This is a genomic window from Methanobrevibacter sp. YE315 (genome assembly GCF_001548675.1).
Lineage (GTDB): Archaea > Methanobacteriota > Methanobacteria > Methanobacteriales > Methanobacteriaceae > Methanocatella.
This window is the reverse complement of the sequence record NZ_CP010834.1, coordinates 500,001-710,000: the sequence shown is the minus strand read 5'-3', so window position 1 is coordinate 710,000 and position 210,000 is coordinate 500,001. Positions and strand designations below refer to the sequence as shown.

General features: G+C 33.7%; 212 protein-coding genes and 1 tRNA gene (2 of these 213 running past the window's edge). 87 read left to right on the top strand and 126 right to left on the bottom strand.

The genetic code is table 11. The features are described from left to right. The 4 genes from TL18_RS03230 to TL18_RS03215 all read right to left on the bottom strand — a co-directional run. Nucleotides 1-726 carry the 5' portion of a TIGR01177 family methyltransferase gene (locus tag TL18_RS03230; RefSeq protein WP_067041248.1) on the bottom strand. It extends 312 nt beyond the left edge of the window, so 726 of the gene's 1,038 nt are visible here — the first part of the coding sequence; the start codon lies at nt 724-726; its stop codon lies beyond the left edge, outside the window. Between the two features lie 8 nt (nt 727-734). Beyond that, on the bottom strand, nt 735-1,925 hold the full coding sequence (locus TL18_RS03225; protein WP_067041245.1) for an NAD(P)/FAD-dependent oxidoreductase: 1,191 nt from the start codon (nt 1,923-1,925) through the stop codon (nt 735-737). A gap of 6 nt (nt 1,926-1,931) precedes the next feature. Then, nucleotides 1,932-2,900 carry a PH domain-containing protein gene (locus TL18_RS03220; RefSeq protein ID WP_067041242.1) on the bottom strand — a complete coding sequence of 323 codons (969 nt, stop codon included), beginning with the start codon at nt 2,898-2,900 and terminating at the stop codon, nt 1,932-1,934. Between the two features lie 132 nt (nt 2,901-3,032). Beyond that, nucleotides 3,033-4,298 (bottom strand): proteasome-activating nucleotidase, encoded by a 1,266-nt coding sequence (locus tag TL18_RS03215; RefSeq protein ID WP_082706348.1) that lies wholly within the window; start codon nt 4,296-4,298, stop codon nt 3,033-3,035. 153 nt (nt 4,299-4,451) lie between these two features. On the opposite strand from TL18_RS03215, the gene TL18_RS03210 reads away from it, so the two are divergent. After that, a complete protein-coding gene (locus tag TL18_RS03210) occupies nt 4,452-4,943 on the top strand; it encodes a multiprotein bridging factor aMBF1 (protein ID WP_067041239.1) in 492 nt (163 codons plus the stop codon). On the opposite strand, the gene TL18_RS03205 is transcribed toward TL18_RS03210, so the two are convergent. From TL18_RS03205 to TL18_RS03155, 11 genes are all read right to left on the bottom strand, one after another. Next, nucleotides 4,944-5,375 (bottom strand): DUF356 domain-containing protein, encoded by a 432-nt coding sequence (locus tag TL18_RS03205; RefSeq protein WP_067041236.1) that lies wholly within the window; start codon nt 5,373-5,375, stop codon nt 4,944-4,946. It lies immediately after the preceding gene. Nucleotides 5,376-5,409: 34 nt separating this feature from the next. Next, on the bottom strand, nt 5,410-6,672 hold the full coding sequence (locus tag TL18_RS03200; protein WP_067041233.1) for a hypothetical protein: 1,263 nt from the start codon (nt 6,670-6,672) through the stop codon (nt 5,410-5,412). Beyond that, complete coding sequence (locus tag TL18_RS03195; protein ID WP_067041229.1) at nt 6,662-7,117, bottom strand: hypothetical protein; 456 nt, start codon at nt 7,115-7,117, stop codon at nt 6,662-6,664. Before TL18_RS03195 ends, TL18_RS03200 begins: the two co-directional genes overlap by 11 nt. Nucleotides 7,118-7,198: 81 nt before the next feature. After that, the gene (locus tag TL18_RS03190) at nt 7,199-8,629 is read right to left on the bottom strand and encodes a Mur ligase family protein (protein WP_067041226.1); all 1,431 of its coding nucleotides are present in this window, start codon (nt 8,627-8,629) and stop codon (nt 7,199-7,201) included. Between the two features lie 18 nt (nt 8,630-8,647). After that, nucleotides 8,648-9,718, bottom strand: a complete 1,071-nt coding sequence (locus tag TL18_RS03185) for a glycosyltransferase family 4 protein (protein WP_067041224.1) — start codon at nt 9,716-9,718, stop codon at nt 8,648-8,650. 84 nt (nt 9,719-9,802) lie between these two features. Beyond that, complete coding sequence (locus TL18_RS03180) at nt 9,803-10,897, bottom strand: acetyl-CoA carboxylase biotin carboxylase subunit family protein (protein WP_067041221.1); 1,095 nt, start codon at nt 10,895-10,897, stop codon at nt 9,803-9,805. After that, nucleotides 10,894-11,376 carry a hydrogenase maturation peptidase HycI gene (gene hycI, locus TL18_RS03175; protein WP_231483655.1) on the bottom strand — a complete coding sequence of 161 codons (483 nt, stop codon included), beginning with the start codon at nt 11,374-11,376 and terminating at the stop codon, nt 10,894-10,896. Before hycI ends, TL18_RS03180 begins: the two co-directional genes overlap by 4 nt. Nucleotides 11,377-11,385: 9 nt before the next feature. Further along, nucleotides 11,386-12,153, bottom strand: coding sequence for a methyltransferase domain-containing protein (locus tag TL18_RS03170; protein ID WP_067041218.1), 768 nt, complete (start codon nt 12,151-12,153; stop codon nt 11,386-11,388). A 23-nt stretch (nt 12,154-12,176) separates the two neighbouring features. Next, on the bottom strand, nt 12,177-12,629 hold the full coding sequence (gene nikR, locus TL18_RS03165; RefSeq protein ID WP_082706346.1) for a nickel-responsive transcriptional regulator NikR: 453 nt from the start codon (nt 12,627-12,629) through the stop codon (nt 12,177-12,179). Between the two features lie 117 nt (nt 12,630-12,746). Further along, complete coding sequence (locus tag TL18_RS03160; RefSeq protein WP_231483653.1) at nt 12,747-13,232, bottom strand: hypothetical protein; 486 nt, start codon at nt 13,230-13,232, stop codon at nt 12,747-12,749. 38 nt (nt 13,233-13,270) lie between these two features. Next, nucleotides 13,271-13,915 carry a hypothetical protein gene (locus TL18_RS03155; RefSeq protein WP_067041212.1) on the bottom strand — a complete coding sequence of 215 codons (645 nt, stop codon included), beginning with the start codon at nt 13,913-13,915 and terminating at the stop codon, nt 13,271-13,273. A 79-nt stretch (nt 13,916-13,994) separates the two neighbouring features. Here TL18_RS03155 and TL18_RS03150 point away from each other — a divergent pair, with 79 nt between their 5' ends. From TL18_RS03150 to TL18_RS03135, 4 genes are all read left to right on the top strand, one after another. After that, nucleotides 13,995-14,546, top strand: a complete 552-nt coding sequence (locus TL18_RS03150; protein WP_067041211.1) for a DUF2115 domain-containing protein — start codon at nt 13,995-13,997, stop codon at nt 14,544-14,546. Between the two features lie 10 nt (nt 14,547-14,556). Further along, nucleotides 14,557-15,087 (top strand): TIGR00730 family Rossman fold protein, encoded by a 531-nt coding sequence (locus TL18_RS03145; RefSeq protein ID WP_067041209.1) that lies wholly within the window; start codon nt 14,557-14,559, stop codon nt 15,085-15,087. Nucleotide 15,088: 1 nt separating this feature from the next. Next, on the top strand, nt 15,089-15,739 hold the full coding sequence (locus tag TL18_RS03140; protein ID WP_156064535.1) for a hypothetical protein: 651 nt from the start codon (nt 15,089-15,091) through the stop codon (nt 15,737-15,739). 131 nt (nt 15,740-15,870) lie between these two features. Further along, the gene (locus TL18_RS03135) at nt 15,871-17,325 is read left to right on the top strand and encodes a sodium-dependent transporter (protein WP_067041207.1); all 1,455 of its coding nucleotides are present in this window, start codon (nt 15,871-15,873) and stop codon (nt 17,323-17,325) included. A gap of 2 nt (nt 17,326-17,327) precedes the next feature. Here the strand turns inward: TL18_RS03135 and TL18_RS03130 are convergent, their stop codons facing one another. After that, nucleotides 17,328-17,969, bottom strand: coding sequence for a YitT family protein (locus TL18_RS03130; protein ID WP_067041204.1), 642 nt, complete (start codon nt 17,967-17,969; stop codon nt 17,328-17,330). A gap of 63 nt (nt 17,970-18,032) precedes the next feature. Then, nucleotides 18,033-18,497: a HEAT repeat domain-containing protein gene (locus TL18_RS03125; protein ID WP_067041201.1), complete on the bottom strand. Its 465-nt coding sequence runs from the start codon at nt 18,495-18,497 to the stop codon at nt 18,033-18,035. A gap of 182 nt (nt 18,498-18,679) precedes the next feature. Here TL18_RS03125 and aksF point away from each other — a divergent pair, with 182 nt between their 5' ends. Beyond that, nucleotides 18,680-19,669 carry a homoisocitrate dehydrogenase gene (aksF, locus tag TL18_RS03120; protein ID WP_067041197.1) on the top strand — a complete coding sequence of 330 codons (990 nt, stop codon included), beginning with the start codon at nt 18,680-18,682 and terminating at the stop codon, nt 19,667-19,669. Beyond that, nucleotides 19,669-21,138 carry a class I adenylate-forming enzyme family protein gene (locus TL18_RS03115; RefSeq protein ID WP_067041194.1) on the top strand — a complete coding sequence of 490 codons (1,470 nt, stop codon included), beginning with the start codon at nt 19,669-19,671 and terminating at the stop codon, nt 21,136-21,138. The genes aksF and TL18_RS03115 overlap by 1 nt, the downstream gene beginning before the upstream one ends. Nucleotides 21,139-21,185: 47 nt before the next feature. Here TL18_RS03115 and argB read toward each other — a convergent pair whose 3' ends face one another. The 3 genes from argB to TL18_RS03100 form a co-directional block, all read right to left on the bottom strand. After that, nucleotides 21,186-22,049: an acetylglutamate kinase gene (gene argB / locus TL18_RS03110; RefSeq protein WP_067041191.1), complete on the bottom strand. Its 864-nt coding sequence runs from the start codon at nt 22,047-22,049 to the stop codon at nt 21,186-21,188. A 70-nt stretch (nt 22,050-22,119) separates the two neighbouring features. Then, nucleotides 22,120-23,214, bottom strand: a complete 1,095-nt coding sequence (locus tag TL18_RS03105) for a radical SAM protein (protein ID WP_067041188.1) — start codon at nt 23,212-23,214, stop codon at nt 22,120-22,122. Then, complete coding sequence (locus TL18_RS03100; protein ID WP_067041185.1) at nt 23,215-23,841, bottom strand: TetR/AcrR family transcriptional regulator; 627 nt, start codon at nt 23,839-23,841, stop codon at nt 23,215-23,217. It abuts the gene before it with no gap. Nucleotides 23,842-23,971: 130 nt separating this feature from the next. Between TL18_RS03100 and TL18_RS03095 the strand changes: the two genes are divergently transcribed. Together TL18_RS03095 and TL18_RS03090 are read left to right on the top strand one after the other, a co-directional pair. Continuing rightward, a complete protein-coding gene (locus TL18_RS03095) occupies nt 23,972-24,649 on the top strand; it encodes a reductive dehalogenase domain-containing protein (RefSeq protein WP_156064532.1) in 678 nt (225 codons plus the stop codon). Nucleotides 24,650-24,653: 4 nt separating this feature from the next. Further along, nucleotides 24,654-25,181, top strand: a complete 528-nt coding sequence (locus TL18_RS03090; protein ID WP_067041177.1) for a GNAT family N-acetyltransferase — start codon at nt 24,654-24,656, stop codon at nt 25,179-25,181. Between the two features lie 11 nt (nt 25,182-25,192). On the opposite strand, the gene TL18_RS03085 is transcribed toward TL18_RS03090, so the two are convergent. From TL18_RS03085 to TL18_RS03070, 4 genes are all read right to left on the bottom strand, one after another. Next, a complete protein-coding gene (locus tag TL18_RS03085; RefSeq protein WP_067041174.1) occupies nt 25,193-25,441 on the bottom strand; it encodes a hypothetical protein in 249 nt (82 codons plus the stop codon). Between the two features lie 170 nt (nt 25,442-25,611). Continuing rightward, nucleotides 25,612-26,199 carry a DUF998 domain-containing protein gene (locus TL18_RS03080; RefSeq protein ID WP_067041171.1) on the bottom strand — a complete coding sequence of 196 codons (588 nt, stop codon included), beginning with the start codon at nt 26,197-26,199 and terminating at the stop codon, nt 25,612-25,614. A gap of 3 nt (nt 26,200-26,202) precedes the next feature. After that, complete coding sequence (locus tag TL18_RS03075; protein ID WP_067041167.1) at nt 26,203-27,135, bottom strand: SAP domain-containing protein; 933 nt, start codon at nt 27,133-27,135, stop codon at nt 26,203-26,205. 276 nt (nt 27,136-27,411) lie between these two features. Next, the gene (locus tag TL18_RS03070; RefSeq protein WP_067041164.1) at nt 27,412-27,669 is read right to left on the bottom strand and encodes a hypothetical protein; all 258 of its coding nucleotides are present in this window, start codon (nt 27,667-27,669) and stop codon (nt 27,412-27,414) included. Nucleotides 27,670-27,720: 51 nt separating this feature from the next. On the opposite strand from TL18_RS03070, the gene TL18_RS10930 reads away from it, so the two are divergent. After that, on the top strand, nt 27,721-27,885 hold the full coding sequence (locus tag TL18_RS10930) for a hypothetical protein (RefSeq protein ID WP_156064529.1): 165 nt from the start codon (nt 27,721-27,723) through the stop codon (nt 27,883-27,885). Here the strand turns inward: TL18_RS10930 and TL18_RS03065 are convergent. Then, nucleotides 27,880-28,206: a hypothetical protein gene (locus TL18_RS03065; RefSeq protein ID WP_067041162.1), complete on the bottom strand. Its 327-nt coding sequence runs from the start codon at nt 28,204-28,206 to the stop codon at nt 27,880-27,882. The two genes, TL18_RS10930 and TL18_RS03065, sit on opposite strands and share 6 nt — an antisense overlap. 139 nt (nt 28,207-28,345) lie before the next feature. Between TL18_RS03065 and TL18_RS03060 the strand changes: the two genes are divergently transcribed. The 3 genes from TL18_RS03060 to TL18_RS03050 all read left to right on the top strand — a co-directional run bounded on the left by TL18_RS03060 (nt 28,346) and on the right by TL18_RS03050 (nt 30,854). Beyond that, nucleotides 28,346-28,789, top strand: coding sequence for a MarR family winged helix-turn-helix transcriptional regulator (locus tag TL18_RS03060; protein WP_197031844.1), 444 nt, complete (start codon nt 28,346-28,348; stop codon nt 28,787-28,789). A gap of 18 nt (nt 28,790-28,807) precedes the next feature. After that, nucleotides 28,808-30,172 carry an MATE family efflux transporter gene (locus tag TL18_RS03055; protein WP_067041158.1) on the top strand — a complete coding sequence of 455 codons (1,365 nt, stop codon included), beginning with the start codon at nt 28,808-28,810 and terminating at the stop codon, nt 30,170-30,172. Between the two features lie 157 nt (nt 30,173-30,329). Beyond that, nucleotides 30,330-30,854, top strand: a complete 525-nt coding sequence (locus TL18_RS03050) for a hypothetical protein (RefSeq protein ID WP_067041155.1) — start codon at nt 30,330-30,332, stop codon at nt 30,852-30,854. Here TL18_RS03050 and TL18_RS03045 read toward each other — a convergent pair whose 3' ends face one another. The 12 genes from TL18_RS03045 to TL18_RS02990 all read right to left on the bottom strand — a co-directional run bounded on the left by TL18_RS03045 (nt 30,855) and on the right by TL18_RS02990 (nt 41,594). After that, nucleotides 30,855-31,871, bottom strand: coding sequence for an alcohol dehydrogenase catalytic domain-containing protein (locus TL18_RS03045; RefSeq protein WP_067041152.1), 1,017 nt, complete (start codon nt 31,869-31,871; stop codon nt 30,855-30,857). Beyond that, a complete protein-coding gene (locus TL18_RS03040) occupies nt 31,864-32,574 on the bottom strand; it encodes a 2-C-methyl-D-erythritol 4-phosphate cytidylyltransferase (RefSeq protein ID WP_067041149.1) in 711 nt (236 codons plus the stop codon). The genes TL18_RS03045 and TL18_RS03040 overlap by 8 nt, the downstream gene beginning before the upstream one ends. A 7-nt stretch (nt 32,575-32,581) precedes the next feature. Next, the gene (locus TL18_RS03035; RefSeq protein ID WP_067041146.1) at nt 32,582-33,169 is read right to left on the bottom strand and encodes a class I SAM-dependent methyltransferase; all 588 of its coding nucleotides are present in this window, start codon (nt 33,167-33,169) and stop codon (nt 32,582-32,584) included. A gap of 102 nt (nt 33,170-33,271) precedes the next feature. Further along, a complete protein-coding gene (locus TL18_RS03030; RefSeq protein ID WP_067041143.1) occupies nt 33,272-33,862 on the bottom strand; it encodes a class I SAM-dependent methyltransferase in 591 nt (196 codons plus the stop codon). 309 nt (nt 33,863-34,171) lie between these two features. After that, nucleotides 34,172-35,395, bottom strand: coding sequence for a bifunctional ornithine acetyltransferase/N-acetylglutamate synthase (argJ, locus tag TL18_RS03025; RefSeq protein WP_082706344.1), 1,224 nt, complete (start codon nt 35,393-35,395; stop codon nt 34,172-34,174). A gap of 8 nt (nt 35,396-35,403) precedes the next feature. Continuing rightward, nucleotides 35,404-35,748, bottom strand: coding sequence for a hypothetical protein (locus TL18_RS03020; protein WP_067041140.1), 345 nt, complete (start codon nt 35,746-35,748; stop codon nt 35,404-35,406). 25 nt (nt 35,749-35,773) lie between these two features. Then, the gene (locus tag TL18_RS03015) at nt 35,774-36,976 is read right to left on the bottom strand and encodes a hypothetical protein (RefSeq protein WP_067041137.1); all 1,203 of its coding nucleotides are present in this window, start codon (nt 36,974-36,976) and stop codon (nt 35,774-35,776) included. Continuing rightward, complete coding sequence (locus TL18_RS03010) at nt 36,969-37,994, bottom strand: Zc3h12a-like ribonuclease (RefSeq protein ID WP_067041135.1); 1,026 nt, start codon at nt 37,992-37,994, stop codon at nt 36,969-36,971. Before TL18_RS03010 ends, TL18_RS03015 begins: the two co-directional genes overlap by 8 nt. Before the next feature lie 79 nt (nt 37,995-38,073). Continuing rightward, nucleotides 38,074-38,817 (bottom strand): metallophosphoesterase, encoded by a 744-nt coding sequence (locus TL18_RS03005; RefSeq protein ID WP_067041133.1) that lies wholly within the window; start codon nt 38,815-38,817, stop codon nt 38,074-38,076. A gap of 5 nt (nt 38,818-38,822) precedes the next feature. Then, complete coding sequence (locus TL18_RS03000) at nt 38,823-39,173, bottom strand: nascent polypeptide-associated complex protein (RefSeq protein WP_067041131.1); 351 nt, start codon at nt 39,171-39,173, stop codon at nt 38,823-38,825. An 89-nt stretch (nt 39,174-39,262) separates the two neighbouring features. Beyond that, on the bottom strand, nt 39,263-40,405 hold the full coding sequence (locus TL18_RS02995; RefSeq protein WP_067041128.1) for an aldo/keto reductase: 1,143 nt from the start codon (nt 40,403-40,405) through the stop codon (nt 39,263-39,265). 124 nt (nt 40,406-40,529) lie between these two features. Continuing rightward, nucleotides 40,530-41,594 (bottom strand): acyltransferase, encoded by a 1,065-nt coding sequence (locus TL18_RS02990; RefSeq protein WP_067041125.1) that lies wholly within the window; start codon nt 41,592-41,594, stop codon nt 40,530-40,532. A gap of 40 nt (nt 41,595-41,634) precedes the next feature. Here TL18_RS02990 and TL18_RS02985 point away from each other — a divergent pair, with 40 nt between their 5' ends. Further along, nucleotides 41,635-42,186, top strand: coding sequence for a DNA-3-methyladenine glycosylase I (locus TL18_RS02985; protein WP_067041122.1), 552 nt, complete (start codon nt 41,635-41,637; stop codon nt 42,184-42,186). 35 nt (nt 42,187-42,221) lie between these two features. Here the strand turns inward: TL18_RS02985 and TL18_RS02980 are convergent, their stop codons facing one another. The 5 genes from TL18_RS02980 to modA form a co-directional block, all read right to left on the bottom strand. After that, the gene (locus TL18_RS02980) at nt 42,222-42,863 is read right to left on the bottom strand and encodes an acyltransferase family protein (protein ID WP_067041119.1); all 642 of its coding nucleotides are present in this window, start codon (nt 42,861-42,863) and stop codon (nt 42,222-42,224) included. Between the two features lie 16 nt (nt 42,864-42,879). Next, nucleotides 42,880-43,299, bottom strand: a complete 420-nt coding sequence (locus tag TL18_RS02975) for a heparan-alpha-glucosaminide N-acetyltransferase domain-containing protein (protein ID WP_067041116.1) — start codon at nt 43,297-43,299, stop codon at nt 42,880-42,882. 51 nt (nt 43,300-43,350) lie between these two features. Then, nucleotides 43,351-44,388, bottom strand: coding sequence for a sulfate/molybdate ABC transporter ATP-binding protein (locus TL18_RS02970; RefSeq protein WP_067041114.1), 1,038 nt, complete (start codon nt 44,386-44,388; stop codon nt 43,351-43,353). Nucleotides 44,389-44,412: 24 nt separating this feature from the next. Continuing rightward, the gene (gene modB, locus TL18_RS02965; RefSeq protein WP_197031842.1) at nt 44,413-45,087 is read right to left on the bottom strand and encodes a molybdate ABC transporter permease subunit; all 675 of its coding nucleotides are present in this window, start codon (nt 45,085-45,087) and stop codon (nt 44,413-44,415) included. Between the two features lie 321 nt (nt 45,088-45,408). Continuing rightward, nucleotides 45,409-46,236 (bottom strand): molybdate ABC transporter substrate-binding protein, encoded by an 828-nt coding sequence (gene modA / locus TL18_RS02960; protein ID WP_231483651.1) that lies wholly within the window; start codon nt 46,234-46,236, stop codon nt 45,409-45,411. A gap of 475 nt (nt 46,237-46,711) precedes the next feature. Here modA and TL18_RS02955 point away from each other — a divergent pair, with 475 nt between their 5' ends. Then, entirely contained in the window at nt 46,712-47,119 is a 408-nt protein-coding gene (locus tag TL18_RS02955; RefSeq protein ID WP_067041110.1) for a pyridoxamine 5'-phosphate oxidase family protein, read from the top strand. Nucleotides 47,120-47,135: 16 nt separating this feature from the next. Here TL18_RS02955 and TL18_RS02950 read toward each other — a convergent pair whose 3' ends face one another. From TL18_RS02950 to TL18_RS02945, 3 genes are all read right to left on the bottom strand, one after another. Then, a complete protein-coding gene (locus tag TL18_RS02950) occupies nt 47,136-47,855 on the bottom strand; it encodes a carboxymuconolactone decarboxylase family protein (protein ID WP_067041103.1) in 720 nt (239 codons plus the stop codon). 65 nt (nt 47,856-47,920) lie between these two features. Further along, nucleotides 47,921-48,034, bottom strand: coding sequence for a symporter small accessory protein (locus TL18_RS11290; protein WP_369814535.1), 114 nt, complete (start codon nt 48,032-48,034; stop codon nt 47,921-47,923). After that, nucleotides 48,034-49,644, bottom strand: coding sequence for a sodium:solute symporter (locus TL18_RS02945; RefSeq protein ID WP_067041100.1), 1,611 nt, complete (start codon nt 49,642-49,644; stop codon nt 48,034-48,036). The genes TL18_RS11290 and TL18_RS02945 overlap by 1 nt, the downstream gene beginning before the upstream one ends. 242 nt (nt 49,645-49,886) lie before the next feature. Here TL18_RS02945 and TL18_RS02940 point away from each other — a divergent pair, with 242 nt between their 5' ends. Both TL18_RS02940 and TL18_RS02935 read left to right on the top strand, forming a co-directional pair. Then, a complete protein-coding gene (locus TL18_RS02940; protein ID WP_067041097.1) occupies nt 49,887-51,188 on the top strand; it encodes a phenylacetate--CoA ligase family protein in 1,302 nt (433 codons plus the stop codon). A gap of 9 nt (nt 51,189-51,197) precedes the next feature. After that, nucleotides 51,198-51,629, top strand: coding sequence for an amino acid-binding protein (locus TL18_RS02935; RefSeq protein ID WP_067041094.1), 432 nt, complete (start codon nt 51,198-51,200; stop codon nt 51,627-51,629). A gap of 18 nt (nt 51,630-51,647) precedes the next feature. Here the strand turns inward: TL18_RS02935 and TL18_RS02930 are convergent, their stop codons facing one another. From TL18_RS02930 to iorA, 5 genes are all read right to left on the bottom strand, one after another. Then, nucleotides 51,648-51,893, bottom strand: a complete 246-nt coding sequence (locus tag TL18_RS02930) for a hypothetical protein (protein WP_156064524.1) — start codon at nt 51,891-51,893, stop codon at nt 51,648-51,650. 58 nt (nt 51,894-51,951) lie between these two features. Beyond that, entirely contained in the window at nt 51,952-52,554 is a 603-nt protein-coding gene (locus TL18_RS02925) for a hypothetical protein (RefSeq protein ID WP_067041091.1), read from the bottom strand. A gap of 244 nt (nt 52,555-52,798) precedes the next feature. After that, entirely contained in the window at nt 52,799-53,077 is a 279-nt protein-coding gene (locus tag TL18_RS02920; RefSeq protein ID WP_067041088.1) for a hypothetical protein, read from the bottom strand. Between the two features lie 55 nt (nt 53,078-53,132). Further along, nucleotides 53,133-53,717, bottom strand: a complete 585-nt coding sequence (locus TL18_RS02915; RefSeq protein WP_067041087.1) for an indolepyruvate oxidoreductase subunit beta — start codon at nt 53,715-53,717, stop codon at nt 53,133-53,135. A gap of 4 nt (nt 53,718-53,721) precedes the next feature. Continuing rightward, nucleotides 53,722-55,614 (bottom strand): indolepyruvate ferredoxin oxidoreductase subunit alpha, encoded by a 1,893-nt coding sequence (iorA, locus tag TL18_RS02910; RefSeq protein WP_067041086.1) that lies wholly within the window; start codon nt 55,612-55,614, stop codon nt 53,722-53,724. A gap of 106 nt (nt 55,615-55,720) precedes the next feature. Between iorA and tfrB the strand changes: the two genes are divergently transcribed. From tfrB to glyS, 5 genes are read left to right on the top strand one after another with little or no spacing between them, the layout of a single operon-like run. Continuing rightward, nucleotides 55,721-57,196, top strand: coding sequence for a fumarate reductase (CoM/CoB) subunit TfrB (gene tfrB, locus TL18_RS02905; protein ID WP_067041085.1), 1,476 nt, complete (start codon nt 55,721-55,723; stop codon nt 57,194-57,196). A gap of 12 nt (nt 57,197-57,208) precedes the next feature. Beyond that, nucleotides 57,209-58,117 carry a TrmJ/YjtD family RNA methyltransferase gene (locus TL18_RS02900; RefSeq protein WP_067041084.1) on the top strand — a complete coding sequence of 303 codons (909 nt, stop codon included), beginning with the start codon at nt 57,209-57,211 and terminating at the stop codon, nt 58,115-58,117. Further along, nucleotides 58,114-58,938, top strand: coding sequence for a DUF362 domain-containing protein (locus TL18_RS02895; protein WP_067041082.1), 825 nt, complete (start codon nt 58,114-58,116; stop codon nt 58,936-58,938). The genes TL18_RS02900 and TL18_RS02895 overlap by 4 nt, the downstream gene beginning before the upstream one ends. Before the next feature lie 24 nt (nt 58,939-58,962). Then, complete coding sequence (dcd, locus tag TL18_RS02890) at nt 58,963-59,547, top strand: dCTP deaminase (RefSeq protein WP_067041079.1); 585 nt, start codon at nt 58,963-58,965, stop codon at nt 59,545-59,547. 16 nt (nt 59,548-59,563) lie between these two features. Next, entirely contained in the window at nt 59,564-61,258 is a 1,695-nt protein-coding gene (gene glyS, locus TL18_RS02885) for a glycine--tRNA ligase (protein WP_067041077.1), read from the top strand. Between the two features lie 2 nt (nt 61,259-61,260). Here the strand turns inward: glyS and TL18_RS02880 are convergent, their stop codons facing one another. Beyond that, nucleotides 61,261-62,046 carry a winged helix-turn-helix domain-containing protein gene (locus TL18_RS02880; protein WP_067041075.1) on the bottom strand — a complete coding sequence of 262 codons (786 nt, stop codon included), beginning with the start codon at nt 62,044-62,046 and terminating at the stop codon, nt 61,261-61,263. A 180-nt stretch (nt 62,047-62,226) separates the two neighbouring features. Between TL18_RS02880 and TL18_RS02875 the strand changes: the two genes are divergently transcribed. Further along, nucleotides 62,227-62,982, top strand: coding sequence for a TatD family hydrolase (locus TL18_RS02875; protein ID WP_067041073.1), 756 nt, complete (start codon nt 62,227-62,229; stop codon nt 62,980-62,982). 5 nt (nt 62,983-62,987) lie between these two features. Then, on the top strand, nt 62,988-63,905 hold the full coding sequence (locus tag TL18_RS02870) for a TDT family transporter (protein ID WP_067041072.1): 918 nt from the start codon (nt 62,988-62,990) through the stop codon (nt 63,903-63,905). 5 nt (nt 63,906-63,910) lie between these two features. On the opposite strand, the gene TL18_RS02865 is transcribed toward TL18_RS02870, so the two are convergent. After that, the gene (locus TL18_RS02865) at nt 63,911-64,426 is read right to left on the bottom strand and encodes a cell division protein SepF (protein WP_067041071.1); all 516 of its coding nucleotides are present in this window, start codon (nt 64,424-64,426) and stop codon (nt 63,911-63,913) included. Between the two features lie 5 nt (nt 64,427-64,431). Further along, on the bottom strand, nt 64,432-65,484 hold the full coding sequence (locus tag TL18_RS02860; protein WP_067041070.1) for a DUF1611 domain-containing protein: 1,053 nt from the start codon (nt 65,482-65,484) through the stop codon (nt 64,432-64,434). A 418-nt stretch (nt 65,485-65,902) separates the two neighbouring features. Here TL18_RS02860 and TL18_RS02855 point away from each other — a divergent pair, with 418 nt between their 5' ends. Next, nucleotides 65,903-66,847, top strand: a complete 945-nt coding sequence (locus TL18_RS02855) for a 3H domain-containing protein (RefSeq protein WP_067041068.1) — start codon at nt 65,903-65,905, stop codon at nt 66,845-66,847. Next, the gene (locus TL18_RS02850; protein ID WP_067041067.1) at nt 66,840-67,421 is read left to right on the top strand and encodes a ZPR1 zinc finger domain-containing protein; all 582 of its coding nucleotides are present in this window, start codon (nt 66,840-66,842) and stop codon (nt 67,419-67,421) included. Before TL18_RS02855 ends, TL18_RS02850 begins: the two co-directional genes overlap by 8 nt. 8 nt (nt 67,422-67,429) lie before the next feature. On the opposite strand, the gene TL18_RS02845 is transcribed toward TL18_RS02850, so the two are convergent. The 3 genes from TL18_RS02845 to TL18_RS02835 all read right to left on the bottom strand — a co-directional run bounded on the left by TL18_RS02845 (nt 67,430) and on the right by TL18_RS02835 (nt 74,928). Next, the gene (locus TL18_RS02845; RefSeq protein ID WP_067041066.1) at nt 67,430-67,831 is read right to left on the bottom strand and encodes a hypothetical protein; all 402 of its coding nucleotides are present in this window, start codon (nt 67,829-67,831) and stop codon (nt 67,430-67,432) included. A 418-nt stretch (nt 67,832-68,249) separates the two neighbouring features. Beyond that, nucleotides 68,250-68,687: a hypothetical protein gene (locus TL18_RS02840; RefSeq protein ID WP_067041065.1), complete on the bottom strand. Its 438-nt coding sequence runs from the start codon at nt 68,685-68,687 to the stop codon at nt 68,250-68,252. A 268-nt stretch (nt 68,688-68,955) separates the two neighbouring features. Further along, nucleotides 68,956-74,928, bottom strand: coding sequence for a DUF11 domain-containing protein (locus tag TL18_RS02835; RefSeq protein ID WP_067041063.1), 5,973 nt, complete (start codon nt 74,926-74,928; stop codon nt 68,956-68,958). Between the two features lie 464 nt (nt 74,929-75,392). Here TL18_RS02835 and TL18_RS02830 point away from each other — a divergent pair, with 464 nt between their 5' ends. Next, the gene (locus TL18_RS02830) at nt 75,393-76,529 is read left to right on the top strand and encodes an adhesin (RefSeq protein WP_067041061.1); all 1,137 of its coding nucleotides are present in this window, start codon (nt 75,393-75,395) and stop codon (nt 76,527-76,529) included. Between the two features lie 19 nt (nt 76,530-76,548). Then, nucleotides 76,549-77,232 carry an aquaporin gene (locus TL18_RS02825; RefSeq protein WP_067041059.1) on the top strand — a complete coding sequence of 228 codons (684 nt, stop codon included), beginning with the start codon at nt 76,549-76,551 and terminating at the stop codon, nt 77,230-77,232. A 21-nt stretch (nt 77,233-77,253) separates the two neighbouring features. Here TL18_RS02825 and TL18_RS02820 read toward each other — a convergent pair whose 3' ends face one another. Continuing rightward, entirely contained in the window at nt 77,254-77,943 is a 690-nt protein-coding gene (locus tag TL18_RS02820) for a nitroreductase family protein (RefSeq protein WP_082706340.1), read from the bottom strand. A gap of 76 nt (nt 77,944-78,019) precedes the next feature. On the opposite strand from TL18_RS02820, the gene pyrH reads away from it, so the two are divergent. The 7 genes from pyrH (at nt 78,020) to TL18_RS02785 (ending at nt 81,411) form a co-directional block, all read left to right on the top strand. Beyond that, the gene (gene pyrH / locus TL18_RS02815; protein WP_067041055.1) at nt 78,020-78,697 is read left to right on the top strand and encodes a UMP kinase; all 678 of its coding nucleotides are present in this window, start codon (nt 78,020-78,022) and stop codon (nt 78,695-78,697) included. Nucleotides 78,698-78,705: 8 nt separating this feature from the next. After that, nucleotides 78,706-79,494, top strand: coding sequence for a TatD family hydrolase (locus TL18_RS02810; protein ID WP_067041053.1), 789 nt, complete (start codon nt 78,706-78,708; stop codon nt 79,492-79,494). 11 nt (nt 79,495-79,505) lie between these two features. Beyond that, the gene (locus tag TL18_RS02805) at nt 79,506-79,697 is read left to right on the top strand and encodes a DUF2116 family Zn-ribbon domain-containing protein (RefSeq protein ID WP_067041052.1); all 192 of its coding nucleotides are present in this window, start codon (nt 79,506-79,508) and stop codon (nt 79,695-79,697) included. 7 nt (nt 79,698-79,704) lie between these two features. After that, a complete protein-coding gene (locus tag TL18_RS02800; protein ID WP_067041050.1) occupies nt 79,705-80,028 on the top strand; it encodes a YbjQ family protein in 324 nt (107 codons plus the stop codon). A 1-nt stretch (nt 80,029) separates the two neighbouring features. Then, on the top strand, nt 80,030-80,869 hold the full coding sequence (locus TL18_RS02795; RefSeq protein ID WP_067041049.1) for a hypothetical protein: 840 nt from the start codon (nt 80,030-80,032) through the stop codon (nt 80,867-80,869). After that, nucleotides 80,862-81,110, top strand: a complete 249-nt coding sequence (locus tag TL18_RS02790; RefSeq protein WP_067041047.1) for a hypothetical protein — start codon at nt 80,862-80,864, stop codon at nt 81,108-81,110. Before TL18_RS02795 ends, TL18_RS02790 begins: the two co-directional genes overlap by 8 nt. An 88-nt stretch (nt 81,111-81,198) precedes the next feature. After that, nucleotides 81,199-81,411 carry a hypothetical protein gene (locus tag TL18_RS02785; RefSeq protein ID WP_067041044.1) on the top strand — a complete coding sequence of 71 codons (213 nt, stop codon included), beginning with the start codon at nt 81,199-81,201 and terminating at the stop codon, nt 81,409-81,411. Nucleotides 81,412-81,427: 16 nt separating this feature from the next. Here TL18_RS02785 and TL18_RS02780 read toward each other — a convergent pair whose 3' ends face one another. The 3 genes from TL18_RS02780 to TL18_RS02770 form a co-directional block, all read right to left on the bottom strand. Next, on the bottom strand, nt 81,428-81,790 hold the full coding sequence (locus TL18_RS02780) for a M48 family metallopeptidase (RefSeq protein ID WP_067041042.1): 363 nt from the start codon (nt 81,788-81,790) through the stop codon (nt 81,428-81,430). Between the two features lie 9 nt (nt 81,791-81,799). After that, nucleotides 81,800-82,609, bottom strand: a complete 810-nt coding sequence (locus TL18_RS02775) for a sulfite exporter TauE/SafE family protein (RefSeq protein ID WP_067041040.1) — start codon at nt 82,607-82,609, stop codon at nt 81,800-81,802. A gap of 102 nt (nt 82,610-82,711) precedes the next feature. Then, a complete protein-coding gene (locus TL18_RS02770; protein WP_067041039.1) occupies nt 82,712-83,215 on the bottom strand; it encodes a hypothetical protein in 504 nt (167 codons plus the stop codon). A gap of 346 nt (nt 83,216-83,561) precedes the next feature. Here TL18_RS02770 and TL18_RS02765 point away from each other — a divergent pair, with 346 nt between their 5' ends. The 3 genes from TL18_RS02765 to TL18_RS02755 all read left to right on the top strand — a co-directional run bounded on the left by TL18_RS02765 (nt 83,562) and on the right by TL18_RS02755 (nt 87,881). After that, a complete protein-coding gene (locus TL18_RS02765; protein ID WP_231483649.1) occupies nt 83,562-84,623 on the top strand; it encodes a hypothetical protein in 1,062 nt (353 codons plus the stop codon). A gap of 4 nt (nt 84,624-84,627) precedes the next feature. Then, nucleotides 84,628-85,518 carry a DMT family transporter gene (locus TL18_RS02760; protein WP_067041038.1) on the top strand — a complete coding sequence of 297 codons (891 nt, stop codon included), beginning with the start codon at nt 84,628-84,630 and terminating at the stop codon, nt 85,516-85,518. A 467-nt stretch (nt 85,519-85,985) separates the two neighbouring features. After that, the gene (locus TL18_RS02755) at nt 85,986-87,881 is read left to right on the top strand and encodes an MJ1255/VC2487 family glycosyltransferase (protein WP_067041037.1); all 1,896 of its coding nucleotides are present in this window, start codon (nt 85,986-85,988) and stop codon (nt 87,879-87,881) included. Between the two features lie 81 nt (nt 87,882-87,962). On the opposite strand, the gene TL18_RS02750 is transcribed toward TL18_RS02755, so the two are convergent. The 4 genes from TL18_RS02750 to TL18_RS02735 all read right to left on the bottom strand — a co-directional run bounded on the left by TL18_RS02750 (nt 87,963) and on the right by TL18_RS02735 (nt 90,495). Then, nucleotides 87,963-88,301 (bottom strand): hypothetical protein, encoded by a 339-nt coding sequence (locus tag TL18_RS02750; protein WP_067041036.1) that lies wholly within the window; start codon nt 88,299-88,301, stop codon nt 87,963-87,965. Nucleotides 88,302-88,376: 75 nt separating this feature from the next. Further along, nucleotides 88,377-89,348: a transcription initiation factor IIB gene (locus tag TL18_RS02745; protein ID WP_067041035.1), complete on the bottom strand. Its 972-nt coding sequence runs from the start codon at nt 89,346-89,348 to the stop codon at nt 88,377-88,379. Nucleotides 89,349-89,353: 5 nt separating this feature from the next. Next, nucleotides 89,354-89,641, bottom strand: coding sequence for a Gar1/Naf1 family protein (locus TL18_RS02740; RefSeq protein WP_067041032.1), 288 nt, complete (start codon nt 89,639-89,641; stop codon nt 89,354-89,356). A 116-nt stretch (nt 89,642-89,757) separates the two neighbouring features. After that, nucleotides 89,758-90,495, bottom strand: a complete 738-nt coding sequence (locus TL18_RS02735; protein ID WP_067041030.1) for an RraA family protein — start codon at nt 90,493-90,495, stop codon at nt 89,758-89,760. Between the two features lie 462 nt (nt 90,496-90,957). On the opposite strand from TL18_RS02735, the gene dnaG reads away from it, so the two are divergent. The 5 genes from dnaG (at nt 90,958) to TL18_RS02710 (ending at nt 94,715) form a co-directional block, all read left to right on the top strand. Further along, nucleotides 90,958-92,202, top strand: a complete 1,245-nt coding sequence (gene dnaG / locus TL18_RS02730) for a DNA primase DnaG (protein WP_067041028.1) — start codon at nt 90,958-90,960, stop codon at nt 92,200-92,202. A gap of 122 nt (nt 92,203-92,324) precedes the next feature. Further along, nucleotides 92,325-92,930 (top strand): biotin transporter BioY, encoded by a 606-nt coding sequence (locus TL18_RS02725; protein WP_067045358.1) that lies wholly within the window; start codon nt 92,325-92,327, stop codon nt 92,928-92,930. 44 nt (nt 92,931-92,974) lie between these two features. After that, entirely contained in the window at nt 92,975-93,373 is a 399-nt protein-coding gene (locus TL18_RS02720; protein ID WP_067041027.1) for a DUF1284 domain-containing protein, read from the top strand. Nucleotides 93,374-93,429: 56 nt separating this feature from the next. After that, nucleotides 93,430-93,501: transfer RNA gene (locus TL18_RS02715), tRNA-Gln, on the top strand. A gap of 29 nt (nt 93,502-93,530) precedes the next feature. Continuing rightward, nucleotides 93,531-94,715 carry an ATP-grasp domain-containing protein gene (locus TL18_RS02710; RefSeq protein ID WP_067041024.1) on the top strand — a complete coding sequence of 395 codons (1,185 nt, stop codon included), beginning with the start codon at nt 93,531-93,533 and terminating at the stop codon, nt 94,713-94,715. A 268-nt stretch (nt 94,716-94,983) separates the two neighbouring features. Here TL18_RS02710 and TL18_RS02705 read toward each other — a convergent pair whose 3' ends face one another. The 10 genes from TL18_RS02705 to TL18_RS02660 all read right to left on the bottom strand — a co-directional run bounded on the left by TL18_RS02705 (nt 94,984) and on the right by TL18_RS02660 (nt 104,289). Beyond that, nucleotides 94,984-95,670, bottom strand: a complete 687-nt coding sequence (locus TL18_RS02705; protein WP_067041021.1) for a V-type ATP synthase subunit D — start codon at nt 95,668-95,670, stop codon at nt 94,984-94,986. A 27-nt stretch (nt 95,671-95,697) separates the two neighbouring features. Then, the gene (locus TL18_RS02700; protein WP_067041018.1) at nt 95,698-97,089 is read right to left on the bottom strand and encodes a V-type ATP synthase subunit B; all 1,392 of its coding nucleotides are present in this window, start codon (nt 97,087-97,089) and stop codon (nt 95,698-95,700) included. Nucleotides 97,090-97,091: 2 nt separating this feature from the next. Beyond that, complete coding sequence (locus tag TL18_RS02695; RefSeq protein WP_067041015.1) at nt 97,092-98,834, bottom strand: ATP synthase subunit A; 1,743 nt, start codon at nt 98,832-98,834, stop codon at nt 97,092-97,094. After that, nucleotides 98,831-99,148: a V-type ATP synthase subunit F gene (locus tag TL18_RS02690; RefSeq protein ID WP_067041012.1), complete on the bottom strand. Its 318-nt coding sequence runs from the start codon at nt 99,146-99,148 to the stop codon at nt 98,831-98,833. The genes TL18_RS02695 and TL18_RS02690 overlap by 4 nt, the downstream gene beginning before the upstream one ends. Beyond that, on the bottom strand, nt 99,145-100,299 hold the full coding sequence (locus TL18_RS02685; RefSeq protein ID WP_067041010.1) for a V-type ATP synthase subunit C: 1,155 nt from the start codon (nt 100,297-100,299) through the stop codon (nt 99,145-99,147). Before TL18_RS02685 ends, TL18_RS02690 begins: the two co-directional genes overlap by 4 nt. A gap of 16 nt (nt 100,300-100,315) precedes the next feature. Next, on the bottom strand, nt 100,316-100,927 hold the full coding sequence (locus TL18_RS02680; RefSeq protein WP_067041007.1) for a V-type ATP synthase subunit E: 612 nt from the start codon (nt 100,925-100,927) through the stop codon (nt 100,316-100,318). Nucleotides 100,928-100,940: 13 nt separating this feature from the next. Further along, nucleotides 100,941-101,426, bottom strand: coding sequence for an ATP synthase subunit K (locus tag TL18_RS02675; RefSeq protein WP_067041004.1), 486 nt, complete (start codon nt 101,424-101,426; stop codon nt 100,941-100,943). Nucleotides 101,427-101,495: 69 nt separating this feature from the next. Then, nucleotides 101,496-103,496, bottom strand: a complete 2,001-nt coding sequence (locus TL18_RS02670) for a V-type ATP synthase subunit I (protein ID WP_067041002.1) — start codon at nt 103,494-103,496, stop codon at nt 101,496-101,498. An 11-nt stretch (nt 103,497-103,507) separates the two neighbouring features. Next, nucleotides 103,508-103,822, bottom strand: a complete 315-nt coding sequence (gene ahaH / locus TL18_RS02665; protein ID WP_067040999.1) for an ATP synthase archaeal subunit H — start codon at nt 103,820-103,822, stop codon at nt 103,508-103,510. Nucleotides 103,823-103,986: 164 nt separating this feature from the next. Continuing rightward, nucleotides 103,987-104,289: a hypothetical protein gene (locus TL18_RS02660; protein WP_231483645.1), complete on the bottom strand. Its 303-nt coding sequence runs from the start codon at nt 104,287-104,289 to the stop codon at nt 103,987-103,989. 110 nt (nt 104,290-104,399) lie between these two features. Here TL18_RS02660 and TL18_RS02655 point away from each other — a divergent pair, with 110 nt between their 5' ends. Then, a complete protein-coding gene (locus TL18_RS02655) occupies nt 104,400-104,729 on the top strand; it encodes a hypothetical protein (protein ID WP_067040996.1) in 330 nt (109 codons plus the stop codon). Here TL18_RS02655 and TL18_RS02650 read toward each other — a convergent pair. The 9 genes from TL18_RS02650 to TL18_RS02610 all read right to left on the bottom strand — a co-directional run bounded on the left by TL18_RS02650 (nt 104,719) and on the right by TL18_RS02610 (nt 112,576). Further along, nucleotides 104,719-105,057, bottom strand: a complete 339-nt coding sequence (locus TL18_RS02650) for a hypothetical protein (RefSeq protein ID WP_067045352.1) — start codon at nt 105,055-105,057, stop codon at nt 104,719-104,721. The two genes, TL18_RS02655 and TL18_RS02650, sit on opposite strands and share 11 nt — an antisense overlap. A gap of 1 nt (nt 105,058) precedes the next feature. After that, nucleotides 105,059-105,568 (bottom strand): nitroreductase family protein, encoded by a 510-nt coding sequence (locus TL18_RS02645; protein WP_067040992.1) that lies wholly within the window; start codon nt 105,566-105,568, stop codon nt 105,059-105,061. Between the two features lies 1 nt (nt 105,569). Further along, nucleotides 105,570-106,370, bottom strand: coding sequence for a citryl-CoA lyase (locus TL18_RS02640; RefSeq protein WP_067040990.1), 801 nt, complete (start codon nt 106,368-106,370; stop codon nt 105,570-105,572). A 55-nt stretch (nt 106,371-106,425) separates the two neighbouring features. Continuing rightward, a complete protein-coding gene (locus TL18_RS02635) occupies nt 106,426-107,298 on the bottom strand; it encodes a fumarate hydratase (RefSeq protein WP_067040987.1) in 873 nt (290 codons plus the stop codon). Nucleotides 107,299-107,302: 4 nt separating this feature from the next. Beyond that, nucleotides 107,303-108,205 (bottom strand): peptidase, encoded by a 903-nt coding sequence (locus tag TL18_RS02630; RefSeq protein ID WP_067040984.1) that lies wholly within the window; start codon nt 108,203-108,205, stop codon nt 107,303-107,305. A gap of 5 nt (nt 108,206-108,210) precedes the next feature. Next, nucleotides 108,211-109,620, bottom strand: a complete 1,410-nt coding sequence (locus tag TL18_RS02625; protein ID WP_067040979.1) for an MmgE/PrpD family protein — start codon at nt 109,618-109,620, stop codon at nt 108,211-108,213. An 87-nt stretch (nt 109,621-109,707) separates the two neighbouring features. After that, entirely contained in the window at nt 109,708-110,199 is a 492-nt protein-coding gene (locus TL18_RS02620) for a hypothetical protein (RefSeq protein WP_067040976.1), read from the bottom strand. Continuing rightward, on the bottom strand, nt 110,199-111,086 hold the full coding sequence (locus tag TL18_RS02615) for a DUF3100 domain-containing protein (protein WP_067040972.1): 888 nt from the start codon (nt 111,084-111,086) through the stop codon (nt 110,199-110,201). The genes TL18_RS02620 and TL18_RS02615 overlap by 1 nt, the downstream gene beginning before the upstream one ends. A gap of 215 nt (nt 111,087-111,301) precedes the next feature. Next, on the bottom strand, nt 111,302-112,576 hold the full coding sequence (locus TL18_RS02610; RefSeq protein ID WP_067040970.1) for a tRNA(Ile)(2)-agmatinylcytidine synthase: 1,275 nt from the start codon (nt 112,574-112,576) through the stop codon (nt 111,302-111,304). A gap of 55 nt (nt 112,577-112,631) precedes the next feature. Here TL18_RS02610 and TL18_RS02605 point away from each other — a divergent pair, with 55 nt between their 5' ends. Both TL18_RS02605 and TL18_RS02600 read left to right on the top strand, forming a co-directional pair. Next, the gene (locus TL18_RS02605) at nt 112,632-113,564 is read left to right on the top strand and encodes a transcriptional regulator (RefSeq protein WP_067040968.1); all 933 of its coding nucleotides are present in this window, start codon (nt 112,632-112,634) and stop codon (nt 113,562-113,564) included. A gap of 9 nt (nt 113,565-113,573) precedes the next feature. Next, nucleotides 113,574-113,960 (top strand): hypothetical protein, encoded by a 387-nt coding sequence (locus TL18_RS02600; protein WP_067040965.1) that lies wholly within the window; start codon nt 113,574-113,576, stop codon nt 113,958-113,960. Here the strand turns inward: TL18_RS02600 and TL18_RS02595 are convergent. Together TL18_RS02595 and TL18_RS02590 are read right to left on the bottom strand one after the other, a co-directional pair. Beyond that, complete coding sequence (locus TL18_RS02595) at nt 113,957-114,751, bottom strand: hypothetical protein (protein ID WP_231483641.1); 795 nt, start codon at nt 114,749-114,751, stop codon at nt 113,957-113,959. The two genes, TL18_RS02600 and TL18_RS02595, sit on opposite strands and share 4 nt — an antisense overlap. A 7-nt stretch (nt 114,752-114,758) precedes the next feature. After that, on the bottom strand, nt 114,759-115,097 hold the full coding sequence (locus TL18_RS02590; RefSeq protein ID WP_067040963.1) for a heavy metal-binding domain-containing protein: 339 nt from the start codon (nt 115,095-115,097) through the stop codon (nt 114,759-114,761). A gap of 189 nt (nt 115,098-115,286) precedes the next feature. Between TL18_RS02590 and serA the strand changes: the two genes are divergently transcribed. Further along, a complete protein-coding gene (gene serA, locus TL18_RS02585) occupies nt 115,287-116,861 on the top strand; it encodes a phosphoglycerate dehydrogenase (RefSeq protein WP_067040961.1) in 1,575 nt (524 codons plus the stop codon). Between the two features lie 71 nt (nt 116,862-116,932). Here serA and TL18_RS02580 read toward each other — a convergent pair whose 3' ends face one another. The 4 genes from TL18_RS02580 to TL18_RS02565 are packed head-to-tail and all read right to left on the bottom strand — an operon-like array spanning nt 116,933 to nt 119,540. Beyond that, nucleotides 116,933-117,604, bottom strand: coding sequence for a Mov34/MPN/PAD-1 family protein (locus TL18_RS02580; protein ID WP_067040938.1), 672 nt, complete (start codon nt 117,602-117,604; stop codon nt 116,933-116,935). Further along, nucleotides 117,601-118,323, bottom strand: a complete 723-nt coding sequence (locus TL18_RS02575) for a tRNA(His) guanylyltransferase Thg1 family protein (protein WP_067040935.1) — start codon at nt 118,321-118,323, stop codon at nt 117,601-117,603. Before TL18_RS02575 ends, TL18_RS02580 begins: the two co-directional genes overlap by 4 nt. Continuing rightward, complete coding sequence (locus tag TL18_RS02570; RefSeq protein ID WP_067040931.1) at nt 118,323-119,087, bottom strand: aspartate dehydrogenase; 765 nt, start codon at nt 119,085-119,087, stop codon at nt 118,323-118,325. Before TL18_RS02570 ends, TL18_RS02575 begins: the two co-directional genes overlap by 1 nt. A gap of 51 nt (nt 119,088-119,138) precedes the next feature. Beyond that, entirely contained in the window at nt 119,139-119,540 is a 402-nt protein-coding gene (locus TL18_RS02565; RefSeq protein WP_067040922.1) for a PRC-barrel domain-containing protein, read from the bottom strand. Between the two features lie 174 nt (nt 119,541-119,714). Between TL18_RS02565 and TL18_RS02560 the strand changes: the two genes are divergently transcribed. Then, complete coding sequence (locus TL18_RS02560) at nt 119,715-120,437, top strand: tRNA-binding protein (protein ID WP_067040919.1); 723 nt, start codon at nt 119,715-119,717, stop codon at nt 120,435-120,437. 36 nt (nt 120,438-120,473) lie between these two features. On the opposite strand, the gene TL18_RS02555 is transcribed toward TL18_RS02560, so the two are convergent. Further along, complete coding sequence (locus tag TL18_RS02555; RefSeq protein WP_067040918.1) at nt 120,474-121,886, bottom strand: lactaldehyde dehydrogenase; 1,413 nt, start codon at nt 121,884-121,886, stop codon at nt 120,474-120,476. A 49-nt stretch (nt 121,887-121,935) separates the two neighbouring features. Between TL18_RS02555 and TL18_RS10635 the strand changes: the two genes are divergently transcribed. Beyond that, on the top strand, nt 121,936-122,517 hold the full coding sequence (locus TL18_RS10635; protein ID WP_082706321.1) for a TMEM175 family protein: 582 nt from the start codon (nt 121,936-121,938) through the stop codon (nt 122,515-122,517). After that, entirely contained in the window at nt 122,507-123,079 is a 573-nt protein-coding gene (locus TL18_RS02550) for a TMEM175 family protein (protein ID WP_067040916.1), read from the top strand. The genes TL18_RS10635 and TL18_RS02550 overlap by 11 nt, the downstream gene beginning before the upstream one ends. A 548-nt stretch (nt 123,080-123,627) precedes the next feature. Here TL18_RS02550 and TL18_RS02545 read toward each other — a convergent pair. Genes TL18_RS02545 through TL18_RS11185 form a run of 3 tightly spaced genes read right to left on the bottom strand, consistent with a single transcriptional unit; the run spans nt 123,628 to nt 125,129 of the window. Beyond that, on the bottom strand, nt 123,628-124,341 hold the full coding sequence (locus TL18_RS02545) for a DUF4013 domain-containing protein (RefSeq protein ID WP_067040914.1): 714 nt from the start codon (nt 124,339-124,341) through the stop codon (nt 123,628-123,630). Nucleotides 124,342-124,377: 36 nt separating this feature from the next. Further along, entirely contained in the window at nt 124,378-124,560 is a 183-nt protein-coding gene (locus tag TL18_RS02540) for a class III signal peptide-containing protein (protein WP_067040913.1), read from the bottom strand. Beyond that, the gene (locus TL18_RS11185) at nt 124,560-125,129 is read right to left on the bottom strand and encodes a type II secretion system F family protein (RefSeq protein ID WP_231483688.1); all 570 of its coding nucleotides are present in this window, start codon (nt 125,127-125,129) and stop codon (nt 124,560-124,562) included. The genes TL18_RS02540 and TL18_RS11185 overlap by 1 nt, the downstream gene beginning before the upstream one ends. Here TL18_RS11185 and TL18_RS11180 point away from each other — a divergent pair. Beyond that, complete coding sequence (locus TL18_RS11180) at nt 125,119-125,493, top strand: hypothetical protein (protein WP_231483717.1); 375 nt, start codon at nt 125,119-125,121, stop codon at nt 125,491-125,493. The two genes, TL18_RS11185 and TL18_RS11180, sit on opposite strands and share 11 nt — an antisense overlap. Nucleotides 125,494-125,726: 233 nt before the next feature. Here the strand turns inward: TL18_RS11180 and TL18_RS02530 are convergent, their stop codons facing one another. The 6 genes from TL18_RS02530 to TL18_RS11090 all read right to left on the bottom strand — a co-directional run bounded on the left by TL18_RS02530 (nt 125,727) and on the right by TL18_RS11090 (nt 137,941). Next, the gene (locus TL18_RS02530; RefSeq protein ID WP_067040908.1) at nt 125,727-129,557 is read right to left on the bottom strand and encodes a hypothetical protein; all 3,831 of its coding nucleotides are present in this window, start codon (nt 129,555-129,557) and stop codon (nt 125,727-125,729) included. A 1,047-nt stretch (nt 129,558-130,604) separates the two neighbouring features. Continuing rightward, on the bottom strand, nt 130,605-131,081 hold the full coding sequence (locus tag TL18_RS02525; RefSeq protein ID WP_067040907.1) for a hypothetical protein: 477 nt from the start codon (nt 131,079-131,081) through the stop codon (nt 130,605-130,607). Nucleotides 131,082-131,493: 412 nt separating this feature from the next. Continuing rightward, nucleotides 131,494-134,874, bottom strand: a complete 3,381-nt coding sequence (locus TL18_RS02520) for an Ig-like domain-containing protein (protein WP_067040905.1) — start codon at nt 134,872-134,874, stop codon at nt 131,494-131,496. A 417-nt stretch (nt 134,875-135,291) separates the two neighbouring features. Continuing rightward, a complete protein-coding gene (locus tag TL18_RS02515) occupies nt 135,292-137,013 on the bottom strand; it encodes an MATE family efflux transporter (protein WP_067040903.1) in 1,722 nt (573 codons plus the stop codon). Between the two features lie 417 nt (nt 137,014-137,430). Next, nucleotides 137,431-137,799, bottom strand: coding sequence for an Ig-like domain-containing protein (locus TL18_RS02510; protein ID WP_231483639.1), 369 nt, complete (start codon nt 137,797-137,799; stop codon nt 137,431-137,433). Further along, nucleotides 137,774-137,941 (bottom strand): hypothetical protein, encoded by a 168-nt coding sequence (locus tag TL18_RS11090; RefSeq protein WP_197031840.1) that lies wholly within the window; start codon nt 137,939-137,941, stop codon nt 137,774-137,776. The genes TL18_RS02510 and TL18_RS11090 overlap by 26 nt, the downstream gene beginning before the upstream one ends. A gap of 376 nt (nt 137,942-138,317) precedes the next feature. Between TL18_RS11090 and TL18_RS02505 the strand changes: the two genes are divergently transcribed. Further along, nucleotides 138,318-138,818 (top strand): DUF308 domain-containing protein, encoded by a 501-nt coding sequence (locus tag TL18_RS02505; RefSeq protein ID WP_067040897.1) that lies wholly within the window; start codon nt 138,318-138,320, stop codon nt 138,816-138,818. Between the two features lie 15 nt (nt 138,819-138,833). After that, nucleotides 138,834-140,429 carry an AarF/ABC1/UbiB kinase family protein gene (locus tag TL18_RS02500; protein WP_067040890.1) on the top strand — a complete coding sequence of 532 codons (1,596 nt, stop codon included), beginning with the start codon at nt 138,834-138,836 and terminating at the stop codon, nt 140,427-140,429. A gap of 71 nt (nt 140,430-140,500) precedes the next feature. Here the strand turns inward: TL18_RS02500 and TL18_RS02495 are convergent, their stop codons facing one another. Continuing rightward, nucleotides 140,501-141,250 (bottom strand): DUF4013 domain-containing protein, encoded by a 750-nt coding sequence (locus tag TL18_RS02495; RefSeq protein WP_067040888.1) that lies wholly within the window; start codon nt 141,248-141,250, stop codon nt 140,501-140,503. 176 nt (nt 141,251-141,426) lie between these two features. Here TL18_RS02495 and TL18_RS02490 point away from each other — a divergent pair, with 176 nt between their 5' ends. After that, nucleotides 141,427-142,242, top strand: coding sequence for a hypothetical protein (locus tag TL18_RS02490; RefSeq protein WP_156064705.1), 816 nt, complete (start codon nt 141,427-141,429; stop codon nt 142,240-142,242). A gap of 27 nt (nt 142,243-142,269) precedes the next feature. Here the strand turns inward: TL18_RS02490 and TL18_RS02485 are convergent, their stop codons facing one another. Next, nucleotides 142,270-143,172, bottom strand: a complete 903-nt coding sequence (locus TL18_RS02485; RefSeq protein ID WP_231483638.1) for a bile acid:sodium symporter family protein — start codon at nt 143,170-143,172, stop codon at nt 142,270-142,272. A gap of 179 nt (nt 143,173-143,351) precedes the next feature. On the opposite strand from TL18_RS02485, the gene TL18_RS02480 reads away from it, so the two are divergent. After that, nucleotides 143,352-144,395, top strand: coding sequence for an acyltransferase (locus TL18_RS02480; RefSeq protein ID WP_067040881.1), 1,044 nt, complete (start codon nt 143,352-143,354; stop codon nt 144,393-144,395). A 1-nt stretch (nt 144,396) separates the two neighbouring features. Here the strand turns inward: TL18_RS02480 and TL18_RS02475 are convergent, their stop codons facing one another. The 4 genes from TL18_RS02475 to TL18_RS02460 all read right to left on the bottom strand — a co-directional run bounded on the left by TL18_RS02475 (nt 144,397) and on the right by TL18_RS02460 (nt 153,884). Further along, entirely contained in the window at nt 144,397-145,251 is an 855-nt protein-coding gene (locus tag TL18_RS02475) for an alpha/beta hydrolase fold domain-containing protein (RefSeq protein ID WP_067040879.1), read from the bottom strand. Between the two features lies 1 nt (nt 145,252). Beyond that, a complete protein-coding gene (locus tag TL18_RS02470; protein ID WP_067040876.1) occupies nt 145,253-145,468 on the bottom strand; it encodes a hypothetical protein in 216 nt (71 codons plus the stop codon). 108 nt (nt 145,469-145,576) lie between these two features. Beyond that, nucleotides 145,577-147,319: an MATE family efflux transporter gene (locus TL18_RS02465; RefSeq protein ID WP_082706319.1), complete on the bottom strand. Its 1,743-nt coding sequence runs from the start codon at nt 147,317-147,319 to the stop codon at nt 145,577-145,579. After that, nucleotides 147,306-153,884 (bottom strand): non-ribosomal peptide synthetase, encoded by a 6,579-nt coding sequence (locus TL18_RS02460; RefSeq protein WP_197031838.1) that lies wholly within the window; start codon nt 153,882-153,884, stop codon nt 147,306-147,308. Before TL18_RS02460 ends, TL18_RS02465 begins: the two co-directional genes overlap by 14 nt. A gap of 71 nt (nt 153,885-153,955) precedes the next feature. Between TL18_RS02460 and TL18_RS02455 the strand changes: the two genes are divergently transcribed. From TL18_RS02455 to TL18_RS02445, 3 genes are all read left to right on the top strand, one after another. Then, nucleotides 153,956-154,255 (top strand): STAS domain-containing protein, encoded by a 300-nt coding sequence (locus TL18_RS02455; protein ID WP_067040870.1) that lies wholly within the window; start codon nt 153,956-153,958, stop codon nt 154,253-154,255. Continuing rightward, nucleotides 154,252-154,629: an ATP-binding protein gene (locus TL18_RS02450; protein ID WP_067040868.1), complete on the top strand. Its 378-nt coding sequence runs from the start codon at nt 154,252-154,254 to the stop codon at nt 154,627-154,629. Before TL18_RS02455 ends, TL18_RS02450 begins: the two co-directional genes overlap by 4 nt. A 136-nt stretch (nt 154,630-154,765) precedes the next feature. Beyond that, nucleotides 154,766-155,404 (top strand): 4'-phosphopantetheinyl transferase superfamily protein, encoded by a 639-nt coding sequence (locus TL18_RS02445; protein ID WP_067040867.1) that lies wholly within the window; start codon nt 154,766-154,768, stop codon nt 155,402-155,404. Nucleotides 155,405-155,409: 5 nt separating this feature from the next. Here the strand turns inward: TL18_RS02445 and TL18_RS02440 are convergent, their stop codons facing one another. Then, nucleotides 155,410-156,423, bottom strand: coding sequence for a M24 family metallopeptidase (locus TL18_RS02440; protein ID WP_369814530.1), 1,014 nt, complete (start codon nt 156,421-156,423; stop codon nt 155,410-155,412). 49 nt (nt 156,424-156,472) lie between these two features. Here TL18_RS02440 and TL18_RS02435 point away from each other — a divergent pair, with 49 nt between their 5' ends. From TL18_RS02435 to TL18_RS02420, 4 genes are read left to right on the top strand one after another with little or no spacing between them, the layout of a single operon-like run. Then, on the top strand, nt 156,473-157,114 hold the full coding sequence (locus TL18_RS02435) for a site-2 protease family protein (protein ID WP_067040865.1): 642 nt from the start codon (nt 156,473-156,475) through the stop codon (nt 157,112-157,114). Nucleotide 157,115: 1 nt separating this feature from the next. After that, entirely contained in the window at nt 157,116-158,318 is a 1,203-nt protein-coding gene (locus TL18_RS02430; RefSeq protein WP_067040863.1) for a YcaO-related McrA-glycine thioamidation protein, read from the top strand. Between the two features lie 4 nt (nt 158,319-158,322). Then, nucleotides 158,323-158,976, top strand: a complete 654-nt coding sequence (locus tag TL18_RS02425) for a TfuA-related McrA-glycine thioamidation protein (RefSeq protein WP_067040860.1) — start codon at nt 158,323-158,325, stop codon at nt 158,974-158,976. Next, nucleotides 158,973-159,983 carry a 7-cyano-7-deazaguanine synthase gene (locus TL18_RS02420; protein WP_067040857.1) on the top strand — a complete coding sequence of 337 codons (1,011 nt, stop codon included), beginning with the start codon at nt 158,973-158,975 and terminating at the stop codon, nt 159,981-159,983. Before TL18_RS02425 ends, TL18_RS02420 begins: the two co-directional genes overlap by 4 nt. Here TL18_RS02420 and TL18_RS02415 read toward each other — a convergent pair. From TL18_RS02415 to TL18_RS02400, 4 genes are read right to left on the bottom strand one after another with little or no spacing between them, the layout of a single operon-like run. Beyond that, on the bottom strand, nt 159,980-160,444 hold the full coding sequence (locus TL18_RS02415; protein WP_067040854.1) for a hypothetical protein: 465 nt from the start codon (nt 160,442-160,444) through the stop codon (nt 159,980-159,982). The genes TL18_RS02420 and TL18_RS02415 overlap by 4 nt on opposite strands. A gap of 7 nt (nt 160,445-160,451) precedes the next feature. Continuing rightward, a complete protein-coding gene (locus tag TL18_RS02410) occupies nt 160,452-161,297 on the bottom strand; it encodes a CBS domain-containing protein (protein WP_067040851.1) in 846 nt (281 codons plus the stop codon). A gap of 43 nt (nt 161,298-161,340) precedes the next feature. Next, a complete protein-coding gene (locus TL18_RS02405) occupies nt 161,341-161,763 on the bottom strand; it encodes a universal stress protein (RefSeq protein WP_067040849.1) in 423 nt (140 codons plus the stop codon). A 41-nt stretch (nt 161,764-161,804) separates the two neighbouring features. Further along, complete coding sequence (locus TL18_RS02400; RefSeq protein WP_067040838.1) at nt 161,805-162,959, bottom strand: amidohydrolase family protein; 1,155 nt, start codon at nt 162,957-162,959, stop codon at nt 161,805-161,807. A 171-nt stretch (nt 162,960-163,130) separates the two neighbouring features. On the opposite strand from TL18_RS02400, the gene TL18_RS02395 reads away from it, so the two are divergent. Beyond that, nucleotides 163,131-163,724 carry a zinc ribbon domain-containing protein gene (locus tag TL18_RS02395; RefSeq protein ID WP_067040835.1) on the top strand — a complete coding sequence of 198 codons (594 nt, stop codon included), beginning with the start codon at nt 163,131-163,133 and terminating at the stop codon, nt 163,722-163,724. An 18-nt stretch (nt 163,725-163,742) separates the two neighbouring features. Here TL18_RS02395 and carB read toward each other — a convergent pair whose 3' ends face one another. After that, nucleotides 163,743-166,919 carry a carbamoyl-phosphate synthase large subunit gene (gene carB, locus TL18_RS02390; protein ID WP_067040834.1) on the bottom strand — a complete coding sequence of 1,059 codons (3,177 nt, stop codon included), beginning with the start codon at nt 166,917-166,919 and terminating at the stop codon, nt 163,743-163,745. A gap of 21 nt (nt 166,920-166,940) precedes the next feature. Continuing rightward, complete coding sequence (gene carA, locus TL18_RS02385) at nt 166,941-168,023, bottom strand: glutamine-hydrolyzing carbamoyl-phosphate synthase small subunit (RefSeq protein ID WP_067040832.1); 1,083 nt, start codon at nt 168,021-168,023, stop codon at nt 166,941-166,943. Nucleotides 168,024-168,415: 392 nt separating this feature from the next. Here carA and TL18_RS02380 point away from each other — a divergent pair, with 392 nt between their 5' ends. Then, nucleotides 168,416-169,864 carry a sodium-dependent transporter gene (locus TL18_RS02380; RefSeq protein WP_067040829.1) on the top strand — a complete coding sequence of 483 codons (1,449 nt, stop codon included), beginning with the start codon at nt 168,416-168,418 and terminating at the stop codon, nt 169,862-169,864. 38 nt (nt 169,865-169,902) lie between these two features. Here TL18_RS02380 and nadC read toward each other — a convergent pair whose 3' ends face one another. Continuing rightward, on the bottom strand, nt 169,903-170,727 hold the full coding sequence (nadC, locus tag TL18_RS02375; RefSeq protein ID WP_067040826.1) for a carboxylating nicotinate-nucleotide diphosphorylase: 825 nt from the start codon (nt 170,725-170,727) through the stop codon (nt 169,903-169,905). A gap of 68 nt (nt 170,728-170,795) precedes the next feature. Between nadC and rnz the strand changes: the two genes are divergently transcribed. From rnz to nadA, 3 genes are read left to right on the top strand one after another with little or no spacing between them, the layout of a single operon-like run. Then, on the top strand, nt 170,796-171,698 hold the full coding sequence (rnz, locus tag TL18_RS02370; protein WP_067040819.1) for a ribonuclease Z: 903 nt from the start codon (nt 170,796-170,798) through the stop codon (nt 171,696-171,698). Between the two features lie 4 nt (nt 171,699-171,702). After that, complete coding sequence (locus tag TL18_RS02365) at nt 171,703-172,521, top strand: mechanosensitive ion channel family protein (RefSeq protein ID WP_067045343.1); 819 nt, start codon at nt 171,703-171,705, stop codon at nt 172,519-172,521. Then, nucleotides 172,478-173,395, top strand: a complete 918-nt coding sequence (nadA, locus tag TL18_RS02360; protein WP_067040817.1) for a quinolinate synthase NadA — start codon at nt 172,478-172,480, stop codon at nt 173,393-173,395. Before TL18_RS02365 ends, nadA begins: the two co-directional genes overlap by 44 nt. A gap of 26 nt (nt 173,396-173,421) precedes the next feature. On the opposite strand, the gene TL18_RS02355 is transcribed toward nadA, so the two are convergent. From TL18_RS02355 to TL18_RS02345, 3 genes are all read right to left on the bottom strand, one after another. After that, nucleotides 173,422-174,372, bottom strand: a complete 951-nt coding sequence (locus tag TL18_RS02355; protein ID WP_067040812.1) for an alpha/beta fold hydrolase — start codon at nt 174,370-174,372, stop codon at nt 173,422-173,424. 126 nt (nt 174,373-174,498) lie between these two features. After that, nucleotides 174,499-174,774, bottom strand: coding sequence for a DUF5750 family protein (locus TL18_RS02350; protein ID WP_067040810.1), 276 nt, complete (start codon nt 174,772-174,774; stop codon nt 174,499-174,501). Next, nucleotides 174,771-175,715 (bottom strand): alpha/beta fold hydrolase, encoded by a 945-nt coding sequence (locus tag TL18_RS02345; protein ID WP_231483636.1) that lies wholly within the window; start codon nt 175,713-175,715, stop codon nt 174,771-174,773. Before TL18_RS02345 ends, TL18_RS02350 begins: the two co-directional genes overlap by 4 nt. Before the next feature lie 128 nt (nt 175,716-175,843). On the opposite strand from TL18_RS02345, the gene nucS reads away from it, so the two are divergent. After that, complete coding sequence (gene nucS, locus TL18_RS02340; protein ID WP_067040801.1) at nt 175,844-176,626, top strand: endonuclease NucS; 783 nt, start codon at nt 175,844-175,846, stop codon at nt 176,624-176,626. Here the strand turns inward: nucS and TL18_RS02335 are convergent. Further along, complete coding sequence (locus TL18_RS02335) at nt 176,623-177,102, bottom strand: hypothetical protein (RefSeq protein WP_067040798.1); 480 nt, start codon at nt 177,100-177,102, stop codon at nt 176,623-176,625. The two genes, nucS and TL18_RS02335, sit on opposite strands and share 4 nt — an antisense overlap. Nucleotides 177,103-177,194: 92 nt before the next feature. Between TL18_RS02335 and TL18_RS02330 the strand changes: the two genes are divergently transcribed. Together TL18_RS02330 and TL18_RS02325 are read left to right on the top strand one after the other, a co-directional pair. After that, a complete protein-coding gene (locus tag TL18_RS02330; protein ID WP_067040795.1) occupies nt 177,195-177,893 on the top strand; it encodes a hypothetical protein in 699 nt (232 codons plus the stop codon). Between the two features lie 43 nt (nt 177,894-177,936). Beyond that, entirely contained in the window at nt 177,937-178,764 is an 828-nt protein-coding gene (locus TL18_RS02325) for a carbon-nitrogen hydrolase family protein (protein ID WP_067040792.1), read from the top strand. On the opposite strand, the gene TL18_RS02320 is transcribed toward TL18_RS02325, so the two are convergent. Next, nucleotides 178,765-179,613, bottom strand: a complete 849-nt coding sequence (locus TL18_RS02320; protein WP_067040789.1) for a HEAT repeat domain-containing protein — start codon at nt 179,611-179,613, stop codon at nt 178,765-178,767. It abuts the gene before it with no gap. Between the two features lie 74 nt (nt 179,614-179,687). After that, complete coding sequence (locus tag TL18_RS02315; protein ID WP_067040786.1) at nt 179,688-180,458, bottom strand: SDR family NAD(P)-dependent oxidoreductase; 771 nt, start codon at nt 180,456-180,458, stop codon at nt 179,688-179,690. Between the two features lie 294 nt (nt 180,459-180,752). Between TL18_RS02315 and TL18_RS02310 the strand changes: the two genes are divergently transcribed. The 3 genes from TL18_RS02310 (at nt 180,753) to TL18_RS02300 (ending at nt 184,233) form a co-directional block, all read left to right on the top strand. Next, on the top strand, nt 180,753-183,350 hold the full coding sequence (locus TL18_RS02310) for an ATP-dependent helicase (RefSeq protein ID WP_067040783.1): 2,598 nt from the start codon (nt 180,753-180,755) through the stop codon (nt 183,348-183,350). Between the two features lie 77 nt (nt 183,351-183,427). After that, nucleotides 183,428-183,796: a DUF5518 domain-containing protein gene (locus TL18_RS02305; protein WP_067040780.1), complete on the top strand. Its 369-nt coding sequence runs from the start codon at nt 183,428-183,430 to the stop codon at nt 183,794-183,796. A 17-nt stretch (nt 183,797-183,813) separates the two neighbouring features. Further along, the gene (locus tag TL18_RS02300) at nt 183,814-184,233 is read left to right on the top strand and encodes a hypothetical protein (protein WP_067040777.1); all 420 of its coding nucleotides are present in this window, start codon (nt 183,814-183,816) and stop codon (nt 184,231-184,233) included. Between the two features lie 60 nt (nt 184,234-184,293). On the opposite strand, the gene TL18_RS02295 is transcribed toward TL18_RS02300, so the two are convergent. Further along, a complete protein-coding gene (locus TL18_RS02295; protein WP_067040774.1) occupies nt 184,294-185,385 on the bottom strand; it encodes a formate--phosphoribosylaminoimidazolecarboxamide ligase in 1,092 nt (363 codons plus the stop codon). 126 nt (nt 185,386-185,511) lie between these two features. On the opposite strand from TL18_RS02295, the gene TL18_RS02290 reads away from it, so the two are divergent. Further along, on the top strand, nt 185,512-186,051 hold the full coding sequence (locus tag TL18_RS02290; RefSeq protein WP_067040771.1) for a metallophosphoesterase: 540 nt from the start codon (nt 185,512-185,514) through the stop codon (nt 186,049-186,051). 1 nt (nt 186,052) lies between these two features. Then, a complete protein-coding gene (locus TL18_RS02285) occupies nt 186,053-186,685 on the top strand; it encodes an RlmE family RNA methyltransferase (protein WP_067040768.1) in 633 nt (210 codons plus the stop codon). 2 nt (nt 186,686-186,687) lie between these two features. Here TL18_RS02285 and TL18_RS02280 read toward each other — a convergent pair whose 3' ends face one another. Next, nucleotides 186,688-187,107 (bottom strand): hypothetical protein, encoded by a 420-nt coding sequence (locus TL18_RS02280; RefSeq protein WP_067040765.1) that lies wholly within the window; start codon nt 187,105-187,107, stop codon nt 186,688-186,690. 126 nt (nt 187,108-187,233) lie between these two features. Between TL18_RS02280 and mcm the strand changes: the two genes are divergently transcribed. The 5 genes from mcm (at nt 187,234) to TL18_RS02255 (ending at nt 192,023) form a co-directional block, all read left to right on the top strand. Next, a complete protein-coding gene (gene mcm / locus TL18_RS02275) occupies nt 187,234-189,240 on the top strand; it encodes a minichromosome maintenance protein MCM (protein ID WP_067040762.1) in 2,007 nt (668 codons plus the stop codon). Nucleotides 189,241-189,354: 114 nt separating this feature from the next. Beyond that, on the top strand, nt 189,355-189,762 hold the full coding sequence (locus tag TL18_RS02270) for a translation initiation factor IF-2 subunit beta (protein WP_067040760.1): 408 nt from the start codon (nt 189,355-189,357) through the stop codon (nt 189,760-189,762). 33 nt (nt 189,763-189,795) lie between these two features. Then, nucleotides 189,796-190,839, top strand: a complete 1,044-nt coding sequence (locus tag TL18_RS02265) for a 60S ribosomal export protein NMD3 (protein ID WP_067040756.1) — start codon at nt 189,796-189,798, stop codon at nt 190,837-190,839. 8 nt (nt 190,840-190,847) lie between these two features. Beyond that, complete coding sequence (locus TL18_RS02260) at nt 190,848-191,810, top strand: tyrosine--tRNA ligase (RefSeq protein ID WP_067040753.1); 963 nt, start codon at nt 190,848-190,850, stop codon at nt 191,808-191,810. Beyond that, nucleotides 191,811-192,023 (top strand): hypothetical protein, encoded by a 213-nt coding sequence (locus TL18_RS02255; RefSeq protein ID WP_067040750.1) that lies wholly within the window; start codon nt 191,811-191,813, stop codon nt 192,021-192,023. Between the two features lie 18 nt (nt 192,024-192,041). Here TL18_RS02255 and tmk read toward each other — a convergent pair whose 3' ends face one another. After that, nucleotides 192,042-192,620 carry a dTMP kinase gene (gene tmk, locus TL18_RS02250; RefSeq protein ID WP_067040748.1) on the bottom strand — a complete coding sequence of 193 codons (579 nt, stop codon included), beginning with the start codon at nt 192,618-192,620 and terminating at the stop codon, nt 192,042-192,044. A 233-nt stretch (nt 192,621-192,853) separates the two neighbouring features. Then, nucleotides 192,854-193,453, bottom strand: a complete 600-nt coding sequence (locus TL18_RS02245) for a DUF3800 domain-containing protein (RefSeq protein ID WP_067040746.1) — start codon at nt 193,451-193,453, stop codon at nt 192,854-192,856. Between the two features lie 192 nt (nt 193,454-193,645). Here TL18_RS02245 and TL18_RS02240 point away from each other — a divergent pair, with 192 nt between their 5' ends. The 4 genes from TL18_RS02240 to TL18_RS02225 all read left to right on the top strand — a co-directional run bounded on the left by TL18_RS02240 (nt 193,646) and on the right by TL18_RS02225 (nt 202,264). Beyond that, nucleotides 193,646-196,147 (top strand): U32 family peptidase, encoded by a 2,502-nt coding sequence (locus TL18_RS02240; RefSeq protein WP_067040738.1) that lies wholly within the window; start codon nt 193,646-193,648, stop codon nt 196,145-196,147. Next, nucleotides 196,147-198,564 carry a U32 family peptidase gene (locus TL18_RS02235; protein WP_082706318.1) on the top strand — a complete coding sequence of 806 codons (2,418 nt, stop codon included), beginning with the start codon at nt 196,147-196,149 and terminating at the stop codon, nt 198,562-198,564. The genes TL18_RS02240 and TL18_RS02235 overlap by 1 nt, the downstream gene beginning before the upstream one ends. Nucleotides 198,565-198,643: 79 nt before the next feature. Continuing rightward, nucleotides 198,644-200,569: a DNA mismatch repair protein MutS gene (locus TL18_RS02230; RefSeq protein WP_067040735.1), complete on the top strand. Its 1,926-nt coding sequence runs from the start codon at nt 198,644-198,646 to the stop codon at nt 200,567-200,569. Between the two features lie 33 nt (nt 200,570-200,602). After that, complete coding sequence (locus tag TL18_RS02225) at nt 200,603-202,264, top strand: AarF/ABC1/UbiB kinase family protein (protein WP_067040731.1); 1,662 nt, start codon at nt 200,603-200,605, stop codon at nt 202,262-202,264. A 100-nt stretch (nt 202,265-202,364) separates the two neighbouring features. On the opposite strand, the gene TL18_RS02220 is transcribed toward TL18_RS02225, so the two are convergent. Both TL18_RS02220 and TL18_RS02215 read right to left on the bottom strand, forming a co-directional pair. Then, entirely contained in the window at nt 202,365-203,192 is an 828-nt protein-coding gene (locus TL18_RS02220; protein ID WP_067040728.1) for a hypothetical protein, read from the bottom strand. Nucleotides 203,193-203,271: 79 nt separating this feature from the next. Beyond that, nucleotides 203,272-204,858 (bottom strand): AarF/ABC1/UbiB kinase family protein, encoded by a 1,587-nt coding sequence (locus tag TL18_RS02215; protein WP_067040725.1) that lies wholly within the window; start codon nt 204,856-204,858, stop codon nt 203,272-203,274. A 790-nt stretch (nt 204,859-205,648) separates the two neighbouring features. Here TL18_RS02215 and TL18_RS02210 point away from each other — a divergent pair. The 3 genes from TL18_RS02210 to TL18_RS02200 all read left to right on the top strand — a co-directional run bounded on the left by TL18_RS02210 (nt 205,649) and on the right by TL18_RS02200 (nt 209,906). Continuing rightward, a complete protein-coding gene (locus TL18_RS02210) occupies nt 205,649-207,259 on the top strand; it encodes an ABC transporter ATP-binding protein (protein WP_082706317.1) in 1,611 nt (536 codons plus the stop codon). After that, the gene (locus TL18_RS02205; RefSeq protein ID WP_067040719.1) at nt 207,249-208,853 is read left to right on the top strand and encodes an ABC transporter ATP-binding protein; all 1,605 of its coding nucleotides are present in this window, start codon (nt 207,249-207,251) and stop codon (nt 208,851-208,853) included. Before TL18_RS02210 ends, TL18_RS02205 begins: the two co-directional genes overlap by 11 nt. A 411-nt stretch (nt 208,854-209,264) precedes the next feature. Continuing rightward, nucleotides 209,265-209,906 carry a DUF447 domain-containing protein gene (locus TL18_RS02200; protein WP_067040716.1) on the top strand — a complete coding sequence of 214 codons (642 nt, stop codon included), beginning with the start codon at nt 209,265-209,267 and terminating at the stop codon, nt 209,904-209,906. Nucleotides 209,907-209,998: 92 nt separating this feature from the next. On the opposite strand, the gene TL18_RS10925 is transcribed toward TL18_RS02200, so the two are convergent. Further along, a protein-coding gene (locus TL18_RS10925; protein ID WP_156064517.1) for a hypothetical protein crosses the window boundary here: on the bottom strand, nt 209,999-210,000 show a 2-nt sliver of it. The gene runs 148 nt beyond the window's last position; only 2 of the gene's 150 nt are visible here; its start codon lies beyond the right edge, outside the window; only part of the stop codon is in view: it crosses the right edge, with 2 bases visible at nt 209,999-210,000.

Below are 210,000 nucleotides of genomic sequence, written 5' to 3'. Positions count from 1 at the left end.
GTCTGTGATTCCATAATAATCCAAATTGATGGAAGTTCCATTTTTCATTTTCCAATAGATATCGGAACCGACAACCTTACAGCCAATCAATCCCGCTTCAATTAGAATACCACCGGTTCCACAGAATGGATCCAATAATAATTCGCCTTCCTTCACTCTTGATAAGTTAACCATGCATCTTGCTAATTTCGGATTCATTGACCCTGGATAGAAGAATGGTCTTTTATGAGGTTTGCTGTCTTCAAAATGCTTTTTGTTTAACTTGATTCTTTCAATAGCCACATAAATATCATTTTCAAATGCGACAACACGGACTAATGATTTCGGTTTTGTTAAATTAACCTTAATATTATCACAATTAGCAAGAATTAATGAACCCATCTTTCTTTCTGTCCCTACAGTATCTATTTCGGAATGGAATCTCTTTACGCGAACCGCAAAAGTCTCATCTATATAATCACACCATTCAATGGCTGAAACATCCCTTTCCAAGTCCTCAACATTGGATTTTTTTATGAGTTCATGGACCTCATGAGTATAGCCCAACCTTTTTGTTAAAGTTTCATAATAATGGCAAATATCCTCTTTGGAAATATTTTTTAAAATAAGCAATCCTTCAGTTATTATTTCAATGTCTGCTTCAATGTTTTCGCATTCCATAACTGCCTTCAACTCAGCTATAGGTAACTGAGGATGTTCTTGAGATTGTATACATAATAATTCCATCATACCACCTAAAATCCGAATATTTTTCCGACTTTCTTAAAAAGAAATGTTGGGACAATCTTAAATATTAAACCTCTTTTTATAAATTCTTTTACAAGAATTGACTGTTCATCCATATCCCCAAACTCGGATATTATCCTTTCACAATCATTATCCTTAAGTTTTATGAACAAATAATCAAAATCCTCTTTTGTAAACAAGTTAAATGATTTTTGAACTTTAATCTGATAATTGAACTCCTTGGAATATTTCTTGAAGAAATTCCTTTCATATTCCTTTAAAATTTCAGGAAAATCCTTTTCAATAGCTTCCAAAATACATTCGCATGCCATTTTACAGGCATCAAATCCAATCAGCAACCCTCCGCCGGAGGTGGGTTTCACTTGGCTTGCCGCATCTCCAATCAAAATTGCCTTATCTTTCACCAGCCTATTTTTGTCATTGAATATTGGTATGAAACCTTTGAATTTTTCCTTAATTTCAAATTCAAAATGCTCATTCAGATAATCCTGCAGAATCAACTCCTGACTCTTATGTGAATCCTTTGAGAACAAACCTATTCTATATGAATCCTCATTTGTGGGAATCACCCATAAAAATCCGGGCAATATTTCTTCCAGAATGCATGTATCCACATAATTCGAAATCAATTTATCCGAATTTCTAAAGGACATTATACTTTCATCACTTATTTCAACGAGAAACTGTGTTGCATTGAAGCTATCCACTGCATTGCCCATCTGTTTGGACAATATGGAATTATGCCCATCGCAGCCTACAATCACTTTGGATTTGATTTTTTGATTATCCGAAAGATGAACAATGGCATTTTCAATGTCAAAATCAACAGCCTTCTGATTAATTAGTGATGCTCCGTTTTGAACGGCCCTATTGAACAGGAATTTGTCATATCCTATCCTATCAATGACATACGCTTCATCGGCATCCTTTTCAACGTTTAATATATGATTCTGACTGTGGATAAAAGCGCCTTTTACCTTATTGATTATCACTTCATCAGGCAATTCATTTAAATCGAAAATCTTTTTGCTCAATATTCCTGCACATTGCAAAGGGTATCCTATTTCCTTTTTCTTTTCTATTATGCAAACGGACAAACCCCTTTTTGAAAGATAATATGCTATTGTGGAGCCTATAGGCCCTCCTCCAATAATAGAAACATCAAAATCAAAGCTCATTATACCTTATTTCCTAAATTTATCAAAATGCCTTCTGATAGCTGTTTCGCTTGAGTCGTTTGGTTCCCCTTGATCATCCTGATGGTTATTAATATGATTATCAGAATAGTCTTCTAAATCATGATAATCCTGACCATATGAATATTCTTCTTGCCTATCATAATAATTGTCTTGAGGATAGTCATTTTGAGGTTCCAAATCTTCCATAATATAATTTACGTTATTTTCAAAATCGTCATATGGCTCATACTCATATTTCGGATTCTGGGAAGGCTCCTGGAAATTCAGATTTTCAGGATAGTATTCATATTCCCTTCTTTGAAGATCCTTTTCTCTATTGATTGGAGTGATTGGCTCAAATTCATCGTAATACTCCTCATTTTGAGGGTATTCCAGAGAATAATCTCGAAAATCACGCTGAGGAATACTTCTGGATTGCGGTTGGAAGTTTCTAGGACCCATAATCCTTGAAAATATGATTTCTTCAGCTTCTGAAGGATTGGAAATGCTTTTCAACTCTAACAGATTATTATCATAGGCGCTGAATATTGAAACTGATCCTATATTAAACAACTTTTCAATTATATTTTGAGAAGTGTTTACATCTTGAATAGTGGCATAAGGCATATAAATCTTTTTAGTGGACAATACCCCTGATTTAACAATAATTCTGGATTCTGTTAATGTATATTCCATAGAATACCATCCAACAAGTTGCCAAATAATATATATTACTATAATAAGAATGATAACAAAAAATGCAATAGCTATATATCTTGTTAGCGGAAGCTTAATTTGTGATATTAAATAAACTTGCATTTCACCAATGAATTGAATAGCCATAGGTGAGATTATCAAAACAACACCTAATAAAACCAAACCGTAAACTGCTTTTTTGCAACCGAAAAGCATGTTCGGCTTAGTTTGATAAAGAATTCTATCATTAACGTGAGTATCATTTTTATTAAATAACATAATTATAGTATTAGATTTTACTTTTAAATAAAGTTTTACAAAAAAAGATTAATAAATAAGCCTCAGCTCGCCCATCATTCATCACGTATCAGAGCTCATAGGGTTCATCATTGGCTTATTTTTATATTAACATTAACCGAACATTACGCCCGCTTCTGTCTTGAACAATTCGTCTTCTTTGGTTTTGCTCATGACTTTTTCAATAGCATCCATAAAGTCTGCCACTGTAATCTTATCACGTTTTTCACGAATTGCAAACATACCTGCTTCTGTACATACCGCCTTCAAGTCTGCACCGGACAGTTCATCAGTCAAATCAGCAAGCAAATCAATGTCCGCCTCATCATCCAATGACATGTTTTTGGTGTGGATTTTGAGGATTTCACGTCTGCCGTCAACATTCGGGAGCGGAACTTCAATGAATCTGTCAAAACGTCCCGGACGCAATAATGCAGGATCCAAGATATCAGGTCTATTGGTTGCACCAATAATTCCAATATCTCCTCTTGATTCGAATCCGTCTAACTCTGCGAGTAATTGCATTAAAGTCCTTTGAACTTCCCTGTCCCCACTGGTGGAACTTTTAAGTCTTTTTGCGGCGACTGCATCAAGTTCGTCAATGAATATGATGGATGGAGCTTTTTCCTTGGCGAGCTCAAACACTTCACGAACAAGCCTTGCCCCTTCACCTATGTATTTCTTGACAAATTCGGATGCTACAATCTTTATGAATGTGGCATTGGTTTCATTTGCTACAGCCTTTGCAAGCAAAGTCTTACCTGTTCCCGGCGGACCATATAACAATATTCCCTTAGGCGGTTCAATACCTACTTTTTCAAACAGTTCAGGTTCAGTCAAAGGCAATTCGACAGTTTCCTTAACTTCTAGGATTTGCTCTTCCAAACCACCGATTTGGTCATATGTAATGTCTGGTTTTGTTTCAATTTCCATTCCTGAAACATTCGCATCTTTTTCTGACGGCAACACTTCAACAATACCGAAGGTCTGTTGATTTAATGCAACCCTTGAACCAGGCACTAATAATTTTTCATCTAAGAATTTTGAGTAATTAACAAGAAAACTAGGTCCTGTACTACTTTTAACAGTCATTCTATTATCATCTAAAACTTCAGTAATAGTAGCTAACACTAAAGGTGGAGACCTAAATCTGTCTACTTCAGAACGTAAAGATTTGGTTTCTCTTTCAAGTCTGATTTTTTCATTTTCAATTAAGACTTTATCCTTTTCTAATTTCCTAACTTTCCACATTAAGTTACTTTTAGCTTTGGATTTTTCTTCTCTCAATATATCAATCTCATCTTGTAATGATTCTACTTTTTCGATTAATTGTTCTTTAGAAGAATTTTCCAAATCATTAAAATCATCCATGTGAATCATCTCCAGTTAGCATAAATTTATAAAACTATGTTAGTTTAATAACAATTTGTAACTTTAAAGTATTTAAAGGTATTCATTTTAAATCTTACTAACAAATATTAATAAGTGAATCGACATATAATTAAATAGAAATAATTGGGGAAACTGATAAAAATGGAATGTGAAATTTGTGGTAAACCAGTACCCGAAAATAATCCAATAAGAGCTAAAATCGAAGGATCTGTCATGGTTGTTTGTAAAGAGTGCTCTAAACTTGGAACAATCCAAAAAGCACCTCCTAAACCAAAATTCAGACAGCAATCCAAATCAAAAAGACCTTCAACAACAAGAAACAGAAATTATTCAAGAAATGATGAACCAACAGAAGAGCTGATTGAGGATTTCGAACATGAAGTCAGAAAGGCAAGGGAATCCAAAAATTGGTCTCGTGAAGATTTGGGCAGAAAGATCAACGAAAGGGTTTCAGTCATTACAAGAATTGAAACCGGAAAAATGACACCAGATACAAAACTTACAAAAAAATTAGAAAAAGCTTTGAACATAAAACTTCTAGAAAAAACAGATAACATTGATTTGAATCAGTTTATCAGCAATTCATCTGGTGAACGCACATTAGGAAATGTAATGAAAATTAAAAGGAAATAGCTATTTACGATAGCTATTCAACTTATCATTTTTAACGTTCCTAACCTTAACATTGATTTTATAGTCAATCATGCCCTCATTTTTTGCTTTAATTGAATTATATCCTTGAAACATAGGAGCAGAGTCTAATAACTCTTCTAATTTTGAATATCCTTCATATTCATCACTGACAACAACAACATGTGCCGGAGGATGAATCTTTTTAATCTGCATAATGCTTAATGTAGTATCTTCTTTTACAAAAAACGCTGTGGCAACAGCGGATTTTGTTCTAAGTTTTGAATTTAAGATGCCTTCAACCAGTGAATCAGCAAAATCAGGGTCAATCTCACGAGGTTTTGAAACCAAATTTAAATTAGCGTGTTTTTCCATATCGGAAATTGCATTGAGCAATTTAGAATTGTTTTCACCCCTAACTAATATTAATGCCATAATAACCTCCTAAAAAAAGATAAAAGGTGGAAAATCACCTTTCTTGGAAGGATTTTAATAATCTGCTTCTAAATACTACTAATAAAAGTAAAATAATACCTACAACTGTCTGTATACTTCCTAAGATAGTTAAGATATTTCCATTAATAGGTAAATCCCATGAAGGAGAAGACCTATCACCAGGAAGTGCATTGTAATAAACACCAACAGCTTTAGAACCTTGTTTTACATTAATATCCTTAGGTTCGACGTGATCGACACCCATTAAAAGCCCATTATTAATACCTCTATTAATTGAACCTGCAATTGCAGATGCATCATATCCGTTCTTTGCAACAGATGCTTCAACAATTTCTTTTGTAGTAGCTTCCAGACCTGGCCTGTCACTTCCATAGACTGAAACACTAACTGCATTTGAACTGACAGTCAAAGCATTGCCTAAAGCCTCATATGCATAGACTGTTTTGATATCTCCGCCGCAAACAGGACATTTATCGTAAACCTCTGCGGCAGGATAACCTAACGCCCATCCGCACTCCTCACAGTTTTTAGAATATTCTTCATCCATCGGATAACCTGATGAATTCATTTCCTTAGGAGTAAACATATCTGTGGTAGATATGCCGGATACGAGGTTTACACCACCCCCACCATATTTTTCACCGGCGTCTTTAGCTACTTCGCCCATAGCTTCTGAAACAATAGTGGTTGCAGGATAACCATCCCTAATCATTTTTCCAATATTCATTGCGGTTTCTTTTCTCACAGAGTCTGCAGTACCATACAAAGGATTTCCGTTAGTATTCCTCAAGTGAATAATAGCTCCTTTTTGTCCAGGCTCTAAAGTAGCGACACCGCTGTTGTATGGAGTAACCTTAATCTCATTACTTGCATCATCAACAGTGATTACATAAGCATTAAATGATCCACCTACTGCTGCACCGATGGTAGGTCCTCCGACCATAATACGAGCACCTTTATAATTAGCAGCCAATGAAGCGGCAGATGCTGCGGATTGATTGTTTTCAAGGCTGGCAACAGCATCAACAATAGAATCCAGCCGGGTATCTGAACTACCGGTACCCCCTGAAAGAACGGTGAAATGATTATTCCTTGAAAGCAAGAAAGTTGACTGGAACATATTGTCTGCAAAGGACATACTTCCGGCAGCAGCACCATTTGGGTCATTTCCAGATGGGTCTGTAATAACAACAATGTTACAAGTAGCTGCCACGCTGCTCATTGTCAATAATAAGATTACAAAAAAGATCAGTGGAATTTTAAAATTAATCTTCATAACTTCCACTTCCCCGTGTATTATTCTCCAATTCGACTGAAGAAAAGTCTTCAATAACGGTTACAGTAACCACACCTGTGTTCTTATCTACTTGAACATCGGCTGCGGTAATCGGTTCAACAGATGTACCTGGCACCGTTGACCGTGTTGCAAATTCTTGAGCCGTCTGAATTGCATCCATCAGCGAAACTTCTCGTTTAGAAGTTTTTAAAATATCTCCATAAATTACACTACCATCCCTAAAACCTGCTTGCATAACATTTGCTCTGATTGTTTCAACAGGGACAATATCATTACCTTTAACAATAATTCCTGAAATAGGAATACCATCATTTACATCATCAGTTGCTGCAAATGCAACATAGGTAATTAAACGGCCACAAAGAATCAAAATAAACGCTAATAATAAAATTATTAATGTGTCTCTTCTAATCTTTATAAACATGTTTTAATCCTCTTGTATCAATATTCTCAAAAAAAGAATAAATTATACATTTATTATATTAAATTAATATTATATTTAAATTTATATTATGTCTTTTAAAAGTGACTCTGCAGGGTCCATTCCTTGAGCACCAATTAACAGGATAATGTCTCCATTTTGTGATTTTTTATAGACCTCACTTAAACAGTCTTTCAGATTGTCATAATGAGTATATTCAATATTGTTTTCATTCAAAACATCGAAAAACACTTTCCTTTCTTCATCTTCAACATAATTCAAATCATTGACCACATCATTACTTGAGGATAAGCTTAACTCGATATTATCATTCATTGACTCAACAATCGCTTCAACGTTTAGCTTATTGATTTCCACTCCCCTTGAACCTCTGATGGCACATACCAAATGCAATTTCTGATTTGGCTTTAGTAATTTGATTGTTTCGGAAATTGTTGATTTGATTCCATCAGGATTATGGGCAAAATCATCGAAAATCAGAGGTTCGTCATTTAACTTGGCGAAACGTCTATTCAAAGGTTTATATGATTTGACTCCTTCAACAATGTCATCCATATCTATTCCCAATGATATGCAAGCCGCTACAGCGGAAAGTATATTTTGAATAAAATGATTTCCTTTAAACGGCAAATCATCGATTGTTAAAATGATTTCATTTCCATAAATAACCTTGTCTTCATTAAAGTAAACGGCATTATCCTCGCTTAATTCATTCATTGAAATGTAAAACGGGTTTTTTGCACTTAACTTCATTACAAGTTCATCATCATGATTTAAAACGCAAATTCCATCACCAATAGCATCCGGAACGGCTTTTATTTCATCGAACACTTCATCAATAGAGTTTACAAGACCGATATGATCCATAGCTATGTTTGTTATAACACCCACTTTTGGATTTACGGCTTCGCTCATTAATGCGGCATGATTTTCCATTAAATTTCCAAGCCATCCTTGAACTTCAGACACCTCAATAACAAGATAATCCAAATCCCCATTTTCGGTAACTTCATCAGAAATCAGCTTGGACACCATAGGATCAATTAAGGTATTGAATTCTGACTCGCTGTCCGTATTGGTAAGAACACGATGACCAGCATTATTTAAAATATGATAAATTAAATGTGAAGTTGTTGATTTTCCGTTAGTTCCTGTAACTACAACATTGGTGGAATCTGGAGAGAACTTCTTTATTGTATGTGATAATGCATATGCATTAGCAAGCTCTATATTATCTGTAATGATTAATGGAAAACTCAGCTTTTTAGCCATCTCAATTGCACCATCCTTTGGTGTTTGGGTAATTAGGCATGCAATATTTTTATTGAAAGCAATTTCCACTCCATCAGCATTAATCCAATGTCTTATAACAATATCTCCCGTGTGGGAATCATTTAAAAAAGTAAATTTACCTGTAAATCCATCAATGGAAAAGAAATCTACATTACCAATAAGTTCTCCATTGATAGCATCAACCAAATCATAAATATCCATTGTATCACCTAAAAGAAATTAAAATATGTACATTTTTGCAATAATACCTATAACGCATAATAATATAGTAATGCCCCAATAGCTAAATACTATTTTTGTTTCAGACATGCCGTAATGATTTAAAGTGTGGTGTAAAGGTTCAACTGGCAATTTGATAATATGTGCTCTGTGAAGTAAACTGACGATGACTGAAACAATAGGTACACCCAATGCAAGAACACCGAAGTATGGAATGTCACATACCAAAACCGCTGCTGCAAAACCTGTACCTAATACAAATGATCCTGTATCCCCCATAAATATTGAAGCGGGATAGGAATTAAATACTAAAAATCCAAAACAGATTCCTGCAAGGATTAAAAATGGTGGAATAATAGTCATTGGGCCAAATAAATAACCATAAACACAGCATGCAACAGATGCCAATCCTACAATTCCTGCTGCAAGACCGTCCATACCATCAATAAGATTGACTGAATTAATACAACCTAAAATAGCTATTATCACAACAGGTATTGCAAAAATGCCTAATTGGAAACCTCCAATTGAAGTGACAACACCTGTCAATGCAAAGAATAATCCTAAAATAATTTGACAAATAATCTTTTCAAGCTCTTCTGGTTCTGTTTTAATTGGCACTTCACCAATCACTTCAACTTTGCCTGCCTTGAGCAAATCATCGACTTCGGCTTTTGCTTTTGGTGTAGCAACACGTACCTCTTCACCAGGTTGGACATCCAATCTTCCAAGCACAATTACTTCATCAGAAACATTAACAACAATCTTTTGGACTTCCTTAACTTTCAAACCAATTAAATCATCGACTAAACCTACAATTCCTCCTGCAAGCATTATGTATAATACCATTAGGATAGGAGTATTTTGATAATACAATGCAATCAATAAGGAAATTGTAAAAAGAAATGCAATTCCCCCCATTGTAGGAGTGCCGCTTTTATGTCTATGTTCACTAACAATTGGATTATCAGCAATCCTTGCTTTAATCAATATTCTCTTAACATACCATGTAAAAAATATAGTAGCACATAATGTTATTGAAAAAAGAATTAACAAATCTGTATTATTCATTTTACCACACTAAATAAATATTTTATACTAATAAAGTATCTATTTGTAATACTATATAATTCTAATTATAAGTTATAACACAGATTATACTAATTTTTCAATTAAATTTTCAAGTTCATTTTTAGAGTTTGCCCTTGCAGTAATCCTTTGATAACCTTCAGGACCATGGACCACAAAATCATTGGCCTCAAATGACTTGACCGGTTGTTTTGGAGCTGGACCTTCATAATTGCCAATTGGAATTTCAGTAGAATAATGATATTCCAATCTATCGGCAATGCTAGGTAAGCTGAATTCTCCGATTGCCATATTAACCAGTTCACATAATGAATTGATGCCGCAAGTAGCAGTAGTCAGATATCGGGTGCCGTTAGGGCGGGTGTTAACCTCAATAGCATATAACTGGTCATTCTTTGCAGAATACATGAAATCCATTTCAAAAATACCGTCTGAATCCAAATTTTTCGCAACCTTATATGCAGTATGCTGAACCAGATTATTGTCCAATCCTTCAACGATACAAGGACCTGTTTTCACCTTATTCAAAGGATGTGTTCCTTCCAAAGTAGTTTCACCCTTATAAATTGGAGGCAGGGCGACATATTCGCCATTGAATCCAAGAACTTCTATGGAAATTTCAGATCCTTCAATGAATTCTTCGCATAATGCCTGATTAAATTCTTCAAAATAATCCTTCACGTCATCCATATCTTCAGCTATTTTGATGTCTTTTCCTCCTTGACCCTCACCTTGCTTTAAAACAACAGGGAAATCCAAGGACAGCTCATCAGGGCTGTTCAATATTTGATAATCAGGAGTGACAACACCAATTTCTTGATAAAACTCTTTTGTTCTTATTTTGTTAGAAGTCAATTCGACTGCACGCACTCCCGCAGCCACAACAGGAATATCGTATTCTTTTTCAACTTCTTCCTTCATGTGAGCAACATCAATCAATGGAGGGTCGATTCCAATCAATGGGACAATAGCATCAACATTCTGCATTAACGCCACCTGTTTTGGACCGTCCATTCCACGAGGAACAATAAAAACTTGGTCTGGCAAATCCAAATTAATGGCTTCCTCATTAGATTCTGTTAAAACACTTTCTATGTTTTTACTTTTAACATACCAATCAATATCATCGTATAATCTTGACCCAATAAATAAAATTTTCATAGTATAATTTCCTTTAAAATTTCTATAAATTCATAAGCTGTTTTTTCAACCTTGCGTGTTGGTTTTTCTCCCCAATCCATTGTCTCCGGTTCGATTCCAATGAAAATCACTTTGAAATCAGTGCCCTTTTCCAGATATTTAACAAAATATGATAAAGACATTGAATGAGTTGAAATACCAATGTTTACAAAATCATCTTTATTTACGATCTTTATTTCACCCGGCATTAACCCCATCAGGCATGCATCAACAATGATTACATGGGTCGGATTTTCCTTTCTGATTTTGCCTGTGAAATTTTCAGGGACCGTTTCAGCATTAATGAACAGCAGATTGTCGTTTTTAATGTTTTCATCAATTAATTTTTTAATTATAAATGGTCCAACGCCATCATCGCTTTTGAGCTCATTTCCTACGCCTAAAACAATTAATTTTTCAAAATCATTTAAAAAATCTTTTAATTGGACTTCAAAAGACAATCTACCACCTTAATAATATTGGGTTTGAATACTTTCAATCCCATTTCCCATAATATATTTTAGGTTAACATTTATTAAATCATTTACTTTTATTTCCTTTTCATCTAATGGGATTAATAAGGGAGGGTTTAGCATAGGCAATGGGCCTACTATTAAGTTGTCATTGAGTTTAGTAAAAGAGGTGATTTTCAACCCGTTGATTAAACCTTCTTTAGTGGCCTTCAAAGACATGTCCACTTCGACTTCGGGATTGATTTCATCTAAAAAATCTAATTCACAAAAAACCAGCGGTTTTGAAAAAACTTCATAATTCACACCTTCATCCCAGTGGATATTGTGCCTTTCGAGGTTTACAAGTTCTGCGGTGTTAATGATGCCTTGAGGTATGATTTTACCATTCTTCTTTAAGAATTTTCGAACATGATTTAAAATAGGAACTTCTTCTTCATCAATCAGTGCAGTGTCCAACATTTCGCAAACAATCAAATCGGCTTTTTTGGTGAATTCATATTCCAGAACATCACTGTTGACGACTTCGATATTGTCAAAAACGGCCAGGTTATCCTTTGCGCAGTCATATGTCTTTTTATTTATTTCAATGGAAATTATTTCATCAAACTTATCCTTTAAAAAATAAGACAAAACACCGCTGCCACAACCCAAATCATAGGCCAAATCAGTGTTCCCGTCATATTCACTGATAGCTTCAAAAAAAGCGGATAGTCTATCTTCATCTTTAAGCAAATCAAGATGGTATGGTGTTGTTTTGAATTTCATAATAAAAAAAATAAAAGAAGAATTTAATGATAGTGGTTGCCATGGTCATGGGAATGACCCGGTTCTTTAAAATCTTCTCCATTTGCAGTACTGGTGAGTTTTACGTGTTCAACACCTTTTAATCTCATGATTTTTTCAGTCAAATCACGAATTTCGGCAATATCCCCATTGACAACAACGATTTCCATACAATATTTATCAGTCATGTGAATATGCATGCTTGTATTAATTTCATTTCTGAAACTGTGTTGGATTTCTGCAAGGCTTTCCATAACACCAGTATAATGGTGGTCATAGATAATAGTTATAATACCAATCCTTTGCCCCTCCATGGAATTCATCCATTGATATCTTACAATATAATCTTGAAGAGCATCACGAATTCCTTTTGAACGGGATTGATATCCCCTTTCTTTTAACACTTCATCAAAATCAGATAATAATTTTTTAGGTAACGACATACTTATTCTCATCATAATAAAACACATCAAAAGCTTAATTAATGTTAATAGGTATAATTTTTAAATTATATAAATATTATGATGAAATAGTAAAATAATAATACTGCAATATTAAAAAAAATGTAAAAAATATTATCCAACGAGGAGGTAATATTCGCCGTCGTCCCTTTCAATGGATTTTAAAAGGCCTTTATTTTGAAGAGACAATATGATATGGTACATTCTAAAATTAGTAAGTTTTAAGTCTCCGTAAAGCAAATGACCTTCCAATGTATATTTGGAGACCAAGTTCTTGTCATCAACCAGTTCCTGAATTAATTCATATGATTCCTTTTCTTTCATGTTCAATTCTAGTTTTTCAACATCCTTTTTAGAATTTACTGTATTGATTTCCTTTTCTATGTTGGATAAACTTACTTTATTGTCTTTGAAAACAACCAATTCCTTTTCTTGAAGTTCTTCGAGAATATGCACTACATCATATTCATGAAACCCCAGTTCCTTTCTTAAAACACCGATTGGAATTCCATCAGGGTATTCAACATCAAATATCTTAATCTGATCCAGAACAACTTCTTCATTTTTAGTAATGGCAATCATATAATCAATTAAATCCAATTTATAATATTAATTTTAACATTAATATTACTTAATACTTATGATAATTGGAGTTCTTTTTCCAGTGCTTTTTCCTCTTGCCTGTTCTTTTCGGCATTTTCTTCGGGAGTCAAATCATAAGGCCTTGTGAAAAATAAGTCAATATCATTTACGACCTGGCAAATTGACATATGGAGCAATTCCTTTAAAGCCAAGCTTTTTTGAACTCTGTTTAAAGATTCATCAGAATAAACTCTGTCATAGTCATTCTGATAATCCTGACGGATTTTTGATGGATCCAAGTCTATCTTCAACTGTTCTTCATCATATTCTTCAGTCAAAACAAGGAAATTAATCAATTCCTCTTTTTCATCCTCAAAATCATAGTCCTTATTTTCAATGACATCATGGAAATATTTATAAACGGACTGGAAAACATCCCTTGAAACATTACCATTTATGATATTGTCCATAAATAAGTCAAAAGTTTCTGAAATGTAATATTTGCCGTTTTCCTCCTTTGTCTGGAAAACCAATTCGTTTTCCACATTTGCAACATATTGGATTAGAATAATATCTTGAGATTTTTTAAATGTATTAACATTGAATTTTGGGTTTTTTAATTTATAATCGGAATTTGTTTTTAATGCATTTTCCACATTTTCAATATCTTCTTTTGAAATCTCGATAAACTTTTCAGCCATAACAATCAACCAATTAACTATTAGTAATGCCAAGTAATTAATAGTTTTTATTAACAATGAAGACTATATTAAAAAATACATGAAAGCTGAAGACATATTAGATGAACTTAAAGAACTATCTCCACAAGAAAAGATTACTCGAAAGGAATTGATGGAGATACTAAAAAAATATGCTCGTATAATTTCAGTATACGATTTAATGATGGCTACAGCATATATGAGGAAAGATGGAGAATATGTTCACGAAAATTATCGTGAAAAATACCTCGAAATTTATATAAAATATTTCATCATGCGCATGAAAGAAGTATTGGAAAACGACAGCTATGAGGATGGAGTGATTGATAAAAACGCTTATGACGAATCATTCCCCATGCTTGAGAGAACCTTTGAAAAAGAAAGATTATCCAATAACGATGATGATAAATTCCCATTGATTTATGTGATTACAGCATTGTATACTACTTTTATTTTAGAAGAGCCAATTCATCCAGTTGGAAGTGAATTTCCAGGACATTTGAAAGTGGAAGAGAGAAATGGCACATTTTTATGTCCTGTTAAAGATAACCAAAAAGATAATGTTAATGCGATTTGCCATTTATGCCTGGCTGAGCAAACACCGGATATTTAGGAGCTGAATGATGAATATTTGTATTTATGGGTCTGGAAGCAGGAAAATCGATGAAATCTACACAGATGCCGCCTATGAATTAGGTTGCATGATGGCTCAAAAAGGCCACACCCTTGTTTTTGGAGGCGGAGATACCGGAGTGATGGGCGCCTGCGCACATGGAGTGCATGACAGCAACGGCAATTCTATCGGAATAGCTCCAGAGTGGATCGGAAATTTTGAACCTCTCTGTGAAGAGTGCAGTGAATTTATATATGTTGACTCCATGGATAAAAGAAAAAACGGATTTTTAGGAAAATCCGATGCATTCATAGTGCTTCCAGGAGGAATTGGGACTTTGGATGAATTTTTTGAAATAGTCACCCTAAAAAAACTTAAAAAGCACGATAAAGAAATCATCGTTTTCAATATAGACGGATTTTACAATAAGATGTTTGAAATGATTGATGAAATGGATGAAAAAGGATTTCTCTATAAACAAGAAGAACTTTTCAAAATAGCAAACGATATCGATGAGATATTTACACATTTAGATGATTAAAATGATTAGCGATGAAGAAACTCTTAAGATTGCTCTAAATCTAGAACATGCAGACAACATTGACATTAAAAATACTATTGAAAAAGCAGCAACTGCCGGCTATTTAGGTGAAAAACATTTTTATTGCACTGCAATTGAAGAAGGCGGACTTACCCATACCGTTCCTGAAATTTTAGGAGACCGCTATAAATCAATCCCTCTTGATAATTTATATTATGACATAATTTCAAAATCACTGGACTTTGATGGAATCTACATCTCATTGGCTTACTGTACACCTCATTTAAAAATCAGAGATGAAGACTGTGATGAGATAATTGAATATGACGAATATGACCTTGATGAGGACGAATATGAATGCCTATTGGAGTATGTCCTAATTACCGCTGACAGCATCAAGAAATTTAAAATATATGCTGAAGAGGGAATTTCAGGCCATGACCGGACAGAGGATATCGGATTACTGGTCAATATTATTGATAATGAATACAAGGCTTATTTTGGACTTAGAACAACAGATTTATGCATGTCAAGCTTTAAGGTAATGCCATTCAACATAAACTATCCGAAGGAACACCCCTTATCATTTAAAAATCCTATCAATAAACTATTGATTGAAATGATTAATGAAACAATTGTTTTTAAAAAATAATCATTAGAATTTAATTTTATTGCTTTTAATTAACTATTCCGTTTAAGAACTCTGTAAAAAAAATCAAAATGTAATTCATATTATGCATTCAAAAAAACAATTTAAATAATTTTATTTACAAAGTTATTGTTATGTCACAGAGATCACAATGGGATTCAAGAATTTCATTTTTATTTGCTATGATTGGTGTTGCAGTCGGATTAGGTAACATCTGGCGTTTCAGTTATGTTGTATACACCAATGGAGGTGGAACATTTTTCATCCCATATCTTGTAGCAATAGGCTTATTGGGAATTCCATTTCTGATTCTGGAATATGGTCTAGGATTTTCCTTTAAAAAATCTTTTACGGAGATAATGAAATCGATTAATCCAAAATTTGAGATAATCGCTTGGGTTTTAGTTATCTTGACGTTCATCGTGACAATTTATTATATGGTAATATTAAGCTGGGATTTGGTATACCTCATAAGCAGTTTCACATTCAGTTGGGGAACTGATACTGCAGCTTATTTCGTCAATACCATTGGAGGAACCACCAATTTAAGTGATGCCGCTACTTTTTTACTTCCAGCTACCGTTGGCGTTCTGATTACCTGGTTTATGATGTGGTTCATAACAAATAAAGACATAGACAAAGGAATTGGAATGGCATCAAAAATCCTTATTCCTTTATTGTTCATAATAATGGCAATTATAATTGTTTATGCATTAACATTGCCTGGAGCTCATATCGGTATTGATGCGTTGCTAAACCCTAAATGGGATATGCTTTTAGATGTGAATATATGGTTGGCGGCATTTGGACAAATCATTTTCTCATTGAGTGTGGGAGAAACCCTGGCGCTTACATATGCAAGTTACCTGCCTGAAAATTCCAGATTAACTGATAATGTATTATTGGTAATAGCATCAAACTCTATTTTTGAAATATGCACTGCATTTGGAGTATTTTCAATCTTAGGATATATGACATATACCGGCGGAACACCACTTGTAGAACTAATTACGGAAGGTACTGGATTGATGTTTATCGTATTTCCAATGATTTTCAATATCATGGGCCCGATGGGACATATTTTAGCACCATTACTGTTCCTGGCAATCCTATTTGCAGGAATTACATCAGCACTTGGTCTATTTGAACCAATGGTAAGTTCAACATTCGATAAATTCGGCTGGTCCCGTAGAAAAACCACCACAGTACTATGCATAATCGGATGTGTGTTCTCATTAATCCTAACAATTGGAATAAGCGGCTATTTGGTTAGAATTATCGACCTGTTTGTAAACCACTTCGGAGTCATACTGCTGATACCGATACAGGCAATAATCTTCGGATGGATTTATGGTCTTGATAATGTGATACCTGTCTTAAACGAGCATTCAACAATTAAGGTAGGCAGGCTTTGGAAGCTAATTATTAAATTCATTGCTCCTGTCGTTTTATTTACACTCTGGATTTTTGGTGTTGTCGAATTATTTTCGAATGCAAACAGCTTTGAAATTATACTATACACAGCAATTACAATTATCGTTTTAGTATCTGCAGTTTTGCTTAGCAGAAAAAAATCTGCGGAAAATTAGATTTATTCTATTAATTTCAAAATGTATGAATCCAAATATTTTTTAAGAATCTTTACAATCGGCCCGATGATAATTGCGGATATTATTGTACCTTCACGAACTCCAGCAAGATAACCTAAAAATACAACAGATAAAACAGCTGCCAAAACAACCATTGAAGTGTCAACAAATGGTTTTACATTTGAAAACTCCTTTTTTAATACTTTTGAAATAGCTACAATAATACCATCGGCAGGAAGATAAACGATTTCCGTTTGGATTTCAAGCAATACTCCAAAAGCAACCACAACACAGCTGATTAACAATAACAACATCTGATTGAGATAACCCACGGGATTTAAAAAACCGACTAACATCAACGAAAAATCAATGAATGCGGAAAAAACTGTCCCTATAACAAGTTGCAGATATTGCCTTTTTTCAAAATCGCCGCGAAGAAGAATGACCTGAATGAAAACATAAATAAGGTTGAATACGAATATTACTTCCCCAACACTCAATTTTGAAATTAGACTACAGACATAGGGAAGACAAATTAAAGGGGAAGTTCCCAAATTGGCTTTGATGGATAATGCAGCCCCTAATGAAATGATAAATAAAGAAAGAAAATAGATTATATATCTATTGAATTTTTTTAATCCCATAAATATTATATTGATTTTTATAATTTAAAAATATATTAAAAAAAAAGAAATAAGAAATAAGATTTATTTCTTAATGGAAGCTATTGCACTTTGTGCGCCTGATTTTACAAAACCGCTTTCATCATCAAGCAATTTTTCAAGTTCAGGAATAGCTTTTTCATCACCTAAGTTTCCTAGAGCCCAAGCAGCTGCACCCCTTACTCTCCAATCTTCATCTCCTAAAGTTTCAATTAACGGGTCAACGGCTGGTTCTCCCATACGGGATAAAGCGGTAGATGCTTCTCTTCTAACTAATTTGTTATTGTCTTTTAAAGTATCAATTAAAGCAGGGATTGCTTTTGGATCACCTATTGCACCAAGTAAGGTAGCTGCATGTAATCTGACACCTTTTTTCCTATGAGACAATGCGTCAATTAAAGGATCTAAAGATTCATCCTTTCTTAATTCCAATTCTCCCATAACATCTTCAACAACGAAGTCATCTTTGTCGTTTAATAATTCAATCAATTCATCGATACTTCTTTCCATTTTAATCCCTCACAAATTCAATAAGGAAATCTGATTTTATTTATGTAATTAATATATAATTATAACTTTGGTTATATAAAAGTATTTCGATAGTATACGAACAAATTTAGGAAAAATAAACTAACATTAAATATCATTAAATCAATAGTATAATAATATAAAAAAATTGCTAAGTGAAAATAATGTATAATATTGCGATAATAAGTGGAGATGGAATAGGAAACGAAGTGATGTCTGCTTGCGAATATTTGCTTGATAAGCTAGATTTGAAATTTAGCTTTAAGTATGGTGAGGCAGGATTTGACTGTTTTAACAAAAACGGAACAACATTACCTGAAGAAACAATAAAAATAGCAAATGATAGTGATGCCGTGCTTTTTGGAGCATCAACTTCAACACCAGGCCAGCCTAGCCCAATTATTAACCTGAGAAAAGAGCTTAATGTTTATGCAAATATAAGACCTATCAAATCATACAAAGGTGTAAATTCAATCCATGACGACATTGACTTTGTAATCGTAAGGGAAAACACCGAAGGATTATATTCTCAGATAGAATACGGTGATGAAAATAAGATGATTGCCGAAAGAGTCATCACCCGAAAAGCGTCTGAAAGGATTTCCAAAGCCGCATTCAATTTATGCATTAAAAGAGGGGAAAGCAAAGTAACCTGCGTTCACAAAAGCAATGTATTGAAAAAGACCGATGGGGTATTTAAAGAAAGCTTTTACAAAGTTGCACAGGAATATCCTCAAATCAAAACTGAAGATTATTATGTAGATGCAATGGCGATGTATCTACTCACAAAACCCCAAGATTTTGACGTAATCGTTTCAAGCAATCTTTTCGGAGACATACTGTCTGATGAAAGTGCAGGACTTGTAGGAGGACTTGGTCTTGCACCATCAGGAAACATTGGAGATCACAACGGCCTGTTTGAACCAGTGCACGGATCAGCACCAGACATTGCAGGAAAACATATAGCCAACCCCTGTTCTATGATACTTTCTGCTTCAATGATGCTTGATTATCTTGGAGAATGGGAAATCTCAAATGATATTAAAAGAGCTGTAGAAAAAGTAATTGCCGACTGCAAAATCATGACTCCTGATTTGGGAGGGAATTCATGCACAATGGATGTTACAAAAGCAATTGTTAAGGAGTTAATTTAATGTTAAATATTACTACTTTTTTAGATGCAAATTCAAAACGATTAGACAAAGATGTTTTATACAATCCAACAACCAACGACAAATACAACTCCGGTGAAATCTTATCGATAGTTTCTGAAATTGGAAGAAAACTAAAGGATTTAGGAATCAAAAAGGGTGACAGAGTATTGATTTATTTAAAAAATTCAGAAGAATACTTATTTTCACTTTTTGCCATATGGAGAATAGGCGCAATAGCCATTCCAACAAACAGAGTATTTACCGCTAGCGAACTTGAATACATTGTAGATGATTCAGGCGCTAAACTGATGATTACAGATGAAGAAGCAAAAGACATTGTTGACATTGAAATGTTCATCCCAAAAAATGTCTCTGAATTTAAAAATTGTGAAGTATTGGAAGCGGAAAATACCGATTGGGATGACTTATGCCAATTGCAATATACTTCAGGAACTACAGGTAAACCTAAAGGAGCAATGCTTACCCATGGAAATTACTTTACAGCAATACATAATGAATGTGATGTTTTAACACTAAAACAGGACGATGTATTCTTAGGAATATACCCTATGGCGCATGTTGGCCTTTCCTGGGGAATTTCCGCCCTAAGAGCTGCTGCTTTTTATATTATGATGGAACAGTTCGATATGGACAAATATTTGGAACTGTGTGAAAAGGAAAAAGTTACCGTTTTAAGTGGAATGCCTCCTGTAATTCATTCACTGACAACAATGGATGCTAGAAAACACTTGAAAACTGTCCGCGAAATTATTTCAGGCGGTGGGCCATTGCATAAAAAGATTTGGAAGGATTTCCATCAAACCTACCAAATACCAATCATCAACGCATATGGATTATCCGAAACAATCGTAATCGGAACCGGAACTGTCATCAGACCTGAAGACTACTGGGAAGCTGACAGGTTTGAAAGTGTGGGCCATCCGGTTTGCTTTTCAGAAGTCAAAATTGTGGATGAATATGACCCGTCAATTATCATGCCAAAATTCAAACAAGGGGAAATTGCTCTTAGAGGCCCTGCAATAGCTAAGGGATATTGGGGAAATGATGAAAAAACCAAAGAAGCCTTTTTAGACGACGGATGGTTTTTAACAGGAGATGTCGGATATCTTGATGATGATAATCGTTTATTCATCACAGACCGTAAAAAAGACATGATTGTAATGAGCGGATGGAAAATCTATCCAACAGAAGTTGAAGAAGTCTTAATCAAATATCCTGCCCTTAAGGAAATAGCCATTTTCAGTATTGATGATTGTCACAGAGGAGAAATCCCCGTTGCGGCTGTTGTTTGGGAAAACGATGCAGACGATGAAGGATTAATCGCTTATGCCCGTGAAAACTTATCACGATATAAAGTTCCTAAAAAAATATTTGCCCTTGATGAACTTCCAAGAGTGAATGGCTGGAAATTGCTTAGAAGAGAACTCCGGGAAATGTTTAAGGTTTAAAAAAAAGTTTATAATCAATATTAAAAAAAAGAAAAAAATGACTATGATTATTTATAAATCATAGTTCCAATACCTTCAGTGGTAAAGATTTCCAAAAGCAAGGAATGTTTTTTACGTCCATCAATAATATGGCAGGATTTAACACCATTTTCAATAGCTTTAACGCAAGTTTCGATTTTTGGAATCATTCCGCCAGAAATGATGCCTTCTTCTATCAAATCTGGTACTTCATCCACTCTGATTTTTTGAATTAAAGAAGATGGATCGTCAGGATCTCTTAAAACACCTGGAACATCAGTCAATATGATTAATTTTTCAGCACCAACTGCACTTGCCACTTCACCTGCTGCAGTGTCCGCATTCAAGTTAAGGCTTGTTCCATCTTTTGCAATACCTATTGGAGATATAACTGGAATGTAATCATTATCTAAAAAGAGGTCAAGTAAATCAGTGTTTACACAGTCAACTTCACCAACGAGACCTAAATCTACAAACTCTTCATCAATTTTACTTGCTCCCTTTTTGTGAGCGAATATTAAACTTGAATCTTTACCTGATAAACTAATTGCATGACCATCATGATTAATGAGTTCAGATACTATTTCTGTTGAAATTTTACCAACTAAAACCATTTCGATAATTTCCATGGTTTCTTCATCGGTAACCCTTAAACCTTTAATGAATTTAGGTTCCTTACCTAACTTATCCATTGATCTGGAAATTTCCGGACCTCCACCATGCACAATTAATGGTTTCATCCCAACATATTTAAGTAAAACAGTATCGCGAGCTGTGGAAGACATCGCTTCATCGTCAATCATTGCATGTCCGCCATATTTAATTAAAATTTTTTTACCGTGAAACTTTTTGATATATGGCAAAGCTTCAATTAAAACATCAATATCTTTCATTTTATCACTAAACTAAATATTTTATTTACTAGTTTATAAACCCTATTGTTGGAAATATCAAATTAAAGTTTCAATTATTGTCCAATAACTTTTCAACTTTTTCCTTATTTTCAAATAAAACGCAACCTCCTTCATGGTCGTCCATAAGAATTCCACCATCTCTAAGTGACATGAATAAATTGGAATTCAATGCTTCAATGAGCGATGTATCCCGTACATTTATATCTGAATATGGTGAAGCAGGACATGGTTCGGCACCGCCATGAGAGTTTATATGGAAAAAGCCTCTTCCGGCAGCCAAGCAGCCTCCGGAAGTCTTTTCATCTCCAGGAAATGACAGGAACAGCATGTCACGGTATTTGTTTCGTAAACGGTCAAGTTCATTTAACAGCAATTCCCTTTCATCGTCACTAGGCGCAAGGTCTATTGTCTGCTCATTGACCGGAACATACTCAATGAAAAATACGACTTTGCATCCGAAATCATGCAATCTGTCAATGAAATCATCTGAAAGAAGTGAAGGCAGGTTTCCTTTTGTAAAAGTAAGAGAAGTACCAAAGATTATATTGTTGTTTCTCATCAAATCCATCGAATTAACCAATTGGCTATAGACGCCTGTTCCCCTTCTGGAATCTGTGATTTTTTCATCTCCTTCAATAGATAAAACCGGGACAAGATTTCTGTTCTCATCAAATAGCTTCAGATAATCCTCATTTATCATTGTTCCGTTTGTGAATATTGGGAATAAAATTTCGTGGAAATTACTGGCCTTAACTATAACATCATTCCTCATAAGGGGCTCTCCGCCTGCAAGAACTATAAAGCTTATTCCCATGTCCCTTGCCTGATTGAATATATCCCCCCATTCATCATCATTAAGCTGATTTGAAGGAGCATCATCGCTGCATGAATTATTGGCCCGTGAGTAACATCCAGTACAATGAAGGTTGCAGCTGCTTGTAATGCTTGCTATTAAGAAAACAGGAATATTCTGACCATTTTCACTATACTTTTGCCTGATTTTGGTAGCCTTTTTTGCATGCTTTGAAAATTTAACCAGAAACAAGCTTTCTTTAGGATTCTTTAATGAAGCGCGAAAAGCATCTTTTAAAATGATTTCAACACCTTCGGCAAGGTATTCCTGAATATCAAAATTATCTTCCATCTATTTCACCTTCACACAATCGAGCAGGAATTCAGCATGGTCTTCTGCTTGCCTAAAGAAGTCATCCAATGAGCTTTCGGGAATATCATCATATTTGGCTGAAAGTTCCAAAAGGAGATATATTGGAAAACTGTAATATTCCTTTGCCAGCAATTCAGGATTGCAGTCTGCACGTATGATTCCGTTTTCTTTTAAAATAGTGAAAAAACCCTTCCAGAATATCAATGGCTTGACAAGCATCTCATTTTGGAAAAATAATCTTATAGACTCATTATAATGCATCTGTATGAAAATCAGCTTCCAGATTTTAAGGTTTCTTTCCTCCGATACCATTCTCTTTATAGCTTCAGACCCTCTATGATAGAACATTTCGGGGTTTTCAAGCAATAGTTCATTGTCTGCAGATAAAGTATAATCTTTGCTGTTAAGCAATTCATCCTGTTCGAAAAGGTCTGTGAAATATTCGAATATGTCCATTAATATTGCTTCTTTAGAAGAATAATGGCTATATATTGAGCTTTTTTTAATTCCTACTTCTTCTGCAATTTCCCTAAGTGAAACTGAGTCATATCCTTTTTTTGAAAATAGATCCAATGCCACATCAAAAATCTTTTCCTTAGTATTCATATTCCTACCTACCGTTCGTTAGGTATATTATTTCATTCAAGATATATAAAATTAACTAGTTCACACAAAATTTGAAATCAAATGAGAAAAATCATCTAACTATTTATATGACAGAATTATATTTAATATCATGTCTGAGATGAATGACCTTAAGGATTACCTTAAAAGGCGGGGCGTCAGCAAAGTTGGTTTTGCCGATGTCGACGGTTTGGCAAACGAATTTGTAGATTTGCCCAACGGAATAAGTCTTGTTTTAAAGCTTCCTAAAAAGGCAATGTATTATATAGACCAGGAAGATTACAAATCCTATTGGAATTGTTTTCACTCAAAGATTGCTGAATTGACTGAAATTTCCCTTAAAGGTGAAGAATACATTAAAAACCTTGGATATGATGCATTTGCTCTAACCATGCAGAGAAATGAATGCGATATGAAAAAGCTATTGAGCATTTTGCCTTACAAGACAATAGCCACCAAATCAGGAATGGGATGGATTGGACGATCTGCACTTTTTGTTACACCAGAATATGGATCAATGGTTGCTTTAGGCGGCATATTGACCGATATGCCTCTTGAGTTCGGAACACCAATAACAGATTCCCAATGTGATGACTGTGAAAACTGTCAGAAAGCTTGTCCCGTTGGGGCAATCAATCCTCAAAAATGGAATGACCGTTTGAATAGAGAAGACATCATTGACATTGATGCCTGTTTCGAATATATAATGGACCAATACAAAAACGGATTGGGCTGTACAAAATGCATGTGCGAATGCAAGCTCACTCAAGCATATTTAAAAGGCAAATGATAACATGACCAATCTAAGGAAAGCAAAACCCAGCGAAGCCGAAGAAATACTAAGATTCTATCGCAATATCATCAATTCGATTAAAGAGACTGATTTTAAACCTAAATGGAATGAACACTACCCTAACCTAGAATACATTAAAACAAGCATCAAAAAAGAGGAGTTATATACTTACACAAAAGACGATACTATAATATCCTGCGTAATTATAAACAATCTGTTTAACCCGGAATATGGAAATATTAACTGGGCCATTGATGCAGAATCAGATGAAGTCACAATAATCCATACCTTTGCAGTCAATTCCAATTTTTCAAGAAAAGGAATAGGAAAAGAAATATTTGAACAAATAAAAATCAATGCCCTCAATAACAATCAAAAGACCATTAGAACTGATGTTATTAACGGAAATGTCGGTGCTCAAAAATTTTTTAAAAAAATAGGGTTTCAATATGTGGACAGCATTGAATTGTTCCATGAAGCTGTCGGATTGGAAAAATTTCATCTTTATGAATACTTGCTAAAAAAATAAAAAATGAGTAATTAAATACCCATTTTAAATTTGAATCTGTACTCTTGGTTTACAATTTCCATTCCTTCAAATGAACCGTCTAAAATATCTGCAACTTTTTGCAAATCTTCAGCGGTTATAGCATTACCGTTTGCCAATGGTGAGAAAAATGTAATCTCATCATCAGTAATGAGGTAATTCAAAAGTTTTGTATTTTCTTTTTGGTATTTTTCGACAATTGCTAAAATTTCTTCTTCTGTAGCTTTATCAAGGTTTGCCATAATATCACCTTTAATTATAATTAATCTAAGAAATATTTAAATTTTTATACTTAGATGCAGATAAACAGACCAGGATATGCGAAATATAATCATATATTGAAGTAAATTAAAATAAACTATAATAAAACACTGAAAATAAATTTAACAATTTATAATAATTGCTCATAAAATTAATTTAAAAGAAGGTAAACACCGGTTGAAAAACTCCAGACAATCATAGTATAAACAGAAAGCCTCTCGAATACCGGCATGTAGATGCTTGTGATATTGAAAAACATTATCCAAAACACAATTAAGCCAAAAATACCCAAAACCAAGGTCAACTTCTGATAGTTTCCAAAGTCTTTCATTGATCTTGAAACGATAATTAAAAGGATGTTCCCTCCAAGAATTGCCATCACAGCGCCCAAAGTGTGATAGCCGGATGTCAACGGGTTTCCTCCATGAATCAAACCAACGATAATAACACCCAAACCGGTTATCAATGTGAATATATAAAAAATAGCTTTATTTTTGACTATATAATCCTTGAACTCATAGAAAGAACCGAATATCAATGCCAGACCTATTAAAATAAAGGCTGTGTTCATTAACCAGAATAACGGTGAGTTCGGATGTGGGATTCCAAGCTCTGAAATGGTGTGGAAAATATAAGTTTCCGGTAGTGAAGCATTGAAAAAAGCTGCTGAAATAGCTTCAGCTATAACATAGTACAAACTACCTATTATGAATACAATTCCGGCAACCTTGCTTCTCATACTCTAAATCCCAAATTTCTTATCAAAATATTTTTGTCTTAAGTCAAAATTAAGCTCTTCGATGTCTGCACCAGAAATGGCCTTCTGCAAAATCTTATAACAGGACTTTTTAGGTACAGTGATATTATGAATATTGGAAATATTCCAGATTCTGTCAAATCTTTTCTTTAAGCTGCCCATTTCCAATTTTTCTAAAACATTTCTTAAATTGAGAATATTGGCTTCGTTTATAACATTATATGTAGCGTAAGTCTGAGGGTCCATTACAATCGGATTCAATCCCAGGATATATCTTTGCAAATCATAATCCAAGAATGAATCATAATCTCCATCATATGCATAGACATGTGCTTTTGCAGATAACGCATCTATAAATACTAAAAACTGATTGACCATTAATGCCCTTGAAATAATCTCATCACAGAAGTTTAAACCGGTTTCAATTTTACCCGCTGATGAGGAATTGACATAAGTCTCATAATCTTCAAATCTGAATGCTACAAGAGCAAACATGTATAAATCAATCCAATCATTTTCTTTTAAAAATTCATAAGCCTTATCGGTTAATTTCAAATCATATGATTTTTCTTCATTAACATCAACATCGATATTACGTGCATTCTTAGCTTCTTTCAATACAGGCAAAACCCTTTCTACCAATTCCTGTTTTTTACCTGAAACTTTAAGTCCGTTTTCCCTTAAAATATCCTTTAGCTCGGAAACTATGTACTTTTTGGATATTGCTTCAGCAGTTATTTCCACATCAACATCAATTGAGACATCTCCTTCAAGATATCCTTCATCAACCAGATAGTTGATGCAGTCTTCAGCTGACGGAAATGTTCCAAAATTGCCTTCTTTCAAGATATCTTCAAGTTTATAGCCACTATTTAAAAAATTCAAAACATTAAAAATCTCTAATTTTTGTTCACTCACTTAAACACCCTTTATACTTCATTAGCAATCTTTTAAATTGCCAAATGTAATAATTAAACTCCCCGTTAAGAAAGAATATAAATTTGATATTAATATTTTAGATTTTAGTTAATTTAATGTTTTGCCTAAAAAAATATAGTTAACTTAACACCATAAACCCTATAGTCAACAAAGTGGGATTGGTAAAAAAAAGTATTTAGAATAAGCAGTTATAAATAAAACAATTTTATGAGCCTAAAACAACATTTCAAAATGAATGAAAAAAAATAAAAAGAATTAAGGATTGCACGCTTCGTCAGCCGCACCCATTACAACACTGATTTCATCGGATATATTGATTTCAGATATTCTCTTTTCAGATTGGTATTTAGCATTATAATAGGCTTGAGCAAAATTCATAGTAATGAATGAAACATCCTTAAAATCAATGATAAAGTCATCTTTAGGTATCTTATTTAGAATATCAATAAGTTCCACTGCAACTTCGCTGGTTTCCAAATGTGTGCCGAATTCAGCCCCTATATTAATAAGCATAATTTACACCTACACTAATATTTAAAATTCATCATTAATATAATTGATAATATGAAAACCTGTCCGAAATGCATGCGAGAATTGAAAAAAGTTTTTCATGATTCAACAGATGAACTGGCTGTTGAATCTCTAAAAGGAGAAATAATAATTGGAAATTGCTGCACTAGTGAGTACAACTATTATTGCGAATATTGTGACGAATTTTTCCAGCTATAAACCTAAAACATCACGGTCGGGATTTGAATTCTTAAACAGATTAATTTTTGTATCGCTTTTCCATGTGAATTTCAGAAGGCCCGCATGAACAATTTTTAAATCCTCATCTGAAAATCCTTCCAAATAATAAATCTTACCCCTTTCACCTACATTCATCAAGAATCTGATCATATGACGGTAAACCATTACTGAGTGAGGCTTATATACTACAATATCATCTGTAATGTATTCGACCAGCTGATCTATTTCAAATACATCCGGCTTTATCACTTCAACGTTACATGTTGGGAACTTTTCACAAATGATTGCCTCATAATCCACAATATCACCTAATTAATAGATATTAAATTGATGAGTATTAAAGTGTTTCAACATTATAGTTTATCGATAAACAGTTTCCTAGGAAACATTTATATATTGTGGCCGACAAAGTAAATCTAAAAACATATCAGATGAAAACATGACTACAGAAAAGACAGATAAATTTGATTCAATGCCTTTTTTTGCATTGATTCATCACATATCTAAAAATAAACTAATATACTCTAGGAAGAATCCAAATCGTATAGATATGGTCCATGAAGGTCGTTATTTAATGGAAATTCATAAAAGGAACAATTTGTCCCAGGATGACCTTGCAAACATATTTGGCCAAAGCAAAGGAACAATAGCCAAAGCTTTAAGGAAATTGGAAGATAATGGATATGTTGAAAGAACAGTTGATGAAAACAATAGGAGAAAATACATATTAAAAACAACAAAAGAAGGAGAAGAACTAGCTATTTTATTGAAAAAAGATTTAGACGAATGGGAAGAAAAAGTCGGAATCAATGAACTAGACGATGAAACAAAAAATCAATTAAGAAAAATAGCTAGAAAAAGTGAAGAGATACTTAAAGAATGATTATAAAAGAGGATTACTATGGCTAACAAAAATGTGGAATTGATGAGAGGAGAACCTGAAAAAGCTGTAAAGAAATTAGCTATCCCAATCATGATATCAATGATTTTAACCGCACTATACAATATCGTTGATGGAATTTGGGTAGCGGGACTCGGACCAACAGCTATTGCAGGAATCGGATTTGTAACACCAATTTTCATGGTGTTAAACGGAGCAAGCGTAGGACTTGGAAACGGTGCAACAAGCAGCATTTCAAGATTTATTGGAGCGAAGAATCATGAAATGGCAGATAAATCTGCAGTACAGGCGATGTTTATTTTCCTGATAGCCTCAATTGTGTTGACACTTATCTTCCTGATAATACAAAAGCCTTTACTTGAAAGCTATGGTGCTACAGGCCAGACATTGAATGAAGCTATAGCTTATGCAACACCATTGTTTTTAGGTTTAATTGCATTAATGTTTGGAAACGGCTGCAGCGGAATCCTTCGTGGAGAAGGGGATATGAAACGTGCAATGTATGTTGTAGTTGTTTCTGTTGTTTTAAATGCATCACTCGACCCGATATTTATTTACGTTTTAGGCCTGGGATCTGCCGGAGCATCACTTGCTACAATAGTAAGCGCAGCAATTTCTGCAATCGTCATATTATACTGGATCTTAATTAAAAAAGACACTTATATTGATGTTAGCCTTAAAAACTTCAAATTTGACTCAAAATTAGCAAAAGACATTTTAAAAGTTGGAATTCCATCTGCACTTGATATGCTGATTATGGCAATAGCAATGTCCATTTATCTAATAGTGATTTCCATGGTTGGAGGAGACTATGGAATAGCCACATTCACATCCGGTCAAAGGTTATACTTATTTGCAATAATGCCGCTTACAGCTATCGGTTCAGCAGTTATTGCAGTATCCGGAAGTGCATTCGGTGCCAGAAATGGAGATTATCTGTCCAGAACACATACTTATGGTGTAAAATTCGGTTTAGCTTTAGGAACCGTGATTACTTTAATTTTAGTAATATTCGCCACACCTTTGGCTACAATTTTTGCATATACTCCTGAAACCGCCAATCTGGTTCCTGGAATTGCACAGTATCTCCAGATTGCCTGCCCATGTCTAATCTTAACCGGTATTGGAATACCTTCAAGCTTTTTCTATCAAGGAATCGGAAAGGGAGTCTACAGTTTGATGTTTACAATTTTAAGGGAAATCCTTTTTGTAGTTCCTTTAATCTATTTATTCGTATTTATTTTCAATTGGAATCTTGTCGGTGTTTGGTTAGGCTTATGTATTGGAAGAGCGATTGCCAGTGTCATAAACTACGTATTCGCCAGATCAGAAATTAAACGGATAAGAGAAAAATTTGGAAATTAAGAGTTTTTTTAACTCTTAATCTTTTTTTTTAAAATATTGTTTCAACCTTATAAAATTCATTTAAAGCTCTAAAATTGATTTAATAAATAACTTACTAATTTATTAATCTTAAAATCAGATATAACCAATACAAATCAAAATTTGTAAAGGTTAAACTATGAACAAACAAGATTTTAATATTAAAACAAAAATAATACGAGAAACATTTAATGACACAAGAACCATCAAATGTCCTGCACATGAAAACGATATGGAGTTTGATGAAAGCACTTATGAACTGGGAGACATTTTTACAACTACAAATGGCGAAGTTATAGACCTGGAATTTCAAATAGATGATTTTACTGTTGATGAATTGGTAAAATATGTTGAAATCGCAGAAAAGTTATATGAGATAAACAGAAAACACGTTTCAATATATATCATCTGTCCTGATACCGTAGAAATACGTGTTAAGGAATGTGAAATAAAATCTGAAGCCGACTTCACAATTAAATTGGCTTCAATCAATGAAAATCCTGCGCAGATAGCACTGAAATTGATAAAAGAAAAGTTAAATAATGGTGAAATTCTGAATGAAGACGATTTGCATGCATTGACATTGATTCCGTTAATGTGCAAGAAAGAAGATAGGAATTATTTTAGAAAGGAGTGTTTCGAAATAATAAACCAAATCTTTTGATTATTTATTCCATTTCAAAATTGTTTTGCCAAAGCGATAAATGTAGTCTTTGTCAAATGCCTCTTTTAAATCATCTAAAGAGTTTATTTCGCAAACGTTGGTAACCAGTTTTCCCAAATATTCAAATAATTTTGGGTTTTGTTTGAGAGTTTCAATGACTCCAACAAAATCTTCTCTTTCGGAACGGCTATTTCCCTGAACGGTCAATCCCTTTTCTAGAATCATACGAGTATTTACTGGAATCGGATATTCGCTTACTCCAAATAAATTAATTGTTCCTTGAGGGTTAATCAAATCGATTATCTGTTCAATAGCTGCTTGTGATGCACTGGAACCAACACATTCAAAAGCATGGTCAATTACAAGGTCGTCAGGAACATTATGAATCTGATAAACCTTATCTGCAAAAGTGAATAGGCTTAGATTATCCTGATGTTTTCCAAATACATATACCTTTGAATCCGGAAACATTTCCTTTAAAAGAAGTGAGGTTATGAAACCTAAATTCCCATCACCCCAAACTCCCAATTTGTCTTTTGGAGTAATGGCTATATCATTAAATTTTGTGATTCCCTGATAGGCTACTGAAATCAGTTCAATGAATGATGAAACATGAAGATTGAAATCATCCGGAATCCTTATGACCCTATCTTCATCAAGTTTAATTAAATCGGAAGTGAATCCGTCAAAACCACTTCCCCTGAATTTTGAATTATAAGAATAATTTAATCTGCAGACATCTTCACCTGAAGGGGTATTCGGTATCATTACAACCTTATCACCAGGTTTAAAGTTATTATTGCAGTCAAATACCACCTCTCCAACTCCTTCATGGATTAATGCCATAGGCAATTTTTTTTCCAAGACTTCAACCGGCCTTGACCCCTGATAGTACCTTTGGTCAGCTTGACAGATTGAAAGATAAAGCGGCCTTACTACAATGCCGTCCAATTCAATTTCATCTATTGCCTCTTCAAAGAACTTTGGAGATTTTAATCTGTAAACAATGTTAATCATGAATATCCTCAAGTATAGTATTTGCTAATTTTAAGTCATAAGGGTATGTAATTTTAATATTTGTCACTTCACCCTCAACTAGATGTACATCTTCGTCCTTAAGTGTGAATATCTTACATGCATCTGTAAGTATATTGGATTCTTCTTCCGTTAAACTAGTAATCAAGTTATAAAGTTTCTTTATATTGAAGCTCTGTGGTGTTTGACCTTGGTAATAATAATCCCTTACGGGAATGCTTTCAATGGTCGCGCCGTTGATGCTTTCAACAATCGTATCTGTAGCTGGAATTACAGTATCGCAAGCCCCATATTTTTTTGCAGCTTCAATATTGTCTTCAATGATTCTATGGGTTACAAATGGACGCACAGAGTCATGAGTAATGATTATTGAGTCTTCATCAATGCCAAATTCATCATTAATGTAACTGATACTGTTCATTATGGTGTCGTTTCTTGTTTTTCCACCTTCAATAACAATAATCTCATCATCAAATCCAATATACTCATTAATCAAATGATTAGTATGGTCAATGAAGTTTTTTGGAGTTAAAACAATAATCTTATCTATTTTTTTATTAATAACGAACTTTTCAATTGTATGAATTATGACCGGCTTATTTCCCAAATCCAAAAATTGTTTTGGAGTGTCAGTGCCACCCATCCTAGATCCTATTCCACCTGCCAAGATTGCTGCAAAAATCATTGAAACCTTACTCCTTTTTAAACATTATCAAATAGTGAGATTTGCCTTCTGGAATATCCTCACCAATATCTTCATTCAAATATATTTTTTTAAGATTATGGTTATTAAATATTTCTTCCAACTCTTGTGGTGAGCTTCTAATTTCGATTGGAGGTCCTCTTTGCATATCTAATGGTTTAAAATCCATAATTGCTATTTTACCATCATCATTTATTATTCTAGCCAACTCATCGATTACTTTATCCATTTCCCCAGATGCTTTAAACCCATGGAAAACATTAAGCATTAAAACAGCATCGATTGAAGAGTCATAAACACCTGGAATCCCCTTAGCAATGTCCGCTTCGATATTAATTAAATTATCAACATTATTTTCCTTCTTATAATTTTCTAAATCTTTTATGGATTGATCATAGGCATCCACTGCATAGACAGTGCCGTCGGGAAGATAATTATCAATTGCATTTTTAGCAATATATCCATCTCCACAACCTGCATCCATAAAAGTCTCATTTCCATTAAAATCAAATTCTTTTAAAATTTCATCACCATCTAAATACCCTGAACTTGATTTTCCATGATGTTTATGTTCCATTATGAATCCCCCGTTTATAGATAATAATATTTAGAAAATTAGTATTTAATAATTTTTAATTAAAAAAAAGAAAAAAAAGTAGATTTTATTTCCCGTTAAAATCTATTCTTTTTGAAATACGATGAAAAAGTGAGATTTGCCTTGAGGGATATCTTCACCAATCTCTTCGTTTAAATATGTCATTTTTAGATTATGCTTATTGAAAATTTCTTCCAGTTCTTCAGGAGAACTTCTAAATGCAGTTGGAGGTCCTTTTGGAACATCCCATGCTTTATAGTCCATTATTGCTATTTTTCCGTCTTTTTTAATAATCCTTGAAAATTCTTCAATGGCTTCATCCATAGTTCTTGATGCTTTAAATCCGTGGAATACATTAACCATTAAAACAACATCAATAGATTCATCATCTACACCAGGAATTCCCTTTGTAATGTCGGCTTCAATGTTAATTAAATTTTCAATGTTGTTTTCATTTTTATATGTCTCCATATCTTCAATTGATGCATCATAAACATCCACAGCATAAACAGTACCGTCAGGAAGATATTCTTCAACTACTTTTATTGCAATATGGCCGTCACCACATCCCGCATCCATAAAAGTTTCATCACCTTTTAGATTCAACTCTCCTAAAATTTCATCGGAATCTAAAAACAGTGCACTAGAAAATCCATGAGCTCTATGACCATGCATATAATCACCATATAATGATATCTAAAAAATAGTATTTATTTATTGTCAATGTGATGGAATGTACATAACACTTTAAAAATAGTTAAAATAATAAAAAAAAGATATAAGAGGATTATTTTTTCCAGGTTTGTTTTACTCCTCTTCCTCTTTTACTACCAGGTTTAGTATAACTTCTTTTTTGTCTGGTTCTTCTGTTAGTTCCTTTAACTTTTGCCATATCTTACCCTCCTTAAAAATCAATCATAAAAATAATTAGAATTATATCTATAACAAAAAAATATTTGTTTTCAAGATATTTAAAGCTTTTCTTTAAGTGGTATATTCTGCATTAATTTTAACATAATCATAAGTTAAATCGCATCCCCATGCAGTTGCTTGGCCATCCCCTAAATCAAGGTCAATGTTAACAATGACGTTTTTAGACTGCATTATTTTTTCAGCTCTTTCAAGGAAAGGAGTATCTTCAAATGCTAAAATTTCCCCTTTTCTAACCAAATCCACTTCATCCAAATCATCAGCAATAGCTATTGTTACAATATCCGGATCTAAATCACATCCTGAGTATCCAATTGCTGAGACAATTCTTCCCCAATTAGGATCCCCACCGAATACAGCAGATTTAAAAAGACTGGAAGAAATAATGGATTTTGCAGCCAATTTAGCGTCTTCAAAATCTTTTGCACCAACCACATTTGCTTCGATAAATTTAGTGGCCCCTTCACCATCACGAGCCATTTTTTTAGCCAAATCAATGCACAAATAATTTAAGGCATCCTGGAAATTTGAATCCAATTTTCCATCGTTAACAACATTAATTCCAGATGCGCCATTTGCCATCATCAAACAGGTATCATTAGTGCTTTCATCACCATCCACAACTATCATGTTGAAACTGACATCAGCAGCTTTTTTTAATGCATTATTAATTTCATCTGCAGGAATAACTGCATCAGTTACAATAAACGAAAGCATTGTGCCCATATTTGGAGCAATCATTCCACTTCCTTTTGTAATGCCTGCAATTTTGACTTTATCTCCAGTGGTTAAGGTCACTTCAACAGCACATTCCTTAGGAAATGTATCTGTTGTCATAATTGCCTTTGCAGCGGCAAGGGAATTTTCAGGCTTATTTCCCAATTTTGAAATTGACTCATAAGCCACTTTGGAAATGATATCAATAGGCATTTCACGACCTATAACACCTGTTGAAGAAATAGCAATTTCATCTGAAGGCAATCCCAAATCTTTTGATAATAGCTCAACTAAAGTTTCACAATCTTTGATACCTTGTTGACCTGTAAAACAATTGGCATTACCACTATTTACAAAAACAGCAGAAATAATTCCTTTTTTAAGTACGTTTTTTGTGTATTTAACAGGAGCTGCAACGACTTTGTTTGATGTAAACACGGCAGATGCTGTGCTGTTTGGGGATAAAATTATACTAACACCATATTTGCCTTCACGTGCTCCTGATACCTTAAGATTTTCAATTACTGAAAATCCTCCATCCAAATCTCTAATAAAATCCATAAAAATCACTAATATGACGGTTCAGTTGTAAGATTTAATTTTGCTATAGTTTCATTATCGTTATAATCAACGCGATCCAATTCCACATCATAATCTATGGAATCTGTATTATTTGACAAATTAGTCATTTCTTCTGTGACATTCTCCCAATGAGCTCCCTCAGAAGAATCATCCAAAGTAAAGGAAATTCCAATTCCTGCACCAATTACGAATGCAACCAAAGCAAGAATCATAAGGAACAAAAGTTTACCACTGCCTTTCTTTTTCTTTTTCCTTGCATTCCTCTGATTTTGATGAGCATTCATTTGATTTCTAGGGATTAAAACCCTTTTATTATCTTTCTTCCGCCTCATACTATTTCTCTTTTTTTAAATTTCATTAAGCAACAAATGCATAAATTAAAGCCAAAATTATGCCTATAAAACTATATACTCCCAAACCTAAAACTGACATTAAATATGTGAAAATAAACACAAATGCAAATATTCCAATTAATTTTGCTTTTTCATTTTCAATTAAGTTAATCAAAGTTCTTGTGAATTCTGAAGGAATGTTATATGCATATAATCCATTAGCTAATTCAAATACAACTAAAGATAATGGAGATGTTGATTGAAGACTATCAACAAGTTGAGCCCTCTCTCCAGCTTCTCTTCTACTTCTGCCTATTCCTGCCCTGATTTTTGCACCGTTATCTAATGCAAACCATGCGGCATCAAGACCTGCACGAATAGCCAAATCTTTTGATGGGAATCTTGCTATAAAATCATCCCCACCTTCACGATAACCTTCCAATTCCCCGTCACATTCCGTTTCAATGAAATTTTTAATACCTGTCATTAATTCCACAAGCTGATTTCTACCGTTCTTATCTATGAATTTTGTAGAATTAATTAAGTCAATGAACAGATAATTTTCTAAATCAATTGGTTTTGATTGTTGAAGCAGGAATGGGGAATCGAAAACAAGCGCATACTCTCCGCCTAATTTTGTAAATGCAATACCTGGAAAAGTACCTACATTTTGAGTGTAATGAATAGCACGTTCAATAGAAGCCGCACCAGTCATGCCCACTGCGGAAATGACTTGAACTCCCTCGGACAATCCTATTCCAATAAGTTCAATAGCTACACGGATTGCATCATTTTTACTTAACATTTTTGCAACAAGTTCAGTTGCTGTTTTTTCAACAACTTCCCCCTTTTCAGTTTCAATAATCTTAACAAAAATATTAATTAGGTTTGAAGGATTAGGTAATTCAATATAGAAATAACGATCACTACCCATGATGATATTACTTACCAAGGCATACTCTTCAATCTTATTCTCAGCAGGCTTCAATTCATAAAAACTATAATCTGAAGGAATATTTTCTGCACCGACATCCCTTATAAGATTTTGCAAAATGGTGTCTGAATTGATTTCCGCCTTTTCAAGTTCGAAAAGAATGGTTTGAGTATAATTAAACAACTCTACATATTCAGTTTCAAGAGAATTTGTTGGAAAAAATTTTGTTCCAACAGCAATCGGTTCTAATTTAGTAGTAAGTTTAATAATAGCCTTGGTTAAAGGATTAACCATCTAAGCCCCCTCCCTTCTCAAGTTCAATTTCAAACTCGCCAGGTTTTTCTAAAAACATGTCTGGTTTGACAGAAACAAAAGGGAATTTCCAAGATCCAAGTCTTCCAGCTATTGTACTAGCAATATTTCTAGAGTTTCTTTTGATGAATACTTCATCATGAGTGCTTACACGAATTAAAATATTATATGGAGCGTATTCAGTTACTTCATCTGCCAAAAGAATATTCAATTCAAAAGTACCCGGTTTAGTGAATAAGTCATTACGAACAGCAATCAAAGGTTTCTTTTCAAGACCTAATCTATCTGCAACGGTGACTGATATATTTCCAGCATTTTTTACTGCAACCTTATAATCCTTAGGGTGAACTAATACAAATATCACATATGGAGCAGCCACTTCAACATCGTCAACCATCTCTACAATCTTATTAAACATTGGGATTTTTGAGAAGATATTTTCCAGTTTAGAGTCTGCATTACTCTCATTGTCAATACGAATAATAGCTTGTTTAGCAATATTCAATGGGGATATCTCCAAACCTTCCTTACCAGTATATATTTCCCATTTTTTAAATTCCAATTCCTTAATTATTTCATTACAGATATGTTGAAGAATATTTTTATCTTTTTTAGGCTTTTTAGGTTTTCCAAATGTGAGTCTGCCGTTTTCAATGATAAATGGAATCCTCATAGAAGAAATGTTTTTAAATTCAGCAGCATAATCTCTGAATTTATCATTAGACAATATTTTAGCTTTTTCATCATAGGCTATTTCTAAAATAAAATGGTCTGCATCATTACCTGCTGGAACTTCCTCTACATTTTCGCTTTCCAACAATTTCAAATATTTTTCCTTATCATCAATGTCATGACGAAGTGATGCGTCGGCAATAATTACAAATTCATCTTCACTTTCTTCCAATGCTTTAACAGCAGAAAGAATATTAGAGATTTTAGGTTGCCCATTTTCATTTTTTACATGATAAGCTACATTAGAAGCATCAACGACTACTTTCATAATATCACCTAACAATATATTATTAATCTTAATTCAATTCAGTATAATATATTTTTGTATTCTATTATTTAAATTTAATTTATAGTTTATTCCTTGGATATTTTCCAAATAAAAATTTTTCTCCACCAACATTATGGAGAAAAATCTCTATTTCTTCCTTATTTATGTTATAAACATTATAGGAGTTATTTATTTTTCCTCTAAGCTTTGTTGAACATAATGAACCTGCATTAACAACGATTGTATTATTTATTTTCCAAATATTTGGAACATGCTTGTGACCTGATAAAACTAAATCAACTTCATGAGTGGTTAAAGTCTTTAAAATATCCCCTGCATCTGATAAAACATTACGTTCACGGCCTGTTTGAGGAATTGAAATCACATGATGGTGCAAAGCGATAATTGAAAAATTTTCATTAATGACACATTCATCTAATTGATGTTCCAACCACATGTGCTGAGGACTTCCAATATGGCCCCTATTTTCATCAGGAGAACTGCTATCCAATCCTATTACGGTTAATTCATCACCCATTGTTAGTTTCCAACTTTTTTCACCGATTAACTCTTCAAAAGTGAGATAACCCAAATTACGGGCATCATGGTTTCCAGGAACGGCAAATAATGGTGCTTCAAACAATTCTAAATATTTTGTTGCTTGTTCGAACTGCTTATAATAACCATCGCTGGTTATATCTCCAGTCAGTATAATCATATCCGGTTGCAAGTCATTGATTTCGCTTACAGCCTGCATGAAAACATCTTCATCGAAATGGAATCTGCTAACATGCAAATCTGAAATATGTGCAATAACAGTCATATTATCTATTGGTTTAATTTCATGATAGCTTCAGCAAGGTCTCCTTTGCATTCTTCCAAAGCTGCTTTTGCTTCATCTTTAGAAACACCTGCACTATTGGCTACCATTTCAACATCCTCATCTGGAATTTCGATTTCATATTCAAGTTCGACTTCACGGGCTTTACCATCTATCTGGTAAGTTTCTTGACCCATCACATTCATTAAACTTACACTAGGATCATCAATAATTAATTCTTTATCATCAAAACGGATAATAACTTCACGGACACCTTCTAAATCTTCCATTTTCATGCCCATTTTTTTCATTTGTCTTTCCATTTGTTTCATTTGTTTTTTATTCATTCCAGGTATCATAATAAAACCTTCAATAAATTAACTATTTATAAATATATTATTAATTGTTATTAAAATTAACTTAACACATTGAAAAAATAAAAAAGGATTTAATTTTTAAATCCGTAAATTTCCGTTTCAAAAGTTTCTGCAACATCTTTTAAGACTTCAGGAATATTGATTTGCTGTGGACATTCCTCTATGCAATTTTCACATTCTATGCAGTCTGAAGCAATCCCTACATCTGGAAGCTTGGAATAGTTCAGATATGCATTTCCAAATTGGGTCCATTCATCAATCTTAAGCATCTTATGCTTATTGTACAAATCGAATAATTTTGCAATGTCTATTTCTTCAGAACATGTATCGACACAGTATCTGCATTTTGTACAGTCCACAGTAATATTGCTGTTGATGATTTCGGAAACCCTCTCAAGGATTTCGAATTCTTCATCATTTAAAGGATCTGCATTTTCGAATTCCTGAATATTGCTTTGAAGTTGTTCTAAACTACTTGCACCTGTCAGAACCACACAGACGTCATCAAGATTGGCTACAAATCTCATGGCCCAGGAGACAACTGATCTATCCGGATTATATTCTTTCATGAGTTTTTCTGCCTCTTCAGGAACATCCGCTAAAAATCCTCCCTTATATGGCTCCATAATCATTACTTTCTTATTATATTTTTTTGCAACCTCAAAACATTTCCTTGATTCGATTCCTTCATCTTCCCAGTCGAGATAATTAATCTGAAGCAGTACAAACTCCAGTTCAGGATGTTCAAACAGAATCTCTTCTAAAAATTCGGAATTTCCATGAGTGGACAAACCGATATGTTTAATGAATCCTTCTTCTTTTTTCTTTTGTATAAATGAATATAGATCAACGTTTTTCCAAGCGGTTTCAGTGAATCCGCTTACATTATGCAACATATAATAATCAAAATATTCAACGCCACAATTTTCAAGCTGTTCAGCGAAAATCGGTTCCAATTGTGATTCTTCAGTAATGACAAATAATGGTAATTTAGTTGCTATTTTAAATGAATCACGAGGATATCTTTCAACAACGCATTTTTTAAATGTCTTTTCCCCTAAACCTTCATGATAGACGTATGCAGTATCAAAATGATTAAATCCGCTTTCTATGTATGCGTCAACCATCTGATTTACATGTTCATAATCAATGCTTGTAAAGTCATTTTCATCCAAGATTGGTAATCTCATCATTCCCATGCCTAATTGCATCATATAACCAGCCTCATATTAACTAAATTTAATATTATATATTTGATTAATCTAAATTAATTCTTTCTCTTTATCAGATAGCTTTACATTAATATTCAGCTTTTAAAGTAATATATTCCATACATCACTATTTTACTCCGCTTCCAACTTTCAATATCGGAATTTTGCTCATAATATAAATTAAAGCCCAGCAGATGCTAATGATTATCACAGCGGACAATGGGAAATAAATAAACAGGTTCTTATTACCCCAACCCTGCATAAATCCGAATTTAAACAGGTATAACATCAAAATATAATGTGAAAAGTAAATGCCGAAACTGCATAGGCTGAATTGTACAATGATTTTGCCGAGAGTCTGTTCTTTTAATGGTTTGATTTTATCTGAAATCATTTTAACGTCAGCATATTTGAATGCGATAAACAAGCCAACTGTTTCCATGACAACGCAGATGTCAAAAAAGTCTATTGGAGCTAATGAAAATCCACCTAGACCTTTGTAATAAATCTTTATAAAATGGCCAAGGATTCCAACTAAAAACATCAGAATTCCAATGAAAAACATTCTTCGATTGGAAAATTTGAATTTGGTATTATGAACATAGGAACCAATAATAAAATACCCTAAAACAGGGAAGAAGTTAAATATAATCCTAAAATCGTATTTGATTTGTTGAACATCAAAAAATCCTATCGTATAAAGTATTGATAGAATTATTGTTATTAAAATTAAGTATTCTGAACCGAAAGGACCATACTCACGAATGAAACTACTCAAAACAGGAATTAACAGATAAACTCCAATTAAAGACCATATAAACCAAAACAATGAGGATAGCTCATGGGATCCGAATATCACTCCATAAAAATAATCCAATGTAGGCTCATAATGCCAAATAAGAATGCCTGCAATCAAATAAACAACAATCCAAAACGCGAATGGCAAAACAACTCTTTTAAATCTTTTTTCTAAAAATTGCTTAATATCATGCTTTCTTGTTAAAAGCAAAGCACCGCTGACTGTGAAAAATAGAGGAACACCTATTCTGGTTAATGAAAAAACACCAGAACAAATTTGCCAAGTAAAAAAATCTTTTGAAAATAAACGAATCAAATGCCCTAAAACAACCAAAATAATTGCAAGAGACCTCACTTCATCTAAATATAAAATTCGCTTCGGACTGATTTTCATTGAGAATATATTTAAATAATATACATTATAAGTATTTCTTATGGAAAAGAAAAACCGTTGCTCATGGGTGAATTTGAACGAAGAAACATACATAAAATACCATGATAATGAATGGGGAATTCCAACCCATGACGATAAGGAATTATTTGAAATGCTTGTTTTAGAATCGTTTCAGGCAGGCCTTTCCTGGATCACCATCCTTAAAAAAAGAGAAAATTTTAGAGATGCCTTTGACGGCTTTGATGTTGAAAAAGTAGCAAACTATGATGATGTTAAAGTTGAGGAATTGCGTTCAAATGAAGGAATTATCCGACATAAAGGAAAAATTACCTCCGCAATTAACAATGCAAATGTATTTATTGAAATACAAAAGGAATTTGGAAGCTTTGACAAGTATATCTGGGGATTTACAGATGGTGAAATTATCAAAGGAGAATTTAAAACTGAATCTGAATTATCCAAAGATATATCTAAAGATTTAAAAAAGCGCGGAATGAGGTTTGTAGGTCCGACAATAATATATTCCTATCTAGAATCAATCGGAATAATCAACAATCATGAGCCTAATTGCTTTAAATTTAACTTTGAATAGACAATGCCCCAATTATCAGATATTTTAAATTTTTTTCATTTAAAAACTAGATTCTTAACCTTAACATAAGCTTCAGTTAAAATAAGAGTGGCAATCAGGACAAATAATAAAGTCAATATGGCTATCGGCAATGTGGCTTTAATCTGTAAGAATTGATTTATATATGTTAAAGAAAGAATTAAAGCCCATTGGATAATATAAATGATTGTGACGTTTTTACTGGTTTTAACTATGAAATCTGTAATTTTAGGAGATAACCTTTTAGTTATAAAATACAGTAATGAAACAATGAACAATATTACTGCAATCAAAATAATAATGTCCGGAATTGAAGGATGAAGATATTCTAATTTTTCAGGTACAGTACCTCCCACTGTAGAAAACATGCCTTCACGTGTAATTAAACCTACTATCAAAAAGATAAGTGATATGATCGCTGTTGGCCTCAATATTAATTTGTATAACTGATCTTTATCATTGCATCTGATTAGGTTTTCACCGAATAGCATTCCAAAAGCTGGAACGATAAACCAGTTCAAAATAGGAAAACAGCTAACTGTATTCTGTCCGAAGGTTTCTATTAAATTACCTAACAATTGATTCAAATAAATATTACTAAAGGAAAAATCTGAAAAATAACTTGCAATTAATGAAAATACAATACTTATTAAAGCCATTCGAAATGTGCTTACGTCAAATTTTAAGAATACCAACAAGAATAAATGTTAATCCCGCGAATTGAAGTATGTCATTTGCTAAAAAAGACAACAGTGAATATTCCAATGGAACGCCTGCAGAATAATTTGAAAGGAAATACATTGTGTTGACAATCAAACCCAATAAAAGTAGCTTAATTCCCCTAATAACAAATTCCCTTGGGGAATCATGTCTTGTATAAATCATCCCAATTCCCATGGCAAACATGAATATTGGAGCGGAACATTGAAACAATATAAACATATATTCAGTAATAATACCATAATCCAAGTTACCGAAAGTGCAAAAAGCAAAATAATGAACCAGAATCATGAGAAATATTGCAGATACTTTTGCAAGGTCCCATTCAACCTGCCTAGATGAATTAACTTTTTCTTTACAAAACAATTGGGTCATGTTATAAATGTTTATTCAACATGATATTTAAAAATAAAGTGATAAGTCAAACTACTCTTCCAACAAGATTATATCTTTAGGGTCAATTTTAATATAGTGAGGAATCTCAAATTCGTGATCATAAATCAATTTATCATATTTCCACCATAAACCGTTTGTCAAGGTTATTTCCCATTCAAAAGGCATTTCTATCACTGTAGAATTTGTGGTGTCTATCACATTAACATCATCTTTTTCAGCAAAGGAAAAATCGTGCGCCCTTATTCCAATATGAGTGATATTTGGTGAAATCTTTTCAGATACTTCAAATATTAGTCCCCAGTCTAAAGATTTGAGATGATAATCATCAATAACCTCTATTTTGGAAATGTTTTTACAACCAGTTAGTCTTGCAACCTGAACTTTTCTGGGATTTTCAAATATTTCATAGGTATCCCCTTTTGCTATAATTTTACCTTGATCCAATATTATAAGTTCATCACAAAACTGAAACGCTTCATCACGGTCATGAGTAACCATAATGGAAAATCCATCAAAATCTTTTAGTGAATTAACAAGTTCAATACGCAATTGTTCTTTTAAAAATGTATCCATAGCACTGAATGGCTCATCCAATAATATAACATCAGGACCATAAGCCAATATTCTGGCTAAAGCTACTCTTTGCTGCTGACCTCCAGACAATTGTCTAGGATATCTTTTTTCCAATCCTTCTAAATGAAAACGCTTAATTAATCTATCCACAAGGTTCTTATCATAATCTTTAGGTAACCCTGCAGCAACATTTTCTTCAACAGTCATATTTGGAAATAACGCATAATTCTGAAATAAGTAACCTACATTTCTTTTTTGAGGTTTTAAATTAATTTTTTTACTGGAATCAAAATAAGTGGTTTCTTCATTAGTTTTTAAACTTACAACCCCTTCATCCGGAGTCACAATACCCGCAATGGATTTCAATGTCATACTTTTACCACAGCCAGAAGGACCAAGAATACCCAAACGCCTTTTTTTCAATTCAAAATCGACATCCAAGTCAAATTCTTTAAGCTGCATTTGAATATCTACTTTTAACAATTTATTATCCATATTTGATCCCCTATAAAATGTAAACTATTTCCATTGTTTTTCCTTTCGTAAAGAAATGTAATCCATGATGAAAATAGCAAAAAATGCTATGATGATAATGACTATTACATAATCAAAAGCCTCACCCATATTACCTGCAGCTACTTCGGAATAAACCGCCATAGGGAGAGTTCTGGTCTGTCCTGCAATATTACCCGCAAGCATAGCTGTAGCACCAAATTCGCCTAAACCACGAGCATAAGCAAGAATTCCTCCACTAATAATTCCTGGTAATGCATTTGCAAATAAAACTTTCCAGAAAATTTTCCACTCAGACATCCCCAATGTACGTCCCGCATCCAGTAAGTTAGAATCCACTTGTTCAAATGCTCCTCGGGCAGATCGATACATTAAAGGAAAAGACATGACAACAGCAGCAATAACTGTTGCAGACCATGAAAACGCTATTTTTACAGCAAAAAAGTCTATAAAAAACTTACCTATAGGCCCTCTAACACCAAAAATCCACAGTAAAAAGAACCCTACCACAGTAGGGGGTAATACAAGAGGGAGTGTAAAGATACCGTCAAGTATAATCTTTGTTGTATCATTTTTTACCTTAACAATACCCCAAGCAACAATCAAACCTAAGAAAAAGGTTATAAAAATTGACAAACTTGCAGTCTTCATTGAAATTGCAATTGGTGACCAATCCATCATGTTGCTATCCTCTTTAACAATATTTATTTAAACTACCTCAACTTCATAGAAGCCAGGGATTTTACTTCACACAAGACTATTAGAAAGTAATATATCACAGCATTCTCGCGTGAAAATTTAACAATTTATATAATAATTCTTATTTAAAACTTGGTTATCGTTTTAAAAAAAGTTATTAAAACTATTACAGTAATCAATTTTATTTATATGATTTAAATAATTTCTAAGAGTGTTCGAAAAATAGAATTTTTCCACACTCAAAGAAATTTACTCCAACTTAAAAAAGTTTGAGAATTCTTACATTACAATACAATGCTGAATCTATTCATGGATAGTAAATCCATATTCTACAAATATGTCTTTAGCTTCTTGGGTTTGCAAGAAGTCCATGAATGCTTTTGCAGAATCTGTATTATTTGAATCTTTAATCATAGCTATAGGATAAATTACCGGAGTTTTTAAAGCATTATCAGGAGCTTCACAAACTACTGTAACATTTTCATTAGATTTAGCATCGGTAGCGTATACAATACCACAATCTGCAGATCCTTGAGCTACTTGGTTCAATACAGCAGTTACATCAGTACCTAAAGATAATTTAGGTTCGACAGAACTCCAAAGACCAGTGTTGTTTAAAGCTTCTTGAGCATATTGTCCTGCAGGTACAGATTCAGGGTCCCCAATAGCAATGGTACCATTCACATTTTTCAAGTCATCGAATGAAGTAATGTTTAAAGTTGAGTCTTTTGGTACAATTAAAACAACTTTATTTTCTAAAAATTGAACATTAGTATCATTGTCAATTAAACCTTTTTTAGCTAATGCATTCATTTGTTTATTAGCAGCGGACATGAATATGTCTGCTTTTAAACCATTTTCAATTTGAGTTTGTAAATCTCCACTTGAAGCATAAGTAGGAGTAACTTTTATACCAGGATATTTTTCATTGAACAAAGGAATTAAATCCTTATCAAAAGCATTTTTTAAACTAGCAGCAGCAGCCAAATTAACTTCACCAGTAGCGTTAGCATCAACAGAGGATGAGTCCCCTCCTAAGAAATCAAGGAAACCAGCGGAACATGCTCCTACACTAACAATAACTACTAAAGCTAAAATTGCAACAAATAACAATTTTTTCATAGATTTCATGGTTATTTCCTCTTTATCTTTAATTTATAAAAAACACCATCAGACATCAAATACTATAATTCAAAGATTAGAAAAAAAGATTATTACACATCTGCATTACATAACATGAAACTGCAGACGAATAATATCACAGTAATTAAAAATACTATTCAAAATAACACTAAATTAATAATATTATTACCCTCTTCATTACCCAATCTTAAATTATTATTTAATTATCATGATTAGTAATTATAAATCTAATTACTATGATATATAAATATTTTCATAACGAACTGAACATATATCTTCACATTGATACAATTTCGAAAAAAAAGCATTAATTTAAAATAGTCAAAAGCGGAAAAAATAAGTTTTTTTACACAAATGGCGAAAGTAAAACCCTTATAATTTAATTAAGAAATCGAATAGAAATAATATTAACATGGAACTTTTAAATACTAATTAAACAATATATAGAACTAGAGGTGTCAAAATGTCAAACATTCAAAAAGTAGATGAATTATTAACAAAAGCACAAGTGTTTTACCTTGCAACAGTAGACGGAGACAAACCAAAAGTCAGACCACTTGGTTTCCATTTATTATTTGAAGACAAAATATACTTTGGAGTCGGGGACCATAAGGATGTATACAAACAAATGCAAGCAAATCCGAGTGTTGAAATAGCAGCGTGGGATGGAGAACACTTTTTAAGATATTATGGAACCGTTGACTTATCTGGAAATGATGAAGTTGTTGAAAAAGCATTTGAATTAATGCCGGAAATAGCTGAAGCATACAAAGCAAACAATTGGAAAATGGGCGTATTCTACCTCAATGACGCTACAGCAGAATTTAGAAATATGTTTGCTATTGAAGAATCCTACGAATTTAAATATTAAGGGAATTAAATTTCCCTTATCCACATATTTCATTGACAATCGCCAATGCGTTCAATGTCCTTGGAAAACCAATATACGGCATTATGACTGTTATTGCAGATACTAATTTTTCTTTATCATTGCCAACATTTAGATTACCTTGAGCATGACCTCTCAACTGATTTTCACATCCTCCTAAAGATGCAAGGAATGCAAATGTTATCAATTCCCTTTGCTTGTCATCCAAACCATCTCTTGTGTAGAAATCACCGAAACAGAATCCTTCCAAAAATCTGTTGAAATGCTTCTGGCCATCAGGCGTATTCTCATTTATCATTTGAATCATTTCAGCTCCAAAATACTTTTCTTGAAGTTCACGGCCTTTTTTATGGCGGTTTTCAACAGAGGTGTTAGATCCTGGAGGCAAAGGCATATCGATTCCTTTTTTCTCAAAAACTTTAATCACAACCCCGAAAAAGTTATGTGCACGGCCAAAACCCACATAAGGAACTGACTGGTACAATAGCTCTTTAACCTCTTGCGGAGTTATATCGCAATCCAATGCAGACAATAAAGTCTTTTTAAATGCTTTTGGTGATTGGCATGCGATTAATGAAGCCAATATAACTAAAATAGATTCCTTTTCACTTAAAGTAGAGTATTCAAACACTTCATCGTATGCAAAATTCTTAAAGATTTCATGAAATTCAGGGTCATTTTTTTGAATTCTTCCAAAATTGTCAAATAGTTTATTCATGAAAATAAATTTGAAAAATAGATTATAAAAAATTTTTTAAAAAAATAAATAAAATAAAAGAGAGTCTAATCTCCTTTATTCCAGTTTATAATACCATAAACAACACATAAAAGTGTAGACAAGATAATTCCAAGATAAACTCCCCAAATCCAAGGATCTTCAATTCCTAAAATCATCATCATGCATCACTTCCTTCTGTGTCAATTTGTTCAAACGCTTTATCAATTACCTCTTGAGCCGGAGGTTTAGTGAGCAGGCTTACAACAATTGTAAATATTGCGGAAACAGGAACTGCTATTAACATAACATCAATGAATGGCCATGGTGCAGCAGGTATCAATGTTTCAACACCACAGATAAATTTACAGATTCCAAGTCCGACAGCAGTCTTTTTAAATACGAATACCATCCAAAACAAACTAACAAGGGTTCCTGATGCGATTCCTGCAATAGCTCCAAGTCTTGTAATTCCTTTCCAGTAAAGTGCTCCCAAAAATACTGGCAAGAATGCTGCTGCACAAATTTCAAAGAACAAGCTTGTTCCAAGTGCAACCACACTTCCTGGAAGTGAATATGCCATAATTAAAGCAAGGAGGATAGCTATTAAAATACCTACTCTTGAAATGCTTATCTGATCTAATTTCTGTTTGGATTTATCTCTTATTGTACCGTAAATATCTACACCGAATGCGGTTCCCTGAGTGTGCAATTGTGAAGAGATTGTTGACATTGCAGCTGCAATCAATGATAACAGGAAAATGTATACGAACCATTCAGGCAAGGCCATTGTAATGAATGTCGGAATAACCTTATCAATGTTTCCTCCAACTACATCCACAGCAATTTTGCCTAGCTTATCATAGAAATATACGTTTGAAAGGGATCCTACGATGTATGCGGTTGTTGGCATGATTGCAATGAAGATACCTCCAATCAAAACAGACCTGTTCAATTCCTTATCTGATTTAACTGTCATGAATCTTACGATTAATGAAGGTTGAGCAAGCACCCCAATACCTACACCGATAAGAGTTGATGAAACAAGTGACCACCAGAATGGTGTTCCAAACTCTGGGAAGGCCGTCCAGCCCGTACCTCCTGTAGCCAAAGCATCGGCAGGATAGAGATTAACCATGTTTGTTAATGCAGTGTTTGCAGTGTGTACTCCTCCGAGCAACCAGTATACAAATACAAGTAAGAAAATCATAGCAACAACCATGATTGTTCCCTGCAGTGCGTCTGTATACATTACACCACGAATTCCACCGAACAACACATAAAATGTAATAATAATTGATAAAATAAGTAAAGCAATACTGAAATCAATTAATAATGATGATTCTAAAAATCTTGCAGCCCCGATTAATACTACAGCTGCATAAAGAGGCATTGCACAGAAGATTATTAATCCTGAGAAATAATGAATGAATTTTGAGTCGAAACGTTTACCTAAAAACTCAGGAAAAGTTAAAGAATCCAAAGCATGCCCCATTCTACGAGTTCTTTTTCCTAAAAATACAAAGGCTATGAATACACCAATAATAATATTTAAGAATGCTAGCCATAAAACACTCATACCATATTCACTTGCAACTCCACCAAAACCAACAATAGCTGCTGTCGAAATAAAGGTTGCTCCATAACTCATTGCCATAATGAATGGGTGCGTATCTTTACCAGCAATCATAAAGTCTTCAGAGGAATTAGTTTTTTTGTATGCATAATAACCTACAAAAACAAGCGCGAATATGTAAATTATAAATACAATTGCCAAAATCATTACGTTCATAAATAATTACCTCTAAATATTAAAAATTATTAATATTACTATTATAATATTATAGATTATGAATATATAAATATTTTCACATAAAGATACATTGATGTACTTTTTAGTACATTATATTTAGTTTAATCTTTATCTCAAATAATATTATATAATTAAAAAATTAACATGAAAAAATAATAAAGTTTTATAAACATAAAATGAAATAATTAAACATTGCAATAAATTTGTTAAATAGGGATACTATGTTTTGGAATGAAAAGGCAGAATGTATGGGAAAAGAAGAAAAAGAAGAACTGCAACTAAAAAGACTACAAGAAACAGTAAAACTAGCATACGAAAATGTCGAATTTTACAAAAAAAGATTTGATGAAGCTGGAATAAAACCAGAGGATATCAAAACTTTAAAGGATATTGAAAAAATACCGTTTACAACAAAAAGCGATTTAAGAGAAGCTTACCCATTAGGATTACTTGCGGTTCCCCGTGAAGAAATTGTCGAAGTGCACGCTTCATCAGGAACAACAGGGAAACCAACAGTGACCGCATACACACAAAATGATTTGGATATATGGGGAGAATGCATTGCACGCGGACTTAAAATGGCCGGTGCCGAAAAAGAATACATTATCCAAAATGCTTACGGATATGGTTTATTCACTGGAGGTTTTGGAATCCACCATGGTGGAAATAAGATGGGCGCTATCACAATCCCTATATCAGCAGGAAACACACAAAGACAACTCGATACAATGATCGACTTCCAAAGTGATATTTTAACCTGCACTCCTTCTTATGCAATGTATTTAGGAGAATCAAGAGAAAAAGCCGGAATTTCCCTTGAAGACATTAACCTAAAAGCAGGAATCCACGGAGCAGAAATGTGGACCGATGAGATGAGAAAAAGAATTGAAGCATCTTTAGGAATTAAAACCTATAACATTTATGGTTTAACCGAAGTTATGGGGCCGGGAGTAGCTCAAGAATGCGAATACCAAAATGGAATGCACATCCAAGATGACCAGTTCTATCCAGAAATTATCAATCCGGAAAACGGCGAAACCTTAGATTACGGTGAAAAAGGAGAACTCGTTTTAACTTCCCTAACCAAAACTGGAATGCCTATTATAAGATTTAGAACAAAAGATTTGACTTCACTTATTGGTGAAAAATGTGAATGTGGAAGAACAACCGTTAGAATGACCAGAATCACCGGTAGAAGCGACGATATGCTAAAAATCAAAGGTGTTATGGTGTTCCCATCCCAAATTGAAAAAGCATTGCTTAAAATTAAGGGAATTAGTCCTAATTACATGATTCACGTTACCAGACCAGACATTTTGGATGAAGTTGAAGTTAAAGTTGAAGCGTCTAAAGAATTATTCTTCGATGAAATGAAGGAAATGGAAAAAGTAGAAAAACAAATCCAAGCATCAATAAGATCAGAAACAGGCCTTAGAGTAGATGTGACAATCTGTGAACCAGAATCACTTCCAAGAAGTGAAGGAAAAGCCGTTCGTGTAATTGATGAGAGGAATTTTGAATAGGGTGATAAGATGGCAGTTAAACAAATATCAATTTTCATAGAAAACAAAGAAGGAAGGCTTAAAAAAGCCATAAATACATTAGCACAAGAAAATATTAATATTCGTGCTCTTTCAATAGCTGACACTACAAAATACGGAATTTTAAGATTGATTGTTTCCGATAATGAAAAGGCAATAGAAGCACTTGAAAAAGATGGTTTTATTGTTAAAGAAAATGATGTCATTATTTTAGCAATCCCAGACAAACCTAATGGATTAAATTCAACATTAGAAGTCTTTGATGAAAAAGGCATTAATTTAGAATACTTATATGCATTTGTAAGTAATAAAACTGATGAAGCCATTGTTGTCATGAGATTGGAAGATATGGAAAAAGCTATCGAAGCTCTCAAAGATAGTGATGTTAAAATTTTAGATGATAAAGACATAAAAGAACTATAGAAAAGATTAATTTCTTTTCTACAACTTATTTTTAATTTTTATTTCAATTACTTTTTCTAAAGGAATTTCCGTTTTATTAGCAATATCTTCAGCATTATCACCTGATTTTAAGAGATTAACGATAATTCTTTCAATACCCTGTCCAATGCCTTGTTCTATACCTTGCTCTATTCCTTGCTCTATTCCTTGCTCTATTCCTTGCTCAATACCGTCATCTTTGCCCTGATTATATTTATTTTCCCCGTATTCATGAATCAAACTCATTCTACCACCTAACATATCACAAATTATATTTCTTTCCAACGTATCCTCAACGAATTTGTCAGTTGTTAACCACATTATCCCATATGATAGATCTTTTTGAGATGCTGTCAAATCTTTTAATTTGAATAGAATTCTTATTAACCCTGTAAATGTATTCAACAATGTTTTTACCTTTTTTACTTAATGGAACTAAAGACAACAATATAACATATCTACCATGAAGCTTTTCTTTATTTTTAAGTTTAGTTTTAACATTATTTATAATTTCTTCACTATATAAATTATTTAACCCCTCTATTTCATATTTAAATACATTTAATTTGTTGTATTTATACTCAATAATCTTAGAATCTTCAGCAGTGCTTAAAACAGATAAATTTACTTCTTTATTGTTCTTTTTATTTTGGTCAGTTATTGCAACATAAGAATGGGCTCTTTTTGAAAATTCTTCATTTACATTAGTACTCTGAAATTCAATGATTAAATTTTCATTATCCAACTCCAAAATTAGGTCTGGTTTAAAATTTGTTGGGTCAATATGCCTTAACTCTTTAGTCCACACTTTTGTTCTTTCAGATTTTTTGCCCATAATCTCTAAAAGAATACCTGCATCCTCATCTAAAACGTTTTTAAATAACATGCCCTCTTGAAACTCAGCCATATTAATATACCTCCCCAGTGGATAAATATAATTATGACACGGTAATTTAAAAAGATTTATATTGGAATCAAAGAGTATTAATTTAAATAAAATGGTTTTACGGAGTAAATATTACAAAACCGGAGCAATAGAACAAAATAAAAACAATTTTCTATAAGAATATCAATTAAATTATAAAATTATCTAAAAAAAGAGTGTCAAAGAATATTTTCAAAAAGCATTATAAAAAAGTAAAGAAAAATAGCTAAAATTCTTTTAATAAATTAGCCATATCTTCTCTAGAATAGCCTAAACGAACAAAAAGGCTTTTAAGTGGTTCAGTATCAGGAATAGGACCTAATTCCTTCCAAGTTTTAAAATCATTTTTCAAGATACCATTGATTAAAAGCTGGATAGTAATTAAGTCATCACTTTTAATCGCAATAAATGCATCTTCATCACCAAAAACATTTTCAGGATCAATCAAGGTTAATTTTCCATTCCTGTCTTTTTTTATAATAGCATTGTCAATTTTGTAAGCCATAATACCACACTTTTATTATCTATTTAAATTATTAGTTTAAATAGTATTTAAATTTTTAACCTTTAATAGATTTGTACCCACTTTCGATAGCTTTTAAATTCATCTCGTGGAATTTAGGTTTTAGATTATTTTTCATTGCATCGATGACTGATTCTTTTGTCAATGGGAATTTCTCATCAGCGGTAACTGCACCCAAAAGAACCATATTCAAGGCCAATACGCTTCCAGCATCCATAGCTAATTCAGTACCGTCAATCGGAAGCACATGTTTAAAATTCTCTTTTAAAGTTTTAGTTATGCTGTCCACGTTAGGATAAGCCTTATTAGATGAGGATGGTATTATCGGATGAGTGTTATAAACAATTTTGGTTTCACTATTTACCTTATCCAAACCTCTGATTGTTTCTATCGGTTCAAAGGAAAGTAGCATATCTGCACCTTGTTTTGGAATGATTGAAGAATTGTATCCTCCAATTTTAAGTTCTGTGGAAACAGATCCTCCTCTTTGAGACATTCCATGAATTTCACTCATAACAACATCAAGTCCCTGATTCATTGCGGCTTCACCAATTATTGTTGAGGTCTTAATGATTCCTTGACCTCCAACACCGCATATGTAAATACAATAACGATTATCCATATTATCACCTACCTGCCTCTAAAGCGCCATATTTGCAAACTTGAATACAAACATTACATCCGTCACATTGTGATTTGTCAATGGTGATTTTTCCATCGATTTTTGAAATGGCCGGACAAGCAAGTTCGCTTACACATTTATCACACTTATTACAATTTCCTTCAATGAAGTTGACCGGAGGCTTTTTGGTTAAGCCTTTAATAAGGGTACATGGTGCCTTTGAAATAATGACTGCAGTGTCATTTCTTTCAAATGCCTCTTTATAAGTTTTAACGACCTGATCCAGATTGAATGGATTGATTACACGCACATAATCACATCCGCAGGCCAGAGCCAATTTACGGATTGAAACCTCTGGAGCCTCGTCTCCCATTCCATCAACAGGAATTCCAGGGTTTGGCTGACCGCCGGTCATGGCAGTAATCCTATTGTCAAGCACTGTTAGAACAAAGTTATGCTTATTGTGCACTGCATTGATTAACGGTGAAATTCCGCTGTGGAAAAATGTGGAGTCTCCAATGAAACTGGCTACCTTCTGGTCTGTTGAAACGGAAAATCCGCATCCATCTCCTACGCTTGAACCCATAGACAGCAGGTAATCAGCAGCATTGTATGGTGGGTTGATTCCTAATGTATAACATCCTATATCTGAAGCGAATATTACATCGGAAGCTTTCATGCCTAATTCTTCGATTGCAATGTTGATTCCGTAATACATTGCCCTGTGAGGGCATCCTGCACATAAAACAGGTGCTCTTGATGGGATATCTTCACTTAATTTTTCCAGATTGGAAGAGTAATCAATACCAGTTTCTTCTTTAAAGTTCAAGATTTTGTTAAGTCCATCGCCAACAACATCGGAATTGAATTCATGATAAAGAGGGAAAGTCCCATCCAGTTTACCGTGGACTTGAACATTGAGCCCGTTTGCTCCAATGCAGGCCAGTGTATCCCTTTCGATGATTGGATCAACTTCCTCAACTATGAATACTTCATCTATGTCACTTAGGAATTCGGCGACCTTATTTTGTGGGAAAGGATATGAAAATCCTAATTTTAAAATATTGACATCCAATTCATTGAATTTTATTACGTCATGAGCATAATTATAGGCGCTGCTTGAAGCGATTACACCGTATTTTTTATTTTCTGTTAGTTTAATTTCTGTGTTCAATTCACTTTTATTGGTAATCTCTTCAATTTTATGGATTTTATCCCAAAGTCTTACGTGCATGCTTCCCGCAAATGCCGGAACTGGAACATATTTTGATGGGTCTTTGTTGAAATGACCTCTTTTCCAGTGATTATCGCCATTTGATGAGTTATCCTTTACTTCTCCAAATTCGACAACCCCTCTCATGTGAGATACGCGAGTAGTAGTTCTGACAATGACTGGTATATTGAATTGTTCTGATAAGTCAAATGCGTATTTAACCATGTCTTTGACTTCTTGACAGTTAGATGGTTCTAAAATAGGCACATTTGCCAATTTTGCAAAATTACGGGTGTCTTGCTCATTTTGGGATGAGAAAAGTGACGGGTCATCAGCTGACAAAATAACCATTCCGCCATTAACGCCGGTATATGCTGTTGTCATGAAAGAGTCGCTAGCTACATTCATACCAACATGCTTCATGAATGTAAATGACCTAAGACCTGAAGCTGCTGCACAAGCTGCAACCTCCATTGCGACTTTTTCATTAGTAGAAAATTCAAAATAAATATTAGCATCTTTAGCCAATACGGATAATACGTTTCCAATTTCTGATGAAGGAGTTCCCGGATATGTAGCTGCAATAGAAACGCCTGCTTCTATAACTCCTCTTACGGCAGCTTCATTACCCAGCAAAAATTGTTTTTCACCAGGCACTCCTGTGACTAACTCTTTTAAATTCATTATATTTTCCTCAAAATTATCATTAATACAATATATTATATAATAGTTTAAGATATAAATATTATATTATAATATTTTATAAACTTTTATAAAATGGGGAGAAATGATGATTAAAGTTTATGTTTCAAGATTTAATAGTGAACTGGACACAGAACCTCACTTAGAGTGTTATGAAATCGAACAGACACCTCATATGAAAGTTCTTGACGCCCTGCAAGCTATTAATGAAAAATATGATGCTGACATTAGTTTTAGAAGCTCATGTAGGGCAGGTCAATGCGGATCCTGCGGTGTTTTATTTAATGGAAACGGAGCTCTTGCCTGTCAAAAAGAGATTAAGGACGGAGCCATAATAGAGCCCCTTAAATTCCCGGTCATAAAAGATTTAATTGTTGATAAGTCAAGTATTGAGGCAAAAGTAAAAGATTTGCAGTTGTCCCTTCAATGCGACCATAAACGTGACGCTTTGGACACAAGCATGACCAAGGAAGACACCAAAGAAACTAAAAAAGTGAGAAGCTGTATCGAATGTTATTCCTGCCTTTCATCATGCCCTGTTGTCAATATCGCAACAGAGGAATTCGGCGGCCCATATCTGATGAGATACATCGACAAATTCGAAACCGATCCAAGAGACAAATTTGACAGACTTAAAGAGGCGTTGGATGAAGGATTATACAACTGTACCAGCTGCGGCAAATGTCTGGCTGTTTGTCCTAAAAACATCAATACTTTCGGCGATGCAATAGAAAAAATGAGAGCGATTGCCGTTGCAAACGGTTCCGGACCGCTTCCACAACATGTTGCATTCAAGGAAAACATTTTAGAAACCGGAAGGTCTGTAAAAACCGACAAGCCAACATTTATCGAAGAGGCTGAAAACAATACCGGTTCAAAAATAGCTTTCTTTACAGGATGCATGGTAGATTATAAATTCCCTGAGACAGGTCATAAATTAGTTAAAATCCTAAAGGAAAATGGAATTGACATTGATGTTCCTGAAGGACAGGTATGCTGCGGATCTCCACTATTGAGAACCGGTCAAACCGACATCGTTCAGGACCTTGTTGATAAAAACAAAGAAGTCTTTAAAGATTATGATACTGTAATTACAATCTGTTCCGGCTGCGGAGCCACATTGAAAAATAATCATCCGCAATTTGGTTCACAACTAAATGTAATGGACATCAGTGAGTTTTTAGTAGATAAGCTTGATGAAGAAAAACTCAATGAAGTTAAAATGACTGTTACATACCATGACCCATGCCATTTGGGCAGAGGACAAGGCATCAAGGATGCGCCAAGAGAGATTATTGAAAAGATACCTGGCATTGAATTTAAAGAGATGCTTTATCCTTGCCAATGCTGCGGTGCTGGTGGTGGAATAAAATCCGGAAAACCTGAAATTGCGATGGATTTATCTAAATCAAAAGCGGAAATGATTAAAGATACTGGCGCTGACGCTGTGATTACAATATGCCCATTCTGTCAACTGAATATACAGGATGGTTTAAATGAAATAGGATGTGATGATGTAAAATGCATGCACATTCTGGAATTATTAGACAAAGCTTACGAATAATTGAGTTAGGAGTTGATTAAAATAGGAGATGCTGCTGTAAGTGAACAACAAGTGGTTGAAACCACTTCAATGAGTTCACCTGAAAAAAAGGAAGAAAGTGACTCTGAGAAAAAATCAACTTCCACAAAAAAAGCGGCATCCACAAAACAATCCAGAGGAACTGCAAGATCAAAGATTGTAAGAGAACAGGAAGAAAAAGAGGTCAGCCTTTTTAAGGAAAACATCTACATTGTTTTTGTTGAATGTGAAACTCCTGGAAACATCGGTTTTCTTGCAAGAACCATGGCAAACTTCGGATTGAAAAATTTAGTATTAATCAATCCCCCTACATTAACAAATGAAGCATATTATCAGGCTACACATGGAAAGTACATTGTTGAAGAGGCAAAAATATTTCCGACATTGGATGATTTCTACCAGGCCCAAAGAATTGATTTTAAGGTTGCTTCAACCGGAATGGCTGGAGGAAGCTATAACCTTTCAAGAATCCCCCTTAGACCTGAGGAACTTGGTGAATCAATGAACGTTTCAAATAAAATAGCTATTCTGTTTGGAAGAGAGGGTGATGGACTTACAAATAAGGAAATCGAAGACTGCGACATTTGCGTTTCAATTCCAACAGACCCAACATATCCGATTATGAACATCTCACATGCAGCCGCGATAATATTTTATGAATTATTTAAAAACAAGCACGATTATGGAGTTCAAGGACTTGAAGAAAGCAGCGAATTAGAAAAAGATTATCTGATAAGAGATATGCGTGATTTGATTAACAGTTTAGACATTCCAGACCATAAAAAAAGAAATGGTCTTAAAACTTTCAACAATATTATTTCAAGAGCTTTCATAACAGCAAGAGAAGCACATACCTTTAAAGGTATATTAAGACGATTAAAAAACAAGATTGGTGAACAATGAAAAGGCCTAGAATAGTGGATTTCAGTAGATTTATCCTAAAATACATCTTCAATTGGAGATTCAGAATAGCTGAATTTACTAAGAAGTCAAAAATATATAAAGGAATAATTGATTTTACATTATTTAAAGATGATGAAATAGTTGTTATACCAAATACAATAAATATAAATAAAAAAATCGAATCCGAAGGCTCCGAATTCCTGCCTACAGAAATAATCAAGGAAGTAATAAAACGTAGTGATGATATTGTGATTATGAATTCCTGTCTTTGCAGGACTTCAAATAACTGCCAGGATTATCCTCAAGACCTTGGATGCATTTTCCTTGGACCAACAGCCAAAAAAATCCCAAAACATATCGGTAACAAGGCAACTGTAGAAGAAGCTTTAGCCCAAGTCGACAAAGCCGATGAAGCCGGTTTGAGCCACATCATTGGAAGAAATAAGATTGATACCGTCTGGATGAATGTGCACCCCGGAAAAGGGCTTTTAACCATCTGTCACTGCTGTCCATGTTGTTGTTTGTGGAAAGTCTATCCGAACCTAGATACTGACATTAGCGACAAACTAGAAAAGCTTGAAGGCGTTGAAGTAAAACTCCATGAAGACAAATGCAGATTGTGTAAAAAATGTTTAGATGAAGTTTGTATGTTTGACGCTATTCATTTAGAAGATAATAAAATCAGAATCAATTACGATAATTGTAAAGGCTGCGGCCTTTGCGTTAATACATGTAACTTTGATGCTATTTCAATTGACTACAGTGATGAAGCTATTGATAATGTAGTCAATAGAATAGATAATTTAATTGAAATTAAATAATTATAAACTTATTTGTGTGAAAAAATGGCAATTTTAAGTGATAAGACTATAAGAGAATATTTGGAAGAAGGTAAACTTGGTATTGAACCTCTTTTAGATGAAAAACAGATTCAACCATCTTCAGTTGATATGAGATTAGGAGATGAGTTTAAAGTTTTTAAAGTTATTAGAAAACCTTTTATTGATCCTAAAGATGAAGAGGAAATCGCATCTTATATGGAAGCAACTACCGTTGAAAAAGGTGAAGCATTTATAATCCATCCGAATGAATTTGCATTGGCAACCACCTTGGAGTATGTTAAAATACCTGATGATCTGGTTGCAAGAGTGGAAGGACGTTCAAGTATGGGCAGATTAGGTGTTACAATGCACGTTACAGCAGGTTTCATCGACCCGGGTTTTGAAGGAAAAATCACATTGGAGATATCAAATATCGGTGCGATGCCGGTAGCTTTATATCCTGGTCAAAGAGTATGCCAGATTGTATTCGAAACAATGACAACACCATCAGAAATACCATACGGACACCCCGATAGAAATAGTAAATATATGGGTCAAACTCGCCCAGAAAGCAGTAGAGTTAAGTTAGATTATGAATTAAATAAATAAATGGGAGATAATACTTATGAATCATGATAAAATGACAAATATTAGTGCAAAAAGAGGTTTTTTATGGCCATCCTTTGAAATTTACTCAGGAGTATCCGGTTTTACAGATTACGGCCCTCTTGGAGCTAGCCTAAAAAACAACATCATGCAAAAATGGAGAAAACAATATGTCTCCGGTGAAGGATTTTATGAAATCGAAGGCCCGACAGTAATGCCAAAAGAAGTATTAAAGGCATCAGGACATGTTGATAACTTTACAGACCCAATGTGTAAATGTGAAAACTGTGGAGAAGTGTTTAGGGCAGACCACATTATTGAAGATGCTATTGGTGAAGATGTGGAAAGCCTTGAAAATGAAGAGCTTGACCAAATTGTTATTGACAACAATATCAAATGTCCTGAGTGTGAAGGCACATTATCAAAAATCTGGAACTACAACCTAATGTTTAAAACAGAAATCGGTGCAAAAGGAGATAAAGTAGGGTACATGAGACCTGAAACCGCACAGGGGATCTTCATTTTATTCAAACGTTTGGAAAGATTTTTCAGAGGAAAATTGCCATTTGGTGCAGTTCAGCTTGGAAAAGCTTACAGAAATGAAATATCACCAAGACAAGGAGTTATCAGACTCAGGGAATTCACACAAGCGGAAGCTGAAATCTTCTTAAACCCTAAAGACAAAACCCATCCTAAATTTGCACAGATTGAAAATGAAGTATTGCGCTTGAATTCACAGGAAGTTCAGGAAAACAATCTAGAGCCTTTGGAAATCACTGCACGCGAAGCGCTTGACAAAGGAATCGTGGCTAATGAAATGTTAATTTATCAGTTATATTTAGCCCGAAAGTTTTTAACTGAAATTGGAATCCCTGAAGAGGTTTTAAGATTCAGACAACACTTGGCAGGTGAAATGGCTCACTATGCACTCGACTGCTGGGACGTTGAAGTCAAAACCGACAAATACGGTTGGGTTGAAATCATCGGAATCGCTGACAGAGGAGATTACGATTTGACATCACATTCCAAATTCAGTAACGAAGAGTTAAACGTGTTCGTGGAATATGATGAACCTAAAAAAGTTCAAAAGACTATAGTTAAACCTAACTTGTCAAAATTCGGACCAATATTTAAAGGGGATTCTCCTAAAGTAAAACAAGCAATCGAAAATGCAGATATTGACGATATCAAAGCGGCACTTGAAAGTGATGGAAAATTCACCGTCGAACTGGATAAGACCTACGAAGTGAGCGAAGATTTGCTTATATTTGAGGATGTTGAAGAGGAAATCACAGGTGAAAAAATAGTTCCTCATGTTATTGAACCTTCTTTCGGTATTGACCGTATCACCTACTCCGTATTACTCCATTCATTTGCCGAAACCGAAGAAAAGGACTACTTCAAATTCGACAAGTCAATTGCACCTGTTCAGCTTGGAATCTTCCCTCTTGTCAACAAGGAAGGCCCTCGTGAAATCGCCATAGACTTGACAGAAGAGTTAAGGATGGCCGGTTTTACCGTTGAATATGATGCAACCGGAACAATCGGAAAAAGATATGCTAGAGCTGATGAGATAGGTGTGCCATTAGCGATAACCGTTGACTTTGACACTTTAGAAGACAATCAGGTAACCGTCAGAGACAGAGACACCGAAGCTCAGGAAAGAATTCCAATAGCTGAATTAAAGGATTATCTTGAAAATTATTATAAATGAGTTTAAAACTCATTTATCTTCTCATTTTTAAAATTTTCATATAGGTTATTTGCCCAATTGATTGAATCCTGATTTTTGGATGTCAATAACCTATTCTGATCAAAGAAACCATCCTCCTTGAATAAACCCAATATCATCATTTGATTTGTGACAATCAGCAAAAAATTATTTTCTCCCTTAAAGGACAATAAGCTATTGACTTTAGACTTTTCTTTAAATATATCAACCAGCAAATCGGATATGATTATCTCAACTTCTTTCTTTTTACATACCAAATCATTCAACTTTTCATTTAAAACTTCATGATAAAATGGCAGTACGCATTTTGCTGAGTCTGCCGCATTTAAAACATCTGCGATATATTTATATATCCTGTATACGTCCACACCATCCGATTCTATTAAATTCGCTTTTCCAAGAAGATAGAACTCCGCAATTGACTGGTTCGGAATCATGTCAACCAGATGCTTATCGAGAATATTGAAAAATTCATTTAACAACATGATGACATAATTCAGCTCGAGAACATTGTCAATCTGCAATTTTGCGGAATTTGATAAGAAATATTTGTTTGCATGCCTGTATACGTAGCCGTCCAATTCCAAATCGTGCATGTTGCTTGAAATGGAACTGTAGCTAAGGCCGGTGGTGCTGTTTATATCCTTCATGTTTAAAGGCTGCTCATAAAGTGTTGCCAATAGCTTCAACCTTACCAACGAATTTGTCAGGTACTTTACTTCTTTCGAAACTGATTCGTAGCTTTCTAAATAGTTTTTATTTTCTTCCACATTTATCACCGATGTAGTATTACTTAAATTAGTATTAGTATTACTAAAAATATAAAATCTCTTGAAGTGAACAAATATGAAAAATAACACTTAAGAAAACTTTAAAAGTGGAAAATAAAATGGTTATTTTTTTAAAATAAAAAAAACAAAATAACATCAACTAAACTAAAACGTGATAATATGATTGATACACACATCCATGCCGATGCAAGAAGTGGTGAAGATTTCAAAGCAATGTACTTATCCGGAATCGATAAAGCAATAACATGCAGTTACTACCCATACAAAATAGATAATGAACTGATTCTATTAAATCATTTAAATAGGATTAGAGAATACGACACAAAAAGAGCACAGGAACACGGACTTGACTTGAAAGTAGCACTAGGAATACATCCCACCAATCCAATCGGCAATCCTGAACCGATTTATGAAAATCTATACAAATGGATTGAAAACAAGGAGATTGTGGCTATTGGAGAAATTGGCCTTGAGGATTTGACTGAAACCGAAATCAGCATATTCAAAAAGCAGCTGGACATTGCAGATGAAACCAACTCAAAGGTTATCATCCACACCCCCAGAAAAAACAAGCTGGAAGTGTTGAAAGAAATTTTGGATATTGTTCCTCAGCATCTGGATGAAAAACAGGCTGTTATCGACCATATTAACCAGGACGTCATTCATGAGGTTATCGATAAGGATTACATGTTGGGATTGACCGTACAGCCCCATAAGCTTGATGTTGCAGGTGCCATCGGGATTTTAGATGAATTCGGTTTTGATGGATTCCTTTTAAACAGTGATATGAGCAACAAACCATCCGATCCCCTTTCAGTTCCCAAAACCGTTCGTGAACTGACCAGATTGGATTATAAAAAAAGCGAAATCGCAAAGGTTTCCCATAAGAATGCCGAAAACTATTTTGAAATATAGATAAAATGAATCTGATTAGAAAACTCCCTATTCCAATAGCAGGACTGATACTTGCGTTATTGTCATTAGGCAATCTTTTGCAGGACATTCATCCGTATTTAAGATATTTATTTGGAACTATTGGAGTTTTACTTATTATTTTAATTATCCTAAAAGTGATTCTGTATCCTCAAGACATTAAGGAAGACTTCAAAAATCCTGTTATAGTAAGCAGTTCCGGTACTTTTTCGATGAGTTTGATGCTTTTATCTACATACCTTATAGAATTTATGCCAAGTATTGCATATACCATATGGATAATTGGAGTAAGCTTGCATATTATGCTAATGATTTACTTTACCTATCATTTCATCATACATGATTTTGATATTTCGATGGTTTATCCAAGCTACTGGATAGTCTTTGTTGGAATCACCATGGCCGCAATTACTGCACAGGTTCATGGACTCAAAGAAATCGGATTCATATTCTTCATGATTGGATTTATGGCAATGCTTATAACCCTGCCATTAGTAATCTATAGATACCTCAGATATCCAGACGTTCCGGACATGAACAAACCATTAATCTGTATTTTTACCGCATTGATAAGCATATTGATAGTCGGATATTTGAATTCAACACCACAGATATCAACTGAATTTTTAACAGTTTTATATTCAATCGCCTGCGTGTTCTACATATTTGCATTCTATAAGTTCATCGATTATAGGAATCTGGACTTTTATCCAAGCTTTTCAGCATTTACATTTCCATTTGTAATAAGCGCTCTTGCAACAAAGGGCATTTTAAAAACAGTCGGTTCAAATAGCTTAATAGGAAATGTTTTGAGCTTAGAAACAGCAATTGCTACGCTAATTGTGATTTATGTCTTAGTCAGATATGCAAATTTCTTAAAAAATAGTGAAAAAAGTAGAGATTAATCTACTTATCCTTTATTGACTAATTTTACTTTCTTAGGAGAAAGAATAATTAATTCCTTATCTTCAGAGCGTGCAAGCAATAATGCCTGAGCACCATATCTTGCTCTCATTTGTTTAATCTTGTCACCAGCCAATTTGAAATTGGCAGGACTTTCCTTTTCCAAAAATGATAAATCCAATATTACAGGATTTTTTTCTTCGATTATCTGATCGACCACATAATTGATATCATCAATGGTTTTTGGTCTGATAAGAATGACTTCATAGAAAGACTGTTCGGGAGTAATCACATAATCTTCAAAATCATCATAAAACGGAGCAGAACCTGCTTGAGAAGCTTCCTGTGAATTAGACCAGGAATTTTGTTCTTGACCATCATTTTGCTGTTGGGAACCATTATTGAAAGATTTTGTGAAATTGTTAATGAATTCATTTAAATTAAAACCTTCATTATTATTTTTTTCACCATCTTCAGTTCCTTCAAAGCCTAAGCTTCTTTTTAATGTATCAGTAAAGCTCATTTTAATTACTCCTCTAAATAATTAAGGATAGCATCTAACAATTTAGAAGCTCCATTATTGTAAACATCCTCTGCAGGCAAGTGATACTTGGATTCAAAGAATTCAGGACATAAGTCTAATTCAGCGTTTTTGAGGTTGATTGATAAACCGACAACTTTGGTAGGTTCAACAGCTTCAATAGCTTTGATTTCTTCAGTAATTCCTCTTGGTTCTCTATATGGGTGATTTGGTCTGTGTCCTACAATTACTGCATCAGGAGCAGCACCGATTAAAATAGCTGCAGACAAACCTCTAGGGTGTGGGTTTCCTTTTTCAGTCAGGCTGGATTGTCCTTCAATAAAAATAATGTCTGGTTGTTTTGTATCTTCAATGTATTTGATTGCTGAAAGCACTGCTGCAGGTACATCCATAGCAGACAAGCTTCCTGCTCTAAAGTTAAAATCAGTAGGTTCTTCAAGTCCCATCTCATCAGTGGATATGATTGCCGGTTTCATGCCTCTTTCTGCACTTGCCAAACCGAGCATTTTTGTTGTAGTCCTTTTACCGCATTCTTGAGAGGTTCCTCCAACGAAAATTACAGGTGCTTTAGGTTTGTATGAAATTTTCGGCAAAACTTCACATGACTTTTCAGGTGCGACGCCTGCAATCTTTTCAACGACATCTAATCTAGGACCGATTTCCTTAATAACTACATTTCTTGCATCAGCAAATTTCTGCAAAGACAGGTTTTCACTGACAGATAATGACCTGAATGAGGTAATTACATTCAATCCTGCATCAATAGCCTGAACCGCATATTTTAGAGCTGCGCCTTCTGCACCTATAGGCAACATTATGACCAATGACTTTGCATCAGTTGCCATTTTCAAACAGTTTTCTAGGCTATCTGATACCATTTTGCCGCAAAACTCTTTACCCTGTTTTCTTTCATCATCATCTATGAATCCTACTGTCTCAATACCTTCAAGATTGGAGAATTTTTCTCCTCCGCCCCCACAACCTACTACGATGAACGGATTTAATTCTTGAATCTCTTTAACTGAATTTACTGAATACAACAATTTCACCCCTATAAGTTATAATTTATAACAACCATGTAAATTTATTATCCTAAGTTTTTTAAAAATAATTTTAAAAAAAATGTTATTATTATTAATTATAAATTTTCACATTAATAAATGTAAATGTTTTTTGGGATTTCATTTTGAAAAAATCAAGTATACTATACTTATTGAAAAGGCTTTTTTATTTGTGTTTTTTTACTTTTAATTGTCAATTAATATAAACGCTCACAATACCATAGCAATTGATAATTTTTTGATAGATGATTGAGTTAAACTATAAAATACCTTTTTTAATTTTAAAATGAACATATTTTCTAAAATATTCATCTTATACCATTAAAATTCGCCAAAAATATATTTTATAACATAGAAAAAATAAACTAAATGAATATAAAAAAGAGGGGAAATTAACATGAGAAAACCTTATGTTATACTTATCGGAAGTGCATCAGGAATAGGAAAATCAACAATATCTGCAGAAATTGCAAAAAAACTGAATATAAAACATTTAATTGAAAGTGACTTTATCAGAGCAGTTGTTCGTGGAATTATTGGTAAAGAGTATGCTCCCGCACTCCACAGCTCATCTTATGATGCCTATAAGCATATAAGAAACAAGGACAGATATGAAAGCTATGACGAACTTGTTTCAGCAGGATTTGATGATCATGCATCCTATGTAATCCCGGCATTGGAAAAGATTATCCAAAGGGCAATCACTGATTTTGACGATATTGTTATTGAAGGAGTCCATTTGGTGCCAGGGTTAATAGATACCGAGCAGTTTGAAGATGAAGCAAACATTTACTTTTTCGTTTTAAGTTCTGATGAGGAATCACACAAGGAAAGATTCGTAAAAAGAGCAGTTGAAATCCATAGGGGTGGTAAACAGCTGGATTTCTTTAAAGAAAACAGAATCATCCATGATCATCTATTGGAAAGAGCCAAAGCCCATAACGTGAATGTCATCAAAACCACATCAATTGAATCAACTTTAGATAAGATTTTGGCAGTGATCAATAAATCATGCACTACCGTTAAACTGACTAACTCAATTGATGAACTGGAGGATGTCATCGACATCATAATCAGCAAAAACAACGCTACACTTGAAAGAATCACCTATAACATCAAAGGGTTTAAAGAACCTTTAATCAGAAATATCAGCATATCAGACATTGACTCCGCCAATAAGTTTATAAAAGACCTTAATGAAAATAAGGATAAAAAAGAATACTTAACGCAATTATATGAACTGTCAGAGTATAGAAAAACAACAATCTGTGCTTCAAACCAGGAAAAGTTAGATAAAATAATTAGTGAATTACAAGAAAAAGGATATGTTTTAAATGAATGAAGAGAATCTCGCTGAAATGATTATCAAATGTCCCGCATGCGGAATAGAAGGTGTTGCCAAATCAATAATGAAGGAACTTGACATTCCACATTTTGGAAAAGTCTTAGAAACTACAATACAATGTCCATCATGCGGATTCAGACATAGTGACGTAATAACCTTAGAACAGAACGATCCTGCAAAATATGTTATTGAAATCAACAAAAACAACTTATCTGTGAGGGTTGTAAGGTCACAGTCTGCAACCATAGAAATACCTGAACTTGGCGTTAAGGTGGAGCCAGGACCAAAATCCGAAGGTTATGTGACAAACGTAGAAGGCGTCCTTACCCGTTTTGAAGATGCAGTAAAAAAGGCTTTGAACCTATTTGAAGATGCCCAATCACAGGAAAATGCAAAAGTCACTCTTAATAATATTCAGGAGCTTAAAAAAGGAAATGGGACCGCCACTTTGATAATGCTTGATCCTTTCGGACAGAGCAATATCGTGAGCGAAAACGTCGAAGTTTCAGAAATTCCCGAAGAGGAATTGCGTGAACTGAAAACAGGTTTTGCTCATATTGAAGATAATTAAGAAGAAGATTATTCTTCTTCCGCTTTATCATCCTCTTTTGCTGCTTTGAATGTGAAACCATCATCCTCTACAACATCTTTTAATTTTAATGTTTTTTCAACATCCATAGACAATGCATCGCAATCCGCTTTGATAGCTTCCAAATGCAACAAAATTCTTTCTTTTTCTTGGTTTATCCTTTCAATGTTGGTGTATGGGTAAGTGCATTCCTTAAACATTTCATACTCAATAGTGGTGTATGGATAATCGTTTAATTGTTTACATACATTCTGTAAAATAGAATAAAGAAACTTGTTCATCTCTACTTTTACCCTATCCCTAATCATTTTGTCATCATCGAGATTCTTCTTCATCAAACGTACAACTTCCGCTTTTGCAAAAGGCAATTTTTGATTAACTTCTTCAGACATAATTGCACCTCAATTTTTTGATTATCGACAATAGTGATGGTTTTGGTTTTTGGAAAAATATCATTCTACTGTCTAATTAAATATTTGTCTTAAGTCCTATATAAAGGTTTTGTTTAAATTAAAGAAATGATTAATTATTTTATAGTTTTTAGATATAAGTTATAAAATAATTAAGCATTAAATTAATAATTTTGATACTTTATGAATTTTCAGTCATGAATATTGAAATTAATCTAGATAGTGCATTTTAAAAATAACGGTTATTAAAATAGAATTAAAACATATGCAGAAAAAAGATTGATTTTGGTAATATTTACAATTTAAAAATTCCATTAATCAAAAAAAAAAACGTTAAAAACAGAGAATTTATAAAAAGTTTAAAAAAAAAAGTCAGTAAAAAAAAATAATATAAGAAGAATTATTCTTCATCTAATTCTTCATCTTCAACAGGTGCTGAGAAAGAGAAAGTGTCATCTTCTACAACATCTTTTAATTTTAAGGTTTTTTGTACATCCATAGCTAATGCGTTACAATCTGCTTTGATAGCTTCTAAATGTAATAAAATCCTTTCTTTTTCTTGGTTGATTCTTTCGATGTTAGTGTAAGGGTATGTACATTCTTTAAACATTTCATACTCGATGGTAGTGTATGGATAATCGTTTAATTGTTTACATACGTTTTTTAAGACAGAATAAAGGAAATTGTTCATTTCTACTTTTACTCTTTCCCTAATCATTTTGTCATCATCGAGATTTTCTTTCATTAAACGTACAACTTCTGCTTTAGCGAAAGGTAATTTTTCTTCATCTTCTTCGACGAATTCTTCTGAAGTTTCTTCAATCATTTCATCAGCCATAATTACACCTCATTTATGTTTATTAAAAATATTGATTCACTCTACGTTTCTTTTAAAAAATTATCATTTAATCAATATCAATTAACATATATATGGCAAGTATTATTTAAATGTTTCGTTTAAATTGAAAAATTGAAGCAGTATTTGATGGTTTTTACATGCAAGTTATAAAATAATCAACCGTAAAACTAATAATCCTTATACTTTGAAAATTTTGAAAAACCGTTTTAAAAAAATAAAAAGAAGTAGCTAAAAAGCTACTTTAAATTCATCTTTTTTTAAAAATATTGCCACCAACAAACATCATTGAAATCAATAATGAACCAACCAATAACAATATTGGATTAGAAGTTGGGTGTTTTTGAAGATTTGAAAGTGGCGAATCAATATTTCTTGATTTCAATAAATCATCCTCTATTGATAGTGTTTTATCAGTTCCATTGGTAATGTTTTCAACTATTTTGACAAAAGCACCATCTTCGTTGTTGTTCCTGTCAAAGTCAAAGGTATCGCTTATTACAGAAGCGATGTTTTCAAATTCACCTTCTTTTATAGCTTCAAATACTATCAATAAGTTTTCTTCGCTGCCTGATTCCAACTCATCAATATTCCACTCGCTACTCATCTTATCAAATGATCCTTTGCTTGCCTTGAATGATTTTAAATGGAGGAAATCGTCAAATATCTCTTTAACTTTAACATTCAAAGCGCGGTCAGGTCCGTTGTTAATAAGTCTGATTGAAAATTCAATCAAATCACCGACATTATATTCTGATTTAGAGACAGTCTTTGAAATTGATAAATCGGCTGCAGGAGGAATATAAATGCTTTCTTCAGCTTCGTTATTGGACAAGTCAGGGTCTTTTTGATTGCCGTAAACAATAGCTGAATTGACAATGCTTCCTGTTTTGATGATTTTTGATACAATATTCAATTTTTTAGACTCGCCAACTTCAACATCTCCAATATACCAGACTCCGTCGCCATATTCCCCATCACCATATGCTTCCACATATTCTAAAGAATTCGGCAATATATCTTCAACGAAAACCCCTGTTGCATCATTAAATCCTTCATTTGAAACTATTAATGTCCATCTTACAAAGTCACCATAATTTGCATCTGACACATTTGCGATTTTTTGAATGGACAAATCTGAAACCGGAAATGCGTCAATGAATGCGTCATCATGATTGTTTGACATGTCGGTATCATATTCATTGGCTGTTGCAGTTGCATCATTTATAATAACACCTAATTCATTGACACGGCAGCTGATATTTAGATATTCTGAGTTTCCTGTATTTAAATGATCAATATTCCAAATTCCATTCCTGTAAACTCCATTGGTGGATTGATAATCCATAAAAATCAAGCTTTCAGGCAATTCATCGAAAATTTGGATGTTTGTTGCTGTATCTGGACCCTTATTTTCAACTTTTATCATCCAAACGACAACATCGCCAAAGAATGGAGATTTGTTATCTACTTGTTTAATGACTTGAATATCGGCTGCAAATGGTATTTCCACAGTTTCATTGTCCACATTGTTTGTCAAATTGCTATCATATTCCTTGCCCGAAATTTTAGCAATGTTTGTGATATTTCCGGTGATATTTACTCTGCAGATAATCTCCAAGGTTTGGATTTCACCTTTTTCAAGACAGCATAGGTTCCATAAACCCTCATCATAAAATCCTTTTGATGCATCATAATCGACCAATACCAACCCTTCAGGCAATACATCCTCAACAATAATGTCAGTTACCTTATCCGGACCTTTATTTGAAACAGTCAATATCCATCTGATTAAATCATCATAGTTAGCTCCACTGGCATTTACGTTTTTAACAATAGACAGATCTCCTGATTTGTTGACTCGGATGATGTTTGAATCATTGTTATTTTCAGGATTGTAATCATATTCCTTTGAGGTTACTGAAACGATGTTTGTGATATTGCCTGTGCAATTGACAAATGAAATAAGGTTTAGCCTTACGGATTCACCTCTGTTTAATGAATGAATATTCCAAATCCCATTATTCGGATTATATTTTCCGAGTGAATCATCACTAATCCATATCAAGGATTCAGGAAGCAATTCAACAACTTCAATATCATGAGCTATGTCGGGACCTGAATTTGAAACTTCAATAGTCCAGGTAACCAAATCATGGTAGTTCGGATTGGAATCGTTGACCATTTTGACTATCGCCAAATCGCAGGCTGGAGCTACATCAATAGTTTTCTCATCAAAATTATCAGATTCATTATAATCGCGTTCACGGCTTGTGACATTGACACCGTTTATGATTTCACCGGTTGCATTTACTCTACAAACAATATACAATTTAATTGTTTCATTCACTCCTAATGATTTGATATTCCAAATTCCAGTTTCTTTATCATAATTTGAACTTGCATCAACAAATGTTAATGAATCAGGAAGCTCATCGATGACTTTGATATCATGAGCTGCATCGGGACCGAAATTTGAAACTTCAATTGTCCAATTTACCAAATCAAGGTAATTCGGATTTGTGACATTAGCTTTTTTAATGACATTCAAATCAACGGTTCTTGGAACCTTAATCTGATTTTTATCATGGTTATTTGTCATGTCAGGATCAAATTCTTTGGCTGTTGCATTTACCATGTTTGTTATTTCACCAGTTTTATTGACCCTACAGACAAGAGTCAACCTAACTGATTTGCCGACACCTAAAGATTTAATTATCCAACTACTGCTTTTAACATTATAATGCCCGCTGGCATTGACGAATATTAATGATTTTGGAAGCATGTCAATTACTTGGATATCATGTGCAATATCCGGACCATTATTCAAGACAACAACACTCCAAGTAACCAAATCACCGAAATTCGGATTGGAATCATTAACCAGCTTAGTGACTCTCAAATCAGATGCCGGAGCAACATCAATAACCTCGTCATCAAAGTTATTTGACAAATCCCAATCATACTCATTAGCGGAAACATTAACGGCATTCCTTATCTCACCAGTCCTATTGATCCTACAGACAAGAGTCAACCTAACTGATTTGCCGACACCTAATGAATTGATTAACCAGCTACTGGTTTTAACATCATAATGTCCAGTAGCATTGACAAATATTAGTGATTCCGGAAGCATATCTTGCACGTGGATATCATGTGCGACATCTGGACCATTATTCAAGACAACAACACCCCAAGTAACCAAATCGCCGAAATTCGGATTAGACTTATTAATTGATTTGACTACTTCTAAATCAGATGCTGGTGCAACATCAATAACTTCATCATCAAAGTTATTTGACAAATCCCAATCATACTCATTAGCGGAAACATTAACGGCATTCCTTATCTCTCCTGTCTTATTGACTCTGCAAAGAAGAGTTAATTTAGCTGATTTTCCAACGCCTAAAGAGTAGATTAGCCAGCTGTTTGTTTTAACATTATAATATCCACTGGCATTGACAAAAACCAATGATTCAGGAAGGATATCTGCCACTTTAATATTGTGGGCAACATCAGGACCATTATTCAAGACAACAACACTCCAAGTAACCAGATCGCCGAAATTCGGATTGGAATCATTAACCAACTTAGTGACTCTCAAATCACTGGCAGGAGCAACATTAATAGCTTTTTCATCAAAATTGTTAGAAAGATTCCAATCGTACTCATTTGCGGAAACATTGGCGCTATTCTTTATCACCCCTGTTTTGTTTACCCTGCAAACAAGAGTCATCTTGACGGATTTTCCAACTCCCAATGACTTGATTAACCAGGTTCCGGTTTTGACATCATAGTTTCCAGTAGCATTGACAAAAATCAAGGATTTTGCAAGCATGTCTCTAACTTCGACATCGTGGGCAATATCCGGACCATTATTCAAAACAACAATGCTCCAAGTAACCAGATCGCCGAAATTCGGATTTGATTTATTTGCTTTTTTAACTACTTCCAAATCGATCGCATTAGGGACGTTGATTTGATATTGGTCATAGTTGTTTTCAATGTTAGTATCGAATTCGTTTCCAGAAACATTTACCTTATTGTTGATTTTCCCGGTTTTATTGACAAGAGTTGTTATTTTAAATGCAACCATTTCTCCCGCATTCAATGAACCTATGTCTAAAACACCAGTCTCAGGATTGTATTTTCCGTTTGTATTATCTTTTTGCCAAACCAATCCTTCAGGCAACACATCGTAAACTTTAACACCAGTTGCATTGTTCGGCCCATCATTAGTCACCTCAAGTGTCCATATGACCACATCACCATAGGTTATTCTGTCCTTATTGCACAGTTTTATGATTCTGAGGTCTGTTTTTGGAATGACATTGAATGTTGTGGCATTGGTTATTCCCTTATAGTAATTGTCTTCATTGTGCTTTGCAGTGACATAATATTTTCCCGGCTTTAAATTGTCCAGATTTAGTGAAACCTGACCCAAATAGCTGGAGTTTAAAGCTTTATTATATACCACAGTTCCATCTTCATGTTTAACAGTCATTATAATTTCTATATTGTATTCACGATCATCCTGGTAAAGTTTACCGCTGTTGGTAGCTCCGGATACAGGATGTTCACCATCAATTTCTATTTTATCATGATCTGCAGCGTTGTAAATTGCATTTGAAACTGCCAGATTGTCATAATCCGCAATGTTGTTTCCACCGTAGATTACTGATTTTATCCTTTCACTATCCCCATAATAAATGTCTTGAGCCTGAATCGGCAATGCATAAACCCATGCCTGATTCTGATACAATGTATTGTTGATCAGTTTGAATTCAACGCCATGCTTATCAAAATAAAGGGCACTGCCATTTCTTGCAGTATTCAGTTTAAAAACATTATTTTGGGCTAACGCCTTTGTACTGTTTATGTAGATTGCACCACCCAATCCATCATTTAACTTTTTAACGTCTGGTATCGCTTCATTAGATACAAATAAGGAATTTTTGACGGTTGTGTCATTTCCTTTAATGTAGACTGCACCACCATCGACATTTGCGATATTTTTCCTGAAAGTTGAATTTAATATTTTAACGTCATACGCTTCAATATTTACGGCACCACCATACTTGGATGCAAAATTATCCTCAAAAGTTGAATTTACAATTTTTATATTGAATCCATCGAGTTTGACCGCACCTCCCAATGGGGCTTTATTTCCAATGAATCTGGAGTTTGTAATGTTTAAATCCATATAATCATGATTCAACCAGATTGCAACCGCACCACCATAGTCCCTTGCTGTGTTATTGATTAAAGTACAGTTATTCAGATTTCCTGATGCATGATATGTCAATGCACCTCCAAAATCTGCACTGTTATTGATGAATATACAATTGTAGTATGATGATCCATTTCTTACGCATCCTGCCCCTCCATGTGAAATGCTTTTTGATGATTGAGCCTTATTATTGATGAATGTTGAATTAACGACAATACCATAAGAAACATTTGTATCCAAACCTATCTGTATTGCTCCACCATAACATGCCAGGTCATTGTAAACGCTGTTTGAATCAAATACACAGTTTATGATTTTGAAATGCTGTCCAAACGCTCCCAGAGCACCTGCTGAAGTGCCTGCAGTATTTTTTGTGAAATTGCAGTTTTTTACCGTCAAGCCTTCAGCGACTTGGGGAAGGTAGGAAGTGTATACTGCACCAGATCCTCCTTCAGCATGGTTATTTTCAAAAACGCAATTGTTTAGCGTGATGTTTTTTGCATTTATCCTAATAGCACCTCCTTTATCGTCCGTATATCCGTTTATAAATTTTAGATTAATAAATTCTGATTGTGCACCTCCTGCATAAATCTTAAAAATGTTTGTCAAATTTTTCGCATCCAATGTCGCTTTATCGGCAGATGTGAATATTAACTTCTTATTGATTATTACACTGTCATTTTCATCACTAGCGACATACTTTCCACTTAATTCTATTGTATCTCCATTGCTTGCACTGTTGACCACATCCTGAATATCTCTAAAAGTACCTCCATTCAATGAATATGTATTTTCCTGTAACGTTTCGATTTCGTGAGAATTTTCCAATTTATCTCCAATATTTAATTCCAAACCAGTTTCAACATCATCATTCAAATCAAAAGCATAAGCTTCTCCCATATTTACTCCTAAAGAAGTAAACATGATTGAAATGATAATTATTGAAATTAGGAAAGGTTTGCTAATAACTATCTTTTGAATATTTTCCAACATATTATTACCTCTGGCGAGGACAATACTACTAATATTAATTAACAAAAGCTATCAATTAGCAATTAAACTTTTTATTTCGAGTTTAGATTTAAAAAGAATAATTCTAAGATTAAATTTTAAAAAAATAACCTAAATTAGAAAGTTTACTATATTTTTAGAAACTTTACACATTGAATTTCAGCTTGAATCCAATGCCCAAATTTAAAGTTATTTTCCAATTTGACAAATGAAATATACTTTTTTAAATCAACACCAAATTTAACTTAAAATAAAAGATAATCTCTTTAAATCCTCAAAAAATCTATTAAACAGTAATTTATTTAAATTTTTTGTTATAAACCACCATAATTTCTTAAAATCAAAAAATATTGATTTAAAAGATAAATTCAATATGTCCGTATGAAAAAAATATTTTATCTAGAAAATTAATAATTAAATATGATAAACATCAAGGGATAATAAATATGAAAAAACAAATTGCAATACTACTAATAGCCTTATTAATAGTTACTCCAGCAATACAGGGAGTAACTGCGTCAAAAACTGTATTTTTGACATCGGATCTTATTAACAATAAAGATGCTGATTTAGAAATGTTAACATCCATCAAAGGTTATATTGAAGACATAAGCGGAGGAGAACTTCAAGTAATCGTTGATAATGAGGCGCCTGCAGCCGGTGAAGGTTGGCGGGCGATAGCAGTGACAAGTGATGTTAGCGTGTGCTTTTCAGCAGCTGATGCTGGAAACTACCTGCAATTGGCATCGGCGGTAACCAATTCAAGCAAACAAATTATAATGGTGAATACTGGGGATTATGATTTAGACAATCATTCCAATTTCCTTAGAAGAGCTTGGGACGACAATTATTCAAACGAATCACTTGCAGGAATGCATGACCCTGGAACATTTCTAAAAACAGCAGGAATATTTTACATTCAGCCTGCAAAAGAATTCCCTGATAATTATAGGGATGGTAATTTAGACCACACCAATGATGAGATGAACAAGAAGATAGCACAGCAAATCGTGGATATCGCTACCGGAACCAGCGATTTTAATGGGACCTTGAGTGATGATTTACTTACTACAAATAAGATATCTCCTGCAGGAATGGCCAGTGCAAGCAAAGAACTTGTAAACAGTGGAGATAAAGAATTGAAAGGACCATACGGTGCTTATTCCACACCCCAACTGTTATACCAAACCAGTTGCTATCTGAACGGAAATGGAATAGACATTCCTAGGGAATACGGTGAACCGGAAGATCCTCAAGGAATTTCAATTCTGACAAGAGATACATATTCAGTTTATGATTACTTTAAGATGGGTGGAATCGTTAAAAACTATATGGATGAGAACGGAAGAGCCCCTGACTCAATCGAATATGAAGGAGCACATATAAGCTATTATGATTTAGTCTACAACTTTGCAAAAATAACCCAAAATCATACTGACGCGGAACATATGGGCTTTGAAAATGAATATCACTTCGATAAGGTTAACGATTCAATACTCTTGCACATATTCCCAATCGTTTTAATACTATTGGTATTATTTGCAGCATACAAATTATACGGTAAACTTAGAAGATTCAGATAAGAATTAAGAGGATAGAAAAATGAAAAGATATATTGCAGAATTAATAGGAACAATGTTTCTTGTCCTGTTAGGCTGTGGAAGCGCAGCCATTGCAGGTTCTGTATTGGGCACTATTGGAATTGCTCTAGCATTCGGCTTGTCTGTTGTAGCCATGACATGCGCTGTAGGAGGCATCTCCGGATGTCACATCAACCCTGCTGTCTCAATCGGCATGTGGATTGATGGAAGGATTGACTCTGATGACTTGATGATGTATATTGCATTCCAGTGCATCGGCGCGATAATCGGCATTGCCCTTTTAGTAGCGATTATCAATTCAGCCCCCAATCTTGGAGGAATTGCCGCAACAGGATTAGGTCAAAACGGATTTGGTTCAGCATCAAGCGTTGGCTTGGATGCTATCGGAGCCATTATTGTTGAGATAATTCTAACCTTTGCATTTGTATTCACATTCCTTGGTGTTACTAAAAAAGCAGAAAATAGTGCCGTTGCAGGCATTGCAATCGGTTTGGCATTTACATTAGTATATCTCATCGGCATTCCATTAACTGGCGGTTCTGCAAACCCCGCACGTAGTTTTGCACCTGCATTATTCCTTGGCGGCCAGGCTTTCAAACAAGTTTGGGTGTTTATTCTAGCGCCTGTCGTCGGTGCAGTCCTTGCAGGCACAATATTCAAAGAGTTAACTTCAGAGGATATTTAAATCCTCTAATATTTTCTTTTTTTAAATTTTAATACTTGCAACGTAAATGTAGCCACGAATATCTTCAAAATCAGTTTTTATTTCATATTCAAAGGAGTCTTCATTGGTTACATACAGATGTGACAAAGCTATACCTATGTCAATAAGATTCCATTTTTTTATAAATCTACGCTTTATGATATTATGTTTTGCCCTGTAAACATCAAAGCCATCGGAAGTATGCTTGAAATACCATGGCTGAGAGTTAATGGATGATGGAGCAAGTTGTGCCGGAACCAATCTCTTATCTTCAAAATCGGAGATTTTGGATAATGTCTTTCTCTTGAATTTGGACTTTTCTCTTGTCATGTCATCGGATTTGCCGAAAGCTATTGAAATTACAAAATCGGAATTCTTCTTTTTAGGAGAAGCAAGGCCCACCCAACAAGTACCGATGCCTATGCTTTGAAGATAAAGACACAATTGCTGGAAAATAAAACCCATATCCACATAATTTTCCCTATTGTCTGTAAATAACGCCAAATAATAGGGAGCAGAAAAACGGGCATGGTTTTTAACTTCATCAAGTGTTAAGATTTCATAACTATAATTGATTTGGCTGTTTAACGGCTTTACGGTTTTCATGAAATCATGGATTTGATTCATGTCGATTTCCCCATCCAGATATTTGCGGCAGGATTTTCTAATGTAAATTTGTTCTTTTAAAGTCATTGAACATAATTATCTATTTCATAGTTATTAAAATTTAAATAATATCTAAAAGATATATAATATTTAAGGTGAATATATGAAAATTGTAATCGCAATTGGAGGATCAATTTTACTTAAAGAATATGATTGTAAAAAATTCCAGGAATACAGTGCTATATTAAAAGATTTGACCGAAGAACACGAATTATTCATTGTTGTTGGAGGAGGAAAACCGGCAAGAGAATATATCAGCGTAGTTCGTGACTTGGGTGCTGGTGAAGCGCAATGTGATGACATTGGAATTGAAGTTACAAGAATAAATGCTAAATTAATGTTGGCCGCACTTGGTGATGCAGCATATCAAAGAGTACCTCACAATTTCCAGGAAGCATTGGAATTTTCAGCAACTGGAAAAATAGTCGTTATGGGTGGAACAGAGCCTGCGCACAGTACTGATGCAGTATCTGCAATCTTGGCAGAATTCGTTCAAGCAGACAAACTCATCAACTTGACTTCAGTTGACGGAATGTATACAAAAGACCCTAACAAATTTGATGATGCTGAACTTGTTCCGGAAATTACAGCAACTGATTTGCTTGAATTTTTAAGCGGCAAGGACGTTAAAGCAGGAACCTATGAATTCTTCGACACAACTGCAGTCCAGATGATTAAAAGATCTGATTTGGAAACTATCATTACCAACGGCTTTGAACCTGAAAACCTAATCAAGGCCGTCAATGGAGAAAACATAGGAACAAGAATTATTAATGAATAGGTGATTTAGTGGATAATCTTGTCGATATTGGCTTAAACCTGATGCATTCCTCATTCAAAAAGGACAGGGTTGAAATTATTGAAGAAGCCAAAAAAGTTGGTGTTAATCAGTTTATCATTACAGGAACCAACGTGCATTCAAGCCAGATGGCTGCCGAATATGCTTCAAAATATCCTGGAACCTTGTTTTCAACTTCAGGTGTTCATCCCCACGATGCAAAAACATGCAATGGGCACACCATGTTTGAACTTGAAAAGATATCTAAAAATGATTGTGTTGTTGCAATCGGAGAATGCGGTCTTGACTATAACAGAAACTTTTCACCGCAAGACCTTCAAAGAAAATGGTTTGAAGCCCAGATAGAAGTGGCCGAAAGAACCGATTTGCCTTTATTTCTACATGAAAGAGAAGCGCACAAAGACTTATACACCATTCTAAAAAGACATGACAGTGTTATTGAACGCTCTGTAGTTCATTGCTTTACAGGAACAAAACAGGAAGCACAAAATTACATTGATTTAGGTTGTTTTATTGGTGTTACAGGTTGGATTTGTGATATGAAAAGAGGAAGAGACCTGCAGGAAGCTGTAAGTGTAATTCCTCCTGAAAAATTGATGATTGAAACAGATGCACCGTTTTTAATACCTAAAAACTTTGACAAGAAACCTAAAAAAAATAGAAATGAACCAAAATATTTACCCCACATCCTCAAAACAATTGCACTCTGCATGGGAATGGATGCAGAGGAACTTGCAGTTCAAGTTAATAAAAATACTAAAGAATTCTTTAAAATATAGGAGATGAAAAAATGGCAGTAGAACCTCATAAACATTGTCCAATATGTGGAACCCCAATTCCATTGAACGAACTAGTATGCTCACCAGATTGTCAGAAAGTCTGGGATGCAAGATTAAACCAAAGAAAAAGATCACAAATAATCTTATATATAGTCATTGCAATTTTCCTGATTATATGGGCCATAATGACATTCATGAAATAGTGGTAATATGATTTTAACTTCAGCAAATACATTAGAAAACAAGCAAATTATAGATTATAAGGGTCTTGTTACCGGAGAGTCTTTAATCGGTTCCAATATTTATAAAGACTTATTTTCAGGCGTTCGTGATGTTGTAGGCGGTAGAACTTCACAATATGAAGAAGAATTGGAGAAAGCCCGTAACATTGCCTTTGAAAGTATGGAAGAAAAAGCTAAAAGCTTAGGTGCTAATGCAATAATCGGACTTAAGATTTCTTATGATAACCTCGGAGGTACCATGGGAAATACCATCCTTGTAACAGCATATGGCACCGCCGTGAAATACGAATAGCATGAAAATTAAAGGCGAAGAAGTAGTTTGGAAAGACTTATTTTTGGCACTGTTATGTATTGCCGCAGGTACAGCATCAGGTCTTATATTATATTGGTTTTTTTATGTGCATCACATAGCCATATTCGGATGGAATCTAGCACTTATATTTGCACCGCTTCTTGCTGGAGCTGTTGAAACTATAATGGCCAAAAAGCTTATAGGTAGAGATTTAGGTGCCATAAGCGCATTAATTCTTTTTGTTGACACTACAGTGCATAGTTTTATCTTGAAAAATCCTACATTAGGAATGAATGCTATTACAGCAGGGTCAATCGTTGTAATACTTCAAGCAGCATTTCCAACACTGATCAACTATATTCTCATGATTGTTATCGGATTGATAGCATCCGCATTAAAATGGAATTTTAACACCATTAAAAAAATATTTGGACGCGGACAACCTGAAAAAAATGATGAACTAATTGATTATGATGAAAAAGAGAGCGATGAAATTCTAAACAGTTTAGACTTCTATTTTGTTACAACCCCAGATATGGGATATGCACATTATGAAAAATTAGAATTTTTCGAAAGTCATGTAATAATTAAAAATGAAGATGAAATAGATATTAAAGAACATGACCAAATTGAAGAAATTCGTTTATTATTGGTTAAAAAAGGAATAAATGAATGTTTAATTAACCTAGCCAATCAAATAAAAGAAAATGGAGGAAACGGTGTTCTAGATTTAACTATAATACCCGGATTGGTTGGATTGGGTGGCGACCATATCCACATAACCGCAACCGGAATGGGAATAAATTTAAATCAAGAACAACAAACAGAAAAGCATGAATAGCGAAGACTTTATAAGCCAATTGATTTCTGAAACAGGTTTGACACAAGAGCAAGGAGTTGCAGCAAATGGTATTTTCGAAAGTACCTTTTTGGCAGGCAACAAAAACAAGGATTTCATCATTGCTCAAATAGTTGAAAAATTGGGTGTTGATGAGTCACAGGCAAACATGATCTACAATGTTGCCATTGGATTGCTCACAACAGGTGTCTTATCTAAAATCAAAGGAATTTTCAAAAAATAAGGAGAATAACTCTTCTTATTTTTTATTTTTTAAAGATAATCTTTTTTTAAAAATCATTTTCTAAAAAGCATTACTAAGAGGTTAAAACATGGAAGGCGAAGGAAATATAATCATACCCATCATTGGATACATAGTTGCACTAGTATCTCCAATTTTAGGTTTGGTTTATGGAACAATAATGTTCTTTTACAAAAAGGACGTGGAATTATACCGCAAACACGGAAGGTATCTAATCTACTTTTCAATAGTCATATTTGTCATTAACCTAATATTGGTTTATGGGCTAGGATGGTTTAGATAGTTAAATGAACTAATATTCATTTAACCAATTCATTTAATCTTTTTTTAAACTCATCATTCTTTTTACAATTACTGATAGCTTCCTTTAAAATGTCTTTTTCCTCATCAGTTTTTCCCTGTTTTTGGTAAATGTTTATAAGGGCTTCATAAGCCTTTTGAGAATCCGGCAAAACAAAAATGACCTGCCTGTACAATTCACAGGCTTCATCCAATTTACCTGATTTTTCCAGATATTGCGCTTCATTCATCAAATCCTTAATATTATCGAATTTCCCTTCCCTTTTAGGTTTTATTTTCCCTTCAACATTTTTTAATTTATCGAAAATGCTGTCTGCTTTTTCAGCATCAAAGTTTTCTCCGATTTTTCTGTCTCCACTCATTCTATCACCTCACGGTAAAATACCCAACATTTTTAATGCCATATATAAGACCAATACTGAAAATATTATTTTTAGCTTTTTTTGAGGAACCTTATGTGCCATTTTAGCTCCAAGTGATGCCATTGGCACTGAAAAACAAGCAATCAAAATAAAATTAATAATGCTCACATAACCTATTGAATATGGAAATGTGCTAACTCCCCAGCCTGAAATCATATAAGACAAAAATCCTCCAACAGCTGTCAAGCTAATGAATATTGAAGATGTTCCAATAGCTTCTATCATTGAAAATCCGAGCAGTGCTGTTAGGATGGCTATTAAAAATACTCCTCCGCCAACACCCAAAAGTCCTGATGAAAAACCAACAAGCAATCCTATTATTCCAATTGAAATCCAATTAAATGGGATTTTGGCTTCTTCCCTTTCCTTATTGATATTGACGATATTGTTAACTGTAATGAACAACAGTAAAAGGCCAAAAATTATCTCCAGAACTCTTGAAGGCAGGACTGAAGCAACAAAACCGCCCAGTGCACCACCAATAATTCCAAAAATACCTAAACGAATTCCTGGCTTTAAGATATTGTCCATTGTTCTGGTATGCCTATAAGCACCGCTAATAGATGTTGGAATAATGATTGCCAAACTTGTTCCAAAAGAGATTAAGATTGCAAGATCTGGCGATACTCCAATGTACTTTAACAGGAAATATTGCAGAGGAACAATTAAAAATCCTCCACCAACACCTAAAAGCCCTGATGCAAAACCGGCACAGATACCAATTAAAATCAGTCCTATGAAATATTCTATTGGAAACATATCAATTAAAATATTGTATGCTTTTGATAAATATTACTTATCATTTGTCTTTGGAATATTTTAAAAAAAAATAAGAAAAAATAGAATTAAATTTTTATAATTCTATTTGAATAATGAAATGAGGGTTTCTTTATTTGGAGCAAATAATTCAACTAATTTTCCATCTTTGATGTAGTTAAATGATACTCCATCGTCATATTCTTTAAAGTATCCATCAATGTCATTGATTTTTTCGGCTACAGTATCATTAGCTGGTGTGTATGATGATGCGTTAAGTTCATCGTCACCGTAGACCACTTTGATAATTATTGAATCATTATCTTTGTCAAATTGTACTGCAGATATTTTAAAACCAGGGAATGCATCTTGATCAGTATCATTTCCAACTAATCTAGCACTTTCATTTTCCACATATCCTTCAGGGATGGTGAATTCTAAACCTTGTATTTTAACATGGTTATTTTCTACACTAACGTCTCCACCGTCACTGTTACTTTCTGAACTGGAACTAAAATTAAAGCTCCAACCATCATCTGCACTTACTGCACTGATGGTTACACAAATTGCGAGTAAAACAACTCCCATCATTAAAAATTTTCTTTTCATATTTTCACCATTGCTTTTTAAATTGTATGTAAGAATCTCTTCTGTATGTAATAATATTTTGTCATTAATATATTAAACTTACTATAATCCCAAGAATTCATTTATATAGATGTAAAAATGCACGGAATAATAATCCAAAATATTTTTTTTGTCGAAACATGAATCTAATTTAGTAAGACGCTTTCATGCTCAAATCAAATAATTTAAACACAATCATTTTAAGTGGAATATTTTAAAAAAATTTAGATGGAAGATTTCCTTCAAAAGCGGATAGATATCCGACACCTCCCTGCTGCGGAAACACAAACATCATTTATTTAAAGTATTAATAATTAAAGTATTGTTAATGAAACTTAACAAAACCATATTACTTGGATTTATATTCATACTCCTTGCCGGAGTAATCTTTGTAACCGATATCTTAAATCCAATCATAAGGCCAATAACTTATTTATTCCTAATGGGATCCTCAAAAGGAAAAGACATTATGTTTTTCGGCCTTTTAGGTTTATTTATGATTTTATCCCAAGCAATTGACAGAGAAATCGACGTTACAAAATATTTGAAGATGTCAATCATAATCGGCAGTATTTTATTAGTTTCAGGCATCATTTTAGAAATTGTATTCAGAATGCAAATGGGCATTAAACTCAACACAGTATTTTGCTCAATGTCCAACACAATGAGTTCTACAAGCATTCTGCATACTCACTTGTTGAAGTCCATTTTAGGCAAAGTCCTAACTCAAATAATGGGACCGTTTATTCAGGGAGGCATTAATACTGGCGTCGGCCTATATTCATATGTTCCAAGTGCCGGTTTTTTAGTGATTTTGTTAATACCTATACTATTTGCAACACTCGTTTTAGCATGCCAAAAACGCCCATGGTTTACAACATCCCTAATAGCTTTCTTTTCAAGTTGCCTAATCATTGGAGCAATCGATGGTGGAATGTGGGGAACACCCGCACTTGTAGGGATTTTAGGATTATATCTAGTCTACAGAAACGGATATTACTTGAATTACATTGTAGGCAGCATACTTAACGATGAGGAATTACTCAGGGAAAACGAATCAATACAGCCGACATACAGAAATATCGGTTTAAGTAAAACCAGATACTTATTTAACCGCTTCCTTCCTTACATCATAGTCATTTTCATCATAGCTTTGAGGTTCACAATTGCTTTGGCCGGAGCGGAACCTGACTACTATACTGTAGAAATTGCAAATATCTCAGACAACGTTGATTTTGGAGCCATTCCGATTGAAAAGATAAGCAATGAAAGATATCATGTAGATTCATCATACAATGAGATGGAATTAATCAACGATTTGAAGATTCCTCTAAAAGATAAATGCGAATACTACACGGTTTCATGGAATGCCTATTCTTATTTAGAGTGATTTTATGAGAAAAATCTATTTAATTTTGCCCATTCTTGCAGGAATAATGTTTGGATCAAGCGGCGTTTTTGTTCGAACATTGACTCAAAACGGAATCGATTCTACCACCCTCCTATTTTTAAGGTTTTCAATAGCCATCATTCCCATATTGATTGCCATTCTGGCAACTGATAAAAGTCTGTTTAAGATAGATTTGAAGGATATTCCCTTATTTTTAGTTTGCGCAATCTGCATTGTAGGGCTTAATCTGTGCTATAATGAATCAATGAATACTGTGCCATTGTCTTTGGCTGCAGTTTTATTGTCCACTGCACCGATTTTTGTATTGATATTTGCATATGTGCTGTTTAAAGAAAAGATTACATCTAGAAAAGTGATTTGCATGATGATGGCTATTGCAGGATGTGTGCTAATGACAGGGGTCTTTGAAAGCAATATTTTAAACATTCCTCCATTTGGAATATTATTGGGTTTTGGCGCTGCAATATTTTGGGCGATATATCTTATGGCTTCCAAAAAATCAATTGAAGATGGAAAACATACCTTTACAATCCTTTTCTATTCAATTATCCTTATTTCAATAGGATTAATACCGTTTTCCAATTTCAATCAGATATCAAGTTTCATTTCAATCAATCCTGTTTTGACCATAATATTTCTAATTCTACACTCTACTTTTTCATTTGCCTTGCCGTATATCCTGTCAACATTGAGCCTGAATTATATTGACTCCGGCGTTTCATCCATACTGCTGTCAGGTGCCGAACCTTTTGCGGCATTGATTTTCGGATTGATATTTTATAGAGAGATTCCAACAATTCTGATGTTTACCGGATTCATATTAACTATAGTGGCCATGATGCTTTTAGGTAAAAATGAAAGTACTGAAAATTAATTTTTGTTATTGCAGAGAGAGGTGCATTTCAAGTGTAATTTCTTTAAAATTTAACATTTAGAAAATAAAGAAGAAACAAACATATTTTAAGGTTTTTAACACTGATATTGACCGAATTGAAAAAACGAATATACAAATCATGATAAATTGGAAACATGGCAAAAATTTTGACTTACTCGGAAAGAAATCCCATACAGTAAATTATAATAAACGTTTAAAATTCAAAAATAAGAAATATTTAACAGTAATTATTAAAATCAAAAATTATCAGCAATATCTGAATGAAACGAAGTTGAATTAAATCTCAAATAGCTAAAACAAAAAAATCATAAAAAACCCGATTTCATGCAAAAATATCCCAATTCTAGAAAAAAAATTCATTCCAGACAATCCAAAAAACAAAGTCAAATCACACAAAAAGGCCTTTTTTACAAATATTTATTAATTTAAAAAATAAATCTTAACATATGATTTTCAGCATTGTTATACCTACTTATAATGAAGAAGAATACCTCCCAATTCTCCTAGACAGTATCAAAGAGCAAGATTTTGATGATTATGAAGTCATTGTAGCTGATGCGAACTCAACCGATAAAACAAAAGAAATTGCGGAAAGCTACGGTTGCATAGTCGTAGAGGGAGGCATGCCGGCAGTAGGTAGGAACAATGGTGCAAAAGCGGCTAAAGGAGATATTTTAATATTCCTGGATTCTGATTTAAAGCTTACAGAAGATTATTTAAGAGATGTCCTATACGAATTTCAAATGGAAAGACTTGGAATAGCCATTACTCAAATGAAACCATTGTCAAATAAGGTAGAGGACAAGCTGTTCCATGAATTTGCAAATTATTTCATGATAAGCGTTGAAAACATCAAACCTCACGGTGCGGGATGCTATGGAATCATCGCAAAAAGATCATTGCATGAAAAATGCAATGGATTCGATGAATCACTTACCTTTGGTGAAGATACAGATTACATTGAACGATTGGCAAAAATAGAACGCTTTAAAGTATTAAGAAATGCTAAGATTGGTGTTTCAACAAGAAGGCTTGAAGAAGAGGGCATTGTTACCTTAATCCAGCAATACGGTAAAAGTACAGTAAATGACTTTTTAGGAAAAAGAACCGATGCCAGTGAACTGAACTATAACTTCGGCCACAGCACAGAAACTCTTTCAAAATCAAAATTGAGTAGGCTGGAAAGGGGCACTGAAAGAATAAACGAACTTAAAGGAACTTACGATGAATCCCTTCAAAAGATTAACAGAACCCGGCAAAGAATAAACACTAACAAGAAAAAAAGAGACAAGAAAGTGGTATTCTATTGCGCATGCGGAGAAGGAATGGGTCATGCAATAAGAACCGGAGTAATCGTTGACAAAATTAAAGAAAAATATGACGTTTACATATTCTCAAGCGACAGGGCATACGAATACCTGAATTCTAAATTCGATAATGTTTATGAAATTGGCGGATTTAACACCGTATACATCAACAATAAGGTAAACAACTTAAGGACACTTTCAAATGCAATAAAAAGAAATCCAACCAACATGAAGGTAGGATATGAAAAACTATATAAAAAAGCAAGGGAATTAAAGCCTGATGTTATAGTGACCGACTTTGAGATATATGCCACAATGGTTTCAAAATTGCTCAGCATTCCATTAATAAGCCTAGACAATATCCATATGATAACACAGACAAAAATCGATTATCCCAAAAAACATTATGCCGAAATGATAAAGGCAAAAGGTGTAATCAAAACATATGTCGTCAAGCCAAAAGTGCATATTTTAACCAGTTTCTTTTATCCGAAAGTCAGACCAAGAAAAAATGCGGTAATATACCCACCTATTATACGTGAAGATATCCTAAAACTCGAACCTAGTGAAGACGACCACATTATCGTTTATCAAACCAGTAAGGAAAGTGTGAAGCTTGTAAATAAGTTAAAATCTCTTAAAAACGAAAAGTTCATCGTTTATGGTTTCAACAAAAACGAAGTGGATGAAAATTTAACCTATAAGGAATTTAACGAAGATGTATTTTATGATGATTTGGCTTCATCAAAGGCAGTAATCTGCAATGGAGGATTTACATTCATTTCAGAAGCAATATGCCTTAAAAAACCAATTTATTCTGTTCCTGCAATCGGAAACTTCGAGCAAACTCTAAACGGATTCTACGTGCGAAAGCTAGGATACGGGGAATACCATGAAGTAATGAGCCCTCAAAAAGTTAAGGCTTTCTTAAACAGACTTCCAACATATAAGGAAAAGCTATCCAGAGTTAAAAAGACAAATAATGAAGGAATTGTCCAGGAACTAATTTACAGAATCGAAAAATACTCCAGATAAAAAAATAGAGTTTTAACTATTGCATGTATTTCTAGAGTGCTTTATTGTTTTAATCACGTTTCCAAAATTTAACATCCTGTTCTAAACAGTTACTTTTTCCATATCGATAATATATTCCTCAGTAGCCGAATGATTGCTCCATTCATGGAATTTTGAATCCCACTGGGTTGCAAAAACCAAATCATCACCAATATCTTCAAAATTAGACTTTATGGCAGACAATAACTCTTCAAATAGTTTATAATCTTTACTTCCCTCATTATAGGGATTTGAAGGAAGAGATTTTTTCAATTGATTACCCTCATAAAATTCAATAATCTTGTCATATTCGTCAATGGGCACAGTTATATCTGCAATCCCTCGAATATAAATCCTTTTAGCTTCAGGATGGGTAATGGTGAATAAACAATAATCGGTCATGGAAAAATACTCCTAGAATAATCAATGAAATAAAAAATGGTTTAATATTAAAAAAAAGAAATAAAAAAAGAGTGTCTATAAAGTTACACCCATTTCTAATTGTTCAGTTAATTCTTTGTATCTGTTTCTTATGGTTACTTCAGTAACGCCAGCAATATCTGCTACATCCCTTTGTGTTTTTCTCTCACCGAGTAAAACTGATGCGATGTACAATGCAGCCGCTGCTACACCAGTAGGTCCTCTTCCAGAGGTTAATCCTTTTTCCATTGCCTTTTCAATGATTTCAATAGCTTTGGATTGTGCTTCACCGGATAATCCCAGTTCTGAAGCAAATCTAGGAACATAGTCCACCGGAGAAGTTGGTGGCAATTTAATGTTTAACTCACGGGTCAGGAATCTGTATGTACGGCCCACTTCTTTTTTAGTAACTCTTGATACTTCCGCAATTTCGTCTAAAGTACGTGGTACATTACAACGTCTGCATGCAGCGTATAATGATGCTGCAACTACTCCTTCAATACTTCTTCCTCTAATCAATTTGTTATCTACTGCACTTCTATACACTACGGATGCAGCTTCCCTTACGCTTCTTGGAAGACCTAACCTTGAGGAGTCACGGTCAAGTTCACTTAATGCAAACGCCAAGTTTCTTTCGGTTGCACCGGAAATTCTGATTTTTCTTTGCCATTTTCTTAATCTGTACCATTGAGCTCTGTTTCTTGCAGGAATATCACGACCGTAAATATCCTTGTTTCTCCAATCGATCATGGTACTTAAACCTTTATCGTGAATAGTGTATGTGATTGGAGCACCTACTCTTGTACGCTTATCTCTTTGTTCGTGGTCGAAAGCTCTCCATTCAGGACCCATATCAACAAGATTTTCATCAATGACTAATCCACAACGAGCACATACTACTTCTGCTCTTTCATAGTCACCAATTAATTCAGTAGAACCACATTCTGGACATACGGTTTGTTTGTCTTGGTTGTAAACATCATCTTGAGTGCCAGATTTTTCTGCAGTTTTGCGTCCTCTCTTTGGAATTTCTTCTACTTTTTGTGTCGTGGTCTCATCCTCCCTTTTCTAGACTTTTTGGATTTTTGTTTTGATACAAATAGTTTTTCACCACAGTTTTTCGCAATTTCATCTCTATTAGCTGATTTAAACAATCTAATTGAGATATAGGGCTGCTTAGTTGGCCCAAATACATAACCGACCTTACCAATTTTATTTTTACGACTATCGAAAACAATTGCACCTGGTGAAGGTGTTTTGGTAGATCTAGCTATTAATTTTCCAGAGTTTGCAATATGCAAACTATTACCTAAAAATTTCATAAAATCAAACTTAAAATCAAATCTGTATCATTTATATAATTAAATGGAACTAGTATATAAACTTATCGATATATTTATATATAAATATTATTTTATATTTAAAAGCTTTTCTATTTTTATCTGAGCCCAACTATCTCAGCTAAGGTTATGCCATCGGCAATATCATTAATGATTTTTGACTCTTTCAATTTGACGCCTAATGTGGCAATCATTGTTTTGGCAAATAACTCCTTCGGAATAACAACAATACCACTCTCATCAGCTATGAAAAAATCACCAGGATTGATCTTGACATCCTCGACTTCAATAGGCTCATTTAAACTGCCCAGGCCTAAAGGCAAACCTGCATTTGGACAGAAATTACTTGCAAAAACCGGATAGTCCATGTATAAAAGAGCATCCAAATCACGTGCTGAACCGTAAATTACGGTTGCCTTGATTCCATTGTCGCGTGCACAAGTGGAAGCCAGTTCGCCCCATATTGCCTTATCATCACCATTTACCTTAAAAAATAAAATATCTCCTGGATTGGCCTCATCAATAGCTATTGCAGAGGTTCCCCAATCATCGCTGTCTGTTTCGACTGTGAAAATGGATCCCCAAACCTTTTGGTTGTTGATTGGCTTAATAGATTGGATTGTGCCTGACCTTTTTGAAATTGAGTTGTATGCATCTGAAACCTGACAGGCTGAAACATTGTCTAATAAAGATTGTAAATGAATGTAAGCATCATAGTTTTTTCCATTGAATTTCAAATCGTCAATAGTGACATTTTTAAGATTAATTTTTTCAATATCAACACGTTTGTTTAGATTTTTATTTTTGTTTAATACATCTTTTGGACTGATTGACATGAACTCACCAAATTTTCTCCTTGTATAATATATTATCCGATAAACTTAAAATATATTTCACTCCTATAACACACTTTATATATTAGTTTAACCAAAAATATTAAACATAGTATTTAGAAAAAATACTTAATTATTATATACTCAATTAGAGTTTATTTACATTTAATCATTCTTATAATTATTATTAATTAATTCAAAGACAGGAGAAAACATTATTAAGGAAAATAAAAGTTAAAAAATTTATAAGTTTCAAATCACGATTAGAGATATGAGAAAATAGCAACCCCTTAATAGTAAGACTTCCTGAATGTATTAACTCTTTTTTTAGTGTATAATAGGTCTCAAAAAGACAAAAATTAAACATGTTTATCGTATAATTTATGCAAGTTTACCTTCTAAAAATCATTTACAATTTTTAGATTTACATAAATTATCCCGATTAATAAGCTCGGAGGCTTAAAAATGGGAAAAGGTGAAGAATTAACTACAACAAAATACTTAATACATGCTCAAATTAACGCTAACGGTATTGTAGAAAAACCAGATGTTGTTGGTGCTGTATTTGGGCAAACTGAAGGTTTACTTAGTAATGATTTAGATTTAAGAGAACTCCAAAGAACTGGAAGAATCGGAAGGATCCAAGTTAACATCCACTCCAACAGTGGAAGGGCAAAAGGTGAAATAGTAATTCCTTCCAGTCTTGATAGAGTCGAAACCGCCATCCTTGCGGCATCTCTTGAAACTATTAACCGTGTAGGTCCTTGTGAAGCTGAAATTCAAACTACAAAAGTTGAAGATGTAAGGGCTGTCAAAAGGGAGCAAGTTGTCAACCGTGCAAAAGAAATCTATAAAAACATGGTTGAAAGCGTTGGTCCAACCAGTATGAGAATGATTGAAGAAGTAAGGGAAGCCATGAGAGTTCATGAAATCTCTGAATATGGTGAAGATCGTTTGCCTGCTGGTCCTAGCATCCACACATCCGATGCAATCATTGTAGTGGAAGGACGTAGTGACGTTTTAAACTTACTCAAATATGGTATTAAAAACACCGTAGCTGTTGAAGGTGTCAGCGTACCACGTTCAATCGGCGAACTCAGTAAAAAAAGAACAACAACCGCATTTGTTGATGGTGACAGAGGCGGAGAACTTATCTTAAAAGAACTCCTTCAAATTGGAGACGTTGACTACATTACCCGTGCTCCAAAAGGAAAAGAAGTTGAAGACTTGGAAAAAGATGAAGTGTTAGTCGCTTTAAGAGATAAAGTCCCAACTGCACAGTTCTTAGCTACCTCAAACATCTTGAATGACAATAACGGTAAAAAAGAAAACAACAGACACAACGGCAGAAACAACAATAAAAAACAAAGATACAATAATAACCGCCGTGAAGAAGCTGCTCCTGAACCTGAAATTATCGAAGACGATGAAGTCAGCTTAATGAAAGACATGCTAAAAGAATTCGAAGGCACAGGAAGCGGAGCCATTTTGGATGAAGCATTGAATATGACCAAAGAAGTTGAAGTGGAAAACATCTATGAAGAGATTAAAAACATTGATGGAACTGCTGATACTGTAATATTTGATGGAGTAATCTCCCAAAGACTTGTTGATGTGGCATCACAAAAAGGAATCAACAAGTTAGTTGCTTTCAAAACCGTAAATATAGTTAAAAAACCGCAAGATGTGAAAATCATAACTATAGATTAAATATGAGAATAACCTAATTCTCATCTTATTTTTTTTATTAAATCCCTTAAGATTCGAAATAATAATATAATATAAAGAACAAAAACTAAATAGTATTCGGAAATTGGAGGTAAAAAATGAATATCAATTTGGATAATTATTATAGTACCAGAAAAAATGTTTTTGAAAGAATTCAAGATGCCAGTACTGCAACCAAGTTACTCATGTCCTTAATGATGGCATGTTTTACTGGTATAATGGCACAAATCATTATCCCGCTCCCATGGACTCCAGTTCCTATAACTGCACAGACTTTTGCAGTATTATGTTCTGGTTTATTCTTAGGTAAAAAATACGGATGCCTAAGCCAAATTCTATATATTGTTTTAGGTGTTGCATTCATCCCTTGGTTTGGAGGAATGACCGGCGGGCTTGACATATTCTTAGGTTCAACTCTCGGATTCTTCATTGGATTTGTCATTGCATCATACTTTATTGGGGCAATAACTGAAAAATATGCAAAAGCACGTAACTTTACAAGAATGGCAATCGTGATTGGAATTGCAAATTTCGCTTTGATTTACATTCCAGGTCTTGCAGGTCTTGCATTATGGTATAGCTTAACTCAAGGCGCAACCATTGGCGTTGTTGATCTTTTAATGATGGGTCTTGTACCATTCATTGTAGGAGATATTGTAAAGATTTTAGGTGCAGCATCTGTTTCTAAAGTATTCTTACCAAAAGACTAAAAAGGTTTTTTAACCTTTCTTTTTTTATTATTTTTTTGATTAATATGAAACTATTCTTAAGAGGACATCACTTATTATGCCTTAAGGGTTTTCAGGGCTACGGATACGATGAAAACTTTACTGAAAACATGATTGAGGTCAATGAAAAAAGAAAATTACCTCAGACAAATGTTTATCTGACAAACGCCCCTGACGACATTTGCAAAGCATGCCCCAATCTGAAAAATAATATTTGCGGCGATGAATTGCAAAATGAAAGAATCATAAATATGGACAATGAAGTGTTAAATAAATTAGATATTTCAAAAGAGCATAATTCTGTTGATTTATTTGAAAAAATTGATAATATTTTTAATACAAAAGAAAGCGTTTCTAAAATTTGTTTTGAATGTATGTGGCATGATAAATGCTTATTTTACCAAAAATTATCAAATAACCGATAGATATAAATACTACATGATAAATATATATTAAATGTTGTAATAATACAGCACATTATAGTCCCGTAGGGTAGTGGTAATCCTTCTAGGCTTTGGACCCGGAGACGGCGGTTCGACTCCGCTCGGGACTATTTCTAAAAACTATTTTTATTGATATTTTATGAAAAAGCTATTACTTATTGGAATTGATACAAGAAGTATGCTTAACAGTGCATTGCAGCTAGACTATGAAATATACTCCACTAGTTACTTTTCCACATCAGATACTCCAACCATCAAAAATCAGAAAATTATTCTAAATGAAAGTGTGGATGAAAGTTGCGGTGTTTTTGAAAATGAGTTCAATCCTCAAAACCTTTTGGATATCTCAAGAGATTACATTGATGAGGTTGACCATATAATTCCAATCTCAGGTGTTTCGCCAAGCGACTTTTCAAAAAAAGATCGAAAGAAAATTTTGGGAACCTCTGATGTTGGAAACATTGAGGATAAATTCAAATTCTTTAAAAGAATTGAAAATAAATTTTTAACACCTATGACTTTTAGGTTAAGTGATATAGGTGAAGCATTTGAAATAAGTGAAAATTACAATGACATTCAATTTATTTTAAAACCCGTTAAAGGAAGTGGAGGGTATGACATAACTCTTTTAGATAATGTGGAAGAGTTGCAATTTAGTGACAATGAATTCATTTTGCAGGAATATGTGGAGGGCATCAACCTAAGTTCATCATTATTGGCCAGCCAGAATGATTCAAAAACAATAATCAATTCAAGACTGCTTACCGAGAATGACTTTGAAAAAAATAACAGCTTCATATATGTTGGAAATATTTTGCCTCTGACAGACGAGTCAATAATGGCGAAAGTGAATGACATCGATGGGATAGTTCACCAAATGAAAACAACATCCGAAAAACTAGCTAAGGAATTTAAGTTGCTGGGTTCAAATGGCGTTGACTATGTTCTTAATGAAAATGGATTATATGTTATCGAAATCAATCCTCGACTTCAGGGGACATTCGAATGTGTTGAAAAGTCATTAGGCATAAACATGCTAGATGCCCACATCAAGGCATGCCAAGGTGAAATAGTAAATATTCCAAAACCGAAATGTTACTCCTACAAAAAAATTATCTATTCTCCAACAAGGATGAAATACGAAAAAATAGATTTGGACAACATCTATGACCTTCCCCACATCGGATCAATAACTGAAAAATCACAGCCGTTGCTAACAATAATTGATACTGATGAAGATTTTAAAGAATTATTTGAAAAAGTAGAATCAGCAAGCAAAAAAGTAAATGAAGTTGCTAAAAAAGCCCAACTAGATGGCAAATGAATAATATTACACCAAGAGTTATCATAAAAGTGGTAATAATCATTGCACGAGTCATCCAGATAAATAACTTCGCTTTATTATCAGGGTCTTTCATAAATTGGTCAATTGGATTTCTTTTCATTTTTACACCGTTTTCTGGAATTTCCAGTAAGAAAAATTTTTACAGTAACTAAATTAAAATAACTATTTTTAAAAACTAATTAAAATTTGAGCTTTAAATAATAAAATAAATAAAAATAAAAGAAAATGAGAAGTAAAAGAGAAAAATTTAAGCTTCTGCATTTTGAGCTGCTTCAGCTGCAGCAGCTGCTTTTTCATTTTTCTCCATTGTTGATCTAATCATTTTCAATCTTACGAAGTTTTCTCTTTCCATTTCTTGGAGTCTCATATCAATATACTTTTCAGTATTTTGGAATCTTGGAATCATAATGTGTTCTAAAGCATTTACTCTACGTTTTGTAGCTTCAATTTCTTCAGCGAGTAAGAAAATAGTTTTTTCTACTTCACCAAGTTCAATTAAATACTTAAGAGATTCCTCGAATTTCTTTGCAGCTTCGTCTAATTGTATTGTGGTGTCTGAAAAACCGTAACCCCTGTCAATAAGAGATCTTTCTTCCATTTTAACATTGGTTACAGGTACTGCAACACCCATTACACTTCTTGATGTAATTTCTACATCAATGGATTCTTTAACAGATAATGCTGCTTTCTTAACAGCCAAATCACCCATTGCAATTTGAGCTTCAAGTAAAGCATCATTAGCTTCCTGTAGACTTAATTCTGCATTTTCACGAATACCTTTGACACGATCCAAGATATCAAAAAACTCTTTAATTAAAGCATCCCTTTTCTCTTTGAGTAAACCATGCCCTTTAACAGCAAGTTTAGTTCTGTTTTTAAGAGATAATAACTCCATACGAGTTGGATTAATTCCATCTATAATATCTTGTGCCATTTAATCACCTACATTACTGTAATGAGATTAGTCATCTTTTGGAAGGTATTGTTCAATAAATTCTTCTTTAACCCTTTTGAGTTCTGTTTTAGGTAAGATTTTGAGTAAACTCCAACCAAGGTCTAAAGTTTCAAAGATGGTTCTGTCTTCATCTTTACTTTGGGTAATGAATTGGTCTTCAAATGCTTGTGCAAATTCTAAGAATTTTTGATCCCTTTCAGTAAGTGCTTCTTCCCCTACAACCGCAACTAAGTCTCTTAACTCACGACCTTCTGCATATGCAGAATAGAGTTGGTCAGATACACCACTGTGGTCATCCCTAGTTTTGTCTCCACCAATACCACCACTCATCAAACGAGAAAGTGAAGGAAGTACGTCTACAGGAGGGTAAATACCTTTCCTTGAGATTTCCCTACTTAATACGATTTGTCCTTCGGTAATATAACCGGTTAAGTCAGGAATTGGGTGAGTAATATCGTCTTGAGGCATAACTAAGATAGGCATTTGAGTAATAGAACCTTCTTTTCCATCAATACGTCCTGCTCTTTCATAGATACCTGCAAGGTCAGTATACATGTAACCAGGATAACCTCTTCTTCCAGGTACTTCTTCCCTTGCTGCGGAAATTTCCCTTAAAGCTTCGCAGTAGTTGGTCATATCTGTTAAGATAACCAATACTTGCATACCTAAGGTAAATGCATAATATTCAGCAGTAGTTAAAGCCATTTTTGGAGTTAAGATCCTTTCAATAGCAGGGTCGTCTGCTAAGTTCATGAATACTGTTAATTTTTCTAAAGCTCCAGTACGTTCGAAGTCTCTCATAAAGAAGTTTGCTTCTTCGTTTGTAATACCCATTGCTGCGAAAATTACTGCAAATTCGTCGTCAGCACCTAATACTTTAGCTTGTCTTGCAATCTGTACAGCTAAATCGTTGTGAGGTAAACCAGATCCTGAAAAGATAGGAAGTTTTTGTCCTCTTACTAATGTGTTCATTCCGTCAATGGTAGAGATACCAGTTTGAATAAATTCTTCAGGGAATTCACGAGAAGCAGGGTTCATAGGAGCCCCGTTAATATCCAATTCTTCGTCTGGAATAATTTCTGGTCCACCGTCAATAGGTTTACCAATACCGTTAAAGATACGTCCCATCATGTCTCTGGATACACCAATTTTAGCTGTTTGACCAGTGAATCTTGTTTTAGTATCTTTTGTGTTTAAGTCATTAGTTCCTTCGAATACTTGGATAACAGCAACATCTTTAGTTACTTCAAGAACTTGTCCACTTCTTTTTTCACCAGTAGGTGTTTCAATATCTACAATTTCATTGTAACCAACGCCTTCTACTCCTTCAACAACCATTAAAGGACCTGAGACTTCAGATACAGTAGTATATTCTCTAGTTTTAATATTTGTATTCATTTTTAAGCCTCACTGCATTGTTTAGTAATTGCGGATTGAATTTCAGCAATTTTTTCATCAAATTCATCTTGGTGTATGTATTTCATTTTACCGATTTCTTCTTTAACAGGTAAAGCTACAATATTTGCAATTGGTGCTCCTCTGTTAACAGCTGCAAGAGATTCTTTGTAGAATAATAAAATGGTTTTTAACATTTTGTACTGTTTATCAGGTGCACAGTATGTATCTACATCATCAAATGCGTTTTGTTGTAAGAAATCTTCTCTTAACATACGGGTAGTTTCTAAAGTAGCTTGGTCAGTTTCAGGTAATGCATCAGGACCAACTAACTGTACAATTTCTTGTAACTCGGATTCTTTTTGCAATAAGCTCATAGCTTCGTCACGAGTTGCTCTCCAGTCTGCAGCTACATTTTCAGAATACCATCCTTCAATACTGTCGATATACAATGAATAACTTTGCAACCAGTCGATTGAAGGGAAGTGACGTTTATCCGCAAGAGATGCATCTAACGCCCAGAACACTTTACAGATACGTAATGTGTTTTGTGTAACAGGTTCGGATAAGTCCCCACCAGGAGGGGATACTGCACCTACTACAGAAATGGATGCTACTTTTGATTCTGTACCGATAGTTTCTACTCTTCCAGCTCTTTCGTAGAATTGAGCTAATCTGGATGCTAAGTATGCAGGGTAACCTTCTTCCCCAGGCATTTCTTCTAATCTTCCTGAAATCTCCCTCATAGCTTCTGCCCATCTTGAAGTTGAGTCAGCCATAAGCGCTACATCATAACCTTGGTCACGGTAGTATTCAGCAATTGTCATACCAGTATATACACATGCTTCACGAGCTGCTACCGGCATGTTAGAAGTGTTTGCAATAAGAACAGTTCTGTCCATCAATGGGTTTCCAGTTTTAGGGTCGTCAAGGAATGGGAATTCGGTAAGTACGTCAGTCATTTCGTTACCACGTTCACCACATCCAATATATACAACAATGTCTGCATCTGCCCATTTAGCTAATTGTTGTTGTGTAACAGTTTTACCTGATCCGAATGGTCCAGGAATAGCTGCTGCCCCACCTTTAGCTACAGAGAAGAAAGTGTCTTGTGCTCTTTGACCAGTTACTAAAGGAACATCAGGGTCTAATTTTCTTACATAAGGACGGCTTCTTTTTACAGGCCATTTTTGGAGCATTTGTATTTTTTCACCGCCGACTTCAGCGATGTCATCTAATACAGTGTATTCGCCTTCAGCTGCGATTTCGGTTACTTCACCTTCAACGGTTGGAGGAACCATGATTTTGTGCAATACTGCGGAGGTTTCTTGTACTTCACCAAGTACGTCTCCAGCTTGTAAAACATCTCCAACTTTTGCTACAGGTTTGAAAGCCCATTTTTTCTCTTTGTTAATGGAATCTACATCAATACCCCTTGCAATGAAATCACCAGATACTTCTCTGATGATTCTTAAAGGTCTTTGAATACCATCGTAAATAGAACTCATAATTCCAGGACCAAGTTCTACAGACAATGCTCCACCAGTACATTCAACTACTTCACCCGGTTGGATACCGGCTGTTTCTTCATATACTTGGATAGTTGCGGTGTCACCTTCAAGCTCAATGATTTCCCCGATAAGCTTTTCGTCACCTACCCTAACCATCTCAAGCATCTGAGCCCCTTTCATACCATCTGCGACAATAACAGGCCCAGCAATCTTAATAATATTTCCTTCAATAATCATTTAACCATCTCTACCCCGATAACTCTTTTAATAAGGTCATTTATTTGATCAGATGATCCTCCTGAGGACCCATCTTTATCAGGTATTTCAATTATCATTGGTAATACATCAGAACCAATTTTCCTATTAATATGTTCTCTTATTTCGTTTGCCATTAACTGAGTAATGATAATAATTGAAATTTCGTCTTCGAAAAATTTATCAAAAGCTGCAATAGCTTCTTCAGAAGTATTGACTACTTCTGCTTTTTTGACACCACCAAGTCTAAATCCTGAAACAGTGTCAATATCACCAATAATTGCTACTGAACTCATATTAACATCTCCATGATTTTAGAATTAGGGAAGTCTGCTTCTCTTTTTGCTCTTGCAATAATTTTCAAATTTTTAATTTCGTTTTCTTTTTGACTTAAATAACCAATAATTGGACCAATACCTAATGGTTTTTTAGATGCTAAAGATTTTGAATAATCGGAAGCATAAACATCTAATGCTTTTTCGAATACTGCAACTGAACCGGTTTCATTGTAAACAGGCATCACATCAGTCAATGCATCAGAGTATTTTGTTCCTTCTAATCCGGATATTACGTTTGTAACATCAGGAGATTCCATTAAATCTTTAAGTTTCCATTCACGTAATTGGTATCCTTCTTCTAATATATAAGGAGAGATTGCATCATAATCAAGGCCATCTTCTTTAGCCCTTATAATTAGTTTAAGATTAGCAACATCAACTTGAGTTCCAACATAGGAATATAAAATTTGTTTATTTTCATCAGATGGAACATCAGTAGAACGTAATAATTTGCCTAAATAATATTTATCTAAAGCAGATTCTAATGGAAGAACCATATTAGTATCTTCATATTGTGGAAGAGCATCTTCTAAAGCTTGTGCATATTCAGTGCCATCCAAACTTGTGACAATATCAGTTACATTTTCAGCATCGGCTAAAGATTCTAACTCGCTGTATAAAGATCCGGAAGGAATTAATAATTCTTTGGTTTCTTCAGCGGAAAGACCTACTTCTTTTGCGGTTAAAAGACTTTTGATATTATCAATATCAGCCTTTTTAGACATTACAACAAAAGGATCTTTGATATCTTTAGGAGCTAATCTTGCAACAAAGTTGTAAGTATTAGCACGTTCAACATCTAATGCTTTATCAAGTGGATATTCATCTAAAACATCCGCATACTCAGGAATACCTTTGAGATAGTTTTCGACTTCTTCAACGTTGTTTGTTTCAACAATTTCAGAAATTTGTTTTTCATCAAATAATCTTCCTTTTCTAGCTCTTACTCTTGCACTTGGGTTAAGATAAGGATAAATGTCCAAAATTGGTCTAGATGTAATGATTACAACTACTGCACCAACAATAAGTAATGCGATAACACAAAATACCAGGAAAGTGTCTTGTGTAAGTCCAACAGAACTTATTAATGTAGCAATTTCATCTGCCATAATTTATCCTCCTAATTTATTTAAATAAAACGTTAGCAACTTCACTACGTAAGATACTTTTATATCTTTCTAATCTTGCTTCAATAGTGTTATTTACTTCAATATCTCCATTACTTGTTTTTAAGATAGCTCCACCAATAGTCTTGATAGGTTCACCTAATTTGAATTTGACACCATCTAATTCAAAAGTATTGTCTGAAGATATTTCTTCTTTCAATTTGTTTGTGTCAGCTTCATTTAATTGAATAATTAAATCATTACCGCCAATTTCATCAGCAGCTTCTTTAATCATTTTACTTAATGAATCTTTATAATCTTCATTACCTTCAGCAGCTTTTTGTTTTAGCTCACCAGTAGCTTGACTAAAAGCCGCTTCGATAACATCTTCTTTAGCGTCTAATTTTGCTCTACGAGCATTCATCTTAGCTTCAGAGATAATTTGCTGATATCTCATCTCAGATTGTTTTTTACCGTTATCTTTAATTTTTGCAGCTTCTACTTCAGCAGTTTTTTCAGCTTTTGCTTGAATTGCTGAAATTTCCGCATTAGCATCTTGAATGATTACATCAGCTTTCCCTTGGGCTTCAGACATAATGCTTGAAACAATTTTATCTGTGCCTGAGCTCATATAAATTGCCTCCTTAACCTAAGATTCCACCGAATACCATAAGTAAAATAGCAATCAAGAAACCGTAAATAGCTTGTGTCTCTGGTAATGCAGAGAAAATAATACCACGAGCAAACATATCATTGTCTTCTACAATAGCGCCAACAGAGGATGCTGCTGCCATACCTTGTCCCATACCGGAACCTAAACCAGCGAAACCAATGGATGCACCTACACCAATAGCTACAATACCTGCTTCAGTAGGTAATCCTTGTCCTCCACCTAATAATCCTGAGAATACTAATAATAAGATTGCAACCAAGAACCCATAAATAGCCTGAGTTTCTGGTAATGCAGAGAAAATAATACCTCTTGCAAACATGTCATTGTCTTCTGCAACTGCACCTACGGAACCAGCAGCTGCCATACCTTGCCCTAAACCGGAACCTAATCCAGCAAAACCAATTGCTACTCCAGCACCAATAGCTGCTAAAGCAGTACCTAAAGCAATTTCTGCCATATTTTATCACCTTTGAAATAATATTGATTTTTTTAATTTAATTTAAGATATAAATGAAAAATTTTTAATTTATTTAATTTTTGTAAATGTTCTTTTTGCTTTGAAAGCATCGAATTTACCTTTACCTTCTTCAAAGAATTGTGCAAAGAACTCTACATAGTTAAGACGTAAAGCGTTAATAAATGCACCTAATACTTGGAAAGCGAAGTTTGCAATATGACCAAATACGAATACGATAACTGCAAGTACAATTCCTGCAAATGGAACCATTTGATCAAGCATTTGCGCTAAGATGTTTACGGTCATTGCGATACCGCCTGTAGCTAAACATAATGCTAAAAGACGAGCAAAGGATAAAACATCTCCTAAGAATCCGAAGATATCCATCAATCCAAATGCACCATTAGCCCAAATTAATATTCCAATAGCCGCAATTATTAAAACTGCACCTAATGCCATACCAATCATGCCGATTGCAGGCATCATAAATCCTAAAACAAGGAAAACTAATCCTGCTTCAAATACAAACCAACAAATTTGAGATCCTAAAGCTTCTTTAGTCCTTCCGTATCTTAAGTTGTTAATAGCACCTAAAATAAATCCGATATTTACATATATTAAACCAACAGCAATAGCTATTATCAAAATGGTTTCAGGATGTTTAAATGCTTCAACTGGAGCAAATACGGTTGGTAAACGGAAACCAGCTATTCTTTCTGGGAAGTCCCCAATAAATCCATTGGTTATCAGACCCAGTATAACGGCCCATAGACCGGACCAAATCAAAATCCAACCAAATGAATGCATGGATTCTTTGACTTTACCAAGACCTTTCAATAATACTACACCAATTGCCGCTACAACTAAACCATAAACTGCATCGGTTAAACAGAATCCGAAGAAGAATGGGAAAGTGATTGCAACGAATATAGTTGGATCAATCGCATTGTAACGCACTGGGGCGTACATATCGACGAGGTATTCGAAAGGTTTTGCATACCATCCATTTTGTTGTAGAATAGGAACATTTTCATCATCAGTACCTTCAACTTCAATTGTTTCAAAGGCACAATGTCCGTCAGAACTTTTTTCAACAATTTGCTCAACTTTTTCGGTATCTTTAACAGGCACCCATGCTTCAAGTACATAAGCATCATTAGTTTGAACAAAGGAAGAAAGGATTTCGTTCTTTTCTTTTTCATTTTCTAATTGTTCTTTGAGAGCCAATATCTCATCGTCCCATTGTTCAGCCACAGCTTTTAAATCTTTTTTAACAGCGTCACGTTCTGATTCAATGGTTAATAATCTGGAATCAGCTTTTGAAATAATATGTTGAGGAGTACCTTCAACGTCACCTACTTCAATTTTCTCAAAGTCGTATTTACGAAGTGTTGAATAAACATCATCACTAAATTCTTTTAAAGTCACTACAGTAATGATTTCTCCGTCATCATCATCCATAGGGACAGTAAATACTTCTAATTCATCAGTCAAGTTACTTAATTCATTTTTGATTTCTGAAGCAGATTCAGCGTTAATCCTACCAACAGTAGTAGAAGTGTACTTTGAATCTTTTAAAAGAGCTAAATCCATGTCAAAATTAGATAAACGATTAGCCAAACTTTTATTAGACTGTAGTTCACTTGTTTCAGTGTCGAGTGCGGATAACTTCTCTTCAATTACACTTGTTTTACTTTCAACTTGTGCTAAAGTATCTTCAGCTTGTTTAATGAATGTTGGAGTATCTACTTTCTCAATTTCTTTTTGTACGGGCATGTCTGGACTAATAAAAGACATTAAAGTATCTTTTAACCCATGGCCTTCAGATAAAGAATTTCCTAGTAGTTCAGATATACCATTTGTTTTCATGAGAAGTGAAGATAACTTACCAGTATAAGGAGTAGCTTTTGAAGGAGTTACTAATTCCGCTAATTCAGGATCTTGCTGAATGCTTTCAGAAATATCACTGACTTGTATGAGCCCGGATTCGTGGAGAGCGTCCACTGTAGGAGCTACATACTTTTCCAGTGTAACAATTCTAATTTTACGCATTCTAGCTGTCTTGAACATATAAACTCACACTACAATATATTTTTGACAATAATAGAAGCAGCATCATCAACATTTACCATAGCTTTGTCCTTTAAGGTTTGAACCTCAGTTTTAGACTTTTCTGCAATGGTTTGCGCTTCTTTTTTAGCCTTATCTTCTGCATCAAAAACAGTTTTTTGAGCTTCTTCTTCTGCTGCAATCTTGGCTTCGGAAATAATTTCCTCGGCTTTTAATCTTGATTCAGCAATCAAATCTTTTGATTGACCTTCTGAATCAATGATAAGTTGTTCAGCATCAGCTTCAGCTTTTTTTATCATTGCGATTGCGTCTGATATCTCTGCCATAATTAATCACCATGGTGTATTTATTTTTATTGTGCAATATATATATCTTTTACTATTTATTATTGTAAAAATAGCTGAAATTTAAATTTAAATAAAAAAATGTATTTAAAAGATAAAATTTAGAATGAAAAAACTAATAAAAAAAAGAATAAAAGAAAAATAGACTATCTGTAAAACCATTTCAATATATTAGGTGGCAGTTTCTGTAAATAAGCAAGAATTGCTATTGCAATGATTATAAGACCCACAATTGCGAATTCTAGGTTGTATGGAAAATCCAATAACATATACCCTGCAACCGCTATAACAATACCTTCAAAAAAGAAAACTGCCTTGGTCCAGCTAGGGTTATATAAAATTATCAGATAAGCAACACCTATTAAAATTAATATAATTGAAGTAGCTATGACATCATTTGTTAAAGCCTGATGTCTGAATATTGGTGTTAATCCCCAAACTATCAACATTAAAGCCAACACTACACCTAATAATTTAAACATTTTAATATTTGCCATAATAACACTAATTTTAATATTGATTTCATAATATTTATACCATTTCATACATATCAGTTAATATGGAAAGAGCTGTTTGGATAATATTAAATGAAAATTTTTCGCTGACATTGGATAGTGAGATTGAGAATGGCAAAATCGTTGACAAAAAATTCTCACCAGGTGAAGACATTTGGACACATGAGCTTCCGCGTTTAGGATTTAGCGATGAAAACATTCAAAAAGACTATGATGAGTTCATTAGTGACATTTTATCATTATTTACAGAACCTGAAGTGGATAAAGTATTTATTGATGCTAAAATAGGTGAAGAATCAGAATATGTCAATGCAAAAAGGCCATTATTGATAAGAAAAATAGAAGAGTATAGTGTAGATGAAATTATAGAATAGCATATGCCTTGTTCAATACTTCATCAATATCACTAAATTCCAAAGGATTGCCCTCATCATCAACCTTTTCTGTTGTGATTAATGCATGAGGAGATGCCCAAAGGTATGAATAAGTAAAATAAGCCACATTTACAAATATGAACGGGCTGAAAAAAGCCAATGCAATGATTAAACTAATGACATGGATTACGGGATTTCCATATCTTCTTTTTCTCATTAATATGTATGCATCATCCTCTTCCATAATTTTGAATTTTTTTTGAGATAATTCATCAGATATCCTTTCCATATCCTTTGAATTATCTGCTTCAAGTAAATAAAGTTTCATTTTAATCCATATATACAACAAATTCATCCAATTCTTTTCTTGGAGTTTCACGAGGTTCGGCATTTCCATAACCTAATGGAGTAAATAAAACTGGTTCTTCGTTTTCATCCAAGTTTAAGAATTTATGAGCCTTATATTTCTTGAATGCACCAATGTAACATGTTCCAAGACCAACATCAGTTGCCGCTAAAATAATATGGTCCATTACAATTGTCGCATCAATATCTGCAATGTTTTTGCCGTCCCATGGTCTTGTCCATGCCTTGTCCCTTAGTGCAACAACACATAATACGTAAGGCGCTTCAACAAACCAGTTGGCACCATAAATTTCTGATAGCTCTTCCTTATGCTTTTTGGTGTCGATTACATAAACCTTAAACGGCTGGAAATTAACGCCTGTCGGAGCTAATGTGGCTGCTTTTAAAACATATTCAAGTTTTTCCGGCTCCACTTCCTTATTCAAATATCCTCTTACACTGTATCTTTCGCTGATCACATCTATAAATTCCATTTTATCTACCACTTTGATAAATTATATCGTCCAAATCGCAAAATCTTCTGAATTCCTCTTCATCCATTTTTTCTTCATGAATATGTGCAATAATACCCGGAACTCTTCCGATTATGAAAACTCCCAATCCCAAATCTGGAGTGAATCCCAAATCTGATAGAATTGCTGCATTTGCACCATCCACATTAAGCCTAATCCGTTTCTTTTCATAAGCCAAATCCTCAACAGCCAATGCAAGTTTAATATGTGGGCCGACAAACCCTTCTTTAATAGCCAGTTCCATTAATTTATCGGCACGAGGATCAACATTATGGTATCTATGGCCAAAACCTGGAATCTTTTTATCGCCCACGATATACTCATTATAAATGTCAATAGCCAAACTTGCAATCTGCTTATTATCAATATCCGAATCTTCAGTTATGTACAATGAACTAATTTTAGATTGATACAAATCCATTGCTTTTTCAATGGCGCCTGCATGCTTATGTCCAAATGACAATAATGCCCCTGCAACTGCAGAGTTCATCGGTGAACCCGAAGATGCAACAAGACGCGCTGTTTGTGTACTAGGTGGAGTTACACCATGGTCACAAAATGAAACAAGCACATGATTAAAGATTCTTCCCTCTTCAATAGAAGGCAATCTTCCCTTTAAAAGTAAAAAGACCATGTCACTGTATCTGATTTTTTCAATTAAGTCTCTTTGATTATATCCCCTAGTTACAACCTTATCCGTTTCAACACGAGTGATGGCTGTTCTTAAAGAATGAGGGTTAACTCTAAAATTATTCTCTTGCATTTTTCATACCTTTTTGTTCAATTAATTAAAAATAATATAAAATTATATATAAACTTTACAATTTTAATGTCGCAACCCTTGGCTCAACAAAACAGGATGGTCTGACGGAAACTATTCTGACTCCACTCGCCCTTTGATTTCCAATGTTCAAATAAGTCCCTAAAACTGTGGTTTTTCCACCAAGGCCAAGTGGTCCGATTCCGCTTTGATTTAATCTATCGGTAATGTATCGTTCATACTCACTCTGATTATCCAAATTTCCATATGCTATTGACTTTAGAAGAAGGGATGTTGCTTCAAAATGTGTTCTGCCTATGCCGATTGAGGGAATTGAAGGAGTACATCCCAACATCTTTAAAGATTCCTCAAGCCAATCGCAGGCGGTATTGATGACATTTTCAAAAGACCTTTTGTGGTAAACCCTATAGGTTTTTGCCCTTATTTCAGGGCCTCCCCCTTCAAGTAAAAAATGAATGTTTAAAGTATCGGATGAAATATCCCTTTTATAACTAGATTCATCGCGGACATTATCAATCAGGATGGATGCGGGGTGAAGCATTCCCGGCTTGTCATACAAACCTTGGCTTTGTTCAATCCTTTCAATTTCATCACCTTTTACAGCCATGGGTCTTGCAGGAAGGTTATTCAAACCTAATTCGATGCCTTCATGAATCTGATTTAACAATTGGCCTGAAATTTCTCTGTCTTGACCAATTTCAATAATAACGTGAGGTATTCCAGTATCATCGCATAATGGGAACCTGGTGTTTTGAGCTACCTGATAATTTTCGAAAATCTGTGTTAAAGCCCATTTTGCATTTTCATTATCTTCAATTTCAATAGCTCTTTTCAATGCTTTTTGTTTGTCCTGAGAAAGAGAAGTGGATGCATTTATAATGGTTCTGGAAATTTCCTCTAATATATCCATAAAATCACTCTGGAATTGATAAATCACTAGATTGTTTTGGAGAAGCAATTACATCAGGGCAATATTCATCAATGACCCTTTTTACTAATGAAACCTGTTTTATACGGGCAATGGCTTCTTTTTCAGTTGTATCCCAGTTGTGATTTGCAGCAACAGATCCGCCAGTCTTCAGATAAACAGGAGATGCAACTTTAATAAATTCAGGAACTTCGTAATGTCTGATAAATCCTCCGGTGGACTTTGGGTTTTCAGTGTGCAGATCAATTGACATGTCACATGCATCCCTTATGGCGGCAATCATTGGAATCTGCAAATCCCTTACTGGATTAAATGAATTGAGCCCCTGGCTTTCAAGTAGTTTTGCAGATGCCGGATTTGAATGGCCTGCATGAGCGGATAACTTGAAATGAGTGTTTTTAGGGATTTCACCTTCTGACCTCATCTTATTTAATACCCAAAGCAGCCCTTCATCATAAAGCAATATTCCACGAACTCCGAGTCTGCAGGCTCTTTTCACATCTTCTATTGCATAAACCAGATTGTCATATCCCCTAAGGCGATACCCTATTCTAGCCCCTTCTTTAGTTTGAACGCTAGCGGAAGTGTCATAAGTCGCTCTAGGTCCGATAGCCAAGAACAATTCACATCCATATCCAATAGCTAAATCAACCATTTCTTTGATTTCATCATCGGTTAAAAGCATTATTCCCTTGGTTTGAGTAACCCTATGGATAAAGATATCCTGTTTAGCTGATTCGTTCAAAAGAGCCTCCATTGTTTTTGGGGATTGGATTCCCGGAACTTCAAAACGGTACTGCCCGCCATCACTGAAACATTTGGCTGATGCATAATCTTTTGAAACTTCATTTATCCCGATTTTTTTAAGAAATTTTTTGGTATTTTCCATAGTATCTACTCGTTTAGTTTACTTACGACATATTTCATGGAATACTCTTCAAGAGAATCCAAAACTGTGAGATTTTTCACATCATAGTGCGGATTGAGATTCTTGAACTTGTCGATTAGTTCCCTCAATTCGAACGGGTTTTCAAAATCGCCTTTCGGCAGCAATGTGAGATTTTGGAATATTCCATTTCTAAAGCTCTCATCTAGCTTAATGACCACATTTGATGGTCTTTTGGCCGGATACAATTCATTCAACTTATCATCAGCAAGGATAATCATTCCATTTGCAAGATTCTTTATGCTGTTTACCTTATCAACGCTTGAATAGTTATCCAGAAGACCATACTCGATTAACTGGTTAATAGAATCAACGCTGACCTCGCCGACTACCAATGAGATGGCCACAGCGTAAGGCAGGCTTTGTTTTAGCTCTTCTATATTTTTAGGGTGAAAATTATTGTGTTCTGCAGCCACTGAATATGTTTTAACGGCAATATTTTGAATATGATCATATTCATCTCCAATGCTTGCTTTAAGTTTTAATGCTGTATCTATTGAAGAGTGAAGGTGTCTGCAGAACGGATATTTCTTAAAGTAAATATCGCGAACCCTCACTTTGCCAATGTCTTTTAAAACATTTTCTAATGAGAAATTTTCAATATCATAATCAGTATTTTCAAGAACCATCGCTTTTAAAAATCCTTCATTACCTTCAAATATGGTTCCGCTTCCAGTAAAACCGTTTCTAGCTAATAGTGCAGATAAAATTCCATTATATGCTGCCTTTCCAACATGTAAAACTTTGCCCATAGATCCGCTATGGTCTGATTCCAAAAGACCCGCTGCCTGAGTGCCACATAGACCTAAAGCATTCAAGGTTTGCTTTTCATCGAGCTTCAGTAATTTGGAAGCAACGGCTCCTGCGATGAAAGTCCCTATTGTTCCTGTGGTATGGAACCCTTTATTCCTATGCTCCGGATTTACTATCTGGCCAAGAAGAATTCCAACTTCATAACCTACAATAACACCTTCAAGGAATTCCTTTCCACTTAAGTCATAAGCCTCTGAGATTGCAAGGGCTGTCGGAAATATCACTGCGCCTAAATGAATTTGTGCGCCCCTATGACCATCGTCCAATTCCAATACATGGGCTGCAACCCCATTTATAAATGCGGCGCTTAACATGTCTGTTTTCATTTTCCTTCCGATGATGGAAGCCTGTAGATTTGAATTAAATTTTCCTGAAAATATTTCATCAACTGTATTTAAAGCTACATTAGGTGCCTCTTCATCCATTCCTCTATATGTTACTCCAAAAAAGTCTAAAAAAGCAGCTTTAACAGTGGTTAAAGATTCTACAGTTGCCTGTTCATAGCGATAGTTTGATATAAATTTGGAAATATTTCGTAAAAACATAAAACACCTACAATAATATATGTGAAAAGTAGTATTAAAATTATTAAGTTATGAAAAAAATCAATTAGATGATGTGAGAAAATAATTTTAAACTGCAGGAACACCTGTTAAAACCAATACAATATGTGCAACGATAGCTGCTCCGTAATAAGTTGCAGCAATAACTAAAACTGTTATAACAATAGCTCTCCAACCTAAAGCCTTAAATTCATCCCAGCTTTTACCCATACCGATACCGACATATGCCAAGAATACTGTTACTATAGACAGGAGTTCAATTTGAGAAACATAATACAATACAAACTTTGATGTAGGCATTCCGGGATAAGCCAATACAATACCGATTATACTTATGTATAAAATTGAAGATATATCAAATGGAAGTTCTCTTTCCAGCCAAACGCCAATAAGAGTAATGATGGATAAAATTGCCATTCCAACTAAAGAATCGGCAATCGGGTGCTTATAGCCCAAATAATTTCCGATGACGGTAATGATTGAAAAGATTATCAATAAGAGTATCCAATTCATGATTCCATGAACAGAAACATTTTCAGACCCTTCAAGTAAATCAGGCATTATTCATCCTCCTTTTTGGCTGTTATGGGATCTCTTCCAATTTTAGGTTCTAACCAATCATATATTTTTTCTGTTAAAGGTAAGGCAATAAATATCACAATGTAAATTCCAACACAGAAGGAAAGCAGATTACTGAAGCCTGCAAATGCTTCAATTTGAGTTTCCATTCCAGGAAATGCCGCAAGAGTTGGTCCGATAGCCGCTGCATTCATACTTGCACTACCTACACCGCTGGCCATAGCAAACGCATAAGGATGTAACGGCAGGAATGATAGTGAAAATGTTACAAGGAAACTGATGAAGATTGTACCAATTACAGTACCTATAATAAATATAGCGAATACTCCTCTTGATTCGGGGGAATTGAATCCATACCTATCAACGACAACAGCAACATTCGGTTCACGACCAATAGAATTTGTCATTCCGATTGATTCCTTTTTAAATCCTAAAAGCAATGCTATCGGGAGTACTAAAATTGTTGCCAAGTGTCCTATTTCCTGTAAAATCAATGCAGGACCCATATCAAAAATTAATCCAATGGATTGTCCGCTAGAAACAGCCAGTTTTGCAATTAGAACACCGATGAAAAGCATCATTGCCCCTTCAGCAATACGGGCTTGTTTTCTTTGAATCCATTTTATAGGCTTTATAAGATAAAATGCCAAACCCAAAATAATAGTATAAATTAATGGCATTATTGTAATTGCCACGTCTTTAGTAATAGGAATCTTAATTGTTCCAATAAGTTCTGCAATAATAACCAAAATAAGCACAGTAACATGTAATCTGTAATCTCTCCAGGGATTCTTCTTCAGAATACGTTTATCCGTTTTTTCCCTATAAATATGCTCAACATGGCCATCGTTTCCCTTGTTTGGAATAATAACGAACTCCTATGAAATTTTAGAAATATAATTAAATTTAATTAATACAATTTATATTTTCCTCAAATCTCTTATATAAATTAATAGTATTTAATTTTAAAAAATTCACTAAATAAGAATAAAAATAAGTAATAATTTTCACAAAAAGAGAATAAAAATGGCAAAATCATGATAAATAATGTTAAATTAATATGCCCAAAGAATTAACTACATCATCAAATTTTTTCCAAATCCATGCGGCAAAGCGGTTTTGACAAATGTCTTCTTGCCGAAACAGGTGTTTCATAAAACTTCAAATTTTCTAATTTTCTCTCGATTACGACAGGAACTTTTTCATTTGATTCTATTTTCCTTCCGCATTTCTTACATTTGAAACCTTTATTCTTGCCGGCGGAAGTCATTCTTTTTCCACATTCGCAAATTGGATTTTTATACTCGACATCATTTAATTCAATGACTTGAAACTTCTCAATATTGAATGTGTTTTGCTCACCGATTCCACCATAAACTTTTACAATATCTCCAGGACGCAGATGGGAAACTATTTTTCTGAAATTCTTTGTTGGCTCATACGCCCCGCATTCAATCTCACCGGATTCATCAAAAATGTAAAAGAACATGTGGCCGCCATCGATGATTTTAGGCTTATTTTTTACCTCACCGGTTACACAGTAACAGCCGAACTGCTTCATGGAAGAAATATTTTCTGCTTTCTGAATATGCATGTCTGTATGCTGGTTTGTCTTGAAAATGCACCAATCGACAATGGGTTCTGAAACTTTAACAATTTCCATTGCCTCTTTTAAAGCCTCCACGGTATTGGATCTGATTCCATATAACACAGGACAAGGTGTTTTAGGTTCTATTGCAATGTAATCTTCAGAATAATCAATATTTTCAAAAGTATCGGGAAATGTTTGTTTATCCATTTTATAAACGGATTCATAATCGATTTTTCTTTTGGTGCCGTAATTGTCCGAATTTCTATAGGCGAGCAATTCAAAGGTGTAATCAGATAACGGCAGACTGATTGCTGCAATAGATCCGATAATTCCCCTTCCCTTTTTGAATTTATGGATTTGACAGCCCACGGATTTTGTGAATTCCTCAGCCTCATCAATGGTGATGAATTCATAAATTGCCCTGAATGCATAATCTTCCATTTCATGGGTTATTTCACCATCATAAAAGACAACTCCTGGGTTGGTATTTTCGCAATCGAACATGGATAGCTTTTCAACTTCATCCAAAACAATTCTTTTAGCCAAATCCGCCTTATCGTCATTGATAATTCTTAGACTAACACCACCATTTCCACGTGTTTTGAAACGGGCAAATGGATTTAACCTTATCAGTCTTGGAAAATCAACAAGTTCAATCCCATTATCTTCGAATTTATTAATGATTTGACTGGCCAGATAAGTTGTACACATACCATCTGGAGAGTCAGTATCGTCAATTCCTATATGCAAACAGTTAATCACAATCACCTACTAAAATATATTAAAGTTAAAAGAATATATAGTTTAATTAGGAGTAAAAAAAATGTTGACTCGAAGCCAAATGCTACATAATATTGAAAACTTATTAAAATCACAGGGTTTTAAGACCTCTGATATCTATGATCAGGGCTCATTTGATATAGTGGCAAGGAAAGACCTACAGATTTTACTTCTAAAAACATTTTTGAATATAGATAGTATAAATGAGCATAATGCTCATGAAATGAAGCAATTAGCCAATATTTTTCTTGCTTCACCAATCATCATAGGGGAAAAATCAAGGAATGGACTTTTAGAGGAAGGCGTGATATACGAGAGGTATGAAATTCCAACAATCACTTTTGAAACCTTAAGGAATATGATTGTATATGGCGAATCCCCTGAAATTTTAGCAGATCGCGGTGGATATTTTGTTAAAATAGACGGTAATGTCATAAAACAATACCGTGAAGAATATTCAATGTCCCTAAAAGATTTGGCAAGTCTCGCACATGTATCCCGAGCTACAATGTACAAATATGAAAACGGAATTGTACGTGCCAATACGGAAACCGCAATGATTTTAGAAGAAATCCTGAATACTAAAGTCACATTAGACATTGATTTGTTGAAACAACATAAGAGCGAAGAGATTAAATACAGTGATGACGTTAGCGACTTGTCAAAATTAGGTTATGGAGTGCTATCTACAAATAAAAGTCCGTTCGATGCTGTTGCCAAAATGAGAACTTCAGAAAAAGATTCTCCTTTAATGGCCAATGTCGAGAAAAACAGGACTGAAAAAACCTTGAAAAGAATGGCAATACCATTGAAGGATTTGTCAATGGTAACAACATCCGAGCCTGTTTTTATAATTAACAACGATAAAATCAAAGAATCAATCGGTACAATCCCCGTAATAAAATCCTGGGAACTGAAAGAATTTGAAAATTCAAAAGAATTGCTGAAAATGATTAGAGAAAGAAAAGAGAATTAAAGTGGTTATATGGAAAATTTACAGATTACTGGTATGGAAAATTATCCTATTAAATGGGTTTGTAACTTCAAAGGACAAAAAGCTATTGGAATATGTGGTAAAACCCAAAAAATTGCTATGTTCGCCTCAGATGAAAGGGTTTCAAGAATTTTAGATGATATCGTAATCGGAACTGACGAGGCTCAGGAAGGATACGGCTGTGAAGAAAAAGACAGATGCTGTAATTTCGAATGTGAATTATGTGAAATTTCACCAAGACAATACTTGCAAATAACCGGCAAAAAGCCATCAAATAAAAACATAACTGATTTAATCAATGGATTAATGGATTTAAATCTGTCTCTTGAAGCTGAAGGCCATGTTCCCTTTGAAGAATATGAAATCGTGAAACTTTAATATTCCTTTAAAAGTGAAAAGTCTTCGCGGGCTTCATTAACGCTGGCCACGCCCATGCATATTGCATCAACAAAATCGGCATTTTTAAAAAATGCAAATGCTTCTTTTGGTTTTAAAACACCTGCCGCCAGGATTCTGGTAGCTATTATTTTTTTATTTAAACTGACTATTTTATCAATGAATTCCTGTCTTTGAGAGGCGTTGAATGCGTTAATATCCATCATGTATGAAAGACTGTTATAAGGAATCATGTAAAAATCAAACAAGTCCATATCCAGATTATCCGGAAGCAAATCTGATGTTCTTGATGGAAATGCAGTGACAATGCCTGAAAGAGACCCTGCATCATTAATTCTATTAAGAATCTTTGATGTCAATCTCCAGTCATATGCATCGGTTATAAACTCATCGACAAGCATTAGAGGACAGTCATATTGACTGAACAGATCAATGTCTTCATCCCAGTCTGCCTCTTTTGCAACTTCATAGTTAGGATTCAGATAATCAACATCACTTTTGCCGATGGTTGCAATCACTTTCATCTCGCAACCTTCAGAAACCGCAATATCGTATGCCTTAATCAGATTGTCGTCATTGACCAGATTGATTGCTCTAACGCCTTGGTTATATGATTCTATAATAATTTCAGAAATGTTTTGAGGATTGCTGTATAAATCATCGAGATATATCCTAGATCTATGACCGAAATAAAGTTCCGCCATGAAAGGCCCGTAACCTAAAATACTTTGCGGGATTGATTTTCCATTATATTCGAAATCCTCAAGAAACATTATATCACTATTCTTTTTGAACAACTACGGCTGTTCCGTAAACTAAGATTTCTTGCATTACTTCAGATATTTCATTTGAGTCGAATCTGATAGCTACAATTCCATTTGCGCCTAATTCTTTTGCATGTTGAATTGCTCTGTACAATGCTTCTTCTCTTGATTCTTCCATCATTTTTACATATTGTGTGATTTCTCCACCAAAAAGAGATTTAATACCGGCACCGATTTGTCCACCAGCACCTCTGCTTCTAACAGTTAAACCGTATATGAAACCTTTGGTTTCAACAATTTTAAAACCCGGAATATCATTTGCAGTTGAAATTGCGAATTCGTTAACAGATACCATTTTTATACCTCACTTAATTTTAATTAATTATTTGACAATTAATCTATAATATTAAATTATATTTAATGTTATCTAATAACTAAAAATTTAATATTCTGATTTAAATTTTAAATATTATAAAAAACATAAGTTTAAGTAATATTTATTATTAAATATTCTTTCTAAAAATTAACAAATTATGGTGAAAAAATGAAAGTTCTTATTGCTGATGCTATCAACGAAAAAGGTATTGAAAATCTAAAGGAAGTAGCTGAAGTAGTTGTCGATACCAGCATTACTCCTGAAGAATTAGCAAATACCATTCATGAATATAATGGAATTATAGTTAGAAGTAGAACAAAGTTAACTGCAGACGTTATTAAAAAAGCAGACAATTTACAAATTATCGCAAGAGCAGGTGTCGGAGTAGACAACATCGATTTAGGTGCTGCAACAGAAAAAGGTATTATGGTTGTAAACTCACCAGAATCAACTTCCGTTACCGTAGCTGAACACACAATGGGATTGATTTTAAGCATGGCCCGTAAAATTTCCATTGCAGACAAATCTGTTAAAGAAGGAAAATGGGAAAAGAAAAAATTCATGGGTGTCGAACTTAGAAACAAAACCCTTGGTGTAATCGGAATGGGAAGAATCGGTTCTCAAGTAGTCAACAGATGTAAAGCATTCGGAATGGATGCGATGGCATACGATCCATACTTGCCTGAAGAAGTTGCAAAACAAATGGGCGTTGCCTTAACTGACCTTGAAACCGTGCTCAAAAACGCGGACTTCATCACAATTCACGTACCGCTCACACCAGAAACCAAACATTCAATTTCCACCGAGCAATTTGAATTAATGAAAGATTCTGCATTCATTGTAAACTGTGCCCGTGGTGGAGTTATTGATGAAGACGCATTATACGACGCTTTAGCAAACAATAAAATTGGTGGTGCCGCATTAGATGTATATGAAGATGAACCACCTGCTGAAGATTCAAAATTATTCGAACTCGACAATATCGTATTAACTCCTCACATTGCAGCTTCAACTAAAGAAGCTCAAAGAGATGCTGCTATTATTGTGGCTGATGAAATCATTGATCTTGCAAAAGGAAACACTCCTAAAAATGTTTTAAACATGCCACGTATTGACAGAAATACCTACCAAGAGTTATCCCCATACATGGAACTATGTGAAAAATTAGGTTGTTTCATCTCCCAAGGAGTTAACGGTAAAATTAAAGAAATTGAAATTATTTACAGTGGAGAACTCGCTGAAATCGAAAACCTTGAAATCTTAACAAGAACTGTTATCCAAGGTGCTGTTAATCCGTTCTTAAGTTCCCCGGTAAATGCTGTTAATGCAGCATTGGTTGCAAAAGACAGAGGAATCAGCATTACTGAAGGCAGAAAGAAAAATGCTAAAGGCTACGAATCCTTAATCAATGTCATTGCAAAAAGTGAAAATGATGTTTTCTCAGCTGAAGGAACCCAATTACACGAACCAAGGATCTTAAAAGTAAACGGATACTGGGTTGACGTTATTCCTGAAGGACATATGTTCATTGCAAAATATGAAGATATTCCTGGAAGTATTGGAAAAATAGGTACTAAATTAGGCGAACACAACGTAAATATTGGAATTATGCAAGTTGGAAGAGATGAAAAAGGTGGAAACGCCATCATGGTTCTAACTTTAGATAAAGAAATTCCAAAAGATGTAATTAAAGAAATCCAAGCTTTAGATAATGTTTATGAAGCTAATGGATTAGAATTATAATTAAAAAACAATTTTCACCATAATTGTTTTTTATTTTTTTTATTTTTAAAACCACATCACTAAAAACAGCACTATTCCTTAAAAATCTTTTTAATGCTGCCGTCAGGGTTAAGTTCAATTCGCAATGTCGGATTATTTGAAATGACATTGATCTGATTTCTCTTTTCATATTCCTCATAATGATTTACTGGTTCCTCATCAGGATTTTTGAAAAATTCATCATCCTTTTCATCGAAAAATCCCGGTTTGAATTCATCATCATCAGTTAAAACATCACTTTCATCGAAAAAATCCTCGAAATCATTTTCAATTAGATAGCTATAATCGCCGATTTTATAATCCAAATGCTGACCGTATCGATTATAAGACTTGAAAGTGTCAAAAGAATAAGGCAAACATACAATCATGTGAAAATAACCGTTTTTTGCAAATGTCTTGAGATCTGCATCGGAGGGTCTTGCGCTTGGCCCTGGATGAGAATGGACTGAACCCCAGTATTTGGTATTTATCGGAATCATGTCTGTGTGGACTACAGCACCTGTTTCACATGTTTCACCTGGCATGAATATCAAACCGGTGATATAAAGGATCTTATCTTTTATTTTACCATCAAAAAATGCTAAAAATTCATTTGGATATGCCTTTTTTGAGTAATAGATAACGGATTCAAGAACTTCCCTGTCAACCCTTACCTCATTGAATTCTTCATCAACATTTCCAAACAATTTTGAAATGAAACTCATTTTATCACATCAATATCCTTGAAGAATTCTTCGTTGAATTTCGGAAGTTCCCAATCTGTGAAAACATAACTTCTATAGGAAACCTGTTCCTTATTTTCTTTTTTATTGAAACCTATGACTCTTTTATTTTTCCTATACACCGCAATTCCTCTTTTTTTGTAGGTTTCAATGTCGTTTAAATTAATCCCATTGGCAAACAATAATTCATGTATATCATTTAATTTCATGCCTTTTATAATGTCGTTGGCTTCATTATTTGAATGGGTTGATTTTAGGTATGCTATACCATGAGAATTAACACAGTTCCTCCATGATTCATCCTGCCTCCATTTAAAATATTTCAGAATATCCTCATCATTAACAGGAATAATCCTTGAATCGAATGCAGGAGGCTTTTTAAATTGGGCATTATAATGTATGACAAAGGAACTTGCAGCGAAACTGGAAATTACAGAATTAATTTTTTCAATCCTGCCATCAAAAGGAATTTTATCTAGAAGCAAGCTTATTTCATCTGAAAAAGTATAAACAAAAAGTGGTGAAAACTCTTTAAACAGATCTTCACAGACTTTTGATATTACATTATAAAAATTTTCATCATATGGTTTTACCAAATTCAAATCCCTGGCCAATTGATGAAAACTTCTTCCATCTAAACGTATGATGATTTTAGAGTTTTTAGGAACTTTTAGAGATGAATAAACTTCATATTCCTTCATTACATTCCCACACTGATAGTTTCATTAAAACTTTTCAATAATCTAATAGCGGAAAGTGCTGCCAACATGCTTGTTTTTGGATTAGATGAACATGGATAGTTCATTGTTATTGTCTTAAACTCACCAAAATCACCTTTTGCAGTAATTTCATGAACATTCCTGTCAACATTAGGATCAACGATGATTTTAACATCAATATCCCTGTTGCATGCCATGCTTATTGTTGCTGCAACATTAATGTTTAGTGGAAATTCCTTAACGGCATCGGAAGCCTTTCCTTCAAACAAGACTTCCTCACAATCAATGTCCTTTCCAAGGGATTTAGGGGATTTGCGAGTAACAAGACTTACTTCCTTTAAACCGAATTTGGCAACAGCCTTAATACCATCCAAACCAACAACAGCACCTGAAGGCAAGTGTATTTTGGCATTATTCACTTTAGCTATTTTTAAAACATTATTGTAAAAATCAATATCCATAAATGCACCGATACTCATGATTATCATGTCAATGCCTTTTTCCAGGATAACCGGAGCATATTTTTTAACTGAATCCGGAGAAGCGCATTCCAATACCAAATCCGCATCATCCAACATCTCATTAAAGTCAAGTACTGCTACACCACCGGCCAAACTTGCTAAATTTTCCGCCCTTTCAATATCCTTATCGAAAAAATATTTGATTTCGATACCGTTGTCTTCAGGAACTATGCTTGTTGTAATGATGTTAGCAATGGCTCCACAGCCTATAATACCTACTTTCATAAATATCACACATAAAAGAAAGTTTAAAAAAAAGAATTGATGAAAGATTGATTATAATCTTTCAGCGTCAAATTGTACTTGAGTTTCGCCTTGTGGTTGAGTTTCAGGTTTTTGAGCTACTGGAGTTGGGATTTGTGGTTCAGCACTTACTTTTTTCATATCCCTAGGATTGATTAACATGATATCCCCAATAGCTTGAACTTTATCGAAGTCCACTGTTAATAAATCGCTTTGGAAAGATCTCATATCATTTTCTTCAGGAACTTCTCCACGAATAGATCCTAAAAATGAATTAATAACTCCTGCAGGTTTTCTTTCTTGTTCAATAGCTCTTACTTGTAATTTTGAAATAGTTCCTAATCTAATGTTAAGAATAACGTCTTCTACACGACCAACATAATGACCAGTGTTGGTATAAATATCTAAACTGCGTAATTTTGAAACTTCTACCATTTTTACACCACAATATAAAATAATAATTAAATAAATATGTATAAATTTATTTTATTGTTAATATAAATAGTTTATGTTTTTTAAAGTTTAAAATCGTCTTTTTTTGACAAAATAGAAAAAATTTATTAAATTATAAAGTTAAAAAATATAATTTAGATTAAAAGGAGACTTTAAATGTGGGATACAACAAAAGACTATAGGATTTTAGTAGCAAGCAAAGCAAGAGAAAATTACCTAAATCTCATTCCAACAGCTTCTTTTAGAGGAAGCTGGAATAAAAAGCAAGCAATTGATTTAGGAAAACAAATGAACAGTGATTTTCAATCATTAACTTATTCTTATTTAGAAGGAGATGAATTAGTGAATTCTCCAGATGTTCAAGCATTAAAAGAAAAAGCGGAACAGATTATTGAATATTTGGGCGGTCCGGATTGGAATAAAAAATTCCTAAGCAACGCTCCAAAAGATGATAGGGAAAAAACCCAAGAAAATATCGCAAAAGTAAGGTTCTTCCTGGATACAATCATTGGCCTGAAAGACAGATTAGCATTAGGACCAATCAACGATCCGATTATGGGTGTTGACATTAAAGTTGGAGAAGTAATGAGCGTTACAAAACACCCAAAAAACGAAAATCTGATGCTTTGTAATGTAAATTTGGGAAAACGTGCCATTACAGTTGTTACCAATGATTTGAATGTTAAAGACAACAATAAAGTTGGCGTATCCTTGCTTCCACCGCAATCATTCAGCGACATCGTAAGTGAAGGAATGTTTCTTGGAATGGGCGGAAGTATCCTCAAGGATGTTGATGGGGAACTTGGCCAAATGCCAAAAGGAATTCCTATGGAATCTCTTAATGAAACACGCAACCTTGTTGAAAACTATTTGAAATAAGTTTAAATACTTATTCTCCTTTTTTTATTATAGAAATTATCTTAAGTTCAATCCGATTAACTTCATTCTAGTCATGTCATCGACAGCGTATTTTATTCCTTCCTTTCCCACACCACTATTCTTAAATCCTCCAAATGGCATGTTATCAGTTCTAAATGTTGATTGCTTATTAACAAATACTGTTCCAGCTTCTATTTCCTGAGCACATTTCATTGCAAGAGAATAGTCATTGGTAAATACTCCTGCCTGCAAACCGTAATCAGTATCATTGGCTATTTCAATAGCTTCTTCAACACCATTGACGCGAATTATCGGTGCAACAGGCCCGAATGTTTCCCTTACAACCAAATCCATGTCAGGTGTTACATTATCGATTACAGTAGCCTGGTAAAATGCGCCTTCACGAACGCCGCCCGTTAATATTTCAGCACCTTTTTGAACTGCATTGTTAACCGTTTGCTCAACATGTATTGCTGCCTTTTCAGATATTAATGTTCCCAGAGTGGTTTTCACATCCAATGGGTTTCCCATGACCAACTTTTCAGTTTCGCCAACCAATTTTTCTGCAAATTCATCGGCAATCTCATCTTCAACAATTATCCTTTTAACACCCATACAGACCTGGCCTGCATTTAAGAATGCTCCATTAATGACTCCTTTTACAGCCTTGTCAATATCTGCATCTTTTAAGACAATCATCGGGTCATTTCCACCAAGTTCTAAAGTGACTTTTTTCATTCCCGCCTTTTGAGAAATCATCAATCCTGTTGTTACGCTTCCAGTAAATGAGACCTTATCGATATCAGGTGAACAGACAAGGTAATCCCCAACCTCAGAACCATAACCTGTTATTGTGTTTACAACACCATCAGGAAATTCTTCGTTCAAGAGTTCGCAAAATTTCATGACTGTTAACGGCGCTTCTGTCGGAGGTTTTACGATTACTGTATTTTTACAGGCAATTGCAGGAGCTATTTTGTGTATTGTTAAATTCAATGGATAGTTAAATGGTGTGATAGCTGCAACAACACCTAACGGCAATCTTTGAGTAAATGCGAAAAATCCTTTCCCATTTAGCCCGGCATCCAAAGGCACGCTTTCACCGTAAATTCTTTTTGCCTCTTCTGCTGCAAGTTTCAGTGTTTCAATTGACCTGTCAACTTCAACCAAAGATTCGTTGATTGGTTTTCCAATCTCTAAAGTCAATTGTTCGGCAAAATCTTCACGATTATCCTTCAGTTTTTCAACAACATTAAAGAGTTTATTAGAAACTTTAAAAGCAGACATTTCAACTAAACTTTCTTTAGCATTATTTGCTTCACCAATAGCCAAATTAGCAGTTTGCAAGTGTGCAATTGGAATTGTATCAATTACTTCACCATTATACGGATTAATCACGTCTTCTAAATCGTCGCTTGAGATGTGTTTTCCACCAATCAACATGTCCATTTTATCACCTTGATTAATATTTTATATTAGAAATATTAAATATTCATCTATGGAAACCACTAGATTTGAAACATTTTTCGATGCGATTTTGGCAATCATCATAACGGTTCTAGTTTTAAAAATCCCCCAACCGGCATCACCAACACTAGAGGCGTTTTTACACTTAAATCCAATTTATATTGCCTATTTGATTAGTTTTTTAGTATTATACAATATTTGGTATGCCAATCACAACCTATTCCAGGTTGTCGATACGATTGACAACACCGCCCTTTGGATTTATGGATTGATGACTTTTGTAATCTCACTTTTGCCGTATTTTACAATTTGGCTTGCAAACAATGTCCATTCCATTCCTCCGGAGACCATGTTTGGATTGATTTTCATAATAACACATATACTAAATACATTAGCTACAAGGGCGATTTACAGAAGCAATCCTTATAACAAACAGCTTCATGAATTAAATTTTAACTCCTACTACATGAATTTGCCGACAATCGTTTTAATCATTGGTTTTATTCTGACCTATACGATTTTTGTTCCGGGAATCTATATTTGTTGTTTATTGTCAGTGGTATTATGGATTTTACTTGGAAGATTATTAAGGAGGCATGCTGGTGGAAACTGACAGATTTGAAGCATTAATCGATGCGATTTTGGCAATCATCATTACAGTCATTGTCTTGGAGATTCCACTTGCAAGCCTTGGAACTTGGGATTCCCTCTATGAGCTTAGATACGAATTCATAATTTATGCAGTCAGCTTTATTGTGTGTTTCAATTTCTGGAATTATAACAATAACATTTTCAGCATAGTGAATAAAATTGATTATAAGGTTATTTGGACAATGGGTGCGACATTACTTGTATTTTCACTTCTTCCATACTTTACAACATTTGTTGGGGAAAATTTCTATGCATTCTTCCCTCAGTTCATGTACGGATTATGTTTTATCATAACAGCAATCCTTTCAATAATTATCGGCAAATTTTTAAAAGAAGCAGATCCTGGAAACATCGCATTGCAACTTGCACTAAGTAACCATTATCCACTCTATGGAACCATTATCCTAGTTTTAATAGGAATGATAATCGGATATTTCATTTTCCCGCCGGCAATTATGATATGCTGTTTAGCATCAATACTGGGAATATGGTGCATACCTAAAATCCAATGCTACTTGACTTAAGGTGAGAGGTATATTTCAAGTGTAAAAGCATGAGATGTCTGATTTTTTTAAATGAGAGAAAGCAATCTCTTTTTTTAATAAAATAGTGGTTATTTAATGATATTTTAAATTTTAATTGTTTAACTTTTAAAATAAGAAAACAGGTTTTCCCAATAATGGAAAATGGAAAAAATATTAAGTTACTGGAAGAAAAATCAATCCCAATAAATCTGTTAAAATATTTTAAATCATGTATAAAGAAGATTAGGAAGTTTAATTTAAAATTAAATACCTGACTGACCATCATACAAGCAGATTAAATATGAAAAAGCACTATCTTAAAAAAAGAGAAATTTTTAAAAAATCATTCTTGAAGATTAAATCAAAGTATTAAATATTAAATTTTTATTTTTCCTTAAAAACTGTGAAGACCGAATAGAATTAAAATAAAATCCTAAAAATATACAATCCGTTAAAATACCGAAATGATTCATGAGAAATGACAAATCAAAAAGAAAAAAATTGATTATTGGAAAAAAATTCAATTCAAGAAAAAGCACACTAACCCTTCAATCCAGTCTTCCTTGAAGCGCAACCAATCTTAATGAAAAGATAAGGCATATTGGGGCTAATAAGAATCTTAAGATAAAACTATTTATATTTCCAATTTCAAAAAAGCTTACCTCAAATAATGAAGAAAAAATAAAAGCTTGTGAAATCAATGACACCGCACATAAAAACAGGCTACCCCAAAAACCCAATTTCCTAAAAAGACGTGCCATGCCTTTAAAATCAAACCCTTTATAAAACTTACCTGAATGATATGATTTATAAATTACGGATACTTGAATAAGAATAAATATCACTGCAAATACTATTATGCCTAAAACTAATGAAATGCCAAAAAATTGAGGGAATAAATCATTAATTATTAAAAGCACTGATACGACAGCAAAAAATAAAATAGCATATATGAAACTTGTAATACACTCTTCAACACCCTGCTTTAAAATTTCAAAAACATTGTCAATAATTGGAGGCCTATCTGAACCATTAATGGTTTCATTAATTATTTTAGAAGAGTATCCTGATTCAAAACAAACTAAAATAATCACAGAAATGTTAATTAAAAGTCCCCATACAGTATATGAAAGGTTATAGTTCTCCATTGTTGCAAGGAATGTTAAAGTAAGGCCAATGACAACAATAGACACTTTATCTGAAATTGCATAATGTATAGCGTCTTTAACATTATCATAAAAATTTACTGTTTGACCAATCATGTTAATAATTGTGAAGGTTTTATATGAAAAATATTACTATTTAAAGTACTCTTCTAAAATTTTTAATTGAGAATTAAATTCACTAACCTCCTTTGACTGTATCTGACCGCCCAAATCATCTATATAACCATTATACATGTAAATAACCAGTAAGACCACAACAAATATCCCTCCAAAAAGTAAAATAAATTCCGCTGAAGTTTGAGCCCTGTTATCCATTAAAATCCCCCAATAATTAATGTGCCGCCAAATGTAGAGATGACGTAGAAAATTCCAAATGAAGATGCTGCCAAAGGCAATGCAAACTTCATTCCCTTCTTAAATTCCCCATACATTATGATGCTAATGATAAAAGAAACTAAGACCGAATGAATTATTAAATAAATCTCACCTGCAATAGGGGCTGCCAGAATAATCTCTGAAGCCATCCCATAACTTTGCATGAAACTGGAATAAACTCCGACCATGCCTATTGCAAAAGGCGTTGCAATAACAGCTGAAATTAACAAAAACATAATCGGCATCATTACAGTAGATTTCCTCTCGCGTTTAAGTGCCATCAAATCCCTTAAATCATCAGAAACATCAGACAATACTGCCGAAATGCTTGATCCGCTTTTTCTCCCATCAAGGATAATCCCGAATATCCTTTCAAGTTCTTTTGATTTTAAGCGTTTGGCCATTGCCCTCCAGGCATCTTCGAAATTGCGACCCATTCGAATTTCTATTATAGTCCTCCTCATCTCGTCGTATAAAGGACCTTCCCCGTACTGCGACATGTCCTCCATTGCGTTTTCAAAACTTAACCCGACCTGCAGCATGCTTGAAAGCTGCCTTAAAAAGTCAGGTGCAGACTTTTCAATCTCCTGCGCTCGTCTTTCCTGCTGGACAATAACATATGTAAAAAGTCCAGGAATTATGAAAAACGGGAAAATCAACACTGATACCGGCAAATTTAGAATTCTCAATATTAATGCCAAAACAATTTCACTTGCTAAAATGAAAATTACAAGTATAACTAAAACTTTACTCGCCTCTGTAAAAATCGATCCGCTCAGCAAAAATTCCTGCAATTTAGACAAATACTTCTCAGGAACAATAGTGTCTAAAAATACTGTTAAATCATCAATTATTCTAAATTTCATAAAATAACATTGGACTTCAAAGCATATAAACTGCCAGTTATATTTCAAATCAATCTTACAATACAAAAATAAATAGTTTGAATCAAAAAAAATAACCCCATTAATTATCTATTTATTAATGAAGGATACTTTTGAAAATAAGCTGATTTGTAAAAAGGCTCACCTTTAAAATATTTTTTAAGTGAAAATTAAAAAAAGAAAAAAAGGGAAAATATTCCCTAAATAATCCTCATAATCCAACTAAATTTCAAATGAAATTATTTGTTGTGATTGAGGGTAGCTGAAAGAACCAAATCTACTTGGATCGGAATTAACAATGTGTTCTGGAAGATAACTTACAGAAAGGTCATCCATAAAGAATTCAGCCTCTAAATTTTTACCAGTATATTGATTAAAAGATTTATCTTTAAGACCTTCAAAGTTTACTGTTTCATGATCATATTCCTCCATTAAACACTGATGTTCTGCATGACCATTTGCAATGCATGCACCCATAATTCCTGCAGTCATACCTAAAGTAGCCATACCTCCGATTAACATATATCTGAGGCTATGATCGTGAGTGTAATGAGCTATAATGGCATCAGCAACATATCCACCACCAGCACCAATCGCCGCTCCGCATACACCTGCAGCAACAATACCACATATTGCATTGCCCAATGCAAGTCCTGCATATAAACATCCGACTCCAACTCCAAAAGATACTGCAGCAACAGCTATACTTATCCCACCTATAATCAGAGCATATTTCCATGGGGCTAAGCCGCCATCTTCTTCAAATTTAACATTGTTCCCACCAGTACAACTTATTATTTCACAATTTGCTGTTTGATAGTTGTGAATGAGTGTTTTAGGGTCTATATCACAATGGTAAAATGAAAGTGTACCTTTTTCATTATAAATTTTACCCTCATTTCCCTTAATTGTACAATTAATAAATGTTAAAGATCCTTCATCGATATAGAATAATTTCTTATTTTTATTTCCTGTGATAGTACAATTAATAAAAGTACATGCTCCTTCATCAATGTCCATAAGATATTTTCCAGTATTTCCTGTAAAATTACAGAAAATAAAAGTACAGGACCCTTTACTTTTGAATAAGGTATGGGAATAATTGCTAAATGTAATGTTAAGTAAAGTAATAGATTGGAATTTCTCTATTACTTCTTGGTGACTAAATTTAACATTATGACCATTACCGTTAATAATCAAATTATCTTTGAACCCTAATTTACTTAAATCAATTTCACAATCCTTATTAATGTTTAACACTAAGTTACCTGGATCCAATTTATCAGAAATACTGAAAAGTTCAGTATCATTATTCAAATTTGAGTTATGATTCACTTGCACTAACACTATACCTCCACGATTAACTGTAGTGTTGTTACAAACAATCTTATCATTATTATGGAATACGGATGATTTATCAAGATCAATTTGATTCTTTAAACATAGCGGCGCATCAACAACGGAATTATCCTCTACTTTTCCAATGATTTTCCTATCTTTAAAGAAATTATCGAAATCACAACCATCAAATATAATGCTAGACTCTTTAAGATACATTATATCACTGTGACTTTTATGATTGGTATTCTTATTAAAAGTACAATTAATAAAATTATTGGAACATCCAGCACCATGCACAACAGAACCACCCTTAGCCACAGCAGAACCCTTGTGATACCAATAATAAGTGTCTACATTATCTGTGAAAGTACAACCAATTGCATTTAATGTACCATAATTTTCAAAAGCACCATTAAAGTTAGCTAATGTCACATTCACAACATTTAAAACACCACCATATCCAATATAAGCAAAATCATCACGATTATCCTTAGATCCACCAGTAAGTTTTATTGTTGCACCATTACCATTAATAGTTACTGGAATAAAACCAACATCCAAAGCATGATGGTATTGTCCATAGAAATCATTCACCCAAATATCAAATGTAGGATTGTAACATTCATCTTTCCAATTCATAGATCTCATATAATTTTTCTTACTTAACCAATCGGATTTAATATTGTAAGTACCTGGAGTTAAATTAATAACAATATTTTGAGCATTAGGAGTTAATGAATTGATAGTGTATAATACTTTTTGAAGTTCATCAACATTGCTGCAATTAAAAACATAAGTTCCATTATATGCCTCATTTGAAATAACAGATAAAGAAGCACCCGGTTCAAAATAACAATCCTTTAAATCATTGTTAAGATTATGATCCTGATATATGATGGTAGCACTTCCTTCTTTAGCAAATATAAAAGTATCATCACAATCTTTGAAAGTACAGTTGTCAAATACGGTTAAAGCATGCTTTTCAGCATATAAAACATCACCATAAAATGCTTCAGCATAATCGGAGCAGAAAGTACACTTATCGAAATAAACATTACCACTATTGTGAACAACAGCACCAGACCAAAGTAAAGATTTCTTAAATGATCCAAAACCACTATTCTTATCACCATAAGGTAAATAAGCTTTATTTTTAGCAAAAGCGGTATCAACGCAATAAATTGTTCCAATGTTCATGAAAACTTGATTAAAACCTTCTACAGATACATTCTCCAAAGCAAGTTTACTGTTTGGAGTGAGATACATGAAATTATTCCTTTTTCCGCCCCCATCATTAATTTTACCTTTTATTACAGATCCCGGATTACCATTAATCACCATAGTCCCGGTTAAGCGAAGAGCATATTTTTGGAATTTTGTACTATAAGTATTATAATCTACTTTATAAACGGTGTTTGGAGCTAAAGTAATATTAACAACATTCCAAGAAGGATTATATTTATTAATAAACTTAAAAAGCTTTTCCATATCATCACTGTTTTTCAAATAGAAATTCACAACATCTTTAGACAAACCTACACTTTCCAGATCATCATAACTACCAGCGTTTTTGACTGAATGTTCATCTAAAAGAATTTTTCCTTTTTTACTGTAAACTTGGTCACATGCAGATGCACCGCAGAAATTCCTATTGTAGGATGAATGAATGATAATTATATCATTTTTAGCCCAAATAGCACCACCATCATCATTACTTCCAGCAAAATTGTTATATAATAAAGTATTTTTCACAAGGACTTCACCATCACAGTATAAGGCACCACCATCATCACCGGCACGATTATTTGTAAAATAACAGTTAATGGATTGTTTTGCATATTGATCTTTATTAACATTAATAAAATTCTTAGCATAAACTGCCCCACCATTATCATCAGCCTTATTTCCATCAAAAGTAGATGAATAAATATCTACATTATAACCATAAACTGCACCACCATCTTCTTTTTTAGCAACATTATTATTAAAACTACAATTAAAAATCCTGAGTGTATAGTCACTATAGACTGCTCCACCAGATTTTCTTGCAAAATTATCAGAACAGCTACAATTTACAAGAGTAACAACAGTATTTTTATGGATATATAACGCACCACCATTGTCACTTTTATCATTAAAACCATTAATTAACTTAACATTTTTAAAAATAACATTTTTTGCACTAACGTCAATATAACAATTCTTACGACCACCAAAATCAATAGTGTTACCATGACCGTCAATTGTCATGTCTTTATTAATAGTAACTATTTTATTTTCTTTACCATTGTTTTTCATATTTTCATGTAAATCTAATGTTGATCCATTAGGTACATCGTCAATCAATTTCTGTAAACCATCTAAATCAGCTGTCCTTAAAGGTTGATCAAATATGGTAATAGGTGAAATCATACGAAATTCTGTTTCACCATTATCGGAATCATATTTTCCACTATCATTTATAAGATTACTTTCACTATTGCCCTCACTTAAATTCAAAGGCAAATTGTTTTCAATTTCAATCACATTATCCTGGGATGAATATGCATCATCATGACCGCTGTCTGAACTCACAGATACAGGTTCATCCAATAATACATATTCAGTACTGTTAGCATCCATACTATAATCATCTACATCAATAGCACATACACTAACCATACTAGTCAAAGCAATTAAAACAAAACATAAAATCATCATTATTTTTTTCATTTTAATAACCTCCTAATCAAAAGTTCAACAACATATTACAATATTTACATAGATTAGAATAAGCCCTATATAAACATTTCCGAATGTAAGCACTCACTTTCATCATTTTAAATACCTTATATCAAATATTTCCGTAATTAACGGATAAAAAATTAAAAATTCAACCAATAAATAAATTATAAAGCAATTTAACAAAAATAAGAGCCAAATTTTAATTTACATAAAAACGATTATCGGCAAAACTTATCGAGTTTTAGATCCCAATCAATTTTTTAACTTAAATTTCCCATTATTAAAATATATGTTCAATTTTAATTAGTACAAAATTATCCCCATGAACCTCACTATTTTCTACATCAACGACATATTTATTCGTAATTTAATCAAATTAATTGTAAAACTTGTTAATATTAAATTCTAATATTTTAATATCAAATATCATAACAATAAGTTACTTAAAACTTATTTATTCAGATAATTTAAAAAACCCAGATATATAATTACCACAATCACTATGTATATAGATTAACATTGACATTGAATCAGTGCAAGGAACAAAAGCACAAACTATATGTGCCAATAGTTATGCCAATTAGAAGAATGAAAAAAAATATCAAAGGCAGATTATACCAAAAAATAAAGAATTTATGAATAAAGCTATTGGAAGAATTGAAGACCCCAAAAAAATAATAAAATTCCAACATCACAACCCCCACACCAAATGAAAAAATACTTGCATAATTCCATAGCTGATTAATAACTTTATCAATTTAATAAATCATTACTTCAATTATTTAACATGTCCATATAATATACATTATTAAATAAAAATCACATATAGATGAAGCTCAAGAAATACATGAAAAAAATATGCAATACAAACGTACTAACGAACAACAACATACAATACCGCTTATTATCATTTATATTGAACCTCGCCGTCCTAAAAGAGGACGGGAATTCCTGGATTTTTCATTCAATCAAACTAAGAGAATAAATTTAATTAAAAAAAAGAAAAAAAATACAGATTAATTAACTAAACGATTATTATTTAGGGATTATCTGTTCAAATAAACTATTATCTGTAGTCATTACACATACCAAATCACCATCTTCGGCATAAAAAAATGCATGAACATTTAAATCATCGAATTTCTTTTCTGCAATTAAACCTTCATGACCATTAATAAATTCTTTTTCCCCCAATCCTGACTTTTGAACATTGGCATCAGTCAAATTAAGTTCATAACCCGGATAGCTGTAATCTGACACTTGAATAAATATTATATCATCTTCACCCTTATAATAACTCTCTGCAGTCGTATAAAAAATAGCTCCGTTTGACTTAGTAGTTTCATTTTCTGATATAAATGACTCATTTTTCTTATATCCGTCAGGTATATTAAAATCATGCCCTGCGATGGTAGTCTCATGAGTTAACAAGTTCCCTGCACTAACTGAAGCTATGAAAAAGATAGCCAAGCAGACAAATGCAAGTACTAAAATTAATTTCTTAGAATCCATAACATCACCTATTTCCTCCAGATTTAGTTAATTATGTTTCTATCATAAAGCATAATTATAATTATCTATTTTTAAATTAAGTTACGTATTGTTATCAATAATATGTTATAATCCACCACTCAAAAAAAACTATTGAGATGAACCTACCAATATCATCTCACCATATACTGGAGACACCCTGTTAAGACATTTCGTCATATAGCGGCCCTTCACCGTACAGGGACATTTCTTCCATAGTGTTTTCAAAGCTCAACCCAATCTGCAGCATGCATGTAAAAAGTCCTGAGCAGTTTTTCCCAATTGTGCTCGTTTCCCATTAAACAATGATATTATGAAAAGAATCCAATTATCCAAAAAAAGAAAAATAAAAGAGTTTTAAAACTCCCTTATTCATAGTGCTTAAATTTAAAATTTAATCGCCTACACTGAAAGTGACACTCGAAGTGCAGTTCTTATACTTGCCGTCCCCGCCATACAGAACATCATAAGTATATGTTCCATCGGCCAAACCAGGAACAGTGATTGAAGCTACACCATCAATGACTTCAGCAGAAAAGACGCCACTATCCACCGCAATGCTGACATTGCCGGTAGCATCACTGGACATGACAACATTAACGCCAACGTCCTCACCAGATCTTACAGAACCGGCAGTTGCCTTCATCGCAACTTTATACTTATTGACATTGAATGTGGCAACCCTTGATCTTGATTTGTACTTTTCATCACCGCTGTAGTGGACATCCAAAGCATAACTACCTTCCGGTAAACCTGAAACCACAATGGAAGCGGCACCGTTTTCAACAGCTACTGTGAAGTTAGTTCCATTAACTTCAACCCACACAGTACCTGTCGCATCATCAGCTAACTTAACATTAATAGTAACATCATCACCAACATGGACGGTACGTGTAGGGCACTGCATAATGGTAATGAGTTTGTTCACATTAAATGTAACAGTGGTATTATATGCCTTATACATTTCATCGCCACTGTAGGAAACATCTAAAGTATAATTTCCTAAAGGCAAATCAGGAACTACTATGACTGCGGAACCGTCCTCAACAGTAGCATTATAAACAGCACCACCAATATTGACTGAAACAGTACCTGTTGCAAGTTCAGGCAATCTAGTAACATTAATTACAACATCATCACCAACATGGACAGTACGAGCGGTTGCCTTAATGGTCGGATAATATTTATTCACGTTGACATTTACGGTAGTGGTTTTGCTATTATAATTGTCATCACCTCTGTAAATAACAGTATGCTTAGTTTTACCTGCAGGCAACAACGGAAGAACAATAGTTCCCTGACCGTTTTTAACATCACCGACGTATTTGACACCATTTATTGTGATAGTGACAGTACCATTAGCATCCTTTTCCGCCAATACAACATTTACAGTAGCATTAGTACCTACTCTTGTAGTAAGAGAACTGGCTTTAATTGAAGTAATGTTATTCTTAGGCACTATAACTAATCTTGTGTAGGAAACATTTTCTATTGTTGCGGTTATTTTGCCTATTCCCCGACTCTCCGCAGTGTACTGAACAGGTTCTTCCAAGCCGACCCGGGTAGTATTGACTCTTCCTTTTGTTGGAGTCAATGTTAAGTTGACGGCTTTCAAAAGACTGTTGTCATATTCTGATACACCTGAAGGAGTATAAGCATATAATTTAAACACGACTTCAGATACGTTTGAAATATTGATTATGTCCGGATTTGCTGTAGCATTCAAGAACAGCCAAGCACTTATTTCCATGTCATTAGTTGCCGGCGCCATATCGTAATTGGTTGCATTATTTCCGAACCAGTTATAGTCAGCATTGGAATTATTGTCGATTTGGTTAAATGAGATTTCACGTCCTCCGGCGTTGTTTAAAAAGATATTGTTGTTGATTTTAAAGTGGCTGATGTTTTCTTGGTTGACATTTTCAAAATGGATAATGCCTATATCTGCAGTATTATTTACGAAGATGCAAGTATAAACAGATGAATTTGTATCAATCAAGTATATGGCACCACCATAAATTCCGGAACTATGCATAAAGCTACAATTGGAAACTTTACCATTATTTCCAGACCAATAAACAGCGCCACCATCATTGCCGGCACTGCTATTCACAAAACTACAAGCAGAAAGATCACCGTTATTGCGCACCCAATAAAGAGCACCACCATTATTGCCAGCACTGTTATTCATAAAGCTACAGCCAGAAAAAGCACCGTTATAGCCCTGCCAATAAACAGCACCACCATCATCGCTAGCATTATTATTCACAAAACTACAGCCAGAAAGAGTGCCTCTAGTATTATACCAAAAAACGGCACCACCCTCATTGCCAGCACTGTTATTCACAAAACTACAATCGGAAACAATACTGTCAGGACCATGGCAATTAACAGCACCACCATTATCGCTAGCATTATTATTCACAAAACTACAATCGGAAACAATGCCATCATCACCTCTCCAATAAACAGCACCGCCACTTTGAGAACTACAATTCACAAAACTACAACCAGAAACAGCACCCTTATTACCATTGAAATATATAGCACCGCCTTGATCATCAGCAGAAGTGCTATTCACAAAACTACAACCAGAAACAGTACCACCTGAAGCATACCAATAAACAGTACCACCATCATCGCTAGCACTACTATTCACAAAACTACAATTGGAAACAATACCTTTAGTGCCCTCCCAATAAACAGTACCACCTTTCATTTTAGCACTACTATTCACAAAACTACAATTGGAAACAACACCATCTGCACTACTCCAAAAAACAGCACCGCCTTCATGACTAGTTGAACTACTATTCACAAAACTGCAATTAGATAGAGCAGCATTTTTTCCCTTCAAAAAAACGGCACCGCCATCCTTTTTAGCACTACTATTCACAAAACTACAATTGGAAACAACACCATTTTGACTATACAAATAAACGGCACCGCCTTCATAACTAGTAGAACTACTATTCACAAAACTACAATTGGAAACAACACCATTATCACCTTTCAAATAAACAGCACCACCCTCATGTCTAGCACTGCTATTCACAAAACTAGAATTGGAAACAACACCATTATCACCACTCACATAAACAGCACCAGCCTGTTCGCTAGCAGTACTATTCACAAAACTACAATTGGAAACAACACCGTTATCACCAGTCAAATAAACAGCACCACCATCATTGCTAGCCTTATTATTCATAAAAGTACAATTATAAATAAGGGTATTATAACCCCTTGAGTATATATCGCCCCCTCCGTTATTAGTACTCCCCCAATTACCATTAATAAAAATAATATTTTTTAATATTACATTTTCAGAGACGATATAAAAAACTCTTACTTTCTGATTTGCATCAATTGTTTTTCCTTGCCCATCAATTGTTAGGGGTTTTCTAATTTCAATTCCATGACCTTTCCCTGACCCTGAGTACAAATAGTCATTTTCTAATTTTATTATGGAATTGTCGGGGGCATTGTCAATCTTGCTTTCCAATGCCTCGAAACTTCCATCATCGGGTTCGCTTATTATATCTTCGCTGTTTGACTGTCCAATTGGTTGATTATCCTCTTGCGATGCTTTTGAATCATCATCTATTTCTGCCAATTCAATATGCACATCGTCTCCACCGGCCTGTGAAACCTCATCAGCAAAATCTTGTGTCAGGTTGGCGTCTGTGGTATCCTGAGCTGCGACAGAAGTCAGACAGATGAAAACACTTAATACGATTAAAATGCTGATAAACAGCTTTTTCTTGTTAATCATCTTATACACATCATTTAAAAATTAAAGTTCAACAACAAAGTACATTTTAAGTTCGACAGCAAATTTACATTTTTAAAATACAAACTAGACCCATCAGCTTATTCAGTCATTGAGTAAAATTTAAGCCAAGTAATAATAATCTTTTCCATTACTCGCCGATCCTAAATCTTCCTTAATGTCAATGATTATAAACCGATTCAAAATTTATAAGCCTATATTAATTATCATTATGTAATCACAACATATAAATTTTAATAGAAGTATAGTATATTTAAAATAATTAGGGAAAATATGTGAACTCTTTTTTTGCATTTAAAATCCATGCATCATCACTGATACCGAACATTCCATTGATTGGCAATACACCATGATTATACTTATTAAAGCCATTAGATTTAACTAAAAGTCAAAAAAAAACTATTCAATTCTCTTGAATATTAATTTCATGTACAATAATATGGCCCCTACAATTATTAAAAGTATTGTAGCCATATAACCATTATTACCCAATAAAAAGAAAATCAAGACAGCATTCACGAGAAAACCAATCACAGACAATATCGGCTTGTTTAATCTTTCCATTAAATAGTAAGAAATTGTGCCTATGACAAAAGCAATTAATCCTGATAGCAAAAGTTCATGGGATTGATATTTGATAAGTATGTATGCGATTCCTAAAACAATCGATTCAAGAGCTATCAATGCAATGATTGATGGAATTTTCGATGAAATCTTATGGTTGTCATCTTTAGTTTCTTGTTCTGCATCAATTAAATTTTCCTCATCATTGAAAGTTTTGACTGTGGATTTCTCGCTATATGTATCCTCGAAGTTTTTGAATAGGTGTCTTAAGAATAGGTAATATGCAATTGCCGCTAAAATTTCAGCAACCAGAATTCCTATTAAAACGCAGCTAGCGTTATTTAAATAAATGGACAATGCATATATTAAAATCAATTCAAATATTATCTTAATGCATGTAAACAGCAGGGAGTACATACTTTTTCCAAAACCGTCAAGCATTTTTGAAGAAATCATGGAAAATGGAATTGCCAGCATGATGACTGTTCCGCCAATCGCAATCCAGAACACCTCATTTTCCATTCCAGTGACGGAAAATAAGCTAAATACATAATTGGATACAAATATGAATACTATCATTACAATTAATATAGTTATGAAGGATATCTTAAGCACGTATTTGAACATGTACTCCAAGTCCTTGAACTCATGTGCACCAAACAAGTGCCCTGTAACGCTCATCAATCCTCTACCGTATCCCCTAACCGGAGCAATCAATAGGGATTTTAGTTTATTTGATAATGCATACAAAACCGGACCCATTTCGCCCATTGTCATAAATAAAATGGAATTTATGAATGATGCTGAAAAGCACCATAACCCGTTGTCCAAGAAATTAGGAAGGGCCACTTTAAAGATTTCAACAAATATATATCGGCGGATTTTGAAGTATTTTAAAGACAAGGGAATTTTTGTTCTTCCAGAAATGTACCAAAATATAAAAATAATGAACACGACAAATGCAGATAAAACCGTAGCATAAGCTGCCCCCTTAATTCCCAAATTTAAATTGAAGATAAAGATAGGGTCCAGTATTAAATTTAAAATATTTGCTGAAATCATCAGAATGGTCGGAAGGTGTGAATTTCCTTCAGCCTGCAAAGTTTCACAAAACAGATTATTGAAAATGAATATATATGCAAATACCGCAATCGGAACCAAATAATCAAAGACCATAACATATGAATCCGCCTGGTCCCAATAATATAGAATCCCATTAGCAAAGACCATGCATGCTAAAACAACAACCCATATTATATTGGCAAAAATCATCCCATGGATTAACGCATTATATGAGCTTTCATAATCGCCCGATCCTATAAAACGAGACATTATTGAATTGGTTCCCTGACCGATTGAATCACCAAATGAAAAGATAAGTGAAGTAATCGGTATTGAAACGCCGATTGCGAAAGTTGCTTCAATACTTATTTTGGAAATCCATACCATATCGACAATACCGTACAGTGCATCAAAAATGCAAAAGGCAATGATGGGTACGCTCAATTTCCAAAACGATTTTTTAGGAAGTGAAACCAAATCAATTTTTTCGTTCATTAAATATCATATTAAAGTTCATGATATATAAAAATATTCAAAATATTTTATAAAACATCCCAATCATTAATATTATATGTGAAAAAATATATTCCATCATGAGCGAAGTTATATTCTCCACTTATAAAAAATTACTAATTTCGAGATGAACATAAACCAATATCATCTCACAATATACAGTAGACACTCCATTAGGACACATCATCGCATAACGGTCATTCTCCGTACAGGGACATGTCCCACATTGCATTTTTGAAGTTCAACTCAATCGGCAGCATGCCTGTAAAAAGTCCAGAGCAGTTTTTCTCAATTTTGCGCTCATTTACAGTTAAACAATAATATTATGAAAAGAATCGAATTATCAAAAAAAGAAAAAATAAAAGAGTTTTAAAACTCCCTTATTCATAGTGTTTTAATTTAATCGCCTACAGTGAAAGTGACGCACGAAGTGCAGTTCTTATACTTGCCGCCCCCACCATACTGAACATCATAGCTATATGTTCCATCAGCCAAACCAGGAACAGTGATTGAAGCTACGCCATCAATGATTTCAGCAGAAAAGACACCACTGTCAGCAGTGATGCTGACATTGCCTGTAGCATCTTTGGACATGACAACATTAACACCAACATCCTCACCAGATCCTACAGAAGCGGCAGTCGCCTTCATAGCAACTTTATACTTCTTGACTGAATGTGGCAACCCTTGACCTTGATTTGTACATATCATCACCGCTGTACTGGACATCCAAAGCATAACCTCATTCAAATAAACCTGAAACAACAATGGAAGCAACACCGTTTTCAACAGCTGCTGTGCAGTTAGTTCCATTAACTTCAACCCGCACAGTGCCTGCCGCATCATCAGCTAACTTAACATTAATAGTAACGTCATCACCAACATGAACAGTACGTGTAGGACACTGCATAAGAGTATTGAATTTGTTCACATTAAACTTTCAACCCCAACATTCTTAGATTTGCAAAAATAATACCAAGGATGATTTTATTCAGCTTCTAAAAGCACAAATAACGGCCAATTGCATATCACATTCTATTGAAAGAATTTATCCCTCTTAAGACATACTTCTATGCAGAATCTAATGGAGATGGCTCATGATTTTATGAATGCCTCACTTTAAACTTCATTGCCAGATAAAAGCATCATGATAATCATTTTTTATTTTTCTGTAAATCAATTACATATCATTATAATATGAAATTTGAATTTATTATAAAATTAATTGCATACAATAAAAATATAAATAATGTCTCTTCTAAAATATTAAACAATTGGTGATATATATGGATTCTAGAAAAATATTAGGAATTATATTTATAATATTGGGTTTACTTTTTGTAATTTACCCATTTTATAGCGCAGCAGCAGTATCTTGGATTGCAGGAATATGTTTAATATGCTTTGGATTTGCTTCCATAATTGACGGATTTTCCATATGGAGCATGATGGCTCATGTTTCACTGCTTGACATATTGATCGGAATTTGTGCAATACTATTGGGAATAATGTTCATTTATGAAATTGATGCATTGTCCTTCATTACCGCATATCTATTCTACTTGATTGCATTTGTATTGATATTAGCAGGTATTTTTGGCATTTTATTCTCATTGGATACACTATCAAGACTAACATCAGTACTGATTTTAATCTTAGGTATAGTGGCGGTTTATCTTGCTTTCGCTTCACTTGCACAACCGTTATATGTTGCAATCATCGTTGGAATATGCCTGATTATGGAGGGAATACTGTTCCTGGCATCAGGCATTGCCGATAGTAATTAGATATAAGGGATTAATATGGATAAGGAGACAAAGGAACGTTTAGGCGAAATCCGAGCGGCCATAAAAAAATATGGCTTCGACAAGATTTTAGGCGAAACGGCAAAAAGCAAAATACGCAAAAGCGATGATGACGAGTCATCAAGTCTTTTGTTGGACGATGAAATTCCCGTAAAATTAAGACTGATGCTTCAGGAATTGGGAACCACATTCATCAAGTTAGGTCAGCTATTGAGTACAAGACCGGACATTGTCGGAGAAGATATTGCAAATGAGCTTGCCAACCTGCAGGATGACAACCCTGCCATTACATACGAACAGGTAAAGGCAATAGTTGAAAGGGAACTCAACGGCAATATCGATGAATTGTTTGAGGATTTCCATCATGAACATTTGGCAACCGCATCCATCGGCCAGGTTCATGAAGCGAAATTAATCACAGGCGAACGCGTTGCAGTTAAAATTCAAAAAGAAGGCATCACCGATAAGATTGACCTTGATTTGAGGATTATGAAATATATCGCAAACCGTGCCGACAAATGGAACTCCGATTTAAGAAAAATAAACCTGCCTGGAATTATGGAAGAATTCGACCGTTCCATTCACAAGGAAATCGATTACAACAACGAATTCATGAACATGCAACGCATAGAAATGAATTTCGTGGATAATCCTGCCATTCACATTCCGGCAACATATCCTAAATACTGTTCATCAAAAGTCTTGACAATGGAATTCATTGATGGTACTAAGTTAAATGACGTTTATGCAAGTACCGGCGATGAATTTGACAAAAAGCTATTGGCAAAAAATGTCCTTGATTCATATCTCCAACAACTCTTCATTGACGGTTTCTTCCACGGAGACCCGCATCCGGGAAATATAATGATTTTGGAAGACAATGTTCTATGTTACCTTGATTTGGGTATGATGGGATTCTTTGATGAAGAATTCAAAAGAAACCTTTCCGAACTAATGCTGTTATTCGTAGACCAGGACGTTGACGGATTGATAAATCAGTTAATGTACATGGACATCCTGGATTATGATATTGATACAAAAACATTAAGAAGGGACTTGAACGATCTGTTTGGAAGATACTTCGGTGTGCAATTAAATCGTTTCGATGGAGTATTGGAGGCACTGCTTAGCCTTATGCAGGAATACGGAGTTATCATTCCAAATGAAATCGTTACAATGGCAAGAGGATTGTCAATGATTGAAGCAATTGCAAACAATCTTGATCCTGAAATCGATGTTTTCGCATCAATCAAGCCTATCGCTACAGAAATTGCCAAACAGAGAGTCAGTCCAAGAAACTATTTGAAAGGCAAAAAAAGCAGCATAATCATGTACGACCACATGATTAAATCATTGCCGAGACTCCTTACAAGAGCCATCCACAAGATTGAAAACGAAGAGTTTCAGTTCAGGCTTGAAGTCGACATTACCGATAAGGTTACAATAATCACATTAATATCAGCACTTATAATCGGTTCTTCCGTTGTTTCATTCGGACCAAGGGTATTTGACATGCCAGTGATTTCTTTAATCGGATATATCATAGCGATAATCTTGAGCATTATTGGCATGAAAAAGTTTGTACTTAAATAAAACCAGAATTATGAAGAATTGATTTTCTTCATAACTATTCTTCTTTTTTTTCAACGATTCACACGTATAATTTATTTTTCGTCAGCCAATTCTTTATATTCCTTATAAATATTTCCAATTCCACGATATTCAACTGTAAATGCAAGCATATCAGTTATTACACCTGCAATAATACTTATGTCACCGTAAGCCTTGAATATCCCATTGAGAAATACAAGAATGACAACAGCCAACACAATTTTTGTATAGTCAATAGTATAGTTTTTCCAACCGATTACTTCAATTGAACGTTTAATACCGCGAAAATCAAATGCCTCTTTAAGTCTTCCGCCATCAGCCAATCTTGCTAAAGCAATTTCCATGAAAAATATAGTGCCGTAAACAGTCAAAAGCCCCAATACAATAAACAATATGAAACTAATCGGATCATGCTCATAGAACAAGGATACTGTCTCAGGCAGATTTAAAATCATCTCTTCAATGTCGAATTCGGGAAAACTTAATTTCATGGATATTAAACCCAAAATAGATGCTTGAATAGTCAAGTAAAAAGTATATACGACAATTCCTTTTAACCCAAAATTAATTAATTCATTAAGCTTTATTTTTGGTAAACTTGTACCGCCGTTCATTACATCCTGAGTGACCTTTAAACCATACCCCAACACCACTAACAAAACAATCAGCGAGGTAGTCTTCAAAAGCCCCCCAACCTTATTTGTAATGCACTCAAACAATAAAAATTGGACGAATACATATATGAAAAATAATTTATTTCCAAGACAATATTTTACTGAACCTTTAAGTATTTGATTTGGCATTCTTTTACTCCATTAGTTGATTTGTAACTAATACATAATTAAATTTTTGAAAATTGTACTGAAAATGCATTAAATTATTCTAGTTCAATTAAAATGAAAATTTTAATATAAAGTCTCTTTCAACTAACTATTAATATATGCAATCTCAAAAATAATATATGGTGTAAAAATTGGAAATGGGATACAATCATTTTTTAGAATTTATTCTGGAAATAATCGTTTTTATAGTTCTGATGGTCATATCTGAGTTTATTTTTAATAGAATTAGGAATAAACCTTATAAAATATTTAATCCGAAAGAATATTTTCCTGAAGAGGAAATCCATTCATTAAGACAAATATTCTACCTAATAATTATGGGATTATTGTTCATTGATATATTATATGCACTGGTTTATATTGGAGACGACCTGATTTACTTTGTGATATTCGACATCTTTATTTCCCTATGCATTGCAATCAAATTGGATAAAAGTTCTTTAAAAAACAAAATTTTACTGATATTGTTAATCCCATATGGTTCTCTGAATTTTATCATATTCGGCGACAGCCTCGTGGGAATCCTAGATCTCATTCACATTCCAGTATTAATTTACTTTATAAAACTATACTATGACAAATTCAGGGAATATACTGAATCAAATGGTTTGGGAATAGCAATAATTCTATTGTTTTCAATAATATTCATCAGCTTTTTCATAACACAACTTGCAGAAGAAGCCAATCCATTAAATGCCCTTGTCATGGTTTCAAATGCCTTTACCAGTAATGGATATGCAGTTTTGGGATCCACCATTATTGGAAAAATAAATGCCCTATTTTTGGTTTGGGGAGGTTATCTGTTATCTGGAGTAGGTACTGCAACCTTAACTGCCGCGATTTTAAAAAGGCATTTTGATATTAAAAATGAAAAGTTAACTGATAAAATTGAAGAAATGGATAAAAAACTCGATAAATTAGAAGATTTAATTAAAAAAAATGATTCTGATTAGCAATATCTATTCAGAAATCCTATATAATTATTGGGCATATCTCCTAAATACATATGCCAAAATGGATCCTGCAAAATTTTGCCAAACCGAATAGAGGGCTCCTGGAACTGTTGCTTGAGCCAAGCTTGGAAAATGGGTCTTTGCAAGGCCTGTTGACAATCCTGAATTTTGGAATGCCAGTTCAATAGCTACTGTAATAATCTGTTTTTTGTTCATTCCCGCCAAATAACCTACACCAAAACCAATTCCCATTGCAAGGAAATATTGCAAGATAATAACAGCCATTATCACCAGGGAAGAAGTTAAAATAGCTTGTTTATTAGCACCTACCACTCCGGCAACAATTAAACAAATTACAATTGAAGATATTGCAGGCAAATAATCTTTTAATTTCTCACAGAAATCCGGAAACTTATAGTTTAGGATTAAACCTAAAACAATTGGAATAATAACGATTTCAATAATGGAAACAAACATGTCTATTGGATTGAAATGAATCTGATTGCCTATTAATAATAAAGTAATTAATGGAGTTAATAATGGTGAAATTACTGTAGATACTGCAGTTAAAGAAACGGATAATGCCACATCCCCTTTAGCAAGAAAAGTAATAACATCTGAAGCCGTTCCACCAGGCACTGTACCGACCAGAATAAGTCCAACCGTTAAAGCAGTGTTTAGCGAAAATATATTTGCAAGAGTTAATGCTATGAGGGGCATTATGATATACTGTGCTGAAATTCCAACAGCAATCTCTTTTGGATTTCTAAATACATTGACGAAGTTTTCCGCTTTCAATGTTGTACCCATTGTAAAAAGAATGATGCTTAAAAGCAGATTCAATATGTTTATACCGTTATAATCACTTAAAACCCAAGTAAATGAATCCGGATAAAATAAAGAAACAACAACTGCCAGTAAAACAATCATGAAAAAATACTTTTCAATGAATTTAAAAATCCTTATCATAACATTAATATTTTAATTTAATGTATTAAAAAGATATTCCTCTAATCCAAAAAAAAATAAAATTATTTGGCACCAATTCATTAGTTAAGTATAATTATTAACAAAAACAAAGTTATATTAGAATTTATGGGGAAAAATATATGGGGCAGAATAGAATAGAATGGATTGATTTAGTGCGTGCAATTGCAATATTAACCGTTTTATATATTCACGCAACTGATGGGATTTATATTATCTCATCCGATGCAATAGTCAACTATACATTATATTCAAGAATATTCAACTTTGCATCACTATTTATTGGACGTATAGGCGTTCCATTCTTTTTAATGATTACCGGTTATCTGTTACTTGACAGAACCTACAATGACGAGCGTGTCCGTAAGTTCTGGGAAAAAAACTGTAAAGGATTAATTATAGTTACAATAATCTGGGCCATAATATATGCCGTTAGTCTGCAATTCGTTACTATTAAAAGTGGTCAGATAAACTTTGCAGAAGCTGGAAACCTGTTTTTCAGCCACATGTGGTATATGCCAATGATTATTGGAATGTATCTTTCAATGCCTTTTGTATCAAGTGCCCTTGAAAAATTCCAGACCCAAACCATCTGGCAGGCAACAATCGTATTTACATTTTTAGCATTCCTATTGCCATTTGTTACACTTGTGCTAGATATGCACGGTATTTCAAGTGTAAACATTCAATATTGCCTTGGATTCAGTGGTGGAGTTTATGGAATTTATATAATATTGGGATACTTGGTTAAAAAAGGACAATTCAAACATTATAATAGTGGAAAATTAGCGTTGATTGCGATTATTTCATTCGTTATATGTGTTTTATTCCAGTACTATTCATTTACTAAAGGATATAACTTTTTCTTATGGTATGAGTTCCCGTTCATTTTAACTGGATCTTTTGCATTATTTGAGCTATGTTCCAGAAAACAACATATTAGGGCATTCCCATTAGTTAGCTTTTTAGCCAAATACTCATTTGCAGTATTTTTAGTGCATAACCTATTTAGATTGCCGTTACTACCAGTTGTTGTCCAATTACCTTTCTCAGAACCTACTAAAGCCATAATTCTTTGGATTTTATTGATATTCTTCAGTTATCTTGCTACTGTAATTATTTATAGAATCCCATGGTTTGGAAAATTTATCTTGTATATGAGATAATCTATCCCATTATCTCATTTCTTATTTCTTTGAATGCATCCTTTGCCTCAGGAATAGGGAACAATGGGTAAATATGGAATAATTCACAACCGGTTACTAGTTTTACATTAACTCCATCTTTTTTAAGATTTTCAACGTATTTTTTAATGTCACTATAAAATATTTCGTTTTCTCCGGCAAATACCAATGTATCGGCCAGGTTTGTATTATCTCCGAATAACGGGCTTACCCTATAATCTTGAGTGTTCAAATCTCCTGCCCATGATTTGCCGATTTCCTTAAGTCCGATTTCGCCTAAAATCGGATCATCTTTGCTATTATAGGGAGGATTGCTCATTGAAATATCGACCCATGGCGAAAATGTTATTATTTTATCGGGCTGAGGCAGATTTACTGTTTTTAAATATTGGCAAAAAGAGTGTATGAATCCTCCGCCTGCAGAGTCACCCATCAATATAATATTATTCCTTTGGATTAACCTTTTGTATAATCCAGTTATGATTCCATAAGTTTCCTCCGCTTTATGCAAAGGAGCGAGCGGATAAACAGGAGCTAGCACATGAGCATCCAATTTTCGTGACAGCAAAATGCAATATAGGAGATGCTGGTAATTTATTTCACCAATGTAGGCTCCGCCATGCACATATAGAATGGTGTTTTTAGCATTTTCATCTCCAAAAGTGAAAATCTGCACTCCATCGCAATCAATGCTTTTGAAAATGCTTTTGGGAGGATTGCTAGAAGATTTGTTTTTTAAAAATTCCTCTGCCTTTTCCTTTGAATCCATATAATCTGGTTTGGTAAACCTTAAAATAGCTTCTTCGATTTTTGCAACAAACGATTTTTTATTTGACATATTATTCGACCATTAAATAAGCATCATAAGCCGCATATATTGAAATTAGAAAGTCTACAATGAAATAATACCAATCGACAAATATAAAATCCACTATTAAGATGACAATCAATGTAATGGCGAAATACATTATTCCTTTTTTAATATCACCCGCATATGCTTGGCCTAATCCAGGAATAATAAAAGATAGAATTGCTGCAAGATATTTGTTTGCCATACTAAATTTCTCCAATCAACTAATTAATTTAATATTTAATCAACATCATTATTTAACTTTTGACAAAATAACATAAAAATGTATGATTTACATCACACATGTTTAAATTCATGAGTTTTTGATTGTGATTACAGTACTGTTTAAACCCAATACCCTTGAATAATCAATCTTTTCGGCAATCTTATTCAAAATGCTGATATTGTCAAATTCAAGATCGTCATTTTCGATAACAGGATTAAAGTCAATTCCAGTATCTTTTACCGAAATCAAAATGTTATCCTCATTATTTCTAACAATCACATCAATAGTATCAACCTTTTCATTAATGTTAATGATGTTGACAAGCATTTCTTCAATAGCCAAACCAACTAAGGTCGCAGATTTGTTTCCGGACAGATGCTCTTGGACATCCCTCGCCAAGTCAACGGCCTCATTAATATTACCGTTAATTGTATGGGCAAATACTTTTGATTCATCATTATGTTTGTTAATAAAGAAACCAGTGAATTCTCCACCAGTCTTTTTATTAATGTGTTTTGAATAAACAAATATATACAATATTGTAAGTATTTCTGCTATTGTGAAAGAAATCCAAATTCCATTAGCGCCAAATAAATATGATAATGCGCATGCGAATGCTACAGGGAATACGACCCCTTCAAGTAGGGATATTGTATTAGATAGATTATTCTGCTGGATAGCTTGAGCATAAAAAGTATATAAGAATGTAATTGCTATTCCCACATAACTAATTGCATATATTCTAACCGCATTCAATACAATAGGAACGTCTGCAGGATTTTTAACATGGAATAAGACTAATAAAATTTGAGGATAGACAATAAGCAGCAAAGAGAATATTAAACTTGAAGTCAAAACAATCTTTAAAGATTTATTCCTTATATAATCAACACTTTGATAATCCTCTTCCTGGTAATAGACGGACACAATAGGGGACATTGTTTGTGCTGTACCGATTAAAAACATGTAAAGAATGAATAAACTATTATAACATATATTGAAAGCTGCCAAACCGGATTGTCCTATGTATAATGTAATTAGAGTATTTATTACAAAGATTTTTATAGTCAGGTACAATTGTGTTGATGCACCTGAAAATCCGGACTTGCAAATATCTGAAAGAACAGATACAAATGTTTTTGCTTTAACAGAAATAAATTCCAATGTTCTTTGTGAATTGAAGAAATATGTGGACATATAAGTGCAACCAAAAATATAACCCACAATTGTCGCCCATGCGGCACCAGAAATGCCTAAATTAAATACTCCAATGAAAATAATATCAAATATGATATTGATTACATTAGACAATAATAATGCCCTAAACGGCAAATTCACCAATCCATCGGTTCTGATAAAGTATGATAAACTCATAATATAACATAGAAATGGCATTCCTAAAACATAAACACTATAATACTGTAAAACAAAAGGTTGAATTTGCGGTGAGGAACACAGCACCTGTACAACCTGACTTGAAAATAGTGTGCCTAAAATCGCTACCAGTATTCCAAACACAAGTAAGGCTATTATCGAAACCGAAAATATTCTATTGCTTCTTTCAGTATCGAACTCTGCTTTTGCAATTGAACATAATACACTTCCACCTAAACCTATCATCCAATAAACTAAATTAACGGAAGTACTTAGTGGAATAACCGGTTGAATAGCTGATAATGCCATAGCTCCTATCAGATTACTGATGATAATGGAGTCTACAACCATACATATATTCCCTGTCATAGAGGTGAGAAGTGTAGGGAAGAAAAATTCCCTAAATTTACCACTTAATAATTTATAATTACGGACATACAATTTAATCGCCCACATTAAAGAAGTCTAAATCATCCAAGTATTTGACAAAGGTATAAATATATTTTTCAGAAATTAAAGGCCAATTAATTCCTAAACGATATAATACCTGTGTTGTATAATTATTGTCAACAGCCAACCATTGTTTTTTAACTTTACCTGATCCGACTGAAGTTATTAAACCTGAAACACCATCCTGTTTGGATTTATCTGCCAATGCCTCTTTTAAAGCATTTTCATATTCTTCATCTTCACAAGGGTCGATTATTAAACCTAAAGGCCTTATTATCTCAATTATATCTGCAAAAGTAATATTGTGGGAATTGTACGGATGGAAAACAACACAATCTTTCGGTGTTTTAGCCAATGCAATAATTGATTTTGCAGTCCTGTCGATCTGACTGAATTCCACATTATTTGAAAGCATTTCATATGGCATTTTGCCCATAGTAATGAATGCTTTTAAACGATTGATAAATCCATTAGATTCGAAATTGATTTGGAATTCACTATCAGAGCTTCTGGCCATCAAATTACCTACTCTCATTATTTTAACATCCAAATCGTCTTCTACAGCAGCTTCAAGCACTGCCCTTTCGGCCAGGAATTTGCTGCTAATATACTGATTATCAATTCCCTGACCAATGAACAAGTCGTTTTCAGTAAAAGCAACATCCAATGGTGGGAAATTATTAATACTTTCTCCAGCAACACTATATGTTGAAACTTGAACGTATTTGGCATTTTTCATTTTAGCGAATTTCAATCCATTAATTACCCCACCTAAATTGATATCTTCAATATCAGTTCCAGATGAGAAATGCTTTACATTTGCAGCACAATTGACAACAGTATCGATATTTAATGAGACGATATTTTCAAAATACTTGAAGTCAGTAATGTCTCCTTCAATTACTTCTACTCTTTCATCAAATATGTTTTCATCAACGCTATCTTCAAAATAATAGAATACTAAAGATTTAAGTCTATCAGTAGCAGATAAATGTGCTTTGGATCTTAATAAACAATAAATCTTACCTGTCTCACTTTCTAAAAGTTCTCTTAAAACGTGAATTCCTAAAAATCCAGTAGCTCCGGTTAATAAGACATCACCTAAATCATCTTCCAATTCACCATTTATAAATGAGGTTAGATTGTTTTTCTTTAACAAGTTGTCAATGCCTGAATAATCATATTTGATTTCCTCACTAGATTCTGTGAAATGATTTGATGAAATCAGTTCTGAAAGCAATCTTGGAGTAGGATTTTTAAATACATCACCATAAGTTAATTCATAACCCCTATTTAAAGCCTCCATTGTAATTTTAGTTACAAGAAGAGAAGTACCACCAATTTCAAAGAAATTATCGGTTACGCTTACTTCATCAAGATCCAAAATTTCTGCAAATACGTTTGCAAAGAATCCTTCAACTTCATTTTTAGGGGCGACATACTCTGAGATTAATTCCGGCTCAGGGAGATTTTTCAAATCAGTTTTGCCGTTTAAAGTTTGCGGCATTTCATCTAATTCCATATAAACTGTAGGAACCATATAATATGTTAATTTTTCAGAAAGAACAGCTTTTAATTCTTCAATATCAAATGAAAATTCATTTGAATCACGATATTTAGCTTTATATTTTTCATTAACTGTGAAATATGCGCACAAATGATCATTATTTTTAATCTTTTTAACAACTACGGCAACAGAGTTAATAGGTTCAAATTCAGAGATAACTGATTCGATTTCACCAATTTCTATTCTCAAACCTCTTAATTTAATTTGATTATCTAAACGTCCATGGATAGAAATATTTCCATCTTCATCCACTTTAGCATAATCTCCGGACCTGTAGAATCTAATTCCATTAATTTCCACATATGCTTTTGCATTATTTTCTGGGCGATTAAGATAACCTCTTGAAACACCCCCTCCTGCAATATACAATTCACCCATTACATTTGGAGGCAGAGGATTTCCATCTAAATCCATAATGCTTTCAAAAACATTGAAATAAGGTTTACCTATATTGAGTTTTCCATCATCAATCAGGTGTGCATTACAGACAACTGTTGTTTCAGTAGGTCCATACATATTATAGACTTTAGCATCAAGATTATCCAAAATATCCAGTAATTGTGGAGGGAATCCTTCTCCACCAATAGATAAAATCTTAAATTTAGAAAATTCTTTACCTAAATCTTCTAATTCAAAATAATGTAATAGACGTGATGGAGTTCCACTATAAACGTTTGCACCAGTCCTTTTAATTAATTCACATAATGCTAAAGAATCCTTATATTCAACATCATTGGCAAATGCGATTGGAATTCCATTCATTAATGCTGTCATTGTTTCTTGATGTAACATGTCAAATGCAACTGTGGAAATAGATAAAGCTATATATCCTTCTTTTTTACCATTAGTTGCTAATTCATAAGTATAAACACTTCTAGGATCAGGATAGACGAAGTTTGCGAGGTTTCTGTGTTCTATCATTACACCTTTTGGAAGACCGGTTGAACCGGAAGTGTAGATGATATATGCGAGATTGTCACCTTTTAACTCAGGGTCCGGGTTAGAGTCATCAGTCTCCTCAAGCAATTCTGAAATTTGTATAAGGTTGTCTGAATATTCGCTTAAATCAATATTTTTAATATCAACAATATCGTCAATAATGATAAATTTAGCGTCACTGTCAGTTAAAACATGTTCAACCCTGTCTTTAGGATAATCTGAATCCACAGGTATGAAAGCGGCTCCTGATTTTAGAATACCAAATATGGAAGCGAAAACATTACTGTCACGTTTTAATATAAACATCACTTTGTCTTCCGCTCCAACACCTCGTTTAATAAGTGCATTAGCTATTTTATTTGCTCTGGTATTTATTTCGCTGAATGTATAATCTCCATCTTCAGCATATATTGCAATTTCATCAGGATGCAATTCAACTTGTTTCTCAAATATTTTATTTAACCTATACTCCTCCAACTCTTGGAAATCCAAATCATCAATTGATAAATCTTTAGAATCAACAATTGAAATGTCTTTCAGAGGAGTATCTTGACTGAAAGTTGTGAATTTGTTTATAATTACTGAAAAACTATCTAAAAATGTTTGAATTAATGAAGAGGAATATAATTGATCATTATATTTCATTGAAACATCATATTCGCCGCCATTTTCAACAACATTTAAGTTTAATTTAAACTTAAGATTATCTTCATCTAAAGACTGTCTTTTGACAGTTTGTCCTGCAATTTCAATATCTTCAACAATATTGCCGTGGAATGCATAGACGAATTCCGGAACAATTCCATATCCATCGGAAATTTTTGTTAAAGGATAAGAAGAATGGGACAATACATCAAACCATTCCTTATTTATATATTCAAAGAACTCTGCAATAGTTAAATCAGAATTTAAATTCAAAGCCAATGGCAGTGTTTTAACCATCATTGCCAATGTTTTTTGCTGATTTGGATTGAACCTACCATTAGTTATTGTTGCAATCAATAAATTCTTATCATAAGCAAATTTGGACAATACAAAAGAGGTTGCCGCCAAGAATAAATTATTTTGAGTGATAGACACTTTATTACAGAAATCATCAATACGATTTTTGTCTAAAGAAAGAATCTTCTCTAAACCAACACCCTCATGCTCATCACCACTCAAATCAGGAGTCATTAAAGTTGCTTCATCAAACTCTTTAATTTTATTGAAGAAAAATAGTTCTGATTCTTTATACATTGAAGAACTTTCAATTTTGGCCTCATTTAATGAATAATCGAAACCATCCACTTCTTCCAATTCATATTCCTTGCCATCATAGATTTTTGCAATTTCATCAAACAATATGTTTAATGAAGTACCGTCAACAATTATATGGTGGAAATCAGCAAGTAAAACTGAACTATTTACAATTTTAAATCTGAATAACAAGTCCTCTTCAAGATTGAATGGTTTTATAAAGTCTTTAATGTCAACTTCACCATCGACAATTTCAATTAAATCATCAACTTCAATTTCCCTTCTTTGTTGATAAACTCCACCTTCATACATCACGATTTTTGCTTTTAGATAAGGGTGGTTATCAATAGCTTTGCAAATTGCCTGTTTTAATTTATCCGCATCGATTTCAGAATTAAACTCGATTTTTTTAGGAATATTATATGATAGTTTTTCCGGATTTTTCAAACAATCAAAGTAAACTCCCAATTGATTCTGAGTTAATGGATATAAATCCTGTAAATCTTGTGACTCCTCTTCAACGAAATTAATATGTTTAGCAATATTTTCAATGGTTTTATATTTCATCACGTCGGTAACCATCAATTGTGTATTGAATTGCTCATAAACGGCAGAAACTAGCTGAACTACAGATAATGAAGTCAAACCAACTTTAAATAAGTCTGTGTTTATACCGAAATCGTCTGTGCCTAACAATTCAGAAACAATGTCAAATATTCCTTGTTCAATATCATTTCTAGGATCGATGAACTCTTCCATATCCAATTGAGGATCAGGCAAGTTTTTGAAGTCTGTCTTTCCATTTGGAGTTTTTGGAAATGCATCCAATTGTGTGAAGAATGATGGAAGCATATATGCAGGCAGATTATCTAATAAATGCTGTTTTAAATCTTCAATATTTATTTTCTCAGTTGCTGTGAAATATGCGCACAGATAATCTGTTTCATTGACCTTCTTAATCAACACTTTTGAAATCAGAACATTGTCAAATTTCGCAATCAATGTTTCAATTTCTGAAGGTTCGATTCTTAATCCTCTGAGTTTAATCTGTCCATCATTACGACCTAAAACGTATAATTCGCCGTCTTTGTCTTTTTTACAGTAGTCACCAGTATTATAATAAGGAATTCCGTTTAAAGTCATGAATACCTTTTCGGTTTGTTCAGGATTGTTAATATAACCCCTGGCTATTCCCGCACCGCCAACATAGACATCACCGGGAACATAAGGAGGTAACTGATTGCCGTCAATATCCATTATCTTATCAACAACATTCAACATCTTCCAACCGGCAGTAATCTCATTGCTGTCGATTAATTTATAATGAGAAGCTATAGTAACCTCTGTTGGCCCATAGGAGTTGTAGATATCCGCATCGGTGAATTCTCTTAATCTGTCATATAATATTGGAGGGAATCCTTCTCCCCCGACAACTATGATTTTACATTCTTTCACTAATTCTTGAATTTCCTTAATGCTTAAATATTCGATTAATCTTGTTGGAGTTCCACCGAATGCATCAGCATTGTGCTGCTTAAATAGCTTGTAGAATTCCAATGGATTTACAAGCTGTTCATCATTGGTAAATACGACCGGCAAACCATTGAGGATTGTTCCGAATATTTCTCTTAAAAATACAATGAATGAAATCATGGAAATTGATACGAACTTAGTACATCTTCTGTTGAGTTCATAAATCGGAACGTTTTCCGGATGATTTGCAATATAATTGGAAATTCCCCTATGTGTAATCATGACCCCTTTTGGTTTTCCTGTGGATCCTGAAGTGTAAATCAGGAAACATAGGTTATCAGGAGTTAGTTCAACATCAGGATTTGTATCATCTTCTTCTTCAAGCAATTTTGATACGTGCACTCCGTTTTCGCCTTCGTAGGTAACATCCTTATTGGTTATAACAAATTTGGATTCACTATCTTCAAGCATTTGGTCAATTCTATGTTTCGGATAGTTCGGATCGATTGGGATGAATGCCCCACCCGCTTTAACAGTACCGAGTACGCTGGCTATCAATTCGCTGTTACGCCTCATCATGAGCATTACCCTATCTTCAACTTCAAGACCCCTTTTGAGCAATGCATTAGCTATCCTATTGGCTTTTTTATTAAGCTCATCGTAAGTGAATTCCCCATCTTCAGTGTATAAAATCACCTTATCAGGATCTTCACTAACGGCATTTTCAAATATCTTATTTATCAATCCTTCATTTGCTAATTTGACTTCAAAGCCTTCATCCAAATCAATGTTTTCCACGATGGAAATGTTCTTTAATGATTCGTGATGATTGCTGCTGAATTTTTCAATCAGGACATTGAATGCAGATAAAAATGCGTCAATCAGCTCATCGGAGTAGTATGCTGAATCATATTCGACAGTTATTTCCTTTTCATCATATGAAAAGATGAATTTGTAATCTTCTTTATTGTAATCCTGTGTTGAAAATAGGATTTCGCTTTCAAAATCCAAATAATCATAATCATGAAAATCCTTAAATTGGGATTTGAAATCATAGATATACTCTTCAACAGTCAAATCCGTGTCGAAATGATATCCTGCAGCTTGCTTATTGTAAGCTATCAAAATATCTTTTGAAAATGAAAATTTGACTAGATTAAATAAAAATACTGATAAAAAAAGATCTCTTTCTGAAGAATCAAATTCTTTCTTTAGTTCCTTAATTTTTTCATTATAATAAGTTGATTTAATTTCATATTTTGTTTCTTTATCTTTTACATCTGGTGAAATTGTAGTTGCAAAATCAAAAGAACTTATCAAATCATAATAATACTTTTGTACTATAACATCCATAAAATATATTATAATATGAATAATATTTAATATTTTTTGAGAATTAAATTTACTTGAAATAAGGGATGAAAATGGAAATAACAAAAAATTACAACGAAAAAGAATTAACATTGAATATTGAAGGCCGTATCGATACTATCACATCACAAGAGTTAGATAAAGAAATTCAAGACGAAATGGGTAATTTCGACTCATTAACCTTAGATTTTTCTGATGTAGAATACATTTCAAGTGCTGGACTTAGAGTTCTAATTTCAACACAAAAGAAATTAAAAGCAGATGACATTCCATTTGTTATTACAAATGTTAACGACACAATCGGTGAAATATTTAGAATGTCCGGTTTTGATAAAATCTTAAAGATAGAATGAACTCAATAACCCTAAAACCAGAATTAAATGAATTATATACTTTAAACGAGTTTATTTTAAATGAACTTCCTGAAGAAAACCTTCAGGTAAATTTAATTATTGAAGAAATTTTTGTCAACATTGTCAATTATTCAAAAACAAAACTCATTAAAGTTAATGCGAAATGTGAAGATACTACATTAACAATTGAATTTATTGACAACGGCATAGAATTCAATCCTCTACTTAAAGAAAAACCTGAACCCCCCTATGATATTGATGATGCTAGAATTGGGGGTCTTGGAATATTTTTAACAAAAGAACTGTCCGATGGCATTTATTACAATCATGTCAATGGAGAAAATCATTTGAAAATTATTAAAAAATTGAAATAATAAAATCAGAACTTAAATACACTTTTTATTTTGATTTATTGTTTAGCATTTAATTTCCCCCATTATATGTTTTGGAATCATCATTTCCCTATCCAGTTCTTTAAGCATCCTTGCAGAAATAAAATAGAGATAGAACATGATAAAAGTAGCTTATTGCAATATTGATGAGTTAGATTTATCTAAAACATATGGATTATTACCTGAAACTAGAAAAAATAAGGTTGATAACTTTAAATTTGAAAAAGATAAAAAACTCAGTGCTGGAGCTTATTTTCTTTTAGATAAATTGCTTAAAGAAGAATGCATTGAGAATCCTATTTTTGAAATTGGTGAATTTGGTAAGGCATACATCTCAAATTATGAAAATATTTATTTTAACCTAAGCCACTCAGGCAAACTGGTTGCCTGTGCAATATCCGACCGTGAAGTTGGGCTTGATATTGAGCTAATAGATTATTCAATTGAATTGGATATAGCGAAAAATTTCTTTTTTAACAGCGAATACAAAAACATTATCAAATCCAAAAATCCCCAAGATGAATTCTTCAGATATTGGGTTTTAAAAGAAAGCTATATGAAATATACTGGTTTGGGTTTTAACTTGGATTTAGATAAATTTGAAATAATTTTAGACAAAGAAATCAGACTTAAAAATGATAATGACGATTTGAAATTTTCATTGTTTGACCTTAATGACTACAAACTAGCGGTTTGCGCAAAATCCAATGTTAAAGATGTCATTAAATATTCAGTTGATGATCTATTCCAAATCTGAAAAAATCATATTCTTAACGGCAAATCACCAATGACATTTCCTTTTTTTGAAACGGCTACTGTATCTTCTAGGCGAACTCCGAATTCACCTTCCAAGTATATTCCTGGCTCTACAGTTATAACCATTCCTTTTTCAATTATAGTTTCATCACGCATTGAAAATCCAGGAGTTTCGTGAATGTCAAGGCCTAAGCTATGTCCTGTTGAATGAATGAATTTATCGCCATAGTCATAATCTTTAATAATGTCGCGGGCAACCTTATCTATTTCACAACATTTGAGTCCAGGTTTTATAGCTTTGATGGATTTGTCATGTGCTTCAGCCACAATATCCCAAATTTCCTGTTGGCGTTCTGTGTAAACCATTGTACGTGTATTATCGGAACAATAACTATCAAAAATAGCGCCCCAATCAATCAAAATTGGCTGTTGCAGTAGTTTATTCTGAGGAATTGCATGGGGTAGACTTGATTCGGCACCACTTGTGACAATTGTGTCAAAAGACTCTTTTGAAGCACCATTCTCAATCATATTTCTTACAAGATCAAAAGCAACCTCCTTTTCTGTACCTGAATTGTTTAAAATATCCAATTGTAAAAAAGATTTTTGAGCAATTTCAGTCGCTTTTGTGATTTTCTCAATCTCTTGAGGTGTCTTGATCATTCTTTGCTTGTCAATGTAAGTTTTTGAATCGATTTCAAAATCATCCCTAAATTTAATATATGTGCTGAAAGGCAAACTGGGCTCAATAGCCAGATTCATTATTCCTTCCTTTTTTAACTCCTCAATCATTACCTCGTATGATTCATATTTTTTGACCTCAATTGTGGAATCTCGATTGGCTATTTCCATATCCATTCCTGATGCATAGATAACTGGATTTTCTTTTATAAAACAAAAGGCAAAACTGGTCGGTTTATAATTTGAAATATATTCCACATTTGTAAATTTTGTGAGCAAATAAGCTTGAAAATCATCCTTTTCCAAGTCTTTTAAAATATTGTCAATATGTAATTCCATAATTAATATTAGAAAAAACTTTATATATAAAATTAGATATTTTAAAATCATGTTCAAATTTACAAGTAATGAAGTGAGAGATTTAATAATTGCATTTGTCGTTATTTCTCTTTGTTTTGCAATAGTGAATGGCAGAGGGGACATTAATGCAGCCATTTCCATGTTACCTATTGTCATGGTTGGTGTAGGTGCCGGATTTATCTTACATGAGCTCGGACACAAATTCGTATCCATGAAATACGGTTATTGGGCTGAATTTAAATTATGGCCACAAGGATTGCTAATTGCATTAATTACATCATTTTTTGGTTTCGTATTTGCAGCACCTGGTGCCGTTTACACCTATGCAAATTACATGACTGATGAGATTAACGGTAAAATATCCATTGCAGGACCTATTGTAAATATCATATTGGCGCTAATTTTCTTAGCGATTGCGACAATGGTTTATACAAGCGCAGCTTATTCCGAAACTTATGCAATAATTTTTATTGTTTGTGCAGTTGGATACTCAATCAACAGTTTTTTAGCTGTATTCAACTTATTGCCAATAGGAAATCTTGACGGATCCAAAGTACTAAGATGGAATTTCGGAATCTGGATCATTACAATTGCAATTGCAGCCATATTGACTTTAATGTCAATGACAATGGGTGTTGTGAATATTGTTAGATTAATTATAGGATTTTAAAATGACTGGAAAACTTACATATTTTGAAGGAACTCATAGGATTATTGCTCCTAAAAAAACAATCGAAATTAATGAAGATAAATTGAAAACTGCCGGAATCACACGTATAGCAGACATTACAGATTTGGATAGAATTGGAATGCCTGTCTATACTGCAATCAGACCTACTGCAGAAGATGGTGCAATCAGCATCTATGGTGGTAAAGGAGTTTCAAAAGACCATGCGAAAGCATCTGCGATGATGGAAGGTTTCGAAAGATACTCCGCTGAAAAACAGGACCGTGATGAAACAATAATTGCAACCATAGACGAGATTGGCCAAAAGGGAGATTATGTAAATCCAAAATCTTTGAATTTACCTCAAAAATTCGAAAAAGAAGATATTGGAAATTTAACTTTAGAATGGAATTTGGCTCATGATTTGATTTCGGGCAATGATTATTATGTTCCATCAAATGCGGTTTTTCATCCTTACACTCATGACGCAAGCATACAAAGCTTATTCAAGTCAAATACCAATGGCCTTGCTTCAGGAAATATCCTGGAAGAAGCAATATTACATGGGATGTTTGAGGTTATTGAAAGGGATGCATGGAGCATCTTTGAATTGACACATAAAAATTATGCACAAATCAATACAGACAGCATTGAAAGTGAATTGATCAATGAAACGATTGATAAATTCGAATCCAATGGCATCAAAATCAAATTAATGGATTTTACAGCAGATATCGAAATCCCCACAATAGCCGCTTCAGCTGACGATACCATTACAAGGGATGCGGGTCTTTTGACTTTAGGAATGGGTACACACCTGGATCCTGAAGTTGCAATTCTAAGGGCATTGACTGAAGTTGCCCAAAGCAGAGCAACACAGATTAATGGTGCTCGTGAAGATACCGTAAGAGCTGATTTTGCACGCGAAGCAGGCTATGAAAGAATGAAAAGAATCAATAAGTTCTATTTCAAAGAGGAAGAAGAGAAAATTAACCTTCAGGACATTGAAAACAAATCCACAACATCAGTTAGTGAAGATATTGATATTGTTAAAGAAGAGTTAATGGCAAATGACATCAAACAGATTTTATATACTGATTTGACAAGACCTGAGCTCGATGTGAGTGTTGTTAGAATAATCATTCCTGAAATGGAACTTTATGCACTTGATCCAGAACGTGCAGGCTACAGATTTTTAAGAGTATGATACAATGGTAAAAGTCATAATCTACACTGGATTATCCCTTCCTTTTGAAGAAGCGAAAGCTATTTTAGATTCACATGATGATATTGAAGTAATCTACAAAAGACCAATAAAGCGTGGCGATTTAGGCCATGACATGAAAGAGAATCCTGACATCATAGGGATAATCGACGGAGTATTTCACCAAAACTCCGCCGTAGGCCACAGGGAAATCCTTGACGTGCTGAAAAAAGGAGTTAAAGTATTCGGCGCTTCCAGCATGGGTGCCTTAAGAGCATCAGAACTCGATAGCTTGGGCATGGTCGGTATTGGCTATTGCTACAACGAATATGCGAGCGGCAATATCATATCTGATGACGATGTTGCTGTAATGCTTGATTCAGAAACATTGGAAGCTCTTTCCGTGCCTTTAATAAGCATGGATTATGTTTTCAGCAATTCCGTTCGTGAAAACATCATCACAGAAGCAGAAAAGGATGAACTGATTGAAATCACCAAGGAAACTTTTTATCCGCAAAGGACCTACGCCAAAACTTTAGCCGAATCCGGCTTGAACGATGATAAAAAAGCACAGTTGATTGACTTTATCCGCACTTCAGATGACATTAAAAAGGAAGATGCAAAGGAATTAATTTACCACATTAAAAATTTGATAGAATGAAATTAGAAGACAAAATTGAAATCGTTGAAAAGATTTTGAAAGACAAAAATGTTGCAGTCGGTTTTTCTGGCGGTGCCGATTCAACATTGATTGCATATCTTTCTTCAAAAGTTGCAAAAAATACGTTGGCCATCACTATCGACAATCATCTGATGCCCACTGGCTTTATAGAGCATGCAAAAAATGTAACTGGCCTGTTCAACATAAACCATGAGATTATCGACATTAATTTCTATGATGACGAATCCTTTCTCAACAATGATTCTAAAAGATGCTATACCTGCAGAAACTTAATGTATAGCGAAATAAAGAAACTTGCCTTTGAAAAGGGATACGATTTTGTTTGCGATGGAAACAACATCAGCGATCTGGTCAATGACAGGCCAGGAATTTTGATTACATATGCCCAGAACTTTGAAACACCATTAATAGAAGCAAAGCTAACTTCTAAAGAAATCCATGAATATCTCGATAAAAACAATATTCCCTATTCCAAATCAACAACATGCCTTGCAACCAGAATCCCAACTGACACCAAAGTGACAAAGGAAAAAATTGACAGGATAAGTTGTTGTGAAGATTACATTTTAGCCAATACAGACTGCAAAATAGTAAAAGTTAGAGATAATGAAACACTTAGTCTATGTGAAGTTGATGACATCAACGAAATAATCAAAGACAATAAATTTAAACAAATTAACGATGAATTAAAAAGGCAAGGTTATGAAAAAGTATCTTTAAATTTATCAGAAATCCAGGATAATGATGACATAACTATTGACTGGGATGAAGGTTCATTTTCATATAAACTGCCATTCACAATAAACATTGAAAATACAAAAAAAGAATTGGAAAATAAGATTATTTTCAAATCAAAAGAAAAGATATGCATAGAAAACATTGAAATTTTTGATACCGGACTGATAAAAGGAAATGATTTTGAAAATTATGAAAATGCATTAGATAAATTCATGCAGATATTACCTAACATAAGAAGAAACGTTTAAGACTGTTTTTCTTTCATTTCCATATATTTCTTAAAAACAATGTCTGGAGTTTCAATAACGTGATCAAAAGTGGTTGAAAATAAATTTGGTTCAAAATCAGGTTCAGTTTTCCTCATGTTTTTTAAGGAAATCAAACCACCTTCAATTTTGAAGCCAACATCATCTGCTGAAACGGAAGTCAAATTTACTTCAATTTCAGAAGCTTTTTCAAGAATTTCATTAGCGGTAACCTCATATTTTAAATTTAAGATTTTATGAGGCATTATTTCATTAATTGTTCTTTTGATTACTGAATCTAGAAGCTCTAAAAATTTAATGGCAGGTGGCATATCATTAGCCCACCAATATGTAATAACTGAATTTAAGACAATTACGTGTTCAGCAAAATCATCATATAACCTTGCGCGAACATTAATTGTACTTTCATCAGTTTTGATAATTAAAACTGGACTAACAGCCATTATATCACTATTCTTCTGTAACTAATGCTTTGATTAAATCGCTAGCTCTTACAAGACCGACTAAATCTCCTTCAACACCAATAACAGGAATTTGTTCTATGTTTAAGGTTTTCATTTTTTTAGCACAGTCTGAAACTTTAGTTTTAGAGTTAGCTACTTCAACATTACCTACAGCAACATCACTAACAACTTTGTCAGTAAATTTCAAATGATTTTTTTCTATGTATAAAACAGAAGTGCTGTCCCAAGACCATTTGTCACCTTCAGTACCAACAGTGGAACTGTGTTCGCTTCTTTCGGAAATAATTTCAATTTCAGAAATGAAATCTGTTTCAGTTAAAATACCTGATAATTTAGCATCATCATCAAGAGCTAAAACGGATTTTAAACCGAATTGGTTCATAGTCTCGAATGCAACATTCAATGGAGCTTTTTCCCATGTTGTTGGAACAGTGGTAATCATATAGTTTTCAACAGCATCATTAACTTCAATTTTAGTTAAAGCTTTAGACACTAAATCGAAAGAGGTGATAATACCTACTAATTCGCCATCATCATTTACAACAGGAACTCTTCTAATATTATTCTCCATCATTTTGCGAGCTGCAACTACCACGTCATCACTAGGATGTACAGTAATTAAATCCCTACTCATCAACATTGCAATTTGTTCTTCATCAGGATTATTAATTAAATCAGAACGAGTTACTAGTCCTACTAAAATGTCAGTGTCTTCTTTGACAACTGGCAATACTGCTTTTTTTTCTTTTCTCATTAAGTCTAAAACTTTATCCCTGTTACCTGGAACAGAAACACTAACTACATTTTTAGACATTGTTCTTTTAACTAACATAAAAACACCTTTATAAACATACAATAATAAAATGGTAATTTGATTAATGAACTACGAGCACTGCACATTTGGCTGAGTTAACAACTTTATCTGCCACACTGCCCATAATAAATCTATCGAAGCCAGATTTACCAGAACTACCCATCACTATTAAATCAATATCTTCTTCTTTGGCCACTTCTAAAATAGCTTTAGCAGGTGAACCTTCTCTAACCACATGAGTAATTTTTAAATCATCTTCAATTAATTTATCAAATTCTTTAAGATTTTCTTCAGATCTCTCTTTTAAAATTTGATTTAACTGGTATACTTCATCATCTAATGGGAGTCCGTTAACAAAATTATTTTCTGTGACGCTCACAGCTATTATTTCAGCTCCACTGACTTTTGCCAAAAACAAAGCATGCTTTTGAGCTTTTTTTGCAAATTCAGAACCATCAGTAGGAACCAATATTTTCTTATACATCATTAACATCTCCCATAATATATAGATTTATATCCATGATATTATATGCTAAATTTTTTATTAATGGTATATAATATATTTTTCGTTTCTACCCTATTTATTATATTTAAATAAGGATTTTTAGAAAAAGAATTGCAAACTATAAATTCAGCAAAATTACCCTCATCAATCACTGATTTTTGAATTATGTTATTGATGTCAAATCCGCAGATATTAGTAGTTGCCATTTTTAATAAATCAACAGGGTTAATGTAGCTTCCATAGCGAACAGACATAATTTTCAAGCAAAATTCCAGCTCACGAAACATATTCGGGGAATTAAGCATTGCATTATCAGTTCCGATTAATGGCTTCAAGCCCAAATCCAACATTTTATTCAAATCTGCAACACCTACATTCAGGGTTGCATTTGCTCTTGGACACACAACAACATTTTGGCCAGACCCTGAAACCAGTTCCAAATCATCATTTTTTGGATTTGTCAAATGAACCAATTGGGAGAAGTTGGTCTTGACTCCTTTTTCAATCTCGCTTAATCCATAATTATTCAAAGATTCTATCTGATTGGATTCTGATTCGGCGACATGAATTGATGAAATCTTTCCTGCTTTTCCACATTCTTTAGAAATGATTTCAGCAACATCCATAGTAATTTCACCAAAGCCGCTTGGAGCAATACCGTCTGCAAGTTTCAGTAATTTGCGAACAGCTGTCCGGACTCTGTTCAAATCTGGATCATCACCATAGAAACTATCGTCACGGCCTAAAATTATTGGCTTGATCGGAATATCTTTTGAAGCTTTTTTCAATAGTTTAACGCCTTCGATTCCTCCTTCACGATAATCGATGAAATGGGTTGTTCCGCTTTCAACCATTTCCCACATTGAAGCTTTCATTGCATCAATCAACTCATCATCAGTGGCATTGGCTAATGCCACATGCTTGACACCATTCGGCGGCTTGACCATTTCGCTTAAAGACAAAGAATATCCTTCATCTTTGATAATGGAATCGCCGATATGAATATGGCCATTGATAAATGACGGGCAAACAACAGCACCATCAACATCAATAATTTTGCCTTCGCTAGAGTCTTTTCCGATTTCAATGATTTTACCATCATCAACGACAATATTTTCCCTGGTTGGAACTAAATTCTCGCCTTTTAATATAATTCCATTAGATACAGTAAACATTAAAGGAAAATCTAATTTTTTTAATTAATAAATTTTAGCATTCATTAAACTTATTAAATTGAAAAACTTAATATAAAATTGTAATGGGACCAATAATAAATACGACTTTAATCAATTTTTAGATATTGGCACACTATTTATAACCATTGCAGTCTTTTTTAAACCGCCAAGGTGATTTCTATTAACTCCCAAGAAATAAGATACTTCTACAGAAATATTGTGAAAACCGGTGATGTATACCGAGTTAAATACAATAATAAAGATTATGGGGAATTTAGTAAATTATCTGATGCGCTATATGAAAGAGACGCCCTATTTTTTTGTAATTTTGACTATGATCTGCTTGTCGAATGTGATTTGGAAAATAAATATGAAAATATGGAACTACCCCCATTTCCAGAAAGGCGTCCGAAAGGAAGAATAAAAGGAACCAAAGTCAACAAAAAGGAAAGGGAAGGTGAAATCCTTTTCAATCATAAACTTCGCAAATTCTACATTCAGAAAAGTGATGAAATTATAGGCTATTATGACACCATGACCGAAGCTTTCTACTATAAAAAACTGTTAATGGACAATCAATGGGACAAATCCGTGTTAAAAACAAACATTACTGAAAGATTGGACGTTTACATTATTATTGATCCGACAAAAGAATATAAAGTTCAATTAAATTATTGTCCTAAATGTAAAAACAAATTAAAAATCGGCGAAAAAGAATGTCCTTCATGTGGTATTAATATTGAAGAATACCTATTCAAGAAATAAAAAAAGGATAGAGAAAAATCATTCTCCATCTACATATCTATTTAAAGATTTTACATTGATTTCACTATTTTGAACAGCTTGAATAGCATTCAAAACAGCTCTTGCACCAGCTAATGTAGTAACGTAAGGTATACCGAGTTCAATAGCTAAACGCCTAATGATATAACCATCCTTAGCTGATTGCTTACCTTCAGAAGTGTTGATAATCAAATCAACTTCATTGTTTAAAATGGCGTCCCTAATATTAGGGGAACCTTGGGATACTTTCAATACTTTTTCAACTGAATCAAGGCCAGTAGCATCACCAGTACCGTCAGTGGCCATAATGTCAAATCCTAAATTAGCTGCTTTTTCAGCAATAGGTCTGATTTTTTTCTTGTCAGACTCTTTAACACTTATGAATATTTTACCTTCTTTAGGCAAGTCCATTCCTGCTGAAAGTTGTGATTTGTAAAATGCCATTCCATAGCTTTCATCTATACCGATACTTTCACCGGTAGATTTCATTTCAGGTCCGAGCACTGTATCGGATTCAGGCAATTTCAAGAATGGGAATACTGATTCTTTAACGGCAACATGGTCTATTTTAATTTCTTTGGTTAAGTCAAAGTCCTTCAATTTAGCGCCATGCATAATCCAAGTTGCAACTTTCGCAAGAGGCACTCCAATAGCTTTACTTACGAACGGAACTGTCCTACTTGCACGAGGGTTAGCTTCAATGATGTAAACCATTTCCTCATCAAGTTTTACTGCATATTGAATATTCATTAAACCTTTAACATCTAATTCAAGAGCTAATTTAGTTGAATTTTCACGAATAGTGTCGAGAATATGTTCTGGAATGGTTTGAGGAGGTATTACACATGCAGAATCTCCTGAGTGAACACCGGCTTCTTCAATGTGTTCCATGATTCCTGCAATAAATACGTCTTCACCGTCACATAGAATATCTACATCAAGCTCAATTGCATCTTCTAAGAATTTATCCACTAAAATTGGATGTTCCGGAGATACTTTTACAGCTTCCTTCATATATTCTTCGAGCTCCACATTATCATAAACAATTTCCATTGCCCTTCCACCAATTACATATGATGGACGTACCAATACTGGGAATGTGATTTTTTCTGCAATTTCTTTTGCTTCTTCAAATGAATTAGCTGTTCCATATGGTGCTTGATGAATGTGTAGTTTTTCTAAAAGTTCAGCGAACAATTCCCTGTCTTCTACTCTATCAATACTTTCATATGGAGTTCCCAATATTTTTACACCTGCGTTAGCTAATGGAACTGCTAGATTAATAGATGTCTGACCACCGAATTGTACAATAACTCCATCAGGTTTTTCCTGTTCAATTACACCCATTACGTCTTCAAAGGTTAACGGCTCAAAGAACAGTTTATCTGAAATATCATAATCGGTACTTACGGTTTCAGGGTTGTTGTTAATTAGAATTGTTTCTATTCCATCTTCCTTTAAAGCTAAAGATGAATGGACACAGCAGTAATCGAATTCGATACCCTGACCAATTCTGATTGGTCCTGCTCCAAGAATTACGACCTTTTTCTTATTGGTGGATACAAGTTCATTACCTACATCATAACTGCTGTAGTAGTAAGGGGTTTTAGCTTCGAATTCAGCAGCACAGGTATCAACCATCTTATAGGATTGTTTAATATTGTATCTTGAAAGCAAGTTTCTGACATACTCTTCGGTTTGGCCTGATAGGTCAGCCAATCTCTTATTGGAAAATCCTAATTGTTTTGCTTTTCTTAAATAAGCCTCATCATTTAATTTTTCAGCGGTGACATCGTTTTCAAAGTTAACGATGTTTCTAATTTTGTATAAGAAGAAATTGTCAATTTTTGTAAGTTCTCTTATCTCATCAATATCCATTCCATCCTTAATGGCTGAATAGATTTGGAAATAGATAATGTCAGTAGGGTCTGCCAAGTCTTCTTTAGACCATTCCACATATTCAAACCCGTCAAAGCCCATGTCAAGAGACCTTAGCGCTTTTTGGAATGCTTCTTCAAAAGTTCTTCCGATAGCCATTACTTCCCCTGTCGCTTTCATTTGAACTCCGACTTCACGACTTACGCCTTTGAACTTATCAAACGGCCATCTTGGAATTTTAATAACCACATAATCGATAGCAGGTTCAAATGATGCAGGAGTCTCTTTTGTAATGTCGTTTTTGATTTCATCCAAGGTTAAGCCCAATGCGACTTTTGAGGAAATTTTAGCAATAGGATAACCTGTTGCTTTTGACGCAAGCGCACTACTTCTTGATACACGAGGGTTTACTTCAATAACCTTATACTCATCATTTTCAGGGTTTAATGCGAATTGAATGTTACAACCGCCCCTAATTCCTAATGCACGGATAATCTTAATTGATGCGTCACGCATTTTTTGAATGGTTTCATCACATAGACATTGAATAGGAGCAACAACAACACTGTCTCCTGTGTGAATACCCATCGGATCTATGTTTTCCATAGTACATACAATGATACAGGTGTCTTCCTTATCCCTCATTACTTCAAATTCTATTTCTTTCCAACCTAGAACTGATTCATCAATTAGAACCTGATTAATGAAACTCATATCCAAACCATGGTTTGCAATTTCAATCAATTCTTCTTCATTGTGAGCTATTCCCCCACCGGTTCCACCTAATGTGAATGCCGGCCTTACAATGACAGGATAACCAATATCTTTCACAGCTTCAAGTGCTCCTTCAACACTTTCAACAGCTTGACATTTTGGAATTTCCTCACCAATCTCCTCCATAAGATTAGCGAATAAGTCACGGTCTTCCACATCCTTAATTGTTTGAACATCAGAACCTATGACCTTAATTCCTTCCAATAATCCTAAGTCTCCAAGACCTGTTGCTATGTTTAATCCTGTTTGTCCGCCCATGGTTGGTAAAATAGCATCTATATCTTCTTCCTCTATGATTTTCGCAACTACTTCTGGAGTTAACGGTTCGGTATAAACAGTATCTGCCATTCCAAGATCTGTTTGAATTGTAGCTGGATTACTGTTAACGAGCACTGTTTCAATACCTTCCTCTCTTAGTGATTTACATGCTTGTGATCCTGAATAATCGAATTCAGCCGCTTGTCCGATTTGAATAGGTCCAGAACCAATAATTAATACTTTTTTAATATCTTTATCAACTGGCATATGTAATCCTCATTAAATTTTTTAATAATCATCCATCATTTGATTAAATTCGTCAAAAATGCTTCTTGTATCATTTGGACCAGGACCTGCTTCAGGGTGGTACTGTATACAATGTAATGGTAATTCTTTATGTGAAATTCCTTCAGGAGTTCCATCATTTAAGTTAATTTGGGTTAAAACTAAATCAGTTTCTTTTAATGATTCTTTATCAATGGTAAATCCATGGTTTTGTGATGTGATGAATACTTTTCCAGTTTTTAAATCTTTAACCGGTTGATTTTCACCTCTGTGCCCAAATTTCATCTTATAAGATCTTGCTCCGAAAGATTTTGCGATTAATTGCTGACCCATACAAATACCAAAAATCGGCAATCTGTTTGATAACTTTTTCATTGTTTCAATAGTTTCAGTTACCCTATCCGGATTTCCAGGTCCGGATGTAATCATTAATCCATTTGGTGAATAGTCTAAAACGGTTTTATAATCAGTATCATATGGGAATAAAATCACACCAATGTCTCTTTCTAAAAATGAGTTAATAATATTCCTTTTAACACCACAGTCAATTAAAGCAACTTTCTTGTCTGCATCCTCATTGAAAACTTTGATTTCTTTAGTGGACACCAAAGGCACAACATCCCTTTCTTCAATACTTGGTTGTGCACGTGCCATTTCAAGCAATTCATCATCAGGGATATCTTCAGTTGTTATTGCTGCTTTAAGTGAACCTCTTTCACGAATTTTAAGTGTCAAATCACGAGTGTCAATTCCGCAAATTCCAGGAGTCTCAAATTCGTTTAAAAATTCATCCAATGTTTTTTGAGGCCCGAAATTGGAAACTTCGCGACAGACCTCACGACAAACAAATCCTTCAACCTGAATTCTATCAGACTGATACCACTCTTCACTTACACCATGATTTCCCTCTAATGGGTAAGTGGACATTAAGATTTCTCCTTTAAAAGACGGGTCTGTTAGGGATTCAGTGTAACCACCCATACCTGTGGAAAAAACAAGTTCTCCCAATTTAGTGGTTTCATAACCGAATGCTTCACCTTTTAAAATAGTACCATCTTCTAAAGCTAATTTAGCTATTTTCACCATTAAATCACCATCATAAAAAATATAAAATTACTTTCTATCTTTAATATATTTTATTTTACTATATTATTAAAGTTTGTTTTTTAACAAAAAATCGGATTTTTTAGAAAAAAAATTCAAATAACCGAAAATTATTTTTCAATAATTGAATACTTTTTAAAAAGAAATGAAGTTAAACAAAACCGGAATCCCATTGAAAGTCAAAATTTTTTCAAATTTTAAAAAAATATATATCATTTTTTATAAATCTATTAATTGAAAATCAGTTAATTTCGATTATCCGTTTAATGGTAATGTGGCAATGGAATGAATAATCCGTTAAAGTATTAACTTCTTTAAAATAACAAAGGATACTTGGAGTTATTTGATTTTTATAAAAATCAAAAGGTAAAACTATGGAACAAGAGTGGAATTCTATTTTGACATTCATTTTAGCAATGATTGGCCTTACAATTGGAATTGGAAATATCTGGAGATTTAGTTATGTTTTATATTCCAATGGTGGAGGGTCTTTTTTTATCCCTTACATTATTGCAATTCTGATAATGGGAATTCCATTTTTAATTTTAGAATATGGGTTAGGGTTTAGTTTTAAAGGAAGTTTCTCGAAATTGATGTATTCCCTACGTCCCGAATTTGAAATGATTGCATGGGCATTGGTATTATTCGTATTTATCGTTGTAATCTACTATATGGTTATTTTAGGTTGGGATTTCGCATATTTATTGAATAGTTTCAATTATGGATGGGGAAATAATCCCGCTTCATTTTTTACAGCATCTGTTGGAGGAAGCTCTGATTTAACAAAATCCACAACATTAATCCTGCTTACATTGTTTTGTACATTAATATTATGGGCCGTTTTTTGGTTTATAACTTATCGCGACATTAACGATGGAATTGGAAAATTATCCAAGATTTTAATCCCTTTATTATTTATTATCATGCTTTTCATATTCATTTATTCTTTTACACTGCCCGGAGCTTATTTAGGAATAGAAACATTGCTGAGGCCTAATTGGTTATCTCTTTTAGACATTAACATTTGGCTTGCGGCATTGGGACAGATAATATTCTCTTTAAGCATAGGTCAGGCAATGGTTTACACTTATGCAACTTATTTGCCTAAAAATTCAAAATTAGTTGACGAAGTGCTGCTTGTAGTTATCACAAACTCTTTATACGAGATTTTCATAGCTATCGGAACCTTTTCAATACTTGGACACATGTCATTTACATCATCAATACCTATAAATGAATTAATCAGTGAAGGTACCGGTTTAATATTCATCGTATTCCCAGAAGTTTTCAATTCAATGGGCATAATGGGCCACATTTTAGCACCATTACTGTTCATATCCATATTGATTGCAGGTTTTACATCCGCTTTCGCATTATTTGAGCCTTTACTTTCATCATTGTGTGATAAATTCAAATGGGATCGCCGCAAAGGTGTGACAATATTGGTAATTATCGCCGGTGTCTGTTCCATTATTTTTTCAACAGGAATCGGCAGTTATCTGGTTGGAATTGTTGATGAATTTGTAAACAATTTTGGAATACTAATCTTAATTGGGGTTCAGGCCATTATTTTCGGATGGTTCTATGGTGTTGAAAAATTAATACCTGTTCTAAACGAATTCTCAACCATAAAAGTTGGAAAGACTTGGGTTTTCATAATAAAATATCTATTGCCAATATTTCTAATTGCATTCTGGCTTAACGGGACCATAAACTTATTTAATAATTCTGGATCACTTGAAATAGCTGTTGATTTAATTATTACCATTATTGTCGTTGGATTTTCAGTATTATTGACAAAATTAAATCCTAAAGCTGACTGATAGACTTAAAAGCAAAAATTATCTTTAGGAATATGAGCCTACTCCATTTTAAGACTAAAATTTAAACTTCTTGATGAATGGGTTAAAGCACCTATTGAAATAATATCCACACCATATTCAACATAGTCAAGGATATTATCTTCAGTGATTCCTCCAGACACCTCAATCAAGGAATTCTGACGAATATTAAGTTTTTCAAGCTCATCAATAACCTCTTTAACTTCAGCACCATCCATATTATCGAGCATGACAATATCCGCCCTGTTTTTCACACATTCAATGGCATCTTCAAGAGTTTCAACTTCGATTTCTATTTTTTTAGAAAAACTGGTGGTTTCCTTTGCTTTTAAAAGCGCATCCAATGGAGAATCGCACAGGGCAATATGGTTGTCCTTAATTAAAACCATGTCATCTAAACTAAAGCGATGTGTATCCGCACCGCCAACTTTTAAAGCATACTTATCAAATTTAGCTATTGCTGGCGAAGTTTTGCGAGTTCCAGCAATTCTTACATCATAATCCTTAACTAAATTTACATAATAATTAGCTGCACTGGCCACCCCGCTCATTCTCATGGATAAATTAAGTGCAGTCCTTTCAAGAAGCAGAATTGTCCGGGCATCTCCTTTAACAGACATTAACAAATCATCTTTTGAAATTTCACTTCCGTCACTTAACCAGAATGTGACTTTAACTCCATGTTCCTCAAATAACTCTTTAATAATATTCATTCCAGCTAAAATACCTTCATCTTTTGAAATAATATATGCATTAACTTCCATGCCTTTTTCTACAACAGCATCGGAAGTAATATCTCCAAATCCTTTATCTTCTTCAAGCATATATTCTATTATTCTATCCAAAAAATCACCTGAACAATTTAATAATATATTTAAATATATAACTTATAATATAAAATACAAGTGATTATATGGAAATAATATTTTTAGGAACTTCTTCAGCCGTTCACTCGAAAGAGAGAAATCACGTTTCAATTGCTGTTAAAGCATTTGGAGATGTGATGCTATTTGATTGTGGAGAAGGAACTCAAAGACAAATGCTTCACACAAAAGTAAGTCCTATGAAAATTTCTAAGATATTTATCACTCATTATCATGGGGATCATATTTTAGGTCTTCCGGGACTCATGCAATCCTTGGGACTGCATGGCCGGGAAAAAAAATTAACAATATATGGTCCTAAAGGATTGGATAAAGTTAGAAATGCAATATTCGACTTTGGATATTGCAAATATGAATACCCTCTAGAATTTATTGAAATAGAGCCTGGAATCATTGAAGAAACGGAGGAATACATTATCAAATGCCAATCCGTCAGACATAATGTCCCCGCTCTTGCATATTCAATTGAAGAAAAGAAAAAACCAAGGTTTTTGAGAGAAAAAGCCATTGAGTTGGGAGTTCCGGTAGGTCCGCTTTTCGGTAAATTGCACAATGGGGAAGAAGTTGAAATTGACGGCAAGATCATCAAACCCGAGCAGGTCCTGGGAAAACCTAGAAAAGGAATTAAAATCACTTATTCCGGAGACACCAAACCTTGTGAGGAAATGATTGACCTTGCAAAAGACAGTACACTTCTAATCCATGAATCAACATTCACCAGGCAGGATGAAGAGAATGCAGAAGAGCATGGGCATTCAACAGCCGCAGACGCAGCATATGTTGCAAAGCAAGCAAATTGCAAAGAATTAATATTAACCCACATTAGCACACGGTATAATGGAGAATTATCTAAGATTATATTGAATGAAGCACAAGAAATTTTTGAAAATACAAAAATTGCTTACGATTTAATGGAAATTGAACTTAAATGATACTATGAACATCCCACTACTCAAAAACGATCCAATGGTTTTAGTTTACATATTGATTATCATTATTGGAACTAAAATCACAACAAAACTTTTCACAGATTTAATGAAAAGAAGGAAAACCTATGAAAATGACATGACTGTAGCATACCTCCTGAAAGACATTATAACCTGCGCCATCTATTTCCTTTCATTAATGATAATTCTACAGTTCTTTGGAATAAACCTTCCAGGAACATTGTTGAGTTTAGGTATTGTAGGTATTGCAGTGAGTTTTGCAGCAAAAGACATTATTTCCAATTTATTTTCAGGAATCATATTAATACTTGGCAAAAGCATTAAAGTTGGAGACACCATTGAAACTGATGGCAAGAAAGGAACTGTTGAAAAAATTTCCATTAGAACAACAACTATAATTGATACTTTGGGCATTAAGGCTCATATTCCAAACTCCATATTAACAAATGCGGGGTATCTTGAATTTAGATCCGATGAACTACGTCGTGTTGACCTTATAGTCGGATTGCCTTTAAATGTTGATGCTGTGGAATTTAGAGAGTATATTATTAAGAGAATTGAAAGTTATGACGAACTGTCTAAAAATCCAAGACCTTATGTTTATGCAAAGGAAGCTAGCTTTATACAAATCAAAGTTAAAGTATCCTTTTGGGTAAAAGATTATGATGGTGAAGACAGACGCAGATTAATAATTGCCGATAGAGACAAATATGCAGTAGTAATCGCTAACGAGATTAGAAAATATATTTATATGGGTGAAAAAGATGACCAAAACCATTCAAGAAGAAATACTAAAACTGAAAGATGAAAAAAACGCAATAATACTTGCACACAATTACCAGCCAAAAGAAGTTCAGGAAATTGCAGATTTCCTCGGGGATTCCTTGGAATTATGCATAAAAGCTTCTGAAATCGATGACAAGGATTTAGTTGTATTTTGTGGTGTGGACTTTATGGCTGAAACCGCATTTATATTAAATCCTGATAAAAAAATTGTGATACCTACTTTAGAAGCGGAATGTCCAATGGCCCATATGTTACCTGAAGACGTGTTATTGAAAGCTAAAGAGGAACATCCTGATGCTGGCGTGATTCTTTATGTTAATAGTATTGCTGAAGCTAAACAACATGCAGACACTTTATGCACTTCAGCCAATGCGGTTAAAGTTGCTGAAAGCTTGCCTCATGATAAAATATTGTTCGGACCTGACAAAAACTTGGGAAACCATGTAGCTGACAAGCTTGATAAAGAAATCATCCATGTTCCTAGCGACGGGCACTGTTATGTTCACAGATTATTCCATGTAGAGGATGTCGAACTTAAAAGAGAACAATACCCTAATGCTGAAATAATCTGCCACCCAGAATGTGACATGAAAGTCCAAAAGGCATGTGATGTTGTAATGTCAACCGGCGGAATGCTAAGGCATATCGCTGAAAGCGATAAGGAAGAGTTCGTAATCGGAACTGAAATTGACATGATTACAAGAATCAACTCAGAAGTTCCGGGTAAAAAGTTATATCCTTTACTTGAAGGAGCAATCTGTAAAACCATGAAACTCCACACCTTGGAAAAAATAAGGGATTCCCTTATAAATGAGGCTCCGGAAGTTACTTTACCTAAAGAAGTAGCGGACAAATCTAGAAAAGCAGTGGAGCATATGCTAAATGCATCAAAATAGCTAGTCCCAGACTAGCATAACTTTTTTTATTTTTTAAATTCATTTAAAAATGAGATTATTGCATTAACCCCATCAAAATAATCTTCTTCTTCATAATAATGGTTTTGATTAGGATATATGGAAACTACTTCAGAATTATCAACCAAATCCTTCAAAGGAAGCATATCCTTATCTACATCAACAAATAAATAATTATGCGCTCCAATAAATAATGATTTTGCTTTAATATTGGATAACTTATCTTCAACATCATATTCTGCAATGCAGTCATTATGCGAATTAAAATCATAAATATCCGTGTATAATCCTTCGTCAACAAAATCATCAATCAAAACATCAAGCTCATCAACTGATGCATTGGAAATAATATTTCTTGACAAATACCCTGAAAACAATAGAATATTAATGGAAACAACTAAATTGGATAATGATACATCATACCCTCCTGAATTAAAATCATCAGAGGATTCTATTAATGATTTAACCCATTTAACAAAAATATAAAAATAACCACTAGTTTTAAATGATGAGTTTAAAACTATAATCCATTCCATATCGTCGGGATATTCGCACGCCCATGTGAAAATTTCGAATCCACCGCTTCCTTCACCCAATAAACCGAAAATGTTTGTAATATTGAATTTTTCCTTTAAGAACTGTTTTTTAAAATTAACACAATCTAAGAATGTATACTTTGGAAAATTATTTTTCAAACCAGTGCTTGACGGTGAACATGAATCCGGAACCCCAAGTGAGATAACTGTTATGAAAAAGTATTCATCATCATCAAAATTACCATGCCTTTTTAAATACTCCTGAAATTTAGCTAAAACAGAATGCCCTCCTTTAAGAGTTGGGCAAAAAATAATTGCATTTGTAATATTGCCCTCATCATCAAATCTAGGAATCCCCTTTGTTCTATACTCCACATCAACATTTTCAAGAACATCACCTGATTCAAATTCAAAGGATTCCATTACGTAATTCCCGTGATTAATATTAAAATTTATAATACCACAACCAATTAATAATTGTATAATTAAAATTATATAAAATATTCGAAATTGAATAAAAATTAAAAAATTTAAAAAAAAATAAATGAATTACATTTCCTCTAAAAAACTAGATAGAAAAACATTCATTTCTATTTCCTCACGGGAAATGAAATCCTGCAATCTAAATTTTGCAATATCACTTTGAAACGGATACAATTCCCTATTAAAATACATTGTGATTTTCAAATTTTCCCCTTCAATTGAAGTTTCCTCTTCAAGTTCACTATCCAAAAAATTGACCTGATCGGGGTTTAATCCTAAAACATCATAAGTTACAAAATATTTCTCGTCAACTTTACCATAATCCACTATATTAACAATCATGAAAATCCGTCCATGAATTCTTTAAGTTCATAACAGATGCTTTCCAAATCACTGAAAAACAAATGTCCCAAATCAGAATCTCTTACAATCAATTCAGAATTTTCAATCAATTCAGACATAGGAATCGCATCAAATTCCGGAGGAAAATGCGGATCCTGATTGCATGCAATGATTAAAACTTTGGTTTTTATTCTATTCAAATCACTTTCAACATCATAATTCATACAACACTCATTGCAATACTTCAAATCATAGATATCCACTTCAATGGATTCATTTCCAAAGTTTTCAAATTCGCTTGACAGTTCAACATTTGACATTTCCCTTAAAGCCTTTTTTGAAAGTCCGAAATTAAACTCAGCCAAGCAAGCCATCCTCAATGTCCTGATCAATGAATAAGTCAATTCACCTTTTGCATAATCCGGATCTGACTCGATTATTTCATTTACAAATTTGGAAAGGATATAATCATGTCCGGCAACCTTATAAGTACTTAAACCGCAAATGACAAAATCAGAAAAATCAGGATATTCAATAGCTTGTGTCAAAGCTACAAAACCACCCATTGAATTGCCGATGATGCCCAAGATATGGGAAATATTGAATTTTTCCTTTAAGAATTGCTTTTGAAAATTGACAATATCGCGAACAGAATATTTGGGGAACTTGTTTTTTAAATCTGTTGTTGATGGGGAACATGAACCTGGAGAACCTAATGCTGAAATAGAAATGAAAAAGAATTTTTCTTCATCAAAAGGACCGCCTTTAAAAGCTACCGGAAAAATTTTCTTCATCGACGCATAATTTCCTAGAGAACCATGATTATAAACAATTACGTTTTTCAGTTTGCCCTGTTCATCATATTTTGGAGTTCCAAATGTCATATATTCAACAGTGACATCATTTAACACCTTTCCATTTTCAAATTCAAATGACTCCATAGTATAAAACTCTTTCTTACTTTCAAGGTATTCTTCATCGTAAATTTTAATTCCCCCAAACGAAATTCCAATCTAATAGAAATTTTAAAAAACAAAATATTTAAATTAAACTCAACAATGTTATTGTGATGAAATATAAAATTTTAGAAAAACCTAATTGTGAAGATGCTTATGAACTAGTCCAAGATGCACTGCGTAAAAAAGCAACAATAATAATTTTTGCATGCTGTAAAGTAAACTATGAAGGACGGGCATTAAGCGAACTCAATTGGGGAGAACGCATAATTATGATAAAACCGGATGGAGCCTTTTTAATACATCAGGAAAAGAAAGTGGAACCTGTAAACTGGCAACCACCCAAATCAAGAACTAGAAGCTATATTAAAAATGAAAACCTATTTTTGGAAAGCCACAGGCGAACACCTAAGGAGTTGCTAACCGCGGAAATCCGACAAATTCAATTCATCAGCTATGCAAATATCGAGGACTTTGAAGAGCTTGAACAGGCCGGATATGAAAAAGACATGAGCGACATGATAATGGAAAAACCTCATTTGATTGAAGAAGGTTTCACCCCCACCACCCGCGAATATAGTGTGGAGCATGGTTTTATAGACATTTTGGGAAAGGACAGTGACAATAACCTGATGGTTCTTGAGTTGAAAGCGCGTAAAGCTGGAGTTGCGGCAGTCAAACAACTTAGAAGATATCTTCAGGATTTGGAAAATACTGACAATGACTACTTAAAAGAATGCAAAGCTCAAAAAAAGAAAATACGTGGTCTGCTTGTTGCACCATCCATCATGGATGACGCTTTGGAATTAATTGAGGAAGAAGGCATTGAATTTGTATCAATTGAACCTCCTCGAGAACTGAAAAGGGATAAAAAAGTAACACTGGATGCATTCTAATTCAATGCATCTTCTATTTTTTTCAATTCATCATTATGGAACTGGCGTGTAAATTCATTGGCAGGAGTTGATTTAGTTACATGGCAGTCCTTTTCTAATTTATAAATGAGATAATCCTCACCATTTAAAGGAATTGAGTCATCTTCATCCAATAACTCCAAATTATTCAATTCCGCCAGGATATTATTATATTCCTTTTCTTCAAGCTCAATTACATCATCCACATCCATTTCCTGGATTTTTGGATTCAAATGAAATGAGATGGCTATAAAACCGTTAACTTCCTTATCTGAAAGGGCGAATTTTGAACTTCTAATTTCATCCATAGACCATTTTACATGATTTAAAGTTGATTTAGTAACAGGAATCTCATTTGACAAACCAATTTGATTGATTTCATAATCGTTTTCCCATTTGCCTATTTTATAAATTGCATAATTTATATCATTAACTTTAATTATTTCCTCATCACTCATACTACCACCTGTATAAATATATTTTTATAATAATAAAAACATTATTATAAATATAGCAAATAATAAATGTAAATTTGAAGGGAGGTTAAGCTGTGAAGAAATGTCCTGAATGTGGAAATCCTAGTTATGATGGTGCTCCTATATGTGGAAATTGTGGATACGAATTCCCAAAACAAAAAGTCAGTACCCCTAAAAGAGAAGATATTTTCCAAAAAGAAGAAGTGAAAATCAAAAAATCCTCAAATGATGAAAGCACACTTGAAATTCTAAAAGAGAATAAACTTATTATTGGAATCATATTGCTTATAACTTTAATTGTAATTTGTGGAATTGTACTTACTGGATCCAATAATGAATCTTCACCAATCCAGACTAACGATTTAGTTGAATATAATGCAGGAGACTTTATATTTAAACATCCTGGAAATTGGGAAGAGATTAATTTAACCGATGAAAGCCATCCTGGAGCTATATTCTTCAAAAATCAGAATAATGTTACTATAGAACATTATAATGTCACTAGTGACTATTCATCCTTGAAAGAAATAACTCAAGAAAGAATTACCAGTGCTCAAGGAAGTGGCGATTACGTAAATCTCGTTGAAACAATCACTTTAGACGGAAGAAATTCATCAAATATGATTTTAGAAAATGCTGATGGAAACTATACCAGATATGTTTCAATGTTTAGTGATGGTAAGTTATATGTCTTTAAGATAAGTGGTGAATCCATTAATGCAATCACCTCTGATGACATTAATACCATGATTAATTCCGCAGATATTGTTTAAGTATGATTTAATCATACTTATTTCTATTTTTTAAAGTGTTACAATGACAATAATTAAAATTGCACTTTGTCAAATGAATGTAGTTGATAACAAGGAAGAAAACATCAAAAAAGCTACATCAATGATTGAAAAAAGTGTTTCTGACAATGCTAATTTTATCGTTCTTCCCGAAATGTTTAATTGCCCATATTCAAATGACAAGTTCATAGAATATGGTGAAGAAGAAGATACCAGTTTTACTTTAGATAAAATATCACGTTTAGCCAAAAAGAATAACGTATATATTTTAGCGGGTTCAATTCCTGAAAAGGACGGTGAAAACCTATACAATACAAGTTACCTTTTTGACAAACAAGGAGATATTATTGCAAAACACAGGAAAATGCATCTTTTTGATATTGATGTTAAAGATAAAATCACATTCAAGGAATCCGACGTCTTGACTGCCGGAAATGAATTCACAATTGCCTATACTGAATTTGGAAAAATAGGTATTGGAATCTGTTATGATATTCGTTTTCCGGAACTTGCAAGAATTATGGTTGAAAATGGTGCATTGATATTGTTCTACCCTGGAGCATTTAATATGACAACAGGCCCCGCCCATTGGGAGTTGTTATTTAAAACCAGAGCATTGGACAATCAGGTTTATTGCGTGGGCGTTGCACCAGCATTGAACGAAGATGCAAGTTATCACAGTTTCGGCCATTCAATTATAACAGACCCCTGGGGAGATATTGTAGCTGAAACCGATGAAAAAGAAAGTTTGATTATATCTGAAATAGATTTAAGTGAAATAGAAAAAATAAGGGAAGAACTTCCGCTTTTAAAAAATAAAAGAGAAGATCTTTACGAAATTATTAAAAAATAGTTATTTCATTTTATTCAGTCTTTTTTCGAAATAAGCCAATTTTTTATCATTTCCTTGGAAAACTTCCATTGCTGTTTCCAAGACTCTTACTTCATTGTCATAGTCATTAGCTTTCCTATACAAAACACATAATCTTTTATAAGGAACATCTTTCGCTTGTTTTGTTTCAACATAACGTTCATATTCCTTAATCGCCTTTTGAGGATTGGTTTTTTCCATTTCTTTCAATGTGCTCATAGGAATAAGTTTTACTATTGATTCACCAGATGCCTTAGCTTTTTGTCTTTTTTCAGCCTTTTTAATGGCCTTATTACAAGACTTTTTAAAGTCCTTATCATCTTCAGCCTTACGCGCATCTTTAATTAATTTAATTGATTCATCGGTTGCCAAATCACCTAATGCCTGAATTGCAGCTAATTTAACACCCCAATCTTCATCTTCAAGACATTTTGCAATTGAATCTATTTGATCAGCAGCTTGAAGTTCACCTAAAGCACGCACAGCAACTTTTCTAACTCCAAAATCCTCATCATCGATTGCATCAACAAAATAAGGAATGACTTTTTTATCTTCAGTTTCTTTAAGTGCAAATGCTAAAAATCTTTTATCTTTACCACTAGCATTTTTAAATTCTTCAATTAGTTTATCAACAGCTACATCACCCATATTACCTAAAATTTCAGCTGCTTTGAATCTGACTTGTGCATTATCATCAGTAGTAGCTTTAATTAATGGTTCAATAGCTGATTCATCAGTAATTCCAACTAATGATTCTATAGCTTCTTTTCTAACTTTAACATCATCACTTGATAAGTTGTTAATAGCTTCTTCAAAACTTAAATTAGACATGATAATAAGTTAGATTTTAAGAATATATAATCTTTTAAAAAAAATAGAAAAAAATAAGAGAAAAAATCTCTTATCTAAATAGCTGTCCAACCACCGTCAATACAGATTAATTGACCTGTACAGAAACTGGATGCATCAGATGCTAAGTAAATAGCAATACCGTCTAATTCACCAGGTTTACCTAAACGGCCAGCAGGACAGTATGCAGCAATAAGATCCATGAATCCAGGTAATTCAATGGAATCTACAGTTAATTCGGTTTCGAATACTGCAGGACCAATAGCGTTTACAGTAATGTTGTATTTAGCCCATTCAACAGCTAAGTTTTTGGTTAAGTTCATTACTCCACCTTTAGCTGAGGAGTATGCGCTGATTCCTCCACCAGGGAAGATTACTCTGGAGTGGATTGAACCAATGTTAATGATTTTACCGTATTCTTGTTCAATCATGATTTCTCCGACAGCTTTACACATGTAGTAAACACCACTTAAGTCAATGTGAATGTGTCTTTCCCATTCTTCATTGCTTTGATCGGTAACCATTTTGTTGTTACCCATACCAGCTGCGTTAACTAAGATATCAATTCTTCCATAAGCATCCATAACTTTTGCAACAGCTGCAGTGATACTATCATAATCACCAACATCACAGACAGCATACATTACTTCAGTTCCGAATTCTTTTTCAATTTCGGCAACATTTTCAAGTAATCTTTCTTCTCTTCTTGCAAATAATGCTAATTTAGCGCCTTGACTTGCATATGCTTTAGCAATTTGCCAACCAAGACCAGAAGAAGCACCAGTTACAACTGCAACTTTGTCTTTAATATCGAAATAGTTTTTCATGTTTTATACCACCTTAGGCATAATGCCTATAATAAATTATATTAAAAATTTTAGTATTTAACTATTTTTATTTAATCAAATTCGAAGATATGCGAATTAAATTCTGTTAAATATAAAAATAATGCAGAATATTCAATAAAAAAATAAACAAAGTGATAATAAATATCTGAAAAGGTTTGGTAAATCAAAAAAATTAATAAATAATTAACAAAATTTAATAACAAATTTCTAAAAATAAAATTAAATAATATAACTTAAAAATTTAATAGTACCGGAAAAAACACAGATGATACAATGATTGAAGAACAAACAAAAAGCTATTCTAAAAAACAGATTTTTAAAATCCTCCATCCATGGGTTAGAGAATGGTTTAATTCCCAATTTGAAGATTTTACCCCCGCCCAAAAAAAGTCAATCATTGATATCCATAAAAAAAATAATATTCTCATATCATCCCCAACAGGTTCAGGTAAAACATTGACCGCATTTTTATCCGTTATAAGCGAGTTGACTGAACTGGCAGAAAAGGATAAACTAGAAGATAAGGTTTATTGCATCTATATTTCACCGCTGAAAGCATTAGACAACGATATTGAAAAGAATTTAGACGATCCTCTTGAAGGAATTGAAAAAATAGCCAACCGAGAATTGGGAATAAGAAAAGCTGTCAGAACAGGAGATACAACCCAATATCAAAGACAGAAAATGCTTAAAAAACCGCCTCACATACTAATTACAACACCGGAAACCCTATCAATTTTGCTTGTAGCTCCAAAATTCAGGGAAAAATTAAGCGGCGTGAAATATGTCATAATTGATGAAATCCATTCATTGGCCGAAAACAAAAGAGGAGTTCATTTAAGCTTAACTTTAGAAAGACTGCAACATCTGATTGGACAATATACAAGAATTGGCCTTTCTGCAACTGTCAGCCCCCTTGAAGAAGTTGCAAGATTTCTTGTAGGGTATGAATACGGCGTTGAAAGAAGCTGCAAAATCGTCGATGTGAACTATTTAAAGGAATTGGACATGGAAGTGATGTGTCCAGTCAGTGACATTGTACTGGCCGATGAAGAGGATACACGTCTGGGAATGTATGATTTACTTGACGATTTGATACAGGAACATAAGACAACACTGATTTTCACAAATACCCGTAGCGGAACTGAACGTTTCGTTTATAACTTAAAGAAAATGTATCCAATGAATTACAATAATGAAAACATAATGGCCCATCACTCCTCACTTTCAAAAGAAGTCAGGTTAGAAACTGAGAACAAGCTTAAAAAAGGGGAATTGAAAGCTGTTGTTTCATCAACTTCCCTCGAACTTGGAATTGATATTGGATACATAGATTTGGTTGTTTTAATCAACTCCCCAAAATCTGTTGCAAGAGCCCTTCAAAGAATTGGAAGAAGCGGACACAAACTGCATGAAAAATCAAAAGGAAAAATAATCGTTACAAACAGGGATGATTTAGTGGAATGCTCTGTTTTGCTTAAGAATGCCAAAGAAGGAAAAATCGATAAAATAAGCATTCCAACAAACTGTTTGGATGTGCTGGCCCAGCATGTTTACGGAATGAGCATTGAAAACCCCTGGGACATTGACTATGCATTTGATGTCATTAGAAAAAGCTATTGCTATAAAAATCTTTCAAGAGACGATTATGAAGACGTGCTGAGCTATATGGCGGGAGAATACCCTGAACTTGAAGAAAGATATGTTTATGCAAAAATCTGGATTGACTATAAGCAAAACACCTTTGGGAAAAGGGGAAAACTTGCCAGAATGTTATATTCAACAAATATTGGGACAATACCTGACAGTTCAGGAGTTTTGGTTAAATATGATGGAGAGACTGTCGGGAGAATTGAAGAGGCCTTTATGGAACGGCTCAAAAAAGGAGATACCTTCGTTCTAGGAGGCAAAACCTATAGATTCAACTATGGAAAGGGAATGACAATCAACGTTACTCCCTCAACAGGGCCACCGACAATACCCTCCTGGTTTTCACAACAGCTCCCATTATCCTTTGACCTTGCAATGGACATTCAGAAATTCAGATCCCATATGGAAACAAAATTTGAATACCGCAGAAGCAAGGAAGAGATTATGGAGTTTATTTACGATTATCTGTATGTTGATGATTTTGCAGCCAATTCCATATATGAATATTTCATTGAACAATATAAATACGCCAAAATTCCAAGCAATCGCCTATTGTTAATAGAATACTATAGAGGCTTTGGAGGAAGGAAATTTGTAATATTCCATTCATTGTTCGGAAGAAAAGTGAATGATGCCCTATCCCGTGCCGTTGCATATGTCGTTGCCAAAAAATACAATACAAATGTAACAATATCAATTTCAGACAATGGTTTTTACTTAAGTTCAGACGGGAAAATTGGGGGTTTGGAATCATTTAGGGAATTGAATCCTGAAAATTTTGAAACAATATTAACAAATTCATTGAACAAAACTGAAACCCTTGCATCCAGATTCAGGCATTGTGCAGGAAGATCACTGATGACCCTGCGACGCTACAAGGGCGAATCAAAATCGGCGGGACGCCAACAGGTTCGGGGAAAAATATTGCTGAAGTTTGTCCAAGAAATGGATGATAATTTCTCCATCTTAAAAGAGGCAAGAAGAGAGTCATTGGAAGATTATATGGACATTAAAAATGCTTTAAAAATTATTAGCATGATTGATAGTGGTGAAATGGAAATAAAAACCATAGATACGGTAATTCCAAGTCCTTTTGCATTTAATTTGGTTTCACAAGGTTATTTAGATGTTTTAAATCAGAACGATAAAGGAGAATTTACCAAAAGAATGCATCAGGCAATACTTGAGCAGATAAAAGATAAATTAAAAGACATCTATTAAGTGCAATCAAATCCTAGAAAAAAATGATAAATACTTTTATTAACAATGCCATAATAATTATATAAACGGTGAAAATTATGACAAAATGGAGCGCTGTGATAGTAGGTTTTATACTTGCAGTAATAGTTAAATCATTTTTCGCACACTATGAATTTGTTGGATTATTGATTGTGGGATTCATTACTGGATACATTGCCCAAGAAGGCATAGTTGGTGGTTTGTGGAATGCTGCTGTTGCAGGAGCGTTAGGCACTATTGTCTGTGCCATATTGTTTATAATAATTGCAACTTTCGGAGGAAGCGCATTTGGCATTTTCGGAGGATTGACCGGATTTACCGTCTCCGGATTTACAAGCATAGCCATAATTATAAGTGACTTAATTTACTATGCTATAGTTATGGGAATAACCGGAGCATTTGGAGGATTAATAGCTTCTAAAAAATAAGTTTTTGGAGATAAATCATGGATTCAATATCAGATATAAATATAAAAGCATTGATTTTTGGAGCAGCTATAGCTGCTGCATTCATATTATTCGGATACCAATATTGGGATTGGTTCTACCCATTTTCAGCAATTGGACTTTTATATGCAGGATACGGGCAAAAAAATGTAATAACTGGAACTGTAATGGGGGCGCTAGCTTCTACACCAATTGTAGTCTTAACATTACAAGGTTATTTAGGAACTTTTGAAGAAGGATTTTTCACAACAGAAACAGGAGTAATGACTGTAATGATTATTATTCTTGTTATTGGAGCATTTGTCGGTTTTGTTGGTGCATGGACTAAAAGAAATCGTGTCAAAGCAATGGAAGAATACGAAAAAAAACAAAACATCGGCAAAAAGAAAAACAAGAAAAATAAAATTGAGAAAAAGTAAACCTAAAAAGGCTTTTTAATAAAATTTTAAAAAAATAAAAAAATGAAAAATAATAACTATCTATGTTATTATTTTTTCTAATTCGTCTCTTTCTATTCCATTTTTGATTTCAAGAGCAATTCTTCTACCCATACTCATTGGTTTACCATAAGTCAAGTAGGAGTAAGGAGAACCATCCATGAATGTGTTTGTTCCGCCGTCAGTTCTTGCACTAATTTCGAAACAGATTACTTCTAAATTATCATTTACCAAAGTTTGCATACAGAAAGGACCGTTTAATCCTGGTGCAACTAATTTTTTAGCACTTTCAGTTAATTTATCAGCAATATCAAATACTTGTGGAAGTAAAGATTCACGAATAACAGCAGGGTGGTTACCAGTAACAACATAAGATGGGCTTAAATCAATGTCTAATTGATCTTTAGCAGGCATTCTGACAAAACCATCAATACTAGATTCATATCTTGTATCCATACCCATTAATTCCACTTTGTCATCTAATGCAGAGTAGAAATAATGTATACAATAATTACAACCTGAAACATATTCTTCAATGTGGGCTGCTTCAACATCACTATCTTCTAACCATCCACGTGCCTTCATAGCTTCAATTTTTGCATCAAATTCTTCAGTAGATGAAGCAACAAAGTAACCTCTTCCACCTCTTGCACCTGGGAATTTTACCATTACAGGCCTGTCAATTTCTGAAGGGTCACTGTATTTGAATGGTATTCTTACATTACCTTCAACAAGAAGTGCTCTTTCTTTGTCCCTTTCAGCTTCCCATCTAAGTACATCCCTATTTCCAAACATAGGAACATTGAACTTATCTTCAACATTATCCAAACCAGCATATGCAACAAAAGATCCGTGAGGCACAACAATGGCATTCATATCTCTGAGTTTTTGTTGAACATCCTCATTAACAATGTCTTTAAATTCATCGACAATGATATATTCATCGGCGACTCCAAATCTTTGATAAGGGACTTCTCTACCTTTTTCACATACAATAGCTGTTCTAAATCCTTCTTCTTTTGCACCTTGCAAAATGTGTAATGAAGTGTGGCTTCCGAGGGTAGCTATTGTTATTTCACTTTTGTCATATTTAGCCAAAATATCTAAAATGTCTTCCTTTTTAACTTCGCCCATTATATCTTCTCCTCAAAAGAGTGATAATTTTATATATATCATTCTGAATTTATAATATTTTTTATTAGTTTAAAGAATATAATTAAAAAGGACTACCAACAAATAATTTAATTGAATAATTAAGGAATGAAAAATATGTTAATCGGATTAATTTCAGACACTCATATCCCAGACAGAGCAAGAATATTGCCCCAAAAAGTAATTGATGCATTTAATGGTGTCGACTTGATATTGCATGCTGGAGATTTGACTTCGACAGACGTTATTGATGAATTAGAAGGTATAGCTCCGGTTTTTGCAGTGCAGGGAAATATGGATAGGGTGAATGGAATTGACCTACCCAAAGCAAAAATTATCGAAATTGAAGGTTTAAAAATCGGAATGGTGCATGGAGAAGTATATCCAAGAGCAGATACACAGCAATTATTATATCTTGCAAAGGAATTGGATGCGGATATTCTAGTTTCAGGACATTCACATCAACCGAAAATAGAGCAAAAAGAAGGAGTTTTATTGCTTAATCCTGGAAGTCCAGTTGTGCCTAGGCTTGCGGACAGGACTGTAATGCTTCTTGAAATTAACAACATGGAAGTTGATGTTGAAATTGTAAAAATCGGATCTCCTGTATGTAGTGCACTCGATTTTGACCAGTACAAGAGGGATTGACGTGGGAAGCAAATGGCAAATGGAAAAGCATAATGATCCATATTATAAAAAAGCTAAAAAAGAAGAATACCGTTCAAGAGCATCATACAAACTTAAACAGCTGGATAAAAAATATAAAATCATAAAAGAAGGGAATACCGTCGTTGACCTTGGAGCAGCACCGGGCGGCTGGTCACAGGTAGCTTTAGAAAAAGTCGGCGAAGAAGGAATTGTAGTCGGAGTGGATTTGAACAGGTTTAAAAGATTCCATGAAGAAAACTATTATGGCATCAGAGGGGATTTCACAACACCTGAAGTTCAGGAAAAGATTATGGAATTGATTGGAGGAAAAGCAAAAGTTGTTATGTCCGACGCATCCCCATCACTATGCGGAATCAAAAACATCGACCAGCTCAGGTCAATTGATTTGGTGAATGTTGTAATTGAAATAGCTGAAAACATCTTAGAGGAAAAAGGAAATCTTGTCATGAAGGTATTCCAAGGCCCCGAATACAAAAACATGTTGGATTCTCTTAAAGGCAAGTTTAGACATGTCAGAACAACAAAACCTGCATCATCACGTAAAAAAAGTTCTGAAATGTATGTTGTTGGGCTTGAATATATGCCTAATAAAAAAAATAGAAAAAGAAAATAAGATTAAAGATTGTTGTAAGCATTATTAGCAGCTTCTAACCTTTCTTTAGCGAAAAGGATTCTGCTATCTACATCATTAGATGGTTTTCCAGCATCTAACGCACTTTGAACGTTTTCAATAGCTGAATTTGCCCGTGTCAGTTCTAGTTTAGCATCATTGTAAACTTTAACTTCATCAGGGCCTCCGGCATAATAAGTAGATTTAATGCTATCAAACTTCACTGACAAATTGCTGTATTCTGCTTTTAACTCAGCAAGTTCATCATATTGTGTGCCGGATGATATTTCATCAGTGATTCCGGATGAAACCATGCTGTATCCTAAATAAGCTATAACAATGATTGTAGCAATAATCATTATAATTCCTACAACAGAAATCATCATAGAAGTGGATTTAAATAAACTTAGTCTAGATTTTCTCATATTATCCCTAATAATAAACTTGTTAAAGCTATTAGTATACATATATAAATTCTTAGTATATAATTTTTACTTATCATCTGACCAATACAATATTTTTTAAACTATGAAAAAAATAATATTAAGATAATGAATTCTACTACTAAATCACAAACATCAATTGCAAAATTTGAAGAATTTTTTGCAACATCATATAAGGATGATGTATTTAAAATACTTGAAAAATACCCGGATGAACGTTCACTTAACGTAGACTACCAATCATTAGAAATATTCGATCCGGACTTAGCAGATTTATTAATAGATAAACCTGAGGAAGTTATTGAAGCAGCCCAAATAGCTATCAAAAATATTGACCCGCTTGTAAAGGATGCGGACATCAATATTCGCTTTGAGAATCTTTCCAATATCATCCCATTAAAAACTCTATTAAGCAAATACATCGGCACATTTGTTGCAGCAGATGGAATCGTAAGAAAAACTGATGAAATAAGGCCCCGTATCGAAACTGGAGTTTTTGAATGTAGAGGGTGCATGAGGCTACACGAAGTCGAACAGACTTCAGCCAGCAGAATTATTGAACCTTCCTTATGTAGCGAATGCGGTGGACGATCATTCAGATTACTTCAAGAGGAGTCAAAATACATCGATACACAGACTGCAAGGATGCAAGAGCCTTTAGAAAATTTATCTGGAGGAACAGAACCTAAACAGATGTTGATGATTTTAGAAGATGATTTAGTAGACAAATTGAATCCTGGAGATAAAGTTAGAATTACAGGGACTTTAAAAACCTTCAGAGAGGAAAGAAGCGGCAAATTTAAAAATTACATTTATGTAAATCACATTGAACCATTAGAACAGGAATTCGAGGAACTGCAACTTTCCGAAGAAGATGAAGAAAAAATCCTTGAATTATCTAAAGACCCTCACATTTACGATAAGATTATAAAATCAACCGCCCCTTCAATTAAAGGTTATAGGAAAGTAAAAGAAGCTATTGCGCTTCAATTATTTGGAGGATCTTCAAAACAACTTGAAGACGACACAAAATTAAGAGGAGACATTCATATTCTGATTGTCGGGGACCCCGGTATTGGTAAGTCCCAAATTTTGAAATACGTTTCAAGATTGGCTCCAAGAAGTATCTATACAAGTGGTAAAGGTACTACCGGCGCAGGATTAACCGCCGCGGCTGTCAGAGACGAACTTGGAGGATGGTCTCTTGAAGCAGGTGCATTAGTTCTTGGGGACCAGGGTAACGTGTGTGTTGACGAACTGGATAAAATGAGGGCAGAAGACAGATCTGCACTTCACGAGGCATTAGAACAACAGACCGTAAGTATTGCAAAAGCAGGTATTATGGCAACTCTAAATTCAAGATGTTCTGTTCTTGCAGCTGCAAACCCTAAATTTGGAAGATTTGACAGCTACAAAGTGCTTGCCGAACAGATTGATTTGCCAGCTCCAATCATTTCTCGTTTTGATTTAATATTTGTTATTGAAGACAAGCCAAGCAGAGAAGGGGATTCAGAGTTAGCAGACCACATATTGGAAATACACAAAGAAAAATCTATCGATTATGAAATTGAGCCTGAATTGCTTAGAAAATACATTGCATATGCCCGTAAAACCGTCAATCCAAGACTGACCGATGAAGCCAACAAGGTATTGAAGGAATTCTATGTAAGCACCAGGAACAATAACCCTGAAGAACAGTCAGCAGTCCCTATTACTGCAAGACAACTTGAAGCAATCATTCGTTTAGCAGAAGCAAGTGCTAAAATCAAACTTAAAGATACTGTAGACAAAGAGGATGCTGAAAAGGCTGTTGAACTGCAGTTGGCATGTCTTAAAGAAGTTGGTGTCGACCCTGAAACCGGTGAAATGGATATTGACATCATTGATGGAAGACCAGCTAAATCCGATAGGGATAAAATACAAAGGGTTACTGAAGAGATTGCTCTTCTCGAAGAGGAATTCGCTGGAAGTGCACCTTTAGAAGCCATAATAACCAATATGAATGAAAAATATAATCTTAGTGAAGAAAAGGTTCGCAGCATTGTCCGCAACCTGCAACAAAAAGGAATAATCTACGAACCAAGTACAGGATACTATAGAAGATTATCTTCCTAAATATATCCCACTTTTTCATTTTTTATTATTTTTTTAAATAATAACAATACATTAATAAAGGATTAAAATAAAATTTAATATATTATACTTATACTAATTTTACGGAGAGATAATATGGATAAATATGAAGATTTATTAGAAAGAGCAATAGACCAGTTACCTCCTGAAGTATTTGAACACAAAAGATTCAAAATTCCTAAAGCTTATTCAGATATCCAAGGTAATAGAACATTCATTAAAAACTTCAAAGATGTTGCAGAAGGTTTAAACAGAGACCCTCAACATTTATTAAAATTCTTAATGAGAGAATTAGGTACTGCAGGAAATATTGAAGGTCAAAGAGCAATATTGCAAGGTAAATTTACCCATTACTTAATTAATGAAAGAATTGAAGATTATGTAGACAAATACGTAATCTGCCATGAATGTAACAGACCAGATACAAGAATCATCAGAGAAGGTAGAATATTCTTACTTAAATGTGCTGCATGCGGTGCAACAGCGCCTTTAAAATCATTATAATTTTACCTTTTTTTACTTATTTTTATTGATACTATGTTTTGTCCTGAGTGTGGAAGTACTGATAAAAAGATGGTTGGAAACATTTGCATAGACTGCTTTTTAAAAGATTTCCAGATGATTGAACTGCCTAAAAGAATTGAAGTTCAAATCTGCAGCCATTGCAACAGCAAACTCGAAGAGGGAAAATGGAGCGAAGAAAACATCCCTGAAGAAGAAATCATTTACAGAGCACTCGAAAGAAACATAAAAATAGCTGATGAAGTGACAAACGAAATCATCAACCTTGAAATCGACCAAATGAAGGGAACAATAGCTGAATGTTATGTTGAAGTAATCGGCGAAGTTGAAGGGACACAAATCGAAGAAACTCATGAAAGCGAAGTCAAAATCCTTAAAACAGTTTGTCCTACATGCAGCAAATTACAATCAGGTTATTATGAGTCCGTGATTCAATTTAGAGCAGATAAAAGAGAAATAAAAGCCGAAGAATATGCAAAAGCTGATGAAATTGTTGAAAAAACCCTAATAAAACAATCAAAAAGTGATAAACTGGCATATTGTCCCCAAATTGCCAAACTTAAGGAAGGATACGATTATTATATCGGATCTTTAAAAAGCGGCAGGAAAGTTGCGGAAGCCTTGAAAGAAAACTTTGGAGGAATCATCAAGGAATCTCCAAGACTCATTAGTGAAGACAAATCCACCGGCAAAGGACTTTACAGAATTTGGATTTCAGTTAGAATCCCCGAATTCGAAAAAGAGGACATCATCAAATATGAAGATAAACTAATTCAAGTGAAAGGCATTGATAAAAATAGGGTTGTTGGAGTGGATATTAAAACAAACAAACAGCATCACATCCCATTAAAAAATATGGGGGATATTGAACTTGTTAAAAAAGCAAACGAAATAGAAACAACAACAGTTATTTCGAAATCTCCACAAATAATTCAAATATTGGACCCTGTTGATTATTCTGCTGTTGATTTGGAAATGAAAGATGAATATTCCAGCTATAATGTTGGCGATGAAGTTAAGATTATACAAATTGATTATTACACATATTTACTAAACTAAGTGATAAAATGAATATTGAAGAGAAAATTCAATTAATCGAAGAAGGAACCCTTGAAGTTATAGACACCGAAGAATTGAAAGATGTTCTTGCAAAAGACGGACCTATAGCTTATACCGGTTATGAACCTTCTGGAAAAATCCATTTAGGACATGCTGTAACCGTGCAAAAATTAAAACAACTGCAGAAATTAGGTTTTAAAATTAAAATCCTATTAGCAGACTATCATGCATTTTTAAATGGAAAAGGAACTATTGAAGAAATTGCTGAAACTGCTGAATACAACAAAAGATGTTTCCAGGCTCTTGGCCTTGATGAAACAACCGAATATGTTTTGGGTTCATCATTCCAGTTAGAACCTGATTATACTGACAAAGTTTATCAATTAGCTACCATGACTACATTAAAAAGAGCCAGAAGAAGTATGGATCAAGTAAGTCGTGCAGATGACAATCCAAAAGTGGCCAGTGTACTTTATCCAATTATGCAGACTGTAGATATGGCTGCTTTAAATGTAGATGTTGCACTTGGAGGAATGGAACAAAGAAAAATTCAAATGTTGGCACGTGAAAATTTGGAAAAAATCGGCGAAAATGTTCCTGTCTGCATTCACACCCCATTGTTGCATGGTCTTGACGGTGATGCGAAAATGTCTTCAAGCAAAGGAAACTACATTGCAGTTGATGATTCAGTTGAAGTGATTACCAAAAAAATCAAGAAAAGTTTCTGTCCTCAAGGAGAAGTTGAAGGAAATCCTATGATTGAGATTGCAGAAACCTTTGTTTTCCCAAATCAAGATACTTTACTTATCAAAAGACCTGAAAAATTCGGTGGAGACATCGAACTTACTCATGATGAGTTAATTAAAGACTTTAGTGAAGGTAATTTACACCCAATGGATTTAAAAAATGGAATAAAAGATTTCTTAATTGAATTCTTTGCTCCGGTAAGAGAATACATGGAGGAAAATTAAATGGTTGAAGAAAAAGAAGAATTTGAAATGGGTTTACCAAACGGTGTTGGTGAACAAATGCTTGCCCATGCTTATGAAAAATTCGATGTGAAATTGGAACAAACCGAATGGGGGCCAAAACTAATCGGAGAATATGATGAGCTTGTAAAAGCAAGAGAATTTTTAGAAAATGCGATCCGTGAAAGATTAGAAGAATTAGAAGGAAAAAGATAATTTTCCTTTATTTTTTTATTATTGTATGCAATCAGGACATATTCCAAGATATGGTGCTACAGCCTTTTTAATATCTGAAGAAACCTTATTTACACCATTATTTGCATCGATAATCTCATGTGTGTAATTTTCAGCTATTTTTAAATAATTGGCCTTTACCCCAGTTAAAAATTTCTCATTTTCAAATGTATCTTTGCCTGAGGTTCTTCCTACGGATTTTTTAACATCCAAATCCAATAAAATCAACAGATCTGGTTTTTTAGCATACTTGTTTAAAACTTCAACCCATTCCCTAGGTTCCTGATATGCGAGAGATGAAATAAATGACCTGTCTGAAATAATTATTTTTGATTCATCTTCCAATTTATCCATAATCAGCATCCTATCCGCTGCAAAAAGAAGGGCTAAAATTCTTTGAACATCATCTGTTTGAGCATCTGGCCATTCTAATATTTTCCTAATCAGTTTTCCAACTTCCGAATCAGTTGGTTCCACTAATGTTTCAACTCTAAATCCGTTAGCTTCTAACCATTCCTTTAACATTCTAATCTGAGTTGATTTTCCAGCACCGTCGATTCCTTCAAATACTATATACATGAATTTTTATTTGAATGAAATTTTATTTAAATATAGTGTAATGGACAAATTAATATTTATTTACTGCTAAAAAATTGTTATTATCCGAAAATATTTACTTAAACTCAATAAAAATGAAAACAAAACATTTATATACTATTCAAACATAAATAACGAACATAAGATTTGTAAGGTAAACATATCCCATATAACATCGTCCTGATGAGGGGCGAGTAAATCGTTGTATGGGTTCTTCAATCTTTAAATGCTTCTTTTATTATCTTATTTTTTATTAATTTAATGAAATCAAAATCATTATGTTCAATACTTTGAAAATATGACCATGCAATTAAATCAGCAATTTGTAATTCTTTATTATGCAAAGAAGACAGATGACTTACTTCAATTGGGTAATTTTCATAGTTATTCAGATTATATTTAAATTGAGAATTGAATCTGAATATATCTTTTTTCTTTGATTTGGATTTATCAATGACAATGGAAGTTGGAGAATTAATAGGAATGATTTTTGCTAATTCAAAAGCAATCAAATCATATAACTCATTATTATCTTTAAATTTTAGTTTATTTTTATTTTTTTTATTAAAACAAATTATATAAACCTCATAATCAATGTTTTTTAATTTTTTAAAAATATTTTTAATAATATTATTTGGAGTTGTAGTCCCCTTAATTTCATTAGATTTAGAAATTTGTTTTCTGAAAATCCTATTTGTTTTGTTAATAACTCTTCTGAATTTAATAGGTTCTTTTGTTACTACAGAGGCCATGATAAAATATTTAGAATGTTTTCCCAAATCTCCACTTTCATCAATAAAAATATAATTTATCAATTGTATATCTTTAAAATCATTATTTAAAAAGCTTTATGTCTCTATACATCAAATAAAGTAAAAATTGCTCCAATAATAAAAAATTGATGTGATTATAATTAAAAAATAATTTAAAAAAGATAATTAATCATTTTTAAATAATACAAAAAACATAAAATTAAATGAATAAATCAGTCAAGGTGTAAAAATAATATGGTTTTAGAAGAATTATTGGCTCCGGCAGGCTCATATGATGTATTGGTTATTGCTGTTAATGCTGGTGCTGATGCAGTCTATATTGCTGGGCAAAATTATGGTGCAAGAGCATATGCCAAAAACTTCACAATGGAAGAAATAAAAAAAGCGGTTAACTATGCTCATCTAAATGGCGCTAAGGTCCATGTGACCGTCAATACACTAATCAATAATTTCGAAATTGTTGACGTTTTAAAATACTTATTTGAATTATATAAAATAGGCGTGGATGCAGTCATCGTACAGGATTTCGGATTGATCTGGCTTTTGAAGACCTTCATTCCAGACTTGGAAGTTCATGCATCAACACAGATGGGATTGAACAATTATTCCTCAATCAAATGGGCTTCAAAAAACAATATAAAACGAATAGTGCTTCCAAGGGAAGTCAATATCCGCCAAATAAGAGAAACCTACGAGCAACTTAAAAAAGACAACATCGACATGGACATTGAAGTATTCGGTCATGGCGCATTATGCTACTGCGTCAGTGGAAAATGCTACATGTCATCATACAATAGCGGAAGAAGCGGAAATAGGGGAGCTTGTGCACAACCTTGCCGAAGGGAATACCGTCTAAAATACAGAGGATACAATATAGGAAACGGATACCTTCTTTCAACCCATGACCTTGCAACATACAATCATTTAACTGAAATTTCAGATGCTGGAGTGAAATCTCTTAAACTTGAAGGCAGAATGAAATCAGGAGACTATATCGGAACTATCGTGAACAGTTACAGAAATCTGATTGATGGAAATGAAGGCGATTATAAAAAAGAGCTCCACCTTGTCTTTAACAGGCAATTCACCGACGGATACATGATGGGTGACAAACCTGGTGAGGTAATGGGAAGGGGCCATTCAGGCCATGAAGGACTGTACATCGGAGACATAACCAACATAGAGGATACAAAAGTTACAATTGAAATTAAAAACAAGGAGATTCCTGTTATTTTAGAACCTGGAGACGGAATTGCATTCAAATACAACGGCAAAATCAAAGGAATCTATCTGGAAAACATCATCAAACAGGATGAAAATGAAATCATCATAGACACTACTCGCCTTGTTAAAGTTGGAACCGAAGTATTCATCAGCTATTCCAAATCCACTCACGATTATCTCAAACAATTTGAAAAAGAAACAATTAAAAACAATGTTGGAATCAATTTATCTCTAACATGGGATGAAAACCTGAACCTGTTTACAAAAGTCGAATATCATGTTGATGGAGAATTAGTTAATTTCAGACATAAAACTCTGGATAAATTCGAAAAAGCTAAAAATAAACCTGTAACTGAGGAAATTATTGAAAAGCAGCTTAAAAAGACCGGAGGAACACCATTCTACATTGACAATATCCGTTTCAACAATATGCCTAATGATATTTTCATACCGATTGGTGAGATTAACCAAATTAGGCGCGAAATCCTTGATACTGCAACGGACTTGTTATTAAAGCATTACACACCAACCAAAAAAGCTGTTAAAGCCGTTCGCAAGGATTTGACCAAATTTTTCGAAGATTATGAAAATAATGAAGGAAAAATCAAGAAAAAGACTCCTAAACTATCAATATTCATTGATGACATTTCTCAAATCAAGTCAGCTTCAGGTTTTGACTTGAAACGTATATACTTTGATGGTAACTGCCATTATAACAACCCTGATGATTATTTTGAAAACATCAAAGAGACCTTGAAGAAAGGTAGCTTAATGGCCGCCCCAACAGAGTTTGTTTGGGTCTTATCATCATTTATCTCTGAAGAGGATGCTCTTAAATGCAATGAAATAATTAAAGAGCTTGAAAACGAAGGGATTATCATCTCAGTAATGGGGGATTTCCCCGGAATGGCAGAAATATTCGATTGTTCAATTTATGGAAATCATAATCTGAATGTTTGGAACAGTTTTTGCGTGCGTGATTTGAATGCATCCGGATTTAAGTCATTGATAGTATCCTCTGAACTTTCAGGAGCCGAAATAAAAGAATTGGTCAAAAGAAACCACGACCGGAACATAGATTTGGAAATGATTGTTAATGGAAACTTGGAAGTTATTGTAAGTAAAGATGATTTCACCAACTTGAATGATGGAAAGGACTTCATCATTTCAAACGATGCGGATTATGCCATTCTAGAAGATAAAAAAAGGAAGAAATTCAAATATAAAATATTTTTCGACTACAATCGGCAAAGCCACATTATCAATAAGGATTGCTTATGCCTAATTGAAGAAATGAATGAAATTAAGGAATTGGGGCTTGATTCACTAATTCTTGATTGCAGATATTCTAATGAGCAATATACAACACAAATCTTATCCATTTATAATGAAAGCCTTAAAAATAAAGATCAAGATGAACTAACCAAATATAAATACCAAATTATGGATTTCTCACAATCCTATGTCAACAAAGGTAATTATATTGAAGGTAGATTGCACGAGGACAAATAATGAGAATTCCTGAATTGCTTGCACCTGTTGGGTCAATGGATTATTTAAAAGTTGCAATAAATGCAGGTGCCAGTTCTGTTTACTTATCCGGTAAAGACTATGGTGCGCGCAAGTTCGCTGAAAACTTCACATTAGATGAAATAAACGATGCAGTAAACATTGCCCACATGCATAATGTCAAGGTTTACGTTACTGTAAACACATTAATAAAAGAAGATGAGCTTGAAGACGTGATTAATTATCTCTCAAGCCTATATGCAATAGGAGTGGATGCGGTCTTAGTGCAGGATTTGGGATTGGTTGAGCTAATCAACAGACATCTGCCCAATTTGAAAATCCATGCATCAACCCAAATGACAATCGAAAACCAAAAGAAACTTGACTATATAGAAAGCAAAGGAATAAAAAGAGTCGTACTTCCTCGTGAAATGAAAAAAGAAGAAATCAAAGCCTTAAAAACTAACATGGAGCTTGAAATATTTGCACATGGAGCATTATGTTACTCTTATTCCGGACAATGCCTGATGAGCAGTTTTAAGGGTGGAAGAAGCGGAAACAGAGGGACATGTGCACAACCATGCCGCCAAAAATACAAAATTGAAGGCATTGATAAAGAAGACTATTACCTATCCCCATGTGATTTAAGCTTATTTAACCAATTAAAAGAAATATCCGAACTAAATGTTAGCTGCATTAAAATTGAAGGAAGAATGCGAAGCAAAGAATATTTGGCCATTGTAATAAGCAACTATCGCAAAGCATTGAATAAATTAAAAAGCGGGAAAGAAACCAAAAGCGAGGAAATCAATCTTGTTTTTAACAGAGGCCTGTGCGAAGGGAAATTTAACGATTCTGTGAAAAGAAGCCTGCGAGCCGGACACATCGGATTGAAAATCGGCCATGTTATTGAATCAAGGAAAAATCAAATCGCGATTAGATTGAATGATTCAGTTGAAAATATCCCCGAAAAAGGAGATGGGCTTTTAATTGTAAAAAACAATAAGGACTACGGTTTTGAAATTTCACAAAATCCCCTTATTACAACTTTAAATCACTACAAAAAAGGTAAAAACAAACCCGTTAAAGACTTGACACGTGAAAATAAAGTTTTGATTGTTAAAAAAGTATGGCAAAACAAAAAAAGCACTTTTAATTTAAATGAATCTGATGTCTACTTAACAAAAAGAAACAAAATAAGTAAAAAAGTTAAGGAAATTGAAAATAAAGGAAACAGTTTCGTTAAATCCAAATTGATACTCACATTTTCTTTAAAAAATAAGTTCCCCCTATTGAAAGGAAGATTGACTCTTGCCAGCAAAAAGGAATTTGAATGTGAAGTTAGGGGAAATGCCCCATTTGAAAAGCCTATCAAAAAAAGTGTTGATGCTGAAACAATTAAAAATCAACTTCAGAAAATCGGCAATTACCCATATGAAATCATTCAAATTAATATAAACTACGATGGAACCTTGTTCATCCCAATTAGCAAAATCAATGAACTTAGAAGAAATTTATTTGAAAGGTTGGAAGCGGAAGTTATCAACTCATATAAACACGAAAATAAAAGAATTGAGCTGGAAACTGAATCAAATGAAAAAACTGAAAATGAGTGTGGATTATCATTTTATACAAATAATCTAAATCATTTAAAGCATCTTGAAAATGTAAAAAGGGTTTATCTGGAAATTCCAAGCGAAAATGATTCTTTAGTATTGGCCAATGGAAAATACAACCTTAACTATATGATTAACTTCATTAAAGATGCCTGCGAAATATCATACGAAAAAGATTATGAATTGATTTGGAAATGGCCAGATATTGCTCATGACAATTTCATTAAAGCATTGAATAAAGTAAGAGGAATTTTAAATAAAATGAACTGTAAGCTCCCAATCATGAGTGCTAATTTCAATGGAGAATATAGTCCATATTCAATGAATATTACCAATAATGAAACAATAAACAGCCTTAAATGCTACAAAATTTTAACATTATCCCCCGAATTAACTAGAAAAGATTATGAAAACATCATCAAAAACTGCAGATATCCCGAAAAGGTTGAAATATTAGTTCAAGGATCTGTCGAACTTATGAAAACCAGATATCCGATATTATATGGAAATGAAAATAAGATGGATTATGAAAATTATTTAATTGACAGGAAAAACAGGAGATATCCAATCCATAAAAGCATTTCCGGAGAGGAATTGATTATATTTAACGATGAGGAACTTTGCTTAATCAATGAAATAACTCATCTAAAAAACATTGGTTTTTCTAATTTTGCAATAGATGGAAGATATAAGGATGATGAGCACTATAGAATGATTGATATCTATAATTCCGCCCTTAACGGAACTGTGAATGAAAAGGAATTGAAAAGATACAGTTCAAAAAATACAACAGCCAACTATTAAACATTACTTTTCAAATGCTCTCGGCAATGTTGAATATATATTAAAAAAAATATTATATGTACAAAAGGGTTTGGTAAAAATGCAAAGGGAAAAAATTACATTGCAAAACATTAAGGGAATTGGAGATAAGATTTCTGAAAAAATAATCAGCAGCGTTGGTGGTGAGGAAGAACTCCAAAAAATCGTTGATGATGTGGATGTTGAAAGAATAGCGAATATCGAAGGCATAAGCCAGAGAAAAGCCATTGAAATCATGAATCAACTATTAAACAATCCAAAATACGAGTTTATAAAAAGCGACAGGGCAATGGAGATTTATGAAGACATCATTAACAAAATATTATCCTATTCCAACACTTCTTATTCAAAAAATAGGATCCTGCTGCTTTCACCTTCAAAGGATATTGAAAAAATCAACTCACAACTTGATTTTGTAATGAATGCAAAGGAACACGTTTCACAACTTCCAATTATAAAATTAAGAGGGTTGATGAAAAACTTAAAAGAGGTTGAAGAAGCAAAACCTGAATACGACCCGAGCAAAGCTATTTTAGTTGAAAGTGATGAGGATGCTTCTTATTTAATGGATTTAGGATTAAACCAATATTATCCAATCATTACAGCAAGCGATTCACCATTACTTCAAGAAGAAATAATGAATTATGATTTAGTATTTTACGTATACTCCCAGGGAATACTTGATTTTGAAGGAATGCCAAACCTGGTGATGATTAATATTGAAGAAAATGACTATGAGATAGTTCCGGAAAAAATAATCGACTTTTTTATACAAAACAAAGAGTTATTTTCAAGGGTTCATGAGATTCAAAAGATTAGAAATAAAGAAAGTGTCCTTGGAGACATAATCCCCATCATTAATGAGTTAAATATCATTGATAAAAGGGAAGTGGATATTGAAAAACTTGTTTATTCTCTTAAAGATGATATGGATAATGAATTAGAAAAATCAATCAAACAAGTCGACCTTGAAGGAGATGAAATTCTTAACTTATTAAATAACAATTTCCCGCCAAAAATTAGCAAAATATTTGATGAAATTATCAATAAAAGGAAAGAAATAATCCGTGAAAAAACTGGGTTAAGCTTTGACCCATTTTTAAGAACATACCCTATCCAAATCGATGATTCAGAAATCGAAAGAATAACCCTTGAACAGTCATCTAAAAAAGAAAATGACATATTTGATATTAAAAAGAGTGCTGCAATAGAATTGAATTCAATCAAGCAAAAGGCAATTGATGAAGTCAAAGATACAATCAAATTTGATTATGAATTTAGTTTAGGAAGTTTTGCATATGAATACGGGTTATGCAGACCTGAATTCAGTGATGAAATCAAACTAAATGGAGCACTGCATTTAGAACTTGCACTTAAAAAAGACAAAGATTACATTCAAAAAGTTGATTACCAACTGACCAAAAACGAAAACGTTGCACTATTAACAGGAGCAAACAGCGGAGGGAAAACAACACTCCTTGAAACACTAACCCAGATATCAATTATGGCACAGATGGGGCTTCCAGTAAGTGCAGACAGTGCAAAAATAAAACTGTTAGATGAAATTTACCACTTCTCTAAAAAAAGGTCTTTAGATGCAGGAGCATTTGAATCCTTCTTAAATGTGTTCATACCAATCGTCACCACAAACAGCGAAAAATTAGTGCTTTTGGACGAACTTGAAGGAATAACCGAACTTGATGCTGCAGTCAAAATCATATCCACATTCATAGATATGATTAAAGAATCCAATTCCTACGGAGTAATCGTTACACATATGGCAAGGGAACTGATGAACTACACAGATATTCGAGTAGATGGAATAGAAGCTAAAGGATTGGATGAAAATTACAATTTGATTGTTGATAGAACACCAAAAATGAATTTCCTTGCAAAAAGTACTCCTGAATTAATTTTAAAAAGAATTTATGAAAAATCAGATGATGACTTAAAAGTAGTATATGCAAGAATCCTGGAAAAATTCTAAAATATATATGTTACAATTTACAATCTTTAATTAATGAAAGTTATTAGCAACAGTAGAAATGAAAACATTAAAAGAATAAATGAAATCTACAAAGTTCTTAAGGATAATGATTTTGGATATTTGATTGAGGAAAATACCTTTTTCAAAAAATTTCCTTTTCTAAGAAACCGTAGAACTAAAAAAGATGAAACATTTCTAGATGAAACCGCCCCAATCAGAATACGAAAAGTATTGGAACAATTAGGCCCAGCATATATTAAATTAGGTCAAATGTTGAGTACCAGGCCAGATTTAGTGGGAATAGAAATTGCTAATGAACTTCAAAAATTAAGGGACAATACTCCAGTAACCCCTTTTAATGAAATGAAAGAATTGATTGAAGAAGAACTTGGCACACCACTAGACGAGATATTCACAAACATTGATGAAACACCACTTGGATCAGCATCAATAGGCCAAGTATATAAAGCCGAATTAAAGAGTACTGGACAAGAAGTGGCAATTAAAGTTCAAAAACCAAATTCACGTGAAATTATAGAATCCGATGTCAAAATAATGAAATTTTTAGCGGAAAGAATTGACAAATACATATCCGCCACTAGAACTTACAACCTGCCCGCAATAATTAGCGAATTTGAAAGATCCATCTTTAAAGAACTTAACTATTTGGAAGAAATGATGAACTTGCAAAATCTTTCATACAACTTCAGAAGCATCAGTTATATAAAAATACCTGATGTATATCTTGATTATTGCTCCGAAAAAGTCATCACAATGGAATTGATAAAAGGTGTGGTAGTAACAGATTTAATTAAACGAGATTATCCTAACATCGACAAGAAGAAAATAGCGAGTTATGGTGTTAAATCCTATTTCAAACAGATAATGATTGATGGTTTTTTCCATGCAGACCCCCATCCTGGAAATTTAATTGTTACAGAAGACCGCAAATTATGTTATATTGATGTTGGAATGATGGGAATTCTAAATGAAGATTTTAAAGAGGATTTAGCGGAATTAATTTTATTATTGATAAGCGGCAACACAAACAATATCATTAATCAACTGATTTATATGGACATCATCAGCCCATCACAGAACACTCCTGAATTGAGGGCAGATGTGGATGATTTAATGAACTTATATTATGGAGCCGAATTAAGGAACATGGATGGTGCAATAGAAGATTTGTTAAATGCTATGATAAAAAACAACATAATTCTTCCAAAGGAATTTGTAATGATAGGTCGTGGAATAACACTTATCGAAGACACTGGTAGAAAACTAGATCCAAACTTCAATGCCGCCACCGAATTGAAAGAATTATCCCGCCAAATAATCACAAATAAATACAAACCAAAAAGATTAAGTAAGGTTGGTATGAACTATTTATTGCAAGTAGAACACCTGGCAAAGGATCTGCCCGATACCCTTAGAAATACAGCCTCCAAACTAGAAGAGGGAGATTTCGAAGTAAAATTAAAGCATGAGGAAATAAGCCAGTTAACAAATCAATTATCAGTAGCACTAATCATATCATCATTGATTATCGGATCCTCATTAGCCATTATGGGTGGTGCAGGTCCTAAATTATTTGGAATATCCGCGATCGGATTAATTGGTTTTGTTTTTAGTGCAGTATTAGGTATTTTCTTAATTATAGAATATATGATAGAAAGAGATGACATTAAATAGATGGCAAATAGTCGATTTTAAAAAAATAGATACTAAAATAGCCTATTGCTAATTAGTGAAACTGTATTTTTGTAAAAAAAAATAAAAAAAAGGAAGAATATTATTCTATAATAACATTCTCAGTATACTTATTAGTATTTCCATTTGGATCATCATTTGATGTAAATTCAACTGAAATTTGATGTTGACCAATGAAATCGGCAACTCCAAATATTGGGGTTGACAAATCACCTGTGGTAATTTCATTAAATACTAATTTACCGTCAACATAAACCAATAGATGTCCATTTGTGAAATCAGAATCAAATAGCTTGTTAATACCCTCCAGTTTCAGAGTATCTCCTTCACTCACTACTTTATTATCTCTAACCCTTTTGACAACATGCTGAGCTAGTTGTACATCCGCAGGTTGAGAAACAGACTGATATGACTCGCTGGTTACAACTTCAGGAACATCATTTACTTCAGGATTAACAGTATCATTGGTTTCATTAGTTGCGTTATCTCCGCCCATCAATTTCTTAAAGATGTCGAGAATGTCATCTAGGCTCATATTAGAGTAGTTAGTACCAGTTCTGTTCATACCAGTGAAATTCATACCAGAGAAGTTCATTCCAGTACCTGTGCCGTTAAAGTTAAAAGTCGGTTTTGTGCTTCCATTACCGCTACTAGTGCCAGTACCAGTACCAGTGCTTGAATTATCCGAACTGGAACTAGTTTCCTCCTTATTTTGACTATCGTCTGCTTGAGTATCGTCTGCCTGATTATCATCTACTTGAGCATCACCGGATACTTCATCTACTGAATCAGATGATTGTAGTGCGACATCACTTGAATCATCAGTAAAGTTTGTTGCACTGAAAGCATTCATAGATAAACATAAAATAATTAACAATACTACAGCATATTTTATCTTATCATTTGCCATTATTTTTGCCTCCTTTATACTTTTAAATATTTAAATAAGATGAAATTTATCTTTAATTATTGATATCTCCATCATAGAGCTAATTTCTAATATAGGTTATAACTAAATAAGCTCCAAGAATTGCACTGAATACAAATCCTATAAATCCAATTGCAGAAATATCCCAAACTTTTGGACCTTTATCAGCCAATATTGCAATGGATGAACCTACAAGCAATGCGGCTACAATTATGGATATGGATAACTGATTTTTCAAATCATCCAAACCTGTGTGGTTCATATTTAATTCCAATTCACCTTTTTCGACTTTATCAAGAGTACTGTTGAGTCTGTCAGGCAAATCTTTTAATAAATGTTCAATTTCTACAATATAGTTAAATCCACCACCCACAAGGTTTCCTGGTTCGAATTTTGATTTAATCATTTTTTTAGCGAATACTTCAAGTTCACCAGTAAGATTGAAGTGTGGATCCAATTTGTCACCAGCTTCCTCAATGAGAATCATTCCTCTTCCAATCATTACAAATTCCCTTGGAAGAACAATATTATGGTTAATCATTACATTCATCAAATCATCGAATATACCATCCATTTGATCAAGGTCTACACCGATGTATGAATTCAACAAGTCATCGACATCTTCTCTGAATTCTTCAGTGTTTTGTTCTGGAGAGATAATGTTCATGTAAAGCAATTGATTAATTAAATGATGTGAATTTCCATCTAACAAAAGCAATATCAATTGTGCGAAGTTTGATCTGAAAGTATCATTTACAACACCCATCATTCCGAAGTCAATGTAACAAAGTCTGTTATCACGAGTTACAAATAGATTTCCTGGGTGTGGGTCTGCATGGAAAAATCCGTCAATCAATACTTGTTTTAAATATGATTGACATCCAAACTGAGCGATTTCTGCATTATTGATGCCTTCAATTTCATTGTCATATAAATCAGTTACTTCATATCCGTCAATAAGTTCCATATTTATGACTTTAGAACTACAGAGCTCAGGATAAACTTCAGGGATTTTAATATATTCGACATCTTTAAAGTTATTAGTGATTTTAGTAATATTCTTAACTTCTTCCATATAGTTAAGTTCCTTAAAGATGGATCTTTCAAATTCTTTAGCCATTGCAGGCAAGTTATACATTCTTGAACCTGAAACGTGTTTATCAACTGTTCCGGCTAATTTATTTAATATTTTTACATCCGGCACAATAACATCATAAATGCCCGGTTTTTGAACTTTAACTGCAACTTCCATACCGGTTTCTTTTAATGTTGCTTTATAAACTTGACCGATTGAAGCAGAACCGAGAGGTTCTTCATTGAATTCAGAATAGATTTCTTCCAATGGTTGTCCAAGTTCTCCTTCGATAACCTGTTTCATTTCATCAAAAGGGGTTACCGGAGTATTGTCCCTAAGCATTTTCAAGTCATCTGCAATTTCATTACCAACCATATCCGGCCTGGTAGCCAATAGTTGACCTAACTTAATGAATGCAGGACCTAACTCTTCCATTGCATATCTTAAATCTGAAACTTCGAAATCTTCGTCATCTTCATTGTCTTTTAATAGTTTTGCTAAGTGATGCTTTTTTGCAACACCCATAATTTCATCAAAACGTTTTCTTGAAACTTTTTTATCCTCTTTTGCCATTTAATCACTCCGATTTTCTAAAAAAATGTTTTGGGACCATATCTCAAAACACCAGAATATTTAATGGACTACAAATCTAAACTTGTTTTCACCATATCGATAATTCTTTTATACAGTTTCGATTTTTTTCTCTAATTACAGAGAAGTTTCCTCAACAGTAGATAATTCCATGATTTTTTATGAAACTTTTAATTTTTGTTCATTTGAAACCATGATTAACATGTGATTTTCCATTGAGTGCAATACATGTAATAATTATAAATTTAAAATATATAAATGTAACATATACGTTTTTTTTGAAAGAAAAATTAAATTATTAAACAATGTTTAATATATTATAATATAAATAAAAAATTCACATTATAATACAATAATTTTATCAATTTTAACATTTGCCTAACTGCTATTTATGAAACACACATATAGGATTAATTTAAAAAAACTAAAACGACAGCACAAAAAATATCATGAAAAATGTACAACGTATAAAAAAGATATTAATTAACTAAACTAATTTATCTGCTCTAAAAATGAAGTTTAGTTTCAAGCCAAAAATTTACTCTTATCATAATTCAATTTTAGAAAATTATCAATTTTTATTGCCCCTATATTATACGAAATTATTTATTGCTTTTAGTTAACACATTCTTTAATTCCAGTATATCTGAATAATTCCAGTATTTTTTGAAATGGAAATATTAAAAAAAATGTATATAAATAAAATAACAAATTATTAATAGGATTCGCTGATGAGAAAATTTATTATACGGATAGTGCAGGAAATATTCAAATGAAAATTTTAATAAAATATTTGCTTAAAAAATATTGGAAAATACTGACATTGATTGTCATATTCATGTTCATTTATACGTACTGTCAAATTGAGATTATCTGCGACCTGCCCCTACTGATGTTTGTTATTAAGGGATATAATATAGAACTGCTGGATATACTTGAAACGGGTGTGTTGACCGTATTTAATACCGCAATACTGCTGGTCATATCTTCAGTGATGGTTTCATATCTTTCAGTGGAATTCATATCCAATTTCGGCTATGATATCCGTGAAAAGCTCTTTGACATATATACAAGTATGGATTCCATGGATGAATTTGACAGAATCGCTTTTTCAGGTTTGATGACCCGGACAGTAAGAGGGGTTTCATCATTCCAGGCGGCACTGATGATATTCATTAAGAAAGTCTTGTTCGTTTTGCTTTTGACAATCAGCATAATTATCAATTTATATGATATAAATCCCATGATATCGTTAGTTTTCGCATTATTCGCACTGATTTTTTTAAGCATTTTTATTTATAAACTAATAGGATTAGCCAACAGTTATTTCAAGGTCAAGGCAATACTTGGTAAAATCAACAGGAGATTCAGAGATAAAATCGCCGGTGCAAACTTATTTAAGCAATACAATAAAGAAAAATTGGGTGAAAATGGATTTAAAAGCGTTACTGATGAGTCATACAATAAAGGCTACCGTTTTCAGTACCGACTGAACATTTTCCTGATGATTATAGTCGTGATGGATATCATATTAATCCTTATTATATCCTATTTTGTCGCCAACTACGGGCTGTCCGGCATGAAAATTATAGACATAATCCTCATTCTATTGGTTATAAGCTACTTTATAAGAAGCCTGAACGGATTGATTTCATTTACAAACAGTTTTCACATGACATATACTGGTGCAACCCGTATTGAAGATGTTTTAATTTTAGAAAAAAGCGAAAACGAGGAAATTGAGGAAATAAGTGATTTTAAAGATATTAGATTGAATGACATAACTCTCGTTTACGATGAAAGACATATTCTTTCAAACATATCCCTGGAGATCAAAAAGGGTTCACATACATTGATTACAGGTGCTGCCGGCAGCGGTAAAAGCAGCCTGATGAATTTGCTTATGGGATTTTACCGGGAATTTGAAGGGGAAATCCTAATAGACAATAATGCCGTATCCCCTAAAAGCTTAAGAAGATTGATCTCCTATGCTCCAGACGATCCCAACTTTTTAAAGGACAGCGTGCTGGAAAATATTCGGCTGGGTGATGAAAGCATAAGTCCAGGTGATGTAATTGAAGCCTGCAGGATTTCATTGTTTGATAGGGATTTGGATTTTGAAGTTTATGAAAGCGGGAAAAATCTGAATAGTGACTTAAAGCAGAAACTGTCCATTGCAAGAAGCATTGCCCATGAAAGAGAAATCTATGTTTTTGACAATTCGTTTTCCGCCATCAGGTCAGATGATAAGGAAATCATAATCAGAAATATCCTAAATAGACTTGATAACAAAACCGTAATATTCATCGATAATGACACTAAAAGCTATCCTCAAATTGACAAGGTCATAGAATTAAATGGCGGTGAGATTAATGGTTTATAAATATTCCACAAGGGAACTGACCTTCAAGCTGATTAATCTTCTTAAGGATTATAAATATCAGATAATGGCTGCCATTATTATGATGGTGATATCCGTTATTTTATCAGTTTATGCTCCAAAACTTGTTGGAAGATTGATAAATTCATTAATGCAGTATGCGTTTAATTTAAACGAGTTTCCAGTGAAAACTTCTTACGATGAAATTATACTTATAGTGATGCTGTTTGCCGTAAGCCATCTGATTAGAATACCTGCCAACAGAATAATGTTTAAAACAAGTGAACGGGCAATTCGGAAATTGAGAAATCAGTTATATGCAAAATTAAGCTATATTGACATTGATGAGACAGAATTTGATGGCAACATACTGGCTAGAATCAACAATGATGTTGTCAACCTCAAGATATTTATAAGCAACACAATAATTCTTTTCCTCTCAGATGTTACAATAATAATATTTGTCCTTTGGATGAGCAGCAATATGGATTTGAAATTATCAGGAATACTTTTTGCACTGGTTGCGATTTATCCTCTTGTGATATACCCATTTCACAAAAAAACAAGAAACTACTATAAAATACATCAAAATGACTTGGGCAATATAATGGGTTTCATTGGAGATTTCCTGAAAAATCGTATGATGATTGAATCATTCAGCAGTGAGGAGTATTCCCGAAAAAGGTTAAGGGAATATAATATCAAGCAAAAGGACAGTTATAAAAAGTCCAGATTTTATACTGAGATAATGTATCCGGTCAACTCATTTATAACAATTAATCTGCAGCTATTTCTATATATTTATGGAGGATTTTTAGTATATGCCGGAATCATAGACATGGGGACATTCACAACCTTTGTTTTATACTATCAGTTAATGAAAAAACCAATAATATCAATTGGAAATACATTGAATGGCATAAGAACAGCATATGCATGTTTGGATAGAATCTATGAAATTTTGGATATGCCTGAAAAGAGAAAAAAAGAATTTCCGGAAGTTGGCGGCATTAGTGAAATCGAATTTGAAAACATTTCCTATGGTGAGATAGAAGATTTCAATCTAAAAATCATGCCTGGTGAACATGTCTCTCTTACAGGAGACAGTAGGAACAATTTAATTAAGATATTTTTAGGCCTTCTTGAAGCTGAAAACGGAAGCATCAAAGTGAATGATTTGGATTTAATTCAATATGATATAAATTCAAACAAAAATCTTATTGGAGTTTCAACAGAGGAAAATTACGTGTTTGATGGAACTGTTATGGAAAATATCGTTTGTGAGGATGAATTCAGCTCCGAAGATGTAATAGGAGTCTGTGAATTAATTGGATTGCACAGTTTAATTGAAAAATTCCCTGACCGGTATGAGACTAAAATATCTTATGACTCAAATAATTTAAGCACCCATGAAAGAAGACTGATATGTCTTGCAAGAGCGTTGATACATAATCCTGAACTGTTGATTATTGATTACAATAATGATATGGGAGTTGATTTACTTATAAAAATTATTGAGGGCAGAACAGCAATTGTATTGGCTCCGGATGATTATGTAGCCAATATGTTGGATATGAAGGCATTGTCAATAGATTAGATTTTTCATATTTTGCCGGGTAAAGACCAATGAATCAAAGGTGATTTTTCGCATGTTTGTCGAAATACTCTCCCACCACATATATAAGTATTTTCGCATACAAGTACTTATTTGCACTTTATTTAATCATTTAATCAATTAAAAATGCTTTTAAGAAGAATTCCAATGCATACGTAACTTATTTTAAATCGCGATTATAATTGGGAGGTCTGAGATAAAATGGCTTTAATCACTAATCTGTGATATTTCAAAAACAGTATACAACCATTAACTGCGGTACATACAACCCTCTTATTAAAGTATTGATTATAATAATGTCCATAATGGCACTAAACAAATATAGCAAAATAAGTTTAATTATATTAATGAACAGATATCAATATTGAAAATGTAATTATTATCGGTGATGAAATGGCTATGGATTTGACAGATATTGGAATTGAGGAAGGGCAGAAATATGAAGGGATTTACACTACCATGAGCAGGGATGGCGTGAAAAATGCTGCGCCAATAGGAATTGTATGCAAAGGCAAAGACAAACTTGGATGCAGATTATTTGTCGGTACCAAAACCCTGAAAAACATTATGGAAACACGCAAATATGTTGTAAATATTACTTTTGATCCTATAAATTTTGTAAATTCAACCATCGGAAACCTAGATATTGAAGAGTTTACGGATGATGATGACATTGCAATATTGAAAAATGCAGAGGCATATATCATTTGTGATGTCACAGACATTAGAAAAATGGATCCGATTAAAGACCATGTAACATCAAATGGAGAAGCGTATATCATAAGCAGCGATGTTGTAGAAATCGTCAAAAACAATCCATGTGCAAAGGCTTTAAACCGAGGAGTATTCGCGCTTCTGGAATGCCTTACAAACTATACCCGACTTGACCTTGTAAGTAAGCAGCAGCAGGATTATTTCATCGGAAGGTTTAATGAAAACAATCGTATGATTAAGAGGGTTTCCGGACCGGATACAATAAAAGCCATGGAGATTCTTAAAAACAGCATGATAGAAAAAGGTTTTGATGTTAAATAGAACATGATTTTCCCTTTGATTTTAGTTGAGCACATTGGCAGGTGCTGAAGCCAAAATTAGTCATAAATAGTTTATTTTAATAGAAATAAGGCTT

Coding starts and splice junctions, on each gene's coding strand:
- TL18_RS02485 (WP_231483638.1), bottom strand. CDS start 143,172: ATGATTGTTTTACTGGCAGTTGTTGTTTCTTTATTTTATCCGGATTCA.
- TL18_RS11290 (WP_369814535.1), bottom strand. CDS start 48,034: ATGATGATTTTAGGAATTGAAGATCCTTGGATTTGGGGAGTTTATCTT.
- TL18_RS02540 (WP_067040913.1), bottom strand. CDS start 124,560: ATGGATAACAGGGCTCAAACTTCAGCGGAATTTATTTTACTTTTTGGA.
- TL18_RS02310 (WP_067040783.1), top strand. CDS start 180,753: ATGATTGAAGAACAAACAAAAAGCTATTCTAAAAAACAGATTTTTAAA.
- TL18_RS02205 (WP_067040719.1), top strand. CDS start 207,249: ATGGTTTATAAATATTCCACAAGGGAACTGACCTTCAAGCTGATTAAT.
- TL18_RS02580 (WP_067040938.1), bottom strand. CDS start 117,604: ATGAGTTTCATTTCAAAATTGTTTGGAAATGTTGATGAAGAATTCAAT.
- TL18_RS03225 (WP_067041245.1), bottom strand. CDS start 1,925: ATGAGCTTTGATTTTGATGTTTCTATTATTGGAGGAGGGCCTATAGGC.
- TL18_RS02635 (WP_067040987.1), bottom strand. CDS start 107,298: ATGGATATATTAGAGGAAATTTCCAGAACCATTATAAATGCATCCACT.
- TL18_RS02770 (WP_067041039.1), bottom strand. CDS start 83,215: ATGAAAAGAAAATTTTTAATGATGGGAGTTGTTTTACTCGCAATTTGT.
- TL18_RS03155 (WP_067041212.1), bottom strand. CDS start 13,915: ATGGCTGAAAAGTTTATCGAGATTTCAAAAGAAGATATTGAAAATGTG.
- TL18_RS02680 (WP_067041007.1), bottom strand. CDS start 100,927: ATGAGCTCAGGCACAGATAAAATTGTTTCAAGCATTATGTCTGAAGCC.
- TL18_RS03180 (WP_067041221.1), bottom strand. CDS start 10,897: ATGAAAATTTTATTTATTGGGTCAAGATTATACGATGATATTGATTGG.
- TL18_RS03135 (WP_067041207.1), top strand. CDS start 15,871: ATGTCACAGAGATCACAATGGGATTCAAGAATTTCATTTTTATTTGCT.
- TL18_RS03050 (WP_067041155.1), top strand. CDS start 30,330: ATGAACAAACAAGATTTTAATATTAAAACAAAAATAATACGAGAAACA.
- TL18_RS02305 (WP_067040780.1), top strand. CDS start 183,428: ATGACAAAATGGAGCGCTGTGATAGTAGGTTTTATACTTGCAGTAATA.
- TL18_RS02490 (WP_156064705.1), top strand. CDS start 141,427: ATGGGATACAATCATTTTTTAGAATTTATTCTGGAAATAATCGTTTTT.
- TL18_RS02230 (WP_067040735.1), top strand. CDS start 198,644: ATGCAAAGGGAAAAAATTACATTGCAAAACATTAAGGGAATTGGAGAT.
- TL18_RS02855 (WP_067041068.1), top strand. CDS start 65,903: ATGAGAAAACCTTATGTTATACTTATCGGAAGTGCATCAGGAATAGGA.
- TL18_RS03060 (WP_197031844.1), top strand. CDS start 28,346: ATGACTACAGAAAAGACAGATAAATTTGATTCAATGCCTTTTTTTGCA.
- TL18_RS11180 (WP_231483717.1), top strand. CDS start 125,119: ATGTCCTCCATTGCGTTTTCAAAACTTAACCCGACCTGCAGCATGCTT.
- TL18_RS03070 (WP_067041164.1), bottom strand. CDS start 27,669: ATGCTTATTAATATAGGGGCTGAATTCGGCACACATTTGGAAACCAGC.
- TL18_RS02935 (WP_067041094.1), top strand. CDS start 51,198: ATGGCAGTTAAACAAATATCAATTTTCATAGAAAACAAAGAAGGAAGG.
- TL18_RS02985 (WP_067041122.1), top strand. CDS start 41,635: ATGGAAAAGAAAAACCGTTGCTCATGGGTGAATTTGAACGAAGAAACA.
- TL18_RS02420 (WP_067040857.1), top strand. CDS start 158,973: ATGAAATTAGAAGACAAAATTGAAATCGTTGAAAAGATTTTGAAAGAC.
- TL18_RS02270 (WP_067040760.1), top strand. CDS start 189,355: ATGGATAAATATGAAGATTTATTAGAAAGAGCAATAGACCAGTTACCT.
- TL18_RS02380 (WP_067040829.1), top strand. CDS start 168,416: ATGGAACAAGAGTGGAATTCTATTTTGACATTCATTTTAGCAATGATT.
- ahaH (WP_067040999.1), bottom strand. CDS start 103,822: ATGGCAGAGATATCAGACGCAATCGCAATGATAAAAAAAGCTGAAGCT.
- TL18_RS02405 (WP_067040849.1), bottom strand. CDS start 161,763: ATGTATAAGAAAATATTGGTTCCTACTGATGGTTCTGAATTTGCAAAA.
- TL18_RS03215 (WP_082706348.1), bottom strand. CDS start 4,298: ATGATTCACATGGATGATTTTAATGATTTGGAAAATTCTTCTAAAGAA.
- TL18_RS02600 (WP_067040965.1), top strand. CDS start 113,574: ATGGAAAATTTACAGATTACTGGTATGGAAAATTATCCTATTAAATGG.
- TL18_RS02315 (WP_067040786.1), bottom strand. CDS start 180,458: ATGAAAAACTATTTCGATATTAAAGACAAAGTTGCAGTTGTAACTGGT.
- nadA (WP_067040817.1), top strand. CDS start 172,478: ATGACCAAAACCATTCAAGAAGAAATACTAAAACTGAAAGATGAAAAA.
- TL18_RS02895 (WP_067041082.1), top strand. CDS start 58,114: ATGAAAAGGCCTAGAATAGTGGATTTCAGTAGATTTATCCTAAAATAC.
- TL18_RS02925 (WP_067041091.1), bottom strand. CDS start 52,554: ATGGCTGAGTTTCAAGAGGGCATGTTATTTAAAAACGTTTTAGATGAG.
- iorA (WP_067041086.1), bottom strand. CDS start 55,614: ATGAATTTAAAAGAGTTAGTCACAGGAGTGCCTGGTGAAAAACAATTT.
- TL18_RS02950 (WP_067041103.1), bottom strand. CDS start 47,855: ATGAATAAACTATTTGACAATTTTGGAAGAATTCAAAAAAATGACCCT.
- tmk (WP_067040748.1), bottom strand. CDS start 192,620: ATGTATATAGTATTTGAAGGAATCGACGGTGCTGGAAAATCAACTCAG.
- TL18_RS02240 (WP_067040738.1), top strand. CDS start 193,646: ATGGTTTTAGAAGAATTATTGGCTCCGGCAGGCTCATATGATGTATTG.
- TL18_RS02775 (WP_067041040.1), bottom strand. CDS start 82,609: ATGTTTCCAATAGAATATTTCATAGGACTGATTTTAATTGGTATCTGT.
- aksF (WP_067041197.1), top strand. CDS start 18,680: ATGTATAATATTGCGATAATAAGTGGAGATGGAATAGGAAACGAAGTG.
- TL18_RS02800 (WP_067041050.1), top strand. CDS start 79,705: ATGATTTTAACTTCAGCAAATACATTAGAAAACAAGCAAATTATAGAT.
- TL18_RS03080 (WP_067041171.1), bottom strand. CDS start 26,199: ATGAGAAGCAAGGTTGCCGGAATTGTATTCATAATAGGTAGTTTGTAC.
- TL18_RS02295 (WP_067040774.1), bottom strand. CDS start 185,385: ATGGGCGAAGTTAAAAAGGAAGACATTTTAGATATTTTGGCTAAATAT.
- TL18_RS02755 (WP_067041037.1), top strand. CDS start 85,986: ATGATTTTCAGCATTGTTATACCTACTTATAATGAAGAAGAATACCTC.
- nikR (WP_082706346.1), bottom strand. CDS start 12,629: ATGATGAGAATAAGTATGTCGTTACCTAAAAAATTATTATCTGATTTT.
- TL18_RS02705 (WP_067041021.1), bottom strand. CDS start 95,670: ATGGCACAAGATATTATAGATGGAATTAATCCAACTCGTATGGAGTTA.
- TL18_RS02425 (WP_067040860.1), top strand. CDS start 158,323: ATGGTAAAAGTCATAATCTACACTGGATTATCCCTTCCTTTTGAAGAA.
- TL18_RS02465 (WP_082706319.1), bottom strand. CDS start 147,319: ATGTGGGCGATTAAATTGTATGTCCGTAATTATAAATTATTAAGTGGT.
- TL18_RS02350 (WP_067040810.1), bottom strand. CDS start 174,774: ATGATTGTTAATATAGTGGATTATGGTAAAGTTGACGAGAAATATTTT.
- TL18_RS02955 (WP_067041110.1), top strand. CDS start 46,712: ATGTCAAACATTCAAAAAGTAGATGAATTATTAACAAAAGCACAAGTG.
- TL18_RS03005 (WP_067041133.1), bottom strand. CDS start 38,817: ATGACTGTTATTGCACATATTTCAGATTTGCATGTTAGCAGATTCCAT.
- TL18_RS03035 (WP_067041146.1), bottom strand. CDS start 33,169: ATGGAACATAAACATCATGGAAAATCAAGTTCAGGGTATTTAGATGGT.
- TL18_RS02525 (WP_067040907.1), bottom strand. CDS start 131,081: ATGGATTCTAAGAAATTAATTTTAGTACTTGCATTTGTCTGCTTGGCT.
- glyS (WP_067041077.1), top strand. CDS start 59,564: ATGAATCATGATAAAATGACAAATATTAGTGCAAAAAGAGGTTTTTTA.
- TL18_RS03130 (WP_067041204.1), bottom strand. CDS start 17,969: ATGGGATTAAAAAAATTCAATAGATATATAATCTATTTTCTTTCTTTA.
- TL18_RS02410 (WP_067040851.1), bottom strand. CDS start 161,297: ATGTTAGTTAAAAGAACAATGTCTAAAAATGTAGTTAGTGTTTCTGTT.
- TL18_RS02320 (WP_067040789.1), bottom strand. CDS start 179,613: ATGTCTAATTTAAGTTTTGAAGAAGCTATTAACAACTTATCAAGTGAT.
- TL18_RS02915 (WP_067041087.1), bottom strand. CDS start 53,717: ATGGATAATCGTTATTGTATTTACATATGCGGTGTTGGAGGTCAAGGA.
- TL18_RS02785 (WP_067041044.1), top strand. CDS start 81,199: ATGGAAGGCGAAGGAAATATAATCATACCCATCATTGGATACATAGTT.
- TL18_RS02575 (WP_067040935.1), bottom strand. CDS start 118,323: ATGAAGGAATATGAAGTTTATTCATCTCTAAAAGTTCCTAAAAACTCT.
- TL18_RS02520 (WP_067040905.1), bottom strand. CDS start 134,874: ATGATTAACAAGAAAAAGCTGTTTATCAGCATTTTAATCGTATTAAGT.
- TL18_RS02300 (WP_067040777.1), top strand. CDS start 183,814: ATGGATTCAATATCAGATATAAATATAAAAGCATTGATTTTTGGAGCA.
- TL18_RS03195 (WP_067041229.1), bottom strand. CDS start 7,117: ATGTTTATAAAGATTAGAAGAGACACATTAATAATTTTATTATTAGCG.
- nucS (WP_067040801.1), top strand. CDS start 175,844: ATGAAATATAAAATTTTAGAAAAACCTAATTGTGAAGATGCTTATGAA.
- TL18_RS02795 (WP_067041049.1), top strand. CDS start 80,030: ATGAAAATTAAAGGCGAAGAAGTAGTTTGGAAAGACTTATTTTTGGCA.
- TL18_RS02255 (WP_067040750.1), top strand. CDS start 191,811: ATGGTTGAAGAAAAAGAAGAATTTGAAATGGGTTTACCAAACGGTGTT.
- TL18_RS03090 (WP_067041177.1), top strand. CDS start 24,654: ATGACCAATCTAAGGAAAGCAAAACCCAGCGAAGCCGAAGAAATACTA.
- TL18_RS03185 (WP_067041224.1), bottom strand. CDS start 9,718: ATGAATAATACAGATTTGTTAATTCTTTTTTCAATAACATTATGTGCT.
- TL18_RS03000 (WP_067041131.1), bottom strand. CDS start 39,173: ATGATACCTGGAATGAATAAAAAACAAATGAAACAAATGGAAAGACAA.
- TL18_RS02460 (WP_197031838.1), bottom strand. CDS start 153,884: ATGGATGTTATAGTACAAAAGTATTATTATGATTTGATAAGTTCTTTT.
- TL18_RS02760 (WP_067041038.1), top strand. CDS start 84,628: ATGAGAAAAATCTATTTAATTTTGCCCATTCTTGCAGGAATAATGTTT.
- TL18_RS02280 (WP_067040765.1), bottom strand. CDS start 187,107: ATGAGAAAATCTAGACTAAGTTTATTTAAATCCACTTCTATGATGATT.
- TL18_RS02210 (WP_082706317.1), top strand. CDS start 205,649: ATGAAAATTTTAATAAAATATTTGCTTAAAAAATATTGGAAAATACTG.
- TL18_RS02645 (WP_067040992.1), bottom strand. CDS start 105,568: ATGGAATTTATAGATGTGATCAGCGAAAGATACAGTGTAAGAGGATAT.
- TL18_RS02765 (WP_231483649.1), top strand. CDS start 83,562: ATGAAACTTAACAAAACCATATTACTTGGATTTATATTCATACTCCTT.
- TL18_RS02865 (WP_067041071.1), bottom strand. CDS start 64,426: ATGAGCTTTACTGATACATTAAAAAGAAGCTTAGGCTTTGAAGGAACT.
- TL18_RS02820 (WP_082706340.1), bottom strand. CDS start 77,943: ATGACTTTAAAAGAACAAATTTACATTAGAAAATCCTGCCGCAAATAT.
- TL18_RS02235 (WP_082706318.1), top strand. CDS start 196,147: ATGAGAATTCCTGAATTGCTTGCACCTGTTGGGTCAATGGATTATTTA.
- TL18_RS03125 (WP_067041201.1), bottom strand. CDS start 18,497: ATGGAAAGAAGTATCGATGAATTGATTGAATTATTAAACGACAAAGAT.
- TL18_RS03205 (WP_067041236.1), bottom strand. CDS start 5,375: ATGGCATTAATATTAGTTAGGGGTGAAAACAATTCTAAATTGCTCAAT.
- modA (WP_231483651.1), bottom strand. CDS start 46,236: ATGAAATCTATGAAAAAATTGTTATTTGTTGCAATTTTAGCTTTAGTA.
- TL18_RS02605 (WP_067040968.1), top strand. CDS start 112,632: ATGTTGACTCGAAGCCAAATGCTACATAATATTGAAAACTTATTAAAA.
- TL18_RS02365 (WP_067045343.1), top strand. CDS start 171,703: ATGAACATCCCACTACTCAAAAACGATCCAATGGTTTTAGTTTACATA.
- TL18_RS03040 (WP_067041149.1), bottom strand. CDS start 32,574: ATGATTTTTGCAGCAATCTTGGCAGGTGGAATAGGATCTAGGATGGGT.
- tfrB (WP_067041085.1), top strand. CDS start 55,721: ATGATTAAAGTTTATGTTTCAAGATTTAATAGTGAACTGGACACAGAA.
- TL18_RS03140 (WP_156064535.1), top strand. CDS start 15,089: ATGATTAGCGATGAAGAAACTCTTAAGATTGCTCTAAATCTAGAACAT.
- TL18_RS02690 (WP_067041012.1), bottom strand. CDS start 99,148: ATGAGTTCAGTAGCAATTATTGGTGATATTGACACTGTTTCAGGATTT.
- TL18_RS02220 (WP_067040728.1), bottom strand. CDS start 203,192: ATGGCAAATGATAAGATAAAATATGCTGTAGTATTGTTAATTATTTTA.
- TL18_RS02980 (WP_067041119.1), bottom strand. CDS start 42,863: ATGGCTTTAATAAGTATTGTATTTTCATTAATTGCAAGTTATTTTTCA.
- TL18_RS10635 (WP_082706321.1), top strand. CDS start 121,936: ATGGAAACCACTAGATTTGAAACATTTTTCGATGCGATTTTGGCAATC.
- pyrH (WP_067041055.1), top strand. CDS start 78,020: ATGAAAATTGTAATCGCAATTGGAGGATCAATTTTACTTAAAGAATAT.
- TL18_RS03010 (WP_067041135.1), bottom strand. CDS start 37,994: ATGAAAGTAGTCGTTGATGCTTCTAATGTAGCTTATCATGTAAAAAAT.
- TL18_RS02940 (WP_067041097.1), top strand. CDS start 49,887: ATGTTTTGGAATGAAAAGGCAGAATGTATGGGAAAAGAAGAAAAAGAA.
- TL18_RS02500 (WP_067040890.1), top strand. CDS start 138,834: ATGGATAAGGAGACAAAGGAACGTTTAGGCGAAATCCGAGCGGCCATA.
- TL18_RS02400 (WP_067040838.1), bottom strand. CDS start 162,959: ATGTTTACTGTATCTAATGGAATTATATTAAAAGGCGAGAATTTAGTT.
- TL18_RS02415 (WP_067040854.1), bottom strand. CDS start 160,444: ATGGCTGTTAGTCCAGTTTTAATTATCAAAACTGATGAAAGTACAATT.
- TL18_RS02825 (WP_067041059.1), top strand. CDS start 76,549: ATGAAAAGATATATTGCAGAATTAATAGGAACAATGTTTCTTGTCCTG.
- TL18_RS02565 (WP_067040922.1), bottom strand. CDS start 119,540: ATGGTAGAAGTTTCAAAATTACGCAGTTTAGATATTTATACCAACACT.
- TL18_RS02740 (WP_067041032.1), bottom strand. CDS start 89,641: ATGAAATTTTTAGGTAATAGTTTGCATATTGCAAACTCTGGAAAATTA.
- TL18_RS02735 (WP_067041030.1), bottom strand. CDS start 90,495: ATGTCAATCAGTCCAAAAGATGTATTAAACAAAAATAAAAATCTAAAC.
- TL18_RS02470 (WP_067040876.1), bottom strand. CDS start 145,468: ATGGCAAACAAATATCTTGCAGCAATTCTATCTTTTATTATTCCTGGA.
- TL18_RS03020 (WP_067041140.1), bottom strand. CDS start 35,748: ATGAGGCGGAAGAAAGATAATAAAAGGGTTTTAATCCCTAGAAATCAA.
- TL18_RS02440 (WP_369814530.1), bottom strand. CDS start 156,423: ATGGAATTACATATTGACAATATTTTAAAAGACTTGGAAAAGGATGAT.
- TL18_RS02870 (WP_067041072.1), top strand. CDS start 62,988: ATGAATCTGATTAGAAAACTCCCTATTCCAATAGCAGGACTGATACTT.
- TL18_RS02530 (WP_067040908.1), bottom strand. CDS start 129,557: ATGAAAAAAATAATGATGATTTTATGTTTTGTTTTAATTGCTTTGACT.
- TL18_RS03045 (WP_067041152.1), bottom strand. CDS start 31,871: ATGATTAACATTGTTTACAGATTAAAATCTCCAAAGTTCTTTGAAGAG.
- TL18_RS02840 (WP_067041065.1), bottom strand. CDS start 68,687: ATGGCTGATGAAATGATTGAAGAAACTTCAGAAGAATTCGTCGAAGAA.
- TL18_RS02750 (WP_067041036.1), bottom strand. CDS start 88,301: ATGACCGATTATTGTTTATTCACCATTACCCATCCTGAAGCTAAAAGG.
- TL18_RS02990 (WP_067041125.1), bottom strand. CDS start 41,594: ATGAAAATCAGTCCGAAGCGAATTTTATATTTAGATGAAGTGAGGTCT.
- argJ (WP_082706344.1), bottom strand. CDS start 35,395: ATGGATTTTATTAGAGATTTGGATGGAGGATTTTCAGTAATTGAAAAT.
- TL18_RS10930 (WP_156064529.1), top strand. CDS start 27,721: ATGAAAACCTGTCCGAAATGCATGCGAGAATTGAAAAAAGTTTTTCAT.
- TL18_RS02845 (WP_067041066.1), bottom strand. CDS start 67,831: ATGTCTGAAGAAGTTAATCAAAAATTGCCTTTTGCAAAAGCGGAAGTT.
- TL18_RS02995 (WP_067041128.1), bottom strand. CDS start 40,405: ATGATGCAATTAGGCATGGGAATGATGAGATTACCAATCTTGGATGAA.
- TL18_RS02495 (WP_067040888.1), bottom strand. CDS start 141,250: ATGCCAAATCAAATACTTAAAGGTTCAGTAAAATATTGTCTTGGAAAT.
- TL18_RS02620 (WP_067040976.1), bottom strand. CDS start 110,199: ATGCCTGATTTACTTGAAGGGTCTGAAAATGTTTCTGTTCATGGAATC.
- TL18_RS02720 (WP_067041027.1), top strand. CDS start 92,975: ATGAAACTATTCTTAAGAGGACATCACTTATTATGCCTTAAGGGTTTT.
- TL18_RS02290 (WP_067040771.1), top strand. CDS start 185,512: ATGAAAAATATGTTAATCGGATTAATTTCAGACACTCATATCCCAGAC.
- TL18_RS03105 (WP_067041188.1), bottom strand. CDS start 23,214: ATGGAAGATAATTTTGATATTCAGGAATACCTTGCCGAAGGTGTTGAA.
- modB (WP_197031842.1), bottom strand. CDS start 45,087: ATGATGGATTGGTCACCAATTGCAATTTCAATGAAGACTGCAAGTTTG.
- carA (WP_067040832.1), bottom strand. CDS start 168,023: ATGGTGAAAATAGCTAAATTAGCTTTAGAAGATGGTACTATTTTAAAA.
- TL18_RS02590 (WP_067040963.1), bottom strand. CDS start 115,097: ATGGTATCTGTTAACGAATTCGCAATTTCAACTGCAAATGATATTCCG.
- TL18_RS02265 (WP_067040756.1), top strand. CDS start 189,796: ATGTTTTGTCCTGAGTGTGGAAGTACTGATAAAAAGATGGTTGGAAAC.
- TL18_RS02655 (WP_067040996.1), top strand. CDS start 104,400: ATGGAAAGAGCTGTTTGGATAATATTAAATGAAAATTTTTCGCTGACA.
- mcm (WP_067040762.1), top strand. CDS start 187,234: ATGAATTCTACTACTAAATCACAAACATCAATTGCAAAATTTGAAGAA.
- TL18_RS02805 (WP_067041052.1), top strand. CDS start 79,506: ATGGCAGTAGAACCTCATAAACATTGTCCAATATGTGGAACCCCAATT.
- TL18_RS02920 (WP_067041088.1), bottom strand. CDS start 53,077: ATGGCTTACAAAATTGACAATGCTATTATAAAAAAAGACAGGAATGGA.
- TL18_RS02480 (WP_067040881.1), top strand. CDS start 143,352: ATGGGGCAGAATAGAATAGAATGGATTGATTTAGTGCGTGCAATTGCA.
- TL18_RS02555 (WP_067040918.1), bottom strand. CDS start 121,886: ATGGACATGTTGATTGGTGGAAAACACATCTCAAGCGACGATTTAGAA.
- TL18_RS03200 (WP_067041233.1), bottom strand. CDS start 6,672: ATGAAGATTAATTTTAAAATTCCACTGATCTTTTTTGTAATCTTATTA.
- TL18_RS02945 (WP_067041100.1), bottom strand. CDS start 49,644: ATGAACGTAATGATTTTGGCAATTGTATTTATAATTTACATATTCGCG.
- TL18_RS02930 (WP_156064524.1), bottom strand. CDS start 51,893: ATGAGTTTGATTCATGAATACGGGGAAAATAAATATAATCAGGGCAAA.
- TL18_RS02475 (WP_067040879.1), bottom strand. CDS start 145,251: ATGTCAAATAAAAAATCGTTTGTTGCAAAAATCGAAGAAGCTATTTTA.
- TL18_RS02225 (WP_067040731.1), top strand. CDS start 200,603: ATGAAAGTTATTAGCAACAGTAGAAATGAAAACATTAAAAGAATAAAT.
- carB (WP_067040834.1), bottom strand. CDS start 166,919: ATGCCAGTTGATAAAGATATTAAAAAAGTATTAATTATTGGTTCTGGA.
- TL18_RS11090 (WP_197031840.1), bottom strand. CDS start 137,941: ATGCAGTGTCCTACACGTACTGTTCATGTTGGTGATGACGTTACTATT.
- TL18_RS02975 (WP_067041116.1), bottom strand. CDS start 43,299: ATGACCCAATTGTTTTGTAAAGAAAAAGTTAATTCATCTAGGCAGGTT.
- TL18_RS02640 (WP_067040990.1), bottom strand. CDS start 106,370: ATGCAAGAGAATAATTTTAGAGTTAACCCTCATTCTTTAAGAACAGCC.
- TL18_RS02685 (WP_067041010.1), bottom strand. CDS start 100,299: ATGGCAGATGAAATTGCTACATTAATAAGTTCTGTTGGACTTACACAA.
- TL18_RS02630 (WP_067040984.1), bottom strand. CDS start 108,205: ATGGAAAATACCAAAAAATTTCTTAAAAAAATCGGGATAAATGAAGTT.
- TL18_RS02830 (WP_067041061.1), top strand. CDS start 75,393: ATGAAAAAACAAATTGCAATACTACTAATAGCCTTATTAATAGTTACT.
- TL18_RS11185 (WP_231483688.1), bottom strand. CDS start 125,129: ATGGAGGACATGTCGCAGTACGGGGAAGGTCCTTTATACGACGAGATG.
- TL18_RS02660 (WP_231483645.1), bottom strand. CDS start 104,289: ATGTTGATAGTTTGGGGATTAACACCAATATTCAGACATCAGGCTTTA.
- serA (WP_067040961.1), top strand. CDS start 115,287: ATGAAAGTTCTTATTGCTGATGCTATCAACGAAAAAGGTATTGAAAAT.
- dnaG (WP_067041028.1), top strand. CDS start 90,958: ATGGGAAAAGGTGAAGAATTAACTACAACAAAATACTTAATACATGCT.
- TL18_RS02325 (WP_067040792.1), top strand. CDS start 177,937: ATGACAATAATTAAAATTGCACTTTGTCAAATGAATGTAGTTGATAAC.
- rnz (WP_067040819.1), top strand. CDS start 170,796: ATGGAAATAATATTTTTAGGAACTTCTTCAGCCGTTCACTCGAAAGAG.
- TL18_RS03115 (WP_067041194.1), top strand. CDS start 19,669: ATGTTAAATATTACTACTTTTTTAGATGCAAATTCAAAACGATTAGAC.
- TL18_RS02430 (WP_067040863.1), top strand. CDS start 157,116: ATGACTGGAAAACTTACATATTTTGAAGGAACTCATAGGATTATTGCT.
- argB (WP_067041191.1), bottom strand. CDS start 22,049: ATGAAAGATATTGATGTTTTAATTGAAGCTTTGCCATATATCAAAAAG.
- TL18_RS02695 (WP_067041015.1), bottom strand. CDS start 98,834: ATGATTATTGAAGGAAATATTATTAAGATTGCTGGGCCTGTTATTGTC.
- TL18_RS02455 (WP_067040870.1), top strand. CDS start 153,956: ATGGAAATAACAAAAAATTACAACGAAAAAGAATTAACATTGAATATT.
- TL18_RS02875 (WP_067041073.1), top strand. CDS start 62,227: ATGATTGATACACACATCCATGCCGATGCAAGAAGTGGTGAAGATTTC.
- TL18_RS02345 (WP_231483636.1), bottom strand. CDS start 175,715: ATGGAGTCATTTGAATTTGAAAATGGAAAGGTGTTAAATGATGTCACT.
- TL18_RS02200 (WP_067040716.1), top strand. CDS start 209,265: ATGGCTATGGATTTGACAGATATTGGAATTGAGGAAGGGCAGAAATAT.
- TL18_RS03100 (WP_067041185.1), bottom strand. CDS start 23,841: ATGAATACTAAGGAAAAGATTTTTGATGTGGCATTGGATCTATTTTCA.
- TL18_RS02780 (WP_067041042.1), bottom strand. CDS start 81,790: ATGAGTGGAGACAGAAAAATCGGAGAAAACTTTGATGCTGAAAAAGCA.
- TL18_RS03055 (WP_067041158.1), top strand. CDS start 28,808: ATGGCTAACAAAAATGTGGAATTGATGAGAGGAGAACCTGAAAAAGCT.
- TL18_RS03030 (WP_067041143.1), bottom strand. CDS start 33,862: ATGCATGGTCATAGAGCTCATGGATTTTCTAGTGCACTGTTTTTAGAT.
- TL18_RS02625 (WP_067040979.1), bottom strand. CDS start 109,620: ATGTTTTTACGAAATATTTCCAAATTTATATCAAACTATCGCTATGAA.
- TL18_RS02570 (WP_067040931.1), bottom strand. CDS start 119,087: ATGAAAGTAGGTATTATAGGCTGTGGAGCCATTGCTAACATCATTACA.
- TL18_RS02515 (WP_067040903.1), bottom strand. CDS start 137,013: ATGAACGAAAAAATTGATTTGGTTTCACTTCCTAAAAAATCGTTTTGG.
- TL18_RS02355 (WP_067040812.1), bottom strand. CDS start 174,372: ATGGAATCCTTTGAATTTGAATCAGGTGATGTTCTTGAAAATGTTGAT.
- TL18_RS02850 (WP_067041067.1), top strand. CDS start 66,840: ATGAATGAAGAGAATCTCGCTGAAATGATTATCAAATGTCCCGCATGC.
- dcd (WP_067041079.1), top strand. CDS start 58,963: ATGGCAATTTTAAGTGATAAGACTATAAGAGAATATTTGGAAGAAGGT.
- TL18_RS02710 (WP_067041024.1), top strand. CDS start 93,531: ATGAAAAAGCTATTACTTATTGGAATTGATACAAGAAGTATGCTTAAC.
- TL18_RS03220 (WP_067041242.1), bottom strand. CDS start 2,900: ATGTTATTTAATAAAAATGATACTCACGTTAATGATAGAATTCTTTAT.
- TL18_RS03150 (WP_067041211.1), top strand. CDS start 13,995: ATGAAAGCTGAAGACATATTAGATGAACTTAAAGAACTATCTCCACAA.
- TL18_RS02435 (WP_067040865.1), top strand. CDS start 156,473: ATGTTCAAATTTACAAGTAATGAAGTGAGAGATTTAATAATTGCATTT.
- TL18_RS02215 (WP_067040725.1), bottom strand. CDS start 204,858: ATGGCAAAAGAGGATAAAAAAGTTTCAAGAAAACGTTTTGATGAAATT.
- TL18_RS02970 (WP_067041114.1), bottom strand. CDS start 44,388: ATGGATAATAAATTGTTAAAAGTAGATATTCAAATGCAGCTTAAAGAA.
- TL18_RS03085 (WP_067041174.1), bottom strand. CDS start 25,441: ATGGCAAACCTTGATAAAGCTACAGAAGAAGAAATTTTAGCAATTGTC.
- TL18_RS02790 (WP_067041047.1), top strand. CDS start 80,862: ATGAATAGCGAAGACTTTATAAGCCAATTGATTTCTGAAACAGGTTTG.
- TL18_RS03190 (WP_067041226.1), bottom strand. CDS start 8,629: ATGGATATTTATGATTTGGTTGATGCTATCAATGGAGAACTTATTGGT.
- TL18_RS03095 (WP_156064532.1), top strand. CDS start 23,972: ATGTCTGAGATGAATGACCTTAAGGATTACCTTAAAAGGCGGGGCGTC.
- TL18_RS02650 (WP_067045352.1), bottom strand. CDS start 105,057: ATGAAACTTTATTTACTTGAAGCAGATAATTCAAAGGATATGGAAAGG.
- TL18_RS02675 (WP_067041004.1), bottom strand. CDS start 101,426: ATGGCAGAAATTGCTTTAGGTACTGCTTTAGCAGCTATTGGTGCTGGA.
- TL18_RS02505 (WP_067040897.1), top strand. CDS start 138,318: ATGGATTCTAGAAAAATATTAGGAATTATATTTATAATATTGGGTTTA.
- TL18_RS02335 (WP_067040798.1), bottom strand. CDS start 177,102: ATGAGTGATGAGGAAATAATTAAAGTTAATGATATAAATTATGCAATT.
- TL18_RS02545 (WP_067040914.1), bottom strand. CDS start 124,341: ATGATTGGTCAAACAGTAAATTTTTATGATAATGTTAAAGACGCTATA.
- TL18_RS02445 (WP_067040867.1), top strand. CDS start 154,766: ATGATAAAAGTAGCTTATTGCAATATTGATGAGTTAGATTTATCTAAA.
- TL18_RS02260 (WP_067040753.1), top strand. CDS start 190,848: ATGAATATTGAAGAGAAAATTCAATTAATCGAAGAAGGAACCCTTGAA.
- TL18_RS02835 (WP_067041063.1), bottom strand. CDS start 74,928: ATGTTGGAAAATATTCAAAAGATAGTTATTAGCAAACCTTTCCTAATT.
- TL18_RS03210 (WP_067041239.1), top strand. CDS start 4,452: ATGGAATGTGAAATTTGTGGTAAACCAGTACCCGAAAATAATCCAATA.
- TL18_RS02595 (WP_231483641.1), bottom strand. CDS start 114,751: ATGTTTCTTGAGGATTTCGAATATAATGGAAAATCAATCCCGCAAAGT.
- TL18_RS03145 (WP_067041209.1), top strand. CDS start 14,557: ATGAATATTTGTATTTATGGGTCTGGAAGCAGGAAAATCGATGAAATC.
- TL18_RS03015 (WP_067041137.1), bottom strand. CDS start 36,976: ATGGTTAATCCTTTAACCAAGGCTATTATTAAACTTACTACTAAATTA.
- TL18_RS02560 (WP_067040919.1), top strand. CDS start 119,715: ATGTGGGATACAACAAAAGACTATAGGATTTTAGTAGCAAGCAAAGCA.
- TL18_RS02450 (WP_067040868.1), top strand. CDS start 154,252: ATGAACTCAATAACCCTAAAACCAGAATTAAATGAATTATATACTTTA.
- TL18_RS03170 (WP_067041218.1), bottom strand. CDS start 12,153: ATGAAATTCAAAACAACACCATACCATCTTGATTTGCTTAAAGATGAA.
- TL18_RS02700 (WP_067041018.1), bottom strand. CDS start 97,089: ATGAATACAAATATTAAAACTAGAGAATATACTACTGTATCTGAAGTC.
- TL18_RS02670 (WP_067041002.1), bottom strand. CDS start 103,496: ATGTTCAAGACAGCTAGAATGCGTAAAATTAGAATTGTTACACTGGAA.